187 protein-coding genes, 3 rRNA genes and 11 pseudogenes (2 of these 201 running past the window's edge) are annotated in these 226932 nt (G+C 67.0%); 111 read left to right on the top strand and 90 right to left on the bottom strand.

Annotation, left to right across the window (positions count from 1 at the left end; genetic code table 11):
* From Bsp3421_RS04430 to Bsp3421_RS04380, 11 genes and pseudogenes are all read left to right on the top strand, one after another.
* Nucleotides 1-8992: the 3' portion of a hypothetical protein gene (locus tag Bsp3421_RS04430; protein ID WP_273997129.1), read on the top strand. Its footprint begins 536 nt before the window's first position; the window shows 8992 of its 9528 coding nt (coding positions 537-9528); the start codon falls outside the window, past its left edge; the stop codon is at nucleotides 8990-8992.
* A gap of 68 nt (nucleotides 8993-9060) precedes the next feature.
* Complete coding sequence (locus Bsp3421_RS04425) at nucleotides 9061-9789, top strand: OmpA family protein (RefSeq protein ID WP_273997128.1); 729 nt, start codon at nucleotides 9061-9063, stop codon at nucleotides 9787-9789.
* A 299-nt stretch (nucleotides 9790-10088) separates the two neighbouring features.
* Nucleotides 10089-11189 (top strand): DUF2827 family protein, encoded by a 1101-nt coding sequence (locus Bsp3421_RS04420; protein WP_273997127.1) that lies wholly within the window; start codon nucleotides 10089-10091, stop codon nucleotides 11187-11189.
* Entirely contained in the window at nucleotides 11186-12313 is a 1128-nt protein-coding gene (locus tag Bsp3421_RS04415) for a DUF2827 family protein (protein ID WP_273997126.1), read from the top strand. Before Bsp3421_RS04420 ends, Bsp3421_RS04415 begins: the two co-directional genes overlap by 4 nt.
* Before the next feature lie 101 nt (nucleotides 12314-12414).
* A complete protein-coding gene (locus Bsp3421_RS04410) occupies nucleotides 12415-12909 on the top strand; it encodes a hypothetical protein (protein WP_273997125.1) in 495 nt (164 codons plus the stop codon).
* A gap of 75 nt (nucleotides 12910-12984) precedes the next feature.
* Nucleotides 12985-13284, top strand: a complete 300-nt coding sequence (locus Bsp3421_RS04405; RefSeq protein ID WP_273997124.1) for an H-NS histone family protein — start codon at nucleotides 12985-12987, stop codon at nucleotides 13282-13284.
* 41 nt (nucleotides 13285-13325) lie between these two features.
* Entirely contained in the window at nucleotides 13326-13811 is a 486-nt protein-coding gene (locus tag Bsp3421_RS04400; RefSeq protein ID WP_273997123.1) for a hypothetical protein, read from the top strand.
* A gap of 292 nt (nucleotides 13812-14103) precedes the next feature.
* Nucleotides 14104-14686 (top strand): annotated as a pseudogene (locus Bsp3421_RS04395) (recombinase family protein).
* A gap of 82 nt (nucleotides 14687-14768) precedes the next feature.
* Nucleotides 14769-15617, top strand: coding sequence for an FkbM family methyltransferase (locus tag Bsp3421_RS04390; RefSeq protein WP_273997122.1), 849 nt, complete (start codon nucleotides 14769-14771; stop codon nucleotides 15615-15617).
* A gap of 26 nt (nucleotides 15618-15643) precedes the next feature.
* Nucleotides 15644-17305, top strand: a complete 1662-nt coding sequence (locus Bsp3421_RS04385; RefSeq protein WP_273998276.1) for a tetratricopeptide repeat protein — start codon at nucleotides 15644-15646, stop codon at nucleotides 17303-17305.
* Nucleotides 17306-17456: 151 nt separating this feature from the next.
* On the top strand, nucleotides 17457-18365 hold the full coding sequence (locus Bsp3421_RS04380; protein WP_273997121.1) for a GlxA family transcriptional regulator: 909 nt from the start codon (nucleotides 17457-17459) through the stop codon (nucleotides 18363-18365).
* Between the two features lie 210 nt (nucleotides 18366-18575).
* Here the strand turns inward: Bsp3421_RS04380 and Bsp3421_RS04375 are convergent, their stop codons facing one another.
* The 3 genes from Bsp3421_RS04375 to Bsp3421_RS04365 are packed head-to-tail and all read right to left on the bottom strand — an operon-like array spanning nucleotide 18576 to nucleotide 21861.
* The gene (locus tag Bsp3421_RS04375) at nucleotides 18576-19751 is read right to left on the bottom strand and encodes a hypothetical protein (RefSeq protein ID WP_273997120.1); all 1176 of its coding nucleotides are present in this window, start codon (nucleotides 19749-19751) and stop codon (nucleotides 18576-18578) included.
* On the bottom strand, nucleotides 19748-20041 hold the full coding sequence (locus Bsp3421_RS04370; RefSeq protein ID WP_273997119.1) for a hypothetical protein: 294 nt from the start codon (nucleotides 20039-20041) through the stop codon (nucleotides 19748-19750). Before Bsp3421_RS04370 ends, Bsp3421_RS04375 begins: the two co-directional genes overlap by 4 nt.
* Before the next feature lie 2 nt (nucleotides 20042-20043).
* Entirely contained in the window at nucleotides 20044-21861 is a 1818-nt protein-coding gene (locus tag Bsp3421_RS04365) for a hypothetical protein (protein WP_273997118.1), read from the bottom strand.
* Here Bsp3421_RS04365 and Bsp3421_RS04360 point away from each other — a divergent pair.
* The 10 genes from Bsp3421_RS04360 (at nucleotide 21860) to Bsp3421_RS04315 (ending at nucleotide 31482) form a co-directional block, all read left to right on the top strand.
* Nucleotides 21860-22096 carry a hypothetical protein gene (locus tag Bsp3421_RS04360; protein WP_273997117.1) on the top strand — a complete coding sequence of 79 codons (237 nt, stop codon included), beginning with the start codon at nucleotides 21860-21862 and terminating at the stop codon, nucleotides 22094-22096. The two genes, Bsp3421_RS04365 and Bsp3421_RS04360, sit on opposite strands and share 2 nt — an antisense overlap.
* A 649-nt stretch (nucleotides 22097-22745) precedes the next feature.
* Nucleotides 22746-23900 (top strand): glycosyltransferase, encoded by a 1155-nt coding sequence (locus tag Bsp3421_RS04355; protein ID WP_273997116.1) that lies wholly within the window; start codon nucleotides 22746-22748, stop codon nucleotides 23898-23900.
* Nucleotides 23891-24457 (top strand): hypothetical protein, encoded by a 567-nt coding sequence (locus Bsp3421_RS04350; RefSeq protein ID WP_273997115.1) that lies wholly within the window; start codon nucleotides 23891-23893, stop codon nucleotides 24455-24457. The genes Bsp3421_RS04355 and Bsp3421_RS04350 overlap by 10 nt, the downstream gene beginning before the upstream one ends.
* 15 nt (nucleotides 24458-24472) lie before the next feature.
* Nucleotides 24473-25186 (top strand): polysaccharide deacetylase family protein, encoded by a 714-nt coding sequence (locus tag Bsp3421_RS04345; RefSeq protein ID WP_273997114.1) that lies wholly within the window; start codon nucleotides 24473-24475, stop codon nucleotides 25184-25186.
* A 415-nt stretch (nucleotides 25187-25601) separates the two neighbouring features.
* Nucleotides 25602-26276, top strand: coding sequence for a histidine phosphatase family protein (locus tag Bsp3421_RS04340; RefSeq protein WP_273997113.1), 675 nt, complete (start codon nucleotides 25602-25604; stop codon nucleotides 26274-26276).
* Between the two features lie 30 nt (nucleotides 26277-26306).
* On the top strand, nucleotides 26307-27338 hold the full coding sequence (locus Bsp3421_RS04335; RefSeq protein ID WP_273997112.1) for a phosphotransferase: 1032 nt from the start codon (nucleotides 26307-26309) through the stop codon (nucleotides 27336-27338).
* Between the two features lie 48 nt (nucleotides 27339-27386).
* Nucleotides 27387-28151: an SDR family oxidoreductase gene (locus Bsp3421_RS04330; RefSeq protein WP_273997111.1), complete on the top strand. Its 765-nt coding sequence runs from the start codon at nucleotides 27387-27389 to the stop codon at nucleotides 28149-28151.
* Nucleotides 28152-28158: 7 nt separating this feature from the next.
* Nucleotides 28159-28917, top strand: coding sequence for an SDR family NAD(P)-dependent oxidoreductase (locus tag Bsp3421_RS04325; RefSeq protein WP_273997110.1), 759 nt, complete (start codon nucleotides 28159-28161; stop codon nucleotides 28915-28917).
* Between the two features lie 24 nt (nucleotides 28918-28941).
* A complete protein-coding gene (locus tag Bsp3421_RS04320) occupies nucleotides 28942-30186 on the top strand; it encodes an acyl-CoA dehydrogenase family protein (protein WP_273997109.1) in 1245 nt (414 codons plus the stop codon).
* Between the two features lie 396 nt (nucleotides 30187-30582).
* Nucleotides 30583-31482 (top strand): LysR family transcriptional regulator, encoded by a 900-nt coding sequence (locus Bsp3421_RS04315; RefSeq protein WP_273997108.1) that lies wholly within the window; start codon nucleotides 30583-30585, stop codon nucleotides 31480-31482.
* 193 nt (nucleotides 31483-31675) lie between these two features.
* Here Bsp3421_RS04315 and Bsp3421_RS04310 read toward each other — a convergent pair whose 3' ends face one another.
* A complete protein-coding gene (locus Bsp3421_RS04310) occupies nucleotides 31676-32803 on the bottom strand; it encodes a porin (RefSeq protein WP_273997107.1) in 1128 nt (375 codons plus the stop codon).
* A 787-nt stretch (nucleotides 32804-33590) separates the two neighbouring features.
* Here Bsp3421_RS04310 and kdpF point away from each other — a divergent pair.
* From kdpF to Bsp3421_RS04285, 6 genes are all read left to right on the top strand, one after another.
* On the top strand, nucleotides 33591-33671 hold the full coding sequence (gene kdpF, locus Bsp3421_RS34240; protein WP_443111487.1) for a K(+)-transporting ATPase subunit F: 81 nt from the start codon (nucleotides 33591-33593) through the stop codon (nucleotides 33669-33671).
* Nucleotides 33672-33808: 137 nt separating this feature from the next.
* The gene (gene kdpA, locus Bsp3421_RS04305; protein WP_273997106.1) at nucleotides 33809-35512 is read left to right on the top strand and encodes a potassium-transporting ATPase subunit KdpA; all 1704 of its coding nucleotides are present in this window, start codon (nucleotides 33809-33811) and stop codon (nucleotides 35510-35512) included.
* A gap of 10 nt (nucleotides 35513-35522) precedes the next feature.
* Nucleotides 35523-36221, top strand: coding sequence for a potassium-transporting ATPase subunit KdpC (gene kdpC / locus Bsp3421_RS04300; protein ID WP_273997105.1), 699 nt, complete (start codon nucleotides 35523-35525; stop codon nucleotides 36219-36221).
* A gap of 23 nt (nucleotides 36222-36244) precedes the next feature.
* Complete coding sequence (kdpB, locus tag Bsp3421_RS04295) at nucleotides 36245-38329, top strand: potassium-transporting ATPase subunit KdpB (RefSeq protein ID WP_443111467.1); 2085 nt, start codon at nucleotides 36245-36247, stop codon at nucleotides 38327-38329.
* Nucleotides 38330-38365: 36 nt separating this feature from the next.
* Nucleotides 38366-40006 (top strand): DUF4118 domain-containing protein, encoded by a 1641-nt coding sequence (locus Bsp3421_RS04290; protein WP_273997104.1) that lies wholly within the window; start codon nucleotides 38366-38368, stop codon nucleotides 40004-40006.
* Nucleotides 40003-40737, top strand: a complete 735-nt coding sequence (locus Bsp3421_RS04285; RefSeq protein ID WP_273997103.1) for a response regulator — start codon at nucleotides 40003-40005, stop codon at nucleotides 40735-40737. The genes Bsp3421_RS04290 and Bsp3421_RS04285 overlap by 4 nt, the downstream gene beginning before the upstream one ends.
* Before the next feature lie 27 nt (nucleotides 40738-40764).
* On the opposite strand, the gene Bsp3421_RS04280 is transcribed toward Bsp3421_RS04285, so the two are convergent.
* From Bsp3421_RS04280 to Bsp3421_RS04270, 3 genes are all read right to left on the bottom strand, one after another.
* Complete coding sequence (locus Bsp3421_RS04280; protein WP_273997102.1) at nucleotides 40765-42069, bottom strand: HipA domain-containing protein; 1305 nt, start codon at nucleotides 42067-42069, stop codon at nucleotides 40765-40767.
* Nucleotides 42059-42343 (bottom strand): helix-turn-helix domain-containing protein, encoded by a 285-nt coding sequence (locus Bsp3421_RS04275; RefSeq protein WP_273997101.1) that lies wholly within the window; start codon nucleotides 42341-42343, stop codon nucleotides 42059-42061. The genes Bsp3421_RS04280 and Bsp3421_RS04275 overlap by 11 nt, the downstream gene beginning before the upstream one ends.
* Before the next feature lie 192 nt (nucleotides 42344-42535).
* Nucleotides 42536-43426 carry a LysR substrate-binding domain-containing protein gene (locus Bsp3421_RS04270; RefSeq protein ID WP_273997100.1) on the bottom strand — a complete coding sequence of 297 codons (891 nt, stop codon included), beginning with the start codon at nucleotides 43424-43426 and terminating at the stop codon, nucleotides 42536-42538.
* 63 nt (nucleotides 43427-43489) lie between these two features.
* Here Bsp3421_RS04270 and Bsp3421_RS04265 point away from each other — a divergent pair, with 63 nt between their 5' ends.
* Nucleotides 43490-44383 carry a DMT family transporter gene (locus tag Bsp3421_RS04265; protein WP_273997099.1) on the top strand — a complete coding sequence of 298 codons (894 nt, stop codon included), beginning with the start codon at nucleotides 43490-43492 and terminating at the stop codon, nucleotides 44381-44383.
* 37 nt (nucleotides 44384-44420) lie between these two features.
* Here Bsp3421_RS04265 and Bsp3421_RS04260 read toward each other — a convergent pair whose 3' ends face one another.
* The gene (locus Bsp3421_RS04260) at nucleotides 44421-44885 is read right to left on the bottom strand and encodes a GNAT family N-acetyltransferase (protein ID WP_273997098.1); all 465 of its coding nucleotides are present in this window, start codon (nucleotides 44883-44885) and stop codon (nucleotides 44421-44423) included.
* Nucleotides 44886-45170: 285 nt separating this feature from the next.
* Between Bsp3421_RS04260 and Bsp3421_RS04255 the strand changes: the two genes are divergently transcribed.
* Nucleotides 45171-45383, top strand: a complete 213-nt coding sequence (locus Bsp3421_RS04255; RefSeq protein WP_273997097.1) for a hypothetical protein — start codon at nucleotides 45171-45173, stop codon at nucleotides 45381-45383.
* A gap of 55 nt (nucleotides 45384-45438) precedes the next feature.
* Nucleotides 45439-45684: a hypothetical protein gene (locus Bsp3421_RS04250; RefSeq protein WP_273997096.1), complete on the top strand. Its 246-nt coding sequence runs from the start codon at nucleotides 45439-45441 to the stop codon at nucleotides 45682-45684.
* 752 nt (nucleotides 45685-46436) lie between these two features.
* Here Bsp3421_RS04250 and Bsp3421_RS04245 read toward each other — a convergent pair.
* On the bottom strand, nucleotides 46437-47405 hold the full coding sequence (locus Bsp3421_RS04245; protein ID WP_273997095.1) for a sigma-54 interaction domain-containing protein: 969 nt from the start codon (nucleotides 47403-47405) through the stop codon (nucleotides 46437-46439).
* A 335-nt stretch (nucleotides 47406-47740) separates the two neighbouring features.
* On the opposite strand from Bsp3421_RS04245, the gene Bsp3421_RS04240 reads away from it, so the two are divergent.
* Nucleotides 47741-49114, top strand: a complete 1374-nt coding sequence (locus Bsp3421_RS04240) for a sigma-54-dependent transcriptional regulator (RefSeq protein ID WP_273997094.1) — start codon at nucleotides 47741-47743, stop codon at nucleotides 49112-49114.
* A 156-nt stretch (nucleotides 49115-49270) separates the two neighbouring features.
* Complete coding sequence (locus Bsp3421_RS04235; RefSeq protein WP_273997093.1) at nucleotides 49271-51517, top strand: ATP-binding protein; 2247 nt, start codon at nucleotides 49271-49273, stop codon at nucleotides 51515-51517.
* A 46-nt stretch (nucleotides 51518-51563) separates the two neighbouring features.
* Here the strand turns inward: Bsp3421_RS04235 and Bsp3421_RS04230 are convergent, their stop codons facing one another.
* A complete protein-coding gene (locus Bsp3421_RS04230; protein ID WP_273997092.1) occupies nucleotides 51564-51794 on the bottom strand; it encodes a hypothetical protein in 231 nt (76 codons plus the stop codon).
* Nucleotides 51795-52435: 641 nt separating this feature from the next.
* Between Bsp3421_RS04230 and Bsp3421_RS04225 the strand changes: the two genes are divergently transcribed.
* Nucleotides 52436-53341, top strand: a complete 906-nt coding sequence (locus Bsp3421_RS04225; protein WP_443111466.1) for a MipA/OmpV family protein — start codon at nucleotides 52436-52438, stop codon at nucleotides 53339-53341.
* Nucleotides 53342-53387: 46 nt separating this feature from the next.
* Nucleotides 53388-53945 carry a DUF3005 domain-containing protein gene (locus tag Bsp3421_RS04220; RefSeq protein ID WP_273997091.1) on the top strand — a complete coding sequence of 186 codons (558 nt, stop codon included), beginning with the start codon at nucleotides 53388-53390 and terminating at the stop codon, nucleotides 53943-53945.
* A 60-nt stretch (nucleotides 53946-54005) separates the two neighbouring features.
* Here Bsp3421_RS04220 and Bsp3421_RS04215 read toward each other — a convergent pair whose 3' ends face one another.
* Entirely contained in the window at nucleotides 54006-54767 is a 762-nt protein-coding gene (locus Bsp3421_RS04215; protein ID WP_273997090.1) for a DUF4397 domain-containing protein, read from the bottom strand.
* A gap of 308 nt (nucleotides 54768-55075) precedes the next feature.
* Between Bsp3421_RS04215 and Bsp3421_RS04210 the strand changes: the two genes are divergently transcribed.
* Nucleotides 55076-56524, top strand: coding sequence for an RNA polymerase factor sigma-54 (locus Bsp3421_RS04210; protein WP_273997089.1), 1449 nt, complete (start codon nucleotides 55076-55078; stop codon nucleotides 56522-56524).
* A gap of 261 nt (nucleotides 56525-56785) precedes the next feature.
* Here the strand turns inward: Bsp3421_RS04210 and Bsp3421_RS04205 are convergent, their stop codons facing one another.
* A complete protein-coding gene (locus Bsp3421_RS04205) occupies nucleotides 56786-57277 on the bottom strand; it encodes a PRC-barrel domain-containing protein (RefSeq protein WP_273997088.1) in 492 nt (163 codons plus the stop codon).
* A gap of 300 nt (nucleotides 57278-57577) precedes the next feature.
* Between Bsp3421_RS04205 and Bsp3421_RS04200 the strand changes: the two genes are divergently transcribed.
* From Bsp3421_RS04200 to Bsp3421_RS04190, 3 genes are all read left to right on the top strand, one after another.
* Nucleotides 57578-57766, top strand: a complete 189-nt coding sequence (locus tag Bsp3421_RS04200; protein ID WP_273997087.1) for a DUF3008 family protein — start codon at nucleotides 57578-57580, stop codon at nucleotides 57764-57766.
* Nucleotides 57767-57796: 30 nt separating this feature from the next.
* Complete coding sequence (locus Bsp3421_RS04195) at nucleotides 57797-57958, top strand: DUF1328 family protein (protein WP_273997086.1); 162 nt, start codon at nucleotides 57797-57799, stop codon at nucleotides 57956-57958.
* Nucleotides 57959-58076: 118 nt separating this feature from the next.
* Nucleotides 58077-58439 (top strand): hypothetical protein, encoded by a 363-nt coding sequence (locus Bsp3421_RS04190; RefSeq protein ID WP_273997085.1) that lies wholly within the window; start codon nucleotides 58077-58079, stop codon nucleotides 58437-58439.
* 446 nt (nucleotides 58440-58885) lie between these two features.
* On the opposite strand, the pseudogene Bsp3421_RS04185 reads toward Bsp3421_RS04190, so the two are convergent.
* Nucleotides 58886-60272 (bottom strand): annotated as a pseudogene (locus Bsp3421_RS04185) (nucleobase:cation symporter-2 family protein).
* A gap of 529 nt (nucleotides 60273-60801) precedes the next feature.
* Here Bsp3421_RS04185 and Bsp3421_RS04180 point away from each other — a divergent pair.
* On the top strand, nucleotides 60802-61344 hold the full coding sequence (locus Bsp3421_RS04180; protein WP_273997084.1) for a hypothetical protein: 543 nt from the start codon (nucleotides 60802-60804) through the stop codon (nucleotides 61342-61344).
* A gap of 118 nt (nucleotides 61345-61462) precedes the next feature.
* Nucleotides 61463-61609 carry a hypothetical protein gene (locus Bsp3421_RS04175; protein ID WP_273998447.1) on the top strand — a complete coding sequence of 49 codons (147 nt, stop codon included), beginning with the start codon at nucleotides 61463-61465 and terminating at the stop codon, nucleotides 61607-61609.
* An 85-nt stretch (nucleotides 61610-61694) separates the two neighbouring features.
* On the opposite strand, the gene Bsp3421_RS04170 is transcribed toward Bsp3421_RS04175, so the two are convergent.
* The gene (locus tag Bsp3421_RS04170) at nucleotides 61695-62630 is read right to left on the bottom strand and encodes a LysR substrate-binding domain-containing protein (RefSeq protein WP_273997083.1); all 936 of its coding nucleotides are present in this window, start codon (nucleotides 62628-62630) and stop codon (nucleotides 61695-61697) included.
* A gap of 244 nt (nucleotides 62631-62874) precedes the next feature.
* Between Bsp3421_RS04170 and Bsp3421_RS04165 the strand changes: the two genes are divergently transcribed.
* From Bsp3421_RS04165 to Bsp3421_RS04135, 7 genes and pseudogenes are all read left to right on the top strand, one after another.
* Nucleotides 62875-64245, top strand: coding sequence for a 2-hydroxycarboxylate transporter family protein (locus Bsp3421_RS04165; RefSeq protein WP_273997082.1), 1371 nt, complete (start codon nucleotides 62875-62877; stop codon nucleotides 64243-64245).
* A gap of 30 nt (nucleotides 64246-64275) precedes the next feature.
* Nucleotides 64276-65454: a CaiB/BaiF CoA transferase family protein gene (locus tag Bsp3421_RS04160; protein ID WP_273997081.1), complete on the top strand. Its 1179-nt coding sequence runs from the start codon at nucleotides 64276-64278 to the stop codon at nucleotides 65452-65454.
* Nucleotides 65455-65665: 211 nt separating this feature from the next.
* On the top strand, nucleotides 65666-65986 hold the full coding sequence (locus Bsp3421_RS04155; protein WP_273997080.1) for an H-NS histone family protein: 321 nt from the start codon (nucleotides 65666-65668) through the stop codon (nucleotides 65984-65986).
* A gap of 66 nt (nucleotides 65987-66052) precedes the next feature.
* Complete coding sequence (locus tag Bsp3421_RS04150) at nucleotides 66053-68380, top strand: cytochrome P450/oxidoreductase (protein ID WP_443111465.1); 2328 nt, start codon at nucleotides 66053-66055, stop codon at nucleotides 68378-68380.
* Nucleotides 68381-68632: 252 nt separating this feature from the next.
* A pseudogene (locus tag Bsp3421_RS04145) lies at nucleotides 68633-70079 on the top strand (IS1182 family transposase).
* 682 nt (nucleotides 70080-70761) lie between these two features.
* Complete coding sequence (locus tag Bsp3421_RS04140) at nucleotides 70762-71673, top strand: hypothetical protein (protein WP_273997078.1); 912 nt, start codon at nucleotides 70762-70764, stop codon at nucleotides 71671-71673.
* Nucleotides 71674-71723: 50 nt separating this feature from the next.
* Entirely contained in the window at nucleotides 71724-72749 is a 1026-nt protein-coding gene (locus Bsp3421_RS04135) for a hypothetical protein (protein ID WP_273997077.1), read from the top strand.
* Between the two features lie 269 nt (nucleotides 72750-73018).
* Here the strand turns inward: Bsp3421_RS04135 and Bsp3421_RS04130 are convergent, their stop codons facing one another.
* Nucleotides 73019-73912 (bottom strand): LysR family transcriptional regulator, encoded by an 894-nt coding sequence (locus tag Bsp3421_RS04130; RefSeq protein WP_273997076.1) that lies wholly within the window; start codon nucleotides 73910-73912, stop codon nucleotides 73019-73021.
* Nucleotides 73913-74029: 117 nt separating this feature from the next.
* Here Bsp3421_RS04130 and Bsp3421_RS04125 point away from each other — a divergent pair, with 117 nt between their 5' ends.
* The 4 genes from Bsp3421_RS04125 to Bsp3421_RS04110 all read left to right on the top strand — a co-directional run bounded on the left by Bsp3421_RS04125 (nucleotide 74030) and on the right by Bsp3421_RS04110 (nucleotide 77975).
* Nucleotides 74030-75175: a TDT family transporter gene (locus Bsp3421_RS04125; protein ID WP_273997075.1), complete on the top strand. Its 1146-nt coding sequence runs from the start codon at nucleotides 74030-74032 to the stop codon at nucleotides 75173-75175.
* A gap of 92 nt (nucleotides 75176-75267) precedes the next feature.
* Nucleotides 75268-76266, top strand: coding sequence for a malate dehydrogenase (locus Bsp3421_RS04120; protein ID WP_273997074.1), 999 nt, complete (start codon nucleotides 75268-75270; stop codon nucleotides 76264-76266).
* 42 nt (nucleotides 76267-76308) lie between these two features.
* Nucleotides 76309-77553, top strand: coding sequence for a molybdopterin-dependent oxidoreductase (locus Bsp3421_RS04115; RefSeq protein WP_273997073.1), 1245 nt, complete (start codon nucleotides 76309-76311; stop codon nucleotides 77551-77553).
* Between the two features lie 14 nt (nucleotides 77554-77567).
* A complete protein-coding gene (locus Bsp3421_RS04110; RefSeq protein ID WP_273997072.1) occupies nucleotides 77568-77975 on the top strand; it encodes a c-type cytochrome in 408 nt (135 codons plus the stop codon).
* 160 nt (nucleotides 77976-78135) lie between these two features.
* On the opposite strand, the gene Bsp3421_RS04105 is transcribed toward Bsp3421_RS04110, so the two are convergent.
* On the bottom strand, nucleotides 78136-78753 hold the full coding sequence (locus tag Bsp3421_RS04105) for a LysE/ArgO family amino acid transporter (protein ID WP_273997071.1): 618 nt from the start codon (nucleotides 78751-78753) through the stop codon (nucleotides 78136-78138).
* A 107-nt stretch (nucleotides 78754-78860) separates the two neighbouring features.
* On the opposite strand from Bsp3421_RS04105, the gene Bsp3421_RS04100 reads away from it, so the two are divergent.
* Entirely contained in the window at nucleotides 78861-79754 is an 894-nt protein-coding gene (locus tag Bsp3421_RS04100; RefSeq protein WP_273997070.1) for a LysR family transcriptional regulator ArgP, read from the top strand.
* 33 nt (nucleotides 79755-79787) lie between these two features.
* Here Bsp3421_RS04100 and fnr read toward each other — a convergent pair whose 3' ends face one another.
* Nucleotides 79788-80537 carry a fumarate/nitrate reduction transcriptional regulator Fnr gene (gene fnr / locus Bsp3421_RS04095; protein WP_273998272.1) on the bottom strand — a complete coding sequence of 250 codons (750 nt, stop codon included), beginning with the start codon at nucleotides 80535-80537 and terminating at the stop codon, nucleotides 79788-79790.
* 136 nt (nucleotides 80538-80673) lie between these two features.
* The gene (locus Bsp3421_RS04090; RefSeq protein ID WP_273997069.1) at nucleotides 80674-81141 is read right to left on the bottom strand and encodes a universal stress protein; all 468 of its coding nucleotides are present in this window, start codon (nucleotides 81139-81141) and stop codon (nucleotides 80674-80676) included.
* Between the two features lie 203 nt (nucleotides 81142-81344).
* Between Bsp3421_RS04090 and Bsp3421_RS04085 the strand changes: the two genes are divergently transcribed.
* A complete protein-coding gene (locus Bsp3421_RS04085; protein ID WP_273997068.1) occupies nucleotides 81345-82283 on the top strand; it encodes an SMP-30/gluconolactonase/LRE family protein in 939 nt (312 codons plus the stop codon).
* Between the two features lie 14 nt (nucleotides 82284-82297).
* On the opposite strand, the gene Bsp3421_RS04080 is transcribed toward Bsp3421_RS04085, so the two are convergent.
* The gene (locus Bsp3421_RS04080; protein WP_273997067.1) at nucleotides 82298-82900 is read right to left on the bottom strand and encodes a short chain dehydrogenase; all 603 of its coding nucleotides are present in this window, start codon (nucleotides 82898-82900) and stop codon (nucleotides 82298-82300) included.
* A gap of 125 nt (nucleotides 82901-83025) precedes the next feature.
* Nucleotides 83026-83418 carry a DUF3005 domain-containing protein gene (locus Bsp3421_RS04075; protein WP_273997066.1) on the bottom strand — a complete coding sequence of 131 codons (393 nt, stop codon included), beginning with the start codon at nucleotides 83416-83418 and terminating at the stop codon, nucleotides 83026-83028.
* Between the two features lie 281 nt (nucleotides 83419-83699).
* Here Bsp3421_RS04075 and Bsp3421_RS04070 point away from each other — a divergent pair, with 281 nt between their 5' ends.
* Together Bsp3421_RS04070 and epsC are read left to right on the top strand one after the other, a co-directional pair.
* Complete coding sequence (locus tag Bsp3421_RS04070) at nucleotides 83700-83936, top strand: HlyU family transcriptional regulator (protein WP_252984314.1); 237 nt, start codon at nucleotides 83700-83702, stop codon at nucleotides 83934-83936.
* Between the two features lie 107 nt (nucleotides 83937-84043).
* On the top strand, nucleotides 84044-84967 hold the full coding sequence (epsC, locus tag Bsp3421_RS04065) for a serine O-acetyltransferase EpsC (RefSeq protein ID WP_273997065.1): 924 nt from the start codon (nucleotides 84044-84046) through the stop codon (nucleotides 84965-84967).
* 116 nt (nucleotides 84968-85083) lie between these two features.
* Here the strand turns inward: epsC and Bsp3421_RS04060 are convergent, their stop codons facing one another.
* From Bsp3421_RS04060 to Bsp3421_RS04050, 3 genes are all read right to left on the bottom strand, one after another.
* The gene (locus tag Bsp3421_RS04060) at nucleotides 85084-85887 is read right to left on the bottom strand and encodes an SDR family oxidoreductase (protein ID WP_273997064.1); all 804 of its coding nucleotides are present in this window, start codon (nucleotides 85885-85887) and stop codon (nucleotides 85084-85086) included.
* Nucleotides 85888-86556, bottom strand: coding sequence for a GTP cyclohydrolase I FolE (gene folE, locus Bsp3421_RS04055; RefSeq protein WP_273997063.1), 669 nt, complete (start codon nucleotides 86554-86556; stop codon nucleotides 85888-85890). It lies immediately after the preceding gene.
* An 83-nt stretch (nucleotides 86557-86639) separates the two neighbouring features.
* Nucleotides 86640-87563 (bottom strand): LysR family transcriptional regulator, encoded by a 924-nt coding sequence (locus Bsp3421_RS04050; RefSeq protein WP_273997062.1) that lies wholly within the window; start codon nucleotides 87561-87563, stop codon nucleotides 86640-86642.
* A 116-nt stretch (nucleotides 87564-87679) separates the two neighbouring features.
* On the opposite strand from Bsp3421_RS04050, the gene pobA reads away from it, so the two are divergent.
* From pobA to Bsp3421_RS04015, 7 genes are all read left to right on the top strand, one after another.
* The gene (gene pobA, locus Bsp3421_RS04045; protein ID WP_273997061.1) at nucleotides 87680-88903 is read left to right on the top strand and encodes a 4-hydroxybenzoate 3-monooxygenase; all 1224 of its coding nucleotides are present in this window, start codon (nucleotides 87680-87682) and stop codon (nucleotides 88901-88903) included.
* A gap of 122 nt (nucleotides 88904-89025) precedes the next feature.
* Nucleotides 89026-89739, top strand: a complete 714-nt coding sequence (locus Bsp3421_RS04040; protein ID WP_273997060.1) for a 3-oxoacid CoA-transferase subunit A — start codon at nucleotides 89026-89028, stop codon at nucleotides 89737-89739.
* A gap of 18 nt (nucleotides 89740-89757) precedes the next feature.
* Nucleotides 89758-90402 (top strand): CoA transferase subunit B, encoded by a 645-nt coding sequence (locus Bsp3421_RS04035; RefSeq protein WP_273997059.1) that lies wholly within the window; start codon nucleotides 89758-89760, stop codon nucleotides 90400-90402.
* A 70-nt stretch (nucleotides 90403-90472) separates the two neighbouring features.
* Nucleotides 90473-91843 (top strand): 3-carboxy-cis,cis-muconate cycloisomerase, encoded by a 1371-nt coding sequence (locus Bsp3421_RS04030; RefSeq protein WP_273997058.1) that lies wholly within the window; start codon nucleotides 90473-90475, stop codon nucleotides 91841-91843.
* 1 nt (nucleotide 91844) lies between these two features.
* Nucleotides 91845-92630, top strand: a complete 786-nt coding sequence (gene pcaD / locus Bsp3421_RS04025; protein WP_273997057.1) for a 3-oxoadipate enol-lactonase — start codon at nucleotides 91845-91847, stop codon at nucleotides 92628-92630.
* 14 nt (nucleotides 92631-92644) lie between these two features.
* Nucleotides 92645-93028 carry a 4-carboxymuconolactone decarboxylase gene (gene pcaC / locus Bsp3421_RS04020; RefSeq protein ID WP_273997056.1) on the top strand — a complete coding sequence of 128 codons (384 nt, stop codon included), beginning with the start codon at nucleotides 92645-92647 and terminating at the stop codon, nucleotides 93026-93028.
* Nucleotides 93029-93145: 117 nt separating this feature from the next.
* Complete coding sequence (locus tag Bsp3421_RS04015; RefSeq protein ID WP_273997055.1) at nucleotides 93146-94501, top strand: MFS transporter; 1356 nt, start codon at nucleotides 93146-93148, stop codon at nucleotides 94499-94501.
* 20 nt (nucleotides 94502-94521) lie between these two features.
* On the opposite strand, the gene Bsp3421_RS04010 is transcribed toward Bsp3421_RS04015, so the two are convergent.
* The 4 genes and pseudogenes from Bsp3421_RS04010 to Bsp3421_RS03995 all read right to left on the bottom strand — a co-directional run bounded on the left by Bsp3421_RS04010 (nucleotide 94522) and on the right by Bsp3421_RS03995 (nucleotide 96554).
* Nucleotides 94522-94770 (bottom strand): hypothetical protein, encoded by a 249-nt coding sequence (locus Bsp3421_RS04010; protein WP_273997054.1) that lies wholly within the window; start codon nucleotides 94768-94770, stop codon nucleotides 94522-94524.
* 97 nt (nucleotides 94771-94867) lie between these two features.
* Nucleotides 94868-95486 (bottom strand): annotated as a pseudogene (locus Bsp3421_RS04005) (LysE family translocator).
* 258 nt (nucleotides 95487-95744) lie between these two features.
* On the bottom strand, nucleotides 95745-96119 hold the full coding sequence (locus tag Bsp3421_RS04000) for an RES domain-containing protein (RefSeq protein WP_273997053.1): 375 nt from the start codon (nucleotides 96117-96119) through the stop codon (nucleotides 95745-95747).
* A 42-nt stretch (nucleotides 96120-96161) separates the two neighbouring features.
* On the bottom strand, nucleotides 96162-96554 hold the full coding sequence (locus tag Bsp3421_RS03995; protein WP_273998271.1) for a DUF2384 domain-containing protein: 393 nt from the start codon (nucleotides 96552-96554) through the stop codon (nucleotides 96162-96164).
* A 264-nt stretch (nucleotides 96555-96818) separates the two neighbouring features.
* On the opposite strand from Bsp3421_RS03995, the gene Bsp3421_RS03990 reads away from it, so the two are divergent.
* From Bsp3421_RS03990 to Bsp3421_RS03980, 3 genes are all read left to right on the top strand, one after another.
* Entirely contained in the window at nucleotides 96819-97946 is a 1128-nt protein-coding gene (locus Bsp3421_RS03990) for a zinc-binding dehydrogenase (protein WP_273997052.1), read from the top strand.
* Nucleotides 97947-98060: 114 nt separating this feature from the next.
* Nucleotides 98061-98447, top strand: a complete 387-nt coding sequence (locus Bsp3421_RS03985; RefSeq protein ID WP_273997051.1) for a hypothetical protein — start codon at nucleotides 98061-98063, stop codon at nucleotides 98445-98447.
* A complete protein-coding gene (locus Bsp3421_RS03980) occupies nucleotides 98444-98635 on the top strand; it encodes a helix-turn-helix transcriptional regulator (protein ID WP_252987738.1) in 192 nt (63 codons plus the stop codon). The genes Bsp3421_RS03985 and Bsp3421_RS03980 overlap by 4 nt, the downstream gene beginning before the upstream one ends.
* A 159-nt stretch (nucleotides 98636-98794) precedes the next feature.
* Here the strand turns inward: Bsp3421_RS03980 and Bsp3421_RS03975 are convergent, their stop codons facing one another.
* The 5 genes and pseudogenes from Bsp3421_RS03975 to Bsp3421_RS03955 form a co-directional block, all read right to left on the bottom strand.
* A complete protein-coding gene (locus Bsp3421_RS03975) occupies nucleotides 98795-99184 on the bottom strand; it encodes a hypothetical protein (protein WP_273997050.1) in 390 nt (129 codons plus the stop codon).
* A gap of 487 nt (nucleotides 99185-99671) precedes the next feature.
* Entirely contained in the window at nucleotides 99672-100379 is a 708-nt protein-coding gene (locus tag Bsp3421_RS03970) for a DUF3142 domain-containing protein (RefSeq protein ID WP_273997049.1), read from the bottom strand.
* Between the two features lie 7 nt (nucleotides 100380-100386).
* Nucleotides 100387-102547 (bottom strand): annotated as a pseudogene (locus tag Bsp3421_RS03965) (hypothetical protein).
* An 840-nt stretch (nucleotides 102548-103387) separates the two neighbouring features.
* Entirely contained in the window at nucleotides 103388-103663 is a 276-nt protein-coding gene (locus Bsp3421_RS03960) for a hypothetical protein (RefSeq protein ID WP_273997048.1), read from the bottom strand.
* A gap of 398 nt (nucleotides 103664-104061) precedes the next feature.
* On the bottom strand, nucleotides 104062-104871 hold the full coding sequence (locus Bsp3421_RS03955) for a PRC-barrel domain-containing protein (RefSeq protein WP_273997047.1): 810 nt from the start codon (nucleotides 104869-104871) through the stop codon (nucleotides 104062-104064).
* A gap of 265 nt (nucleotides 104872-105136) precedes the next feature.
* On the opposite strand from Bsp3421_RS03955, the gene Bsp3421_RS03950 reads away from it, so the two are divergent.
* Nucleotides 105137-105319 carry a hypothetical protein gene (locus Bsp3421_RS03950; protein WP_273998270.1) on the top strand — a complete coding sequence of 61 codons (183 nt, stop codon included), beginning with the start codon at nucleotides 105137-105139 and terminating at the stop codon, nucleotides 105317-105319.
* A gap of 68 nt (nucleotides 105320-105387) precedes the next feature.
* Here Bsp3421_RS03950 and Bsp3421_RS03945 read toward each other — a convergent pair whose 3' ends face one another.
* Nucleotides 105388-106260 (bottom strand): slipin family protein, encoded by an 873-nt coding sequence (locus tag Bsp3421_RS03945; RefSeq protein WP_273997046.1) that lies wholly within the window; start codon nucleotides 106258-106260, stop codon nucleotides 105388-105390.
* Nucleotides 106261-106572: 312 nt separating this feature from the next.
* Here Bsp3421_RS03945 and Bsp3421_RS03940 point away from each other — a divergent pair, with 312 nt between their 5' ends.
* Together Bsp3421_RS03940 and Bsp3421_RS03935 are read left to right on the top strand one after the other, a co-directional pair.
* The gene (locus Bsp3421_RS03940) at nucleotides 106573-107028 is read left to right on the top strand and encodes a type II toxin-antitoxin system HicB family antitoxin (protein ID WP_273997045.1); all 456 of its coding nucleotides are present in this window, start codon (nucleotides 106573-106575) and stop codon (nucleotides 107026-107028) included.
* Nucleotides 107029-107230: 202 nt separating this feature from the next.
* Nucleotides 107231-108415 carry a DesA family fatty acid desaturase gene (locus Bsp3421_RS03935; RefSeq protein ID WP_273997044.1) on the top strand — a complete coding sequence of 395 codons (1185 nt, stop codon included), beginning with the start codon at nucleotides 107231-107233 and terminating at the stop codon, nucleotides 108413-108415.
* An 82-nt stretch (nucleotides 108416-108497) separates the two neighbouring features.
* Here the strand turns inward: Bsp3421_RS03935 and Bsp3421_RS03930 are convergent, their stop codons facing one another.
* From Bsp3421_RS03930 to Bsp3421_RS03920, 3 genes are all read right to left on the bottom strand, one after another.
* Nucleotides 108498-108677: a hypothetical protein gene (locus Bsp3421_RS03930; protein WP_273997043.1), complete on the bottom strand. Its 180-nt coding sequence runs from the start codon at nucleotides 108675-108677 to the stop codon at nucleotides 108498-108500.
* Between the two features lie 66 nt (nucleotides 108678-108743).
* Entirely contained in the window at nucleotides 108744-109016 is a 273-nt protein-coding gene (locus Bsp3421_RS03925) for a hypothetical protein (RefSeq protein WP_273997042.1), read from the bottom strand.
* A 708-nt stretch (nucleotides 109017-109724) separates the two neighbouring features.
* Nucleotides 109725-110444: a Crp/Fnr family transcriptional regulator gene (locus Bsp3421_RS03920; protein ID WP_273997041.1), complete on the bottom strand. Its 720-nt coding sequence runs from the start codon at nucleotides 110442-110444 to the stop codon at nucleotides 109725-109727.
* Between the two features lie 345 nt (nucleotides 110445-110789).
* Between Bsp3421_RS03920 and Bsp3421_RS03915 the strand changes: the two genes are divergently transcribed.
* From Bsp3421_RS03915 to Bsp3421_RS03885, 7 genes are all read left to right on the top strand, one after another.
* Nucleotides 110790-110963 (top strand): hypothetical protein, encoded by a 174-nt coding sequence (locus tag Bsp3421_RS03915; protein WP_273997040.1) that lies wholly within the window; start codon nucleotides 110790-110792, stop codon nucleotides 110961-110963.
* 175 nt (nucleotides 110964-111138) lie between these two features.
* Nucleotides 111139-112668: ribosomal RNA gene (locus Bsp3421_RS03910) — 16S ribosomal RNA — on the top strand.
* A 403-nt stretch (nucleotides 112669-113071) separates the two neighbouring features.
* A 23S ribosomal RNA gene (locus Bsp3421_RS03905) occupies nucleotides 113072-115947 on the top strand.
* Between the two features lie 184 nt (nucleotides 115948-116131).
* Nucleotides 116132-116245, top strand: a 5S ribosomal RNA gene (gene rrf / locus Bsp3421_RS03900).
* The 16S, 23S and 5S rRNA genes sit together here, the layout of an rRNA operon.
* Nucleotides 116246-116660: 415 nt before the next feature.
* The gene (locus Bsp3421_RS03895; protein WP_273997039.1) at nucleotides 116661-117044 is read left to right on the top strand and encodes a VOC family protein; all 384 of its coding nucleotides are present in this window, start codon (nucleotides 116661-116663) and stop codon (nucleotides 117042-117044) included.
* A 72-nt stretch (nucleotides 117045-117116) separates the two neighbouring features.
* Nucleotides 117117-117677, top strand: a complete 561-nt coding sequence (locus tag Bsp3421_RS03890) for an ester cyclase (RefSeq protein WP_273997038.1) — start codon at nucleotides 117117-117119, stop codon at nucleotides 117675-117677.
* Nucleotides 117678-117810: 133 nt separating this feature from the next.
* The gene (locus Bsp3421_RS03885; RefSeq protein WP_273997037.1) at nucleotides 117811-118755 is read left to right on the top strand and encodes a LysR family transcriptional regulator; all 945 of its coding nucleotides are present in this window, start codon (nucleotides 117811-117813) and stop codon (nucleotides 118753-118755) included.
* A 123-nt stretch (nucleotides 118756-118878) separates the two neighbouring features.
* On the opposite strand, the gene Bsp3421_RS03880 is transcribed toward Bsp3421_RS03885, so the two are convergent.
* The 7 genes from Bsp3421_RS03880 to Bsp3421_RS03850 all read right to left on the bottom strand — a co-directional run bounded on the left by Bsp3421_RS03880 (nucleotide 118879) and on the right by Bsp3421_RS03850 (nucleotide 123646).
* Nucleotides 118879-119781 carry a DUF6817 domain-containing protein gene (locus tag Bsp3421_RS03880; RefSeq protein WP_273997036.1) on the bottom strand — a complete coding sequence of 301 codons (903 nt, stop codon included), beginning with the start codon at nucleotides 119779-119781 and terminating at the stop codon, nucleotides 118879-118881.
* 13 nt (nucleotides 119782-119794) lie between these two features.
* Nucleotides 119795-120682 (bottom strand): JmjC domain-containing protein, encoded by an 888-nt coding sequence (locus Bsp3421_RS03875; protein WP_273997035.1) that lies wholly within the window; start codon nucleotides 120680-120682, stop codon nucleotides 119795-119797.
* Complete coding sequence (locus Bsp3421_RS03870) at nucleotides 120679-121587, bottom strand: transketolase (protein WP_273997034.1); 909 nt, start codon at nucleotides 121585-121587, stop codon at nucleotides 120679-120681. Before Bsp3421_RS03870 ends, Bsp3421_RS03875 begins: the two co-directional genes overlap by 4 nt.
* Nucleotides 121584-121757, bottom strand: coding sequence for a hypothetical protein (locus Bsp3421_RS03865; protein ID WP_273997033.1), 174 nt, complete (start codon nucleotides 121755-121757; stop codon nucleotides 121584-121586). Before Bsp3421_RS03865 ends, Bsp3421_RS03870 begins: the two co-directional genes overlap by 4 nt.
* Nucleotides 121758-121923: 166 nt before the next feature.
* The gene (locus Bsp3421_RS03860; protein WP_273997032.1) at nucleotides 121924-122268 is read right to left on the bottom strand and encodes a hypothetical protein; all 345 of its coding nucleotides are present in this window, start codon (nucleotides 122266-122268) and stop codon (nucleotides 121924-121926) included.
* The gene (locus tag Bsp3421_RS03855; RefSeq protein ID WP_273997031.1) at nucleotides 122265-122606 is read right to left on the bottom strand and encodes a hypothetical protein; all 342 of its coding nucleotides are present in this window, start codon (nucleotides 122604-122606) and stop codon (nucleotides 122265-122267) included. The genes Bsp3421_RS03860 and Bsp3421_RS03855 overlap by 4 nt, the downstream gene beginning before the upstream one ends.
* A gap of 182 nt (nucleotides 122607-122788) precedes the next feature.
* Nucleotides 122789-123646 carry a 1-deoxy-D-xylulose-5-phosphate synthase N-terminal domain-containing protein gene (locus Bsp3421_RS03850; protein WP_273997030.1) on the bottom strand — a complete coding sequence of 286 codons (858 nt, stop codon included), beginning with the start codon at nucleotides 123644-123646 and terminating at the stop codon, nucleotides 122789-122791.
* A 71-nt stretch (nucleotides 123647-123717) separates the two neighbouring features.
* Here Bsp3421_RS03850 and Bsp3421_RS03845 point away from each other — a divergent pair, with 71 nt between their 5' ends.
* Entirely contained in the window at nucleotides 123718-124560 is an 843-nt protein-coding gene (locus Bsp3421_RS03845; RefSeq protein WP_273997028.1) for a galactosyltransferase-related protein, read from the top strand.
* On the opposite strand, the gene Bsp3421_RS03840 is transcribed toward Bsp3421_RS03845, so the two are convergent.
* Genes Bsp3421_RS03840 through Bsp3421_RS03830 form a run of 3 tightly spaced genes read right to left on the bottom strand, consistent with a single transcriptional unit; the run spans nucleotide 124549 to nucleotide 127628 of the window.
* Nucleotides 124549-125637, bottom strand: coding sequence for a hypothetical protein (locus Bsp3421_RS03840; RefSeq protein ID WP_273997026.1), 1089 nt, complete (start codon nucleotides 125635-125637; stop codon nucleotides 124549-124551). The two genes, Bsp3421_RS03845 and Bsp3421_RS03840, sit on opposite strands and share 12 nt — an antisense overlap.
* Before the next feature lie 15 nt (nucleotides 125638-125652).
* Nucleotides 125653-127308, bottom strand: a complete 1656-nt coding sequence (locus Bsp3421_RS03835; protein ID WP_273998441.1) for a DUF7411 family protein — start codon at nucleotides 127306-127308, stop codon at nucleotides 125653-125655.
* A gap of 29 nt (nucleotides 127309-127337) precedes the next feature.
* Nucleotides 127338-127628, bottom strand: a complete 291-nt coding sequence (locus Bsp3421_RS03830) for a hypothetical protein (RefSeq protein ID WP_273997025.1) — start codon at nucleotides 127626-127628, stop codon at nucleotides 127338-127340.
* Between the two features lie 145 nt (nucleotides 127629-127773).
* Here Bsp3421_RS03830 and Bsp3421_RS03825 point away from each other — a divergent pair, with 145 nt between their 5' ends.
* Nucleotides 127774-128748, top strand: coding sequence for a glycosyltransferase (locus Bsp3421_RS03825; RefSeq protein ID WP_273997024.1), 975 nt, complete (start codon nucleotides 127774-127776; stop codon nucleotides 128746-128748).
* A gap of 62 nt (nucleotides 128749-128810) precedes the next feature.
* On the opposite strand, the gene Bsp3421_RS03820 is transcribed toward Bsp3421_RS03825, so the two are convergent.
* The 8 genes and pseudogenes from Bsp3421_RS03820 to Bsp3421_RS33950 all read right to left on the bottom strand — a co-directional run.
* Complete coding sequence (locus tag Bsp3421_RS03820; protein WP_273997022.1) at nucleotides 128811-129923, bottom strand: cytochrome P450; 1113 nt, start codon at nucleotides 129921-129923, stop codon at nucleotides 128811-128813.
* A gap of 42 nt (nucleotides 129924-129965) precedes the next feature.
* On the bottom strand, nucleotides 129966-130046 hold the full coding sequence (locus Bsp3421_RS34235) for a tryptorubin family RiPP precursor (protein ID WP_443111521.1): 81 nt from the start codon (nucleotides 130044-130046) through the stop codon (nucleotides 129966-129968).
* 295 nt (nucleotides 130047-130341) lie between these two features.
* The gene (locus Bsp3421_RS03815; protein WP_273997021.1) at nucleotides 130342-132462 is read right to left on the bottom strand and encodes a TonB-dependent receptor; all 2121 of its coding nucleotides are present in this window, start codon (nucleotides 132460-132462) and stop codon (nucleotides 130342-130344) included.
* A 79-nt stretch (nucleotides 132463-132541) separates the two neighbouring features.
* The gene (locus tag Bsp3421_RS03810) at nucleotides 132542-132715 is read right to left on the bottom strand and encodes a hypothetical protein (RefSeq protein WP_273997019.1); all 174 of its coding nucleotides are present in this window, start codon (nucleotides 132713-132715) and stop codon (nucleotides 132542-132544) included.
* Nucleotides 132716-132818: 103 nt separating this feature from the next.
* Entirely contained in the window at nucleotides 132819-134921 is a 2103-nt protein-coding gene (locus Bsp3421_RS03805) for a TonB-dependent receptor family protein (RefSeq protein WP_273997017.1), read from the bottom strand.
* A 162-nt stretch (nucleotides 134922-135083) separates the two neighbouring features.
* Nucleotides 135084-135476 carry a DUF2946 family protein gene (locus Bsp3421_RS03800; protein WP_273997016.1) on the bottom strand — a complete coding sequence of 131 codons (393 nt, stop codon included), beginning with the start codon at nucleotides 135474-135476 and terminating at the stop codon, nucleotides 135084-135086.
* Nucleotides 135477-135480: 4 nt separating this feature from the next.
* Nucleotides 135481-136932, bottom strand: a complete 1452-nt coding sequence (locus tag Bsp3421_RS03795; RefSeq protein WP_273997015.1) for a PepSY-associated TM helix domain-containing protein — start codon at nucleotides 136930-136932, stop codon at nucleotides 135481-135483.
* Between the two features lie 160 nt (nucleotides 136933-137092).
* Nucleotides 137093-137545, bottom strand: a pseudogene (locus Bsp3421_RS33950) (hypothetical protein); the annotation flags it as partial.
* A gap of 579 nt (nucleotides 137546-138124) precedes the next feature.
* Between Bsp3421_RS33950 and Bsp3421_RS03785 the strand changes: the two are divergent.
* The 7 genes from Bsp3421_RS03785 to Bsp3421_RS03755 all read left to right on the top strand — a co-directional run bounded on the left by Bsp3421_RS03785 (nucleotide 138125) and on the right by Bsp3421_RS03755 (nucleotide 144578).
* Nucleotides 138125-139261, top strand: coding sequence for a muconate/chloromuconate family cycloisomerase (locus Bsp3421_RS03785; protein WP_273997011.1), 1137 nt, complete (start codon nucleotides 138125-138127; stop codon nucleotides 139259-139261).
* Nucleotides 139262-139313: 52 nt separating this feature from the next.
* Nucleotides 139314-140249, top strand: coding sequence for a catechol 1,2-dioxygenase (gene catA / locus Bsp3421_RS03780; protein ID WP_273997010.1), 936 nt, complete (start codon nucleotides 139314-139316; stop codon nucleotides 140247-140249).
* Nucleotides 140250-140375: 126 nt separating this feature from the next.
* Entirely contained in the window at nucleotides 140376-141734 is a 1359-nt protein-coding gene (locus Bsp3421_RS03775; RefSeq protein WP_273997009.1) for a Rieske 2Fe-2S domain-containing protein, read from the top strand.
* Nucleotides 141731-142219 carry a benzoate 1,2-dioxygenase small subunit gene (gene benB, locus Bsp3421_RS03770; RefSeq protein WP_273997007.1) on the top strand — a complete coding sequence of 163 codons (489 nt, stop codon included), beginning with the start codon at nucleotides 141731-141733 and terminating at the stop codon, nucleotides 142217-142219. The genes Bsp3421_RS03775 and benB overlap by 4 nt, the downstream gene beginning before the upstream one ends.
* Before the next feature lie 42 nt (nucleotides 142220-142261).
* A complete protein-coding gene (gene benC / locus Bsp3421_RS03765) occupies nucleotides 142262-143284 on the top strand; it encodes a benzoate 1,2-dioxygenase electron transfer component BenC (RefSeq protein WP_273997006.1) in 1023 nt (340 codons plus the stop codon).
* Nucleotides 143281-144057, top strand: a complete 777-nt coding sequence (benD, locus tag Bsp3421_RS03760; RefSeq protein ID WP_273997005.1) for a benzoate diol dehydrogenase BenD — start codon at nucleotides 143281-143283, stop codon at nucleotides 144055-144057. The genes benC and benD overlap by 4 nt, the downstream gene beginning before the upstream one ends.
* Nucleotides 144058-144179: 122 nt before the next feature.
* A complete protein-coding gene (locus Bsp3421_RS03755) occupies nucleotides 144180-144578 on the top strand; it encodes a RidA family protein (protein ID WP_273997004.1) in 399 nt (132 codons plus the stop codon).
* Nucleotides 144579-144610: 32 nt separating this feature from the next.
* On the opposite strand, the pseudogene Bsp3421_RS03750 reads toward Bsp3421_RS03755, so the two are convergent.
* From Bsp3421_RS03750 to Bsp3421_RS03725, 6 genes and pseudogenes are all read right to left on the bottom strand, one after another.
* Nucleotides 144611-145549 (bottom strand): annotated as a pseudogene (locus Bsp3421_RS03750) (LysR family transcriptional regulator).
* A gap of 203 nt (nucleotides 145550-145752) precedes the next feature.
* The gene (locus Bsp3421_RS03745; protein WP_273997003.1) at nucleotides 145753-146388 is read right to left on the bottom strand and encodes a YbhB/YbcL family Raf kinase inhibitor-like protein; all 636 of its coding nucleotides are present in this window, start codon (nucleotides 146386-146388) and stop codon (nucleotides 145753-145755) included.
* Between the two features lie 254 nt (nucleotides 146389-146642).
* Nucleotides 146643-149669 carry an FAD-binding and (Fe-S)-binding domain-containing protein gene (locus Bsp3421_RS03740; RefSeq protein WP_273997002.1) on the bottom strand — a complete coding sequence of 1009 codons (3027 nt, stop codon included), beginning with the start codon at nucleotides 149667-149669 and terminating at the stop codon, nucleotides 146643-146645.
* 45 nt (nucleotides 149670-149714) lie between these two features.
* Nucleotides 149715-150473 (bottom strand): 2-keto-4-pentenoate hydratase, encoded by a 759-nt coding sequence (locus Bsp3421_RS03735; RefSeq protein WP_273997001.1) that lies wholly within the window; start codon nucleotides 150471-150473, stop codon nucleotides 149715-149717.
* Nucleotides 150474-150505: 32 nt separating this feature from the next.
* A complete protein-coding gene (locus Bsp3421_RS03730; RefSeq protein ID WP_273997000.1) occupies nucleotides 150506-151783 on the bottom strand; it encodes an MFS transporter in 1278 nt (425 codons plus the stop codon).
* Between the two features lie 142 nt (nucleotides 151784-151925).
* Nucleotides 151926-153146 carry a pyridoxal-phosphate-dependent aminotransferase family protein gene (locus tag Bsp3421_RS03725; RefSeq protein WP_273996999.1) on the bottom strand — a complete coding sequence of 407 codons (1221 nt, stop codon included), beginning with the start codon at nucleotides 153144-153146 and terminating at the stop codon, nucleotides 151926-151928.
* Between the two features lie 184 nt (nucleotides 153147-153330).
* Here Bsp3421_RS03725 and Bsp3421_RS03720 point away from each other — a divergent pair, with 184 nt between their 5' ends.
* Complete coding sequence (locus tag Bsp3421_RS03720; RefSeq protein WP_273996998.1) at nucleotides 153331-154062, top strand: GntR family transcriptional regulator; 732 nt, start codon at nucleotides 153331-153333, stop codon at nucleotides 154060-154062.
* 226 nt (nucleotides 154063-154288) lie between these two features.
* On the opposite strand, the gene Bsp3421_RS03715 is transcribed toward Bsp3421_RS03720, so the two are convergent.
* Complete coding sequence (locus Bsp3421_RS03715) at nucleotides 154289-155332, bottom strand: questin oxidase family protein (RefSeq protein ID WP_273996997.1); 1044 nt, start codon at nucleotides 155330-155332, stop codon at nucleotides 154289-154291.
* Nucleotides 155333-155854: 522 nt separating this feature from the next.
* Here Bsp3421_RS03715 and Bsp3421_RS03710 point away from each other — a divergent pair.
* Nucleotides 155855-157273, top strand: coding sequence for a YeiH family protein (locus Bsp3421_RS03710; protein ID WP_273996996.1), 1419 nt, complete (start codon nucleotides 155855-155857; stop codon nucleotides 157271-157273).
* Nucleotides 157270-157491, top strand: coding sequence for a hypothetical protein (locus tag Bsp3421_RS03705; RefSeq protein WP_273996995.1), 222 nt, complete (start codon nucleotides 157270-157272; stop codon nucleotides 157489-157491). Before Bsp3421_RS03710 ends, Bsp3421_RS03705 begins: the two co-directional genes overlap by 4 nt.
* A 63-nt stretch (nucleotides 157492-157554) precedes the next feature.
* On the opposite strand, the gene Bsp3421_RS03700 is transcribed toward Bsp3421_RS03705, so the two are convergent.
* On the bottom strand, nucleotides 157555-158007 hold the full coding sequence (locus tag Bsp3421_RS03700) for a hypothetical protein (RefSeq protein ID WP_273996994.1): 453 nt from the start codon (nucleotides 158005-158007) through the stop codon (nucleotides 157555-157557).
* Nucleotides 158008-158074: 67 nt separating this feature from the next.
* Between Bsp3421_RS03700 and Bsp3421_RS03695 the strand changes: the two genes are divergently transcribed.
* From Bsp3421_RS03695 to Bsp3421_RS03680, 4 genes are all read left to right on the top strand, one after another.
* Nucleotides 158075-158764 carry a response regulator gene (locus tag Bsp3421_RS03695; protein ID WP_273996993.1) on the top strand — a complete coding sequence of 230 codons (690 nt, stop codon included), beginning with the start codon at nucleotides 158075-158077 and terminating at the stop codon, nucleotides 158762-158764.
* On the top strand, nucleotides 158761-159876 hold the full coding sequence (locus tag Bsp3421_RS03690) for an ATP-binding protein (RefSeq protein WP_273996992.1): 1116 nt from the start codon (nucleotides 158761-158763) through the stop codon (nucleotides 159874-159876). The genes Bsp3421_RS03695 and Bsp3421_RS03690 overlap by 4 nt, the downstream gene beginning before the upstream one ends.
* Nucleotides 159877-159990: 114 nt before the next feature.
* A complete protein-coding gene (locus Bsp3421_RS03685) occupies nucleotides 159991-162558 on the top strand; it encodes a S9 family peptidase (RefSeq protein WP_273996991.1) in 2568 nt (855 codons plus the stop codon).
* A 723-nt stretch (nucleotides 162559-163281) separates the two neighbouring features.
* Nucleotides 163282-164034 carry a hypothetical protein gene (locus tag Bsp3421_RS03680; protein ID WP_273996989.1) on the top strand — a complete coding sequence of 251 codons (753 nt, stop codon included), beginning with the start codon at nucleotides 163282-163284 and terminating at the stop codon, nucleotides 164032-164034.
* On the opposite strand, the gene Bsp3421_RS03675 is transcribed toward Bsp3421_RS03680, so the two are convergent.
* Nucleotides 164031-165110 (bottom strand): ATP-binding protein, encoded by a 1080-nt coding sequence (locus Bsp3421_RS03675; RefSeq protein ID WP_273996988.1) that lies wholly within the window; start codon nucleotides 165108-165110, stop codon nucleotides 164031-164033. The two genes, Bsp3421_RS03680 and Bsp3421_RS03675, sit on opposite strands and share 4 nt — an antisense overlap.
* Nucleotides 165107-165841 (bottom strand): response regulator, encoded by a 735-nt coding sequence (locus tag Bsp3421_RS03670; RefSeq protein ID WP_273998440.1) that lies wholly within the window; start codon nucleotides 165839-165841, stop codon nucleotides 165107-165109. The genes Bsp3421_RS03675 and Bsp3421_RS03670 overlap by 4 nt, the downstream gene beginning before the upstream one ends.
* Before the next feature lie 135 nt (nucleotides 165842-165976).
* On the opposite strand from Bsp3421_RS03670, the gene Bsp3421_RS03665 reads away from it, so the two are divergent.
* Genes Bsp3421_RS03665 through Bsp3421_RS03655 form a run of 3 tightly spaced genes read left to right on the top strand, consistent with a single transcriptional unit; the run spans nucleotide 165977 to nucleotide 171772 of the window.
* Nucleotides 165977-167128 (top strand): efflux RND transporter periplasmic adaptor subunit, encoded by a 1152-nt coding sequence (locus Bsp3421_RS03665; protein WP_273996987.1) that lies wholly within the window; start codon nucleotides 165977-165979, stop codon nucleotides 167126-167128.
* 20 nt (nucleotides 167129-167148) lie between these two features.
* A complete protein-coding gene (locus Bsp3421_RS03660; protein WP_273996986.1) occupies nucleotides 167149-170289 on the top strand; it encodes a multidrug efflux RND transporter permease subunit in 3141 nt (1046 codons plus the stop codon).
* A gap of 46 nt (nucleotides 170290-170335) precedes the next feature.
* The gene (locus Bsp3421_RS03655; protein ID WP_273996985.1) at nucleotides 170336-171772 is read left to right on the top strand and encodes an efflux transporter outer membrane subunit; all 1437 of its coding nucleotides are present in this window, start codon (nucleotides 170336-170338) and stop codon (nucleotides 171770-171772) included.
* A gap of 306 nt (nucleotides 171773-172078) precedes the next feature.
* On the opposite strand, the gene Bsp3421_RS03650 is transcribed toward Bsp3421_RS03655, so the two are convergent.
* Complete coding sequence (locus Bsp3421_RS03650; RefSeq protein ID WP_273998439.1) at nucleotides 172079-173161, bottom strand: extracellular catalytic domain type 1 short-chain-length polyhydroxyalkanoate depolymerase; 1083 nt, start codon at nucleotides 173159-173161, stop codon at nucleotides 172079-172081.
* A 254-nt stretch (nucleotides 173162-173415) separates the two neighbouring features.
* Here Bsp3421_RS03650 and Bsp3421_RS03645 point away from each other — a divergent pair, with 254 nt between their 5' ends.
* Nucleotides 173416-174108, top strand: coding sequence for a hypothetical protein (locus Bsp3421_RS03645; protein WP_273996983.1), 693 nt, complete (start codon nucleotides 173416-173418; stop codon nucleotides 174106-174108).
* Between the two features lie 176 nt (nucleotides 174109-174284).
* Here the strand turns inward: Bsp3421_RS03645 and Bsp3421_RS03640 are convergent, their stop codons facing one another.
* The 5 genes from Bsp3421_RS03640 to Bsp3421_RS03620 all read right to left on the bottom strand — a co-directional run bounded on the left by Bsp3421_RS03640 (nucleotide 174285) and on the right by Bsp3421_RS03620 (nucleotide 178336).
* Nucleotides 174285-174500, bottom strand: a complete 216-nt coding sequence (locus Bsp3421_RS03640) for a DUF3820 family protein (RefSeq protein ID WP_273998437.1) — start codon at nucleotides 174498-174500, stop codon at nucleotides 174285-174287.
* A 107-nt stretch (nucleotides 174501-174607) separates the two neighbouring features.
* A complete protein-coding gene (locus tag Bsp3421_RS03635; RefSeq protein WP_273996982.1) occupies nucleotides 174608-175105 on the bottom strand; it encodes a PIN domain-containing protein in 498 nt (165 codons plus the stop codon).
* Nucleotides 175102-176277, bottom strand: coding sequence for an ImmA/IrrE family metallo-endopeptidase (locus tag Bsp3421_RS03630; RefSeq protein WP_273996981.1), 1176 nt, complete (start codon nucleotides 176275-176277; stop codon nucleotides 175102-175104). Before Bsp3421_RS03630 ends, Bsp3421_RS03635 begins: the two co-directional genes overlap by 4 nt.
* Before the next feature lie 344 nt (nucleotides 176278-176621).
* Nucleotides 176622-177515 carry a dihydrodipicolinate synthase family protein gene (locus Bsp3421_RS03625; protein ID WP_273996980.1) on the bottom strand — a complete coding sequence of 298 codons (894 nt, stop codon included), beginning with the start codon at nucleotides 177513-177515 and terminating at the stop codon, nucleotides 176622-176624.
* A gap of 32 nt (nucleotides 177516-177547) precedes the next feature.
* Nucleotides 177548-178336, bottom strand: coding sequence for an aldolase (locus Bsp3421_RS03620; RefSeq protein ID WP_273996979.1), 789 nt, complete (start codon nucleotides 178334-178336; stop codon nucleotides 177548-177550).
* A gap of 154 nt (nucleotides 178337-178490) precedes the next feature.
* On the opposite strand from Bsp3421_RS03620, the gene pdxR reads away from it, so the two are divergent.
* A complete protein-coding gene (gene pdxR, locus Bsp3421_RS03615) occupies nucleotides 178491-179966 on the top strand; it encodes a MocR-like pyridoxine biosynthesis transcription factor PdxR (protein ID WP_273996978.1) in 1476 nt (491 codons plus the stop codon).
* A gap of 27 nt (nucleotides 179967-179993) precedes the next feature.
* Here the strand turns inward: pdxR and Bsp3421_RS03610 are convergent, their stop codons facing one another.
* The 3 genes from Bsp3421_RS03610 to sbcD all read right to left on the bottom strand — a co-directional run bounded on the left by Bsp3421_RS03610 (nucleotide 179994) and on the right by sbcD (nucleotide 185223).
* Nucleotides 179994-180392, bottom strand: coding sequence for a DUF1801 domain-containing protein (locus Bsp3421_RS03610; RefSeq protein WP_273996977.1), 399 nt, complete (start codon nucleotides 180390-180392; stop codon nucleotides 179994-179996).
* Nucleotides 180393-180484: 92 nt separating this feature from the next.
* Entirely contained in the window at nucleotides 180485-183985 is a 3501-nt protein-coding gene (locus tag Bsp3421_RS03605) for an AAA family ATPase (RefSeq protein WP_273996976.1), read from the bottom strand.
* Nucleotides 183982-185223, bottom strand: coding sequence for an exonuclease subunit SbcD (gene sbcD, locus Bsp3421_RS03600; protein ID WP_273996975.1), 1242 nt, complete (start codon nucleotides 185221-185223; stop codon nucleotides 183982-183984). Before sbcD ends, Bsp3421_RS03605 begins: the two co-directional genes overlap by 4 nt.
* 205 nt (nucleotides 185224-185428) lie before the next feature.
* On the opposite strand from sbcD, the gene Bsp3421_RS03595 reads away from it, so the two are divergent.
* On the top strand, nucleotides 185429-186163 hold the full coding sequence (locus tag Bsp3421_RS03595; RefSeq protein WP_273996974.1) for a DUF7868 domain-containing protein: 735 nt from the start codon (nucleotides 185429-185431) through the stop codon (nucleotides 186161-186163).
* A gap of 55 nt (nucleotides 186164-186218) precedes the next feature.
* On the opposite strand, the gene Bsp3421_RS03590 is transcribed toward Bsp3421_RS03595, so the two are convergent.
* On the bottom strand, nucleotides 186219-187259 hold the full coding sequence (locus tag Bsp3421_RS03590) for a serine hydrolase domain-containing protein (RefSeq protein ID WP_273996973.1): 1041 nt from the start codon (nucleotides 187257-187259) through the stop codon (nucleotides 186219-186221).
* Nucleotides 187260-187764: 505 nt separating this feature from the next.
* Here Bsp3421_RS03590 and Bsp3421_RS03585 point away from each other — a divergent pair.
* From Bsp3421_RS03585 to Bsp3421_RS03565, 5 genes are all read left to right on the top strand, one after another.
* Entirely contained in the window at nucleotides 187765-188085 is a 321-nt protein-coding gene (locus tag Bsp3421_RS03585; protein WP_273996972.1) for a hypothetical protein, read from the top strand.
* Nucleotides 188086-188333: 248 nt separating this feature from the next.
* Complete coding sequence (locus Bsp3421_RS03580; RefSeq protein WP_273996971.1) at nucleotides 188334-189587, top strand: efflux RND transporter periplasmic adaptor subunit; 1254 nt, start codon at nucleotides 188334-188336, stop codon at nucleotides 189585-189587.
* 21 nt (nucleotides 189588-189608) lie between these two features.
* Nucleotides 189609-192752 (top strand): efflux RND transporter permease subunit, encoded by a 3144-nt coding sequence (locus tag Bsp3421_RS03575; protein ID WP_273996970.1) that lies wholly within the window; start codon nucleotides 189609-189611, stop codon nucleotides 192750-192752.
* Nucleotides 192749-196075: an efflux RND transporter permease subunit gene (locus tag Bsp3421_RS03570; protein ID WP_273996969.1), complete on the top strand. Its 3327-nt coding sequence runs from the start codon at nucleotides 192749-192751 to the stop codon at nucleotides 196073-196075. Before Bsp3421_RS03575 ends, Bsp3421_RS03570 begins: the two co-directional genes overlap by 4 nt.
* Before the next feature lie 3 nt (nucleotides 196076-196078).
* A complete protein-coding gene (locus Bsp3421_RS03565; protein ID WP_443111464.1) occupies nucleotides 196079-197548 on the top strand; it encodes an efflux transporter outer membrane subunit in 1470 nt (489 codons plus the stop codon).
* A gap of 42 nt (nucleotides 197549-197590) precedes the next feature.
* Here Bsp3421_RS03565 and Bsp3421_RS03560 read toward each other — a convergent pair whose 3' ends face one another.
* From Bsp3421_RS03560 to Bsp3421_RS03550, 3 genes are all read right to left on the bottom strand, one after another.
* Complete coding sequence (locus tag Bsp3421_RS03560) at nucleotides 197591-198238, bottom strand: hypothetical protein (RefSeq protein ID WP_273996968.1); 648 nt, start codon at nucleotides 198236-198238, stop codon at nucleotides 197591-197593.
* A gap of 214 nt (nucleotides 198239-198452) precedes the next feature.
* The gene (locus Bsp3421_RS03555; RefSeq protein ID WP_273996967.1) at nucleotides 198453-199229 is read right to left on the bottom strand and encodes a crotonase/enoyl-CoA hydratase family protein; all 777 of its coding nucleotides are present in this window, start codon (nucleotides 199227-199229) and stop codon (nucleotides 198453-198455) included.
* A 156-nt stretch (nucleotides 199230-199385) separates the two neighbouring features.
* Nucleotides 199386-199958, bottom strand: a complete 573-nt coding sequence (locus Bsp3421_RS03550) for a hypothetical protein (protein ID WP_273996966.1) — start codon at nucleotides 199956-199958, stop codon at nucleotides 199386-199388.
* 296 nt (nucleotides 199959-200254) lie between these two features.
* On the opposite strand from Bsp3421_RS03550, the gene Bsp3421_RS03545 reads away from it, so the two are divergent.
* Nucleotides 200255-200818, top strand: coding sequence for an isochorismatase family protein (locus Bsp3421_RS03545; protein WP_273996965.1), 564 nt, complete (start codon nucleotides 200255-200257; stop codon nucleotides 200816-200818).
* On the top strand, nucleotides 200815-201813 hold the full coding sequence (locus tag Bsp3421_RS03540) for a GlxA family transcriptional regulator (RefSeq protein WP_273996964.1): 999 nt from the start codon (nucleotides 200815-200817) through the stop codon (nucleotides 201811-201813). The genes Bsp3421_RS03545 and Bsp3421_RS03540 overlap by 4 nt, the downstream gene beginning before the upstream one ends.
* 142 nt (nucleotides 201814-201955) lie before the next feature.
* Here Bsp3421_RS03540 and Bsp3421_RS03535 read toward each other — a convergent pair whose 3' ends face one another.
* From Bsp3421_RS03535 to Bsp3421_RS03510, 6 genes and pseudogenes are all read right to left on the bottom strand, one after another.
* A complete protein-coding gene (locus tag Bsp3421_RS03535) occupies nucleotides 201956-204331 on the bottom strand; it encodes a DNA polymerase II (protein WP_273996963.1) in 2376 nt (791 codons plus the stop codon).
* 660 nt (nucleotides 204332-204991) lie between these two features.
* A complete protein-coding gene (locus Bsp3421_RS03530; RefSeq protein WP_273998434.1) occupies nucleotides 204992-205189 on the bottom strand; it encodes a lysozyme inhibitor LprI family protein in 198 nt (65 codons plus the stop codon).
* A 334-nt stretch (nucleotides 205190-205523) separates the two neighbouring features.
* A complete protein-coding gene (locus Bsp3421_RS03525) occupies nucleotides 205524-205991 on the bottom strand; it encodes a hypothetical protein (RefSeq protein WP_273996962.1) in 468 nt (155 codons plus the stop codon).
* 102 nt (nucleotides 205992-206093) lie between these two features.
* On the bottom strand, nucleotides 206094-206228 hold the full coding sequence (locus tag Bsp3421_RS03520; protein ID WP_273996961.1) for a hypothetical protein: 135 nt from the start codon (nucleotides 206226-206228) through the stop codon (nucleotides 206094-206096).
* A gap of 131 nt (nucleotides 206229-206359) precedes the next feature.
* Entirely contained in the window at nucleotides 206360-206875 is a 516-nt protein-coding gene (locus Bsp3421_RS03515; RefSeq protein WP_273996960.1) for a hypothetical protein, read from the bottom strand.
* Nucleotides 206876-207134: 259 nt separating this feature from the next.
* Nucleotides 207135-207825: pseudogene (locus tag Bsp3421_RS03510) on the bottom strand (phage late control D family protein); the annotation flags it as partial.
* Between the two features lie 441 nt (nucleotides 207826-208266).
* Here Bsp3421_RS03510 and Bsp3421_RS03505 point away from each other — a divergent pair.
* Nucleotides 208267-208578, top strand: a pseudogene (locus tag Bsp3421_RS03505) (LysR substrate-binding domain-containing protein); the annotation flags it as partial.
* 161 nt (nucleotides 208579-208739) lie between these two features.
* On the opposite strand, the gene Bsp3421_RS03500 reads toward Bsp3421_RS03505, so the two are convergent.
* The 5 genes and pseudogenes from Bsp3421_RS03500 to Bsp3421_RS03485 form a co-directional block, all read right to left on the bottom strand.
* Complete coding sequence (locus Bsp3421_RS03500) at nucleotides 208740-209435, bottom strand: OmpA family protein (protein WP_273996959.1); 696 nt, start codon at nucleotides 209433-209435, stop codon at nucleotides 208740-208742.
* 103 nt (nucleotides 209436-209538) lie between these two features.
* Nucleotides 209539-214539, bottom strand: a pseudogene (locus Bsp3421_RS33945) (beta strand repeat-containing protein); the annotation flags it as partial.
* Between the two features lie 186 nt (nucleotides 214540-214725).
* Nucleotides 214726-215247: pseudogene (locus tag Bsp3421_RS34230) on the bottom strand (ESPR-type extended signal peptide-containing protein); the annotation flags it as partial.
* Nucleotides 215248-215387: 140 nt separating this feature from the next.
* On the bottom strand, nucleotides 215388-215822 hold the full coding sequence (locus tag Bsp3421_RS03490) for a hypothetical protein (protein WP_273996958.1): 435 nt from the start codon (nucleotides 215820-215822) through the stop codon (nucleotides 215388-215390).
* 59 nt (nucleotides 215823-215881) lie between these two features.
* Nucleotides 215882-216094, bottom strand: coding sequence for a hypothetical protein (locus tag Bsp3421_RS03485; protein ID WP_273996957.1), 213 nt, complete (start codon nucleotides 216092-216094; stop codon nucleotides 215882-215884).
* An 813-nt stretch (nucleotides 216095-216907) separates the two neighbouring features.
* Here Bsp3421_RS03485 and Bsp3421_RS03480 point away from each other — a divergent pair.
* From Bsp3421_RS03480 to bktB, 4 genes are all read left to right on the top strand, one after another.
* Nucleotides 216908-217912 (top strand): AraC family transcriptional regulator, encoded by a 1005-nt coding sequence (locus Bsp3421_RS03480; protein WP_273996956.1) that lies wholly within the window; start codon nucleotides 216908-216910, stop codon nucleotides 217910-217912.
* 163 nt (nucleotides 217913-218075) lie between these two features.
* Entirely contained in the window at nucleotides 218076-219866 is a 1791-nt protein-coding gene (locus tag Bsp3421_RS03475) for an acyl-CoA dehydrogenase (protein WP_273996955.1), read from the top strand.
* Nucleotides 219867-219891: 25 nt separating this feature from the next.
* On the top strand, nucleotides 219892-221565 hold the full coding sequence (locus tag Bsp3421_RS03470) for an electron transfer flavoprotein-ubiquinone oxidoreductase (RefSeq protein WP_273996953.1): 1674 nt from the start codon (nucleotides 219892-219894) through the stop codon (nucleotides 221563-221565).
* Between the two features lie 46 nt (nucleotides 221566-221611).
* Nucleotides 221612-222799, top strand: coding sequence for a beta-ketothiolase BktB (gene bktB / locus Bsp3421_RS03465; RefSeq protein WP_273996952.1), 1188 nt, complete (start codon nucleotides 221612-221614; stop codon nucleotides 222797-222799).
* A 108-nt stretch (nucleotides 222800-222907) separates the two neighbouring features.
* Here bktB and Bsp3421_RS03460 read toward each other — a convergent pair whose 3' ends face one another.
* Nucleotides 222908-223675 carry an alpha/beta fold hydrolase gene (locus Bsp3421_RS03460; protein ID WP_273996951.1) on the bottom strand — a complete coding sequence of 256 codons (768 nt, stop codon included), beginning with the start codon at nucleotides 223673-223675 and terminating at the stop codon, nucleotides 222908-222910.
* 135 nt (nucleotides 223676-223810) lie between these two features.
* Here Bsp3421_RS03460 and Bsp3421_RS03455 point away from each other — a divergent pair, with 135 nt between their 5' ends.
* On the top strand, nucleotides 223811-224629 hold the full coding sequence (locus tag Bsp3421_RS03455) for an AraC family transcriptional regulator (protein WP_273996950.1): 819 nt from the start codon (nucleotides 223811-223813) through the stop codon (nucleotides 224627-224629).
* Between the two features lie 363 nt (nucleotides 224630-224992).
* Nucleotides 224993-225970: a hypothetical protein gene (locus tag Bsp3421_RS03450; RefSeq protein WP_273996949.1), complete on the top strand. Its 978-nt coding sequence runs from the start codon at nucleotides 224993-224995 to the stop codon at nucleotides 225968-225970.
* Between the two features lie 74 nt (nucleotides 225971-226044).
* Here Bsp3421_RS03450 and valS read toward each other — a convergent pair whose 3' ends face one another.
* Nucleotides 226045-226932, bottom strand: the final stretch of a protein-coding gene (valS, locus tag Bsp3421_RS03445; protein WP_273996948.1) for a valine--tRNA ligase. Its footprint extends 1668 nt past the window's final position; 888 of the gene's 2556 nt are visible here — the last part of the coding sequence; its start codon lies off the right edge, out of view; it ends in the stop codon at nucleotides 226045-226047.

The following is a 226932-nucleotide window of genomic DNA, read 5'->3' as shown; positions in this document are numbered from 1 at the left end:
GACGGCGGCCAATGCGAACGACGTGGCGCTGGGTTCGAACTCGGTGACGGCAGCGCCGAATCCGACGGCGACAGGCACGATCGGTGGCGTGACGTACAACTACGCGGGGACGAATCCGGCGAGCGTGGTGAGCGTGGGCGCACCGGGTGCGGAACGTCAGGTGACGAACGTGGCGGCGGGCCAGGTGACGGCGACAAGCACGGATGCGATCAACGGCTCGCAGCTGTTCGCGACGAACACGGCGATCAACAGTTTGTCGACGTCCACGTCGACCGGTCTGTCGACGGCGACCAGCTCGATTGCATCGCTGTCGACCTCGACCTCCACGGGCATCACGTCGCTGTCGACCGGTTTGTCGACGACGAACAGCAACGTGGCCTCTTTGTCGACTTCCACCTCGACGGGGTTGTCGACGGCGACCAGCTCGATCGGCTCACTGTCGACGGGGCTGTCGACGACGAACAGCAACGTGGCCTCGCTGTCGACGTCGACCTCGACCGCCATCAATGCGGCGAAGACGCACTACTACAGCGTGAACGACAACGGCACGCAACAAGGGAACTACAACAACGACGGCGCGACAGGCATCAACGCGCTGGCGGCGGGCACGAACGCGACAGCGGCGGGCGCGAGCGCGGTGGCGGTCGGTGACGGGGCCAACGCGAATTCCGGCGGTGCGGTTGCGATCGGCCAGAATGCGACGGCGACAGGCGGCCAGGCGGTGTCGGTGGGCGTGAGCAACACGGCGAACGGCAACGGTGCGGTGGCGATCGGGGATCCGAACAGCGCGACCGGCACGGGTGCGGTAGCCGTTGGCGCGAACAATACGGCGAACGGGACAGGCGCGATAGCGATCGGTAACGCCAATTCGGCGGTTGGCGCGAGCGCCGTCGCGTTGGGCAATGGCACCGTGGCGAACAGCAACGGGGTGGCGATCGGTCAGGGGGCTGTTGCCACCGGAGCGAATGGCAACGTAGCGATCGGCAATTCAGTATCGGCGACCGGCACTGGTGCGATCGCGCTTGGCAATAGCGGGACCTTCACTGCCACGGCCATCGCTTCAGGCGCGGATGCATTGGCGCTTGGTAACGGCTCGACTGCGAGCGGAGCGGCAGGTTCGGTCGCTCTGGGTGCATCGGCTGTAGCCACGAATACGTTCGCGACCGCATTGGGCTCAAACGCCACTGCGTCCGGAAGCGGATCCATCGCATCCGGGCAAGGAGCGGACGCTACGGCCACCAACGCGCTGGCATTCGGTGCGGGCTCGACGGCCAACGTAGCGAACTCGGTTGCCCTGGGCTCCGGCTCGGTGACGGCAGCGGCGAACCCGACGGCGACGGGCACGGTCGGGGGCGTGACGTACAACTACGCCGGCACGACCCCGGCGAGCGTGGTGAGCGTGGGCGCGCCGGGTGCGGAACGTCAGATCACGAACGTGGCGGCGGGTGAGGTAACGGCAACGAGCACGGATGCGATCAACGGCTCGCAGCTGTTCGCGACGAATACGGCGATCAACAGTTTGTCGACGTCGACCTCGACCGGTCTGTCGACGGCGACCAGCTCGATTGCATCGCTGTCGACCTCGACCTCCACGGGCATCACGTCGCTGTCGACCGGCTTGTCGACGACGAACAGCAACGTCGCCTCATTGTCGACGTCGACCTCGACAGCGATCAATGCGGCGAAGACGCACTACTACAGCGTGAACGACAACGGCACCCAACAAGGGAACTACAACAACGACGGTGCGACGGGCATCAATGCGCTGGCGGCGGGCACGAACGCGACGGCGGCGGGTGCGAGCGCGGTGGCGGTGGGTGACGGTTCGAACGCCAGCGGTGCAGGAGCAGTCGCACTGGGTCAAAACGCAGTGGCAAGCAACGCGAACAGCGTGGCGCTGGGTTCGAACTCGGTGACGGCAGCGCCGAATCCGACGGCGACAGGCACGATCGGCGGCGTGACGTACAACTACGCGGGGACGAATCCGTCGAGCGTGGTGAGCGTGGGCGCACCGGGTGCGGAACGTCAGGTGACGAACGTGGCGGCGGGCCAGGTGACGGCGACAAGCACGGATGCGATCAACGGCTCGCAGTTGTTCGCAACGAACACGGCGATCAACAGCCTGTCGACGTCGACCTCGACCGGTCTGTCGACGGCGACGAGCTCGATCAGCTCACTGTCGACGGGGCTGTCCACGACGAACAGCACGGTCACTTCGCTGTCGACCTCGACCTCGACGGGCCTGTCGACGGCGACTAGCTCGATCGCCTCGCTGTCGACGTCGACCTCGACCGCGGTCAATGCGGCGAAGACGCACTACTACAGCGTCAACGACAACGGAACGCAACAAGGGAACTACAACAACGACGGCGCAACAGGCATCAACGCGCTGGCGGCGGGCACGAACGCGACAGCGGCGGGCGCGAGCGCGGTGGCGGTCGGTGACGGGGCCAACGCGAATTCCGGCGGCGCGGTTGCGATCGGCCAGAACGCGACGGCGACGGGCGGCCAGGCGGTGTCGGTCGGCGTGGGCAACACGGCGAACGGCAACGGTGCGGTGGCGATTGGCGATCCGAACAGCGCGACGGGCACTGGTGCGATCGCGATGGGTGCGAACAACACGTCGAACGGCCAGGGTGCGGTGGCGCTGGGCAATGCGAACACGGCAACGGGGCAGGGTTCGGTGGCGTTGGGCAATACCTCGACGGCCAACGCGGCGGGCTCGGTGGCGATGGGTTCGGGCGCGACGGCGACCAATGCGAACGACGTGGCGCTGGGTTCGAACTCGGTGACGGCAGCGCCGAATCCGACAGCGACGGGTGCGGTCGGCGGCGTGACGTACAACTACGCCGGCACGACCCCGGCGAGCGTGGTGAGCGTGGGCGCACCGGGTGCGGAACGTCAGATCACGAACGTGGCGGCGGGTGAGGTAACGGCGACGAGCACGGATGCGATCAACGGCTCGCAGCTGTTCGCGACGAACACGGCGATCAACAGCTTGTCGACGTCCACGTCGACCGGTCTGTCGACGGCGACCAGTTCGATTGCATCGCTGTCGACCTCGACCTCCACGGGCATCACGTCGCTGTCGACGGGCTTGTCGACGACGAACAGCAACGTGGCCTCGCTGTCGACTTCGACCTCGACGGGTTTGTCGACCGCGACCAGCTCGATCGCCTCGCTGTCGACGTCGACCTCGACCGCCATCAATGCGGCGAAGACGCACTACTACAGCGTGAACGACAACGGCATACAGCAAGGGAACTACAACAACGACGGCGCGACGGGCATCAACGCACTGGCGGCGGGCACGAACGCGACAGCGGCGGGCGCGAGCGCGGTGGCGGTCGGTGACGGGGCCAACGCGAACTCGGGCGGTGCGGTTGCGATCGGCCAGAACGCGACGGCGACGGGTGGTCAGGCGGTGTCGGTGGGCGTGAGCAACACGGCGAACGGCAACGGCGCGGTGGCGATCGGGGATCCAAACAGCGCGACCGGCACGGGTGCGGTAGCCGTTGGCGCGAACAATACGGCGAACGGGACAGGCGCGATAGCGATCGGTAACGCCAATTCGGCGGTTGGCACCAGCGCCGTCGCGTTGGGCAATGGCACGGTGGCGAGCGGCGGCGGGGTGGCGATCGGCCAGGGGGCTGTTGCCACCGGAGCGAATGGCAACGTTGCAATCGGCAGCTCGGTATCGGCGACGGGCACTGGCGCGATCGCGCTTGGTAACAGCGGGAGCTTCACTGCCACGGCCATCGCTTCAGGCGCGGACTCGTTGGCGCTTGGCAACGGATCGACCGCGAGCGGAGCGGCAGGTTCGGTTGCTCTGGGTGCGTCGGCCGTAGCCACGAATGCATTCGCGACCGCATTGGGCTCAAACGCCACCGCGTCTGGTAGCGGATCCATCGCGTCTGGGCAAGGAGCGAACGCTACGGCCACCAACGCGCTGGCATTCGGTGCGGGCTCGACGGCCAACGTAGCGAACTCGGTTGCCCTGGGCTCCGGCTCGGTGACGGCAGCGGCGAACCCGACGGCGACGGGCACGGTCGGGGGCGTGACGTACAACTACGCGGGAACGACGCCGGCCAGCGTGGTGAGCGTGGGCGCACCGGGTGCGGAGCGGCAGGTGACGAACGTGGCGGCGGGCCAGGTGACGGCGACGAGCACGGATGCGATCAACGGCTCGCAGCTGTTCGCGACGAACACGGCGATCAACAGCCTGTCGACATCGACCTCGACCGGTCTGTCGACGGCGACGAGTTCGATCGGCTCGCTGTCGACCGGTTTGTCGACGACGAACAGCTCGATCGCTTCGCTGTCGACGTCGACCTCGACCGCGGTCAATGCGGCGAAGACGCACTACTACAGCGTGAACGACAACGGCACCCAACAAGGGAACTACAACAACGACGGCGCAACAGGCATCAACGCGCTGGCGGCGGGCACGAACGCGACAGCGGCGGGTGCGAGCGCGGTGGCGGTTGGTGACGGGGCCAACGCGAACTCGGGCGGTGCGGTGGCGATCGGCCAGAACGCGACGGCGACGGGCGGCCAGGCGGTGTCGGTCGGCGTGGGTAACACGGCGAACGGTAATGGGGCCGTGGCGATCGGCGATCCGAACAGCGCGACAGGTACCGGTGCGATCGCGATGGGCGCGAACAACACGTCGAACGGCCAGGGTGCGGTGGCGCTGGGCAATGCGAACACGGCAACGGGGCAGGGTTCGGTGGCGTTGGGCAATACATCGACGGCGAACGCGGCGGGATCGGTGGCGATGGGCTCCGGAGCGACGGCGACCAATGCGAACGACGTGGCGCTGGGTTCGAACTCGGTGACGGCAGCGCCGAATCCGACAGCGACGGGTGCAGTCGGCGGCGTGACGTACAACTACGCCGGCACGACTCCGTCGAGCGTGGTGAGCGTGGGCGCACCGGGTGCGGAACGTCAGGTGACGAACGTTGCGGCGGGCCAGGTGACGGCGACGAGCACGGATGCGATCAATGGCTCGCAGCTGTTCGCGACGAACACGGCGATCAACAGCCTGTCGACGTCGACCTCGACCGGTTTGTCGACGGCGACGAGCTCGATCAGCTCGCTGTCGACCGGCTTGTCGACGACGAACAGCAACGTGGCTTCGTTGTCGACCTCCACGTCGACGGGCCTGTCGACGGCGACCAGCTCGATCGCCTCGCTGTCGACGTCGACCTCGACCGCGGTCAATGCGGCGAAGACGCACTACTACAGCGTGAACGACAACGGCACGCAGCAAGGGAACTACAACAACGACGGCGCAACAGGCATCAACGCGCTGGCGGCGGGCACGAACGCGACAGCGGCGGGTGCGAGCGCGGTGGCGGTTGGTGATGGAGCCAACGCGAACTCGGGCGGTGCGGTGGCGATCGGCCAGAACGCGACGGCGACGGGCGGCCAGGCGGTGTCGGTCGGCGTGGGTAACACGGCGAACGGTAATGGGGCCGTGGCGATCGGCGATCCGAACAGCGCGACAGGTACCGGTGCGATCGCGATGGGTGCGAACAACACGTCGAACGGCCAGGGTGCGGTGGCGCTGGGCAATGCGAACACGGCAACGGGGCAGGGTTCGGTGGCGTTGGGCAATACATCGACGGCGAACGCGGCGGGATCGGTGGCGATGGGCTCCGGAGCGACGGCGACCAATGCGAACGACGTGGCGCTGGGTTCGAACTCGGTGACGGCAGCGCCGAATCCGACAGCGACGGGTGCAGTCGGCGGCGTGACGTACAACTACGCCGGCACGACTCCGTCGAGCGTGGTGAGCGTGGGCGCACCGGGTGCGGAACGTCAGGTGACGAACGTTGCGGCGGGCCAGGTGACGGCGACGAGCACGGATGCGATCAACGGCTCGCAGCTGTTCGCGACGAACACGGCGATCAACAGCCTGTCGACGTCGACCTCGACCGGTTTGTCGACGGCGACGAGCTCGATCAGCTCGCTGTCGACTGGCTTGTCGACGACGAACAGCAACGTGGCCTCGTTGTCGACCTCCACGTCGACGGGCCTGTCGACGGCGACCAGCTCGATCGCCTCGCTGTCGACGTCGACCTCGACCGCGGTCAATGCGGCGAAGACGCACTACTACAGCGTGAACGACAACGGCACCCAACAAGGGAACTACAACAACGACGGCGCAACAGGCATCAACGCCCTGGCGGCGGGCACGAACGCGACAGCGGCGGGCGCGAGCGCGGTGGCGGTCGGCGACGGGGCCAACGCGAACTCGGGCGGCGCGGTTGCGATCGGCCAGAACGCGACGGCGACGGGCGGCCAGGCGGTGTCGATCGGCGTGGGCAACACGGCGAACGGCGACGGCGCGGTGGCGATCGGCGATCCGAACAGCGCGACGGGCACTGGCGCGATCGCGATGGGTGCGAACAACACGTCGAACGGCCAGGGTGCGGTGGCGCTGGGCAATGCGAACACGGCGACGGGCCAGGGCTCGGTGGCGTTGGGCAATACCTCGACGGCGAACGCGGCGGGCTCGGTGGCGGTGGGTTCAGGCGCGACGGCGACCAACGCGAACGACGTGGCGCTGGGTTCGAACTCGGTGACGGCGGCAGCGAATGCGACGGCGACGGGTGCGGTCGGCGGCGTGACGTACAACTACGCCGGCACGACCCCGGCGAGCGTGGTGAGCGTGGGCGCGCCAGGTGCGGAACGTCAGATCACGAACGTGGCGGCGGGTGAGGTAACGGCAACGAGCACGGATGCGCTCAACGGTTCGCAGCTGTTCGCGACGAACACGGCGATCAACAGCCTGTCGACGTCGACCTCGACCGGTCTGTCGACGGCGACGAGCTCGATCAGCTCGCTGTCGACCGGCTTGTCGACGACGAACAGCAACGTGGCCTCGCTGTCGACTTCGACCTCGACGGGGTTGTCGACCGCGACCAGCTCGATCGGCTCGTTGTCGACGGGGCTGTCGACGACGAACAGCAACGTGGCCTCGCTGTCGACCTCGACTTCGACGGGGCTGTCGACCGCGACCAGTTCCATCGGTTCGCTGTCGACCGGCTTGTCCACCACCAACAGCACGGTGGCGTCGTTGTCGACCTCGACCTCGACGGGCATCGGTTCGCTCTCGACGGGCCTGTCGACGGCGAACAGCTCGATCACCTCGCTGTCGACGTCGACGTCGACCGCCATCAATGCGGCGAAGACGCACTACTACAGCGTGAACGACAACGGCACGCAGCAAGGGAACTACAACAACGACGGCGCAACGGGCATCAACGCCCTGGCGGCGGGCACGAACGCGACAGCGGCGGGCGCGAGCGCGGTGGCGGTTGGTGATGGAGCCAACGCTAGCTCGGGCGGCGCGGTTGCGATCGGCCAGAACGCGACGGCGACGGGCGGCCAGGCGGTGTCGATCGGCGTGGGCAACACGGCGAACGGCGACGGCGCGGTGGCGATCGGCGATCCGAACACCGCAACCGGCACGGGCGCGATCGCGATGGGCGCGAACAACACGTCGAACGGCCAGGGCGCGGTGGCGCTGGGCAACGCGAACACGGCGATTGGGCAGGGTTCGGTGGCGCTCGGCAATACCTCGACGGCCAACGGCGTGGGCTCGGTGGCGATGGGCTCCGGCGCGGTGGCAAACAACCCGAACGACGTGGCGCTGGGTTCCAACTCGGTGACGGCGGCCGCGAATCCGATGGCGACCGCGACGATCAACGGCACGACCTACACGTTGGCCGGCACGACGCCGGCGAGCGTGGTGAGTGTGGGCGCGCCGGGCGCGGAACGCCAGATCACGAACGTCGCGGCGGGCCGAGTGAGTGCGACGAGCACGGATGCGGTCAACGGTTCGCAGCTGTACGCCACCGATCAGGCGGTCGATTCGCTCGGCAACACCGTGAACAACATCACCAACGGCGCGGGCATCAAGTACTTCCACGCGAATTCGACGCTGCCCGACAGTCAGGCGCTGGGGTTGAACAGCGTCGCGATCGGCCCGAACGCGGTGGCGAACAATGCCGGCGACGTGGCCCTGGGCTACGGCTCGACGACGGCGGCCGCCAATCCGACGGCCAGCACGACGATCGGCGGCGTCACCTACACCTTCGCCGGAACCACGCCGGCGAGCGTGGTGAGCGTGGGGGCGCCGGGCGCGGAGCGGCAGATCACGAATGTCGCGGCGGGCCAGGTGATCTCGTCGAGCACGGATGCGATCAACGGTTCGCAGCTGTATTCGACGATCCAGGCGATCAGCAGCCTGTCGACGAGCCAGAGTACCGACATCTCGCAGTTCACGTCACTGTCGACGTCGATCAGCAGGTTGTCGACCTCGACCGTGTCGACCGGGCCCAGCAGCCACTACTACAGCGTGAACGACAACGGCGCGCAGCAAGGGAACTACAACAACGACGGTGCGACGGGCCTCAACGCCCTGGCCGTCGGTACGAACGCCGCAGCTTCCGGCGCGAACGGCGTGGCGCTCGGCAACGGCGCGAGCGCGAACTCGGACGGCGGCACGGTGATCGGCGCGAGCGCGGTGGTGTCCGCCGCGAGCGGCACGGCGATCGGCCAGGGCGCGACTGCCTCGGCGGCCGGCGCGGTGGCGATCGGCGCGAACTCGGTGGCGAACCAGGCCAATACCGTATCGGTCGGCGCGCCCGGCAGCGAGCGCCGCATCACCAATGTCGCGGCGGGCGTGAACCCGACCGATGCGGTGAACGTGTCCCAGTTGGGGGCCTTGCAAACGACGGTGAACAACGTCGCACGCACGGCGTACTCGGGTATCGCGGCGGCGACCGCGTTGACGATGATCCCGGAAGTCGACGCCGGCAAGACGATCGCGGTCGGTATCGGCGGCGGCAGCTACCAGGGCTACAGCGCGGTGGCGATCGGCTTCACGGCGCGCCTGACGGACAACCTCAAGCTGAAGGGTGGGGTGAGCGGCAGCAGCGCCGGCTACACGTACGGCATTGGCGCGGGTTACCAGTGGTGATGCGCGGCGCGTCCGGATGCGGATCGGTCCGGACGCGCCGCACTTCACCGAATCCGGATGCGGATCGGATGCGGATCGTCAAAGACAGAAAGAGGGACATCATGTTCAACGCAAAACAAGCAGTGCTGCTGGGCGCGATGGCGCTCGTGGGTTGCACGACCTCCTCGGGCCCGACGTACACCCGCTACGCGGTGTCGATGCCGAACGGCGCGCAGGCGTATCGGGTCACCTGCTATGGGTTGCTGGAAGGCCCCGGTTCCTGCCGCAAGGCAGCGGAGGCGGTCTGCAAGGACCAGCCTGTCAGGGTACTGGAGGGGCAGTCGTTGCTGGGCGCCATGTCCGGGGGGCAGGCTGACGACCGGAACCTGCTGTTCCAATGCGGCGCGCCGCAGGCGGCGCCCGCGCCCGTCGCTCCCGCGCCCGTCGCGCCGATGCCGCCGATGCCGCCGGCCGTCACGACGCTGGGCGCCGACGCGAACTTCGACACGGCGCAGGCCAGCCTGACGCCGGCCGCCCGCGCGCGGCTGGATCAGCTGATCGACGAGGCGCGCGGCGTCTCGATCCGGACGGTGACGGTCAACGGCTATACCGATTCGGTCGGCTCGGACGCCTATAACCTGGATCTGTCGGAACGCCGGGCCCAGACGGTGCGGGCCTATCTGCAAGACCATGGCTTGAAGGCCGGCAAGTTCGTCGGCCGCGGTTATGGCAAGGCCGATCCGGTCGATTCGAATGAAACAGCGGCCGGGCGGGCGAGCAATCGCCGGGTCGACGTCCTGCTCGACATCGACAGATAACAATCTGAAGACACGAAGGAAATAAGTTGTACCAGGGAGTGATTCACCGGGAGTCGAGTGCTCGTTGCGTGACGAACATCTTCCTCGGCCTGTTCGTCCGATGGGTGGGATTTTCGTGGGAGGGCCGTCATTTCCCCGGTGTCGGCCTTTTTTTTTAGTTGTTCGGTTTCTCGTGTCGCTGTGCCGGCGGCAGGGATGAAGCATCCGACAGGCTGGAAATGATGCATCGAGAGGGACCGGGATGACACGGTGCGAATGTGATGGGAGCGCTCGGAAGAGCGGGCAATAACGTGATGCGAGTGGGTATCTCCGTCGTGGCTCGTGCAGGCCAGCCGGCCTGGGACAGCGGTCTTGTCCAGCACGTGGTCGTCCTGGCAAAACTGCTGCGCAAGCTGCCGTTCGTGAAGGATCTCATGCTGTTTTGCAATCGCGATCAGGCCCGGCTTCTCGACGACGCGCAGCGCGCCACCCTCGGCTTGATGGTGCTGCCGCCGCGCGATGCGACGAACCTGGTCGATTTCGTGATCGATATGACAGGCGGACTGGAAGCCGAATGGCTCGACTACCTCGGTGCGCTCGACAAGACGCGGGTGTTGTTTCACCGCGAGGCGCCGGGCTCGTCGCCATTCGGGGGGAAGTTGGAAACCCTCGTCGCGAAGCGGTACGACGAAATCTGGGTGCTGCCCGACGATCTGCCGTCGCTGTCGATGCTCATGGCGTGGTACCGCTGCGCCGCGCACGCCGTGCCCCCGTTGTGGTGTGCGCAGCGTGTCGCGAAGGACGATCGGCCTGATTCGGACTACGCGCCGGGCAGGTCGCGGCGTGCGGCGTCGCGATCGCTGCGCGTCGCGATCTTCCGCTCCGAAGCCATGCAACCCGAGGCGTGCGCCGCCGCGATGCTGATCTGCGAACTGGCCAACGCGGCGGATCCTGCGGTGATCGACGAGATGCACGTCGTCAACGGGATCGAACTGGGGAACGGCGCTCGCGGCGCTTCATTCATGCAATCCCTCGGCCTCTATCATCAGGACCGGATCTGCCTGCATCCCGAGCGCGAGTTCGTGGGATTCATGGGCCGGTACGCGGATGCGCTGGTTTCGCATCACGACTGCTACGAACGCATCGATGTGCTGCTCGACGCGCTTTATGCCGGCTATCCGCTCGTTCACGACCGCCGTTGGTTGATCGATGTGGGGTATTACTACCCCGACGCGGATTTTGCCGAGGGTGCCGCCTGCCTGCTGGAAGCCGCGTATCACCACGACCATCTATGCGACTTGTATCTGCGGCGCACGCGCGCCTTCCTGCAGCGCCTGGATCCCGAGACGCCCCGTAATTGCGCGGCCTACGCCGCGCGGTTGCTGCAGGCGAGCGGTGGCCGTCACGGGGGGGCGCCATGAACGCCTCCAGGCTCCTGAAGGTGGGCGTCGCCGTTCCGTCCGGCGACGCCGACGAGACGGTCGCCCGCATGCGGACGCACCAGCACGGTCGCTTCGTTGCGATGCTGTTGACGCTGGCGCCTGCGATCGAGGCGGTTTGGCTGATCTGCGACGGAGCCGGCGAGGCGTGCGAGGAATTCGCCGTCCCGCTGCTGGACCTGACCACGGCCTGGGCCTCGCTCGACGTCGTGATCGAGTTGAGCGGCCAATTGCCGCCCGCCTGGATACGTGCGTTCCAGGCGCGGGGCGGGCGCGTCGTCGGCTTGGCCTCCGTGGCCGGCTGCATGGTCGAAGCGGATGGGGCGGCGCCGCGGTTTCCGAATGGCCTGCTCGCGTCCGGCGCGTCGTACGACGCCATCTGGACACCGCGCGGGTTGGAGTACTCCTGTCGTCGTTATTTCGAAACCGAGTTGCGGGTGCCGGTCACCGTGATTCCAGAGATCTGGAGTCCGGAATGGTTCGAGCACGCGTCGCGCATGACCGGCGAGGACGGCGCGTTTCATTATCGGCCGGGCCGCGGACACTGGCGGCTGGCGATCCTGGCGCCGAGCGGCCGGTCCGTCGAGACGCCCTGCGCGTCGATGCTGGTGGCCGATCTCGCGCATCGGCAGGATCCGCATTTCATCGACAGCCTGCATATCTATGGCGCGCAGTCGCTCGGCGAGACCTTCCGGACCGCCGGATTTGCCGGAAACCTGGATTTGAACCGACACGGCATCCTGACTTTCGAGTCGTGCCAGCCCGTCGACGAGATATTGACGTGCCATGCGGATGCGGTCGTCTCTAACCAGCGCGCCGGCGTTCAGGACTACGCCTATTACGAGATTCTTTACGGGGGCTATCCGCTGGTCCACTGCTCCGACCTCCTGGGCTCGTGCGGATATCGCTACCTGGAGTCCGACTGCGAGGACGGCGCATTGGCGTTGCGGCGCGCCTTCGCCGAACACGATCTGGAACTGGACGGCTACCTGGCGAGCGTTCGCGACTTGCTGGCCGAACTGGATCCGGCGGCGCAGCCCAATGTGGACGCCTATGACGCCGCGATCGAGGGGCTTCAACACGGTGTCCGGGGAGGCTGTCACTGATGGCACAGCCGAACCGCGGACATTGGTTTCACCTGCCCCGGTTGGCGTCGGCCGTTGCGCTCGTCTTGCCGGCGGCAGGGTTCGCACAGTCGCGTCAGGCCATGGCAGGCGAGCCCGAATCGATGCTGCCGCCCGCGACGCCGCCGGCCGCCACGGTGTTGGCGAGGGCGGTGCAGGCGGTCGGGATCCGGCGCTGCTATCCGGCTGTCGACCAAGTGTCGGGCCGCATGTTCGCGAATACGCGACACGCCGATGTGGCGCTCGACTGGGACCGCGGCGATCCGGGCGGCGAACCGCTGTTCGCGCTGCCGGGGCCGGAGTATGCGGATGCGTCGGCCGTGTTGTCGCTGACCACGGTACCGGCACCGAGCGGCGGCTGCACGATCCTGGTCGAGCGGATCTCGAACGCGCCGATGCCGTGCAGGGAGGTCGCGCGCTCGGAACTGCCCGGTTATCGCGCCACGCCGTTCGTGAAGGCGGTGACGGTCTTTACGGCGCCGAGCCGGCGCTGCGAGACGGTCACGCCGGTCGATGCGCCGCAAGCGTGCCTGATCGCGCGACGGCAGGTGCAGTACCGCTGGGGTGCCGCGCAATGATGAGACACAGCGAACACAGATACAAAAAGGCCAATGGGTAATGAGGAGTCTAGGGGTGTCAACGAGGGATGTGCGATGAAAACCTATAACGAATTGCTGGAACAGTTCAACAAGCTGAAGAAGGAGATCGATGCCGCACGGGAGCAGGAAGCCCAGCTGATTGCCCGGCGGGTCCTGGCGTTGCTGGAAGACAGCGGCGTGGACATCCAGGATCTGCTGCAGGGCCGTCGGCCGGGGCGGCGTGTGGGCAGCCGGGTCGAACCGAAATACTGGAACCCCGACACGGGCGCGACCTGGTCGGGCCGGGGACGCATGCCCAGCTGGCTGGCCGGGCAGGACCTCAAGCGCTTCCTGATTCATCAAGAGGATGAATAGGTTCATTAATGGCTTTTTGTAAACTTGTAAAATAAAGCTAAATGGCCAAGGAAACAGAAAATAGATTTTCCGTAAAAATAAGCGCGTATTGCAGGGAGACGTTGCATCGCGCGATATGGAAATCACCTAATGGTTTTGTCGCGGTCTACGTGCATGCCGACGATTGCGAGATCGCGCGGAAGCGGCTCGCTGCCGCCCTCGGCTGCCTGGGCCTGGATCAGGCCGGCACCATCGATCTCGGCGAGGTGCATTCCTATGCGGAACTGCTCCGGATCGGCACCAGCGAATGCGAACCACTGCGTATTTTCGAGGCTGGGAGCGCGGGAGACGCGGCGGTCGAGTGGGTCGAACGACCGCTGTTCCTCAGTATCGATCAGACCTTGATCGCGCAATGGGTGATGCTGCTGATGCATCGGGTTCGGCTCGCTGCGCTGGCAGTTGCTTCTGTCGAGGGGAGAGCAGGAGGAAGGGGAGGAGAGGCGGAGGCCTGTGCCGAAGGCCGGGAAAAAGCGATTCTGAAGAAATAGTAATGGGGTGAAGATGGTGTGAAAAATATAGCAGTTGAATGCATCGAGTTGTTCTGTGGATTTCTATCGAATATATGGTTTATGCTGATTCAATATTAACACTTTAATGCAATCTTACAATTATTTTAATATAGGATAAAAGTGACGCGGGATTGAAATATTACATTGACAATGGTCTGGTGAATCGGCTGGCTGGCGAGCAATCGAATCGTATGAAATACGCGTCGAAGCTGATTTTTCTTGCGCAGGGGACCTGAGAGACGTCTCTCCATTTAATGGGTTGGGAGGAGTCATGAAGGTTGGCTATGCGCGCGTATCAACGGAAGAGCAGCATCTGGACCTCCAGACCTCGGCTTTGCAGGCTTATGGATGCGATGTCATTTTCTCCGACCAGGGTATTTCGGGGGGCTTGCTTTGATCGGCCGGGGCTCAAGGAAGCGCTCGAGGCGGCGACGGATGGCAGTACGCTGGTCGTCTGGCGCCTGGATCGGCTCGGGCGCTCGCTCAGCCATCTGATTTCCGTTATCGCGCAGCTCGGCGACGCGGGTGTTCAGTTCGTGTCGCTCACGGAGTGCATCGACACGCGCTCGCCCGTCGGCCGCTTCACCTTCCACATGATCGGTGCGCTGGCGGAATTCGAGCGCGCATTGATCAGCGAACGGACCCGGGCCGGACTCACGAGTGCGAGACTTCGCGGCAGCAAGCTCGGGCGTCCGTTTGCGCTGTCCGCGGAAGATCAGTTCCGGGCGAGGGTCCTGCTGAGCACGTTCTCGGAGCCGGAGGTGGCGGCCATCCTTTGTGTTCACGTTCGAACCTTGCGCCGGTACCTCCGGAGCGAGCATGATCCATCCGTCGGCGAAGAGATGAAGGGGTGAATTCACAGCGGGCCAGTCATCGTTTATATTCCTCGAAGCGATCGCCGCGACATTTCCTGCGGTTCCGTCGCGCGAGCGTTCCTTGACTATCAATGTGAGTAGCCGAATGGTGCAAGCCACAGAACCCTACGTTCTCGTCGACACGCGATATGGGCCGATGCTTGCGAACCGCCGCGATGCATACATCGGTCGCGCATTGATCGAATACGGCGAGTATTCCGAGCTTGAAACGCAGTTCCTCCGGCAGTTGATCGACCGTAGCGGCACGATCGTGGAAGTCGGCGCCAACATCGGCAGCCAGACCGTCGCGCTGGCCAAGGCCGCCAGGGCGGCAGGCGCCGATGTCGTCGCCATCGAACCGCAACCCTTCGTATTCCAGAACCTGTGCGCCAATCTGGCGCTGAACGCCCTGGACAATGTGACGGCCTGGCCTGTCGCCTGTGCCGCTCAGGCGGGTACGGTGTGGTTTGAGCGACAGAATTACCAACGCCCGGGCAACTTCGGCGGCGTGTCGGTTCAGGCGGATGCGATGGCGGGCGGTATCCAGGTGCCCAGCGTCAGGCTTGACGACCTGTTGCGTGGGCGGAACGTCCGCCTCATCAAGGTGGATGTCGAAGGGTTCGAATTGCAGGTGCTGCAGGGGGCTGCGGAGACGCTCGCAAACAATCGGCCCATCCTGTATGTCGAGAATGATCGGGTCGCTCAATCCGCCTCGCTGATCGAATACCTGTGGGGGCAGGGTTATCGGCTGTGGTGGCACATCACTTCGCTCTTCAATCCGCAAAACTTCCGGGCCAACGCCGACAACTGCTATCCGCGACTGTCTTCGTTCAATATGGTCGGCGTGCCGCAGGAATTGGACTTGACGTTCCAAGACTGCGAGCAAGTCGTGGACGCGGCGGCTCATCCTCTGGCGGGGCGTCAGCCTTAGCCTGCCGCCAGCACTGCGCCATGACGATGAGTTCAGATCACGCCGGCAGCATGAAGCCCGATACTGCCCTCACCACGGCGCCGGGGCTGCTGCAACCGTTCCTGGCGTTCCTGCGTCACGCCGCGGCGGCGCAGGAGAACGGGCGCTCGGAGGCGCGATCGATCTGGCTGCAGGCAGCCGCGCATCTCCACGGCATCGACGACGATGCGCTCGCTGCGCTCAGATTCGCGCTGGTCGAGCAGCGGCGATATCCGGAGGCCATCATGCTGGCCGATGCGGTGGTTCGGCTTCGACCGGATGCCGCTGCCGCCCGGTTTCATCTCGGGTATGTGCTGCAACTGGCGAACCGTCACCGCGATGCGCTGGCGCACTATCGCCATGCCATGACGATCGATCCTGATTTTCCGCTGCTCAAGAACAACCTCGCCGCCGCGCTCCGGGCTGCCGGCGGCGATCTCGACGAGGCGCTGGAACTGCTCGAGAGCGCTGCCGAGGCGCAACCGCTGAATGCCATGGCGTGGATCAATCTTGCGACGGCGAGGCGCGATCACCTGGACCTCGACGGGGCGCTGGACGCGGGATTCCGCTCCGTGGAACTGGCGCCTGACGATGCCCAGGCGCTGAGTAATCTCGCACTCGTCCTCAAGGAGGCTCAGCGTTGGGACGAGGCTGAACACTATGCCAGGCTCGCATACGAGCGCGCTCCGTGCGACCCGGCGATGCGTTTGAACCTGGCGTTGCTGTATCTGATGCGCGGCAACCACACCGCGGGCTGGCCCGAGCATGAAGCGCGGTGGGAAGGTTCCGCCGAACTGCGCGGAGCCCGTCCCGTGTTTCCCAAGCCGCAGTGGCAGGGGGAATCGCTTGCCGGCAAGACCGTGCTGGTCTGGGGCGAACAGGGGATGGGCGACCTCTTGCAGTTCTGCCGCTACATCCCGATGCTGGCGGCCCGTGTGCATCGTGAAGGCGGCCGCGTGATCTGGAATTCGTTCCCGCAGATGGGCGCGCTGCTGTCGCGCAGCCTCGGCAAGTACGTCGACGGGTATACGGCGGGAGGCGGCGTCGATTCGCTGCCGCCGTTCGACTACGAGATTCCGCTGCTCAGTCTTCCCCTCGTGCTGGGCGTGGACGACGAGACGCTCTCGTCGACGATCCCTTATCTGCGGCCGGACGCCGCCGCGCGCGCCGCGTGGCGCACCCGCCTCGCGGGCGAAAAGCGGCTCAAGGTCGGACTGGCATGGACCGGCAACATCAGGCACCAGCGCAATCCGTTCCGCCGCGTGGGTTGGGAGCGCTATGCCGACCGGTTCCGTGACATCGACGGCGTGGCATTCTATTCGTTGCAGCCGGGCGCCGCGGATGACGTTTCCGCCGCGCGGGCAGCCGGCCTGGCGATGACCGACCATACCGCCGGGTTCGCGACCTTCGACGACACGGCGGCATTCATCGGCGAACTCGATCTCGTCATCACGATCTGCACGTCGGTGGCGCATCTGAGCGGCGCGCTCGGCCAGCGCACCTGGGTGCTGCTCGACGTCAATCCACACTGGCCTTGGCTGCTCGGGCGGCGCGACAGCCCCTGGTATCCGAACACCATCCTGTATCGGCAACGGTCGTTTGCCCAGTGGGACGCCGTGCTCGATGAAGTCGCGCGCGATCTGGGGGCACTCGCGCGTCGGCGCGGATAAGCCGCCACGCCTCTCCGTGGCGCGACCGGCACGCGATGCGTGAGACGTCAAGGGCGTCGTCTTGCGGGCGCATTCGTCCCGTTCGCGTCGATCTTGCTACGCCTCGAGCCTGGGCGGGTTCGCGGACATCCTGCAAATCGCGAATTCGCACGTGCGCCGGCAGCACGGCGACGCCGCTTCGCAATACGAGTGGAAATTCGTGTCGCCGGCGGGCGGTCCGGTCCGGACCAGCAACGGCCTCGCGGTCGACACGCAGGCGATTCGCCCGCGCGAGAAATTCGACCTCATCTTCATTCCCAGCGCGCACTACGCCGGCAGCAGGGCCTTCGGCAGCTTGCTGGCGCGCCAGTCCGTCGCGTGCGATTGGCTCGTCGGCCAGTGGAACGCCGGCGCCTGCCTGGCCGCGAACTGCACCGGGACCTTCGTCCTCGCGGAAACAGGGCTCCTGGACGGACGCGCCGCCACGACGACCTGGTGGCTGGCCGACGCGTTCCGGCACAGGTATCCGCGGGTCGATCTGCAGCTCGAACCCGTCATCACGGAGGCGGACCGGTTGATTTGCGCGGGCGCGTCGGCGTCGTACCTGCTGCAAACCATCCACATCATCGAGCGCCTTTCCGGGCCCGTGATCGCGGCGCAATGCGCGAAAAGCATGCTGATCGACGTCGCGCAGACGAAGCAGACGCCCTTTCCGCCGCTCCTGACCGACAAGGCGCGCGCGGATTCCCTCGTGCATCGGGCGCAGCATTGGCTCCAGCGGAACATGGCCCGGGACGTGAGCATGTCGGGCATGGCCGACGAACTCGGCGTCAGCGGGCGAACCGTGATCCGACGCTTCCAGGCTGCGCCGAATCAGACGCCGCTTCGCTACCTGCAAAGCTTGCGCATCGACGCGGCGCGCGCGCTGCTGGAGAGCGGGGATCTGACTGTCGAGGCGATCGCGGGGAAAGTCGGCTACAGCGATGTCAGTTCGTTCTGCCGGCTTTTCAGGGAGAAGGTCGGATTCAGTCCGGGCGCTTATCGCGGGCGTTTTCGCAGTCCCTCGGCGGCGCGCGACTGAGCAAGCGCGGCAGGCGCCGGGCGTGGCGCGCGGTCGCGCGAGCGGCTGCGGCCAACCTGACGCCCGAGCGATCCCGCGATGCGCATCATGGCGCGCCGCGCCACGCCCGCTGCGCGATCGGTCTCGATCCACACGCCGGCTGCGACGGCCATTTCGCCCGCTCACCCGGGCATCACGCCAATCCGCAGCCGGTCGCGCAGCGCTCCCGTATTACCTCACCTTTTGCTTTGAAGTCGCCGCGATGTAGTTCGGCGCCCCGTTGTGCGAGCCGGGCACCGGCACTTCGCTGATCTCGTCCCGGTAGTTGATCTGGCCGTTGTACAGGGATCCGCCGCCGTCGAGGTTGATGGCGCGCGAGGGGCGGCTCTGCGAATACGAGGCGTTGTGCCGATCGAGCTTGGTCATCGTCTTCGCGAGATCGGCCATCGTCACGCCGTCGCTGTGGGATCCGCGCGTGGTCGCCGTGAAGGACGCCATGCGCACCGCATCCCACTTGGCGCTGTGCGCCGGGCCGGACCCCTGCTGCGACGGGATGCTGTTCGTCCCGTAACCGACGCGCGCGGGCAGGCCGATGGCCGAGCGGGGATTCGGCTGGTTGGCGTGGTCGAACATCTTGCGGCCGCGACTCGGGTCGAACTGGAAGCGCGGCTCGTTCGCATGGTTCTCGGTGAACTGCTGCACGCCGTCGCGCGAGAGCACGGGGCCGCTCTTCAGGCGAGACCCGCCGAAATCGAGATCCTCCATGACGTCCCTGTAGTCGGACGGGGTGCGCAGCGGGGTCAGCTCGCGCCGTTCCAGGGTCTTGTTGTTGCCGAGCGCGGTGGCGCTGGGAAAGCGCGCGTCGACCTGCCGGCCTGCGTTATAGAAGCTCCCGTTCTGCATCACGTTCACGCGTGCATCCGCCGTCTGAGGCGCGCCCAGCAGTTCCGACCGGATGTCGCGCGCCTCCATCTCCATCGGCCGGCGAATCCGGTCGCCGCCCACGACGTCGACGTGGAACTTGGACGCATCCATCGCCTTGTAGTGAAGCGTTTTCGGAAACGCGCCCGACAGATGTTCCAGGCCGATCTTGGCGAAGGTCTCCGGGCCGCCGTGGACGTCGACATGCACGACGCCGTCGCGCGAACTCACCGCGATTTCCCGGCGCGCGAGATGGCCGCGCGCCTGGGCCTGAAACCGGGCGAACACGTCGTTGAGATCGGTGTTCGGCGCCGGAGCCGATGCCGCGCCGCGGCTGTTGAGTCCGTCGAACCCGCTGCCCGGACCGCGCACGTTGCGGCGCGCCCGGCCCGAATTCGACGGTTGTTGCGAGGAGCCCTGCTCCCGCGATTCGGCTGCCTCGGCGTGTCGCGAGCCCGAGGTTCCGATTGGATTGAAGCGATTCATGAAGCCTCTCCGGAAGGAAATAAGGAACGACTCAGCCTGCACAGAAAGGTATGGATCTGCGCATTCGAGTAGGGAATGCCGGGGATGAGCGCGGCAAAGTCGTAGTCCGGGTGATGCTCCGCGAACGCGAGCGCATCGCGAAGGCCTTCCTGTTCGGCGGGCTCGTAGTTCGCGAGGACGCGCGCGGCTTCGTCCGCGTCGAAGCCGGTGAACGTCAGCGGCTCGCGCCGGCTGTCCATCATGGCGACGGGGATGCGCAGGAACGACGGGGCGTGTTCGAAGGTGGTCATGGTCAGATTGAGGTGGAAGAGATGAATTGATCGACGCCGAGGCGCTCAAGGTTATCGACGACCTGCTTGTGCTGGCCGACGGTCGGCCGGTAGTGGCCGCTGCGTCGCGTCACTTCGTCGAGATGGCCGTTCGTCACTTTCAGCGTACCTGCGCCGGCGACCGGTTGTCCGCCCAGGAACGACGAATGATGGAATTTCCCGACCACGGGATTGCACGAGGCGAAGATCCGGCCGTTGTGGTCCATCACGAAAATGGCGTGGCCCTGATCGCCGCCCGGGCTCGCGTGACGCGTGTCGAAGCGCTTGCCGTCGGGCGTGCGCAGGAGACCCTTGTGATCGACGGTCAGTTCCAACTGCGCGCGCTCTGACGACGAAAGATAGCGCACCGTCGTGCCCCAGAGCTGGCGCGAGGTGTCCTCGCCGGCGTACTGCGCCATCATTCCGGACTGCTTGTGATAGCGCGCTCCCGCCGGCGCGGGCGCGGCGGGCAGGCGCTTGGCCAGGAACGGGTCGAGATCGTCGCGGGAGAGCCCTCGGATGAGATGGCCGTTGGCGTTGCATGGATCGCCGCCGCGCAGGCGCACGAAGCCGCTCGGCGAATCGGGGGACCGCGCGATCTGCGCGTGCCCGCTCGCGTCGCAGGGCAGGTCGCCGGCGTCGCGGAAACCCGTGAACGACGAGGTGCTGCGCGATACCGTCTCGTGGCCGTCGCGGTCGCAGGCGACGCCGTCGAGCGTCTTGAAACCGCTGACCGACGAGTGGCTGGACGAGACCACGGCGCGGCCGTTGCCATCGCAGGCGAGCCCGTCGAGGGTCTTGAAGCCCGTCACGGCGAAGCGGCTGGTCGCCATCACGGCGCGGCCGTCGGCGTCGCAGGCGAGCCCGTCGAGGGTCTTGAAGCCCGTCACCGAGGCGCGGCTGGCCGCCATCACGGCGCGGCCGCTGCCGTCGCAGGCGAGCCCGTCGAGGGTCTTGAAGCCCGTCACCGAGGCGCGGCTGGCCGCCATCACGGCGCGGCCGTTGGCGTCGCAGGCGAGCCCGTCATGGGTCTTGAAGCCCGTCACCGACGTCGTGCTGGTCGCCATCACCGTGCGACCGTTGGCGTCGCAGGCGAGCCCGTCGTGAGTCTTGAAGCCCGTCACCGAGGCGCGGCTGGCCGTCATCACGGCCTGGCCGTTGGCGTCGCAGGCGAGCCCGTCGAGGGTCTTGAAACCCGTCACCGACGCGCTGCTGGGCTTGAGCGCGGGGTAGCCGTCGCGGTCGCAGGCGAGCCCGTCCAAGGTCTTGAAGCCTGTCACCGCGAAGCGGCTGGTCGCCATCAGCGCGTGGCCGTCGCGATCGCATGCCAGGCCGTCCAGGGTGCGATAGCCGGTCGCCGAGGAGCGGCTCGCCGCCATCGTGGCGCGGCCGTCGCGATCGCACGCGAGGCCGTTTTCCAGACGGTAGCCGGTCGCGGACGTGCGGCTGCGGCTGAACGCCTCCGGGCCCCGGCTCGGCGCTCCGCCCTTGAGGCCGGCCGCGCCCGCATCGACGGCGACCTTGCCGCCGTCGGACGACGAGACGAGCCGCAGGCGGCCGACATCCCGGCGGGTGTGCTGGTCGTGCACCTCGAAGCTGTGTCCATCGGGATGCGCAATGCCGACGAGGGTCGTGGGCGGCTCGCTGCTGCCCGGCTTGACGTACTCGACGGTCTGAAGCCGTTCGCCGTCCGGATGCCGGCCCAATCCCGCCTCCGCGTCGAAGCGCGCGCCCGGTGGGATCACGAGCGCGTCGCGCCCCAGTGTGAGCGGCGCTTCGGCGCGCCCGGACGCTTTCGGCATGCCGGCGCGCGGCGCGGGCGCGGCATGGGCGCTGGATGGATGGCGCGCCGGCAAGCCGTTCAGCGTGGTGGACGAGCGGCCGCGCGCGGGCGGCGACGTGGCCGGTGAAGCCTCGGCCGAAGGGCCGGCCTCCTGTATCGGATGCAGCGATGGTGACGTGACCTTCATGAAAGCGCTCAAGAAAAGGACGGTTTGGATGACGCCTCGATGCTCGATGAACCTTGAAGGGGGCTGAGGCGCTGGATGAACGGCAGTGCTTCGGTGAACTGATGTTAGGCGCGGCGTTCGATCGGTCCGGGCGGAATCCGAAGTTGAGGCCGCGCAGACGAAGCCTGCCGCGCGCGTCGATTCACGAAGCGGTCGGCGTGAGCGGAGTTGCACATGAAGGGGCGGCGGCTTGCGACGAAACGCGCGCGTGCGCCGACTAAACAGGTGACAGACACGAAAGCGGGTGCGCGCCGGGCAAGGCCGCGATACGGGGTCGCCATGCGCGGACGTGACCCGTGGTGCCGGGTCAGGCCCGGCAATTCATGAGGCAAGGTGCGCGAATCGCGGCGGCCGAATGAACGCCGCATGGCGAAAGCGGCACATCCGTCAGAAAAAAACACATGCGGCCACGTCCGCTCGGCCCTGTCGCGCCCCATCGTCGGTCCGAAACACAGATCGCCACATATCGTCACAAAGAGGCGCAGACGTCGACACTATTTGGAGTAATGCATATGTAATATTCCGGCGTGCCCGCAACACTGCGATCGATTGTTCTCGATGCGAGAACGCACATCGAGGACGCGTCGCTGCGTGCGGGCCATCATTCCAAGCAGGTAGACCCGCTTGCTTGATCAGTAATCCTTGCAAGCGGGCGGAGGAGGAAGCGCAGCACCGTGATGAACATTCTCTATACCAATTTTCACGGCGAGTTCGGGGGCGGGCAGGATACCTACGTCCGCGACCTGGCCGCCGAGATGAGCCGGCAGCATCGGGTGACCGTCGCGTCGCCTTCGGGGAGCCGCCTGTCGCGTCTGCTGAAGGCGAACGCCGACGTGGCGATCTTCGACATGGAATTCAAGCCGCGCTGGCATCGGCTGCTCCCCGAGATTCTCCGGCTGCGCAAGCTGATCACCACGGAGCGCTTCGATGTCGTCCACGTCAACGGCTCCGCCGATCACCGGCAGGTGATGCTGGCCCTGCTCGGCTGCCGGCATCGGCCGGCCGTCGTGTTCACCAAGCACAACACCTATCGCGCCGACAGCTTCGGCAACCTGCTGCGCGCGCGCCTCGCGACGACTCACACCATCGCCGTGAGCGATTACGTGGCGAGCATGCTGGCGCGGCGCTCGCCGTACGGCAACGTCACGGTCGTCAAGCACGGCGTGCGGATTCCGGCCCGCGAGCAGCTCGGGCGCGACGAGATCCGTTGGCGCAAGGCGGCGCTGTTCGGGGCGTCCGGCATGGACGCGATCGTGTTGGGCAGCAGCGCCGGCACCGCGCCCGAAAAAGGCTGGATGGATCTGATCGCGGCGCTGGGCCGCCTGCCCGACAGCCTGCGCGAGCGTTTCCGCGTGCTGCTGGTCGGCGCGGAGCCGTCGGAGGCGCAGCGCGAGCAGATCGCGCTGCATCGCATGGCGGCGCGCACGGTCTTCACCGGCAGAATCGACGATGCGCGGGATCTGTTCTCGATCATCGACGTGTCGTTCGTGCTGTCGTATCAGGAGAGCCTGTCGTACGCGTGCCGCGAGGCGATGTCGCTGGGCTGTCCCGCGATCGTGAGCCGCGTGGGCGGGCTGCCCGAGAACATCGAACCGGGCGTGGACGGCTGGATCGTCCCGCCGCGGGCCCCCGAGGACATCGAGGCGATCCTGCGCGCGCTCGCGCGCGAGCCGGGACTCATCCGCGCGATGGGCCGCAGCGCGCTGCAAAAAGGCAATCGGGAGTTCGGTTTCCAGAAGTTCATCGATGCGACCGTGTCCGTCTACACCCACTCGATCCGGCGAAATCCCCATCGCTGGACCCCCACCATGAGGTCGATGCAATGGCGATGAACATCTGGAAGAAATATTGGGCCCTGCGGACCCAGGAGTGTCCGTGCGACGTGCATTTCGTCGAATGGCTGGAGACGGTGCGCCTCGAGGGCGTGCGCATCTATCACTTCGGCACGGGCGGGCATCACCACGTCGGCGTGGAATGCGCCCGCCCGCACCTGAACAACACGGTGTTCGGGGTGACGGCGTCGCCGAAGGAATACAAGTCGTACGTGGAACTCGTGACGCGGCAGCCGGAGGTGAGCAAGAACTACCTCGCGTATTTCGGCGACATCTACACGAGCAATACGGGGCTGCTGCCGCAGTTCGAGGTCGTCACGCTGTTTCATCTGTGCGAGTTCCGCGACGAGTCGAACAGCCGCTACGGCGCGAAGACCGACGACGAAGTGCTCGACCTGTTCGCACGCCATACCGTGCCCAACGGCCACATCCTGTTCTACAAGGGTTCGTCGGCGTACCGCCAGGCCGAACCGATCATCTCGCGCTGGGCCGCGAACGGCGAGTTCGCCGAGGTCGGCGATTTCAAGACCCTGCGGATTTTCCGCAAGGCCGCCTGACCAGGGCGTCGAGCGATGTCTCATCCGATCCTGATGTATCACCAGGTCCGCGCGCTGCCGCCGCGCACGGATCCGCTGCGCGGCCTGAGCGTCGAGCCCGACGCGTTTCGCCGCCAGATGAAGCTGCTCAAGCTGCTCGGCCATCGCGGCCTGAGCGTCGGCGAGCTGCAGCCGTATCTGCGCGGCGAGCGGCGCGGGAAGGTGTTCGGCATCTCGTTCGACGACGGTTTTCTCAACGTGCTGACGCAGGCGATGCCGATACTCGACGAAGTGGGATTCACCGCGACCTGCTATTTCGTCGCGAACCGCTTCGGCGGCCTGAACGACTGGGATGCGCAGGTCGATCCGGCGGGTTCGCCGCTGATGTCCCATGAGGACATGCTGCAGTGGCGCGACCACGGCCATGAGATCGGCTCGCACACGCTGGATCACGTCGCGTTGTCGCAGGTGTCGGCGCAGGTGTCGCGCGTGCAGGTGCTGGAATCGAAGCGTCGCCTCGAAGCGCTGAGCGGGCGGCGTGTCGCATCGTTCTGCTACCCGTACGGCGATCTCGACATCCGGGTCCGCGATCAGGTCGAGGCGGCCGGCTATGGGAACGCCACGACGACCGCGCGCGGCCGCGCCGATGCGCACGACGATCCGTTCCTGCTGCCGCGCATTCCGGTGGCGGGCGGGATCGGCGTGCTGCGGCTGCTGGTCAAGTGTTCGAGATGGCGCGCACGCCGCTGATCCTGTCATGAGGCCGGCGCGCCGCGCATAGGGGCGTCGACGCGGATGCGCCGCCCGCGCGAAGCGACAGGCAAGACGCCCTGCGATGATCGTCGCGGGGCGTTTTGCTTGGCAGGGCCCCCGGCGCGCGACGGGATGCCCGACCCGCGCGTCGAACGACGATGCGGCGCGTCACCCGTGCCGCGCGGCGGCGATCGTCTCCGGCGAGAACGAAGCGCCGCGCGCCAACCGCCTGCCATGTGCCATACAAGCCGATCGCGGCGGGTAGACGACATGACACGGGCGCGACCGGCGCAGCCGCCGTCGGCCGCGCGCCGAACGATTCATATTGTGAATACTTCGCGATTCAATAAATAAATTTTAAAAATGCGCGCTCGATCGCTAAGCTGGTTGCCATCTATGGGATGAGCAGGCGATGGCTGAACTCTATCTGGTACGGCATGGGCAGGCGTCGTTCGGCACCGACAACTACGACCGGTTGTCCGCGCTGGGCGAGCAGCAGGGCCTGTGGCTGGGCGAATACTTCGCGCGGCAGGGCATCGGCTTCGATCGCGTGATCAGCGGCACGCTTCAGCGCCACGCGCAGACGATCGATGCGATCCGGCGCGGCATGGGCCGCGGCGCCTTGCCGTGCGATCGGCACCCCGGGCTCGACGAATACGACTTCGAGGGCCTGTTTCGCGCCGCCGCGGACGACTACCCGGACCTCGCGCGGCAGGCGGCCGGATCGATGAAGGCGCATTTCCAGGCGCTGCGGCAGGTGTTGCTGCTGTGGTCGGAAGACAAGCTGCACGGCGCGGTGCCCGAGACCTGGGCGCATTTCCAGCAGCGCGTGGCCGATGCGCGCGCCGCGATCCAGCAAGGCGGCGGGCAACGCGTGCTGGTGGTCAGCTCGGGCGGCCCGATCGCGGTGACGATGCAGCAGACGCTCGGCGCGCCCGCGTCCAGCGCGATCGCGCTGAATCTGCAAATCCCCAACAGCGCGATCTCGCAGTATTTCTTCAACGCCGAGGCGTTCCATCTGGCGTCGTTCAATGGCATGCCGCATCTCCAGGATCCGGAACGACACAGTTATCGAACCTACGGCTGATCCCACCCACGACACGGAATCCTCGCGACGATGACGCCCACTCCGCAGCAACTCGATGCCGCCACGCTGACGCGCTATCTGGAACATCACCTCCCCGGCTTCGAGGGGCCGGTCGACGCGGAGAAGTTCGCGGGCGGCCAGTCGAATCCGACCTTCCTGCTGACCGCGCGCAGCGGCCGCTACGTGCTTCGGCGGCAGCCGCCGGGCGAACTGCTGAAATCCGCGCACGCGGTGGATCGGGAGTTTCGCGTCCTGAGCGCGCTGTCGAACACGGCCGTGCCGGTCGCGCATCCGTATCACCTGTGCGAGGACCGCGAGGTGATCGGCAGCCTGTTCTACGTCATGAGTTACGAGGACGGGCGCATCTTCTGGAACGCCGCGCTGCCCGGGCTTTCGCGGTCCGACCGCGCGGCCGTGTACGACGCGGCGCTGCGCACGATGGTCGCGCTGCACGACGTCGACGTCGAGGCGGTCGGCCTGTCGGACTACGGCCGCCCCGGCAATTACTTCGAGCGTCAGATCGGCGTGTGGACGAAGCAGTATCGCGCGGCCGAGACGGAGCGGATGGCGCCGATGGAAACGCTGATCGACTGGCTGCCCACGGCCTGCCCCGAGGACGCGGGCCGGCCGTCGCTCGTGCACGGCGATTTCCGCATCGACAACCTGATGTTCGAGCAAGACAGCTGCCGCGTGAAGGCGGTGCTCGACTGGGAACTGTCGACGCTCGGCAATCCGCTCGCCGATCTCGCCTATTTCTGCATGTGCCTGCGGCTGCCGTCCGAGGGACATATACCCGGGCTGGCCGGACAGGATCGCGACGCGCTCGGGATCCCGCAGGAAGCGGAGATCGTCGCGCGCTACAGCGCGCTGCGCGGAGTCGAGCCGATCCGCGACTGGCATTTCTACCTCGCATTCAGCTTCTTCCGGCTCGCCGCGATCGCGCAGGGCGTCAAGGCCCGCGCGCTGAAGGGCAACGCATCGAGCACGGCGGCGCTGCGCGTCGGCGGCATGGCGCAGCGGCTGGCCGAGGAAGCCGTGGGCGTGATCGACGCGCATCGCTGAGCAACCCGAAGCGGCGCTCGCCGCGCATAGAGAGATGGAGGCAGGGACATGGCAACGAATCTGTTCGACCTGACGGGCAAGATCGCGCTGGTGACGGGCGCGAGCCGGGGGATCGGCGAGGAAATCGCGAAGCTGCTGGCGGAGCAGGGCGCGCACGTGATCGTGTCGAGCCGCAGGCTTGACGACTGCCGCACGGTGGCGGACGCGATCGTCGCGGCGGGCGGCCGGGCGGAGGCGCTCGCCTGTCACGTGGGCCGCATGGAAGACATCGGCGCGGCGTTCGAACAGATCCGCGCGAGGCACGGACGGCTCGACATCCTCGTCAACAACGCAGCGGCGAACCCGTATTTCGGGCACATCCTCGACACCGATCTCGCGGCCTACGACAAGACCGTCGAGGTGAACGTCCGCGGCTACTTCTTCATGTCGGTCGAGGCCGGCCGCATGATGCGCGCGCAGGGCGGCGGCGTGATCGTCAATACCGCGTCGGTGAACGCGCTGCAGCCGGGCGACCGGCAGGGCATCTATTCGATCACGAAGGCGGCGGTCGTGAACATGACGCGCGCGTTCGCGAAGGAATGCGGGCCGCTCGGCATCCGCGTGAACGCGCTGCTGCCGGGCCTCACCAAGACCAAGTTCGCGGGCGCGCTGTTCAGCGATCCGGCGATCTACGAGACCTGGAAGGAAAAGATCCCGCTGCATCGCCACGCGGAGCCGCGCGAGATGGCCGGCACGGTGTTGTACCTCGTGTCGGATGCATCGAGCTACACGAACGGCGAGTGCATCGTCGTCGACGGCGGCCTGACGATCTGAGCGCGCCATGACGAACGACAGCTTTGCGGGGCAGGTGGCGATGGTCACCGGCGCGGCGAGCGGCTTCGGCGCGCTGCTGGCCGGCGAACTCGCGGCGCGCGGCGCGCGGCTCGCGCTCGGCGACCTGAACGCCGAGGCGCTGGCGCGCGTCGCCGCGCCGTTGCGCGCGGCCGGCGCGGCGCTGGTCGCGCAGCGCTGCGACGTGCGCTCGGACGCCGATGTCGCGACGCTCGTGGGCGCGGCGGTCGCGCGCTTCGGGCGGCTCGACATCGGCGTCAACAACGCGGGCATCGTCGCGCCGATGAAGGCGTTCATCGACACCGACGAGGCCGACCTCGACCTGAGCTTCGCGGTCAACACGAAGGGCGTGTTCTTCGGGATGAAGCATCAGATCCGCCAGATGCTCGCCCAGGGCGGCGGCGTGATCCTGAACGTCGCGTCGATGGCGGGCCTCGGCGGCGCGCCGAAGCTGGCGGCCTACGCGGCGTCGAAGCATGCGGTGGTCGGGCTCACGAAAACGGCGGCCGTCGAATACGCGCGGCGAGGGGTCCGCGTGAATGCGATCTGCCCGTTCTACAGCGCGACGCCGATGCTGACCGACAGCGACATGGCCGACAAGCAGGACTTCCTGGCGCAGGGTTCGCCGATGAAACGCCTGGGCCGGCCGGCGGAAGTGGTCGCCACGATGCTGATGCTGTGCGCGCGGGAAAACTCCTATCTGACCGGACAAGCCATCGCCGTCGACGGTGGCGTATCCGCCTTCTGAACGAACGGAAGCGAGGCAATCATCATGGATTTTGGCTACACCCCGAAAGTGGAAGACTATCGCCGCCGCGTGCGCGGCTTTCTGGACGAGCGGATCGTGCCGCGCATCCGCCAATGGCACGAGGAAGTCCATGCCGGCCGGTATCCGGTGTCGTTCATGGAAGACCTCAAGGCGCGCGCGCGGGAGGAAGGGCTCTGGAACCTGTTCCTGCCGCACCTGAAGGACGACGAGCCCGGCACGCGCCTGACGAACCTCGAATACGCGCCGCTCGCGGAGATCATGGGGCGGGTCGGTTGGGCGTCGGAAGCGTTCAACTGCAGCGCGCCCGACACCGGCAACATGGAGCTGCTGCACATGTTCGCGACGCCGGAGCAGCGCGCGGCGTGGCTGGAGCCGCTGCTGCGCGGCGAGATCCGCTCGGCGTTCGCGATGACGGAGCCGGACGTGGCGTCGTCGGACGCGACCAACATCACGACGCGCATCGAGCGGGCCGGCGACGACTATGTGATCAACGGCCGCAAGTGGTTCATCACGAACGCCGCGCATCCGAACTGCCGGATTCTCATCGTGATGGGCAAGACCGATCCGGATGCGGCCGCGCATCAGCAGCAGAGCATGATCCTCGTGCCGCGCGACACGCCGGGCGTGACGGTCGTGCGCAACATCACGGTGCTCAACCACTTCGCGCCCGAAGGGCATTGCGAGATCACCTTCGAGAACGTGCGCGTGCCGGCGCGCAACCTGCTCGGCGAGGAAGGCAGCGGCTTCGCGCTGGCGCAGGCGCGCCTCGGGCCGGGCCGGATCCATCACTGCATGCGCTCGATCGGCGCGGCGGAACTCGCGCTGGAGATGATGATCGACCGCGCCGAGTCGCGCCAGAGCTTCGGCCGGGCGCTGAACCGGCACGGCACCATCGGCGAGTGGATCGCGCGTTCGCGGATCGAGATCGAGCAGGCGCGCCTGCTCGTGCTCAAGGCGGCGTGGATGATCGACAAGGTCGGCGCGAAGGCGGCGCGCAAGGAGATCTCGATGATCAAGGCGCTGGTGCCGACCGTGCATACGAATGTCTGCGACCGCGCGATGCAGGTGTTCGGCGCGATGGGCGTGAGCCCCGACACGCCGCTCGCCGACCACTGGACCTGGGGGCGCGCGCTGCGCTACGCGGACGGCCCGGACGAGGTGCATCTGCAGGCGATCGCGCGGATGGAGATCAAGGGCGGCGTGACGGGCTCGACGGCGGCGTATCTGACGGTGCCGCCGCGGGTTTGAGCGGGCGGCGCGTGGGCGGCCGGGCCTGACGTCGGCTGCGGCGACTGCGTCCTGCGCTGATTGGGCTGACCGTGTCGACTGCGGCAACTGCGCGGTCCGCGGTGACTGTGGTGACCGCGCCCACTGCGCCCACTGTGTGGACCGCGCGGACTGCGCCGATTGCGCCGATTGCGCCGACCGCGCTCACCGCGCTCACCACGCTCACCACGCTCACCACGCTCACCACGCTCACCACGCTCACCACGCCCACCACGCCCACCACGCCCACCACGCCCACCACGCCAGTTGCGCCAGTTGCGCCAGTTGCGCCAGTTGCGCCAGTTGCGCGGGCCGGCCGGCGGCAGCATGGACGCCCGAACCGCGAACCCCGTAAGATGCCGGCGAGGAGGCGCCGTGATGCGTTTATCGAAGCTGGACCTGAACCTGTTTGTCGTCTTCGAGGCGATCTACGACAAACGCAACCTGACGCGCGCGGCCGAGGTGCTGAATATCACCCAGCCGGCCGTCAGCAATGCGCTCGCGCGGATGCGCAAGGCGCTGAACGATCCGCTGTTCGTGAGCACGCCGGCCGGCATGAAGCCGACGCCGATGGCGGAGAACATCGTCGGCCGCGTGCGCGAGGCCTTGCAGCTGCTCGATTCCAGCGTGCACGAAGGCGACGTGTTCGATCCCGCCTCGTCCGCGCGCGTGTTCCGGCTGAGCATGAGCGATCTCAGCGAAGCGCTGGTGCTGCCGGCGCTCGGCGAGCTGCTGCAACGGCACGCACCCGGCATGCACGTGCACAGCTATCACACCGATCGCCGCGAGCTGGCCACCGCATTGGCCAACGGCTCCGTCGATCTCGCCATCGATGCGCCGCTGATCGACGATCCCTATCTGCACCAGGCGTCGGCGGAGCGCGATCGCTATGCGTGCATGGTGCGGCTCGATCATCCGTTCGCGGGGCCGGTGCTGTCGCTCGACGACTATCTCGCGATGGGCCACATCCATGTGTCGAGCCGGCGCACGGGCAGCGGCCATGTCGATGCGGAACTCGCGCGGCTCGGGCTGCGCCGCAATATCCAGATGCGCGTCCAGCACTACATGGCCGCGCCGCTCGTCGCGATGCGCAGCGATCTCGCGCTGACCGCGCCGGTCAGGCTGCTGCGCCGCTATCCGGGGCGGATCCTCGAACTGCCGTTCGAGGTGCCCGCCCTCGAATACCGGTGCTACTGGCATCGCAGCGCCGATCGGGACCAGGCCAACCAGTGGCTGCGCGAGCAGTTGATCCGGCTGTTGCGCGAGGCGGGGCCCTGAGTCTTGCGCGGGAGCGGCGGCGTACCGACACGCCGACACGCCGACACGCCGACACGCCGACACGCCGACACGCCGACACGCCGACACGCCGACACGGCGCACGGCGCACGGCGACACGGCGACACACCGATACACCGACACACATCGACACATCGACACATCGACGCCGCCCCTCCCCGCCCCGCGCCGAGGCTCAGAAGCGATGCCGGATGCCGACGGTCGCCGCCACCTGCGTGTTGGTGGACGACGCGCCCAGCCCCGTGATGCTCGCGAAGCCGAGCGGCGCGCCCGAGGGCACGCCGAACTGGTGCTGATAGACCGTCTCGGCATAGACGTCGGTGCGCTTGCTCAGCGCATAGTCGGCCATCAGCGTGACTTGATGCCACTTCGGACGATGGCCGCCGCCTGCGTCGTCGTAGCGGCCGTTGGTGAACGTATAAGCGCCCGAGAACGACACCGCCGAGGTCAGCGCATAGCGCGCGTTGACTTCGTAGTTGTCGAAGCGCAGCGAGTTCAACGCACCGGACAGCGACGACGCGGCCGTGTCGTCGAACATCGTGTGCGTCCACAGCGCGCCGATCGTCAGGCTGTCGAACGCATAGCTGCCGCCCACGCCGAACACGCGCTGGCGCGCGGCCGGGAAATTCGGCGCGTCGTTGGCCGAGAGCGCGCCGCCGTTCGTCAGGCCGCCGCGATTGAGCTGCAGATAGGCCGCGCCGAGATTGACCGGCCCGCTCGCATACGATGCGCCGAGGCTGTACGCGCGGTTGTTCGAGAAGCCGCCGGCCGCGTTGCTGAGCCCGTAGAGGCCGCCGAACTGCCAGCCCGCGAGCGTCGGGCTCGTGTATTTGAGCGCGTTGTTGATGTAAAACGAGTCGTCGATGTTGTCGTTGTCGAACGGATGCGAGGCGAGGTTGTTGCCGTCGCCGTTGTTCGCCATCGCGAGCGGGCCGAGGTAGTCGACCACGGCGTCGTACTGGCGGCCGAGCGTCAGCGTGCCGTAGCGGTCGCTTTGCAGGCCGACGTAGGCGCGCCGGCCGAACATCGAGTCCTTGTATGCCTGCGTGCCGTTGTTCAGGTTGAAGCCGCTTTCGAGGCGGAACAGCGCATGCAGGCCGCCGCCGAGATCTTCCGCGCCGCTCAGGCCGAACACCGTGTTCGACAGCAGCCCGCTGCCCTGTTGCCACGCGCTCTTGCCGGACTGGTTGTTGGTATAGGCGATGCCCGCGTCCAGCATGCCGTACAGCGTGACGCTGCTTTGCGCATGCGCGGTGACGCTGAACACGGCGAGGGAGAGGGTACCGACGACTGCTTTCTTCATGGTTTGACTTCCTGGAAATACCCGTCGCGACGGGGAAAACGATGCATGACGCGCGCAGCCGGACGCGGCCGGTCCGTTCGGGAGCGGGGCGTTCGCGGCGAATGCGCGTGTCGGATGGGTGAGCGGGCGGTCAGGGCGTCACGTGTCGCATGACGCACCCGGTATGAGCGGCGGGATCGAGCCCCGACGGCGTGCGCAACGCATGCGCAGGTGGTGCGCCGCGTTCTGTCGACGGCCGGTGGCGATGGGGTGCGGATGAGCGACGCCATGCCTGAGTGAAGCGGATTCTGCCTGGATCGAGTTCATGCATCCCCGGTCGCACCGTGCCCCGCGCCGCGGAGATCTTGTTTGAATATAGCGGCCATTCTAGAAAGTGCCGCAACGATACGGTGTATAGACTGGCCGGCTATTCGAAAAGATTGCATAAAGGCGGCTCGCGGTGCGCTTGATGGCGGTAGCCCGCTTCCCACGCGCCTTCCGCCAAACTTCCCACTATCGATGCGCGCGCATCCATTCGGCAGCGCGACCGCTTCCGCGCGCTGCCCCCGGCCCGCCGCGCGAATCCGCATTCGGCGGCGGCGCGATCGCGCCCGTGGTCTTTACAGCTTTTTTACCTCGCACGAGGAAATTGAACACCGCTTTGATGCACGCATTCCTACACTGACGCATCCCCTCCTCCCGACGAGCGAGGGGCGGCGTTCACGCGCGTCGCCGAGACGGCGGCGCGAACCTGAACGCCCGATACGGCGCGGCTCCACCGCGCGAACGCGATAACAAGGGGAAAGCGATGTTGTGGATTGCGGGAGCACTATCAATCGGGCTCTTTATCTATTTGTTCCATGCGTTGATCAAGCCCGAGCGGTATTGATCCGGCGATTCAACAGGCATTCGAAACTATCGGTGAATTTCATGAGCGATCTGCTTTTCGTGCTGGTCACGCTGGCGTTCTTCTCGTTGACGGCCGGTTTCACCACCGGCCTTGGCAGGATCTGAGCGAGCGTCGACATGTTCAATAATCTGATTCAATTCGCGATCGTCCTCGCGATCATGCTGGCCCTCGTGCCCGTGGTCGGGAAGTGGCTGGCGCATGCATTCACGAGCCCGCGCCATGCGTGGGTGGAACGACGGACCTACGCGCTGCTCGGCGTCGATCCCGACGAGGCGATGCCGTGGCAGCGCTACGGCATGGTGCTGCTGCTCAGCAACGCGGGCATGATGCTGCTCGGCTACCTGCTGCTGCGCGTCCAGGACCTGCTGCCGTTCGATGCGCTGGGGCGCGCGTCGCAGAGCCCCGACCTCGCGTTCAACACGGCCGCGTCGTTCATCACGAACACGAACTGGCAGGCCTACGCGGGCGAGAGCAGCCTGTCCAACTTCTCGCAGATGGCCGTCATCACGTTCCTGATGGTGGTCAGCGCCGCGACCGGCGTGGCGGCCGCGGGCGGTTTCATTCGCGGCCTGAGCCGCAAGAGCGCGGCCGATATCGGCAACTACTGGGTCGATTTCACGCGCGTCACCTACCGCATCCTGCTGCCGCTCAGCTTCGCGATGGCGCTCGTGTACGTCTGGCAGGGCATGCCGCAGACGCTGGCCGCCGACGCGTGGGCGACCACGCTGGAAGGCGCGCGCCAGCAGATCGTGATGGGGCCCGTCGCGAGCCTCGAATCGATCAAGCACATCGGCACCAACGGCGGCGGCTTCTTCAGCATGAACGCCGCGCATCCGTTCGAGAATCCGACGCCGCTCACCAACACGCTGCATATGCTGTGCATGCTGCTGATCCCGTCGGCGCTCACCTACGCGCTCGGCAGCATGATCGCGCGCCGGCGTCAGGGCTGGGTACTGTTGGGCGCGTTCCTCGTGATGTTCGTCGGCTTCCTCGCGCTGATCTATCAGGCCGAGCAGCACGGCAATCCGCTGCTCGCCGGCGTGGGCGTCGACCAGCAGCTGAGCGCGACCCAGCCGGGCGGCAACATGGAAGGCAAGGAGATGCGCTTCGGCATCGCGCAGACGAGCCTGTTCGCGACCGTCACGACCGCGGCGACCACCGGCTCGGTCGACGCGATGCATGACTCGCTGACGCCGTTGGGCGGCCTCGTGCCGATCGTGCAGATGATGCTGAACAACGTGTTCGGCGGCGACGGCGTCGGCTTGATCAACCTGTTCACGTTCGCGATCCTGACGGTGTTCCTCGTCGGCATGATGATCGGGCGCACGCCCGAGTTCCTCGGCAAGAAGATCGAGGCGCGCGAGATGAAGCTCGTGATGCTCGCGGTGCTCGCGCATCCGTTCAGCATCCTCGGCTTCACCGCGCTGGCCGCGCTCGTGCCCGCGACCGTGGACAGCCTCGCGAACCTCGGCCCGCACGGCTTCAGCGAGGTGCTGTACGCGTACACGTCGGGCACCGCCAACAACGGCTCCGCCTTCGCGGGCCTGAACGCGAACACGCCGTTCTTCAACACGACGATCGGGCTCGCGATGCTGATCGGCCGCTACCTGACGCTGCTGCCGATGCTCGGCGTCGCGGGGTGCCTGGCCGCGAAGAAAAGCATCCCGGAGAGCGCCGGCACGCTGTCGACCTCGACGGGCCTGTTCGCCGGGCTGCTGGTGTTCGTGATCCTGGTCGTCGGCGGTCTTACGTTCCTGCCCGCGCTTGCGCTCGGTCCGATCGTCGAGCATCTGCTGATGACGAGCGGCCAACTGTTCTGAGGAATTCATCATGGCTCATAGCAATCGCCACACGGCGGCCGTCGCCGCGCCGGCATCCGGTTCGTCGTTGATGGCCGCGACGCGCGGCCTCGTCCGGCCGGTGCTCGCCGCGTCGGTGCTGTTCATGCTCGTCACCGGGCTCGGCTATCCGCTGCTCACCACCGGCGTCGCGAACGTGCTGTTTCCCGCGCAGGCGCGCGGCAGCCTCGTCGCCCGCGACGGCCTGACGGTCGGCTCGGCGGTGATCGGGCAGTCGTTCGCGCGCGCCGGGTATTTCCATCCGCGCCCGAGCGCCACGGTCGGCACGGATCCGGCCGATGCCTCGAAGACGGTCGACCAGCCCTACAACGCGGCCGGCAGCGGCGCGAGCAACCAGGGGGCGATCAGCAAGAAGCTGCTCGGCGACGTCGCCGGGCGCGTGCGCGACTACCGCCGGCAGAACGGGCTCGCGGCCGGTACGCCGGTGCCGGCGGATGCCGTGACGGCATCGGCGTCCGGGCTCGATCCCGAGATCTCGGTCGCGAATGCGCGGCTGCAGGCGGCGCGGGTGGCCCGCGCGCGCGGCGTGGCCGACGGACAGGTGGCGGCGCTCGTCGCGCGCCTCGTCCTGCCGCGTCAGCTCGGGGTGCTCGGCGAGCCGCGCGTGCGCGTGCTCGAACTGAACCTCGCGCTCGACCGCGCGTTCGGCAAACCGGCCGGCGCACGGTAAGAGAAGGTAACCGGAGTCCATTCATGTCCCATATCGAAACCTCGATCAATCCGGCGGCCGCGCCGATCAGCGCGCTGCCGCCCATGCGCCGGAGCGCGATCCTGCGCGAGGCGTTCCGGAAACTCGCGCCGCGCGTGCAGTTGAAGAACCCCGTGATGTTCGTCGTCTATCTCGGCAGCATCGTCACCACGGTGCTGTGGCTGCAGGCGCTCGCGGGCAACGGCGACGCGCCGGCCGGCTTCATCTTCGCCGTGGCCTGCTGGCTGTGGTTCACGGTGCTGTTCGCCAACGCGGCGGAGGCGCTGGCCGAAGGGCGCGGCAAGGCGCAGGCGGAAGCACTGCGCGCGACGCGCAAGCGCGTGTACGCCAAGGTGCTCGACGAGCCGAAGCGCTACGACAGCACCAGCCACCGCGTGCCGAGCGACGAGCTGGCCGCCGGCAGCGTGGTGCTGGTCGAGGCCGGCGACACGATCCCGGCCGACGGCGACGTGATCGACGGCGTCGCGTCGGTCGACGAATCGGCGATCACGGGCGAATCCGCGCCGGTGATCCGCGAGTCGGGCGGCGATTTCTCGTCGGTCACGGGCGGCACGCGCGTGCTGTCCGACTGGATCATCGTGAAGATCACCGCGAACCCCGGCGAGGCGTTCCTCGACCGCATGATCGCGATGGTCGAGGGCGCGAAGCGCGGCAAGACGCCGAACGAGATCGCGCTGTCGATCCTGCTGGTGGCGCTGACGATCATCTTCCTGCTGGTCTGCGTGACGCTGCTGCCGTTCTCGCGCTTCAGCGCGCTCCTGAACGCCTCGGGCGCGACGGTGAGCCTGACCGTGCTGATCGCGCTGCTGGTGTGCCTGATCCCGACCACGATCGGCGCGCTGCTGTCGGCGATCGGCATCGCGGGGATGAGCCGCATGATGCGCGCGAACGTGCTCGCGACCTCGGGCCGCGCGATCGAGGCGGCGGGCGACGTCGACGTGCTGCTGCTCGACAAGACCGGCACGATCACGCTCGGCAACCGCGAGGCCGTGCATTTCAAGCCCGCGCCCGGCGTGACCGAGCGCACGCTGGCCGAGGCCGCGCTGCTGTCGTCGCTGGCCGACGGGACGCCCGAGGGGCGCTCGATCGTCGCGCTCGCGAAGCAGCGTTTCGCGCTGCAGGCGACGGCGATCGACGGCGCGGTGACGGTGCCGTTCAGCGCGCGCACGCGCATGAGCGGGCTCGATGTCGGCGCGCGCCAGGTGCGCAAGGGCGCGGCGTCGGCGATCCGCGCGCATGTGGGCGCGTTCGGCATCGGTTTCCCGCATGAGGTCGAGACGACCGTCAACGACATCGCGCGGCGCGGCGGCACGCCGCTCGTGGTGGCCGACGGCGCCAAGGTGCTCGGCGCGATCGAGCTCAAGGACATCGTCAAGCACGGGATCGCCGCGCGCTTCGCGGAATTGCGCAAGGTGGGCGTGAAGACCGTGATGATCACGGGCGACAACCGCCTGACCGCCGCGGCGATCGCGGCCGAGGCCGGGGTCGACGACTTCCTCGCGGAAGCGACGCCCGAGGACAAGCTGCGGCTCATCCGCGAGCATCAGGCGAAGGGCCATCTGGTCGCGATGACGGGCGACGGCACCAACGACGCCCCGGCGCTGGCCCAGGCCGACGTGGCCGTGGCGATGCACAGCGGCACGCAGGCGGCCAAGGAGGCGGCCAACATGGTCGACCTGGACAGCAATCCGACCAAGCTGATGCAGGTCGTCGAGGTCGGCAAGCAGATGATCATGACGCGCGGCGCGCTCACGACCTTCAGCGTGGCCAACGATCTCGCGAAGTACTTCGCGATCATCCCGGCCGCGTTCGTGGCGACTTATCCGGCGCTCGGCGCGCTGAACGTGATGGGGCTGCACAGCCCGACGTCGGCGATCCTGGCGGCGGTGATCTTCAACGCGCTGATCATCGTCGCGCTGATCCCGCTCGCGCTGAAGGGGGTGAAGTACCGGGCCGAGCCGGCCGAGAAGCTGCTGTGGCGCAATCTGTTGATCTACGGCGTGGGCGGTATCATCGCGCCCTTCATCGGCATCAAGCTCATCGATATGCTGCTGACGCCGTTCGTCTGACCGTCCGGAACCGCGTATGAACGTGAACGCCGTTGCATGGAGGACCGGCGCGCGCGCGCCGGCCACGAGGACAGCCGCCTGCGCGCCGCCCTGCGCGCGTGTGCGGGCCTGGCGGACCGGATCGCGGGCGCGGGCCCCGAGGTCTGGCCCGCGCGCTACGTGCGCCCGCGCACCCATGCATGGCTGTCGCGGCATGCGCTGCCGCTGTTGTGGGCCACGCTCGTGTGCGCGGTCGCGACGATCGCGGCGAGCGCGCTGCTGCGCGTGTTCGACCTGTCGAACGTCGTGATGCTGTTCCTGATGACGGTCGTGCTGATCGCGTTGCGGCTCGGCCGCCTGGCGGGCGCGTGGGCCGCGCTGGTCTGCGTCGCCTGCTTCGATTTCTTCTTCGTCGAGCCGCGCCTGTCGTTCGCGGTGTCCGACACGCAATACGTGTTCACCTTCGCGCTGATGCTCGCGGTGGCGCTCGCGATCGGCCAGCTCGCGGCGCGCCTGCGCGCCGAGGCGCGCGCCGCGCGGGCCAACGAGATGCGTTCGGCGGCGCTGGCGCGCGTCGCGCATGACCTGACGGGGGCGATCGAGATCGAGCAGATCGCGGCGGTGTGCACCGGCACCATCGCGCCGCTGCTCGGCGTGCACGTCGCGCTGGTGCTGCCCGACGCCGACGACCGGCTGACGCCGCCGCGCGAGGCGTGGTTCGTCGATCCGGCGGCGGCGCGCTGGGTCTACGACCACGCGCGCGGCGCAGGGCGCGGCATGCCCGCGTTCGAGCGCTCGGTCGCGTTGTACCTGCCGTTGCAAGCGCCGATGCGCGTGCGCGGCGTGCTCGCGTTGCTCGCCGATGCGCAGCCGATCCCGATGGCTCCCGACGACCGGCGCCTGCTCGATGCGCTGTGCTCGTCGATCGCGATGGCGCTGGAGCGCGTGCACTACGTGGGCGTCGCGCAGCAGACGCTCGTCAAGATGGAAGGCGAGCGGCTGCGCCATGCACTGCTGGCCGCGGTGTCGCATGACCTGAAGACGCCGCTGACCGCGATCCGCGGGCTGGCGGAGACGCTCGAATGGCCGGAGCGACTGGCGCGGGGGCAGGCGTCGGGGCTCGCGCGCGGCATCCGCAACCAGGCCGAGGCGCTGCACGGGCTGGTCGTGAACCTGCTCGACCTCGCGCGCATGCAAAGCGAGGGCGTGCGGCTGAACCGCGAGTGGCACATGCTCGACGAGATCGTCGGCAGCGCGCTCGCGCAAGGGGCCGGCGTGCTGGCCGGGCGCGACGTGAAGGCGGATCTGCCGGCCGACCTGCCGCTGATCGACGTCGACGCGCTGCTGATCGAACGCGTGCTGATGAATCTGTTCGACAACGCCGCCAAGTATGCGGGCGCGGACGCGTCGGTCGCGGTGCGCGCGCGGGTGGCCGACGAGACCATCGTGCTGTGCGTCGAGGACGACGGGCCCGGCTTCGCGGCGCGCGACGCGGAGCGGCTGTTCGAACCGTTCGAGCGCGGCCGGCGGGAGTCGTCGATTTCCGGCGTGGGGCTCGGCCTCGCGCTGTGCAGGAGCATCGTGGCCGCGCATGGCGGGTCGATCCGCGCGCTGCCGCTCGAACCGCACGGCGCGCGTTTCGAGATCCGCCTGCCGCTGGGCACGCCACCCGCCGTCGAAGCGGAGAGCCGGACATGATCAAATCGCGCGTGCTCCTCGTCGAGGACGAGGCGGACATCCGGCGCTTCGTCAGGATGGCGCTGGAACAGGAGGGGCTCGACACCTGCGAGGCGTCGACGGCGCGCGAGGCGCGCCTGTATGCGGCGAGCAGCAAGCCCGATCTCGTGATCGTCGATCTCGGCCTGCCCGACGACGACGGCAAGACTTTCATCCGCGAGTTGCGCGACTGGTCGGCGGTGCCCGTGATCGTGCTGTCGGCGCGGCAGCAGGAAGTGGAGAAGGTCGCCGCGCTCGACGCGGGCGCGGACGACTATCTGGCGAAGCCGTTCGGCGTGCCCGAGCTGCTCGCGCGCGCACGGGCGCAGCTGCGGCGGGCGGCGAGCGTGTCGAGCGACGGACAGTCGTCGTCGGTCGTGCGGTTCGGGGAGGTGGTGGTCGATCTGGGCAGGCATGCGGTGACGCGGGGCGGCGAGCCGGTGCATCTGACGCGGCTCGAATTCCGCCTGCTCGCCGCGCTGATTCGCGGGCAGGGCGGGGTGATCGCCGCGCGGCAGCTGCTGGCCGAGGTGTGGGGCGTTCATGACGCGGAACGCGTGCATTACGTCCGGGTGTACATGACGAACCTGCGGCAGAAGCTTGAGGCGGCGCCGACGCGGCCCCGGCATCTGCTCACCGAGCTGCAGTTCGGGTATCGGCTGGTCGGGTTGGAGGCGGTGGCGGGGAGAGGTTGCTGCGTGGTGGGAGAGTGAGGTGAGTGGCATTCATGGCGATGGCGATCAAGCGCGCGTGAGCAGCAATGCGCGACTCATTTCTCCGATCGGCATCGTGATGATGGAATTCAGCAGACGGGCTTCTCCCGCATCGGGTTGTGCGATATCCCAAACTTCATCGCGGGTTGCATTGAGCATGCGGTCGAGCGGGTCGAGGAAGCGTCGTAGTTCGATTTCTGCGGCCTTGGATTTAAGACCCAGGGTATTGCCGAAAGCGACGATCGCAGCCATGTCGATCTCGGAGAACCGCATTGCATGACCGAGCGGCATAGTGAGTTCGCAATGCGGCCAATGGTCATGAGGGGGGTCGGGCCGATAGGTCGGTGAGTGATACACCACGGTACTGACGATATCGTAGAAGGGGGTGAGGCGATACCCGCGTGTGTTCACGAAGAACGATAGGTTCTTCAAATGCGCATCGCCATTGCCGACCAGAACGTTGAAGACGGTCCACCGGAAAATCGACAGACGTGTCAGCGCGCGTGTGCTGGTCTTTTCGATTGCGCGACCGATCTGTTCGGCGTTCGTTCTCTCGTACTTGATTTCGCTGTCGTAGTTGAGCAGTTGCATCGCATCGATCGTATGTAATCGTGTTGGCGGCGTCTGCGTCGTGTCCCGATCGAATCGATCGATGATGTAGCACGCCGATGGCGCACGAAGAAAATGAACCTCGGGAACGTCGAGCCCCATTCGCTTCGCGAGCTTCATGCAGAAGAACTCGTTGATCGCCGAGTGCGGGTAGCCGGCGGCTCGCATATCGGGTTTGAGCAGATGCATGGATGGCTCGCTGCCTTCCGGCTCGAAGAGCGCGTAGTTCGGCGCTGCGCCGTCGAGAATCAGCAGCAGCTTTTGCTGCGCACCGGCTGCCGACATGCGCTTGGGGGCGGTCACGCTTAGCGGACGCTCAGGCATTGCCTGGATGCGCCGCTCGAGGTCTTCGAGAGTAAGTGGTCTCATCCCGCCATTTGCTTCTTGTTCGCCTTCCGGCAACAGCGTCAGCGCGCCGGCCGATTCACGACCGAAGTAAGCGAGCAAACCCCATGCGTCTGCGTAATCGAGCCGCGCATCGCGTGCAATCGCAGTGCGCATGCCTCGTTCCGGAAGCAGATTGTCGAAGAACCATTGCACGGGGCGATCACTTGAACGATCGACGAAGGGTTCCGGGCGCAGCGTGAAGGTGGGCGAGAGGGCATAGGCGTTCTCGAAATCGAGCCACTGTGCATCGTAGGTGAAGGACCAGATGCCGTTCTCGTCAGTGAGTGAGCCCATGCGCAGACCGTTGGCATAAGCAATCAGTGTTCTAGCTGCCACGGCTGCTCCTGCGACGTTGCGAAGCCTTGATCACAGTCTCGTTGGCGATTGCCACGGAAGACTGTGAGAAAAGACGAATGCCGAGTTCGTTCAGCAGGAAGATGACCTTGCCGATCTGTGCGGTCGGTTTGCCCGCTTCGACCTGGCTGATGAACTTTGGCGAGAGTCCCGTGGCGCTTGCCAATTCATCCCGGGTCATGTCCTGCTCGAGCCTGACCGCGCGAATCAGGTTTCCAAGATCCCACGTTGAGTTGACGGGTGCGTTGTCTGGCATTGCCCACCTCGCTTCGTATCCGATCGGGAACAGTATCGCATATTCGATGACTGGAAAGATGCTTCGTATTCGATCGGAAACGAAAGCAATCGATCGGAATTAAATTTTCCTTTTCCGTACCTGATCGTATACGGGATGACGCTTGAAAAATGGCTTGACCGCCAAGCAGGAAGCACTTTTCCTGCCACGCGCTCAACCCTCGCGCGCCGCCTCGACCATCCGCGCCATCAGCACCCGCACCTGCGGCGGCATCTCCTTGCGCGAACTCACGAAGTAATACTGCAGCGGGCTGACGACCGCGCGCGGGCTGAGCCGCACGAGCCCGCTGCGCCGCAGATGGGCCTCGGCGAGCGGGGTGCGCGCGAGCGCGATGCCGAGCCCGGCTTCGGCGGCGGCGAGCACGACGGTGTAGTCCTCGAAGCGGCGGTCCTGCTGCCGCTGCTTGAGCTGGATGCCGCACGGCGCGAACCACGCGCGCCAGCCCGACAGATCGGAGTCGTGCAGCAGCGGGTGCGCGAGCAGGTCCGCGTCCGTCGCGCCGGCCAGACGCTGCGCCAGTTCGCGGCTGGCCACCGGGTACAGCGTCTCCTCCAGGAACGGCTCGGCGTGTATGCCCGGCCACGCGCCTTGCCCGTAGCGGATCGCCAGATCCGCCTCGCCGGCGTCGACGTCCACGTTGCGCGTCTCGATCTGCAACTGGATCCGCAGGCGCGGTTCGCCCTGCTCCAGCCCGGCCAGCCGCGCGAGCAGCCACAGCTTCGCGAACGACGGCAGCACGCTCAGGCGCACGACCTCGGCGCCGCGCTGCGCGCGCCATTGGTCGGCGGCGCGGTCGATGATCGCGAAGGCCTGTTCGAGCCGCGCGACGAAGCGCTGGCCGTCGGGCGTCAGCCGCACCCCGCGGCCGTGCCGCTCGAACAGCGGGAAACCGAGCCAGTTCTCGATCGAGGCGACGCGCCGGCTGATCGCGCTGTGCGTGAGGCCGGCCGCCTCGGCGGCCGCGCTGAGCGAGCCTTCATGGGCGACGATGCAAACCGTTTCGAGGTTCGCGAGCGGCGGACGTGCCGCCAAGCTGTGCTTCATGATCACATCTCACTGGCGATTTGCGCGCTAGCTTAACATCTCGCGCACTGCGATGATGGCCGCATGAATACCTCGATCTCGTCCCGTTCCCCGTCCGCGCCGTTGATTCCCGCACTTGCCGTCGCCGTCACGGTGATCTCGTGGGCCAGCGCCTTTCCCTTCATCCGCATCGGCCTGCAGGGCCTGTCGCCGCTGCAGCTCGCGGCGCTGCGCTTCGCGACGGCCGCCGTGCTGATCGTCGTGTGGCTCGCGGCCCGGCGGCCGCGCCTGCCGAGCGCGCGCGACGCGCTGCGCTTCCTGCTGTGCGGCGCGATCGGCATCGCGCTGTACAACGCGTTGCTGAATACCGGCGAAAAGACCGTCAGCGCCGGCGCGGCGAGTTTCATCGCCTCGACCCTGCCGATCTTCACCGCGCTGCTCGCCACGGTGTTCCTGGGCGAACGCTTCAATCGCCGGGGCTGGGCCGGCTCGCTGTTCAGCCTCGGCGGCGTGGCCGTGATCGCCGTGGGCCAGCCGGGCGGGCTCGTGCTCGGCGCGGGCGCAAGCCTGATCCTGGCCGCCGCGCTGTGCAGCGCCGTCTATTTCGTGCTGCAAAAACCGCTGATCCCGGTGTATGGCGCGCTGCCGTGCGCCGGCTATACGTTGCTCGCCGGCGCGGTGTGGCTGTCGCCGTGGTTGCCGGGCGCGCTGGCATCGGCCGCGACGGCGAGTGCCTCGACGGTGGCCGCCGCGCTGATGCTCGGCGTGTTTCCGGCGGCGATCGGCTACGCGACCTGGACCTTCGCGCTCGGCCATTTCGGCGCGGCGCGCGCCGCGAACTTCCTGTACCTCGTGCCGGCCATCGCGACCAGCCTGTCGATCGTGCTGACGGGCGAGCGGCCCGGGCTCGCGACGCTCGTGGGCGGCCTGATGGTGATGGCGGGCGTGGTGTGCGTCGCCGTGCGCGGACGGGTGTGAAGCGGGGGCGGCGCGAGCGGCGTGTGTCGCGTCCGGGTTACACCGGGAGGCGCAGGATCGGCACGCGGCGCCCGGGAATACGCGTCGATTCGCGCTCGCCGATCGGCTCCGCGCCTAGCGAAAGATAGAACGGCACGGCGTGCGGATCAGCCTCGATCACGAAACTGCCGATGCCCTGAGCCGCCGCGCCTTCGCGCAGCGCCGCCCATAACGCGCGGGCCACGCCCTGGCCCATGTGGTCCGGATGCACGAACAGCCATCCGGGCGTCAATTGATCGGTATCGCGCACGGTCCTCACCCAGAAGCCGATGATGAAGCCGTCGCGCTCGGCGACGTAGGCGAGCGCGTGTTCGATCGTGTCCGGCGAGATCGTCAGGTCGGCTTGCCACAGATCGAGCCACGCGTCCGGATAGCCCCAGTGCGCCTTCGACAGGCGCGCGAGCGCCGTGAGCGTCTCCGCGTCCGTCGGACGGGCTGCGCGTACGGTGAACGTGGCGGACATGAGGTCTCCTTTCCGGTCGGGCGTGGCGGGCGCGCGCGCCACGCTGCGAGTGCGCCGTGCGACGCGTGTGCGTGTCGGCGGCGTGGATAAGCTGCGCGCGGAGCGTCGCGGGTTCGGCAGCGTGGCAGGTGGCGTCGGCGCGCGACGCGTCATACATGGTACGACGTGTCCTCATGGCGCAGGGGCGGGTTCATCGAACCCGCGCGGCACGAGGTTTGCTCGTATCAAGACTACGATGCGCCGGACTTCGCGTCAGGCGTTCCACCCGACGATCAAGGAGGAGCCATGTTGAGTCCGCATGAAGTGGCCGCGCTTATCCTGATTCACCAGGCGCCGGCCGAGATTTCCAACGATCGCGACGAGGTCCGCGTGCTGCTCGAACGGCGGCTCGTCTCCGTCGAACGCGGCAGTGGTGCGCCGGCGCCCGTGCTGACGCGCGATGGGCTGTCGCTGCTGCGCTGCGTGCGCGGGGTGCGGGATGCCGACGATCGGATGTGAGCGATGCGGCACGCCGCTTGCTGGCGCCATGTCGGCAGACAACTTCGGAGGTGCTATGTGTAAGGACGCTTTCCAGCCCGCATGGCGGGCGCTTCTGATCACCGCGATGGCGGCGGGTGTCGCGCTGGCGACGGGTTGTTCGAAGCGGGACGAGAACAGCGAATCGAGTTCGGCGCAGGGGCCGGCCGCGATGGCCCCGGGGTCGGCGGCCGCGCCCGCGGACAACGGCGCGGCGGCGAGCTTGCCCGGCGGCGCGAGCGCGCCTGCCGCTTCGAGCGACGCGGGTGCGAGTGGCGGGTGAATCGATCGGGCGGCGCGGGGCAAGGGGCCGCATCTTGAACCCTGACGGCAAGCCGGCCGGCCGTGGCGCATCGCGCGGGAGGGCCTGGGCCTGCTTCCGGACCGGGTAACGCTCGGCGAACGCGAGAGTTGGCGGGCGCGCGGCGTTCGCCGGCACGCCTCCCGAAGGTCGTGCTCGCGAGACACTGCGTCCGCCGAGCGCGCAGTGCCGGTCGGCGGCGTGGTCAACGCGAACATGCGCGGGCGGACGGCGACGCGTGGTTTGCGCGTCACGCGGATCCGTCGCGCAACGTATGAGGGGATCCGGATGACGAATCGTCGCGCGTGTAAAAACTATCCACGGTGTGTCATTTCGCATCGATCGAGAGCGGTCCGCGAACACGCGCTCGCGGCCGACGATGCGTGGTTGGCGCGTCAAGCGGATCCATCGCGCAACGCATGAGAGGATCCGGATGACGAATCGTCGCGCGTGTAAAAACCATCCACGGTGTGTCATTTCGCATCGATCGAGAGCGACCCGCGAACACGCGCTCGCGGCCGACGATGCGTGGTTTGCGCGTCAAGCGGATCCATCGCGCAACGCATGAGGGGATCCGGATGACGAATCGTCGCGCGTGTAAAAACCATCCGCTGCGTGTCATTTCGCATCGGTCGAGAGCGGTCCGCGTCTCGCACCCGGTGGCTCGTGCATATTCTGCTGCCGCTGCCGCACCTCCAACGCGCACGGCATCAAATCGCCGAAGCATCAGCGCATCAAGCCCCCGGCTCGCTGTCCCCCGGCTCCCGCATCAGCGCGAGCCGGTTGTACAGCGTCTTGAGGCTGATCCCGAGCGCCTTCGCGGTGCGCTGCTTGTTGCCGTCGAAATGATTCAGCGACGCGGCGATGAAGCGCTGCTGGACATGCGCGAGCGTCGCGCCGATCGGCAGGATCATCGCGTTCTTGCGGATCTCGATGCGCGGCGGCAGGCGCGGGGGCGGCATGACCTCGATCTGCTCGTTCGCGAGGATGTAGGCCCGCTCGATGGTGTTGCGCAACTCGCGGACGTTGCCCGGCCACGGATAGCCGCGCAGGCTTTTCAGCGCCTGCGGCGACAGCCGCTTGCGCGTGTGGTGACGCGCGTTCAACCCGTCGACGAAATCGCGCGCGATGTGCTCGATGTCGTCCTCGCGCTGGCGCAGCGCCGGGATGCGCAGCGCGAACACGGCGATGCGATAGAACAGGTCCTCGCGCAGCCGGCCGTCGCGGACCGACTCGCCGGGATCGTGATGGGTCGCGGCGACGATGCGCACGTCGAGCGGAATCGCCGCGGTGCCGCCGACGCGCGTGATCGCGTTCGCTTCGAGCGCGCGCAGCAGCTTGACCTGCAATGCGCGCGGCATCTCCGCGATTTCATCGAGGAAGATCGTGCCGCCGCGCGCGGCCTCGAAAAAGCCGATGTGTTGCGCGACGGCGCCCGTGAAGCTGCCTTTCTCGTGGCCGAACAGCTGCGACTCGGCGAGTTCGGGCGGAATCGCGCCGCAGTTGACCGGCACGAACGGTGCGTCGCGACGCGGGCTCAGGTCGTGCACGAGCCGCGCGGCAAGATCCTTGCCGACGCCGCTTTCGCCGACGATCAGGACACTGGCGCGGGTGGCCGATATCTTTTCCAGTTTGCCCATCAACGTTTGCATCGAATACGAATTGCCCAACAGCCGCCGGCTGTCGTTGATCTGTTTCGACATGGATCGCTCGCTGTGCGGGAGGCCGCGGGTGGCATGCGCCGCAGTGTCCGCGCAAGAAGGGGGATGCTTGATGATTGCTCAGTACTGACAAGCGTAGCGGATTCGTTCTTCAAATGAATTAAATCTCGCAATGCACCGCACACGGTCGGATAGGAATATTCGATCGAACGTTTCGGCCGGTGCACGGTTCCTATAGTGATGACGTCGCCGCCTCATGGCGTGCGTTTCGTTTTTACTGATTGGATGGCGGACAGGTCAATGTTGCCGACCGGATTCGCGTCGTGTCATCTCGCGTCGCGGTGCCTGCGAATGATGCGATCCATGAAGGAGCCACCATGCCCTACGTACTGATCGTCGAGGATGATGCCGATACGCGCGCGATGCTCGCGGCGCTCGCGCAAGCCCAGCAGCTCACGTGCGATACGGCGGCCACGCTCGAGGAAGCGCGGGCCAGAATGGTTGTGCATACACCCGATCTGGTGTTGTGCGATCTCGTGTTGCCGGATGGAAACGGCATGGACCTGTTCGACGAGCTGCCGGCCGGCGCGCATTGCGAGATGGTGCTGACCACCGGCCATGCGAGCCTGGAGACGGCGATCGACGCGCTGCGCCACGGCGCGACCGATTACCTGGTGAAGCCGCTGAACATGCAGCGCCTGAACAGCATCTTCGCGCGCGTGCCGAGAACCAGCGTGCTGCATGCGGAGATCGCCGCGCTGCGCTCCGAACTCAAGCGCCTCGGGCGCTTCGGCCGCATGCTCGGCAGCGCGCCGCCGATGCAGGCGATGTACGACGCGATCGGCCGAGTGGCCGTGACCGAGGCGTCGGTGTTGCTGACGGGCGAGTCGGGCACCGGCAAGGAGCTGGTCGCGCAGACCATCCACGACCTGAGCCTGCGTCGGCGCGGGCCGTTCCTCGCGATCAATTGCGGCGCGATCGCGGCGAACCTGGTCGAGAGCGAGATGTTCGGCCACGACCGCGGCAGCTTCACGGGCGCGGAGCGCCAGCACAAGGGTTTCTTCGAGCGGGCGGACGGCGGCACGCTGTTCCTCGACGAGGTGACCGAGATGCCCGTCGAGTCGCAGGTGAAGCTGCTGCGCGTACTCGAGACCGGCCGCGTGACGCGGCTTGGCTCCGCACGCGAGATCGACGTCGATGTGCGGATCGTCGCCGCGACCAACCGCGATCCCGAGGCTGCAATGGAGGCCGGCAAGCTGCGCGCCGACCTGTATCACCGGATCAACGTGTTTCCGATCGCGCTGCCGCCCTTGCGCGCGCGCGGCGACGACATCCCGATGCTCGCGCAGGCCTTCCTGCAGAGGCTCAACGAGGACAGCGGCCGCGCGATGCGGTTCGCGCCGGCCGCGCTCGATGCGCTGAGAACCTATGCATGGCCCGGCAACGTGCGCGAGCTGCGCAACCTCGTGCAGCGCGCGAGCATCTTCAACGACGACGACGTGATCGCTTCGCTGCCGCCACCGATCATGACGGAGGCCTCGGTGTCGGGCGACGCCCAGGCCGACGCCGAACGCGTGACGGTATCGTTCGGCACGACGCTGGAGGAGGTCGACCGGCGCATCATCCTCGGTACGCTCGCGAAGTGCGGCGGCGTGAAGGCGCAGGCCGCGGAGGTGCTCGACGTCAGCCTCAAGACGATCTACAACCGGCTCGCGCAGATGGCCGACGGAGACGACAAACCGAATGACTGAGACGCATGGCGCTTCGTTTGCCCGGCGCGCCGGCTTGCCGCCGGCGCCGCCGGATCCGCGCGCGCGGCTGCCGGGCGCGGCGCGGCGGCGCGCGCCCGAAGGCGGCCGCGCCGGCCCGGGCCGGCCCGGGCGCGTGGTGCGGCGGGAGTGAAGGCGATGGTCAATCTGATGCGCGCCCGCGCGGGGCAATCGGGCATCGCCGTCATGCTGGTGGCGATCGCGACCGTGCTGCAGGCGCTGGCGATCCGGCTCGGCGGCGTGGACCTGCCGCTGCTGCTGTACTACCCGCTGCTCGCCGCGATCGCGTGGCTCGCATCGTTCGGGTTCGGCGTCGCCGCCACGCTGGCGAGCGCCGGCCTGATCTGGCTGCTGTTTCTTTCCGATCCGTCGGTCTATACGGCGCCGCTGCCGGCGCGGCTCGTCACGCTGGCCGCCTTCGTGCTGACGGGCGTGGTGGTCAGCGCGATGGCGTCTTCGTTGCGCGGCGCGAGCGTGGCGCAGCGCTGGCGCGGCCATCGCGACGCGCTGCTGCGCCGTCGCTACGAAACGGTGTTGGGCGCGCTGCCGTGCGGCGTGCTGGCGAGCGATGCGCGCGGCCGCGCCGTGTTCGTCAACGACGAGGCGGCCGCATTGCTGGGCGGCGCGCCGCGCGATCTGACCGGGCGGCCGGTGCGCGATCTGCTGGGCGCGCGCGATGCCGAAGGACGGGAGGCGGCCGCGCAGGCGTTCGAGCGCGTGCTGTCCGGATTGACCGAGGTCGCGTCGACGCGGCGCTGGCTGCGGCAGAACCGCAGCGAGACGAACGCGGCGATCGTCGAGACGGCCGCGCCGATGCGCGACGCCGCCGGCGCGATTCGCGGCGCGGTGCTGATGCTGCAGGACGCCGCCGCGGCGGCGTTGCGCGACGCGGTGGTCGATGCCGCGCCGGATGCGATCGTCGGGATCGACGCGCACTATCGCGTCGTCAGCTGGAATCGCGCCGCGCAGCGCCTGTTCGGTTATGACGAGCACGAAGCCGTGGGGCTCGACGCAGGCGGCTTGATCGCTGCGCGCTGGCGCCTGCGTCATCCGCTGCCGGCGCGGCCCGACGCCGCGGGCGACGACGACGGACCGGTCGACGTGCTGTGCGTGCGGCGCGACGGCGCGCGCTTTCGCGCGACGCTCGCGGCCGGCGTCGTGCCGCCGCGCGCAGGCGGCGCGGTGGCGCTGTCGCTGACGGTCCGCGAATCGGGCGAGCGCCGACGTCGTGATCGTCGCGCGCACCGTTCGCTGCGCGGCGCGCGCGACGCGCGCCGGCAGGCGGATACGTCGAACCGGCTCAAGGACGAATTGCTCGCGACCGTCTCGCACGAACTGCGCACGCCGCTCAACGTGATCTATGGCTGGGTCGAGGTGCTTCGCCATACCGGCGACCTCGCCTTGCAGCAACAGGCGATCGATGCGATCGATCGCTCGGCGCGCTCGCTCACGCGCATGGTCGCGGACATCCTCGACGCGTCGTCGCTCGCGACCGGCAAGCTGCGGCTCGATGCAGTGCCGATCGACCTCGTGCGGATCGTCGCCGACGTCGTCGAGTCGTTTCGCACGGCCGCGTTGAACGAAGGCATCGTGCTCGCGACGGAGTGCGCGGTGGACACCTGCGTCGTGTCGGGCGACGGCGAGCGGCTGCGGCAGATGCTGTCGAACCTGCTGTCGAATGCGTTCAAGTTCACGCCGACGGGCGGCCGGGTGACGGTCGGCCTCGTGCAGGCCGGTGCGCGCGTCACGCTGTCGGTGGCCGATACCGGGTCCGGCATCGCGCCGGAGTTCGTGCCGCACGTGTTCGAGGCGTTCCGGCGCGCGGACGAGGCGCCGGCGTCGCCGCGGCGCGGCCTGGGGCTCGGCCTGTCGATCGTGCGCCACATCGTCGAGCTGCACGGCGGCAAGGTGTCGGTCCGCAGCGCGGGCCGCAATCTCGGCGCGATCTTCACGGTCGCGCTGCCGGTCGGCTGGCAGCCGCCGCTCGGCGCGGCCGGACAAGCTTCGCGCGACGAACCGACGCCGCTCGTCGCGCAGCGCGTGCTGCTCGTCGACGACGATCCGACCACCCGCGCGAGTCTCGCGGCGGCGCTGACCACGCTCGGCGCGGAGGTCTCCGTCGCGGCGTCGGGGCGCGAAGCGCTCGCGCAGGCCGAACGCGCGCGGCCGACCGTGGTGCTGTCGGATCTCGCGATGCCGGACGGCGATGGGTTCTGGCTGCTCGAAGCGCTGCGCCGGCGCGGCGCGGGCGGGCCGCGCATCCTCGCCGTCACCGCGCACGCCGGGCAGGCGGACGAGCGGCGCGCCCGCGAGGCGGGATTCGATGGCTACCTGCGCAAGCCGGTCGATCTGCGGATGCTGGCGCGCGTGATCGTGCGCGACTGACGCGCGCGCGGTGCGCATGCGATGCCCCGTGCACGCGCGCCGGCATTCACGGCGTACGCCCGGCGTCGTCCTTGCGCGGGGCGGGGTCCGGCTTGGGATCGATCCGCGTGACGCCGCCCGTCGCCGGTGCGTCGCTGGCGGGAAACGTTTCTTCGAGCGTACGGTCGATGTGCTCCTCGGATTTGCGTCTGCGGGGCCGGTCGTGTTCCTTCAGCGGCGGCGTCGGGTGCGGGCCGCGTTCCGTGCCGGGCCCGGCCGGTTGCATCGAATCGTTCATGGCGTCACCTCCGGATTCAAGATTCAGGCACCGCCTTGCACGCAACCCGCATGCCCGGTCGAGCCGACGCGTGCGCCTGTCGGCCCGGCGCGCGTCCGCGCGACGCCGTGCAAGTTTTGCAGCGCGTGCGGCAGCGATTGCAATGCCCGGCGTCGGAACGGCCGGCGGCCGGCATGCGCGGGCATGGCATGCGGCTTGCGTCATCGGACGGGTGACCAACGCAAGGAGGCTGGATGAAGTACGCATGGGATGCATGGCCGCATCGACCCGATCCACCGATACCCGACGCGGAACCCGATTCGAAACCGCTCGACCCGCCCGAGCCGCCCGAGCCGCACCGCGCGCCGCAGGGCGATCCGCCCGAACCCGAGCCGCCGATCTACGTGCCGCCGCGGGCCGCGCGCGACGGAGCGCGCGCGTGGCGGTCGGTCGTGGCCGCATGGCTCACGGGGGGCCGTGACGCGCCCGACGCCGCGCGGGCGCACCCGGGCCTGGACGAGACGGCGGCGCGGCCACGCAGGGCCTTGCGTTCCGGCCCGGCCGACGGGCGAGCGCGCGGCGCGGGACGGTCGTCCGGGATGACCGGCTGGCGCGAACGCCGGGGAGCCGCTACGCTGGCGGTGCGCACGACCGGAGGCCGCATGATGACGACCCCAAGCTTGTCCCGCACCCGCCAGGCGCGCACGCCCGGCGCCCGACGCCGCGCGGCGTGGTTCGCCGCGTGCTGCTCGATCGGTTCGATCGGGCCGTTCGCGGGCGCGGTGCGCGCGCAAACGCCGTCGCCGCTCGCGGAATGGCAGTACTCGGCCGGCGTGCCGCTGACCAGCCTGCTCGCACCCGCGCCGCTGCCCGCCTGGCAGATCCAGGCCGGCATCGCCTCCAACCTGCAGGCCGCCTATCCGGGCGCATCGGCATACCGCGCGCGGGTCGGGCCGAGCATCGACATCCGCTATCGCGACCTGTTCTTCCTGTCGACGGGCGAAGGCGTCGGCGTGAACCTGCTGAGCGGGCCGCGCGGGCGCGTATCGCTGTCGGCGGGCTTCGACATGGGCCGGCGCGCGGCCGACGACCTCGATCACCTGAACGGGCTCGGCAACATCGGCGCGGCGGCCGTCATCAAGCTGTCGGGCGATTACGTGGTGTCGAAGTCGTTCCCGCTCGTGCTGCGCGCGGACGTGCGGCGCGACATCGGCGGCTCGAACGGCTGGCGCGGCGATCTGTCGGCCTACATGCCGCTGCCGGGCAGCAGCGAACGGTTTTTCTGGTTCGCGGGGCCGAGCGTGTCGTTCGCCGACGCGCGCTACATGGACACGTGGTTCGGCGTTTCCGGCGCGCAGGCCCAGCGCAGCGGGCTCGCGCCGTATTCGTCGCACGCGGGCCTGCGTTCGGTCGGGTTCGGCACGACGGCGGTCTGGTTCTTCCGCAAGCACTGGTTCCTGACCGTCGACGGCGCGATCGAGCAATTGACGGGCAGCGCGGCGCACAGCCCGGTCGTCTCGCGTCCGACCCAGGGCGTGTTCGATCTGTCCGTCAACTACCGGTTCTAGCGCGCCGCCCGTGCGCGGCGCGCGCTCAGGAAAGGAGGTCAACGAGATGCGCCATACCGGAACCCCTACCCACGCCGAGCGGCAGCGCGAGGTCATCGCGAACAGCCCCGTGAAGACGCCGGCGGCCGGCCGCGACATGCCGGATGCGGCGACCCAGGCCGCCGAGACCGCCCGCGCGCGGCCGCTGTCGCCCGAACGCATCGCGGCCAAGGCGGCGACTGGACTGCCGCCGATCGACCGCGATGCGCGCCTGCGCGACGCGGGCGACGATCCGGTGCGCCGCGCGGCCAGCCGGATCGTGTCGCTCGACAACGCGAACATGGCCGCGACCGACAACACCGTCGACGTCGACGGCAAGGGCATGGAAGCGCGCCGTGGCGCATCGAAGTGGCAGGCCAACGTGATCCATTCCAACGCCTCGCTCGACGAGCGCGTCGACACGCCCGAGGTGGGTCTCGCCGGTTTCGAGAGCCGGGCGGGCGGAACCTTGCCGCGCGTCGTCGCGCGGGCGGGCTGGCGCGTGCGGCATGAGGGTGCGGTGACGATCGAGGTGCCCGGCGGCCGGCGTGTCGAGCAGGTGTTCCGCTTCGAACGGTCGAACTAGACGCCGCGGAGTCTGCCTTCCTGGGGCGCGGCCCGTCGGCCGCGCCATCCCCTGTCTTGCTTACTGCGGGCCGAGTTCCTGCGCGGACGTGTCCGCGTCGTTGCCCTGCGCGACCAGCACGTGGATGTCGTTCGGCGTGACGTCGGCGATGCCGCCCGCCGGGATCGTCAGCAGCAGCCAGTCCGCGTTGTTGTTCAGCGAGACCGGCGGCGTGGTCAGGATCGGCGTCTTGCTGCCCGCCGAGGTCACGATCACCTGATAGGTGCCGCCGTTCAGGTAGACCGAATCCTGGCCCGAGGCCGGCGAGGCGTTCTGGTAGGCCGCGCCGGAGACGGTCGGGCTCTGCGTGCCGATGTCGGTGCCGGGCGGCACGACGTAGATGTCGATGTTCTGCGCGTTCGGCGAGGCATTGAAGCCGCGCACGCGCGCCTGGTTCGACAGCAGGCCCTTCGCGTAGGGGTCGTCGATCACCGAGATCGGCGCGGACGTGCTGGGCAGCGCGATCGTCGTGTAGTGGTGGCCCTTCGCGGCGCTGAAGGTCTGCTGTGCGATCGTGGTCGTGGTGCCGGACACATCGTAGGTTGCGGTCTGCGTGCCGGAGCCGACGTCGCGATAGCGCGTGACGCCCTTGTACGCGACACCGGTCGCGTTCGCGGAACCGTTCAGGTAGTAGTCGAGATTCGGTCCGGACGGTACGGCGTTGATGAAGCGGGCCTGCGGGTTGGTCAGGCCCAGCTCGGTGCCGACGTCGTTTCCGTCGCCGCCGCACGCCGTCAGGGCGGCGGCGGCGATGCATGCGGCCGCAACGATGCGAATGTTCATAGAATCCTCCCAGGCGGGATACCGGCCGTGTCGCGGGTTCGTCGCTGCCCGCGTCGTGGTCCGGGGGTGATGGAATGCCTGCCTGTCGCGCACGCGCGGCCGGCAGACCCCGCAGCCGGCGCAAGCCGCATACCCGGCGGCCCAGCCCGCCGGGGCGGGGCGCACGGCGCGGGGCGCGGGAAAATTTGCGTGGGCGTTGAAAAAAGGGAAGGGCGGCGCGTAGGCGCGCGCGGCGGGCCGCCGCCAGGCCGCATTGGCATGAAGGTTGCGGGTAAGTCTCTTACCGTTCAATCCGACTGGAGTCCCGCATGTCCTTATCGCTTGGGCTGCAGATGCGGCAGCATCTTGCGCTCACCCCCAGGCTGCAACAGTCGCTGCGTTTGCTGCAGCTTTCGTCGCTGGAGTTTCAGCAGGAGTGGCAACAGGCGCTCGACAACAACCCGTTCCTCGAAGACACCCGCGCGCCCGACGAGGCGGCGAAGGCCGACGACGCGGCCGTGGAGCCCGATTCGCCGACGCGCGCGGAATCGCCGGACACGGCAACGGTTCACGTCGAATCCGGGCGCGGCGTGGATGCGGCGGACGCCGGGCACGCGGATACCGCGCCGCGCGGCGGGCGGTCCGGCGGCGAAGCCGTCGGCCTGGAGCCCGGCGAATGGAACGCCCCCGAGCCCTCGCTGCGCGCGCATCTGCATGAGGCCTTGCGTCTGCAACCGCTGTCCGGGCGCGACCGCGCGGCCGCGCACATGATCGTCGATGCCCTCGACGACGACGGCTATCTGCGGCAGTCGCTCGCCGATCTCGTGCGCGTCGTGGAACCCGGGCTCGGGCTCGACGAAGGCGATCTCGCGGTGGCGCTGCGGCGCGTGCAGTCGCTCGAACGGCCGGGGATCGGCGCGCGCTCGCTGGCCGAATGCCTGCTGCTGCAACTCGACGACCTGCCGCCCGACACCCCGGCTCTCGCGTGCGCGCGGGCAGTCGTGCAAGACCATCTCGAATGTCTCGCGCGGCGCGAGATGGCCGACCTGCGCCGCCGGCTCGATTGCGATGCGCGCACGCTCGACGCCGCCTGTGCGCTCGTGCGCCGTCTCGATCCGCGTCCGGGCAACCAGTACGGCAGCGTGCGCGGCGAATACGTGGTGCCCGACGTGATCGTGCGGCAGATTCGAGGGGACTGGATCGTGATGGTCAACCCCGATCTGGTTCCGTGCGTGCGCATCCATCGCCGCTACGCGGCCCTGTTCGCGCGCGAGCGCGGCGCACGCGATTCGCTGCTGGGCCAGCAGTTGCAGGAAGCGCACTGGCTGCTCAGGAACGCACGCAAGCGCTTCGATACGATCCAGCGGGTCGGGGCCTGCATCGTCGAGCGGCAGCGGGATTTCTTCCGCCATGGCGAGCGCGCGCTCAAGCCGATGATCCTGCGCGACATCGCCGAGGCGCTCGACCTGCATGAATCGACCGTATCGCGCGCGACCGGCAACAAGTACATGGCGACGCCGCACGGCACTTTCGAATTCAAGTACTTCTTCCCGCGCAAGCTGGAGGCGGTGGGGGCGGGCGTGGGTTCGGCGGCCGCCGCGAAGGCGCTGATCCGTGAGCTGATCGCGGACGAGGCGGCGCGTGCGCCTTGGTCGGATGTGGCGCTGGCGAAGGCGCTCGCGGCGCGCGGCATCGTATTGGCGCGCCGCACCGTGACGAAGTACCGGCAGGCGATGCGGATTCCGGCCGCCGATCTGCGTCGTCGCATGCCGGATTGATGTTGGGGGAGGCTGTCGGTGCGGCTGGATTCGAGGGGTTATCGGGTGTGCCGCGCGTCGTGCGCTTGCTGCGTGTTTCGTGAGTGACGCGCGTCGTTCCTGCAGAAGCCGGCACCCGGCTTTCGCGCGCGCACCGATCCTCATGATCTCGATGAAGCGCGCGCGGCATGGCATGGCGGCATCGGACCAACGCGCCGTCGTGCGCGTCGCCGCGCATGCCCCGCGGCGGCGGCGGGGTGCCGTCGCCACAGGAATCAACGCTCAATGCCGTCCGCCGCGCGGTTCGGCCGCGTTCGGCGAGGCTTCGTGAGGCGGCGCGTCGAAGTCGAGTTCCTCTTCCGCGATCCAGTACGGCGAGCGGCCGTAGTACTGGTGCAGCGTGTCCGCCCATTGCGGGTCGGCCATCGCGGGCCAGTGATCCTTGTCGAAGCCGGGGGCGTGACGGATCAGTTCGGCGGAAACCGACAGCAGGAAGCGCTTGCGGTCGGTGTCGAGCGTCAGCGCGCTCCACGGTATCGCGAGCAGCTTGTCGCCGATGCCGAGCAGGCCGCCGCTCGACAGCACCGCGTACGCGATGCGTCCGGTGCGGACGTCGAGCATGATGTGCTTGATCTTGCCGACATCGTCGCCATCGGTCGTGTAGACCTTGTTGCCTTCCAGGGTGTTGGCCGCCATCACGTCGGGGCCGGGTCCGTTCGCGGTGGCGCGGCCCTTGCCGACGATGCGGGCCTGGCCTTGATCGGGGGTGTGCATGAGTGTCCTCCTGAAGAGGCGAACGCGTCGCGTCCGCGCGGGTGGGCATCGAACCGATGCGGCGCATGCGCGCGCACCGGCCTTCGTCGTGCAAGGCGCGTACCCGGCGCGCGGATGGCGCTGGGCGGGTGTCGGGTGGAGGCCGCCTGCGCAAAACCTACGAGGCTGTGTAAAAAGCGCCGTACGTGCCTGCGCCGCATCGCCGTGCGTGCATGCCGGGCGGATGGCATGGCGCTTGCGCATGACTGAGCGCGCCGCGCCGGTGCTGCGCGTCGCGATGTCATTCAAAGGAGGGCCAGCATGCCTGCAAAATCCCAGGCGCAGCAGCGCGCCGCGGGCGCTGCGCTGTCGGCGAAGCGCGGCCGCATCAAGGTGAAGGATCTGAAGCCGCCGTCGCAGGCGATGTACACGTCGATGAGCGAGCGCGAGCGCGAGACGATGGCGTCGACGCCGAGGCATGGCAAGCCGAAACATGTCCGCGGCGCGTGAGCGTCGAACCGCATTGGACAGGCGCGTCCCATGCCTCGATATGCCGTCATCTTTTTCGTCATCGCGATCATCGCCGCGTTGTTCGGCTTCGGCGGGATCGCGGCCGGTGCGGCGGAGATCGCGAAGATTCAGTTTTATATCTTCGCGGTGATTTTCCTCGTCACGCTCGTGCTGGGGACCGTGCGCCGATGATGCGGGGCCGCCTTCCGCCCGACCGGGTTTCAGCCGGCGCGCGACGCCATTCAGCCTGTCCCTCGACGAGGATTCCGGAGCGGCGCGCGTGCGCCGGTCCTTCATCCAGGAGAGTGTCATGCAAGCGAATCTTGGTTACGGTATCGACTCCGATGATCGGGAGGACGAGGTCGCCGAGCGCAGGCTCGATACGACGATCCATTTCGACGCAGCATCCCGGCGCATCACGTTTCATATCGCCTGGGCGATTGCGGTCGACGGCGTGCGCGACACGGCGCGGCATTCGGTCGAGCTGAGCGTCGACTGCGGGACGGTCGAGCGCTTCGGCCACCTCGACGCCGCCGCGCGCGCACGCGTGCGCGCGATGCTGAGCGCGACGATCTGGGAGATGCTCGATGCGCTGCCGGCGCATGGCGAGGCGCGGACGTTGCGGGTGGAGCTGTCGCGGGCGACGCTCGACGCGGCGTGTCGGCTGCAATGATGTCGGGGTTGAGGGGGGAGGCTGCGCTGGGCAGCGATCGCACTCATCTGCGGAACGACAAGGACTGGGTGCTGGGGGATGCCTGCCCGCGTGAATGCGGCGCGGCGAGGGAAGCGGGGCGCAGTGCGCGGGCGTTGAGCGACCGGGCCGACCGCGCCAGGGAAAGCCCCGATGCGTTCAGGGCCCTGATCGATCAATCCTTCGCGTGTGACTACACGAACCTGCTCGTGGAGGCAGAAGCGAAGCGCGTACGCTCCGCTTCCCGACAGGTGTGGATCTGCGCTATCGCGCGGCTCGCGAGGCGCTGGACGTGCTGGCCACGCGCGCGGTCGCTCACGCGAAGCGGGCGTCCCGGCAGGGCAGCCCGCCCATCACGCGGAACCGACGCCCGGCGGCCCGCGCATCACGCGGCGGGCGGCGCGCCGTCGCCCCGCCCGTACATCACATCAATGCTTTTCCGGCAGGAACCAGTTCATCACGAGCGCGCAGATGCCGCCCGTGGCGACGCCCGACTCGAGCACGTTCTTGAGCGCGTGCGGCAGGCTGGTGAGGATCTCCGGCACTTGCGACACGCCGAGGCCGAGCGCGAGCGACACGGCGATGATCAGCAGCGCGCGGCGGTCGAGCCGGATGCCGGCGAGGATGTTGATGCCGGACGCGGCCACCGCGCCGAACATCACCATCGCTGCGCCGCCCAGCACGGGTTCGGGCACGGCCTGCAGCACGCCGGCGACGGTCGGGAACAGGCCGAGCACCACCAGCATGCCGGCGATCCAGATGCCCACGTGACGGCTCGCGATGCCGGTGAGCTGGATCACGCCGTTGTTCTGCGCGAACACGGAACTCGGGAACGTATTGAACACGCCGGCCAGCAGAGAATTCGCGCCGTTGACGAGCACGCCGCCCTTGATGCGCTGCATCCACAGCGGGCCTTCGACCGGCTGCCGGGAGATCTTGCTGGTCGCGGTCACGTCGCCGATCGCTTCGAGCGAGGTGACGAGATAGATGATCAGCATCGGCACGAACAGCGGCCATGAGAAGCCGAGGCCGAAGTGCAGCGGCGTCGGCACCTGGAACAGCGCTGCTTCGCGCGCGCCGGTGAAGTCGAGGCGGCCCATCGCGGCGGCGGCGAGATAGCCGATCGCGAGCGCGATCACGAGCGCGGTGCTGCGCACCCAGACCACGGGTACGCGGTTGAGCAGGATGATCGAGCCGAGCACGAGGCCGGACAGCGTGAGGTTCTGCACGCTCGCAAAGGTGCCCTTGGCCATCGCGCCGTAGCCGCCGCCCATGCTGACGAGGCCGACCTTGATCAGGGTGAGGCCGATCAGCAGCACCACGATGCCGGTGACGAGCGGCGTGATCAGGCGCTTGACGAACGGCAGGATGCGCGACACGGCCATCTCGACGAACGAGCCCGCGATCACGACGCCGAAGATCGCGGCCATCACGGTCTCGACCGGCGTGCCCTGCTTGACCATCACGCTGCCGCCCGCGATCAGCGGGCCGACGAAATTGAAGCTCGTGCCCTGCACGATCAGCAGGCCGGCGCCGAGCGGCCCGATGCGCCGGCATTGCAGGAAGGTGGCGATGCCGGAGATCACGAGCGACATCGACACGATCAGCGTGGTGTCGCGGCTCGACACGCCGAGCGCCTGGCAGATCAGCAGGCCGGGCGTGACGATCGGCACCAGGATCGCCAGCAGGTGCTGCAAGGCGGCGACGAAGGCGACCATCGGCGCGGGGCGGTCGTCGGGGCCATAGACGAGATCGCGGCCGGGTTCGGCGTCGTCGGTGCCGGCAGAGGCGGGTTGGCGGGGAAGCGGGTTGCATGACGGGGCCGGTCAGGTGGAAAAGCGGAATTTTACGGGAACGGCGCGGCGGCGGGCCAGGAGGGCCGCCGGGCGCCGGCGGCGGCGCGACGCGGGGCGTCGAGCGGGGCGGGCGCACGGGCGGCGCAGGCGTATCGCGCAGCGGGAAATACGCGGGAAAATCGCCGGATTGTCTGTGCATTTGGATAGGACGACGCGATTTGGATAATCGAATGCCCTGCACGAAGGGAATGGGCGCTTTACAGGCCGGTACGACATTTTCCATGCACGGGAAAATCAATCGAATTCGAGTCGCGGGCGAATGCCATTTCCGTTCATGGCTTGTTTATCCGCATGACGGGCCGTATTGAAAGACGCGCGCGTCGTGGTTTCTCCATGCAAGGACCGAAGCCGAGCCGAAGCCCGGCCGCCCGCCGGGGCCGTTGCGCGAGGGGGGCGGATCGTTATCGCACGCCGTTGTGATGCCTCGTCGCTTCGAGTACCCTCTCGGCGATACATTTTTCACCGTCCCGCGCGCCGTCGCGCCCGCCATGAGAATCGTCGCTCCACTCGCCGTCGCCGTTGCGCTGGCCGGCTGCCAGACCAATCGGCCCGACCCGGTCGCCGTGAACAACGCCTCCCTGTGGACGATCGAGAATACCCTGCCCGCGCCGCGCGTCCGGTACGTCGATCCGGCGGGGCGGGCCGCGCGGGCGCTGTACGCGGATCGCGTGGTTCAGCTGCCCGGGGTGGACGAAGCGGATGCCGTCCGACATCAGCAGACGCTCGACCGCCTCGGACAGCGCTTTTCGCAGTGGTGCGAGCGGGAATCGCTGCAGCCCGGCGACGAGACTTACCCGTATGATCGGGCCACGCTCACGCATGACATCGAGTCGATCGCGGGCGCGCAACTGCCGACCGACAGCCCGCTCCTGATCTGCATGGGACGCAACGGCCGCACGCTGGTCGGCGCGTACGTGGTGCTGACGGGCCGTCGCGTGGCGTTCTACAAGGCGGACGATGCGCGTCGGCTGAGGCTGTTCCTGGCGCGCCGGGAAGGCGGCGGGTCGGCCGCGCCGGCGGCGGTGCGCTGACGCGCAGGTCCGCCGGCAGGGAAAAACAGGGTGGCGCCCCGCGCGCCGCCCGGGGAAGATGCTCCGGATGCGGAGCGAAAGGGACAGGCGTGACGCCTGTGATTCAGTCGATGGTCTCGTGGAAGAAGAGGTGGATATGGTGGGGCGTTGGGTGACGGTCGCGCTGACGGCGGCCGCGTTGTTCGCGCTGGCGGGCTGCAATACGGTGGCCGGGGTCGGCAAGGATATTTCGGATTCGGCCCACGCGGTCCAGCACGCGCTGTAACGCGGCAACGGGCGGCATCACGGGGCGGGGCGCGCGGCTGCGCGTTCCCGCCCCGTGTCTTTGGTGGCGCGGCCGCCGCCTGGATTCAGACCGGCCGCAGCGTGATCCCCTGCCATTGTCCGTTCACGTGCAGCTCGCGGACCAGATCGGCGATGCAGCGCCGCACGGCGATCGCGGCCGCGCTGACGGGCGCGGTGTTCGACCAGCACAGGCTCACGGGCCGCCGCAGCTGCGGCTCGACCAGGCGGCGCACCGGCGGCCGCCGCGCGGCGTCGCGCGACGCGAGGATCGACACCGGGAAGATCGCGTGCGCCGCGCCGGAGCAGGCGATATCGAGCAGGGTCGGCAATGAATCGATGTCCGCGATGATGTTCAGCTCGACATCGGCTTGCGCGAAGGCGCGCTCGATCAAGAGGCGCAGCGCGTGCGGCGGGCTCGGCGCGGCGAACGGCAGGTTCGCGAGCTGCGCGAACGTGCAGGTGGGATCGCGGCCCTCGGTCGGGGCGAGGCTGCCGCCCATCACGTAGAGATCTTCGTCGAACAGCGGCGACACCGACATCCCCGTGCTTTCCGTCTCGCGGAACAGGATCGCGAGATCGAGGCGGCCGTTGAGCAATAGCTCGGAGATATAACCGCTCACGCTTTCGAACAGCTGCAGGCGGATGCCCGGGTAGTGCTGGCGGATTCGCTGGAACAGCGGCAGCCCGAGGCTGGCCGCGATCGTGGTGGGAAACCCCACCGACACGGTGCCCGATTCGCCGTGGCCGCCCTCGCGGACGTCCTGCCGCAGATGCTCGATTTGCCGCAGCACGCCGCGCGCGTGCCGGTACAGGTTCTTGCCCGCCTCGGTCGGCGCGACGCCGAGCGAGCTGCGCTGCAGGAGCTGCGCGCCGAGCTCCTCCTCGAGCGCGCGCAGCTGCACGCTCAGCGACGGCTGCGCGACCAGCAGCATCTCCGCCGCCTTCGAGAGGCTGCCGCTGTCGACGATTCCCACGAAATTGCGTAGTTGTTTGATTTCCATAAGCAGCGGTGCAGCCAAGCAGCGGCGCCGGTAAGAAATACGCTACCGGAAAAACGAAACGTGTTCGATTGAGATCAAACCGGCGAACAAATATAAGAATTGATTGCCGAATATCGGTGATTCGGAAAGCGGTTATTAGCTTAACGTATACCCCCCATCGGGTAACGGTATTTCCGCTGGTTACCGGCCCCGCCTATTATGCAAGCACAAAATACCGGCGATAAAAAAAGAGATAAACGAGGCGATGAGAGCGCGACCTTCCTATTTGCAGCCGTCCACAGCCGATAATCCCGGCAATCCATCCCATTCCACGCCGCCCGCGGCGCGCGGCGTCTGGCGGCAGGCCCTGGCGTGGCGCGTCGGCGTGATTCCGCTGCCGGTCTACATCGTGCTGCTGGCCGCGGTCACGGCGGCGACGGCCACGGGCAAGCTCACGGCCGAGCTGCTGCCGATGATCGCGACGCTCAGCGTGTTCGGCTTCACCTGCGCGGAAATCGGCCAGCGCATTCCGGTGTTCCGCAGCATCGGCGGGCCGGTCATCCTGACGACCTTCCTGCCGGCCTACCTCGTGTTCGAACAGCTGTTGCCGTCCGTCTTCGTCAAGCCGATCATCGATTTCTGGAAGGCGAGCAACATCCTCTATCTGTTCATCGTCTGCATCATCGTCGGCAGCATTCTGAGCATGAACCGCAAGGTGCTGATCGGCGGCTTCCTGCGCATCTTCGCGCCGCTCGCGGCGGGGTCGGTCGCGGCGCTCGGCGTGGGGCTCGCGGTCGGCACGCTGCTCGGCATGTCGGCGTTCCATACGATGTTCTTCGTGGTGATCCCGGTGATGGCGGGCGGCTTCGGCGAGGGCGTGGTGCCGCTGACGCTCGGCTATGCCACGCTGCTGCACCGGCCGGCCGCCGAGCTGCTCGCGCAGGTGTTCCCGGCCGTGATGCTCGGCAATCTGTGCGCGATCATGTTCGCGGGCTGCCTCGACGCGCTCGGCAAGCGCTATCCGGGGCTGACGGGCAACGGCCAGCTGATGCGCGCCGGCGGCGACGGGCTCGATGCGCTCACGCAGGTCGAGCCCGACGCGCGAAGCGCGCCGATGGACGTGCCCGCCGCGCTGATGGCGGCGGTCTGCCTGTACTTTCTCGGCGCGCTCGCGCAGAGCGCGTTCGGCCTGCCCGGCCCGGTCGCGATGCTGTCGCTCGCGGTCGCGGCGAAACTCGGGGCCGTGTTCCCGCCGGCCATCGAGCGCGGCGCGGGCGCGCTCTACCATTTCTTCGCGAAGGTCGTCACGTATCCGCTGCTGTTCGCGGTCGGCATCGCGATCACGCCGTGGAAGAAGGTCGTCGAAGCCTGCACCGTGCCGACGCTCCTCACGATCGTCGCGACGGTCGCCACGCTGATGAGCGTCGGCTTCGTGGTCGCGCGCCGCTTGAACATGCATCCGATCGACACCGCGATCGTGGTGGGCACGCACAGCGGGATGGGCGGCACGGGCGACGTCGCGATCCTGAGCGCCGCGAACCGGATGCGGCTGATGCCATTCGCGCAGATCGCGACCCGCATCGGCGGCGCGATCACGATCACGCTGAGCCTGATCGTGCTGGCCCGGATCGTCTGACGCATCCGCATTCACCGAGGAGAGCCCCGCATGCACCCGCTGGATGGAATCACGGTCGTCGCGCTCGAGCATGCGGTCGCCGCGCCGTTCTGCACGCGCCAGCTCGCGGACCTGGGCGCGCGCGTGATCAAGATCGAGCGGCCGCGCGTGGGCGATTTCGCGCGCGCCTACGACGAACGCGTCGGCGGTCTGTCGTCGAGCTTCGTCTGGGCCAACCGGTCGAAGGAAAGCCTCACGCTCGACCTGAAGCAGCCGGCCGCGCGCGCGGTGCTGCTGCGCCTGTTGGAAGAGGCGGACGTGTTCATCCAGAATCTCGCGCCCGGCGCGGCGGATCGGCTCGGGCTCGACTACGAGACGCTCAACGCGCGTTTTCCGCGACTGATCGTGTGCGGGATCTCGGGCTACGGGCCGGACGGCGCGTATCGCGACAAGAAGGCCTACGACCTGCTGATCCAGAGCGAGGCCGGCCTGCTGTCGATCACGGGCACGCCGGACGCGCCCGCGAAGTCGGGCTGCTCGATCGCGGACATCGCGACCGGCATGTATGCGTACAGCAACATCCTGTCGGCGCTGCTGCAGCGCCAGAAGACCGGGCGCGGCCGGCGCATCGACGTGTCGATGCTGGAGAGCATGGTCGAGTGGATGGGCTTCCCGCTCTACTACAGCATCGACGGCCAGGCGCCGCCGCTGCGCTCCGGCGCGGCGCACGCGACGATCTATCCCTACGGGCCGTTCGCGACGGGCGGCGGCGACACCGTGGTGCTCGGCCTGCAGAACGAGCGCGAGTGGCAGGTGTTCTGCGAACGCGTGCTGGAACGGCCCGCGCTCGCGGACGATCCGCGTTTCGCGTCGAATTCGCGCCGGCTCGACGCGAAGGACGAACTACACGCGATCATCACCACGGTGTTCGCGGCGCTCGATGCGGACCGGCTGGTCGCGCGGCTCGACGCGGCGGGCATCGCGAATGCGCGCCTGAACGACATGCGCGACGTGTGGGCGCATCCGCAGCTCGCCGCGCGGCGTCGCTGGACCGAGGTGCAGACGGAACGCGGGCCGGTGCCCGCGCTGCTGCCGCCCGGCGCGGACGCCGCCGCGCCGCCGCCGATGCGCGCGGTGCCGGCGCTCGGGGAGCACACCGACGCGATCCTGGCCGAACTCGGCTTCACGTCTGCGCAGATCGACGCGATGCATGCGACGGATGCCGTCTGAGAGAAGGGAGGAACGCATGCCGCATTGTCTGTTCGGTCGCCGACGCGGCGCGCGCGTCGGCCGCGCGGGCGTGGCGCCCGGCGCGGCGCGTACGCGCTCGCGGCCGGCGGCGCGCCGCCGCTGCGCGGGAGGAAGGGGAAGGGCGCCGGCGCGAGTCCGGCGCGCTGCATTGAATCAATACAAAGAACACACGAGGATGTGAGGGAGCGTCATGAACGTAGTCGAACACGAGTCGTATCAGAGCCTGAAGGAAAAGATGAAGGCGATGGAGCAGGCGGTCGAGGCGGCCCGCAAGAGCGAGATCGAGGCGGCGCTGAGCGCCGTGCGGCGCACGATCAAGGAATACGGGCTGACCGAGCGCGACATCTTCGGCGCGCGGCGGCTGGACGGCGGGCGCGACCGGCGCGTCGGCCGGGTCCGGCCGAAGTATCGCAATCCCGCCACGGGCGAGACCTGGTCCGGCCGCGGCCGGCCGCCGCGCTGGATCGCGGGGCAGGAGTACGCGCCGTTTCTGATCCGCACCACGAATTGACGGCGCGCGGCATCGACGTCGCGGCGCGCGCGTATTAGAGTGACGCGATCGCCCCCGGCTGCGAGGATGGCCATGTCCGCTTCTCCCGATGCGCGTTGTCCGTTCCAGCCGGCGTCCGCGTCCGACGCCCCCGCTTGCCCCGTGAGCGCGCAGGCCGCCGCGTTCGATCCGTTCGGCGACGGCTATCAGCAGGATCCTCCCGATTACCTTCGTTGGGCGCGCGAGCGCGAACCGGTGTTCTACAGCCCACGGCTCGGCTACTGGGTCGTGACGCGCTACGCGGACATCAAGGGGGTGTTCCGCGACAACCAGACCTTCAGTCCGTCGATCGCGCTCGAGAAGATCACGCCGACCGACCCCGAGGCGAACGCGGTGCTCGCGTCCTACGACTATGCGATGAACCGCACGCTCGTCAACGAGGACGAGCCCGCGCACATGGCGCGGCGGCGTCTGCTGATCGAACCGTTCACGCCCGAGGCGGTGCAGCGGCATGCGCCGCTGGTGCGGCGGCTCGCGCGCGACTACGTCGATCGCTTCGTCGACGCCGGCCGCGCGGACCTGGTCGAACAGATGCTGTGGGAAGTGCCGCTGACCGTCGCGCTGCATTTCCTCGGCGTGCCCGAAGAGGACATGGACACGCTGCGCCGCTATTCGATCGCGCATACGGTGAACACCTGGGGGCGGCCGCGCCCCGATGAGCAGGTGGCGGTCGCGCATGCGGTCGGGCGGTTCTGGCAATACGCGGGCGGCGTGCTCGACAGGATGCGCGCCGATCCGTCGGGGCCGGGCTGGATGCTGCTCGGGATCCGCCTGCAACGCGCGCATCCGGACGTCATCACCGATTCGTACCTGCACTCGATGATGATGGCGGGCATCGTCGCCGCGCACGAGACGACCGCGCATGCGGCCGCGAACGCGCTGACCCTGCTGTTGCGGCATCCGCACGCGTGGCGCGAACTGTGCGCGGATCCGGCGCTGATCCCGAACGCGGTCGACGAGTGCCTGCGGCACAACGGCTCGGTCGCCGCGTGGCGACGCATCGCCACGCGCGACGCGATGGTGGGCGGCGTGCCGGTGCCGGCCGGCGCGAAGCTCCTGATCGTCACGGCGTCGGCGAATCACGACGCGCGCCATTTCAACGATCCCGATCTGTTCGACATCCATCGCGACAACCCGGCCGAGCACCTGACCTTCGGCTATGGCGCGCACCAGTGCCTCGGCAAGCATCTCGCGCGCATGGAGTTGCAGATCCTCGTCGATGAGCTGACGCGGCGGCTGCCGCATCTGCGGTTGGCCGCGCAGAAATTCAGCTATGTGCCGAATACCTCGTTTCGTGGGCCTGAGCATCTGTGGGTCGAGTGGGATCCGGCCGAGAACCCCGAGCGCACGCGGCCGGCGGTGGGTGCCTCGACACTGGTGGTTCGGGTCGGCGAATCGAATGCGCGCCGTGCGGGGCGTGGGCTGACCGTGCTGTCGATCACGCCGGAGGCGGACGATATCGTCCGGGTGCGGCTGGCCGCGCCCGACGGCGCGGTGTTGCCGGCCTGGCGCGCGGGCGCGCATCTCGACGTGGCCTGCGGGGATACGGGGCTGTCGCGACAGTATTCGCTGTGCGGGGATCCAGATGTGCGCACGGTCTACGACATCGCGGTGCTGCGCGCGCCCGACAGTCGCGGCGGTTCGGCGTGGCTGCATCGCGCGTTGAGTACGGGCATGCGCGTGCGGGTGCGCGGGCCGCGCAATCACTTCGGGCTCGCGCCCGAGGCCGGGCGCGTGATCTTCGTCGCGGGCGGCATCGGCATCACGCCGATCATGGCGCTGGCGAACGAGGCGCGCACGCGCGGCCTCGACTACGTCGTGCATTACTGCGGCCGGCGTCGGCGGGCGATGGCGTTTGTCGATGCGCTGCACGCGCTGCATGGGGCGCGGCTGTGTCTCCATGTCACGGATGAGGGCACGCGCCTCGATCCCGCCGCGCTTGACGTCGCGCCGGGCGTGCAGGTCTATGGATGCGGCCCGGCGCGCCTGCTGGATGCGCTGGCCGAGCGTGCGCAGCGCTGGCCGCATGATGCGCTGCGGGTCGAACGCTTTGCGGCGGCTGTGTCGGGCGCGGGCCGGGGGCCGGATCGTGCGTTCGAGGTCGAACTGAAGGACTCGGGGCTGGTGCTGACCGTGCCGGCCGACCGCACGCTGCTGTCGGTGCTGCGCGCGGCGAATGTCGACGTGCCGAGCGACTGCGAGGAGGGCTTGTGCGGTGCGTGCGAGGTGCGCGTGCTGGCGGGCGAGGTCGAGCATCGCGACAGCGTGTTGAGCGCGGGCGAACGGGCGCTTAATACGCGCATGATGGCTTGCTGCTCGCGGGCGGGTGGGGGGCGGATTGTGTTGGAGATTTGACGGCGTCGGGCAGCCGGATACGCAAGACGTGGAAAGTGGGAACTCAGCCGGCGTCGTCATGCGAGCCGCCCGCCCGGTATCGCGTCGATTTCCCACGACGTATGACGTGTATAGGTCGAGTCCTGACCGGTCAGTCGACGTCAGATCAGGTGACAATACGACCGTTTGTCGCCAATGGCGGTGATCGACCGAGGCTGTGTGAAAACGCGTTGATCGTCTAGACTGAATCAACGCATTCAGGATGGGCTGCCCATGAAGCGATTCGTTGAAGGCGATGACCGCAAGCAGGTAGCGCTATTGCCCGAATGCCTGGACGATTTCGTTGCCGAGGATAACCCGGTCAGGATCGTCGAGGCCTTTGTCGAAGAGCTTGATCTGCACACACTTGGCTTCACCAGTGTTACGCCTTCGACGACAGGCCGCCCCTCCTACCATCCGGCAGTGCTGCTGAAAATATACATCTACGGCTACCTAAACCGGATTCAATCAAGCCGACGCCTGGAGCGCGAATGTCAGCGCAATATCGAGCTGATGTGGCTGACTGGCCGCCTGGTGCCAGACTTCAAAACGATAGCTGACTTTCGACGCAACAACGGCGCAGGTATTCGCAACGTCTGTAGTCGGTTTGTCGTGTTGTGCCGCGATCTCAAGCTGTTCTCCCAGGCCATGGTCGCCATCGATGGAAGTAAGTTCAAGGCCTCCAATACACGCGACCGAAACTTTACGACGGGCAAGATCGATAAGCGGCAGCAGCAGATCGAGGAAAGCATCCATCGTTACCTGAGCGCATTAGAAACGGCAGATCGAACGCAGCCGCCCGAGGTGGAAGCCAGAACGACTCGACTCAAAGAGAAGATTGCTCAATTGCAGGGGCAAATGCGTCACCTTGAGCAGATCAAAGAGGAGTTGAAAACGCTGCCTGACGGACAGATCTCGCTGACGGATCCTGATGCACGCTCCATGGCGACCAGTGGCCGTGGTTCTGGGATGGTCGGCTACAACGTGCAGATCGCCGTAGATGCCAAGCACCATCTAATCGTTGCGCATGAAGTTACGAACGCGGGTAGTGACCGCGCGCAGCTAAGTCCAATGGCGCAAGCTGCTCGTGATGCCATGGGTAGAACCAAATTGAAGGCCATCGCTGATCGCGGGTATTACAGTGGCCCACAGATAAAGGCTTGCGAGGACGCAGGCATTGCCTGCCATTCTGCCGAAGGTTACGACATCCAGCGCGAAGGCTGATGGCCGCTTTGATCGGGCCGACTTTATTTACATTGCCCGGGATGACGAATATCTATGCCCGGCCGGGCAACGTGCGATCTATCGCTTTACTGGCCTCGAACATGGCATGTATCTACGTCGTTACTGGAGTAGCGCCTGTATCGGCTGCGCCATGAAACCACAATGCACGCCAAGCAATTACCGGCGGATCACGCGCTGGGAGCACGAATCAGTGCTGGAAGCTGCGCAGCGAAGACTGGACCGAATGCCGAATGCGATGACGGTGCGAAGGCGGACAGTTGAGCATGTGTTCGGGACGTTCAAACACTGGATGGGCTACACGCACTTCCTGACTCGCCGGTTTGCCAACGTGAGCACCGAAATGAGTTTGCATGTACTGGCATACAACCTCAAACGCGTCATAGCGATACTCGGGTTCTCGAAAACCATGAAGGCGATGCGGCTGGTGGGTGCGTGAAGCACTCCAGGGTGCGCTTACATTGCCGAGGGGACCACAGCAACTCAGCACTGAAGCTATGGCGACACTCCTCGTTCACCTGAAGGCTGCGAAAATGCGGCACGGGATCTGCTCCCGCCGACGCTGAGTTACGTGTTTCCACACAGCTTCGACCCGAAGCGGACCTTCAACGAAGCACGGAGCGGACATTCAAACGGTCTTGTAACCCGCGTTCGTAGGAACTCTCAACTACGCGTTTCGCCAGCGCTCAGATCGATCTAACTGAGAGCAGAGATCTTGCGAACTTCCCACGGAGAGGATTGTTGTCAACCACCAGCCTTTCATCTAGGCTTGATCAGTCTAGCCGGTCATTCTGAGCACGTAATGTCTGTTGCCCCCCCCCCCCCCAACATAGGTAGTAAAATTTTATTGGGCAAGGCACAGCGTTTTTTCCTATACTTCGCGATACTCAGGCCGAAAGAATTACTAATATCGGATATCAACATATAGCGCTACTCGTTTGTTGCAGTGCGTGGACTTACATGCGTCCTTTTCGCATTGGAGTTACTTATGAAGCTCCGAAATCGTCCAATTTTCGCTCCCTTGTTCACTTTGGCTAGCGTGTTGCTGATATCCGGCTGCACAGGCATTTCCACCCGCGTGTATGCCCCCCCAGGATTCTACTAATCCGGATGACGGCCTCATGTATTACATGCCGCGCCAAGCAATACTCGTCACTGTGACATTGGACAAAGATAAAAATCAGGCCATAACGGTTAGTTCCGCAAAAGCCGAACCTGATCTCAGTCGTCGATTCGTTCTCAAATACAAGAGCAGTTTGGTTGGTACAAATCATGTGACGCTGAGTATAAGTTCTGCTGGCCTGCTCCAGACCTCAAACACAGTAACGACTAGCGGCGTGAACACCATCGCGAAAAATATCGGTGCGGACGCAGGTATATTCAGCGGGGTATTGGCAGCCCTCGTACCCAAACAGACCAATAACTGCCAGGCAAATCAAACGTACACTCTGGCAATTTATCCGGAAAATCATGATGCCCTTCCTCCTTTGTGCAACCTTACCATCGCGATTAGTCCGAGCATGCCGCTCCCAACTTACAACACCGAACATCTATCTGAGAATTCCAGCGATCAGACCGGCATATTCTATCGACAGTTAATTCCTTATCGGATATCAATCACAGATTCACAAAGCAACACAAAAAGTGACTATCTTGCATTTTCCCCCGATCAGTCGCCCACACTGTTTTATCCGGTTAGCAAGTCGTTCTTTGCAAACAACCAAACCAACATCGGCCTTACAGATGGGATAATCACCTCGATTGATCAAAATACAGATGGTGAACTGATTGGGCTGACCCAATTGCCGGCCGATATAATATCAGGCTATTTTTCCGCGATTGGAAATCTTTTTAGTCAAATAGGAACTGCGACATCAAATAAGGCCACAGCCAGCACCGATCAAACAAATCTCACTATGGCGAAGTCAAAACTGGCAGTTTGTCAGCAAGTGATAGCAACCAATAGTCTCGCAGGGAAAACTGGAGACGATTTGACAAATACGTTGACGGCGATTAAAGCCGCGTGCCAATAAGCATACCTCAATCACAAAAATGAAAGCGTATTTTATAAGACGAGGATCACATGAAAAAATTAACGTGGAAACAATTTGCCATTTCGTCAATTTTCATTTTCGCGCTCTCGCTTCTCACAAATTCACGCGCGCACGACCTAGAGACCCACGGCGACGGAGAAAACTATAAGTGGTCACCTGCGCGACTCAATTACATGCCCGCCGACCGATCATATTCCAGCACTTCGATTCGCAAAGCAAATCTACCGCCAAACCTATTTTATGTGGTCGTTCTGCCAAACAGATGGCCACCCGGACAGGTCTTACATATCTGTTTTCAGGGGGGAAACGATGTCATTCGATCGAGAATTCTACAAGCAGCACAAAAATGGTTTGAATTGCAGATAGATTTAACGATGGAATATGGTCCGCCGAACGGTCATGACTGCGCGGACAATGACACAAGTGAGATAAGAATCGGCTTCGATGAGCCTGGATATTGGTCTTACATTGGAACTGACAGCATAAGCAATCAATTGACGAAACAACATCTAACGTCCATGAATTTTCAGGGCTTCGACAAAGCGCCTCCCGCAGAGCCGCGGTTTTCAGGTATAGTTCTGCATGAGTTTGGCCATGCGCTCGGCTTTCACCACCAGCATCAAAGTCCGGCAAGTGGATGCGATAAAGAATATAACTGGCCGGTTGTTTATGCTTTTTATAAGAAAACCTACGGATGGAATAAACAGATGGTGGATACTAACGTACGCCAACTGATCGCAGACCGTAGCGCATTCGATTGGTCAAAGGACGATCCCGCTTCGATCATGGTCTACGCGACAACAGATCCTAAACTTCTTTACAAAGGAACAAAAAGCCCCTGCTTCTTTCACGAGAATGATGTTCTTTCTGCGCTAGATAAGGAGGGTGCGGAAAAGACATATCGAAAAACAGGAGCTGGTACAACGGCTGCTGAACTACATCAGCGAGCAGACGATGTGCAGCGGGTACTGAAGATGCAAATCGACGACTCCTTACGTAAGGCACTGCAAAATCAATTGTCGACGACTTCCCGACGTCTCAGCGAGATTAATTGATCGCTTCACTCAGAAAAGGGAGGGCGCTGGTGGGCAAGCTCTCTCTCGCAGCATTCGTGCGGCGAGTCGTGTAAGTCGAATACATCTGAGGTGCATCCTTGGTTCAACTCGGTCACGCACAAGATTTTTCGGGAAATGATCGCCAGACCGCGAGACATTGTTGACAATCTTGCGCTCTCTGTCGAATGTCGCATGATGGCCGAACTGAGCCAGCCAATCTGACGCTGCCTGTTTGATCTAGTCCAACCTTTTACCCATGACGCGCGTACTCAAGCCCCCGCCGCCTGCTCAGCGACAAGCAGATCGCGAAAAATCCGCGCGCCCGGTGTGAGCGCGCTGTCACGCCGCCAGATGACCGTGAGGTCACGCTCGATCGTCAGGTCCGCGACCGGCAGCGGTACGAGCGCGCCCGTCTGCAGTTCCCGCTCGACCGTGAGCCGCGACACCCACGCAAATGCGCCGCCGCGCACCAGCAGGCGATTCATCGCCTCCGCGCTGCCCACCGACAGACGCGGCGAGAACGTGAGCCCATGCCGCGCGAACGCGGCCTCGACCGCGTTGCGCGTACCCGAGCCCGGCTCACGCGACAGCACATCATGGCGGGCGAGTTCGTCGACAGTGATCCTGCGCTTGCGCGCGAGCGGATGGGCGGGGGCCGCGACCGGCATCAGCGTGTCGCGGCCGAGCCGGGTCGAATCGAACGCCTCGGCGTCGAACGGCCCCTCGACGAAGCCGAGCTGGCGGTCGTAGGTCAGCAGTGCGGCCTCGACGTGCTCCGTGTTCATCTCCTCGACGTCGACCGTGATCCCGGGATACTGCCGGCAGAACGCATCGAGCGCGGCCGGCAGCAGATAGCTGCCGATGGTCCGGCTTGCCGCGAGCTTCAGGTGGCCGCGCACCAGCCCCGAGAATTCATCGAGCATCGCCTCGGCCTCATCTGACAGCGAGAAGATCCGCGCCGCGTAGTGCGCGAGCAGGCGGCCTGCTTCCGTGGGGCTCATGCCGCGCGGCCGCCGGTCGAACAGCGTGACGCCGAGGCGTTCCTCCAGTTCGCGGATCTCGCGCGTGAGCGCCGGCTGGCTGACATGCAGGCGCGCCGACGCGCCGGTGACGCTGCCCGCCTCGACCACGGCAAGGAAGGCAGCGAGGTGCGTGAAGTTCATGGCACGAACGATCCATATAAGAAAAGTATGGATCGTATGTTGTTTATGTATTTTTCATATGTCAAGCCCAACGCTATCGTGTCCTCCATGGATAGCCGATAGCCGATGGAGGCCGCGATGTTCGATCCCGTATCAAGTGCGCCCTGCGCGCCCGCCCAGTCGCTGAGCGACAAGATCAGGCAGTTCACCCCCAACTGGTTCGCGATGACGATGGGCAACGGCATCGTGTCGCTCGTGCTGGTCGCGTTGCCGTTCCACTTTACGGGCCAGCAGGCGCTGGCCGCGACGTTGTGGTCCGTCAACGTCGTGCTGTACGCGCTATGTACGGCGATGCTGCTCGCCCGTGTGCTGCGCCACCCGGAGACGATCCGGCCGATGCTGCATCACCCGTTGCAGTCGATGTTCCTCGGCGCGATCCCGATGGGCCTCGTGCCGATCATCAACGGCTGCGTGCTGTTCGCCGCGCCGCGCGTCGGCCCGGTGGCCTACGACGTCGCGGCCGCGCTGTGGTGCCTCGATGCGGCGCTCGCCGTCGCCGTGGCGGTGCTCGTGCCGTACCTGATGTTCACGGCCCAGAGCCATGCGTTCGAGCGCGTGAGCGCGGTGCTGCTGCTGCCGCTCGTCGCGCCGGAAGTGGCGGCGTCGAGCGGCGCCGTGATCGCGCCGCACCTGCCGGCCGCCTTCGCGCGCGGCGTGGTCGGCGTCAGCTATGCGATGTGGGCGATTTCTCTGTCGCTGGCGTTCGCGGTGCTGACCCTCGTGTTCTTCCGTCTCGTCGTCCACAAGCTGCCGCATCGCGATCTCGCGCCGTCGAGCTGGCTCACGCTCGGCCCGATCGGCACCGGCGCGCTGGGCATCCTCGCGCTCGGCAAGGTCGCGCCCGTCGTGTTCCAGGGCAGCGCGTTCGCCCCGCTCGGCGCGCTCGCGGATTCGCTCGGGCTCGTCTGCGCGCTGCTGCTCTGGAGCGCGGGCGTCTGGTGGTTCGCGATCGCCGCGCTGTTCACGCTGCGCTACCGCAAGGAGGGCATGTCGTTCAACCTCGGCTGGTGGGGCTTCACGTTCCCGCTCGGCGTCTATACGGCCGCCACGCTCGGCCTGTATCGGGCCACCGGGCTGACCGCGTTCGCCGTGCTCGGCACCGTGTTCGCCGCGCTGCTGTTCGGCTTCTGGAGCCTCGTCGCCACCCGGACGCTGCGCGGCGTGCTGCAAGGGCGACTGTTCCAGGCGCCGTGCCTGAATGCCCCCGCCGCCGCGCAGGCGTGAACCGGCCGCGCGCCTTCATCCGCTCCCCACCGTTTCCTACCGCCCGGCCGCGATCGCGTCGCGCGCCCGGCTCACCGACCCAGGAGTTCAAGATGCATGCACCTCAGGTTCCCGCGAAACACGTCGCCGTCACGGGCGCGGCCGGGCAGATCGCCTATTCGCTGTTGTTCCGGATCGCGCGCGGCGATCTCTACGGTCCCGGGCAGCCGGTCGTCCTGCAACTGCTCGACCTGCCGCAGGCAAGCGCGGCGCTGCAGGGCGTCATGATGGAGCTGGAAGACTGCGCGTTCCCGCTGCTGCGTCACATGGAAGCGACGAGCGATCCACGCGCCGCGTTCCGCGCCGCGGATTGCGCGTTCCTGATCGGCGCGAAGCCGAGAGGGCGCGGCATGGAGCGGCGCGACCTGCTCGACGCGAACGCGGCGATCTTCCGCGCGCAGGGCGAGGCGCTGAACGCGGTCGCGCGGCGCGACGCGAAGGTGCTGGTGGTCGGCAATCCGGCGAACACGAATGCGGCGATCGTGCGCCGCTGCGCGCCCGATCTGCCGGACGACGCGATCAGCGCGATGATCCGGCTCGACCACAACCGCGCGGCGTCGATGCTCGCGCGGCGGTGCGACGCGCCGGTCGACGCGATCGAGCATCTGATCGTCTGGGGCAATCATTCGCCGACGATGTTCGCCGACTATCGTTACGCGCGCATCGGCGATGCGTTCGTGAAAGACCTGATCGACGACGAGCGCTGGTATCGCGAACACTTCATCCCGCGCGTCGCCGCGCGCGGCACGGCGGTGATCGAGGCGCGCGGCGCATCGTCGGCGGCCTCGGCCGCGAACGCGGCGCTCGATCAGATGCGCGACTGGCTGCACGGCAGCGATGGGCGCTGGGTGTCGATGAGCATACCGTCCGACGGCAGTCATGGCGTGCCGCCCGGGCTCATGTTCGGCGTGCCGGTGATCTGCGAGGGCGGCGGCTATCGCCGTGTGGCGGACCTCGCACTCGATGCGTTCGCGCGCGCGTGCATCGCGCGCTCGGTGCGAGAATTGCAGGAAGAAGCGGAGGTCGTGTCGCGCTTGTTCGCGAGCGCGTGACGATCGGCCGGATCGTTGCATGAACAACCACCAGGAGCCGTGATGCCGAAGCGTCGTTCTCCGTTGTTCTCCCATGCCGGCCGGCGTGGATTCCTGACCCGCGCCCTCGGGCTCGGCCTCGCCGGCGCGGCGGGCGCCGATGCGTGGGGCGCGGTCGAGCGCATGGTCGAGCTGCCGTTCGGCAACGGCCGCCGCGCGGTCGCCGCGGACTTCCCGCAGAAGGGCGCGCTGATCCTGCAGCGCACGCGTCCGCCGCTGCTGGAGACGCCGTTCGAGGTGTTCGACCGGCACCTGTTCACGCCGAACGACGCGTTCTACGTGCGCTGGCACATGGCCAACATCCCGACCCGGATCGACCCGGCGGCGTTCCGGCTGGTCGTGCACGGGCATGTCGAGCGGCCGCTCACGCTGACGCTCGACACGCTCGTGCGCGACTTCGAGCCGGTCGAGGTGGCGGCGGTCAACCAGTGCTCGGGCAATTCGCGCGGCTACTACGCGCCGCGCGTGCCGGGCGCGCAGTGGGCGCATGGCGCGATGGGCAACGCGCGCTGGACGGGCGTGCGCCTCAAGGACGTGCTCGAACGGGCCGGAGTGCGCGCGGGCGCGCTGCGGGTGCGGATGAACGGCCTGGAGACGCCGATCATGCCGGACACGCCGGCGTTCAAGAAGTCGCTCGCGATCGAGCATGCGCTGGACGGCGAGGCCGTCATCGCGTACCTGATGAACGGCGAACCGCTGCCGCTGCTGAACGGTTTTCCGTTGCGGCTCGTGGTGCCCGGCTGGTATGCGACCTACTGGGTCAAGATGCTGAGCGACATCGAGGTGCTGGACCGGCCCGACGACAACTACTGGACCGCGCGCGCCTACCTGATTCCCGATACGCCGGGCGCGAACGTCCGGCCCGGGCAGACCGGCGTGCGGATGGTCCCGATCAACCGGATGGTGCCGCGCTCGTTCATCACGAATCCGCCCGATGGTGCGCGGCTCGCGCGCGGCGCGTCGGCCGAGGTGCGCGGCATCGCGTTCGGGGGCGACTGCGGTGTCGCGGGCGTGCGGGTGTCGCCCGACGGCGGGCGGACCTGGCTCGATGCATCGCTCGACCGCGACTACGGGCGGTACAGCTTCCGTCGCTGGCGGCTCGCGCTCACGCCGCCCGCGGCGGGGCCGCTCGTGCTGATGGTGCGGGCGACCAATACGGCGGGCGTCGCGCAGCCGCTGCAATCGAACTGGAACGGTTCGGGTTTCATGCGCAACGGTGTCGAATCCGTTGCGCTGCACGTGATCTGATCGGGGAGACCGGCATGAAGCATCGAGCACTGTGTTGGCTGCTGATCGTGGGCGTGGCGGGCGTGGCGGGCGTGGTCGCGTTCCGCGCGTGGCTGCCGGACGGGCGTGTCGGCGCGCGGCGCGAGCCTGCGCGCGCCGTGGCGTTCTCGGTCGTGGATGTGAGCCTGCCGGTGAGCCGTGAGGTGTTTCCGCCCGGGCCCGGCGCGGAGATCGCCAACGGGCAATGCCTGATCTGTCATTCGGCCGGCATGGTGATGCGCCAGCCGCCGCTGACGCTGCGGGAATGGACGGCGATCAACAACAAGATGCGGGTGGCCTACGGTGCGCCGCTGCCGGCCGAGCAGGTCGATACGCTCGCGCAGTACCTGTATCGGATCAACGGCCGCGCGGAAGGGGCGGCTCGGGCCGAGCCGGCGCATTGACGTGAGCGATGGGCGGTGCGGACGGGTGGCGCGCGATCAGTTGCGGAGCGAACGCGGCATGTCGCGTGCAATGCGGCTCAGTCGCGCGCGCGGTTCTGTGCATGCTGCGCCGATCCACTGCCTCGCGGCGACGCGGCGCACGGCCGCGCGCATGTGCTCCTCACCGCAGCTGCACGGCCGCGAGGAACAGCACCATGCCGCCGATCGCGCCGTCGAGCACGCGCCACGCGCCGGCGCGGCGGAACAGCGGCGCGAGCAGCCGCGCGCCATAGCCGAGCCCGGTGAACCAGACCAGGCTGACCGCCATCGCGCCGATCGCGAACGCGAGCCGCGCGCCTTCCGGTTCGCGCGCGCCGGCCGTGCCGATCAGCAGGAAGGTGTCGAGATACACGTGCGGATTGAGCCAGGTGAACGCGAGCGTCATCATGACCACCGGCAGCGCGCCTTGCGGCGCGGCCTGGGGTGCGCCGTTCATGTCGAGCGTCGCGTGATTCGGCCGCAGCGCGCGGCGCAATGCATTGAGGCCGAACCACGCGAGATAGGCGAGGCCGACGTACAGCACCGCATGGATGAAGGTCGGGTAACGCTCGACCAGCACCGCCGCGCCGCCGACGCCCGCGCCGATCAGGATCATGTCCGACAGCGCGCACAGCAGCACGATCTTGCCGACGTGCGCACGCATGATGCCCTGCCGCAGCACGAAGGCGTTCTGCGCGCCGATGGTGACGATGAGCGAGCCGCACAGCGCCGCGCCGTGGGAAAAGGCGATCCAGTTCATGATGTTCCGGGGGAAGAAGACGGGGAAAACGACACTCAGGCGCCTAGTCTGCGTTTTCCGGCAGAATAAGAGAAGCTAAATTGCCTAATGCTGATTAAGGAAATCTAATGCTGGACTATGCCTTGCTCGATGCGCTGGCCGCCGTGATCCGCCAGGGTTCGTTCGAACGGGCGGCGAGGGAGCTGAATGTATCGCCGTCCGCGGTGTCGCAGCGCGTGAAGCTGCTCGAGGAGCGCGTGGGCAGCGTGCTCGTGAAGCGAGGCCAACCCTGCGTCGCGACGCCTTCGGGCGCGCTGCTGTGCCGTCACACGGAACGGGTGCAGATGCTGGAGGCCGAGTTGTCCGGCCGCATGCCGGCGTTGCCCGGCGCGCTCGCCGGCCGCTGGCCGAGCTTGCGGGTCGCGGTCAACGACGACAGCGTCGCGACCTGGTTCATCGACGCGATGGGGCCGTTCTGCACGGAGAGCGGCACGCTGCTCGATCTCGTGATCGACGACCAGGACTACACGGCGGAGCGGATTCGCGACGGCAGCGTGCAGGGCGCGGTGACCGCGCAGGCGGAGCCGATCCAGGGCTGCCGCTCGACCCGGCTCGGCCGGATCCGCTATCGCGCGGTCTGTTCGCCCGCGTTTCACGCGCGCTATTTCGCCGACGGCGTGACGCGCGATGCGCTGCAACGCGCGCCGTGCGTGATGTTCAATCCGAAGGACGGTTTGCAGAGGCGTTTCATGCGGCGCGTGACGCGCGCGGAACTGGATCCGCCCCGGCACTGGATTCCGCACGTGGCGGGTTATCTGCGCGCCTGCGAGACGGGCCTGGGCTGGGGCATGTGCCCGGATCGCATGACCGAGCGGCAATTTGCGGCGGGGGAACTGGTCGACCTGTCGGCCGGGCGCACGGTCGACATCGAGCTGTACTGGCAGAGCTGGCGCCTGTCGATCGGCTGGCTCGACGATTTCGGCGCGGCGCTCAAGGCGCGCGCCGCGCAGTTTCTCGATTGACGGGGGCGCGGCGGGCGTGCCGCGCGGCGCGCATCACAGGTGATGCAGGCCCTCGAAATCGACGATCCGCACCATGCGCCCCTGCATCTCGATCAGGCCGCGCTTCTGGAACTTCGACAGCGTGCGGCTGACCGTTTCGAGTGTCATGCCGAGGTAGCTGCCGATATCCTCGCGCGTCATGCGCAGGTTGAACTCGGTCGCGGAGTAGCCGCGCTTCAGGTAGCGCGACGAGATGTCGAGCAGGAAGGCCGCGACGCGCTCCTCCGCGTTCAGCGAGCCGAGCAGCATCGTCTGCGAGGTCTCGCGCACGATCTGTTCGCTCATCAGCTTGTGCATGCGCAGCTGCATCGTGCCGGCCTCCGAGCAGAGCGACTTGAGCGCGCTGTACGGGATCACGCAGACGGAGCTGTCCTCGAGCGCGACGGCGGTGCGCGGATGCGCGTCTTCGCAGATGCCGTCGAGGCCGAGCGCCTCGCCGGCGAGATGCAGGCCGGTGACCTGCTCGCGGCCGTCATGGCGCGTCGCGACCGTCTTCAGCGAACCGGAGCGCACCGCGTAGAGATTGTCGAATGCATCGCCCTCGCGGAACAGCGCTTCGCCGCGCCGCACCGGGCGCGCCGCGCAGATCACCGCTTCGAGGCGCGTCAGCGCATCGGGCGCGAGGCCCTGCGGCATGCACAGATGCCGCATCGAGCAGGTCGAGCAGTGCGTGGCCTGCCGCGGCGCCCAGCTGCCGGCGGCATGGATGGAAACGGGGGAGCGGGCGGCGAGGGGCGTGAGCATGATGGTGGTGGACTCGGGCTTGAATTCGACGAAACCATTGTCCCACCGCAAGCCGGGGCCGTTCAGCGACAAAACGCCGCGATGCGATGCCCGGCTTGCTTGCCGCGCGTCAGGGACGCGCGGCGCGAACGCTTGTTCAGCTTTCCTGAGCGTCCGGATGCGCGGCCGACGGAATCAGCAGGACGGGCAGCGCGGCCTGCCGCACGCATTGCTCGGCGACGCTGCCGAGCACGAGCCGCTTGAAGCCGCGGCGGCCATGCGTGCCGAGCACGAGCAGGTCGGCCTCGAATGCCTTCACGGCGTCGAGGATCAGCGAGGATACGTCCGCGAGCGACGTCGCCTCGTCGACCTTCATCTCGCCCTTCACGCCGGCCGCGCGCATCTGCGCGGTGAACGTCTCCGCGAGATCGCGGCCTTGCGCGATCAGCTGGGTGCGCAGCACGGACGGGTCGTAGCCCGGCACGTTGTAGTAGATCGAGGCGTTTTCGACGATGTAGTGCGGCTGCAGCTCGGCGCCCGCGGACTTGGCGAGCGCGAGCGCCGCCTCGAACGCGTGCCGCGCGGTGTCGCTGCCGTCGACTGCAACCAGGATGCGCTTGTACATGATGTCTCCGTGATGGGATGGACAAGGTGCCGGCGACCGCGCCGGCCGGGTAGGTGGGCGGTTCCCGGGCAGGGTAACTGATTGCGGCCGCGCGCGCAGCGAGCCAGATCAAGGGCGCGGCGATCGGCGGGCGGGCTTGCTACCATGACGGGCGATCGGCGCGCGACCTACCCGCGCCGGCCCCTTGCCACGGAGTGAGTGCGATGAACGAACCCAGCCGCCGCTATCCCGATCCGGCCATCCGGATCCTCGATCCGCGTTTCGAGGCGCTGCGCCACGCGGCCGCCTCGGTCGAATGCCTGTACCAGGGCGCGCGCTGGTCCGAGGGGCCGGTGTGGTTCGGCGATGGGCGTTTCCTGCTGTGGAGCGACATCCCGAACAACCGGATTCTGCGCTGGGACGAGCCGAGCGGCGCGGTGAGCGTGTTCCGGCAGCCGTCGGACAACGCGAACGGCAACACGCGCGACCGGATGGGCCGCCTCGTGACCTGCGAGCACCTGACGCGGCGCGTGACGCGCACCGAGTACGACGGCACGGTGACCGTGCTGGCGGATCGCTTCGAGGGCCGACGCTTCAATTCGCCGAACGACGTGGTCGTCAAATCCGACGGATCGATCTGGTTCACGGATCCATCGTTCGGCATCGAGAGTTTCTATGAAGGCGAGCGCCAGGCTGCCGAGATGCCTGAGCGGGTCTACCGGATCGATCCGCGCGACGGCGCGGTCACGATGGTGCTCGACGATGCGCGCGGCCCGAACGGGCTCGCGTTCTCGCCGGACGAGACCACCTTGTACGTGGTCGAGTCGCGCGCGCGGCCGCGCACGATCCGCGCTTACGCGGTGACGGACGACGGCCGCGCGGTGCGCGACGGGCGCGGCCTGATCGACGCCGGCGCGGGCACGCCGGACGGCTTTCGCGTCGACGTGCACGGCAATCTGTGGTGCGGCTGGGGCATGGGCAGCGACGAACTCGACGGGGTGCGCGTGTTCGCGCCCGACGGCGCGGCGCTCGGCCATATCGCGCTGCCGGAGCGCTGCGCGAATGTCTGCTTCGGCGGCCGTCATCGCAATCGTCTGTTCATGGCGGCGAGCCACGGCCTGTACGCGCTCTATGTGAACACGCAGGGGCTGGCGGGCGGCTGACGCCGCGCCGCGCGTCAGTACCCGACGCGGAACAGCCGGCCCGTTTCCGCGCCTTCCGCGCTGCGGCTGTACGCGAGCGCGGCGCGGCCGACCGGAATCGCCTCGTGGCCGCGGAACAGCGCGCCGTACGCATCGAGCGATTCCTCGAACACGGTCGGGCTCACCAGGTTGATTCGCAGTCCGCGCGGCAGCTCGACCGCGGCGTTGCGCACGAAGCCCGCGAGCGCGCCGTTGACGGCGGCCGCGTTCGAGCCGCCCCGGAACGGCGCATCGCCGATGACGCCGCTCGTCAGCGTGAACGAACCGCCCGCGTTCAGCAGGTGCTGGCCGGCGAGCACCAGGTTGACCTGGCCGAGCAGCTTGTCCGCGAGCCCGACCGCGAACTGCGCGCTGGCGGTCTCGCCGAGCGGGCCGAAGTGCACCGAGCCGGTCGCGGCGATCACGGCGTCGACCGGTCCGACCGCGTGGTACATGCGCTGCACGCTGTCGATGTCCTTGAGGTCGACCCGCACGTCGCCGTGCGAGCGGCCGGCCGCGACGATCTCGTGGCGGGGTTTCAGTTCGTTGACGATGGCGCTGCCCAGCGTGCCGGAGGCGCCGACGATCAGGATCTTCATGCTGGATTCCGAAACGGAGAATGACCGCCGATTGTCGCGATGCAGCGGCGCGCGAACAAGCCGCCCGCATGATCAGGTGTCGAAACCCAGGGTTTCGAATCGCCCCGCAAGGGGGCGCGCCGGCGTCAGCGCGGGATCGGCGCGAACTCGAACACGCGTTCGGCGCGCACGGGCCGGACCGGGCAGTGCGCGCGCCCGCGGGGCCGGACCCACGCGTCGGGATCGAAGCGGCCGCGCGGTTCGGCCGCGAAGCCTTTGTCGATCACCATGTAGCCGGCGCGCGGCGCGCATTGCGGATGATTGCCGCCGATCCGGCTGTCGTAGCCGGCGAAGCCGTCGGGCGTTTCGGGCATGGCGTTGTCGAGCGAGGCGTTGCTGGTGGCGATCTGGTCGGGCGGCAGCGTGCCGTTCGCGAGGCGCGCGGCGTCGCGCTGCTTGCCGTCGGTGTCGACGGTGCTGTCGTGGGTGGCGTCGTTGTCCAGTTCGACGCTGCGCGGATGCGGCAGGGGCGCGGACATGGTGTTCTTCCTGGCGGCGGGAGCAGCCCGGATCACAGCAAGACCCGTTCCGGGGACCACGGGAAAAGGCGAGCGGGCGGCCGCCGCGGCCGCGCCGGGACCTTCGGGTTCGGGAGGATTTATTTCAACCAGAAGCCCCGATTTCTACAGAGTATGATTCCTTTCCAGCGAGGCCGCACGAACCCGTGCCGGGCGTGCGTCCCGGCCCGCATCGGGCGCCGCAGCACCCCTGACGGACGGGTAGTGAAGAAGAAGTGAAGGGACTAGAGGTGGGCGGACTCATGCACATGACGACTACGGCATTCACGCATCGCGGTTATCTGCTCAACTGCACGCCGGCGCGCGCCGGCGACGGCTCGTTCCAGCCTTATGTGGTGATCTCCCGATCGAGCGACGGCGAGCTGGTCGCCAATCGTTTTTTTCCATCCGACCTGCACTTCAGCAACGAAGACGCCGCGATCGCCCACGCGCGCGATTGGGCGGTGCGATGGATCGACGCGAGCAGCATCACGATCTAGCACGACGAATCGCGACCGTCGCTCGCGCGGAAAAAACGCGGTAATCTTGCGGACCCGTCACTTTTTTTCCGCGGCCGTGCGTCGTGTGTGGCCGTATGTTCCTGTCTATGCCGAAATCAGCTGTTCGAAACTGGGGCCTCGATCAGATCGTGGCCGCATTGCGCGAATCGCGCGAGACCCTGCACCGCACGCGTCACCCGCTCGGCATCCGCGAGCTGCCGTCGCGCGATGCGATCTGCAAGATCGTCAACGGCCTGCGCGCCTCGCTGTTCCCGACGCACTACGGCGCGCCGGACCTGACGGACGAAAGCGTCGATTTTTACGTCGGCCATACGCTTGAAAGCACCCTGCGCATCCTGTCCGAGCAGATCCGCCGCGCGCTGCCGTTCCTGCCCGAGCATGCGGATACGCCGGGCGCCGAGCTGGAGACGCGCGCGTTCGAGATCGCGCGCGAATTCGGCACGCAGCTGCCCGACATCCGCGCGCTGCTCGTGAGCGACATCCAGGCCGCCTACGCGGGCGATCCGGCCGCGCAGCACGTCACCGAGATCCTGCTGTGCTATCCGGGCGTGTTCGCGATGATGCATCACCGGCTCGCACATGCGCTGCATCTGCTCGGCGTGCCGCTCCTCGCGCGTTTCATCAATGAAATCGCGCACTCGGCGACCGGCATCGACATCCACCCGGGCGCGCGGATCGGCCCGAGCTTCTTCATCGACCACGGCACCGGCGTGGTGATCGGCGAGACGGCGATCATCGGCGAGCGGGTGCGCGTCTACCAGGCGGTCACGCTCGGCGCGAAGAGCTTCCCGGCCGACGGCGACGGCGCGCTCGTGAAGGGCAATGCGCGGCATCCGATCGTCGAGGACGACGTGGTGATCTATGCGGGCGCGACGATCCTCGGCCGCGTGACGATCGGGCGCGGCTCGGTGATCGGCGGCAACGTGTGGCTCACGCACAGCGTGCCGCCGGGCAGCAACGTCGCGCAGGGCAAGATCCGCGAGGGCGGCGGCCCGGTCGACAAGGGCTGAATCGAAGGGGCGGGCCGGGCCCGCCGAGAGGCGGCCGGCGCGCGGCGGGGATGCCGCGCGCCGGCCGCCTTGTCATGTCGCGGTGCAAGATCCGCGCATGCCGCGCGGCGCGCCGGCTAGCGCCGGCCGCCCGGCGAGCGATGCTTGTAGAGCACGTCCTGGTCGACGCGGATCAGGTTCTGGCCCGCATCGACCACGAAATCGACGCCGTTGTACGCGGGCTCCGTCAGCAGCAGGATCGCATCGCCGACATCGTCGGGCCCGGCAATCCGCCCGAGCGGCGTCGCGGCGCGGCTCGCATGCTCGAAATCGGCCTGGGTCTGGTCGTCGCTCGGCAGCATCAGGCCCGGAAACACCGCGTTCACGCGCAGCACCGGCGCCGCCGACAGCGCGAGCATCTGCGTCAGGTTGCCGAGCGCCGCCTTCGCGACCGTGTAGCTGAAGTGGTCGCGGTGGAAGTTCTCCTTGATCTTCTGGTCGACCACGTTGATCACCACGCCCTGCGTGCCCGCCGCCTGCGCGCGCGCATGGTAGGCGCGCGTGAGCAGGAGCGGCGCGCGGCAGTTGACCGCCCACGCGGCGTCGAGCGCCGCGAGGTCGAAGCTCGGGAAATGATCCTGCCAGAACACCGACGCGTTGTTGACCAGCACGTCGAGCCGCCCGAAGCGCGTATAGACCGCATCGACGAGCGCCGTGACCGCGTCCGCCCGGGCGAGGTCCGCCTGCAGCGCGACGGCCTCGATGCCTTGCGCGCCGAGCGCGTCGACGGCTTGGCGCGCGGCCTGTTCCGAACGATCGTAGTGCAGCGCGACGCGGTAGCCGCGCGCGCCGAAGCGGCGCGCGAATGCGAGGCCGGCGCGTCGCGCGGCGCCGGTGACGAGGACGACGGGCGCGCCCGTCGGGATAGTGCGGGACGACATTTACGTATTCGTCAGGTTGACGGCCGAGGGGTTGGACACAATCGACAGGAACTCGCGGCGCGTGGCCGGATCGGTGCGGAACGTGCCGAGCATCCGCGACGTGACCATCTCGACGCCGGGCTTGTGGATGCCGCGCGTCGAGATGCACTGGTGCGCCGCTTCGAGGATCACGCCGACGCCCTTCGGCTGCAGCACGTCGAACAGCGTGTCGGCGATCTGCACGGTCATCTTTTCCTGGATCTGCAGGCGCTTCGCGAACGCATCGACGAGCCGCGCGAGCTTCGAGATGCCGACCACGCGGTGATTCGGCAGGTAGGCGACGTGCGCGCGCCCGATGATCGGCACCATGTGGTGCTCGCAGTAGCTCTCGAAGCGGATGTCCTTCAGCACGATCATTTCGTCGTAGCCGTCGACCTCGCTGAAGGTGCGCGCGAGGATGTCGCGCGGCTCGAGCGCGTAGCCCGCGAAGAATTCCTCGTAGGCGCGCACGACGCGCGCCGGCGTATCGAGCAGTCCTTCACGTGCGGGATCGTCGCCGGCCCAGCGCAGCAGCACGCGTACGGCCGCCTCGGCCTCCTCGCGGCTCGGCCGCGCGGGGACGGCGCTCGCGCGCGACGCCTTGCGGGGGGATTTGCCGGCCGCCGCGCGGGGCGCCTTCTCTTTGACCATGCCTGAACTCCTGTCTAGCGGGCCGCGCCACGCGGCCGATCGGGCATTGTTTCATGCTTTCGTCGCACGCGCCCGGTGGGCGGTCATTTCGGCCATTCGTCGAGCGCGTCGTTGAACAGCCCGGCGACCACGCCGCGCAGCCAGCCGACGCGCGCGTCGTTGTGGAACTTGCGGTGCCAGTGCTGGCGCAGATCGAAGCGCGGCAGCGCCAGCGGCGGCTCGACCAGCATGATCGACGCATGCTCGGCCGCGTAGGCGTAGCCGATCGCGTGCGGCACGGTCGCGATCAGGTCGGTGCGCCCGAGGATGAACGGCAGGCTCATGAAGTGCGGCGTCTCCAGCACCGCGCGCCGGCGCAGCCGCGCTTTCGCGAGGTGGCGTTCGAGCACCTCCTGGCTGCGGCCGTCCGCGCGCACCACCGCGTGGCCGCAGGCGAGGAACTGTTCGAGCGTCAGCGCGTGCGCGGCGAGCGGATGGCCGCGTCGCATCAGGCAGATGAACCGATGCGTGAACAGACGCTGCTGGAAGAAATTGCCGCCGTCGAGATCGGGGAAATAGCCGACCGCGAGATCGACGTCGCCGCTTTCGAGGCCGCGTTCGACCTCCGCGTGCGGCAGCGACACCGAGCGCAGGTTCGCGTGCGGCGCTTGTTGCGCGAGCGCCTGCAGCAGGCGCGGCAGGAACACGATCTCGCCGACGTCCGACAGCGCGAGCGTGAAGGTGTCGCGGCTCGCCGCCGGATCGAAGCTCGGCGGCGCGACCACGCCGCGCTCGATCTGCGCGAGCGCGGCGCGCGCGGCGGGCAGCAGCGCGAGCGCGCGCGGCGTCGGCTCCATGCCGTGCGAGGTGCGCACGAACAGCGGGTCGCCGAAGTACGCGCGCAGCTTGCCGAGCGCGCTGCTCACGCGCGGCTGGCTCACGCCGAGCAGCTCGCCCGCGCGGCTCACGTTGCGGGCCTCGTCGAGCGCCACCAGGTAGGGAATCAGGTTCAGATCGAGTTCGGGCATGGCCGGACCACTATTCGGAATCGAGATACAAGTTATCGCTTAAATCGCGTTGTCGCATAGTCGGGAAAGCGCTGACAATCGATTCGACTATTCGAATCAACGTTGGAGACATCCCCATGCGCACTCAGGTCGCCATCATCGGCGCCGGTCCGTCCGGCTTGCTGCTTTCCCATCTGCTGCACCTGCAAGGCATCGATTCGGTGCTGGTCGAGGCCCGCTCGCGCACCTACTGCGAGAACCGGATCCGCGCCGGCGTGCTGGAGCAGGGTACGGTCGACACGCTGAACGAAGCCGGCCTCGGCGCGCGGATGCGGCGCGAAGGGCTCGTGCACCGCGGCGTCGAGCTGCTGTTTGACGGCGCGCGACACCGCATCGACCTCGCCGCGCTGACGGGCGGCCGCGCGATCACCGTCTACAGCCAGCACGAAGTGGTGCGCGACCTGATCGCGGCGGGCGAAGAACACGGCCACGCGATGCATTTCGAGGTCACGGACGTCGCGCTGCACGACGTGACGGACGCGCATCCCCATGTGACCTTCACCGATGCGCAGGGCCGCGCGATGCGGCTCGATTGCGACTACATCGCCGGCTGCGACGGCTTCCACGGCGTCGCGCGCCAGACCATCCCGGCCGAGCGGCTGCGAACCTTCGAGCGGGTCTATCCGTATGCGTGGCTCGGGATCCTCGCGGACGCGCCGCCGTCGCTCGACGAGCTGGTGTACGCGCATCATGTGCGCGGCTTCGCGCTGTTCTCGATGCGCTCGCCGAGCGTCACGCGGCTTTACCTGCAATGCCGTCCCGACGAGGCGCTCGACGCGTGGCCCGACGCGCGGATCTGGGACGAGCTGCGCACGCGCTTCGCCAACGACAGCGGCTGGCTGCCGGCCGAGGGGCGCATCACGCAGAAGAGCGTGACGCCGATGCGCAGCTTCGTGTCGGAAACGATGCAGTACGGACGCCTGTTCCTCGCGGGCGACGCCGCGCACATCGTGCCGCCGACCGGCGCGAAGGGCATGAATCTCGCGGTGGCCGACGTGCGCGCGCTGGCGCGCGCGCTCGGGGCGCGTTATCGCGACGGCGACGAGGCGGCGCTCGACGCCTATACGGCGACCTGTCTCGACCGCGTGTGGCGGGCCGAGCACTTCTCGTACTTCATGACCAACATGCTGCATCCGAGCGCGGACGACACGCCGTTCGTCAACCGGCTCAAGCTGGCCGAGCTGCGCTACGTGACGCGCTCGCGCGCGGCCGCGCAATCGCTCGCGGAGAACTACGTCGGCCTGCCGTTCGACGATACCTGGTCCGCCCGCCTTGACAAGGCGGAGCACGCGACTCTATGATCGCCTCAACGTTCGCTAATCGAATCTGAGTTCGAATATCGAACATTTCGAGAGTGCGCCCGTCGCGGCGCGTTCGTTCGACGAGCCGCGCGCCGGTGCGCGGATGCGTATCAGGAACCCACATGGTCAACAAGATTTTCGAGTCTCTCCAGGCGGCGGTGGCCGACGTGCACGACGGCGCGACGATCATGATCGGCGGCTTCGGCACGGCGGGCATGCCGGCCGAGCTGATCGACGCGCTGATCGCGCAGGGCGCGCGCGACCTGACGATCGTCAACAACAACGCCGGCAACGGCGAGACGAGCCTCGCGGCGCTGCTGAAGGCGAAGCGGGTGCGCAAGATCATCTGCTCGTTCCCGCGCCAGACCGATTCGCAGGTGTTCGATGCGCTGTACCGCGCGGGCGAGATCGAACTGGAGCTGGTGCCGCAGGGCAACCTGGCGGAACGGATCCGCGCGGCGGGTGCGGGGATCGGCGGCTTCTTCTCGCCGACCGGCTACGGCACGAAGCTCGCCGAGGGGCGGGAAACCCGCGTGATCGATGGCAAGCCCTACGTATTCGAAGCGCCGATCCACGCCGATTTCGCGCTCGTGAAGGCGTACCGGGGCGACCGCTGGGGCAACCTCGTGTATCGCAAGACCGCGCGCAACTTCGGCCCGGTGATGGCGAGCGCCGCGAAGACGACCATCGCCCAGGTGTCGGCGGTGGTGCCGCTCGGCGGCCTCGATCCGGAACAGGTCGTCACGCCCGGCATCTTCGTCAAGCGGGTCGTCGAGGTGCCGCAGGCCGCGCATGCGGCCGAACTGGCCGCGCAACGCGCGGCGCATGCCGCCTGAGCCGGCGAGGAGAACACGATGCAACGATTGACCCGCGACCAGATGGCGCAGCGTGTCGCGCAGGACATTCCCGAAGGCGCGTACGTGAACCTGGGCATCGGCGTGCCGACGCTCGTCGCGAACCATCTCGATCCGGGCAAGGAGATTTTCCTGCACAGCGAGAACGGCGTGCTCGGCATGGGCCCCGCGCCCGCGCCGGGGCAGGAGGATGACGAGCTGATCAACGCCGGCAAGCAGCATGTGACGGTGTTGACGGGCGGCGCGTTCTTCCATCACGCGGATTCGTTCGCGATGATGCGCGGCGGCCATCTCGACTACTGCGTGCTGGGTGCGTTCCAGGTCTCGGCGCACGGCGACCTCGCGAACTGGCACACGGGCGCGCCGGATGCGATCCCGGCCGTCGGCGGCGCGATGGATCTCGCGATCGGCGCGAAGCAGGTGTTCGTGATGATGGAGCACCTGACCAAGCAGGGCGAGAGCAAGATCGTCGCGGCATGCTCGTATCCGGTGACGGGCGTGCGCTGCGTGAGCCGTATCTATACCGACCTCGCGGTGCTCGACGTCACGCGCGACGGGCTCGCGGTGCGCGAGATCTGCTCGGACCTGTCGTTCGCCGCGCTCGAGGAACTGACCGGCGTGCCCCTGATCGACGCGACCCGCTGACGCGCCCGGGCCCGGGCGGAGCCCGGCGTCCGGAGGCACAATGCAGATTCCGTCTCCTTTCGTTTCCGTCATGCTAGAAGACAGCGCCCGCCTGACCTCCCTGATCTGCGGCACCGAGCCGCTTAACCGGATCTGGTCGCCGCGCACGACCCTGCAGCGCATGCTCGACGTCGAGGCGGCGCTCGCGCGCGCGCTGGCCGCGCACCGGGTGATTCCGCGCGCGGCGGTCGCGCCGATCGAGGCCGCGTGCGACGCGGCCCGGCTCGATGCCGATGCGCTCGCGCGCGACGCCGCGCTCGGCGGCAATCTCGCGATCCCTCTGGTGCGGCAGCTGACCGCGCGCGTGAAGGCGGCCGACGCCGAGGCGGCGAAATACGTGCATTGGGGCGCGACGAGCCAGGACATCCTCGACACCGGCCTCGTGCTGCAGCTGCGCGACACGTTCGACCTGCTCGATCCGCTCCTGGGCGAGGCCTGCGCCTCGCTCGCGGCGCTGGCGCGCGCGCATCGCGCGACGCCGATGATCGGCCGCACCTGGCTGCAACAGGCCTTGCCGATCACGCTGGGCCTCAAGTTCGCGCAATGGCTCGATGCCTTGCTGCGTCATCGCGAACGGCTCGCCGCGCTGCGCACGCGCGTGCTGGCGCTGCAATTCGGCGGCGCGGCCGGCACGCTCGCGAGCCTGCGCGAGCAGGCGGGCCCGGTCGCGCGCAGCTTGGCCGACGACCTGCGGCTCGACCTCCCGGACGTGCCGTGGCACACGCAGCGCGATCGCATCGCCGAGACGGCGGCTTGCTTCGGCATGCTGATCGGCACGCTCGGCAAGATCGCGCGCGACGTGTCCCTGCAGATGCAGACCGAGGTCGGCGAACTGGCCGAGCCGGCGGCGGCGGGCAAGGGCGGTTCGTCGACGATGCCGCACAAGCGCAACCCGGTCGGCTGCGCCGCCGTGCTGACGGCGGCCGTGCGCGCGCCGGGGCTGGTCGCGACCGTGTTCGCCGGCATGGTGCAGGAGCACGAACGCGCGCTCGGCGGCTGGCAGGCAGAATGGGATGCGCTGCCCGAACTCGCACGGCTCGCGGGCGGCGCGCTCGCGCAGGTGGCGCAGCTCGTCGCGGGCCTCGAAATCGATCCCGCGCGGCTGGCCGCGAATCTCGATGCGACGCGCGGGCTCGTGCTCGGCGAGGCCGTGATGCTCGCGCTCGGCGATGCGATCGGCCGGCTGGACGCGCATCATCTGGTCGAACAGGCGTCGCGGGAAGCGCTGCAAAGCGGGCGCACGCTGCACGACGTGCTCGCGGCGGACCCGCGCGTGAGCGCGCAGCTGTCGCCCGAGGCGCTGCAACGCCTGTTCGATCCCGCTCACTACGTCGGCGCGGCGCATGCCTTCGTCGACGCCGTGCTCGCGCGCCACGCGGGCCGGAACCCAGGAGACCACTGATATGTCCTTCGCTTCAGTCGACGGCGTGCAACTGCATTACCGGATCGACCGCTCGGCGCGCGCCGACGCGGACTGGCTGATCTTCTCGAATTCGCTCGGCGCGGATCTGTCGATGTGGGCGCCGCAGATCGATGCGCTGACGCCGCATTTCAACCTGCTGCGCTACGACACGCGCGGGCACGGCCACTCGGCCGTGCCGGCGGGCCCCTACACGATCGCGCAACTGGCGGGCGACGTGCTCGGCCTGATGGATCAGGTGGGCATCGCGCGCGCGCATTTCTGCGGGATCTCGATGGGCGGCCTGACGGGCGCCGCGCTCGCGGCGCGCCATCCGGAGCGGATCGGGCGCGCGGTGCTCGCGAACACCGCCGCGAAGATCGGCTCGCCCGAGATCTGGGAGCCGCGCGCGCGCAAGGCGCGCACCGAAGGGATGGCGGGGCTGGCCGACGCGGTGCTGCCGCGCTGGTTCACGCCGGGTTTCTTCAACCGCGAGCCGCGCCTCGTCGACGTGATCCGCGACATCTTCCGGCACACCGACGGGCACGGCTACGCCGCGAACTGCGACGCGCTGAACACCGCCGACCTGCGCGCGGAGGTGACGGGCATCGCGCGGCCGGTGCTCGTCGTGACCGGCGCGCACGATCAGTCGACCCCGCCGGACCTGGGCCGCGCGCTTGCGCAGGCGATTCCGGGCGCGCGCCACGTCGAGTTCGACGCCGCGCATCTTTCCAATATCGAGAGCGCCGACGGCTTCAACCGCGCGCTGCTCGACTTCCTGACGGCTTGAGGCGGAGACGCGAGATGGATGACGAACAGCGATACGAAGCCGGCCTGACGGTGCGGCGCGCGGTGCTCGGCGACGCGCATGTCGACCGCTCGCTCGCGAACCGCAGCGCGGTGACGACCGAATTCCAGGACCTGATCACGCGCTATGCGTGGGGCGAGATCTGGACCCGCGACGGGCTGCCGCGCCACACGCGCAGCCTGCTGACCATCGCGATGATGGTGGCGCTCAATCGCGCGGAGGAGCTGGCGCTGCATCTGCGCGCGGCGCGCAACAACGGCGTGACGCGCGACGAGATCAAGGAGGTGCTGCTGCAGGCCGCGATCTATTGCGGGGTGCCGGCGGCGAATTCCGCGTTCCACCTGGCCGAGAAGATTTTCAGCGAACAAGACGCGGCCTGACGCGGCGGCGATTCCTCATGCGCCGCGCGGGCTGGCCGGCCCGCGCGGCGCGTGCATTCCGACCCTGCCGGCAACGTACCGGCGCGGCACGATCCAATAATATCGACGGAGACAAGCATGACCCAACCCATGCGCACGCTCGACGTGCAGCAGTTCATCGACGAGCGGCGCTTCTCGCCGTATCAATGGCTGATCCTGATCCTGTGCTTCCTGATCGTCGCGGCCGACGGCTTCGACACCGCGGCGATCGGCTTCGTCGCGCCCGCGCTCGGCCAGGAATGGCACGTGACCAAGGCCGCGCTCGGGCCGGTGATGAGCGCGGCGCTCGCGGGGCTCGCGTTCGGCGCGCTGGCGGCGGGGCCGCTCGCGGACCGGATCGGCCGCAAGCGGGTGCTGGTCGGCTCGGTGATGCTATTCGGGCTGTTCAGCATCGCTTGCGCGTTCGCGCAGACCGTCAACGCGCTGGCCGTGCTGCGGCTCCTGACCGGCCTGGGCCTTGGCGCGGCGATGCCGAACGCGGCCACGCTGATGTCGGAGTACGCGCCGCATGCGAAGCGTTCGTTCCTCGTCAACACGATGTTCTGCGGCTTCACGCTCGGTTCCTCGGCGGGCGGGCTGGTCGCCGCCGCGTTGATTCCCGAGTACGGCTGGCGCAGCGTGTTCGTGGTCGGCGGCGTGGCGCCGCTCCTGCTGGGCGCGCTGCTGATCGCGCTGCCCGAATCGATCCGCTTCATGGTGCTGCGCGGCGCGCCGGCCGAACGGATCGCGGCCGTGCTGCGCCGGATCGCGCCCGACGCCGCGCTCGACAACGTGCGCTTCGTGCTGCCCGACGATCGCGGCGACCAGCGCCAGTCGGGCGTGGCCGTCGTGATGTCGCCGCGCTACCGCACCGGCACGCTGATGCTGTGGCTGACCTACTTCATGGGCCTGCTCGTCTACTACCTGCTGACGATCTGGCTGCCGACGCTGATCCGCGACAACGGCTTCACCGTGCGCGAGGCCGCGCTCGTGACCGCGCTGTTCCCGCTCGGCGGGGGGATCGGCGCGATCGCCTGCGGCTGGCTGATGGACCGCTTCGAACCGCACCGCGTGATTGCGGCAACCTATGTGTTGACGGGGCTGTTCGTGTGGCTGGTCGGGTTGCAGGCCGGCCATCTGGCGCTGCTCGCGAGCGTGGTGTTCGTCGCGGGGGTGTGCATGAACGGCGCGCAGTCGTCGCTGCCGACGCTCGCGGCCGCGTTTTACCCGACCAGCGGCCGCGCGACCGGGGTCGCGTGGATGCTCGGCATCGGCCGCTTCGGCGGGATCCTGGGCGCGTTCTCGGGCGGGCTGCTGTTGCAGGCGCAACTGGGATTCAGCACCATTTTCTCGATGCTGGCCGTGCCGGCGCTGGTGGCGGCGGGCGCGCTGCTCGTCAAGCGCACGGCCCAGCGGGACGACGGCGCCTCGCAGGCGCCGACCCGCACCGCGTAGACCGGGCGCGACCGTCTGCGCTATTCCTCGGCGTCATGGACCCGGGCGAAGTGGCGCAGATAGGCGCGCAACGCCGCTTCGCGGCCGCGATGGTCGGCGGTGTTCGCCGCGCCCATCCGCTCCTCGTCGCCGAACAGCGCGGCCGGCGCGCCGTAAGTGCCGACTTCGGTGTGTTCGCGCAGGATGCGGATGTCGTGCGTGCGGTGATGGTATTCGGCGATCCAGTGCAGACCTTCGATGCGATCGCCGGCTCTGAGCAGTGTCTTCATCGGCCTTCTCCCGCCGGAGCGGGTTCGCGTGCGGCGAACCGACGCCCGGAAGGAGAGCGTACGCCTTGGCGGTCGCGCCGACAATGGCGGCGTATCGTCAGTGGGACGCGAGCTTCGCGAGCAGCGGATACAGCGACAGGACGAGCAGGACGGCCATCGTCACGTTGAATGCGCGCAGCCGGCGCGGGTCGGCGAGGAAGCCGCGCAGGCCCTGGCCGAACGCGGCCCATACGCTGATGCATGGGAATCCGACGAAGACGAACACGAGCGCCATCCAGGCCGAGTTGCTGCCGTAGTCGACGGACAGCTGGACGGTGGTCGCGGCCGTGAGCACCATCATCCACGCTTTCGGGTTGACCCACTGGAACGCGACGGCCTGGAGGAAGGTCATCGGGCGCGCCTTGGCGTTGTTCACGCGCACCTCGCCGGAGGTGCCGATGCGCCATGCGAGATAGAGCAGGTAGAGGACGCTGGCGATTTCGAGGGTCGAATAGAGCAACGGGAAGCGGTGGAACGCCTCGCCGAGGCCGAAGCCGACCGACAGCATCAGGATCGCGACGCCGATGCTGATGCCGCACATGTGCGGCAGCGTGCGGCGGAAGCCGAAATTGACGCCGGAGGCGAGCAGCATCGTGTTGTTGGGGCCGGGGGGTGATGGTCGTGACGAGCGCGAACAGTATGCCGGCGGGCAGGGCGCTCAGGGTCGCGTACTCCATGGTGCTTCTCCGTCTTGAGGCTTTCGTGGCTTGGGTGAGGAGAAAGTCTAGACCGGAGCGGCGGTACAGTACCGGTACAGTTTGCAGGGAGGGTGCCGGTACGGGGCTGGTGGGTGGGGGACTTTTCTCGGCTGAATTCCTGTTGGTTCTCCGAAAAGATGTCCGCAGTCTCGATATGTTGTCTTTGAATCAAAGGCGAAATTTCTGAGCCTGTGTGCGAGGTCATCCCCATCCTGGAGAAAATTGTCAGTCAGTCTTCTAAGAAAGTGCGCGCCAGCGTAATCTTCGCTCGACGACTTCGTATCTTTTCCGGCTCGCTCGGACATATGTGCACGACTCCAGCACAAACGAGAGATCTGCTTTGCTTCGCGGTTCATCCATGCGTCGCCTCAAAGCGTCGATGTCGACTGGAACCCCCTGACCTGAGGCATTTAAGTCGACGACGGGCTCCGCCGTGACGCGATAGCTGACCAGCGTGCCGGGCGGTGGCAAGAGTGAGCGTTGCTGGTATTCGGCTACTGCCGTCGCAATCTCGAGCGCCAGGTAGAGGGCCGGCGTGCCGATCCGGCTCGCGCGGCCTCCGGGCGTCGCCGCACCGGCGCCGCTCGCGGGAGCGACGGCCCATTCAGGCATGGTGCATGCGGTAGGCGATGACCTCGTTCAACGGCTTGAGGATCATCCGGCCGCACCGGCTTCCAGCGACGTGACGTAACGCAGCACGTCGTCCGCCCGCCCCGCTGCGACCAGCGTTTCGGCCGTCTGGTAATCGAACACGACCAGCGGTTCGTTGCGGAACCAGAACAGCGCGCGGCGCAGCTCGCCGGACAGCTCGGTCGCGGCGCGGATCACGCGGATCGCTTCGCGGAGAAACTGTTGAACCGATTCCGATTCCGATTCCGGCGCGCGAGCCACCGTATTGCGGTGCACGTGCGCTTGCTTGGCCAGCGTCCGCAGATCGATATTCAAGGCCGCGATGTAGCGCCGCGCGGACAACACGGGCGCGGAGGTGTCGGGGTCGTGCAGAGACGTGAAAAACTGGTCGAAGCTGGCGGTCGCGACGTCGATCATCGCAGGTGCGGCGGCCGTCGGCCTATCAGCTGTGGCGGGGGTGCTCATGATATTGCGCTCCATTCATGCGCAATTCGTGAACAGCCATAGCGCAAATTTCGGGCGGGGGAGGGAGGCTGCGTCTACGTTGAGTCAAGGCGCATTCGCTGCCCGGTTCGGGATAAGCTGGCCGCTGTTTCCGACGCACATGTGTTTTCGAAACTCCCCTTGCGGGGCTTTCGTCATGCGGATGAAAGCCCGACCATCCATCATCGGAGGTGAACCATGTCCTGGAGCGGACGCGAACTGCGATCGACGATCGACGAGCACGGCACGCTGGCCTTGTCTCTGGAGCACGTCGAACTGACGGAACCGGGTGATGACGAAGTCATCGTCCGCATCGAAGCGACGCCGATCAACCCCAGCGACATCGGCCTGCTGCTGGGACCGGCTGATCTTTCCCGCATCGAGTCGACCGGCAGCGCCGCCGCGCCCCGGTCCACGCTCGCCGTCCCGCCGGAGCGCCTGACGGGCGTCGCGGGCCGCATCAGCCAGTCGCTGCCCGTCGGCAACGAAGGCGCGGGCACGGTCGTGGCGGCCGGCAAGAACGCGGCCGCCCTGCAGGGCAAACGCGTCGGGATGTATGGCGGCGGCATGTATGCCGACTATCGCAAGATCGGCGTGGACAACGTGAACGTGCTGCCCGAGGGCGCCGGCGCGGCCGACGGCGCGTCGATGTTCATCAACCCGCTCACGGCGCTGGGCTTCATTGAAACCGCCCGCAGCGAGGGCCACAAGGCGATCGTCCACACCCCGGCCGCGTCCAACCTCGGCCAGATGCTGCAGCGGATCTGTCTTGCCGACGGCGTCCCGCTCGTCAATATCGTGCGCTCCGAGGAGCAGGCCGCCATGTTGCGAGGCATCGGCGCGACCTACGTGCTCAACAGCAAGGACGAGGACTTCAGCGCGCGTCTGACCGACGCGATTGCCGAGACCGGCGCAACCATCGCGTTCGATGCGATCGGCGGCGGAGCGCTCGGCAGCGACATCCTGCGGGCGATGGAGCGCGCCGCCGCACGGACCCCGGGCGCCTACAGCCGCTACGGCTCGACCGTGTTCAAGCATCTCTATATCTACGGCAGCCTCGACACGGGGCCGACCGTGCTGAATCGGGGCGGATTCGGCTACGCGTGGAGCGTATCGGCCTGGCTGCTCTTCAACTACCTGGGCAAGGCAGGCCCGGAGGTCGCGCGGCGTCTTCGCCGGCGCGTGACGGACGAGCTGACCACCACCTTCGCCAGTCATTACACGCGCACGATCGGCCTGGCCGAGGTGCTGCAGCCCGACGTGCTGCGCGCGATCGATCGCAAGGCGACCGGCGAGAAATTCCTGATCGATCCCAGTCTCGGCTAGGCCCCGTATCCATGCGCGATGCCTTCTCGTGACAAGCAGCAATGTAAAGGAAACTTGACACCGCCTGGGGCGGTGGATAGCATGTCAAGCATACTTTACATATCGGAGGGGAAGATGGCTTCGAAATCGGCCACGCGCTACTACGTCGAGTTGAGCGCGGCAATGCTGCTGTATGTGGTGGTGCTGATCGCGTCGATATGGGTGCTGCAAGGTATGCGAGTCTCCGATGACTGGCGCTTTGTCATCGCACTGCTCCCATGTGCGCCGATGTTCCTCGTGGTCGTCGCGATATTGAGGCAGTTGCGGCGGGACGACGAGTTGCAGCGGAAGATCCAGTTCGAGGCGCTCGCATTCGCTTTCGCAGGCACCGCGCTCGCCACGTTCGGATACGGCTTTCTTGAAAACGTCGGATTCCCGAAACTGCCGACCTTCGCGATCTGGCCGATCATGGCGGTGCTGTGGATAGCCGGCCTGTTGGTCGTTCGCCGGCGTTATCGATGAACAATCATCTTCGAGCGCTCAGGCGCGAATTGGGTTGGTCGCAGGCGGAGGTGGCGGATCGGCTGTCGGTTTCGCGGCAGACGGTGAACGCCATCGAGACCGGGCGATACGATCCGAGCCTGACGCTCGCGTTCTCGATTTCCCGGTTGTTCAACAAGACGATCGAAGAACTGTTCGAGCCGGACTAGGCGGATGCGCACGCCGGGCGTAGATCGCCCATGCTGCGCCGTGGCAGCCTTTTGGGCGCTTTCGCCGCATTTTGTGGCAGCCCATGCACCGGCCAGCTCCCGATTGATGTAAGCCGGCGCGCGATCACGCATACGCCGGCAACTCCCCGACCTGTGCGGCTACGCTGGTGCAGCGCGGTAACGATTCCTGGTGTAGGCGAGCAGCAGAAGGCCGCCGGCGCCGAACGCCAGCGTCAAGAGCGTGCCATGAAGCCAGCCGAAGTACGGCATCGCTTGGTCTGAATAGGCAAAACGCAGCGCAAGAAAGGTGTGGCTTATCGAATAGGCAAAAAACACGGCGACTGAAAGCATGAACACCGAGATCTCGCGTAAGGATGTTTCCAGGTGCCAGCGAACGATGAGCGTGATCAGCAAGACAGGCAGGATGAAAATGCCCGTGCCGATCCAGGCGACCTCGGCCGAGCGTGTTCGCCGGAACGCGCCCATGATGATCGAGTGAGCCGTGAACACGGCGAATACGAGCAGGAGCGCGTTGATCACGCCGCGCATGGCGAAGGTCGGAGGCTGCCTCTGGGGCGGGTGAAATAAAGCTCGAACGGCAAGGAGAAGAAAACGAGCCAATAGGCGAACGTGCTTCCGGCGAGTGCGAAGAGGAAGCTTGGAAGCAAGGAAACATTTCCGATGGGCGCAGAGAGGATGTAAAGGGAGAGGCTCAAGGCAAGCGACAGCCATCTTGCCCGGTTCCCGCCTCGAAACAGTCCGGCCGTGGCTACGAATGCGAGGCCAATATCGGCGACGGCCCAATTCCACTGCCATCGAACAGGGAAGGCCGATCCCAGGAAAACAGGATCAACGCCAATGTGTACTCGGCGGTCGAAAGACCACACCATCGATAACGCACCCATTAAATTGAGCAACGCAATGCCTGTCACTATGCCTGGTCGTTTCATATCTTCCGAACTTCCGAATTCTCGATGCTCGTTTCATAACCGCCGGATTCTCGCTGCGGCTTGAGTGGCGTGGTTCTCTGTCGCCCTCACCCATTCTTCAAAAACACCACATACCCCCTGAACCACGGATTCGCCGCGAGATACGGCGGCGCGTCCCACTCTCCCCCTTCGATCACGCCGATGCGAAACGGCAGTTGCAGCCTTGCGACGCGCGGAAGGTAATCCGCATAAGTCGGGATCGTCCTGCGTCCCTGATAGGTCTGCACGACGACCTCGTCGACGATCCCCCTGAGCTGATTGACCTGATCCGTATCGATTCTGCTGCTCCAGTCGAGCAGCCCCGTGATGCTCAATCGGCAATCGGCGGGCAGGGTGTCGCGCAGATCGCGCAGGAACGCCAGATAGTCCTGGAGATGACGCGTACGCGCATCGAAGTCGATCTGGATTCCCGCGATCATGCGGCCCGACGCGCGCCAGCGCGCGAGCTGGGCCAGCATGATCTGCGTGACGCGCGGCGTCCAGCGCAGCGTATGCGCGCGATAGACGAGCCAGACGCGCGCGTTCGGCGCGGGCGGCACCGCGACGCCCTGCGCGATGAAGCGCACCTGCGCGTCGTCCCGGGGCGACGCCTCGATCTGCCCTTGCAGCACATAGAGGGCGCGCGCATGGTGCACGACCGCCTGCGGCTTCACGCCCGCCCATAACCAGTACGCATCGTACTGCGCCGGATCGACCGTACCGGCCAGCGCCAAACGCGCGCAAAGCAGCAGAACCGCGAACACGACCCGCGTCACGTCGGATTCACCAGTAGTACTTGAGCGTCTGGGCCCATTGGCTGCCCGGATAGCTGGACTTCAGCGTATTGAACCAATGCTTGCGGACGCTCTTCGGCACTTCCTTCCCGCCGCAGTCGCTGCTTCCCGACGGCGCATAGCAATTGATGGCCCGGAAGAGCGCATAGGCCCGATCGTTGGGATTCGCCTGCGCGTTGTCCATCACCGCCGCGTAGCTCGGCATCCGTTCGTACGGCGCACCCTTGAATTGCGTCGGCGCGCTGCCGAGCGTCGGCGGCGTGCGTGTGGCGCCGGCGGACCGCGATGGCGTCGAGGTGTCTTCGAGACTGACGTCGGACGGATGGAGCCGCACGAAGTCGGCGAGACAGTTCAGGCCCTTCGCGTCGCCGGGATTCTGCTGCAGCGTCGCCGCGATATCGCGCGCCGACGGGCAGGTATAGCCGTCGTCGTTCTTCACGCCGGGCAGCGTGAACGGCTTCAACGCGGCGGACGGCGTGTTGGGCACCAGCGCGGCATCCGAGATGAAATCGGCGTAATGCCCGCGCGTGAGCTCCTTGTACAGCAGCGCGTACAGCGCAACGTTGCGCAGCGCGCCGCTGGCCGACTTGTTCTGCGCCTGCGCGCGCAGCAGGTTCGCATTGGCCGTGCGTTGCAGCAGCACCGCGCGAATCGCGGCGTTCTGGACGAGCGAATCGTCGGCGAAGGCTTCGTCGACGAGGCCCGCCTGCTCCAGGTTGATCGCGAGCGCGAGTTCCAGCGCCTCGCGCTGGAAGCGGAATTTCGCGAGCGGGATCAGATCGCGCCAGAGTTGCCGGGCCTTGTCGCCCTGGCCGCTGTCTTCCAGCGCGAACGCGCGCAGCGTCTGCTGGCTCAGGTTGAAGTAGTTGAGCGGCGCGCCGGGCGTTTGCGGCAGCACGCCGAGCGCCGCATCCGGCTTATGGCCGACATAGACGTACCAGGTGGCCAGCAAGTAGTCGTGGAGCGCGGGAGCGCCGGCGAAGCGCGGCTTCTGCGCCTGCAATTCGTCCAGCGCCAGCGGCTTGTCCTTGCTCGTGTCGTCGCTGCCCGACGTGCGCATGCGCATCAGGTCGACGGTTGCGAGCACCGTGGGCGAATGAATCTGATCCGGGTTGAGCGCCGGGTCGAGCAGCAGCTTGCTGTCGAGTTCGTTCGCGAGCTGCTGCATGAGCGGCACATTCGATGCCGCGGGCGACCAGTGCGCGAACGCCCGGTCATAGAGGTCCGCTTGCCGGGCGGTATTGCCGCCGAGCCACGCGACGCGCCGCAGGAGGCCCGACGCGGAGACCGCATAGCGTCCCTGTGGATAAACCCGCAAGTAGGCGCGAAAGGCCGTGTTCGCGGCGTCGAGCGAAACCTTCGTCACGCGTTCGCGCGACGGCGTCGGGCTGTCGTTGTCGAATGCGTGCGCCTGCGCGGCGTTCAATTGCGCGCGCCCGGCCATATAGAGCCCGGTTTCCTTCAACCAGGGGTTCGCGCTGAGCGATGCGCCGGCGAAAGCCTTGCTGGCGGCGAAGAAGTCATAGCGGTAGAACGCGTTCGCGCCGTCGAGGTAAGCCGCGAACTGCAGCCCGACCGGCGATTTGACCAGGGGGCTTCTTCCAGGCGCCGCCGGCGCCGCCCGAGGCGCAGGTCTTCTGGGCGATGTCGACGCGCGCGGCGCGCAGGCGTGCGGCCTCGTCGGGCGGGAGATCCTTGGCGGCGTTCAGTGCATCACCGAAGGCGTCGTTGCCGGTATTCATGCTGCGGCAGATGCTGCCTTCGCCGTCGGCGTATCGATTCGAGGAGGCATCGGCGTCCGACGCGCCGTCGGCCGTGTCAGGCTGCTTCTGGCCGATGTCGATCCATCCGGAGAAGTCGTACGAGAACGGCACGATGATCCGGTTCACCCGGTCGTCCGGCGGGATGGTTTTCGGATCCGGGAACAACTGCGCGACCTTGCCGCTGTCGACCATGAGCAGCATTGCGTTGAGGCGCGTGTCGTTGGAGGGGCTCAGGATCGGCATGCCGCCGCACGAGTAGCCGCTTTGCCGGAGCGTGGCGGGCGCATAGCAGCTGTCGTCCGAGCTTGCGTGGGCGCTGGAGACGCAAAACAAGCCGGCTGTCAGCGCCGCGATCAGGTTTCGGTTTGGCAACGTGGTTCTCCGCATGGTTGTCGTGTCGGTGTGGAGCCTGACGGATTCGAGTATCCCGGCCGTGGGCTCGACGTTGTTTGTATAGAGCGTGTGCTGGTCAAGCATGGAGGTTCGGGCTGACGTCGACAGCGAAGCCTCCGGTGCTTTGGTGGATGTGTCGGGATCCGGAAAAGGGCGCATGCCAGGCATTCTGGAAGCTGTCGTTATGCTTTCATTCCCGCGTATCGAGCCTTGGGGCGATGCCGATGCGTGGATGAGCAAGGATCAAGCGTTGAGTCGATTGATGATGTGTTGCTGCTGCGGTGCTTGATTCCGAGGCGTGACGCTACCTGATGTCGCCAAGCGCCGTCAATTCTGTCGGTATGGGCGAGCCGTGAGACGTCGTGAAGTCGTACTCCGATGCGGGAGGCCCGATTGTCGATGTCATGCAGCCGATGGCACTGCGTGGCGTTGGTTGCACGGACAAGCTGGCCTGGCTCGCCGGTGTCCGCCGATGGCATGTAGCGGGCGACGACCTTGCCCGGCCGGTGCTTATCGGATCCCTCCAGTACAACGACAGGCGAGGCCCGGTTTGCCGACCCGGCTCAATTGCGCGACCAGTATTCGATCCACGAACCCGATCGCACGCCCGGAGAAAATCACGATGTCGATGCGTGGCTTGCAGAGCGGAACGACGGAAGGAGCGAGGGGGCGCGCGCCGTTGCGCTTTGGGCGTGATTCACCCAGTGCGTGGCAATACCGCCGACTGCGGAGTCCTGCTGCGCAGGATGATGGCCGCGCGGGCGGGGCGGACGTGACGAGAGCCGCTGTTTGATGCGCTATGTCCGTCGTGGATGATGTGTCGACGGCCTGGGTCTATCCGGATGATGGAAACGCGCCCCGCACACACGCGAGTTGCAGATCGGGCTCGATGAAGAACTGGGATTTCACGTGATCGACGACGGAACTGACCACGCCGTTCGTTCTGCGCGTCCGGGGCATGTAATCGAACTCGGTGGCGTGTGCGTTGGCGGCAGCGGGCCTGACGAGAAATACATTCATATCGGCCTTGAACACGTGATGCAGGCGCAGACGGCGATTGACCAGTTCGATGAACTGTCTGGCCGAAATGATGGGCTTGAATGCGGGCATGGCGATGCTCCGGTAAGTGTTTGATCGATGGCGCGGAAGCGGCCGGTGCGCGACGCCGCGAGGTCGGCGGCGAATCCGGCCTTGCAGCCGGATGTGCGTGAATGTGGGATCCCCGGCGGACTGTTTCAATGAGCGGGATGCGTGAGCATTGCCATCCCATCCCGGCCTGCAATGTGCCCCGCGAGGCGCATCCGGCGCCCGGGAAAGCGACTGTCGTGAGCCGCGGCGGGTTTCGCCCGTGTCCGCGATCCCTCCGAACGTATCGACCGATCCCACGTGAAGGCCGATCGACGGTTGCGTATCGATGCGGCTTTCGACGCTTCGGTCAAGCGGTCGTGTGCGCCGCACGGACCTATGCCGGGCGCGGCTGGCAACGGATGCACGCGGCCGGAGGCCGGCTATGGAATATCGACCGGCTCCGCGGCTTCCGCATCCGACCAATAGCCATGCTTGCCGTAGAACTTGTGCAGCTCGATTTCGTAGCCTCGGTGGATCGGCTTCGAATCGTCGTATGCCGGGCTGTTGCGGACCGCGTCGCGCGTGAGCGTGGTGGATACCGTTTGCGCGGCCCAGTCCACCCGGTCGAACCAATGCGTCGCGATCAGCACTTTCTTGCCGATCGACCACCAGCTTCGCGTATCGATCGTCAGATAGCGAATGATCCAGGCTTCATCGTCATAGATGAAGCCGCACACGGATCCGATGCGACCGTTCGTGGCTTCGAGTTGATAGCCCCTGACTTCGTCGGTGCTGCGCAGATGCGTATCCGACGGCGCGTTGGCGGGCGCCGCGAAAGTGGGAACCGGGTTGCCCGCCTCGCTGTCCAGCGACAGTCCGGCGGAGTCGTAGGCCGGGTACGCGCCCATTCCCCACAGGTTCGGTCCTCCCCAGTAGGTCGGATAGTTGTAGTAGCGCAGGTATTCCGCCTCGTGCTGTCGCGAGACCGGCTTGCGCGTGTCCAGATTCGGGCTGTCCCGCACCTGCTGCCGGGTGAGATTGACATGCAGCGTGCCGGAGCCGGGATCGGCGCGCTTGACGGAGTACGGCGAGATCAGCACTTGCCTGTCGTGCAGCCAATCGCCCGTTTCCACCACGAGGTAGCGTATGCACCAGTCATCGTCGTCGAAGTAGGCTTGGTCGACGTGCCCGATATCGCCGTCCTTGGCGCGAATCGCGTTTCCGCGCAGTGTCTTGATGCTTCGTAGCATGATGTCCTCGCCAGATCGATGTGCGGCGCGTCGATGCGTCGGCCGTCATGCCGGCTGGAACCGCATCCGCATCCCATCAGCGTTCGCGTCGCCCTGCTGGCTCACATGCCGAACACCTTATACGGAACGGATGAGCGAAGCGGTACGGCATCGTACAAAGTGGACGCCGGCGCGCATGCGATGGCTGTTGCGTATGGAGACGGGGCGTGACGCGCTTTGCCGATCGGGTCTATGCTGGGGCGTGTCACGTGCCGTGGAGGCGATCATGCGTAATAGATACCGGGAGCAGCATACGAATGCAGACAAAAGCGAGCGCAATGTCGACGAGGCGGTCGAGGCGACGTTTCCCGCCAGCGATCCGCCATCGATCGGCGGCGTCACCAGGATGGTGGTCGCGCAGTCGCATCGAAAGCATGCACGGAAATCGTCGCGGAGCAGGGCGCGTTAGCGCGGCTCGCGCGGCGCTGGCCGGGCACGCTGCGCAAGGCGTCGCCTGCGGCGGCGGCCGGTATTCGATCACGCGGCGGTCTTGAGCGAGGGGCCCGGCGTGGCGGCGGTCGTGTCATACCCGGCAACCGCCAGCGCGAATGCGGGATTCAGGCTGTCCACCATCGAGCTTGGGATCAGGATCGTCGCGCCGCGCTCCTTGGTCGTTTCGTAGATGATGTTCATCGCGCGCAGCTGAAGCGCGCCCGGATGATCTTCATACACCCGCGCCGCTTCGACGAACTTGCTCGCGATCTCGGCCTCCGCGGAACCGAGGATGACCCGCGCCTGCTTTTCGCGTTCGGCCTGCGCCTGCCGCGACATCGAATCCTGCAGCGCAACCGGGATGGCGACGTCACGGGTTTCGACCGAGCGGACGGTGATGCCCCAGTCCATGGTTTTCCGGCCGATTTCTTCGCACAGGTGCAAATCGGCGGCCTTGCGGTCCGACAGCAGCGTGGCCAGCATCGAAGCGCCGATCATTTCGCGCAGCGACGTTTGCGCGATGCGATCGATGGCCTGTCGGTAGTCGGTGATGGCGAGCGCGGCTTTCTGCGCGTCATGGACGTGCCAGAAGATCACGGCGTCGACGTTGACGGGCACGGTGTCCTTGGTCAACGCCTGTTCCGCGTTGAACGCGGTGGTTTGAATCCGCTCGTCGATGACGGCGACGATATCGTCGATGATCGGAATGATCATGAAAAAGCCGGCGCCCTTGACGCTCTGCAGTTTTCCAATCCGAAGGATGACGAATTTTTCCCAGACTTTGGCGACCCGTACGGACAGCGCGACGAGTACGGCGATGAGGAGGAGGGGAATCGCGAGGAACAGGTAGCCCGCCGCGCCGGCGGCGAATGCCGCGAGAACGAATGCGGCGGTCAGTACCAGTGTGATGGCATTCATGATGATGCTCCGATCAGGTAAGGACGACTTGGCGCATGCGGGATGTGCCTGCCGCATGCCCGGCCGTCGTCGTCGACGTCGGGCTCAACGTGGGCGAGGCGTCTGGTGCGAGCATGCGCGGGTGCATGGCGGGAATCGGTACGTTGTCGTACGCGGTTGGCGGGCGGCGCGCGAGCCGCAGGTCGAGGCGATACGGTGCAGGAGCGGGCGCGCCGCGAAATGGTTTGCCCGGACTGTGCTGCAGCGTACCGACTTGCCGGGCCGGTGCGCCGCAGCATGAAGCCTGGCGTGTTTCGCAACAAGGAGTGACGCATGAAATATCCCATCTACATCACCCGACGGGGGCCGGCTCGCTTGGGCGGCACGCTCCCGGATTTCCCGGACGCTGTCGTGGAGGGCGGCTCGTTCGACGAATTGCAGGCGGTTGCCGGGCGGCAGGTCATGGCTTGCTATCACGGACGTGTGCGCCTTATCCCGCCGCCCACCACCGACATGGCCATCCTGCAGGGGCTGGCGCTCGATACGGGGGGTGGAATCTGGCGCTTCATCGACCTCGATCTGACCGGCATGACGTCGAGTTCGGTGCGGATCGAGCTGTGCCTGCCCGCATGCGTCGTGCTCGACATCGACCGGATGGCGCGCGCGCGGCATATGACGCGGGATGCGATCGTGGCGATGGCCTGCCAACATGTCGCGGGCCCGTCCGCGCCGCGTGGCGAGGGCCGTCCTGTCACCGCCGGAAGCGGAGCGACGTGCGAATCGACGTGATCCGTCTGCTCCGATTCGGGTTCCCGCCGGGCTCTCCGTCCGTCCCCGGGCGCGTGGCGCGAGGAAGCGATGCATGCAGACGGCCCGCGTGTCCCGGAGACGCCCCGTCGAGGATTTTCGCTGCGCGCGTCGCGCAGCAAGCCAGCGAACGCGTGCGCCGCCACGACGCGGCGTGGATCGGAAGGTCAGGGAGGACATCGCCATGTCGGCCTTGCTTGCAAACGGGGTGTTGAGTCTGTCCGGGTGGCAGCTTTTCTGGGTGCTGCTTGCGCTTACGCACGTCACCACCATCGGCGTGACGGTGTATCTGCATCGCAGCCAAGCTCACCGGGCGCTGGATCTGCATCCCGTCGTCAGTCATTTTTTCCGGTTCTGGCTGTGGTTGACGACCGGCATGCTGACCGCGCAATGGGTGGCGGTGCATCGCAAGCATCATGCGAGAACCGAGACGCCGGACGATCCGCACAGCCCGCGGACCCGGGGGCTCGCGACCGTGCTGTTCAGCGGCTCGGAACTGTACCGGGACGAGACAGGCAACGAGGAAACGCTGCGCAGATACGGGCCGGGAATGCCGGACGACTGGCTCGAACGGCATGTCTATACCCGTTATCCGAATCTCGGCGTCGCCTTTCTGGTCGTGATCGACGTCGTGCTGTTCGGGCTGCCCGGGGTCTCGATGTGGGCGATCCAGATGATGTGGATTCCGTTCTGGGCCGGCGGCGTGATCAACGGCTGCGGCCATTTCACGGGCTATCGGAATTTCGCCACGCCGGACGCGAGCAGCAATATCGTCCCGTTGGGTATCCTGGTCTGCGGAGAGGAACTGCATAACAATCACCACGCGTACGCGTCATCCGCGCGGCTCTCGAATCGATGGTTCGAATTCGACCTCGGCTGGTTGTACATCTGCCTGCTGGCGGCGCTGAGGCTGGCGACCGTCCGACGGGTGACGCCGAAGCCGCATCTGTCGACGGGCGGCAAGGCCGTGCTCGACGACGCGACGCTGCAGGCGATCATGCGCAACCGCTATGAGGTGATGGCCGCCTATGCGCGCATGATCGAGCGCGCGTGCTGGCGGGAGCTGGGCCGGGCCGGCAACCTGAGCCGTGACGACAGGCGGGCGGTCGTGATGGACGTGAGGCGCTGGATGCGCCGCGCATGGAATTGCCAGGCCAAGCCGGACCTGCGCGCGCTGACGTGCCTCGACGACAACCGGCGCATACGCGTGTACGTGGATATGTATGAGGCGCTGCGCGAGCTGTGGACGTGGCCGCACGCATCGCGCGCGCAGCTGCTGGTTCAGTTGCAGGATTGGTGCCGTTGCGCGGAACAGAGTGGCGTCGAGGCCGTTGCCGCTTTTTCGGCACGCTTGCGCAGGTATACGTGATGTGGGAATGGCTGCCAGGCAGCATGCCGGGCGGCGACGCCGCAACGGGAGGCGCCACCGGCCCGACGTCGCCCCGTATGACTCAACTCGTGCGATGGTCGGGGCGGGAATAACGCCACTTGCTTGCGTTGGAGTCGATGCCGGCATCCTGATCGGTGCGCTTCTGGGCACGTTCGACATCGGCTCGTGCGAGGTCTTCACGCTGCTTCTGGCGGGTTGTCTCGTCGCGTCGATCGGTGAGGGGAATGGTGTAGCGTTTCATGGCATCTCCAAAGCAAAGTGTGCTGCCTGTCCGTGAGGCCGCGTTGAGCCGGACCCTGCGGCTCGATCAAAGGGCTGGCGGGGCGATCTTGCCGTCCACGATGGCCTTGCCGAATTCGATGGCCGGATCGAGGGCAGCTTGCTCCGTTTGCGGCGCGTCGTCGTGGAGCAGGGTGGTGCAGCGCGTCGCGAGCGCCGAAGTGGGCGGACGGGTGTCGATCCGCACGATGGAGGTGAAGCGCCGCGGACCGGGCGCCAGGAGATCGCCGAACGGCGGGGCCAATTTTCGCGCATGGGTGCGGAGTTCATATCCCCGGTATTCGAGGGTGGGGATGGTCATGATGTGCTCCTGACCGAGCGACGGTTGGCGCCGGTGGGTTCGAGGGCGCTGGCGCCCGACAACGGTGGGCGCCTACCCTACAGTGCGCGCTTATCTGCGGCGGCGCAAGCGAAACATCAGGAGGCGAGGTCGGTGCGCGAGCCCGGCGCCTGCGTTGACAGAGGCGCGATATCGTTCGCAGATGTCAGGATGACGAATCGATGGCGACGGATGATGACGCGCTGCGCTGCGATGATCTGCGTGCTGGTTGATGCTTGATGTGCACCGATCCGTCGCGGACTCCATCGAGCATGGATCCGGCATGTGCGGTAAGCGGCATGCGCTAGCGGTGCGATAGACGGGCCATGCCCAGGCGCTTTCGCATATCGGTCCTGTGTTGCCTCGCGGTGCGTGGCGAATCGTTCTCCGCGGAATTCGCGAATGTCGGGGGCGTGAGCGCGGCGCACTGTGCTTCGTGGGCTGCGTTGTCTCGCGTGGTGTACGAGCGTGGCTGGGGCGAATCGAGATCTTTCGCCGTGAGGTCACTCATAAGGGGCTCCGGTGATGCGCGTCGACGGGGCGATTCGCGTGCTCGAACCGGATCAGGCGTGTGCGCGGCCAACGCGCTGTAGCCGCGGGCGCGCATCGGCGGTGCAACAGCCAGCCGTGCGTCATGGAAAGGATGGACGCGCAGGCGGAGAAAATCGGTACGGTGCCGTGCAGTGATGGCTAGAGTTGCTTCAGGTCGGGCAGCAGGCGGTCGAATTCGCGCTTGACCACGCCGTAGCATTCGCACACGCGCTTTTCGAGCCCGGGCCGATCCAGCACCTCGATATGACCATAGTTGTAGCGGATGAGGCCGGCGTTCTGCAGTTTCAGCGCCGCTTCCGTCACCCCCGAACGACGTACGCCCAGCATGTTGGCGATCAGTTCCTGCGTCATGCGCAGCTTGTTCGAGGAGAGGCGGTCGAGGCTCAGCAACAGCCAGCGGCACAATTGCTGGTCGATCGAGTGATGCCGGTTGCACACCGCGGTCTGGGCCATCTGGGTGATGAGCGCCTGCGTGTATCGCAACAGCAAGCGCTGCATCGTGTTGCCGCGCCGGAATTCTTCTTTCAGGATGCTCGACTCGAGTCGATAGGCCTGCCCGGCGCTTTGTACGACGGCCCGGCTCGGGGTGGTCTCGCCCCCCATGAACAGCGATACGCCGATCACGCCCTCGTAGCCGACGATCGCGATTTCCGCGGACGAGCCGTCCTCCATCACATACAGCAAGGAAACGATCGAGGAAGTCGGGAAATAGACGTGATGGAGCTGGCCGCCCGACTCGTACAGAACTTGCCCCAAGGGCATTTCAACGCGTGTCAGGTGGGGCGCGAGGCGAGTGCGCTCGCTTTCCGGCAGCGCGGCCAGCAGTTGATTTTCGGTGAAGGGCAGGTCGTCCGACATGCATCGCTCCTGTGCATGTGCCTGGTTGGCGAGGAAGAGCCCGGCCGATAGGGAAACAACGGGGTCGGCGGGAATGATCAGACATCATATCTCGGCGGGCCGAACGGTCGGGGCAGCATCCCGTCTCCTCTTCCCGGCGGACCCGGGACGCGCTTCCGACGGCGAATCCGCCTTTGAAATTATAGTGTTGGCGTATTTCATCTCAAGGGGGCACATGCCGGAGGAGGTGCGCTGCCCGAGGCATGTCGGGCCGCGCCGAAGGCAGTGCGCCCGGTGGTCGACCCGATGGGGACTTGGCGGAGACGGTGTGCCGGCCCCGATTTCCTCCGCTACGACCTTGATTTCATGGCGATTATTGCCGGGGCGATCGGTTTTAATCCGCAGCGAATTCAATCAATCAAAAAGTTTTTTCAAAAAGTGCTTGACGACTTTGCGGGCGGACAACATAATTCGCCTCCTCCTCTGATGAGGAACGCGAAAAACGAAGCAGTTTTAAGCGATGCGATCTTTAAAAATTAACAGCCGATAAGTGTGGGCGCTTGATGGGATGCGAGTCTGATCTTCGGATCGGATTAAGCAAAAGTATCAAGAGTCTCACACTAAAGTAAGTCAGGTTTATGAAGCAATTCATATACCTGTCAGCTTTGAGTGAGCGACCGGTTTCTAACGAAACCGAAAAACAGTAACAGGTATTGAACTGAAGAGTTTGATCCTGGCTCAGATTGAACGCTGGCGGCATGCCTTACACATGCAAGTCGAACGGCAGCACGGGTGCTTGCACCTGGTGGCGAGTGGCGAACGGGTGAGTAATACATCGGAACATGTCCTGTAGTGGGGGATAGCCCGGCGAAAGCCGGATTAATACCGCATACGATCTACGGATGAAAGCGGGGGATCTTCGGACCTCGCGCTATAGGGTTGGCCGATGGCTGATTAGCTAGTTGGTGGGGTAAAGGCCTACCAAGGCGACGATCAGTAGCTGGTCTGAGAGGACGATCAGCCACACTGGGACTGAGACACGGCCCAGACTCCTACGGGAGGCAGCAGTGGGGAATTTTGGACAATGGGGGAAACCCTGATCCAGCAATGCCGCGTGTGTGAAGAAGGCCTTCGGGTTGTAAAGCACTTTTGTCCGGAAAGAAATCCTTTGGGCTAATACCCCGGGGGGATGACGGTACCGGAAGAATAAGCACCGGCTAACTACGTGCCAGCAGCCGCGGTAATACGTAGGGTGCGAGCGTTAATCGGAATTACTGGGCGTAAAGCGTGCGCAGGCGGTTTGTTAAGACAGATGTGAAATCCCCGGGCTTAACCTGGGAACTGCATTTGTGACTGGCAAGCTAGAGTATGGCAGAGGGGTAGAATTCCACGTAGCAGTGAAATGCGTAGAGATGTGGAGGAATACCGATGGCGAAGGCAGCCCCCTGGGCCAATACTGACGCTCATGCACGAAAGCGTGGGGAGCAAACAGGATTAGATACCCTGGTAGTCCACGCCCTAAACGATGTCAACTAGTTGTTGGGGATTCATTTCCTTAGTAACGTAGCTAACGCGTGAAGTTGACCGCCTGGGGAGTACGGTCGCAAGATTAAAACTCAAAGGAATTGACGGGGACCCGCACAAGCGGTGGATGATGTGGATTAATTCGATGCAACGCGAAAAACCTTACCTACCCTTGACATGGTCGGAATCCTGAAGAGATTCGGGAGTGCTCGAAAGAGAACCGATACACAGGTGCTGCATGGCTGTCGTCAGCTCGTGTCGTGAGATGTTGGGTTAAGTCCCGCAACGAGCGCAACCCTTGTCCTTAGTTGCTACGCAAGAGCACTCTAAGGAGACTGCCGGTGACAAACCGGAGGAAGGTGGGGATGACGTCAAGTCCTCATGGCCCTTATGGGTAGGGCTTCACACGTCATACAATGGTCGGAACAGAGGGTTGCCAACCCGCGAGGGGGGAGCTAATCCCAGAAAACCGATCGTAGTCCGGATTGCACTCTGCAACTCGAGTGCATGAAGCTGGAATCGCTAGTAATCGCGGATCAGCATGCCGCGGTGAATACGTTCCCGGGTCTTGTACACACCGCCCGTCACACCATGGGAGTGGGTTTTACCAGAAGTGGCTAGTCTAACCGCAAGGAGGACGGTCACCACGGTAGGATTCATGACTGGGGTGAAGTCGTAACAAGGTAGCCGTATCGGAAGGTGCGGCTGGATCACCTCCTTTCTCGAGCTTCGCACAAAGTTGAGCGCTCACGCTTATCGGCTGTTGATCAAGACAGACTCGCACTCTGCAGCGAAACCGGTTACAATGCCGGCCGCTTTATCTAATCGTTAATGATAAATATTCGAACGAGGTTGGTTCGAGTCTTTTTTCATTGGCGATTGAGCCAGTCAGAGTGATATGAGTAACACCATATCGGCTGTCGTTCTTTAACAATCTGGAAGAAGTAAGTAATTTGGATAGCGGAAGCGTCTTGAGATGGACGTGGAAACTATCCGGGTTGTGATTGTATCGATGTATCTCAAGATGATTCGAACTTCATGTTCGGCTCAATTGGAATACGGCACAACGCGAGAACTCAACCTGTAACGACTGTAAGTCGAAAGACGAGACAGACTCGTTATAGGGTCAAGCGAATAAGTGCATGTGGTGGATGCCTTGGCGATCACAGGCGATGAAGGACGCGGTAGCCTGCGAAAAGCTACGGGGAGCTGGCAAACAAGCATTGATCCGTAGATGTCCGAATGGGGAAACCCACTCCTTCTGGAGTATCCATAGCTGAATACATAGGCTATGCGAAGCGAACGCGGTGAACTGAAACATCTAAGTAACCGCAGGAAAAGAAATCAACCGAGATTCCCAAAGTAGTGGCGAGCGAAATGGGATCAGCCTGTACTCTTTATTTTTGTTGTTAGTCGAACGCTCTGGAAAGTGCGGCCATAGCAGGTGATAGCCCTGTAGACGAAAACAGCGAGAAAGAACTAAGTGTACGAAAAGTAGGGCGGGACACGTGAAATCCTGTCTGAAGATGGGGGGACCATCCTCCAAGGCTAAATACTCGTGATCGACCGATAGTGAACCAGTACCGTGAGGGAAAGGCGAAAAGAACCCCGGGAGGGGAGTGAAATAGATCCTGAAACCGCATGCATACAAACAGTCGGAGCCTGGAAACGGGTGACGGCGTACCTTTTGTATAATGGGTCAGCGACTTACGTTCAGTAGCAAGCTTAACCGTATAGGGCAGGCGTAGCGAAAGCGAGTCCGAATAGGGCGTTCAGTTGCTGGGCGTAGACCCGAAACCAAGTGATCTATCCATGGCCAGGATGAAGGTGCGGTAACACGTACTGGAGGTCCGAACCCACTAACGTTGAAAAGTTAGGGGATGAGCTGTGGATAGGGGTGAAAGGCTAAACAAACTTGGAAATAGCTGGTTCTCTCCGAAAACTATTTAGGTAGTGCCTCGTGTCTCACCTTCGGGGGTAGAGCACTGTCATGGTTGGGGGGTCTATTGCAGATTACCCCGCCATAGCAAACTCCGAATACCGAAGAGTGCAATCACGGGAGACAGACATCGGGTGCTAACGTCCGGTGTCAAGAGGGAAACAACCCAGACCGCCAGCTAAGGTCCCCAAATATAGCTAAGTGGGAAACGAAGTGGGAAGGCTAAAACAGTCAGGAGGTTGGCTTAGAAGCAGCCACCCTTTAAAGAAAGCGTAATAGCTCACTGATCGAGTCGTCCTGCGCGGAAGATGTAACGGGGCTAAGCTATATACCGAAGCTGCGGATGCACACTAGTGTGCATGGTAGGAGAGCGTTCCGTAAGCCTGCGAAGGTGCGTTGAAAAGCGTGCTGGAGGTATCGGAAGTGCGAATGCTGACATGAGTAGCGATAAAGGGGGTGAAAGGCCCCCTCGCCGTAAGCCCAAGGTTTCCTACGCAACGTTCATCGGCGTAGGGTGAGTCGGCCCCTAAGGCGAGGCAGAAATGCGTAGCTGATGGGAAGCAGGTCAATATTCCTGCACCATTGTTAAATGCGATGGGGGGACGGATCGCGGAAGGTTGTCCGGGTGTTGGAAGTCCCGGTCGCTGCATTGGAGAAGGCACTTAGGCAAATCCGGGTGCAGAATTCAAGGGTGTGGCGCGAGCTTCTTAGGAAGCGAAGCAATTGGAAGTGGTTCCAAGAAAAGCCTCTAAGCTTCAGTTTAACAATGACCGTACCGCAAACCGACACAGGTGGGCGAGATGAGTATTCTAAGGCGCTTGAGAGAACTCGGGAGAAGGAACTCGGCAAATTGGTACCGTAACTTCGGGATAAGGTACGCCCTTGTAGCTTGATGCCCCTGCGGGCAAAGGGTGAAGGGGTTGCAATAAACTGGTGGCTGCGACTGTTTAATAAAAACACAGCACTCTGCAAACACGAAAGTGGACGTATAGGTGTGACGCCTGCCCGGTGCCGGAAGATTAAATGATGGGGTGCAAGCTCTTGATTGAAGTCCCGGTAAACGGCGGCCGTAACTATAACGGTCCTAAGGTAGCGAAATTCCTTGTCGGGTAAGTTCCGACCTGCACGAATGGCGTAACGATGGCCACACTGTCTCCTCCCGAGACTCAGCGAAGTTGAAGTGTTTGTGATGATGCAATCTACCCGCGGCTAGACGGAAAGACCCCATGAACCTTTACTGTAGCTTTGCATTGGACTTTGAACCGATCTGTAGGATAGGTGGGAGGCTATGAAACCGGAACGCTAGTTTCGGTGGAGCCGTCCTGAAATACCACCCTGGTTTGTTTGAGGTTCTAACCTTGGTCCGTGATCCGGATCGGGGACAGTGCATGGTAGGCAGTTTGACTGGGGCGGTCTCCTCCCAAAGCGTAACGGAGGAGTACGAAGGTACGCTAGGTACGGTCGGAAATCGTGCTGATAGTGCAATGGCATAAGCGTGCTTAACTGCGAGACCGACAAGTCGAGCAGGTGCGAAAGCAGGTCATAGTGATCCGGTGGTTCTGTATGGAAGGGCCATCGCTCAACGGATAAAAGGTACTCTGGGGATAACAGGCTGATACCGCCCAAGAGTTCATATCGACGGCGGTGTTTGGCACCTCGATGTCGGCTCATCTCATCCTGGGGCTGTAGCCGGTCCCAAGGGTATGGCTGTTCGCCATTTAAAGAGGTACGTGAGCTGGGTTTAAAACGTCGTGAGACAGTTTGGTCCCTATCTGCCGTGGGCGTTGGATATTTGAAGGGGGCTGCTCCTAGTACGAGAGGACCGGAGTGGACGAACCTCTGGTGTACCGGTTGTCACGCCAGTGGCATCGCCGGGTAGCTATGTTCGGAAGAGATAACCGCTGAAAGCATCTAAGCGGGAAACTCGCCTTGAGATGAGATATCCCTGGAGGCTTGACCTCCTTGAAGGGTCGTTCGAGACCAGGACGTTGATAGGTCAGGTGTGTAAGCGCAGTAATGCGTTCAGCTAACTGATACTAATTGCCCGTAAGGCTTGATCCTATAACAAGTCTGTCTCGATGCACGTCAGCGCTTCAGCGCAGACGAGCATCGAGCGTCGAGTGCAAGGCACTCGATGTACGACGGTTGAAGTACCGCGTACGTGTGAGATACAACCTCACAACCCCAAAATTACTGCTTCTTCCCGGATTGGTCGCGTTGCGAAGCAGCGCGACAACCCTCTTTGCCTGATGACCATAGCGAGTCGGTCCCACCCCTTCCCATCCCGAACAGGACCGTGAAACGACTCTACGCCGATGATAGTGCGGATTGCCCGTGTGAAAGTAGGTAATCGTCAGGCTCCCTCTGCCAAAACCCCCGCCCATCCGGCGGGGGTTTTGCTTTTTGCGCGCCAGAATTCTCTCAGTTCCCCATAACACCGCCCGACCCGGATCAGGACCGGGCGATGAATCGCGGGCGACGTCCGGTTCGTTGCGCGCGCAGCCATGAAGCAGCGCTTCCTCCGCCCGCAGTAACGGACGTCTCCTGCACCTCTCACGCCTGAAGCATCGAGCGGTTTCCCGTCTCGCGTGCACCCCTCCTACCCGCCTCTCGCCCCACCGGTTTCCCCGGTCAGCCGCCCTCATCAGCATCCACGACGCTTCGATCTTGCCGACTCTTCCAGCCACATTGAAGATCCTTCAATCATCCGGCCCATTGTCGACGGGAGTTCCGACACTCAGAATCACTGCACTTTGAACTCGTGAAGCCCCGACATGCAACTCGATCACGCTACGATCGTGACCACCGACATCGAAAGCGTTCGGCGCTTTTTCAATGTCGTGGTCGGCCTGGATACGGGTTGGCGTCCTCCGTTCCGTGTCGATGGCGATTGGCTCTATCTCGACGGCCGGCCGGTCATTCACGTCACGCGCGCCACCCTGCCGCCGTCGGCGTCGCGCATCGATCACGTCGCGATGCGGATTCAGGCGCGCGGCGAGTGGCAGGCGCTGTTCACGCGTCTGCAAGCGCACGGCTTCCGATACCGCGTCAGCGAAGTCCCGTTGTCCGGCGAAGTGCAGGTGTTCGTCTCCGTCGTCCCCGGCGTGAACGTCGAATTCGTCACGTCGCGCGCCGTCGACGCGCGCCGGCAGGCGTGATGACGACGCAACCGGAAAGACGCTCGATCCGAGCAGATTCCCCCCTACTTTTTCATCGTGTCCGGAGAACCCATGAGCATTCGTTTCCCGATCGCCCGCCGCATGCGCGCACTGGCTGCCGCCGCCCTCGTTCCATCCGCGCTGATCGCGCCCGCGCATGCCGCAGGCGACGACCTCGTGCAGCCGGAGGTACTCATCGTCGATCAGAGCCTGCCGGCCGGCCAGGTCGAGCAGCAGATACTCGCGGCGCGGACCTACGACACGTTCTGGTCGACGGGCGACGAAGCGCAGGCGCGCGCCGCGCTCGCGCCCGACTTCACCGATCGGACGTTGCCGCCCGGGCGCCCGCAGGGCATCGCCGGGGCGCTCGCGGCATCGAAGTTCTTTCGCGGCGCGGTGCCCGATGTGCGTTGCGAGGTGAAGCAGATGATCGTGGCAGGGGATCGCGTGATCACGCATTTGCGCTTCACGGGGCATTTCACCGGGAAGCTGAAGGACGTCCAAGGCCACGGGCAGCCGGTCGATTTCATCGCCACCGATATCTACCGGATCCGGAATGGCCAGATCGCGGAAAACTGGCACCTCGAAGACATCCTGACGTTCCTTCAGCAGGTGGGCGTCGTCAAGATGTGAGCGGCGGCCGTGACCGGTCTGCTGCGTGCATGGGCCGTTTCATGAAGGGGGAGGGGGATGGTGATACAGTCGTGCGCCGCCGGCCCAGGTGCCGCCCTTTCCCGAATGAAGTCGCCCCCCGAGGCAGTCGATCATGCCCAATCCCGGTATAGAACACCTGAGCACGGATAACCTCGGCGACATCCGAATGTTCGTCGAGGCAGCCGGCCAGGGCAGTCTTTCCGCCGCGGGCCGGAAGCTGGGCCTGTCGCCCGCGGCCGCGAGCGCGAGGCTGGTGCGGCTCGAAGCCGCGCTGAGTACGCAGTTGTTCGAGCGCACGACACGCAAGCTCCGCCTGACCGACGAGGGGCGCGTCTATCTTGCGCACTGCCAGCACGCGCTGCAGACCCTCGACGACGCGCGTGCCGCCCTGCAGGCGGGGCGTGCGTCGATCGGCGGAAAGTTGCGCGTTTCCGCGACGTCGGACTTCGGGCGCGGTACCCTGCGGCGCTGGCTCGAGGCCTTCGCGGAGCGTCATCCGGACATCCGCATTGCGCTGACCTTGTCCGACCAACTCTCGCATCTCCTGCACGACGACATCGATCTTGCGATCCGCTTCGGAAATCCGCCGGACAGTTCGATGGTGGCGAAGCGGCTGGCGGCGAACCGGCGCGTGTTGTGCGCGTCGCCCGCCTATATCGCAGCGCACGGCGCGCCGGATCATCCGGACGAGCTGGCGCGGCTGGACTTCATCCTGTCGTCGGGGCTCCCGGCAAACGCGTGGCGCTTCACGCGGCATGGCGAGACGGTCGCATTCCAGGCGCCGGAAAGCCGCGCATGGGAGACGAACGACGGCGCGATTGCGCGCGAATGGGCGCTGGAGGGCCGTGGCGTGGTGATGAAGTCGTTGTGGGATGTGCACGCTGATCTACGGGCGGGTCGGCTCGGCGTGCTGCTGCCGGACTGGCGTAGCCCGGACGCACCCGTCAATGCGCTGTTCCAGCGCAGCCGGTTCCTGGCGCCGCGCGTGCGTGCATTGCTCGATTTCCTCGCCGAGCGTTTCGCCGAGACAGCGGTCGAGCTCGAACCTTTTCTGTGAGGCGTGTTCGCGGCCGAGGGAGAGGCGGCCGCGCAGGGGGATCTGTCGCGTGCGGCAAGATCCGGCAGCGCCGCTTCGTCGATGACGCGATGCGCGGGCCGAAGCGAATCGGCGTGCTCGGGCTCATCGGCGAATACGGCTCAGGATCTGCGTGTAGATATCGGGCGTATTGCGGTTCGTTGCGCGCGCAGCCATGCCGAGTTGTTCGCCTAGGAAGCGCCACGCGTGAGCGGGAATTCGTGCATCCCACGGCGCGCCCCAGCCGTCGAGATTGGCGATGCCCATCGCGGCCTCCACATAGGCGGCGTGAAAATCGCCCGCCTGCAGTCGCCAGGCGGACAGCAGGAACCTCGGCTCCGCGCATTGGGGGGCAAGCTGGATGCAGCTCCTGAGCGCCTGCGCGGCATGGCTGGCCGGAGCCGCGAGCGCCTGTTCATACAGCGTGGACAAGCGGCGTTCCTGTACATCGCTGATGCTGGGCGCGTGGAGGAACGATCGCGGCACGAAGCCGATGCTTCGAAATCCTTCGCATACGCTCGACAACCACGGCACATGGATCTGAAGCAGGGTGCGCCGTTGCTCGGCTTCGTTGGCGAGATCGAGCAGCCGCAATGCGCGGCATTGCGCGGCCGATACGCGTAGTTCGCCGTCGCCCACGTGCATCCGTATGCGCAGCGGCTCGCGCGCCGACGCGCGTCCGAGGCGCGCGGAGGTCCCGCGAAGACTGTCTCGATCGAGGACGCAAAACGCATGGGCGAGCGTCTCGGCCCGTTGACCGACGACTTTCGCAACCTTGTCGCGTTCGCGCGGCGCGATGACGCGATGACGAAAGTACTGGGTCGAGTAGATGCTGTGAATCAGGCCGGCGAGACGGATGTCGGGATCGGCTCCCCACCCCGACAGCACCTCGTAGGTTCCCAGCAGATGATCCCAGAGCGTCGAGCCGGAATGGGCGACGCGCGTCGCATCCGCGACGAGGGTCAGCGTGGCGTTCAGGCGGTCTTCGTCGAGGGCGGCGTCGCGCATCGCGGCTTCGTGGTCAGGTGCGTCCGGCTTCGTCCGCGACGCCGGCGAGATGCGGCGCGAGGCGCTTGCTGTCGAACGACGCGAGCGTGTCCCGCAGCGCGGCGATGCACGCCGCGAGGTGCGGTTCAAGCTCGACGGCGTCGGTGTGGCCCGCGCCGGTCAGGAACGGCAGCGACGCGCCCGGCACGTCGGCGAGCGACGCTTTCAGCGCATCGACCAGTACGTCGCCCACGGTCGCGCCGCCGTGGTTGAACGCCATGTTCAGCGCGAGCGATCCGCCGTCGCCCGCCCGCGCCTTGTGCCACAGGCCGGGCGGCAGGCATAGCAGGTCGCCCGGATGGAGCGTCACCTTGCGAATCTTTTGCCGTGCGACGGCCCGATGCACGGCGGCCATGTCGGTGCGCGCCGAATTTTCGGTCGGAAACAGCGTGTGGGGCGACGTGGCGTACCACCAGGTCTTCTCGCCGTCGAGTTGCAGCGTGGTGGCGGTTCTCGCGTCGTAGTGAAAGTCGAAGCCCGAGGACGGCGGCGACAGATACGCGCGGAAATCGACCCGCCCGGCGAAGCCGATCTCGCGCCGGACCCGGCGCGCCGCCGTTTGCAGGGAGCGGTGCGCGAGCTGCAGGTCCGTCACGCAAATGGTGGCCCCCGCCTCATACATTTCCCGTATGTCGGCGGGGCTGATGGTCGCCTGCTTCAATCCGCCGAATACGCAGCGAATCTCGGTCACCTTGTCCAATCCGAAGATCACGTTCGCCGGCTTCATCAGGAAATCGAATTTTCCCGGTTGGCCGCGAATCAGGAGCGGGCGTTTGCCGAAGGATTCGCGCAGAAACGCGTCGACCGAGATCGGATCGAGAATTTTCGCGAGGGTCGCGCGGGGGTGTGCATGCGCTTTCACGTCATGTTTTCCTTTATGCGGCGCACGAGGGCATCCGTGTCCAGACCATGCGCGCGCCTCAGATCGGCGACAGCGCCCGATTCGCCGTGCCATCCCGACGGCCACGACAGGGCGCGGACGGTGATGCCGGGCGGGGCGACCCTGCGAACGGTGTCGGCCAGGCCGCCGATCGGCCCGTGGTCTTCAAGGACGACGATGGCGCGCAGGCGCGGCTCGCTCGTGATCCAATGCGCCAGCGCGGCGTCGCCGAGCTGCGCGATATGTCGCCACGGGATCGGCGCGCCATTGGCCGCCAGCGCCTGCACGGCCTCCTGCGCCCAGTGCGATGCATATCCGCAGGACAGCAGAACGGTCTTGCCGGCCACGCCGTTGCTGCGCACGACGCCCGGCGGCAGCCCCAGGTCGCCGACCGGTTCCCGGCTCGTTCTCACGTAGGCGGGGCGGGGCGAGGCGGTCAGCGATTCGACAGCCCGTTCGACGTCGGCGGCGTCCGCGGGCGCCCAGAGATCCACGCCGCCGATGGAGGCGAGGACGCCGAGATCCGACAGGCTGGCATGGCTCGCGCCGTTGGCGCCGCTCGCCGCGCCCGCGTGCGAACCGATCATCACGACGGGCAGCCCCTGCGACGCGACGCAGGTGCGGATCTGATCCGCGCCTCGATGACACAGGAAAGCGCTGAACGAGAACACCCAGGGCCATTGCCCGGTCGCGGCCAACCCGGCCGCGACGCCGATGAGCGCTTGCTCTGCGATGCCGGCCTGGACGAACCGGGCAAACACGGGTCGCCCCTGCGGGTCGTACAAGCCGTACGAGTCGCCCAGGTCGCCGTCGAGCACCCAGATGCGATCGCTTTGTTCCGCTTTCCTTCGCAGCGCGTCGACGATCGTCAGCGCCAGTCGTTTCATGTGGCAAGCCTCCCATCGATCCGTGGCCTGGAGGGAATCCGCGACGCGCGCCCGTTCATCGCGAGAGGATCGGGCGCGATGACGACGAACCCGACCGCGTGCGAGCCCGAGTGGCGCTGCTCGGCTGTTCTCCGCAGCGCGTCGACGATCGTCAGCGCCAGTCGTTTCATGTGGCAAGCCTCCCATCGATCCGTGGCCTGGAGGGAATCCGCGACGCGCGCCTGTTCATCGCGAGAGGATCGGGCGCGACGCCGACGAACCCGATCGCATGCGAGCCCGAGTGACACTGCTCGGCTGTTCTCCGCAGCGCGTCGACGATTGTCAGCGCCAGTCGTTTCATGTGGCAAGCCTCCCATCGATCCGTGGCCTGGAGGGAATCCGCGACGCGCGCCCGTTCATCGCGAGAGGATCGGGCGCGACGACGACGAACCCGACCGCATGCGAGCCCGAGTGACACTGCTCGGCTGTTCTCCGCAGCGCGTCGACGATTGTCAGCGCCAGTCGTTTCATGTGGCAAGCCTCCCATCGATCCGTGGCCTGGAGGGAATCCGCGACGCGCGCCCGTTCATCGCGAGAGGATCGGGCGCGACGCCGACGAACCCCGATCGCATGCAAGCCCGAGTGACACTGCTCGGCTGTTCTCCGCAGCGCGTCGACGATCGTCAGCGCCAGTCGTTTCATGTGGCAAGCCTCCCATCGATCCGTGGCCTGGAGGGAATCCGCGACGCGCGCCTGTTCATCGCGAGAGGATCGGGCGCGACGCCGACGAACCCGATCGCATGCGAGCCCGAGTGACACTGCTCGGCTGTTCTCCGCAGCGCGTCGACGATTGTCAGCGCCAGTCGTTTCATGTGGCAAGCCTCCCATCGATCCGTGGCCTGGAGGGAATCCGCGACGCGCCCGTTCATCGCGAGAGGATCGGGCGCGACGACGACGAACCCGACCGCATGCGAGCCCGAGTGACACTGCTCGGCTGTTCTCCGCAGCGCGTCGACGATTGTCAGCGCCAGTCGTTTCATGTGGCAAGCCTCCCATCGATCCGTGGCCTGGAGGGAATCCGCGACGCGCGCCCGTTCATCGCGAGAGGATCGGGCGCGACGACGACGAACCCGATCGCATGCAAGCCCGAGTGACACTGCTCGGCTGTTCTCCGCAGCGCGTCGACGATCATCAGCGCCAGTCGCTCCATACCGCAAGCCCCTCATCGATCCGGAACAGGGAACGAACCCGCGACGCGCGCCCATTCGTCTCCCGACAATTGCGTGCAATGGCGACGGAAGCGATCGAGTTCGAGCCCGAGGTTCCGACCTTTGACCGTGCGCGCCAGCACGACGGTGGGCCCACGCCGGGAACCTTCGACCTGGGCGCGCGCAGCGTCGATCAACGCATCGACGTCGTGCCCATCCACCTCATCGGCGGTCCAGCCGAATGACCGCCACTTGGCGAGCGCGTCCGGCAAGGGCGTGGCATCCAGCCGCGCGTCATGGGCCCAGCCGCATTCCTGTTCGCCATTGAGATCCACGACCACGTGCAGGTTCGACACGCCGTAGCGGGCCGCCAGCATCACGGCCTCCCACACCATGCCTTCCTGGCATTCGCCGTCGCCGAGCACCACCCACACGTGGCGCGTCCGCCGCGCGAGGGCCATCCCCAGCCCGACGGCGACGCCCTGGCCCAGCGCGCCCGATGAAAAATCCATGCAGGCCAGCCGGGTGCGATCGGGATGACCTTGCAGCGGGGAGCCAACCGTGCCGAACCTGTCGAGCGGACCCAGGTCGACACCGGCCTGCTGCAACACGGCATAAAGCGCCATGCTCGCATGCCCTTTCGACAGCAGCAGCGCGTCGCCGCCTTCGTCGAGCGCCGCCATCGCACGCGCGGCGAACAGCGCGAGCAGGATCTCGACGCAACTCAAGGTGCCGCCCAGATGGCCGCCGCCGTTGGCGCGCAATCCCTCCAATATCGCTTGCCGCACCCGCGGTGCTACACTGGCTTCGGCCAGTTCTGGCCGCACCAGTTGTCTGTCGGACGTCGCGCGCTTACCGGTAGTGTTATTCATCCTGGATACGATTCCCTCCGCCCGGTTGGGATCGAACTGCCCTGACATTAGGATTCTCAAGGAAAGCCAACATGTCAACTCTCGAGCCGCTCAGCCTGGATATCGTCGTCACCTGGAGAGGGCGGCACGAGCTGCAACAGGCGCTGCCCTCCTTGTGCGAACTCGCCGCCCGGCATGACGGCGGCGTCACCGTGGTCAACTACGGCGGCGATGCCGATCAGCTGCGCGATCTGATGGCCGGGCACGCCGCGCGCGTCGAGGTGGTGCACGTCGACGAGCCCGGCTGGTTCAACAAGGCCCGCGCCCAGAACATCGGCGCCGCGCATACGCATCGCCCGTTGCTGTTCTTCTGCGATTGCGACATCGTCGTTCCGGACGGTCAGCTCGACGCGCTGGTCCGGCAGCTTCGCGCCGAGCCCGCCGCCTTCGGCACCGTCGCGGGCGTGACGGAAACCGTGCGCAACGCGCGCAAGGCCGGCCAGGTCGCGATGTTCGGCTATCACCTGAAGCTGCGCCTCACCAACGGGCGCGCGCTCGAGATCATCGACAACGAAGAGGACGCGGCGGACGGCACGCGCCAGGCGCCCGGCTTGCTGATGGTGCGCCGCACCGGCTTCGAATGCATCGGCGGCTACAACGGCTGCCTCGTGGGCTGGGGTTGGGAAGACCAGGACATGATCGCGCGGCTGACGCTGAGCGCCGGGCTCGCGCGACGCCAGAGCGGCGCCGTGCTGCATGTGTCCCACGACGATGATGCGCGCATCCGTCACTATCCCCCCGTGCAGGATCGTTGGGAAAGCCGCGACCGCATGTTTCGGCAAGCCCTGGCCAACTACGATCGCGGCGATTGGCTCGGGACCTACGAGGAAGACGCCTTGCGCGCGACGACGCGCAGCCCGGTTTCAGCGGGCTGAGCCGTCCGCCGCGTCGAGCGTCGCGCGCAAGTGCGTCAGCAGCGCGACCTGTTCGTCGAGCGCGTCGGCCCGCCATGCGGCGAGCGACGCGGGCAGACGAACGCCCAACGCGCGTTCCGCATCCGCCACCGCGCGGGTCAGCACATAACGCCCGGCTTCGACGGTCACGCCGTCGTGCAACGCATACGTCCCGTTCAGTTGTTCGGCCTGCTCCGGCGTCACGCCGCGCGGCAGCGCGAGCTGGAGGCCGCCGGCATCCGCGCGCACGGGATAGCCGCCGGGCCGGCCGTGCACGCCGGGCGCTTGGCCATGCCACGCGTCGGCGCGGCCGGCCAGCGCGCGCAGCATCGGCGCGGCCAGCGCGCCCGTCAGGCTGTTGAGCGTGGCATCGGCGGGCAGGCGCACGGGCGCGGCCAACGCGGCGGCCTCATGCTCGGGCAGCCGGCTGCCGTCCAGCCACACGGCCGGCGCGGGCAGCCCGTTCCATGCGCCGCGCGTCATCGCGCTCACGTGCGCGTGATGGGCGAGCAGCGAGAGGGGCGCGCGATCGGTGCGGTTGCGCAGCATCGACGCCACGATGGCGATATTGCCGATGCCGCCCGCGACCGGCAGGCCGCGCGCGGTCAGCACGTGGTTGGTCAGGTCCGGATAGCAGCCGTTGACGAGATGCGCCCCGGGATGCGCGGCCGTCGCCGCGCGCATGACCCGGTCGGCGAGCACGGCCTGCAAGGGCAGCGTGCAGCCGTAGCCCAGCTGCGCGATCAGCCGCTGCCAGCCGCGCGTCATATGCCACGGCGACTGCATCGACGCCACGGTCAACACGACGCGCGGGCGATACGCATCGAACAGGCGCGCCAGCGACGCGGGCGCGTAGTCGCATGTCACGGGTGTCACGGCAATGCGGTCCGCGCCGCCGTTCCCGAGCGCATTGGCGAGCGCCGCCATGTGATGCACGGCGGTCTCGTTGCGCGCCGCCGCGACCACGGTCATCGGTACGTCGCCGCGGCCGGCGAGGCTCATCAGCACCGCGTGCGCCAGCGAGCCCGAGCCCACCACGATCAGATCGACGTCGCGCATGACGTACCCGCTCCCTTATCTCGATGCCGAATGGCGATTGATCCAGCCGCATAAAACCAGGATCACCCTCAGCTGCTCGTGCCACCGGTTGTCGTCGCCGATCTCGTCATAAGCGCGCAGCCGCGACAACAGGGTGGCCCGGAACCGGGCGCTCAACGGCGCGATTCTCCACAGGCCGGAGTCGGCGATCTCGTCGAGCACCCGGGTGCGGAACCGCGCGTCCAGCAGCCAGTGCGCGATCGGCGCGAGCAGGACCTGCCGCTTGCGCATCACGATCTCCGGCGGCAGGTAGCGGCCGGCGACCTGCCGCAGCAGGCGCTTGGCCCACCAGGCGTCGGCCTCGTGCCAGTAGTTCAGGCCGGGATCGATCGCGGACGCCCAGCCGTAGACGTCCGGGCGCAGGAACGGGAATTCGAGGCGGGGGCCATGCATGAGCGCGTTGTCGGCGAGCGCCGGCAGCAGCAGCTCGCCGATCCGGAACACATACTCGTGCGCGGACATCGCCTCCGTCGGCAGCGCCTCGGGTTTGGCCGCGAGCAACTGCCGATAGAACCCGACGTCGTCGGCGGGCAGCGTGTCGATGGCGTGCGGATCACGGCTCAGGCGGCGCATCTCGTCGAGGGTGAAGAATTCCGCAATGCCGAGGAACAGCACGTCGTCGAGGCCGAGCAGGCGTGCGAGCGGCAGGTCGTACAAGCCGGCGAGGTCGATGCCGAGCCGGCGTTGATGATGCATCTGCGCCGCGAGGCACGTCAGGGGCTTGTGGTAGCCGCCGAAGCATTCGTCCGCGCCCAGGCCGGAAACCGCGACGGCGTGTCCGTCCGCGACGGTCGCCTCGATCAGGGCCGCGTGGGTCACGGCGGCGGGCGCGGTGAGCGGGAACGGGGCGGCCAGGATGCGATCCAGCAGTTGCCGGGCGTGGTCGACGTCGAGGTGCACGATCCGGTGACGGATGCCGGTGACGCGCGCCACGGTGGCGGCGTAGTCGGTTTCGTTGAGGCCGTAGTCGTCGTCGAAGGCGATCGTGTAGCCGGTGACGGCGTGTCGCTCGCGCAGGAGCGCGGCCAGCAATCCGGAGTCGACACCGCCGGAGAGAAACAGGGCGACCGGGCGTTCCGCGTCGGCGGCTTGATGCACGGAGGTCCGGAGCCGCGCCAGGGCCTCTTCCCGCAGGCAGGCCGCATCGTGCGACACCGGCCGCGCGTGAACGGGCCACGCGGCGCGACGCACGACGGGCGGCTCGCCCGGCGCGCACCTGAGCGCCTCGCCCACGTGCAGCGCCCGGACGCCTTGCAGAAGCGCGTGCCCTGGCCGCGCCCGACCTCGCCAGAGGAGATGCAGCAGCGACCCGACGTCGAATTCGCGCTTGATCCCGAGCGAGCCGACGAGCCGCTGCGGATCCTGATCCCACTCGATGCGGTCGCGCTCGATGCGGAAATAGAGCGGGCCGCGCGCGTGCAGCCCGCGCCGGACGATCAGCGCGCCGTGCGCGTCACGCGAGACGTCGAGGTCGGCGGTGTCGCCGTCCGGCGATGCCGCATCCCAGGCGATCCGTTCGTCGCGCGGGTCGATGCGCCAGCTGGCTGGCCCGCAGCCGATCGGCGCGGTTTCCCGGGCGCGTTCGCGCAGCGCGGCGCAGCCCGCGTCGGTCAACGCCGCCGCGCCTCGCATCGGCAAGGCCTGCTTGCGCGCGCGCGGGATCAGACCTTGGCTTTCGTCGTGCGCTTCTTCGCGGCCGGCTTCTTCGCCGCGGCTTTGGTCCGTTTCTCGGCGGGCCGGATGATGATGCCGCCCTTCGTGTCGCCTTCGGCGCGCCGGATCGATCCGCCTTTCGTGTCGCCGCCATCCAGCGTGATTTCATAGCGCCGCTTGTACAGCTGCTCGAGCGCGTCGAGATCGATGGAAATGGTCAGTGCCTTTTTGCCGCGCTTGGCGGCAGGCTTGGCGGGATCAACAGCGGAAACTTTGTTGGATTTCTTTTTGGTTGCCACGTCTGCTCCTTTCCATAACGATGTGAAGGGAACCCCGGTCAACACACGACGCGCCGCGATATCACGGCAATCGTTGCATGGTGACGGCGTGCAACGATTATAGGAGATATAACCCGACACTCCGTTATTTCGCATAACTCACACAATGCTGACCGCCTGCCTGATCGTCCATAACGAAGCGCGCGTATTGGCGCGGTGCCTGACGTCGCTGGCGCCGTGGATCGACGCGTGCTGCATCGTCGACAGCGGTTCGACCGACGAGACGGTCGACATCGCGCGTCAATTCGGCGCGCAGGCGCGGGTGATGCCGTCGCTCGCGGACGCGCGCGGCCGCATGATCGACTTTGCCGCGGCGCGCAATGCGGCGCTGGCGATGGCGGGCAACGGCTGGATCCTGTCGGTCGATGCGGACGAGGTGCTGGCGATCGGCGATCGCGCCGAGTGGCGGCGCTTGATGGCCAGGCGCGATCTGCAGGCGATCGAGCTGGTGATCCTGTCCGGCGGCACCCGCTGGTATCTGCCGAGGGTGTTCCGGAAGCAGCCGTGGTCGACGTGGCATGGGCGCGTGCATGAATGGATCGTGCTGCGGGAGCCGACCTGCCGGACCAACTGCGCCACGCTGAGCAACCATCCGGACAAGGCGGGCAAGGAATCGGCGGTCGAGCGCGATCTGCGTCTGTGCGCGCAGGCGTTGCGCGACGACCCCGACGATCTGCGCGCCGTGCTCTATCACGCACGCGCCCTGCGGCTCGCGAAGCGCCATGCCGAGGCCATTCCCCTCTATCTGCGCTACTGGCGGCAGGCGGAATTCCAGGCGGGCCGCTATACCGCCGTGCTCGGCGCAGCCACCTGCGCGCTCTTGATGCGCGACCTCGAAGCGTCCCGCCGCTATGCGCTGGCCGCGTACCGCATCGATCCCGATCTCGCCGAGGCGTGCTGCGTGCTGGGGGATGTCGCGCTCGGCATGGGGCGCGCCGACCTCGCCGTCGGCTGGTTCGAGAAAGCGCTGCGCAAGCCGTTGCCCGGGACGGCGCAAACGCTGTTCGTCGACGAGAGTTGCTACGGGCCGTATCCGCGCGATCGTCTTCGCTGGATTCGCGAGCGGCTGCAAGCGCGCTAATGCGCTAATGCGCTAATGCGTTAGTGCGTTAGTGCGTTAGTGCGCCCGCACGCCGAGGGCATTCACGCCCGCACGAGATCGACTTCCGATACCGCCAGCAATCCGGTGAGCCGCACGTCGGCTTTCGTCTGGCGCGGGTTCACCACCAAGCCGCTGCTGCGCACGATGTCGAGCATCGATTCGGCCAGCGGCATCACCATGTGTCGTCCCCAACAGCGCTCGGTCTCGTGGCCGAACGGCAGGTAGCCCGGATGATTGTCGGGGTCCAGGTGGTCCCAGCGCTCGGGGCGGAACGTTTCGGGATCCTCCCAAAGCGCCGGATCGCGATGGCTCAACAGCGGCAGCAGCAGGATGTCGTCGTCGGGCCGGATCCGGTCGTCGATCTCGGGATACTCGGGCGAGGCGTTGCGCAGGATGTTCCAGGACGGCGGCAGCAGCCGTAGCGATTCATGGATGATGTTGCGGTTCGACATGCGATCGTCGAAGGGCGAGCCGAGCCACAGCGCATTGGCGACCAGCGTGGAAATCGTGAAGCAGACCGGCGCGGCCGTGCGCCGGTACAGGCCCATGGCGTAGCGGCGCTCATCGTAGCCGGACGCGGCGGACACGAACGCGGCGGTGTCGGACGCGCCGTTCCGCAGTTTGACGGGGCGCAGCGCGGCTGCGGCGATGACGGCCCAGGTGAGCTTCGGCGTCAGCTCCAGGATGCGGTTCATCAGGAAGCGCAGCCGGTGCGGATCGTCGCCGAGCAGCAGGTCGCGCAGATAGACGTGCCCGACATGCGGCCACGGACCGCGAAAGTCGAGATCATCGGGAAGCGGGCGTTTCAGCGCCGCGCGCACGTCGCGACCGATCGCCTGCATCTGCTGCAAGGCGCGTGGACGCGGGATCGAGCGGCCGTGCAGCGGCTTGAAAGTCGGGCGTTCGACTTCGGTGGCGTGCCGCGCGTCGAGGATCCGGTGGCTCAGTTCGGCCCCGGCGATCCCCACGGTATTGGCGTCCAGCCTGAACAGATCCTTGCCGCGATGCTCGCGCATCAGCGCGTCGAGCCTGGGCGCGAACACGGTCGTCCGCGCGAGCCGGCCGTCGGCGGCCGAGGAGGGGGCGGGCGCGATGGGCAGGGAACCACGCCCGGCGAACTGATCGGTAGCTTCACTGGACGCGGTTCGAGTCATCAGTGCGATTCCTTCAGGAAAAAAAGATGACGGTGCGGCGTATCAATACCAGAGATACCAGGCATAGGCCTTCAGGCTTTTCTTGGAAGCGAGCTTATCTTTGAGCGCAAACAGGACTTTCATGAATTACCCTCGTTTTTCATTGGAAATAAGTCGCCCTGCACAGGCGACATGGATGGGAATCATGCTGCTGTCGAACCCATGCGCAGGGGCCGGACAAGCCTGCCTCGCGCAAGATGCACATATTGAGATATGTGCATTTCGAGAATAAATCAGATCAATATTTGCAAGTAAATCAATTTCATTAACATGAACAATGATGGAAAATAGTCGAAATGCCGCATGCTATTGCCTTATATGATTCGCGCGACAGGACGCCGGCGCGAATCGCCCCGCCCGCGGCGGGGCGATGCGTCCGTCAGAAGCGATGGTTCACGAGCAGTTCGAGGCGGCGGTCCGCGCCGAGCAGATACTGCGGGCCGTTGTAGTACGCCGCCTGCACGTAGCGGCGGTTGAACACGTTGTAGGCCCGCGCGGTCACCGTCGTATCCTTGCGCGGCTTCCAGGCGAGGCCGAGATCGACGGTCGTGTACGACGGCATCACGAGCTGGTTCGCCGCGTCGGCGTAGCGCGTGCCGACGTACTTGACGCCCACGATGCCGGTCCATGCCGGCAGAAAGCGCCAGCTGACCCACAGATTCGCGAGCCGCTGCGGCACCGAGATGGGCACGTTGCCCGCGCGCGAGACCGTCGCGCCACCGGACGCCTGCTGGAAGTCGTCGTATTTCGCGCGCAGGATCGCGATGTTCGCGTCGACGCGCCAGTCCTTCGCGATCTCCGCGCCGACGGTCGCTTCGAGCCCGCGCGACGACTGCTGCCCGACCTGGATCGACTGGTTCGGATTCACCGGATCGGCCGTCACGAGGTTGTTCTTCACGATCCGGTACGCGGCCAGCGTCCATTCGGCCTTGCCGTCGAGGAACGACTGCTTCACGCCGATCTCGATCTGCTTGCCGGTCGCGAGCGTGAAGTTCGCCTTCGATGCGTTCAGCATCAGCAGCGAGCCGACCGGGTCGGCCGAGACCGAGTATTGGCCGTACACCGCGAGGCCGGGCCGCACGTCGTACACGGTGCCGATGCGCCAGCCGGTGTTCGCGAATACCTTCGTGAACGCGCTGCCGTTGACGAGATCGTCGCGGTTCACGCTCGCATGGTCGTAGCGCAGCCCGCCGATGACCGACCAGCGCGGCGTGATCTCAAGGCGGTTTTCCGCGAACAGCGCGTACTGGTTCGCCTGGCTCCGGTACTTCGGATAGGTGCCGGCCGTGTTGATGAAACTGCCCGGATCGAAGTTGAACGGATCGACGGTCGAGGCGCCCGAGTACGGCGCATTGTTGTCGTGCTGGAAGCGCGTGTGGTTGAACTCGAATCCCGCCGAGAAGGTATTGCGCATCCCGAACAGCGCGCTGCTCACGGTGGCCGTCGTCACGTTGCCGTACTGCTCCTGGTCGTGGAAGATTTCCGTGTAGCTGCTGCGCTGGATTCGCCCGCTCGTCGGCAGGTACGCGTAATACTCGGCGTCCTTCCAATGACGGTTGCTTTTCATCCGGTACAGCGTGCTCGTCACGTTCAGGCTGTCGCTCGGCTGCCAGTTCGCCGCGACCGTTGCCCAGCTGTCGCGAAACGCGATGTCGCTGTCGCCGACGTTGTAGTTCTTCTTGTCCAGCGCCCGATCCAGCGCGCCGTTGACGAGCGGGACGCCGAAATACTGCATCGGATGCTGGAAGCCCTGCGCGTAGGACGCCGTGACGTACAGGTCGGACGTCACGTCGTAGCGCAGCGCGCCCGAGAGGGACAGGTTGCGCGAATTGCCGCGATCGACCCAGTTCGACGAACGGTTGCCGCTGATGTCGAAGCGGTAGGACAGCTTGTCGTTGATCGCGCCGCCGCTGCCGAACGCGAGGCGCGCCGTGCCTTCGGTGCCGCCGCCGACCTGCAGTTCATTCCGGATCGGCGCGCGCGCCGGCTTCTTCGGCACGATGTTGACGACGCCGCCGATCGCGCCTTCGCCATAGATGACCGAGGCGGGGCCGCGCAGCACGTCGATGTGATCGACCGACCAGGTATCGAATGGAAACGTGGTGGCGAGCGCGCCATACGGGCGCACGCCGTCGTACAGCTGCGTGACCGACGACGCGCCGACGAAGCCGCGCGCGCTCAGCTCGGATCCGCCGTTGCCGGGATGCGGCGATTCGCCGATGCCGGCGGCCCGGCTGACCGCGTCGACGATCGTGCTGTCGCCGCGCGTATCCAGCTGGGCGCGGTCGATCTGTTCGACGCTGGCGGGGGTTTCGAGCGGCGTCAGGCCGAGATGGCTGCCGGTGTCGAGCGGCTGCTTCAGCGGGGGCTGCCTGCGCGCATCGACGCGGATCGGCGCGAGCGTCGCGCCGGGCGTATCGGCGTTGTCGTCCTGGGCCTGGCCGACGAGCGGGAATGCGATCAGCGCGGCGGCCGCGGGGAGCATCAAACGGTACGTCATGAGTCAACTTCCTTGAAATCGAAGAGAGGCGTCGGGCGGCGCGCATGTCGGCTCGGCCGCCGTCGGCCTGCGGGTTCAATCAGGTGGGCGTGCGCGTGCACCAGGCGGCGCGCGAGGCGGGCGCGTCGATGGCGGCGGGGCGCGTCATCCAGGCGATCCATCCGGCCCAGAGTCCGCACGCGATCAGGGTCGCGAGGTTGAGCGCGCGGCGGTGACGGGCGATCCGGTCCAGCAGGGACGGGCGTGCGGTCATACGTACCTCCAGGGTTCGACGGGGTGGGATGCGCACGCCGGACCGGCGTGCGCGGGCGCGGCGGCGCGCGCATCGGATGCCGGCACGGACGTCGGCGTTCGCATCAGAACGCGTAGCGCGCGCCGGCAAACACGCTGCGCCCTTCGCCCGGGTAGAAGATCGCGGTGTTCGCGGTGCGTGCGTTCGCGACGGTGCTGATGTCGCTGACGTAGCGCTTGTTCGTCAGATTGCGCGCGTCGACGTACAGCGACAGGCCGTTGCGGAAGTCATAGCCCGCTTGCAGGCCGAGCAGCGTGTAGCTCGGCGCGCGCAGCGTGTTCGCGTCGTCGGCCCACGCGCCCGACGGCACCCAGTCGAGCGTCGCCGCGATATGGAAGCCGCTCGGGCGCGCATAGCCGAGCGTCGCGCGCAGCACGTTGAGCGGCACGCCCGCGATCCGGTTGTTGCCGTACTGCGGGTCGTCCTTGAAGCGGAAGTCGTTCAGGTTCCAGATGCCCGACAGCGTGATCGTGTCGCCCGCGCCGCGCCCCGTGACGTTGCGGAACAGCTCGATCGACGCACCCGCCTCGATCCCCTGCAACACCGTCTGGTTCGCGTTGAAGGTCGACGCGGGCACGTCCGGGTTCGTCGTGTATTGCAGCAGCTGGTCGCGCACCAGCGAGCGATACGCGGTCAGGTCCCAGCTCAGGCGGTCGCGCGTGCCGCGCGTGCCGACTTCGAGGGTCCAGGCGTGCTGCGACGCGAGCGGCGTGAAGCGCGTCGTGCTCGCGAAGGTCTGCGCGAGATCGGTGAAGTCGGGTACGTCCTGGCTGCGCGTGATGTCGATGTAGGCCTGAGTGTTGCGATCCGGCTGCCACAGCAGGCCGAGCTTCGGATTGAGCCCACTGTAGGCCGCGCGCGTCGATTTGTAGTTCGGGTCGGTCGGGAGCCCGCCGTTGTCGACGTACTCGCGCACCGAGCGCAGCGCCTTCACGCCAGTCATCAGCGCGACCGTCGGCAGGAAGAACAGCCGGTTCTCGACGTAGGCCTCGTAGTTGAACGCGGTCTGCGTCGAGTCGAGCGTTTGCGCACCCTTGTCGCCGTTGACGTTCACGTACTGATTGGCCTGCGTGCGGCCGCCGAAGAAGCGCGCGCCGACGATCAGGTCGTCGCGCATCCCGCCCAGGGTCAGGCGGCCCGTGTAGCGTGGGGCGAAGCCATAGGTCCAGCCGTCCTGGTCGAGCGCCTGGAAGATCGGATGATAGAGGCTCTTGTGGATCGCCCAGGTGTCGAACTGAAGTTCGCCGGATTCGAGCTTCACGGTGGTCCGGTTCGCGATCCGCTCGGTGCGCGTGTTGCGCGCCTGGTCGCCCGACAGCGCATTCGGCGCGGCCTTGGTCGGATTGTTCAGCGCGTCGGCCAGCGACAGCGTGCCCGGCAGCCGCTGGTCGACCACGTAGGCGCCGACGTAGAAGCGTGTCTCGACCGTCGGGCTGAAGCGGTAGCCGACGTTCGCGTTGAACTGCTCGTACTGGCCGCGCGAATGCGCGCGATAGCCGTCCGTGTGATTCACGCTGAAGGTCGCGAGGAAATCGAGCGGGCCATAGATGCGCGAGAACTGGGCGCTCGCGCGCACCGTGCCGTAGCTGCCGCCTTCGACGCGCAGGAGGTTCGGCGCATCGGCGGTATGGGCGGTCGGCGTGACGAAATTGATCGCGCCGCCGAGCGTCGAAGCGCCGTACGCGAGACCGTTGCCGCCCTTGTAGACCTCGGCCGCCTGCAAGGCGAGCGGGTCGATCTGGTAGTAGTCGCCGCTGCCGTCGGCGAGATTGGTCGGGATGCCGTCCTGGAGGATCTCGAGGCCGCGCGTGTGATACGAACGGGCGATGCCCGATCCACGGATCGACAGACGCAGCTCCTGCCCATAGCGGTTCTCGACGAATACGCCGGGTACGTCCTTCAGCACGTCGCGCAGCGTGAACGCGTAGGTGTTCCGGTAGCGGTCGGCGTCGACGAAGCCGACCGAGCCGACGGTCGCCTCGAGATCGCGCTTGAGCGCGTCGGTCGATTTCGCGGTCAGCGGCCCGGCGGGCCGGGTCGCGTTGACGGCGATGACGGGCAAGGTGGTCGAGGCAGGGGTGTCGGCGGTTTGCGCGCCGGCGGAGGCTGTACAGAAGGCGGCTGTCACGCCGGACAGCGCGACCGCGAGGCGGGATAGAGGAAACATGATGGGCTCGGTATCGAAAATACGTTCGGATGCGGCGGGCGCGGCGCGCGGCGGCCGTCGCCCGGCGCGCGCTCAGGCGCGGACACCGGGCGGCGGATGGCCGGGGCGACGGGGATGCGATCCGGTCCGCGCGGTCGCGTGGCGTGCGGATCGCGAGGGCGGTCAGGCGTGCGCGGGCGGGCCGCGCGGCGAGGCGAACGTATAGCGTGCCGCGACCCGGCGGCCGGGCGTCGGCGGCGGGTCGGGCAGCGCATGCCGCACGACGAGCGGGCGCGGCATCGGTGCGGTGTAGTGCAGCGGCGGATGGCCCGCGAGCAGCCCGCAATAGCCGCATCGGTCGAGATGCGTGGCCGGCGGCGAATAGACGCCGGGATGCGTGGCGGAGACGTTGTCGGTCGCGGAGCAGATCGCCATGAAGGCCCGCTCGCGCGCCGCCGCGCTCGCGCGCAGCTGCGACACGAGCGGCGCGCACAGCGCGAGGGCGAGCGCGAACAGCCCGAGCCACGCCGTGACCCGGGTTCGTCGCGCCGGCGCGCGCGGCGCGCCGGCGCGCAATGCGTCAGGCCGCCGTGGACGCCGCACGTTGGAACAGCAGCCGGTCGACCTGCCAGACCGCGACGATCGTCAGGCCCATCAGCGGAAACACGATCCCGAGCAGCGCGAGGCCGGCGATCCAGCCGCGCATCGGCGGCGCGCCGCGTTCGCGCGCGGGCGCGCCGAGCGTGCCGGCGGGGCGGCGCTTCCACCACATCACCGCGCCCGTCACGGCCATCGCGGCGAGACCGAGCGACAGCGCGGCGCACAGCAGCTGGTTCGCGAGCCCGAAGTAGCGCCCCATGTGCAGCGCGGTGCCATACGACACGGCGCGCGACACCGCGCCGTAGTCGTCGTAGCGGATGTCCTTCAGCACCGCGCCGCTGTATTGGTCGAGGTAGAGCGTGCGCTCCGCCTTCGGATCGGCGGGGAAGTACGACGCGGTGAACACGCCGTCCGGCCCGGCCGGCAACGCGAGCGTGTAGCCGCTCGTCACGCCGCGCGCCGCGACGAGCGCGATCGCGCGTTCCAGCGTGAGCGGAGCGGGCGTCGGGGCCGACGGCGAACGCGGCACGGGGACGTTGCCGACCGCCCAGGGCGTCTGCGGCAGCGGCAGGTCGTCCATGACCATGCCCGGCATCGCATCGTCGCCGCCGTGATGGGCGTGCGCGGCGGGTGCGTCGGCGGCCGGCGTCGCGCCCGGACGCGACGAGCGCAGCGGCAGGCCGCCGAACGCGCCGGCGGGCGCGCCGAGGTTCACGGTGGCCGCGAATTCCTTGAAGTACTTGCCCCACGAGCCCGACCAGGGCAGCCCCGTGAGGATGAAGGCGAGCGCGCCGGCGGCGAGCCAGACGCCGCCCACCGCATGCAGGTTCTTCCACAGCGGCCGGCCGCGCAGCGACAGGTCGGGGCGCAGCGCGCGCCCGACGCGCGCCGCGCCGCGCGGCCACCACAGCGCGACGCCGGTGCCGATCATCACGAGGGTCCAGCACGCGGCCAGCTCCATCAGCAGCTCGCCCGTCTTGCCGAGCAGCAGCTTGCGATGCAGCATCCGGTCGACCTGCATGAAGCGGCGCTCGACGCTCAGCGTGCCGAGCACGCCGCCGTCATAGGGGTTCACGTAGACGCTTTCGCGGCTACCGTCGGCGAGCCGGAACACATACTCGGCGCTGCGGTTCGCTGCCGTGGACACCTGCACCGTGGCGAGCGTCGCGCCGGCCGGCAGCGCGGCGCGCGCGTTCGCGGCCAGGGTGTCGGCGTCGAGTCTCGGCGTGTCGCGCGGCGCGACGATCAGGCGGTGCGGATACAGCAGCGGTTCGATCTGCGGCTGGAAGGCGTACAGCGTGCCCGTGATCGCGAGGATCACGAGGAACGGCATCACGAACAGGCCGGCATAGAAATGCCAGCGCCAGAGCGTCCGGTAACCGGCGCTCGCGGAGCGGGCGGGCGAGATGCTTCGTTCGACGGTGGTCGACATGGGGGTTCCCTCTTCGTTGTCGTCGCCGGCTGGAGCCGGCCGTCGTCACGACGCGGCGCGCGGAACGGTGGGGCGGGCAGGGCGGTGACGGCAGGGTGTCCGCGCGCGGCGACGCGGGCGGACGAGGCAGCGAAACGTTCAGGCGGGAAGCGGCGGGCGCGGAGGGCGGGCGCTCGTCGCGCGCCGATCGCGCCGGCGGACGAGGGGCCGGCGGCAATGGGACACGCCGCGGCGCGGCGGCGGGGAACAGCAGCACGAGCAGCGCAAACGACGCCAGCGCGGCGAACAGCGCCGCGCTGAAGGCGCACAGGCCGGCCTCGTGATCGGCCGGCGCGGCCTTGCCGGCGTGCGTGAGCGTGTCGGCCAGCGCACGCGCGTCGTTGGCGGGCGTGATCGGCGCGCGCGCATCGAAGCGGGCCGTCAGGGCGGCGGCGTCGAGAATCAGCGGGCCGCGTCCGGAGCACAGCACCACCGAGCCCGCGTCCGGTCCATCCGGATCGAGCATCACGGCTCCGGACATCAGCGCGCGGGACAGCAGGACGATGAGGAGACCCCCCCAAATCAGCTGTCGCGCGAGGCCGCCCCGAAGCAGGAAGTGGCGAAGTGCGTTCATGGCGCGCGATTGTACCTCTGTTTCGCGGCGCGAATCGATCAGGCGCCGGTGACGGCCGGCCTCAGCGAGGAACGGCAGGCGCATGCGCCCAGGCGGGCCGCGCGGCGGCGCGGGTCATGACGCCGGCCGGCGGGCCGGGTCAGCCGGACAGCATGACGAGCGCATCGGGCGTGTGGCCGGCGAGCAGCAGCGCCCTCGCTTTGCGCAGGCTGGCGGCGGTGCGCATAGCCGGTTCGGCCGAGCGACATCCGTATCAATGTGGATGCCTGATTGATTGAACAGGATGGGATTCCAGATAGCGGGCGCTGCCGTGTCATTGAGCCCGAGCGCGCAGAGCTCGAACCGCCTCTTGTGAATTCGATGCATCCACTCAATGCCTGAAGCCGGCGTGCGCTCGTCCCGGCAAGGCTTTCCGGGGAATAACCCGCCATGAAAGGTATTGTTTTGGGGATCGGTTCAGGGATATTGCTGAAATCTGATACCTGATGGGTATGGAAATGGATGTCCAAAAGTATTGGACGCTGGTATGGGCCGGGGCTATAAATCCGTTCCATGAACCCCGACCACGCAGCGTGCCCCATGTCCCCCATCGCCATCGAACGCATCGAAACCCGTCTCGTCGATCTGCCGACGATCCGTCCGCACAAGCTGTCGGTCGCGACAATGCACGGGCAGACGCTGATGCTGGTGAAGGTGGTCTGCAGCGATGGCGTGACGGGCATCGGCGAAGGCACCACGATCGCCGGGATGGCCTACGGCCCGGAAAGCCCCGAGGCGATGAAGCTCGCGATCGACACGTATTTCGCACCGGCCCTCATCGGCCAGGACGCGATGCGCATCCAGTCGGCGATGGCGTTCCTCGGCAAGCTGGCGAAGGTCAATCACTTCGCGAAGAGCGCGCTTGAAACCGCGCTGCTCGACGCGCACGGCAAGCGGCTCGGCGTGCCGGTCAGCGAACTGCTCGGCGGCCGCCGGCGTGACCGCCTGCCGGTCGCGTGGACGCTTGCTTCGGGCGACACGTCGACCGACATCGCCGAGGCCGAGCGGATGCTCGACCTGCGCCGCCACAACGTGTTCAAGCTGAAGATCGGCGCGAAAGCGCTCGACGCGGATATCCGGCACGTGGCCGCGATCAAGCGGGCGCTCGGCGAGCGTGCGTCGGTGCGCGTCGACGTCAACATGGCGTGGAGCGAAACACAGGCGGCACGAGGCATTGCGGCGCTGGCCGATGCCGGCTGCGAGCTGGTCGAGCAGCCGGTGGCGTCCGCCGCGGCGCTCGCGCGCCTGATGCGCCGCTTCCCGGTCGCGCTGATGGCCGACGAAATTCTGCAGGGGCCCGACAGCGCGTTCGAGATCGCGAAGCAGCATGGCGCGGACGTGTTCGCGATCAAGATCGAGCAGAGCGGCGGGCTGTTCGCCGCGCAGCGCGTGGCTGCGATCGCCGATGCGGCCGGCGTCGAACTCTACGGCGGCACGATGCTCGAGGGCGCGGTCGGCACGATCGCCTCCGCGCACCTGTTCGCCAGCTTCGCGAACCTGCAGTGGGGCACCGAACTGTTCGGCCCGCTGCTGATCACCGAAGAAATTCTGACGCGCCCGCTGGATTACAGCGATTTCGCGTTGACCGTGCCGGCGGGCCCGGGGCTGGGCATCGAGCTCGACGAGGCCGCGGTCCGGCGCTTCACCCGCGAAGGGCTGACGAAAGTCACCCGGTAGCCCGAACCACGCAACAGCCGTCATTCCCCCAAATACACATGGAGACACCATCATGAGCGTCAAGGTATTCGACACCGGCGAAGTGCGGGACCTGCTGAAAGCCGCCGCCAACGCCGGCGGCAGCGGCGGCAACGCGCGCGTGCAGCAGATCGTGCATCGCCTGCTGGGCGACCTGTTCAAGGCCATCGACGATCTCGACATCACGCCCGACGAAGTGTGGGCCGGCGTCAACTACCTGAACAAGCTGGGGCAGGACGGCGAGGCGGCATTGCTGGCGGCCGGGCTCGGCCTCGAGAAGTATCTGGACATCCGCATGGACGCCGCGGACAAGGCGGCCGGCCTCGACGGCGGCACACCCCGCACGATCGAGGGACCGCTGTACGTGGCGGGCGCGCCGGTGCGCGACGGCCTGTCGAAGATCGACCTCGATGCCGACGACGGTGCGGGCCCGCTCGTGATCCACGGCACGGTGACCGGTCTCGACGGCAAGCCGATCGCGGGGGCGGTGGTCGAATGCTGGCACGCGAACTCGCACGGCTTCTATTCCCACTTCGATCCGACCGGTGCGCAGACCGCTTTCAACCTGCGCGGCGCGGTGAAGACGGGCGCGGACGGCAAGTACGCATTCCACACGCTGATGCCGGTGGGCTACGGCTGCCCGCCGCATGGCGCCACGCAGCAGTTGCTGAACGGCCTCGGCCGCCACGGCAACCGTCCGGCCCACGTGCACTTCTTCGTGACCGGCGACGGTCACCGCAAGCTGACGACGCAATTCAACATCGACGGCGATCCGCTCATCTGGGACGACTTCGCGTATGCGACCCGCGAGGAACTGATCCCGCCCGTCGTCGACAGGACCGGCGGCGCGGCGCTCGGCATGAAGGCCGACACGTACCAGGACATCACGTTCGACGTCGTGCTGACGCCGAGCGTGCACGGCAAGGACGACCAGATCGTCGAGCGTCCGCGGGCGTCGGCCGGGGCCTAGCCATCCGATGCGGCCCGGCGCGGGCGGCGCGCGCGTCGCCACCGGCCGGGTCTTCCGATACTCATCGATACCACCGATATGCAGGCACGCCTTGCAGGGCGAGGTGTGCGCGCAGGAGGAACCATCATGTCCGCGATCATCGACAAAACCGACGAACTGGATCAACTGTTGTCCACCGCCGTGCAGGACGACCGGCAAGCCGGCGTCTTTCGCTGCCGCCGCGACATCTTCACGAATCCGGACCTGTATGAGCTGGAGATGAAGCACATCTTCGAGGGCAACTGGGTGTATCTGGCGCACGAAAGCCAGATTGCGGACAACAACGACTATTACACGACGTGGATTGGCCGCCAGCCGGTGGTCATCACGCGCGACAAGACCGGAGAACTGCACGCGATCATCAATGCCTGCGCGCACAAGGGCGCGATGCTGTGCCGGCGCAAGCACGGCAACAAGGGCAGCTTCACGTGCCCGTTCCACGGCTGGACCTTCTCGAACACCGGCAGGCTGCTGAAGGTGAAGGACGAAAAGACCACCGAATATCCGGTGCAGTTCAACACCAACGGCTCGCACGACCTGAAGAAGGTCGCGCGCTTCCAGAACTATCGCGGCTTCCTGTTCGGCAGTCTCAACGCCGATGTGGCGCCGCTGGAAGACTACCTCGGCGAAGCGCGCGTGATCATCGACCAGATCGTCGGCCAGGCGCCGAACGGGCTGGAAGTGCTGCGCGGCAATTCCTCGTATGTCTACGAGGGCAACTGGAAGATGCAGATGGAGAACGGCTGCGACGGCTACCACGTCAGCACCGTGCACTGGAACTACGCGGCGACGATGGGCCGGCGCAAGGAAGACGGCACCAAGGCGGTCGACGCAAACAGCTGGAGCAAGTCGGTCGCCGGCGTCTATGGCTTCGACCACGGCCACATCCTGCTGTGGACGCAGACCATGAACCCGGAAGTGAGGCCGGTGTTCCTGCATCGCGACGAGATCAAGGCGCGCGTTGGCGACGTCAGCGCGGATTTCATCGTCAACCAGACGCGCAACCTGTGCGTGTATCCGAACGTGTTCCTGATGGACCAGTTCAGCACGCAGATCCGCGTGGTGCGGCCGCTCGGCGTGGACCGGACCGAAGTCAGCATCTTCTGCTTCGCGCCGAAGGGCGAGAGCGAGGCCGACCGCACGACCCGCATCCGCCAGTACGAGGATTTCTTCAATGTATCGGGGATGGGCACCGCCGACGATCTGGAAGAGTTCCGCGCGTGCCAGGCCGGTTATGCCGGCAGCACGGCGATGTGGAACGACCTGTCGCGCGGCGCGCCGCTGTGGGTCGAGGGCCCGGACGAGAACGCGAAGCGGATGGGGCTGAAGCCGCGCATTTCGGGTGAGCGCAGCGAGGACGAAGGGCTGTTCGTGTGTCAGCACGAATACTGGGTGAACGTGATGCGCGATGCGGTGAAACAGGAACGTGACGAGGTGCGGGCATGAACTTCGACTATCGAACCGTTTGCGCGGCGCTGTACCGCGAAGCGCGCCTGCTCGACGATCGCCGGTGGGACGACTGGCTCGCCTGCTACACGGAGGACGTCACCTACTGGATGCCCGCGTGGGACGACGACGATCGGCCGACCGACGATCATCAAAGCCAGATCTCGCTGATGTATTACCCGGATCGCGGCGGCCTCGAGGATCGCGTGTTCCGGATCAAGACCGAGCGCAGCGGCGCATCGACGCCCGAACCGCGCACCAGCCACAACGTGGCGAATGTCGAGGTGCTCGCCGAACGCGACGACGAGGTGGACGTGCGCTACAACTTCCAGACGCTCAACCATCGCTACCGCATGACCGATCACTTCTTCGGCACGATGTTCGTCACGTTGCGCAGGGTCGGCGACGATCTGCTGATCTCGCACAAGAAGATCGTGCTGAAGAACGACTACATCCGGCAGGTGCTCGACGTCTATCACGTCTGACGTCGATCGTTTCGTATTGAAAGGGAAGTGGAGGAGATGGCCATGTCCAGCTATCAGATTGCGTTGAACTTCGAGGACGGGGTGACCCGTTTCATCGACTGCAAGGCAGGCGAGAAGGTGCTCGACGCCGCCTTCCGCGCGAAGATCAATCTGCCGATGGATTGTTCCGACGGCGTGTGCGGCACCTGCAAGTGCCGCGCGGAAAGTGGCCGCTACGATCTCGGCGACGACTATATCGACGCCGCGCTGACCGGGGACGAAAAGGATGGCGGCCTCGTGCTGACCTGCCAGATGGTGCCGCAAAGCGATTGCGTGATCGCGGTGCCGACGTCGTCGGTTGCGTGCAAGACCGGGCAAAGCGGATTTGCCGCGACCGTGAGCAGGGTCGAGACGCATCACGATGCGGCCGTCGTGCTCGAACTCGACGTCGATGCGTCCGTGCCGGTGTTCCTGCCGGGCCAGTACGTGAATATCGACGTGCCGGGCAGCGGCCAGCAGCGGTCGTATTCGTTCTCGTCCGCGCCGGGCGACGCGACGATCAGCTTCCTGATCAAGAAGATTCCTGGTGGCGTGATGAGCACGTGGCTGGCATCGGCGCAGGCGGGCGACCGCCTTGATCTGCACGGGCCGCTCGGCAGCTTCTATCTGCGCGATGTGCAGCGGCCGCTGCTGTTTCTCGCGGGCGGCACGGGTCTCGCGCCGTTCCTGTCGATGCTCGACGTGCTCGCGCGCAGCGGTTCGCAGCAGAAGGTGCATCTGATCTATGGCGTGACGCGCGATCTCGACCTGGTGCTGGTCGATGCGATCGAAGCGTTGGCCGCGAGGCTGCCGGATTTCAGCTTTGTGACTGTCGTCGCGGACGCCGCGTCGGATCATCCGCGCAAGGGGTGGGTGACGCAGCACATTCCGGCCGAGGCGCTGAACGACGGCGACGTGGATGTCTATCTGTGCGGGCCGCCGCCGATGGTCGACGCGGTGCGCCAGTATTTCGACGACGAAGGCGTGAAGCCGAACAGCTTCCACTACGAGAAGTTCACCCCTAACGTCACGGCGAAGGCGGCATGACCATGCAACGATTCTCGGGCAAGGTCGTCGTCGTCACCGGCGCGGCGCAGGGCATCGGCCGTGGCGTCGCGCTGCGCGCGGCGGCTGAAGGCGGCAAGGTGCTGTTCGTCGACCGCGCGGATTTCGTGGCCGAGGTCGCCGCGGAAGCGCCGTCCGGTCACGGCGCCGGATGCGTCGCGGATCTCGAGACGTACGACGGCGCGGGCGCGGCGATGGCATGCGCGGTCCAGACGTTCGGTCGCATCGACATCCTGATCAACGGGGTCGGGGGCGCGATCCGCATGCGGCCGTTCGCCGAATTCGAACCGGCGCAGATCGACGCGGAAATCCGCCGTTCGCTGATGCCGACGCTCTATACATGCCACGCCGTGTTGCCGCATTTGCTGGCGCGCGGCGGCGGCACGATCGTCAACATCTCGTCGAACGCCACGCGCGGCATCCGTCGCGTGCCGTACTCGGCGGCGAAAGGCGGCGTCAATGCGCTGACCCGGTCGCTCGCGATGGAATACGCGGAACACAACATCCGCGTCGTCGCGACCGCGCCGGGCGGCACCAGCGCGCCGCCGCGGCGGGTGCCGCGCAATGCCGCCGGCGACACCGTGCAGGAACAGGCGTGGATGAGCGAGGCGGTGCGCCAGGTGACCGGCTCGACCTTTCTCAAGCGCTACGGCAGCCTCGACGAGCAGATCGCGCCGATCCTGTTTCTCGCGTCCGACGAAGCGAGCTACATCACCGGCACGGTGCTGCCGGTCGCGGGCGGCGATACGGGTTGAGCGGCGCGCGTCGCCGCGAGGCGACGTCAGGCATGCGTGCACGCGAGCGTTGCCATGGCTCGCGCCTTCTGTTCGAAAGCAACCAACCCGCCGGCGCGCGAACGCCGGCCACGGAGACATTCATGCGCGATCGCAAAGCCGTCGTTCCGGTTGGCATGGAAGCGGTGTACGAGAAAAGCGGTTATGCACCGGGCCTCAAGGTTGGCGATACGGTGTACGTGTCCGGCCAGATCGGCCGTGACGCGGCGATGCAACGGGTCGAAGGCCGCGAGGCGCAGACCGCGCAGGCGTTCGAGAACCTCGGGCGTGTGCTGGAAGCGGCGGGCGCGTCGTTCAGGGACGTGGTCGACCTGACGACCTTCCATACCGACATGCGCGACCTGCCGATGTTCATGCTGGTTCGCGACCGCTATCTCGACGCGCACCCGAGACCGGCCTGGACGGCGGTCGGCGCGCACATGCTGGGCGGCGCGCCCGGTTATATCGTGGAAATCAAGGCGGTTGCCGTGTTGCCGGAGTGAGCGCGGCGGCGCGGCCCGGGGCGGGCGGCTGCTCAGCCTTGCGAGGCCGGGTCGTCGCGCCCGGCCGGCGACAGATAGTCCGTGCCTTCCTCGTCGTACAGATCGTAGATGAGGCGGAGCATGCGTTCGAGGTCTTCGGATTCGTCGAGCATGCGCATGCTCATGATGATCGGCGACACGAGCTTCGCGTCGTCGAGATCCTTCTACGACACGTCGTCGCGCTTCAGGCCGTACACGCTGCGCGGGACGATCGACACGCCTTCGCCGGCCGCGACAAGCCCGAGCGCGATCTGCAACTCGCGCGTTTCCAGCACGCGCGCGGGCTTGAGCGAGCGATCGTGGAACGCGGCCAGTACCTGGTCCGCATAACTCGGGCGCGGCGCTTTCGGGAAAATGATCAGCGTTTCGTTGATCAGGTCGTGCAGCGACAGCACCGCCTTCGCTTCGCACAGCCGATGGCCGAACGGCAGCGCCGCGATCATGCGTTCCTCGCGCAGCACCACGCGGCGGATGCTCGGATCGTTGAGGCGGATGCGCCCGAACCCGACGTCGATGCGGCCTTCCTTCAACGCCTTGATCTGGTCCATCGTCGACATCTCGTGCAGGCTCAGTTCGACCTCGGCATGCTGCTGACGATACCGGCGAATGATTTTCGGCAACATGCCGTAGAGCGTCGAGCCGACGAAGCCGACCGACAGGCTGCGTTCGATCTTGCCGACGCGGCGCGTCATCGATTCGAGTTCGGCGGTTTGCGCGAGCAACTGCACCGCATGCTGGTAGAAGAAGCGGCCGGTTTCGGTGAGTTTCAGCGGGCGTGAATTGCGCTCGAACAGCAGGACGCCGAGGATCTGCTCGAGCTGCTGGATCTGCCGGCTCAGCGGCGGCTGGGCGATATGCAGGCGTTGCGCCGCGCGCGTGAAGCTCCGCTCCTCGGCGACGGCAACGAAATAGCGCAGGTGGCGTAGCTCCATGGTCCTTGCCGTCGAATGGTGGAGGGATGCGAAAAACTGGAGCCGAGCCACCGTACGTGAAAGCGCGCGGATGGAACGGGGTTGCGCGCCGCCATCGGCGATTCCACCGGGCCGGCGCATCCGCGCCCGGTTGTCCGGCGGCGGGCGCGGCGGGGGCGGAAACGGTCCGGGGCATGCGCGAATCGCGCGCGTTGCGTTGCCGTTCAGCCGATCCGGACTTCGGGGTTCAGCGTGTAGAGGCCGGTCAGGCTCGCCTGACCGAGCACGCGCGCCTTGGCCAGCGCGGCGCGGACGTTCGCGCCGTTCAGCGGGCCGTCGACGTCCAGCGTCGGCGTGGCCAGCGCATACACCGTGAACACATAGTGATGGACGAGCGTGTCGTTCCACGGCGGGCAGGGACCATCGTAGCCGTGGTAATCGCCCTTCATCTGCGCGTCGCCGGCGAACCAGGCGGTGTAGTCGTTCACGCCGTGACGCAGGCCCGTGGCGGTGCGCGGGCCGGGCTTGCCGCGCGGCGTGACGCCGTCTGACTCGGACCCCGCCGCGATCTCGGTCGTCGCGGCCGGAATGTCGAGCAGCAGCCAGTGGAAGAAATCGACGCGCGGCAGCGCGGCCGGCACGATGCGCCCTTCCTGGTTCACGTCGTCGCCGCGGCTCGGCACGTCCGGGTCGTGGCACACGACGACGAAGGACTGCGTGCCTTCGGGCGCGCCGCTCCAGGCGAGGTGCGGGTTGCGGTTCGCCGACAGCGCGACGTGCGTGGCGGCATCGGGTACGGCGAACGCGAATTCGCCGGGAATCGGCTGGCCGTTCTCGAAGCTGTGGCTGGTGAGTTTCATGTGAGGGTCCGTCCGGAGGAGTGATCGGGGCGGCGCGTCCGTAGCGGAGCGCGACTTCCGCATTGTAGGCGGATCGCCTTTTTCGACGACATCACAGGCAATCAAGGATGTCGCTTGGCCAATCAATTTGATTGCCTGTGCGTCGTTTGTCGTGCCGCTCCGTTTCCATTTCCAACAATCAACTTTCAAAATGGCAATCTGCGATCTCAATACAGATTTGCGTCGTCCAACGTGTTTTCTTTTCCGTATGCCGCTTAGCGGCGCGCCAGCGCCTGTTCCAGCACCCGCGCCACATGCAGCGCGTGCGCCTGCGCGCCGTCCTCGATCTGATGACGGCAACTCGTGCCGTCGGCGACGACGAGCGTCGTCGCCGAGCGCGCGCGCACGGCCGGCAGCAGGGATAATTCCGCCATCGCCCGTGACGCGGCGACGTGTTCGATCTCGTAGCCGAAGCTGCCCGCCATGCCGCAGCACGACGATTCCACCGGCGACACCTTCAGGCCCGGGATCCAGCTCAACACGGTCTGCACCGGCGTGAAAGCGTCGAACGCCTTCTGGTGGCAGTGGCCGTGCACGAGCGCCTCGGTCGCCTCGATGGCCCGCAGCGGCAGCGACAGCCGTCCGGCCTGCTGCTCGCGCACGAGGAATTCCTCGAACAGGAACGCGTGGCGGGCCAGCCGCCGCGCGGCGTCGCCATACCCGTAGGACAGGAATTCATCACGCATCGACAGCAGGCACGACGGCTCCAGCCCGACGATCGCGACGCCGCGTTCGAGATAGGGCGCCAGCGCGTCGAGCGTGCGTTGCGCCTCGACCTTCGCCTCGTCGACGAGGCCCGACGCGAGGAACGTGCGTCCGCAGCACAGCGGCCGTTCGCCGGGCCGCGCATTGACGTGCACCGTGTAGCCCGCGGCCTGCAGCACGGCGCGCGCGGCGCGGGCGTTCTCGGGTTCCTGGTAGTTGTTGAACGTGTCGACGAAGAGCAGCACCTCGCGCGCGGCCTCGCCATGCGGCGCGTACGTCGCGCCGGCTTCCGCCAGGAACGGTCGCGCGAAGGCCGGCAGCCGGCGCTGCGGCGCGAGGCCGATCCAGCGCTTGAGCAGCGCGGTCGCGACCGGAAGCCGCTCGGCCAGCGTCAGCGCGCCGCGCAGGCGCGCGGCCCACGGCGCATAGCGCGGCAGATAGGCGATCAGCCGCTCGCGCGGCGTGATGCCGTGGCTGCGCCGCCGCGCGTGGCGCGCCTCGATCTTGAAGCGCGCCATGTCGACGCCGGTCGGACAGTCGCGCTTGCAGCCCTTGCAGGACACGCACAGGTCCAGCGCGGCCTTGACGTCGTCGCCGGCCAGGCCGTCCGGTCCGAGCTGGCCCGTCACCGCGAGCCGCAGCGTGTTCGCGCGGCCGCGTGTGACGTGCTGTTCGTCGCGCGTCACGCGATAGCTCGGACACATCGTGCCCGCGTCGAATTTCCGGCAGTGGCCGTTGTTGTTGCACATCTCGACCGCCGAGGCGAGCCCGTGCGTGGCATCCGCGCCCGTGCCGGGCGCGCTTTCGACGCCGCTCAGCGGATCGCGCGTGACGTTCCAGGCCGACCAGTCGAGCGCCGGCCGCAGCGGCGACGCGGCGTAGCCGGGCGCGAAGCGGAAGTGCTCGCGCGCATCCATGCGCGGCGGATCGACGATCTTGTCGGGATTGAAGCGATGCTCGGGATCGAACAGCGCCTTGATCTCCGCGAACGCCGCATTGAGGCGCGGCCCGTATTGCCAGGCCACCCATTCGCCGCGGCACAGCCCGTCGCCGTGCTCGCCGGAATACGCGCCCTTGTATTCGCGCACCAGCGCCGCGGCTTCCTCGGCGATGGCGCGCATGCGCGTCGCGCCGTCGCGCCGCATGTCGAGGATCGGCCGCACGTGCAGGGTGCCGACGCTCGCATGGGCGTACCACGTGCCTTCGGTGCCCTGCCGGTGGAACACCTCGGTCAGGCGGCGCGTGTATTCGGCCAGATGTTCGAGCGGCACCGCGCAGTCCTCGATGAAGGACACCGGCTTGCCGTCGCCCTTCATGCTCATCATGATGTTCAGGCCGGCCTTGCGCACGTCCCACAGCGCCTTCTGCGCGACCGCGTCGGGCATTTGCACCACGCTGTCCGGCAGGCCCAGGTCGGCCATCAGCTCGACGAGGCGCGCCAGTTGCGCGAGCAGCGCATCGCGCGCGTCGCCCGCGAACTCGACGAGCAGGATCGCCTGCGGCCGTCCCGCCAGCGCCCGCTCGATGACGGGCCGGAACGCGGGGTTCTCCATCGACAGCTCGATCATCGTGCGATCGACCAGTTCGACCGCGACGGGCTTGAGCGTGACGATGTGCTGCGCGGCATCCATCGCCGCGTAGAAGGTCGGGAAGTTCACGACGCCGAGCACCTTGTGCGTCGGCAGCGGCGCGAGCTTGAGCGTGAGCTGCCGGCTGCAGGCGAGCGTGCCTTCGGAGCCGACGAGCAGGTGGGCGAGATTGGCGTGGCCGTCGTCGGTGTAGGCGCGCGGGTTCTGGCAATCGAACAGGTCGAGGTTGTAGCCGCCCACGCGGCGCAGCACCTTGGGCACGCGCTCGACGAGCGCGTCGCGCTCGCGCGCGGCGATGCGCTCGACGCCGCGCAGCAGCGCGCGCGTGCGGGCGTGCGTCACGGGCTGCGCGAGCGATCCGAAATGACAGTCGCTGCCGTCGGCGAGCACGGCGTCGATGGCGAGCACGTTGTGCACCATGTTGCCGTATTCGATCGAGCGCGAGCCGCATGAGTTGTTGCCCGCCATGCCGCCGATCGTGCATTGCGCGCCGGTCGAGACGTCCACCGGGAACCACAGGCCATGCGGCTTGAGCCACGCGTTCAGGTGGTCGAGCACGAGGCCCGGTTCGACGGTGACGGTGCGCGCCTCGGCGTCGAACGCGACGATCCGGTTCAGCCACTTGCTGGTGTCGATGACGAGCGCCTCGCCGACGGTCTGTCCGCACTGGCTCGTGCCGGCGCCGCGCGCGAGGATCGGCGCGCGGTGTTCGCGCGCGATGTCGAGCGCGCGCAGCAGGTCGTCCTGGTCGCGCGGCACGACCACGCCGAGCGGCGTGATCTGGTAGATCGACGCGTCGGTGGCGTAGCGCCCGCGCGCGGCGCGATCGGCGAACACGTCGCCGCGCAGTTCCTTGCGCAGGCGCGCGAACAGCGGCGACAGCGCGCCGCCGGGCGAGGGCATCAGGTGGACGGGCTGGAGCAGTGGAGCGCGGACGGCGGAGGTCATGGCGGCGGTCGGTGGCGGTGAGCGAAGGGCGAGCCGACGGGCGGCTCAGGCGAGCGTGACGCTGACGGGCGGCAGGCCCGGGAACCGGCCGGTCGCGATGCCGGCGGCGCGCGGAAAGTGCATGCCGGTATAGGAGCCGGTGGTGACGACGCTGCCGGCCGGCAGCGCGATGCCGCGCTGCGTCGCGTGATTGACGAGCCAGGGCAGCAGGCGGCGCGGATCGCCGGCCGGGTTGGCCGCGGGGCCGTCGACGATCGTGTGCCGGTCGAACGTGAAGACGGGCGCGGGCGTCAGAAACGGGAAGTCGGCGCGGTAGGGCACGGCTTCGCCGACCACGAGCGCGCCGTGGTTCTGCAGATCGGCGAGCTGCGCGAGCGGGGCGACGGCCGGCCACTCGCGATAGCGGCTCGTGACGATCTCGATCGCCGCGGCCATCTGCACGATGCCGGCGAGCACGTCGTCGGCGTCGTAGGGCGCGGCGCGCGGCGCGAAGTCGCGGCCGAAGCGGAAGGCGATCTCCAGTTCGAGCCCGAGCGGCTGGAACGCGCGGCGCGGCAGCGCGATGCCGCCCGCGTGCACGCCGTCGGCGGGCAGCGGGGCGGCCTGGATCGGCCCGTCGGGCGTTTTCGCGCCGACCTTCCAGCCGCCGATGGCGGCGCGGCGCGCGTGGAGCAGCTGCGTCTGCACGGCGTAGGCGGCGTCGAGGCCGGCGGGGACGAGTTCGGCGGGCAGCGCATCGAACGCGATGCCGTCCTGCCAGCCGGCGTCGAGCCGGGCGGCGAGTTCCTGGGTAGCGTGGATCATGGCGAGCGGGGGAGCGTGTGGAGGGCGCGGCATCAGGCTGGCGATTGCTTGGTGACGGCCGGGGCGGCGGGTTCGCCCGCGAAGCGGCTGTCGGGCTGCATGCGGAAGGCCAGGACGACGCCCACGCCCATCAGGACCATGCTGCCGATGAAGGGCAGCTGCCAATCGCCGAAGCGGTCGATCACGTAGCCGGAAATCACGGGCGAGAGGATGGCGGCCAGCGCGGAACCCGAATTCATCATGCCGCTGGCGGTGCCGGAGTACTCGGGCGCGATGTCCATCGGCACCGCCCACATCGGGCCGATCGTCATCTCGGCGAAGAAGAAGCCGGCCGCGAGACAGGCCACCGACAGATACAGGTCGTGCGCGAACACCAGCAGCGGGATCAGCGACAGCAGCGTCAGCAGCATGCAGATCGCGACCATCCAGCACCGGGCCTGCTTGAGGCTGCCGGTGCGCGCGTGGAGCCGGTCGGTGAGCACGCCGCCGAGCGTGTCGCCGAGCACCCCGGCGAAGAACACGGCGGACGCGAACACGGCCGATTGCTTGAGGTCGAGCGCGTAGCTGTGCAGGAAGTACTGCGGAATCCAGCTCAGGAACAGCCACAGCGTCCAGCCGTAGCAGAAGTACACCGTCGTGACCGGCAGCATGCGCTTGAACAGCGGCCCCCAGGGCACGTTCGCGGGTTTCTGCTTCGGCGCGGGCAGCGCGTCGAGTTCGGCCTGCGTGATGCGCGGATGATCCTTCGGATGCTCGGTGTAGACGAGCGCCCACACCACGACCCACAACAGGCTGATGGCGGCGCACAGGTAGAACGATTCGCGCCAGCCGTGCACGGCCATGATGGCGACCACCGCGGCCGGCGCGACGGCGTTGCCGATGCGCGAGAACGCGTGGGTGATGCCTTGCGCGAAGCCGCGCCGTTCGCGCGGGACCCAGCGCGCCATGGCCGAGGTCGCGGCCGGGAAGGTCGCGCCCTCGCCGAGGCCGAGCAGCAGGCGCGCGGCCAGCAGCGAGACGAGGCCGCCCGCCATCCCGGTGAGCAGCGTCGCCACGGCCCACAGCAGGCCGCACGCGAGCAGCGTGCGGCGCGCGCCGAAGCGGTCGCTGACCCAGCCGCCGATGATCTGGAATACGAGGTACGGATAGGCGAAGGCCGAGAACACCAGGCCGATCTCCGTCTTGTTGAGGCCGAATTCGCGGCCGAAGCCGGCGGCGGCGGTGCTGACGTTCACGCGATCGAGGTAGGTGATGAAGTACATCACGCACAGCATCACCAGCACGATGCTGGTCGCTCGGAACAGCTTCATGTTGCGTCTCCTGGATGTCATCGGGCGTGCGGCGGGCCGGCTCTGCGTCCGGCTGGTGAAACGGATGAGGGGGCGGGCGCGCCCCGGCCGCGCGGGCGGGGCGTGTCGTGTCGGGCGTCGCGCCGTCGCGCGGGACGCCCGGTCAGGCCGCCGCGCGCAGCGCGGTCGGATGCGAGGTCGAGGCCAGGTAGTCCATCGCCGCGACCGCGCCGCTGTCGGCCAGCGGCACGCCGGCCAGCTTGAGGCCCATCTCGCAGCCCACGAGCGCGGCCATCAGCGTGAGGTCGTTGCAGTCGCCCAGGTGGCCGATGCGGAACATCCGGCCGCGCAGCTTGCCGAGCGCCTGCCCGAGCGACATGTCGAAACGTTCGTAGATGAGCTTGCGCACGGCGTCGGCGTCGATGCCGTCGGGCATCATCACGCCGGTCAGCACGGGGCTGTAGACGGCCGGATCGGCGCACTGGATCGGCAGGCCCCACGCGCGCACCGCGCGGCGGGTGGCTTCCGCGAGCCGCTGATGGCGCGCGAACACGCGGTCGAGCCCCTCGCCGAGGATCATGTCGAGCGCTTCCGACAGGCCGTACAGCAGGTTGGTGTTGGGGGTGTACGGCCAGTAGCCGGTGCGGTTGGCCTCGATGATCTCGTCCCAGCCCCAGAACGCGCGCGGCAAACGCGCCGTGCGGCTCGCCGCGAGCGCCTTCGGAGACACCGCGTTGAAGCTGATGCCGGGCGGCAGCATCAGGCCTTTCTGCGAACCGGAGACCGTCACGTCCACGCGCCATTCGTCGTGGCGGTAGTCGGCGGAGGCGAGCCCCGAGATCGTGTCGACCATCAGCAGCGCCGGGTGCCCGGCCGCATCGATCGCGCGGCGCACCGCCGCGATGTCGGAGGTGACGCCGGTCGAGGTTTCGTTGTGCACCACGCAGACCGCGCGGATCTCGTGCGCGGCGTCGGCGCGCAGGCGCGCCTCGATCAGGTCGGCCTGCACGCCGCGCCGCCAGCCCTCGATGCCGGGCAGGCCGATGAACCCGGGCTTCAGGCCGAGCGCCTCGGCCATCTTCTTCCACAGCGTCGCGAAATGCCCGGTCTCGTACATCAGCACCGCGTCGCCGGGGCTCAGCGTGTTGGTCAGCGCGGCTTCCCACGCGCCCGTGCCCGACGCCGGATAGATGATCACCGGCTGGGTGGTCTTGAACACCTGCTTGATGCCGGCCAGCACCTTGAGCCCCAGCGCGCCGAACTCCGGGCCGCGGTGATCGATGGTGGGGTGGCTCATGGCCCGCAGGATGCGGTCGGGCACCGGGCTCGGGCCCGGGATCTGGAGGAAGTGGCGGCCGGACGGGTGGAAATCGAGCGCTTGCATGGTGGTTCTGTCTCCTGATTTGCATTTTGAATTTTGCATGCAAAATACTTTAGCAGAGCAAGCCGATGGATTCAAAGTGAAGAATTAAGCGGAAATGGCGGTGTTTACCCGTTGTTTGCAGTGCAATATCGCGGGTCAGGGAAGTTGAAGTAGAATCGTTGCGAGCAAGAATGAAGGGTTTTGCATGCAAGATTCAGAAAATTCGGGGCCCGGCGCGACGGCCCCGGCGCTGCCCCGGCTGGAACGCCAGCGGCTGCACGACACGGTGGTCGACCATCTGCGCGGCTTCATCGTCGAGGGCGTGCTCGCGCCGGGCATGCGCCTGAACGAGCGCGAGCTGTGCGAGACGCTGGGCATTTCGCGCACGCCGCTGCGCGAGGCGTTCAAGGTGCTAGCGGCCGAGGGCCTGCTCGTGCTGTCGCCCAATCGCGGCGCGAGCGTCTATCGGATGGGCGAGGCGGAGATCCGCGAGACCTTCGAGCTGATGTCGGGGCTGGAGGCCTTTTCCGGCGAGCTGGCGTGCGAGCGCATCACGCCCGCCGAGCTGGCCGAGATCAAGGCGCTGCACTATGCGATGCTGGCGTGTCGCGTGCAGAACGATCTGCCCGGCTATTACAGCCGGAATCAGGAGATCCACGACCGCATCAACGAGGCCGCGCGCAACTCGGCCTTGCGCAACACCTATCAGTCGATCAATCGACGCATCATGTCGATGCGTTTCCGTTCGAATCAGCTTGCCGAGAAATGGGATCGCGCCGTGCACGATCACGAGGAGATGATCAAGGCGCTCGAAGCGCGCGACGGCCGCGCGCTGGCGGCGATCCTGCGGCGTCACCTGCTGGAGAAGCGCGACGCGGTGCTGCTGATGCACGCGGAAGCGGAAGCCGCGAGCCGGACGGTGCAAGGGCGCGCGTAGCGGGGTGGGACAGGCGCGGGCGCTGTGGGGGGCGGTGTCGCCGCACGGGCGGCCCGCGCAACGCGTGGTGGAAGGTTGATGCTTCTGCCTGCTTCTGCTTCTGCTTCTGCTTCTGCCGCTGCGGCTGCGGCTGCCGCTGCCGCTGCCGCTTCCGCTTCCGTCGCTTCCCCTGCTTCCATCGCCCCCGTGGCTCCGGCCTCTCCCGCTGCTTCCGCCGGCCGGCGCGCTACGCCGATACCTTCGCGAGCCGGCGCGCCTGATCCCGCCTCACCAGCCGCGTCGCCGCCGCGCGGTACAGCGGCGACGGACGCCGCTGGTCCTCGCACAGGCACGTGTAGGTCATCTTGATCACGTGGTCGTCGTCCGATTCCACGGCCATCCGGCAGATCTCGTGCCATTCGAGGTCGAGGTCGAGGTCCAGCGCCGACGCCTCGCTTCGCGCGGGCCTGCGTACGCTCGCATAGGCCGCGCACAGCGCGACCCACAACGGCGGCAGCAAGGCGGCGACCTGCACCTTGGGCAGCCGCGCGAAAACCGTGCGCGCGGCGTGCGTGGCCGTGACCGTGTGCAGGATCGTGAAGTCGGGCGTGCGCCAGTACGCGTCGAGCGTGGCCGCCGCGATGGCGTCGATCAGCGACGCGCTGGGCGGCGGCGCGAGGACGGCCTGCCTGAAACGCGCGTCGTCGCCGACCTTGCGCAGGCGGCTCGTGATCATCTCGCCCTGCACGCCGGCTTCGCCCATCGCGCGCGCGGCCTGTTCGAACGCGGCGCCGACGCTGTCCGCCCGGGGAACGCCGTCGAGCGCGACGTCGAGCGGCAGATGCCCGGCGACCAGCGCCGCGAGACCGGAGGCGATCTCGCCGGCATGGCCGGCTTCGAGACCGTAGGCAAGCCGGATCAGCGCATGAAACGCGCCTGACGCGGGCGCGAACGGGATATCCCGCATCACCGCAACGAGAACGGGCGGCGCGCCGTCCTCCGCGATCCAGTCGAGGAAGACGGCGCGCAATGCGCCGAATGCTTTCGCGTCGCCGAGATGCCGCGCCCAGTCGCGCCGCGCGATGACGGTGTCGACCGGTGGGGCGTCCAGGGCGTATGTGCGCGTCCAATAGTCGAAGAAGGCCCGCAGCCGGGCCGGCGACGCGCCCATCCGGCGCAGCGCGACGAGCGCCATCGGGCAGTGGTTGGTCGTGCCCCGGCCGCCGAGCGCGAAGCGCGCATTGGCGTCGAGCAGTTCGGCCAGGGTCAGGTCTGCATCGCTCTTCCACATGGTTCGGGTTCCGGTTCGAGGAGATGTGTCGCAGTATAGAAGTTGAAGTTAACTTGAACTCAATATGATTTCTTTGTCCGCTTCGTTATCGGCAACGGACGTGCGTGGGCGTACTGCTCGCGGGAACGCGTCGTTGGGCGCGGAGGACTCGCGCGCATGGGTCGCGCGGCGCATGGCGACGATTTGATCGCGCCTTTCCCGCCTGCATCGACCGGGCTTGCCGGGCGCGCCGACGGCGCAATCGCCCTCATGACAAAGGGGACATGGGCGGCGCGCCGATCCGGAAACCGTTCGGTCTCCATTATTGCGCGGGTACGCGGCAAGCCGTCGCCACGGCGCGCGGGGCGTCTCCATTCGACTTGCGCAGGCGGGCATAAGCAAAGACAAATTCGTCATTTCCGGCGTCGCCTTGGCACTTCCATACTGGTTTATTGCGCGAGCCCGCGTGCTTGGCGCGCGAGCCCGCGCACGCGCCGCGTGTGCCATCGTCGCGGCTGTCATCACATCGTCAGGGGGAGCGCCATGAGCGATACGTCGATTCACCGCGCGCATGCGGCGAGCGACACGGCGGCCGGCACGGCCGGACGCCGGCCGTTCGGCACCGAGGACTGGTGGGCCGTCGCGATCGGCCTGTTCGTGATCGTCGTCGCCTATCTGCTGTTCGTCTTCGGCGGCAGCCTCAAGGGGCTCGCGGTCGCGCCGGCGAAGTGGGCGGAGGTCGGGCAACTGGCCGGCGACCTGGGCCGGCACGCGTCGGGCTATGCCGCGCTGTTCGTCGCGTTCGCGCTCGTGTTCTCGGTGGCGATCGCCGCGCTGCGTTTGCCGGTCGCGCAATTCGTGCCGGGCTTTCTCGTCGTGTTCGCCGTCTCGGCCGCGATCGTCGCGATCGGCGCCTGGGCGCGGGCGAGCGCCTACAATCTCGAACCGCCGCTGCTCGCGCTGCTGCTCGGCCTGCTCGCATCGAACCTGTTCACGCTGCCCGCGTGGCTCGCGCCCGCGTTGCGCGTCGAGTTCTACATCAAGGTGGGCATCGTGCTGCTCGGCGCGACCCTGCCGCTCACCCTCATCGTCTGGGCCGGCCCGGTTGCCGTCGGACAGGCGACGATCGTGTCGCTCGTCACCTTCTTCGTGATCTATGCGGTCGCGCGCGCGTTGTCGCTCGATCGGCGCTTCGCTGCCGTGCTCGGCGTGGGCGGGGCGGTGTGCGGCGTGTCAGCCGCGATCGCGATCGCCGGCGCGGTGCGCGCGCGGCGCGAACAGGCCTCGGTGGCGATCTCGCTCGTGGTGGGATGGGCGATCGTGATGGTGTTCGCGCTGCCGGCCCTCGCGCGCGCGCTCGGCCTGCCGACCGGCATCGCGGGCGCGTGGATCGGCACCTCCGAATTCGCGGACGCCGCCGGGATCGCGGCGGCGCAAGCGTATGGCGATTTCGCGCGGCATGCGCCGGGCGCAGTGGCGGGCGCGCCCGATGCGGCCTTGCAGGCGTTCGTGCTGATGAAGGTGGTCGGCCGCGACATCTGGATCGGCATCTGGGCGTTCGTGCTCGCGCTCGTCGCGACCACGCGCTGGGAGCGCGATGCCCAGGGCGAGCCGGTACGGGCCGAGGCGCGCGCGAAGGAGATCTGGACGCGTTTCCCGAAGTTCGTGATCGGTTTCGTGATCGCCTCGGTCTTCGTCACGTGGGTCGCGTCGCACTACACGCTGGCCGACTATCGCAGCATCGTCACCCCCGACTTCGTCGCGCCGATCGTCGCGTTGCGCACCTGGGCCTTCACGTTCTGCTTCCTGAGCATCGGCCTCACGACGCGTTTCGCGTTGCTCGCGTCGACCGGGATCCGGCCGTTCGCGGCCTTCACCGCCGGGGTCGCGGTCAACATCGTGATCGGCTATCTGTTGTCCGCGCATGTGTTCGCGCCATACTGGTCGGCGCTCGGGCAATGAACGCGCGCACGGATCCGGATGCGGCGGTCTGCCGCCATTGCGTGCACTGGCGCGACGATCGCGCGCTGCTCGAGGCGGCCATCGGCGGCCTGGCGTCGTTCGGGTCGGCGTATGGCGCGAGCGTGGGCGACAGCCGCCTGTGCGTGCGGCTGGATCGGCTCGTGTCACCGCGCGACGGCTGTGCCGGGTTCGCGCGCCGGGGAGGCGTGAGGGAGTGACGCGGTGGGTGCGATGTCGTTCTTCGTCGCGTCGGCTTCGGGTGGGATGGGACGGCTGCCGCATTACCCTTGTGTACGGCGGAAAGGGAATTGCGCCGTGTCGAAATGCTCGACGAGATAGTTCGCGAACGAACGGACCTTGATCGGAAGATGACGCCGATTCGAATAGGCGACCTGGATTTCGAGGCTGGTAAGTTCGTATTTCTTCAGTAACTCGGCCGGCGCTCCCGACGCGATGTCGCGGGCCACGGTGTATTCCGACAGGCATGGCGATGCCGACTCAGCAGCGCCACCCGTCGTCGACTGCACGCGGTGCGAGCCGTGTCGGCCCGACACTTCCGCCTCGGCGCGCGCGCGACGCAGCCTGAGCGCGATGCGCCGCGACGCCTGGCGCGATGCGGTGCGGAACGCGCGGAAATCGTGTGTAGTTTCGGTGGAGGCGCAAGAAATATAGTCCCGATTTCGGCGCATCTCATCGCCAGTGTTGAGACAAAATTGAGGTTTCGTGGCGGGCATTGTTCTGTACTCCGGGCAACGCCACCATTGCACGACATTCCCGATTGCTCAACTGCTGGTCCCTACGATGAATTCGCTGATACTGATTGCTGAAGACGAGCCCGAAATCGCGGAGATACTCGAGGCATATCTGGTTCGCGAGGGTTTTCGCACCTATCGCGTCGGCAACGGCCAGGCCGTGCTCGATCTGCATCCGCTCCTGAAACCCGACCTGGTCCTGCTCGACATCAAGCTGCCCGAGAAGGACGGTTGGGAAGTGCTGACCGAATTGCGCCGGCGAGGCAACACGCCCGTCGTGATCATCACCGCGCTCGATCAGGACATCGATCGATTGCAGGGTCTGCGCATCGGCGCCGACGACTACATCTCCAAGCCGTTCAATCCCGTCGAGGTGGTCGCGCGCATCCGCGCCGTGCTGCGGCGCTCCGGCGCCACCGCGAACGGCGACGTGATCCGCGTGGGCAGCCTCGAGATCGATACCGAGAGCTACATGACGAAGGTTCGCGCGGAGGCCGGCGAGACCCTCGTGTCGCTGACGTTGACCGAATTCCGGCTGCTCGCGCACATGGCCAAGTCGCCGAGCCGCGTCTTCACGCGCGGCGAGCTGGTCGACGCCTGCCTGGGCGGCGGCGGCGCGCTCGAGCGCACGGTCGACAGCCACATCAGCCGGCTGCGCAAGAAGCTCGATTGCGCGGGCGCGCCCGGCATGCCGGAAGTGATGCGCGGCGTCGGCTATCGATTGCAGAAAATCCAGTGAACGCGCGCAGCCGGCTCAGCCAGCAGATCGTCCTGTCGATGAGTCTCGCGTCGATCGCCACGACCTTGTTCGTGTTCGTCGGCTCGTTCGTCATCTACGGGGTGGTCTATCGGCTGTCGCCGCCGCGGCACGGCGGCGCGCTCGACAGCGCGATTCCGCAGGCGAACGATTATCTGTTCTTCGCCCTGCTGCTGTTGACGGGGCTGGTCGCCGCCGTGATCGTCGCGACCCGGCTCGCGCGGCGCATTCTGAAGCCGCTCAATTCGCTCGCGGAGAGCGCGCGCCGGATCGCGGCCGGCGACCTGAGCGCGCGGGCCGCGCCCGGCGACCGCTCGCTCGCCGAGACGGCGCTGCTGGTCGACGATTTCAACGCGATGGCGGTGCGCCTGCAGGACATGGCGGCGGAGATGAGCGCGTGGAACGCGGCGGTCGCGCACGAGCTGCGCACCCCGCTCACGATCCTCAAGGGCCGGCTTCAGGGGCTCGGGGATCGCGTGTTCGAACTCGACGACACGCTGGTGCGCAACCTGCTCAGCCATGTCGAAGGGCTGACGCGGCTCGTCGACGATCTGCAGATCGTCACGCTGCAGGACACCGGACGGCTCGACATGAACATGCAGCCGACCGACATCGGGCTCGAGGTGCGCAACGCGGTCGATTCGATCGGCGACACGCTGCACGACGCGGGCTTCTCGGTCGAGCTGCTCGCCGCCGGCGCGGTGCTGCCCTGCGACGGCGCGCGCATTCGCCAGGCCCTGCTCGCGCTGCTCGACAACGCGCGGCGCTACGCGGTGCCCGGCAAGCTGCGCGTCGAACTCGCGGTGCGGGCCGCGAGCGTCGCGCTGCGCGTGGAGGACGAGGGGCCTGGCCTGAGCCCGGAGTTTGCACGCCATGCGTTCGATCCGTGGACGCGCGCGGACGTCTCGCGTTCGCGCCAGTTCGGCGGTTCGGGGCTGGGCTTGTCCGTGGTGCGGGCGATCGCGCATGCGCACGGCGGCCATGCGCGCTATCGCGCCTCGCGCCTCGGCGGCTCGCTGTTCGAGCTGGAGATCCCGCGCCGGGGCCGCTTCGCGCCGCACGCCGGGGCATCCATCGTTCCGCGGCTTTCGTAAAGCGGCCGGCGCGCCGGGCGGACCTCGCGCTATGATGTGCGTCGCCGTTGCGTGGCGCATTCCGGATCGTCGGGATCGGCCACGGGCTCCGATCCACCCTTCCACGAATTCCAGATGACCCAGCGCTTCATCTCTTTCGTTCCATGCCGCATCGCATTCGCCGCCGCGACGCTCGCGCTGGCCGCCAGCGGCGTCGTCCTGGCCGCTCCGCCGCCGGTGTCCGACGCCGCCGCGTCCATTCCGGCGTCCGGGTATGCGCAGCCGCCCAAGCCGATCCTCGACGTGATGCGCGCGCCGCCCGTGCCGATGCCCGTCGTCAGCCCGACCGGCGACCGGCTGCTGCTCGTGTCGTGGCAGGACTATCCGTCGATTTCCCGTGTCGCCACGCCATTCCTGCGTCTGGCCGGCGTGCGCGTGGAGCCCGGCAATCACAGCCGTCACGACACGGAAGGCGGCTACGGGATCACGCCGTGCGCGACCCGCTTCTCGCTGGTCCATGCGCCGGCCGGCGCGGCGCGCACGGTCGCGCTGCCCGCCGGCGTGTGTGCGAGCCGCCCGCTGTGGAGCGCCGACGGCAAACGCTTCGCGTTCGAGAACACCACGGCCCGCTCGGTCGACCTGTGGATCGGCGACGGCGAGACCGGCGCGGTGCGCCAGGTGGCCGGCGTGCAGCTCAATCCGATGTTCGACGACGAACTCCAGTGGATGCCGGACCAGCACACGCTGCTCGTGAAGCTCGTGCCCGCGCGCCTCGGGCCGCCGCCGCCCGCGCCCGCGCTGCCGGAAGGGCCGAGCATCCAGCAGTCGGACGGCAAGTCCGGCCAGAGCAGCACCTATGAAGCGCGCGACACGCTCAAGAACGCGCACGACGTCGCGCTGTTCGACTACTACGCGGCGTCGCAGCTCGCGCTGGTCGATGCGCGCGACGCGCGCGTCACGCCGGTCGGCGGCGTGGGGCGCTACGACGGGCTCGCGCCCGCGCCGGACGGCCGCCACGTGCTCGTATCGACGATCGGCAAGCCATATTCGTACATCACGACGGCCGAGCGTTTCCCGCACGACTTCGTGGTCTGGGATCTCGCGGACCGCGCGCATCCCGCGACGCATGCGATCGCGTCGCGCCCGCTGACCGACCGGGTGCCGATCGGCGGCGTGCCGCTCGGGCCGCGCGCGTTCTCGTGGCGCGCGACCGAGCCCGCGACGCTGGTGTGGGCGGAAGCGCTCGACGGCGGCGACTGGAACGTGGAGGCGCCCGAGCGCGACCGCGTGATGATGTCGAAGGCGCCGTTCGATCAGCCGCCGCGCGAGGTGCTGCGGCTCAAGCAACGCTACGCGGGCTTCGTCTGGGGCGGGCGGCCCGATCTCGCGCTGCTGTCCGAGTACGACCTGAACCGGCACTGGCGGCGCGGCCTGCTGGTCGACGTCGATGCGGCGCAACCGACGCCGCGCGTGCTGTGGGATCTGTCGACCGACGAGAAGTACGGGAACCCGGGCGTGCCGGTGACCCGCGCATTGCCGAACGGCTTTCGCGTGATGCGCGAGGACGGCGGCGCGATCTTCCTGGCGGGCGCGGGCGCGTCGCCGCAGGGCAACCGGCCGTTCCTCGACCGGCTCGACCTCGCGACGCTCAAGACCGCGCGCCTGTTCCGCAGCGACACGTCGAGCTACGAGCAGTTCATCGCGTTCGCGGGCGCCGACTCGCGCCGCTTCCTGACCTGGCATCAGTCGCCGGTCGATCCGCCGAACGTCCACGTGCGCACGCTGGGCGAGCCGCTCGACGCGCCGGCGACGGGCGAGCCCGCGTTCGCCTCGAATGGCGCGGCGCTCACGCATGTCGAGGACCCGGCGCCGGCGGTGCGGCAGATCAAGAAGCGTCTCGTCAAGTACAAGCGGGCCGACGGCGTGGAGCTGTCGTTCACGCTGTACACGCCGCCCGGCTATCGCGAGGGCACGCGCGTGCCGGCGATCCTCTACGCGTATCCGCTCGACTACGCCGACGAATCGAAGGCCGGCCAGATCAGCGGCTCGCAGGAGACCTTCACCACGTTGAAGAACTACCGGCTGCTGCTGCTGGCGGGCTACGCGATCATCGACAACGTGTCGTTCCCGATCGTCGGCGACCCGAAGCGCGCGTACGACACCTATACGGAGCAGCTCGTCGCCGACGCGAAGGCGGCGGTCGACGAGGCGGTGCGGCTCGGCGTCGCGGACCCCGACCGGATCGGCGTCACCGGTCACAGCCACGGCGCGCTGATGACGGCCAACCTGCTCGCGCATTCGGACCTGTTCCGCGCGGGCGTCGCGACGAGCGGCTCGTACAACAAGACGCTCACGCCGTTCGGCTTCCAGAACGAGCGGCGCTCGGTGTGGCAGGCGCAGGACGTCTACCTGAAGGTGTCGCCGTTCTTCTATGCGGACCGCTTGAAGACGCCGCTGCTGATCGTGCACGGCGCCGACGACGCGAACCCCGGCACGACGCCGTTGCAGGCGAGCCTGCTGTACGAGGCGATCCGCGGCAACGGCGGCACCACGCGTCTCGTGATGCTGCCGCATGAACCGCATTGGTATACGGCGCTGGAGTCGAACGAGCAGCTGGTGGCGGAGATGCTGACGTGGTTCGACCGCTATGTGAAGAACGCGCCGCCGCGCGCGCCGGCCGCGACGAAGCCGGCCGCCGGCTGACAGACGGCGAGGGGCTGGACGCGGGTGACGTGTCCGGCCCGGAGGCGGGGCGGGCCGGTGGGACTCCGGTGAGGCGCGGGCGGGTCGGGGCGCGATCGACGGGCTGGGTCGGGGCTTCGCGGTCTGTACGGTTGATGGCTCCGGCCTTCGGCGCTGGGCTCAGAGCTCGTGGCTCCGGGTTCACGGCCACGGCCACGGCCACGGCCACGGCCACGGCCACGGCCACGGCCACGGCCACGGCCACGGCCACGGCCACGGCCACGGCCACGGCCACGGCCACGGCCACGGCCACGGACACGGCCACGGACACGGCCACGGACACGGACACGGACACGGACACGGACACGGACACGGACACGGACACGGACACGGCCACGGACACGGACACGGACACGGACACGGACATGGCCACGGACACGGACACGGACACGGACACGGACACGGCCACGGACACGGACACGGACACGGACACGGCCACGGACACGGCCACGGCCACGGACACAGCCCACGGTCCACGGCCCACGGCCCACGGCTCGCGGCTTACGGTCTAACGATCTATGGCCCCCGGCTCCGCGCGGCCCGGCCCAAAAGGCCAAATGCCCCAAACGCCCCCGGGCATATCCCACCCCGCCCGTCGCTGCGATAATCTCCCCCAACGTCATACCCGGCGCGCCTCCCGCGCGCCGGCCGCCTGTTTCACCCCCCAAGTCATGCAAGGACAACATGGCATCGGATTTCCCCGACGAGATCGCGCCGGGCGCCCGTGATCTGCGGCTGCGCCGGGAGCGCGGCTTCTGGCGCTGGCAACTGGTGAAGTGGTGGATCCAGGGGCACGGAAAGGACGGCTACACGTTCAGGCTGCTGCTGGTCCCGCTCGTCCTGGTGTTCGTCGTGGTGTTCGGCCTGCTGCTGCTCGAACAGATCGTCTGCGCGCTGATCTTCAGCGCCGTGATGACGGTATTCCTGGGCGTCGCCGGCTTTCACGGCACGAAGCGCGAGCTGCTGCTGCGCTCCGCCGCGACGCGCGCGGTCACGAAGGCGCGCGCCAAGCAGGCCGCGGAGCGCTTTTCATCGCTCGGCGTCGGCGCGACGGTGCTCGCGATCTTCGTCAGCGCGACCTCGGTGTCGCTCGCGCTGTACGACCTGCCGCTGCTCGATACCGCGCTCAAGGATGCGTTCTCGATGTTCATCGCGCTCGTGTTCCTGCCGGTCTACGTGTCCGGCGCGGTGCGCAAGCTCGCGGTCGCGCGCATCGAGGAACTGGAGGCCTTGCGCAACGATACGGTCGGCGCGGCGCTGACGCGCGATCGCGCGGGCCGGGTGCGCGCGGTGGCGGTGGTCGGCCCGGCGGCCCGGGCGGAGGTGCCGGTGCGGGCCTATCTGATCCTGCGTTTCGAGCCGCCCGTCACGCAGTTGCTGGAACGCGAGGTCGACGGCGGCACGGCGGCCCGCGAAGCTGCGCGCCCGCCCGGCTAGGCCGCGTGCTTGCGCGCGGGCGGGCCGTCGACCGGCCAGCTCAATTCGAAGCGCGTGCCGCCGCCCGCGGGCTCGCAGCGGGTCTGCCCGCCGTGCGCGTGCGCGATCGCCGCGACCACGGCCAGCCCGAGCCCGCTGCCGCCCGAGCGCACGTTGTCCGCGCGCCGGAACGCCTCGAACACATGCGGCGCGAGTTCGGGCGACACGCCCGGACCGTCATCCTCGACGCTCAACCGACAGACGCCCCGCGCCACCCGCGTGCGGATCCGGATCGCGCCGGGGTCCGCGTGACGCCGCGCGTTTTCGAGCAGCGCGAGCAGCACCTGGCGGATCCGCACCGGATCGCAGCGCGTCGCCCGCGGATCGAGTTCCAGCTCCACGCGCTGACCGGCTTCGCGCAGCGGCGCCTCGAACAGCGTGACGACCGACTGGATGTCGGCGACGAGATCGGTGTGCTGTAGTTGCAGGTCGAGGTGGCCGCTTTCGGCGAGGCTGATCACGCGCAGGTCCTCGATCAGCCGAGCCAGCCCCTCGACTTGGGTCTGCAGGCTGCGGAACTGCGCGGGCTCGGGGCTGAACACGCCTTCCGCGAGCCCTTGCAGCCGGCCGCGCAGGATCGTGACCGGGGTGCGCAGCTCGTGGGCGATCGCCGCGTTCCAGAAGGCCTGCTCCCTGGTCACGCGCTGCAACTGGCCGGCCAGCGCGTTGAAATCGTCGGCGAGCAGGGCGATCTCGTGCAGCGAGCGGTCGCCCGCGATCGCGCGCGCGCCGAGATCGCCCTGCGCGACCCGGCGGATGCCCTCCGCGACCGAGTTCAACGGCACCAGGATCCGGCGCGCGAGCTTGACCGCGACGGCGACCGCCAGCGCGAGGCCGGCCAGCGTGGTCAGGCTCAGCCAGACCCATTCCGGGCCGGTCGGGATCAGCCAGTTGCCGTGCTCGGTGTAGTGGGCCGCCCAGTATTTGAAGGCCACGTAGTAGAACGCGGTCGCGGTCAGCACGACGAGCAGCGTCACGCCCACTGAAATCGCCGCCATCGACAACGCGATCTGGCGGCTCAGGCCATCCAACCTCATTCGGTGCTCCACAGCTTGTAGCCGACGCCGCGCACGCCCACCGGCACGCCCGTGACGCCCAGGTCGTCCAGTTTCTTGCGCAGCTTGCTGACGTGGCTGTCCACCGTGCGTTCCAGCGCATCGCCCTCCGGCAGGCAGGTCGCCATCAGCTCGGCGCGGCTGAACACGCGCTTCGGCGCGCGCGCCAGCTGCGCGAGCAGCTTGAATTCGGTCAGGGTCAGCGTGAGCGTGTGGCGCCGCGCGCCGACCTGCACGACGGCCTCGTGATTGTCCAGGTCGATCTCGAACGGCGCGGCGCGCAGGATGCGCTGCTCCGCCCGCGCGCCCGCCATCGAGCGGCGCAGCACGGCCTGGATCCGCGCGACCACCTCGGCCGGGTTGAACGGCTTGACCACGTAGTCGTCCGCGCCGATGCGCAGGCCCATCAGCTTGTCGAGGTCCTGGTCGAGCGCGGTCAGCAGGATCACGGGCGTGCTGCCGCGATGGCGGATCTCGGCGAGCGCCTGCCAGCCGTCCACCTCGGGCATCTGCACGTCCAGCAGCACCAGGTCGGGCTTGAGCGACAGGTGCAGGTCGAGCGCGCGGCGGCCGTCGGCCGCATGCACGCTGCGATAGCCGCTGCGCGCGAGATAGGCCGCGACGATCTCGGCGATTTCGGGCTCGTCCTCGGCGATGAGGATCAGCGCCTGGCCGTTCTGGGCGGCGTCGGACGGGGAATTGGGATCGGGCATGGCGGGGGCTTCGCGTTTCGGTTGCATCTCCATTGAATCTCCATATTAACGCAGAGGAAACCCCATCGGACCCGTTCACACTGGCGTCCGTGTTGAGCTGGCGATTGGCCGCCGGCAACCTGAGGAACCATTGATATGAAGAACGAACGACTATGCCGCACGGGCGGCGTATGCGCGCTGGTGGTCGCGTTGCTGGCGGGATGTGGACAATCTGAGCAGCAGGCCGGACCGGTCGCGGCGCCGGTGGCCGCGACCGAGGTGAGGCAGGCGCCCCTGCAAATCACCGAGGATCTGCCGGGCCGCGTGGCGGCCGTGCGGATCGCCGAGATCCGTCCGCAGGTGAGCGGCATCGTGTTGCGGCGGATGTTCGAGCAGGGCACCGAGGTGCGTGCGGGCCAATCGCTGTTCCAGATCAACCCCGCGCCGTTCAAGGCCGACATGGATACCGCCGCGGCCGCGCTGCAACGCGCCGAGGCCGCGCTCGCGCGCGCCAAGGTGCAGACCGCGCGCCTCCAGCCGCTCGTCGAGGCGGACGCGATCAGCCGGCAGGTGTATGACGACGCGGTGACGCAGCGCGACCAGGCCGCGGCCGACGTCGCGCAGGCGCGCGCCGCACTCGCGCGCCGCCAGCTCGACCTGAAGTTCGCCACGGTGGACGCGCCGATTTCCGGCCGCATCGATCAGGCGCTCGTGACCGAAGGCGCGCTCGTCGCCAGCACGGACGCCAACCCGATGGCGCGCATCCAGCAGATCGACCAGGTGTATGTGGACGTGCGCCAGCCGGCGGCGTCGCTCGAAGCGCTGCGCGACGAACTCGCCAGGCACGGCGGCGCGAACGACGGCCTGCCGGTCACGCTGCTGCGCGACAATGGCGAACCGTATGCGATGCGGGGCCGCATCCTGTTCTCGGGCGTCAACGTCGACGCCGGCACCGGCGACGTGCTCGTGCGCGTGCTCGTGGACAACCCGCAGCGTCAACTGCTGCCGGGCATGTACGTGCGTGCGCGGCTCACGCGCGCGAACTACAAGGATGCGCTCACGGTGCCGCAGCAGGCGGTGGTGCGCTCGGGCGGCAAGCCGCAGATCTGGACGCTCGACGCGAAGGGCAACGTGCACCTGAAGCAGATCGAGCTGGGCGAGCTGGCGGAGCGCCGCTACCGGATCCGCGCCGGCGTGCAGCCCGGCCAGAAGGTCGTGGTCGAGGGCATGGAGCGTCTCACCGACGGCGCGGCGGTCACCGCGAGCGACTGGACGTCGCCCGAGGCGGCCTCGGCCGCCCGGCACTGAATCACGGGGAGCACAGCGTCATGGCTCAATTCTTTATCCGGCGTCCGGTGTTCGCGTGGGTGATCGCGCTCTTCATCATCCTGATGGGGCTGATCGCGATCCCGCAGCTGCCGATCGCACGCTATCCGTCGGTCGCGCCGCCGTCCGTCACGATCAACGCCACTTATCCCGGCTCGACGCCGCAAACCATGAGCGACGGGGTGCTGAGCCTGATCGAGCGTGAGCTGTCGGGCGTCAAGAACCTGCTCTACTTCGAATCGTCGGCCGACACCTCGGGCGGCGCGCAGATCACCGTGACGTTCAAGCCCGGCACGGACCCGGCGCTCGCGCAGGTCGACGTGCAAAACAAGCTCAAGGCCGTCGAGCCGCGCCTGCCGCCCGTGGTGCGCCAGAACGGCGTGATCGTGGAATCGGCGTCGTCCGGCTTCCTGATGTTCATCAGCCTGCGTTCCGATTCGGGCCGCTTCAGCGAAGGCGACCTGAACGACTACATGGCGCGCAGCGTCGCGGAGGAACTGCGGCGGATCGAAGGCGTGGGCCGCGTGCAGCTGTTCGGTTCCGAACGCGCGATGCGCATCTGGGTCGATCCGAACAAGCTGATCACCTACGGCCTGTCGATGACCGACCTGACGAACGCGATCGGGCAGCAGAACGTGCAGATCGCGCCCGGCAGCATCGGCGCGAACCCGGCGCGGGAAGGCCAGCGCGTGACCGTGCCGCTGACGGCGCAGGGCCAGCTGTCGACGCCCGAGCAGTTCGCCGCGATCGTGCTGCGCGCCAACGCGGACGGCTCGAAAGTCGTGCTCGGCGATGTCGCGCGCGTCGAGCTGGGCTCGCAGTCGTACAACTTCGTGAACCGCGAGAACGGCACGCCCGCTTCGTTCGCGGCGGTGCAGCTGTCGCCGGGCGCGAACGCGGTCAAGACCGCGGACTCGATCCGCGCGCGTCTCGTCGAGATCGGCAAGGCGATGCCGTCCGGCATGACCTACTCGGTGCCGTTCGACACCTCGCCGTTCGTCAAGATCTCGATCGAGAAGGTGCTGCACACGCTGATCGAGGCCATGGTGCTGGTGTTCCTCGTGATGTACCTGTTCCTGCAGAACGTGCGCTACACGCTGATCCCGGCGATCGTCGCGCCGGTGGCGCTGCTCGGCACCTTCACGGTGATGCTGGCGACCGGCTTCTCGATCAACGTGCTGACCATGTTCGGCATGGTGCTCGCGATCGGCATCATCGTCGACGACGCCATCGTGGTCGTCGAGAACGTCGAGCGCCTGATGGCGGAGGAAGGCCTGTCGCCGAAGGAGGCGACCATCAAGGCGATGAAGGAGATCACGGGCGCGATCATCGGCATCACGCTGGTGCTGACCGCCGTGTTCATTCCGATGGGCCTCGCGAGCGGCTCGGTGGGCGTGATCTACCAGCAGTTCACGCTGTCGATGGCGGTCTCGATCCTGTTCTCGGCGCTGCTCGCGCTGACGCTGACGCCGGCCCTGTGCGCGACCATGCTCAAGCCGGTCGAGCCGGGCCACCACGAGAAGCGCGGCTTCTTCGGCTGGTTCAACCGCCGCTTCGACCGCCTCACGCACTGGTATGAAACCCGCGTCGGCCGCCTGGTCGGCCGCGCGGGCCGCGTGATGCTGCTGTTCGTCGCGCTCTGCGGCGCGCTGGTGATCGGGTTCCGCATGCTGCCGTCGTCGTTCCTGCCGGAAGAAGACCAGGGCTACTTCATCACCAGCTTCCTGATGCCCGCGGATTCGACGAGCGAACGCACCTCGGACGTGATGGGGAAACTGGAGAAGCATCTCGCGTCGCGGCCGTCGATCAAGGCGAGCGTGTCGGTGATCGGCTACGGCTTCTCGGGTTCGGGGCCGAACGCCGCGCTGAACTTCAGCGTGCTGAAGGACTGGGACGCGCGCAACGGCGCGACCGCGTATGACGAAGCGTTGCGCGCGCAACAGGCGATGGCCGGCGTGACGGAAGGGATGGTGATGAGCCTGATGCCGCCCGCGATCGACGAGCTGGGCAACAGCGCGGGCTTCACGATGCGCCTGCAGGATCGCGCGAACCAGGGCAACGCGGCGCTCAAGGCGGCCGAAGCCAAGCTGCTCGAACTGGCGGCGCAAAGCAGGATCGTGACGGGCGTCTATCCGGACAGCCTGCCGGCGGGCACCAGCATCCGGCTCGACATCGACCGGCAGAAGGCCGAAGCGCTCGGCGTATCGTTCACGAGCATCAGCGACACGCTGTCGGCCGCGATGGGCTCGACCTACGTGAACGATTTCCCGAACGCGGGCCGCATGCAGCAGGTGATCATCCAGGCCGATACGTCGGCGCGGATGCAGCTCGACAACGTGATGAAGCTCTACGTGCGCAACGCGAGCGGCGGCATGGTGCCGCTGTCGGAAGTGGTCCAGCCGGTGTGGACGGAAACGCCGCTGCAGCTGGTGCGCTTCCAGGGCTACCCGTCCGCGCGGATCTCGGGCACCGCGGCGCCCGGCTATTCGAGCGGCGCGGCCATGGAGGAGATGGAGCACCTGGCCGAGCAGCTGCCGAAGGGCTTCACGGTCGCGTGGACCGGGCAGTCGCTGCAGGAACGCCAGTCGGCGTCGCAGGCGCCGATGCTGATGGCGCTGTCGATGATCGTGGTGTTCCTGGTGCTGGCCGCGCTGTACGAGAGCTGGTCGATCCCGCTGTCGGTGATGCTGGTGGTGCCGCTGGGCCTGATCGGCGCGATCGGCGCGGTGATGCTGCGCGGCCTGCCGAACGACGTGTTCTTCAAGGTCGGGATGATCACCGTGATCGGTTTGTCGGCGAAGAACGCGATCCTGATCGTGGAGTTCGCGAAGCAGCTGCGCGAGGAAGGCAAGGGGCTGATCGAGGCCGCCGTGCAGTCGGCCAAGCTGCGCCTGCGCCCGATCCTGATGACCTCGCTGGCATTCGGCCTCGGCGTGGTGCCGCTCGTGATCGCGACGGGCGCGAGCGCCGAGACGCAGCACGCGATCGGGACCGGCGTGTTCGGCGGAATGGTGACCGCCACCGTGCTGGCGATCTTCTTCGTGCCGGTGTTCTACGTGTTCGTGATGGGCATCCAGGAACGCATCGAAGCATGGCGCGCGGCGCGCAAGCCCGCCGCGCCGGGCCATGCACAGGAGGGTTGAGACCATGTCACGGCCTGTTCTTCACGTTGAGAAAAGAGTGGATGTCATGAGGTTGCTGATTCTTCCCATCGTGCTGGCGCTGTCGGCGTGTTCGCTGGCCCCGACGCTGGTCAAGCCGGACCTGCCGGTGCCGGCGGCCTATACGACGTCGGCGGGCGCCGCCGCGCCCGCGAGCCGGGTGCATGCGGCGGATCTGGGCTGGCGCGGCATGTTCGGCGATCGCCGCTTGCAGCGCTTGATCGAGCTGGCGCTCGAGAACAATCGCGATCTGCGGATCGCGACCTTGAACGTCGAGGCGGCGCGCGCGCAGTACGGGATCCAGCGGGCGGCGCGCCTGCCGTCGGTCGATGCGACGCTGAGCGGCTCGCGCCAGCGGACGCCGGCCAATGCCGATCTCAATCCGCCGGTGCCCGAGAGCATCCAGAAACAGGTGGGCCTGGGGATCGGGATCAGTTCGTTCGAGATCGATCTGTTCGGGCGCGTCAAGTCGCTGTCGGATGCGGCGTTTGCGCGTTACCTGGCGACCGACGAAGGGCGGCGCGCGGCGCAGATCACGCTGGTCGGGGCGGTGGCGGACGCGTATTTCGCGGAGCGCGCCGCGTTCGAGCAGCGGGCGCTGGCCGAGCACACCTTGGCGGACTGGCAGCAGTCGCTGGATCTCGCGCGGCGCCTGAAGGAGGCGCATCAGGCGAGCGGACTGGATATCGCGCAGGCCGAAGGGCAGGTGGCGAGCGCCGATGCCGATCTGGAAGCGCGCTCGCGCGCCGTGGAGCAGGCGCGCAATGCGCTGCGGCTGCTGGTGGGGCGCGAGTTGCCCACGGATCTGCCCGAGCCGATCCCGCTGAATCAGCAGCCGGTCATCACGCAGCTGCCGGCCGGCTTGCCGTCGGAACTGCTGTTCCGTCGGCCGGACATCCTGCAGGCCGAGCAGAATCTCGTGGCGGCGAATGCGGATATCGGCGCGGCGCGCGCGGCGTTTTTCCCGAGGTTGTCGCTGACGACGTCGCTCGGGTTCATCAGCCCGGCGATGGGAAGCCTGTTCGACGGCGATCATCGCACCTGGGCGTTTTCGCCGCAGGTGACGGTGCCGCTGTTCCAGGGTGGGCGGCTGCGCTCGGAGCTGCGGCTCGCGGAGGTGCGCAAGTCGAGCGCGATTGCGGAATACGAGCGCGCGATTCAGGTGGCGTTCAAGGAGGTCGCGGACGGGTTGGCCGGGCAGGAGACGTTCGGCCGGCAGATCAATGCGCAGACTCGGGTCGTGGTGAGCGCCGAACGGCGCACGACATTGTCGAACCTGCGTTATCGCGCGGGGGTCGAGGGGCGGCTGGAGTTGCTCGATTCGCAGCGGCAGCTGTATGCGGCGCGGCAGACCTTGCTCGATCTGCGGCTGGCCGAATTCAGTAATTCGGTTGCGCTTTACAAGGCGCTGGGCGGCGGGTTGACCGAGGCCGATCTGACCGCGTCGACGGATACGAAGCCCTGATTGGCGGGCGGCGCATGCCGCCGGTTTCGAGAGAAGGTGAGCGTTGGTGGTCTTTGGACAGGGAGTTCTCCTGTCCATTTTTTTTGAAGGTCCGGGACATGTCGCCGGCTGGGGCGCGCGACGCCGGCAAGCAGGGGCCGATAGCCTCGCGCGGCGGCCGATGCCGCCCGCGCGGCGCGACGTTTGTCATGGCCGGTCAGCGCTTGCGCGGCAGTGGGTCGGCGCCGCTTGCCCGAGCGGCAAGGTGTCGTTCGAACGGTCGATTCCTCCTGGAATCGCCGCGCATCGCGGGGGGCGCCGGACGCTTCACGTCGAGCCGCGCCGCTGGCGTCGAAAGAAGTCCCACAGCATCGCCGTTGCGTCGGGGCCCTTGTCGGAATGAAACGCTTCGCGAGGATCGCCGCCGCTCCACGCATGGCCCAGGCCTCGAACGATGCAAACCCGCACGACGAGCCGGCCGGATTTCAGGTAGTCCACATAGTCGGCTGCATCGCGGGTGTAGGTTCGCTGCTCGCCGACGCGCAACTCGCCTTCCGCATCGACCAGCCGGTTGAGCCGCGCAAATTCGCTGCTGAGTTGTTCGGCGTTGCGCTTCGCGACGACGGCGTCGAGTTCGCCGTGGACGATGATGGCGGGCATGCCCGGATAGCGGGACAGGTCGACGGACGCCTCGATCAGGCGCAGCGGATCGTCGTGACTGCCGTTGCGCATGATGCGCATGGCGCTCAGGGTGGAATCGGCCGCGCCGAACACGGGCGCCGAGTGCAGGCCCACGGCGGCGAACAGCGCGGGATAGTGGATCCCCAGCACCGTGGCGAGACCCGCTCCCGCCGAGATGCCCGCGAGATGGACGCGCTCGCGGTCGAAGCCGTGTTCCCGGACGACCGCCGCGACGAGCGAGGCGACGGCCGGCGCTTCGGCGTGCTCGGGATGCGCGTGCCAGTGCCAGCATCGATGAGGGTGCGTGGTTTTCGCCTGCTCGGGAAGCAGCACCGCGAATCCGGCGCGATCGGCGAGCTGGCAGATGCGTGTGCCGGCGGCGAACGATTCCACGGTCTGCCGGCAGCCATGCAGCATCACGACGAGGGGCAGCCCCGTCGGCGATGCCGCCGCCGCGGGCGGCAGATACAGTGCGTATGCGAGGTGATTGACGAGATGTCCCGCCAGCGGAGGCGCGGAATGAAACGAGCGGACCCACTGTCCCGCTGTCCGTATCGAAGGCGGGCGAGCCGTGCGTGGTGTGCCGACGCGCGGCGCGGCGACCGGGGGAGCGGTCTTGACCGTCGTCGGTTTGCGCGCGACGGCTTTCCGCTTTCCCGGCCGCACGCCCGTCAGGCTGGAGAGCAGATCGAGACCGCTGAGCCAGACGCTGGTTTTTTTCCTGGGCATGGGAGAGGGCGGTAAGGCGTCGATGTCACGCCGCGATGACGGGGTGCGCTCGAAGCCGCACGGCAACCCGCATACTAACGCGGGCCCGTATGCGGTGTGCCGGAGAGCGGCGGTGAGGCCTATTCGAGTCGTGCGTCGACGTTCAATCGACGGCCGCGCCGGAGCCGGGCGCGGATGCCGGGAACCCGGCGCACAGCCGCCATGAGGGTTTTCGGTAGAATCGCGGCAGCCCGGCTAAACAACAACGCGCAAACATGGCTCACGCTCACCGGTTTATCGGCGCTGTCCGCCGCAGCACCCTGCTTCTCGTCGCAGTCGGTGCGCTGTTCGCGCCGCTCGCGTCGCGCGCCGCCGATGCCGCGCCGCTCGGCCAACCCGGCGCGCCGGTGCTGGTGCCGATTCACCTGCCGGAAGGGATCGACCTGAGCCTGCCGGCGGATTGGCTGCTGCTGAGCGACTCCAGAAAGAATCGTCTGCAGCATGACGTGAGCGAAGCCGCGAACGGCATCGGCGAGCGCCAACTGGCCGCATCGACCCGCACCCTGCTTGCTGCCCGAACCGGCCCCGGGCCGACAGCGGCGTCGATGTCGATTCAATCCATCGATTTGGCGCCCGGCGCGGCGGATGTCGTGCGACGCGAGGCCCAGCAGGAACCGGAAGCCGTGTCGCGCCTGAATCAAGCGCATCTGCGAGAGGCGTTGACGGCCACGGGTGCCAGCTTGATCCGTTTCGACGGGACGAAGCTGGAGGCGTTCGACGGAAGACCTGCCCTGGTGACCCGCTATGAAAGAAGCAAGGCCGGCGAAGCGCCCAGGACGGTTCGCATCACGGCAGTTTTGACGGACCGCCGTCAGATCGTCATCACGCAGGGCTATTCAAGCTTGAACGGGGCCGAAGGCGCTTCGTTGATCGACAAGATCCGCGACACAATCAAGGTGACCGAGTAGGGTTCCGCGCCGCAGATCGCCGGACGGGGTGGTGCATGCCGCTTCGGGGCGTTGGAAAACGGGCGTATCGCGATGCGCGATGCTTCCGGGCAGGCTGGAGGTTTCAAGCGGTTCGTCTATCGTGATCGACGATCAACGCTGAATCGATGCGGCGTGTCGACGGCGTTTGATTGGCGTTATACGCGTTTGCGCAGCGGTTCGAGCAGGCGGGTCAGCCCGTTGTGGTCGATCTCGTGCATCAGGGCGAGCAAGCGGCCGATCTCGCCTCGCGGGAAGCCTTCGCGAGCCAGCCAATTGAGGTACGGCCCGGGCAGATCGGCAATGAGCCGGCCTTTGTATTTGCCGAAGGGCATGGCGAGGGTGACGAGGCGTTCGAGGTCTGGGGCTTGCATGGGCGTATTGTGCACGGATTTCCACTCCAGGATGTCCGGCATGGCGAGGCGGTTCTCATAGCCCGTGTGCGTTGACGCGGGCCGGCCTCCCCATCCTGCGCGGATGGTCAAAAATGCCATTCCTGCTGATGCATGAATTCTTCGAGATCGATACAGGGAATGCCGAAGTGGGCACAAACGTTGGGAATCTTTGCGGCATGCGGTTTCGGCGTCAGTGACGTGCTCGGCCGTGCCCATCCCTCTTCTGTCACAAGGGTTCCATCGCGAACCTTTGCGCATGCGATAACAAATGGATCCGCGACCGGCATGCCTTTCAAGCGTTGCTGTTGACCAATCAGCGCTTGAAAATGCCGAACCTGGAATATCGTCGCGACGAAGCGAAGCTCCTCGGCATTCGGGGTCAAGAAAATCGCGCGATGTTCCTTGGCCCAATTCAGCACGTCGTCGCTGATAGCCTGACGATCGAGTTCGTTCAGGACCTCACGAGTCGAAATCAACCGATTTTGCGAAACAAGTGCTTCAAGACCCTCCCAGATACGCTTGAAGACACGCGGGTAGAAGTGTTGAAGGGAGCGGATGGAAGTCGTATCGAAGACATAGGTCATGTCTCCGCCCCGTGCAGGACACGCTCTTCAAAGCCGGCGAAATTCCTGGGTTTGATGCCGAGGAAATCCGCAGCCTGCTCCAGGGTCAGTTGGTGCTGGTAGTGCCGGCCAACGACTTCCCGCGCAAAGCGATCGCTCACGTATGCGCCCTGGTTCAGATAGTAGCTGCCGCCGGCCCTCTCTTTTTTCTGCGACGCCCACTGGTCTGCCTTGTCGCGATAGAACGACGCACTGACGCGGCCCTGATCGAGCAGGCAGCGCAGAATGGCTTCGCGGCTCACGCCGTATCGGCCGGCGAGATCTGAAAAATCCCGCTCCGAAGCGGATTCGGCGTTGCCGGGGAGCATGGCCGCATGCCGCGAGAAATCCGCCGACGGAATGAGGACCTCGGCGGCAATGGCGTTGCAGAACCGCTCGATGTTCCTTTCGGCCTGCGGAAGATGATCGATGTAGCCTGGATCGAACTTGCTGAGACCGTTCACGCCGAGCAGTATGTGTGCAAGCTCGTGAAGCATGCTGAACGTTTGCCGGGTCTTCGTCGTGCCGTTGTTCAGGTAGATCAGCGGAAACGTATCGTCGATCAGGCAGAAGCCCGAAATATCTTCCTGCTTGAAGGAAGACTTGAATACAAAAACACCCGCCTCCTCGACGGCTTTTCTCCAGCGCTTCAATGCCAGCTCGTCGCTCTTCCATCCGGACTGCTCTTGCAGCGTGATCCCAAGGGCATCGCGGACGCGTTTTGCCTGCTCGACGATCGGGGCGAGTGGAGAAAGGCGGATCGCTTTCCAGACGGGCGCGTCTGCCGGGTTATGGCCGGCAAATACGTCGTCGAGCGACAGTTGGAAGGCGTGTGCGCGACGGATCTGGAGGTAGGTGTCGCGGGCAAGCGACTGCATGTCGCTCTGGGGAAGTGTTCGGAATTCGCGCTGCGGGGCGTGTTCCTCCGGCGGCGTCGGGAGAAAGAACACAGCCAAGGGGCGCTTGTAGACCTGATACGCGAGCTTTTCCAACTGGGCGTAAGTGGGCGCGTCGTATCCGGCCTCCCAAGCCGCGACATCGGCGGTCGCGACCTTGCACATGATTGCCGCGTCTTCGACTGAAAGACCGACCGTCTCTCTGGCCCATCGAAGCAATTCCGGCTGTAATCCTGCCACGGGTTCGCGTTTGGTCATCGTCGCTCCAGCACCGGGATGGCCGCGCTTTCCGCTTCGGCCCGAAGGACTCCATGTTACTCGCAGCAAGAATCGATGGGTACTCCGCGTATGCACGCGGATGAAGCGACGCCCTGCCACGAAGATGAATCCTCCATCTCCGATGGCATCGCATCGGTGGGTGCCGCGGCTGTTTGCCCGAATGGTGTCATCGGGACTGCGAACGTGCCTCTAGGGAAAAATCACGCTTAAAAATAGTAAATTTTCGCCGCGAAACCGAATCCCGCGACGCGCCAATCGATCCGCATCCGGATGCGCAAGCCGCTGCCGAACGCCGCGCATGCGCACCCGTCTCGTCGCCGCGCCTACTGAACCTCGCCCGCCTCCGCAAGCAACGCCCGCAGCACCGCCACCTCCGGCGCGGCAAGCGGCGCGAGCGGCGGACGCGGCGCTCCCACCGGAAGGCCGCGCAACGCAAGCCCGGCCTTCACCGTAGTCGGCAGCCCACCCTTCAGAATGAACTGCAACACCGGCAGCATCGCATAGAACACCTCTCTCGCGCGCGCCAGATCACCCTCGCGGCACGCGTCATACAAGCGCCTCGGCGCATCGGGCAACAGATTCGGCGCGGCCGTGCACCACCCGGCCGCGCCGGCCGCGAATGCCTCGAGCGCCAGCGGATTGCTTCCGTTGAAAAACGGCACGCGCCCGTCGGTCAGCTGCACGATCCGATGCATGCGCTGAATGTCGCCGGTGCTTTCCTTGATCATCGTCACGTTGTCGATCTCGCGCGCCAGCCTCGCGATCAACTCGGGCCGCATGTCGATGCCGCTCGTCGCCGGGTTGTTGTAGACCATGATCGGTACGCCGATCTTGCCCGCGATCGCGGCGTAGTGCGCGAAGATCTCGTCCTCGCTCAGCGTCCAATACGCGATCGGCAACACCATCACCGCATCCGCGCCGGTTTGCTCCGCGAAGCGCGCGCGCCGGATCGCACGCTGGGTCGTCAGGTCCGAAATGCCGACGATCACGGGCAATCGCTTCGCGACGCGCGTAATCGAAGCCTCGGCAACCTGTTCCCATTCCGCGTCGTCGAGATAGGCGCTTTCCCCGGTGCTGCCGAGCGGCGCGATGCCGTGCGAGCCGCGCGCGACGAGCCGGTCGATCAGCTCGCCGAGCGCGGGCAGATCCACGCCGCCATCGTGGCGGAACGGCGTGACGGGATAGGCGATGATGCCGTGAAAAGCAGGGGAGGTCATGAGGCGTACTCCTGTTCAGTGTCGAAATCGCATCAGTTCACACAGTCGCGATGCGCATCGCTGCGCAGCACCCGGCGCGCGAAATACCCGAAGGTCGCCTGATCGCGCTTCGGCGTGGAAATCCAGTCGTGCGCCTCGCGGCCCAGCTCCGGCGGAATCGGCTTCACCTCGCCCGCCGCCATCGCGAGCAGCTGCAACCGGGCGGCGCGCTCGATCAGCAGCGCCAGCCCGCACGCCTCCTCGACCGTGCGCCCGGTCACGAGCTGCCCGTGATGCGCCAGCAGGATCGCGCGCCGGTCGCCGAGCGCGCCGGAGATGATCTCGCCTTCCTCGTTGCCCACGGGCACGCCGGGCCAGCGTGCAAGGAACGCGCAGTCGTCGTGGAGCGGGCACAGATCCATCTGCGCGATCACGAGCGGCACTTCGAGCATCGACAGCGCGGCCACGTGCAGCGGATGCGTATGGATGATGCAGTTCACATCAGGCCGCGCGCGATAGACCCAGGTGTGGAAGCGGTTCGCCGGATTCGGCATGCCTTCGCCCGACACCAGCTTCAGATCCTGATCCACGTGCACGAGGTTCGACGCGGTGATCTCGTCGAAGCCGAGCCCGAAGCGCTGCGTGTAATAGGTGTCGGGCGTATCCGCCCGCGCGGTGATCTGCCCGGCGAGGCCGGAGTCGTGGCCCTGTTCGAACAGGATCCGGCAGGTCAGCGCGAGTTTCTCGCGCGTGGACCACGGCAGTTCGGGGACGACGGTGCGCATCTGCTGGTGCGCGGTGTCGATCAGTTCGGTCTTGGACAGCGTCAAGGTATTGGCCATCGAAAAACTCCCGGTATCGAGGGGGAAGGCGGGCCGGCGTCGCGGATGGGTGGGCCGGATGCCGGTGCGGAGAAGCCATCCTATGAAGAATCTGGATGATTAAAAACATCCAGATTTATAATTTTTACTGGTCCAGATGAGGAAGAGGGTACGGATGCTGCGCAACTGGAAGCTGCTGCTCAAGCCGGCGCGCGACGCCGACGAATCGATGCACGCGCGCATCGTGCGCGCGATTGCCGACGACATTCGCAGCGGCCGCCTGACGCCGGGCTCGGCCTTGCCCGGCAGCCGCGTGCTGGCCCAGGACCTGGGCGTGAACCGCAAGACGGTCGTGCTCGCCTACGACGAGCTGGCCGCGCTCGGCTGGATCGACACCGAACCCAAGCGCGGCAGCTTCGTGTCGTCGCGGCTGCCGTCGCGCGATACGGCGCGGCCGCGCGAGGACGCACCCGTTTTCGACGCGGGGCTCGCGAACGACGGCGTCGCGCTCGGCCGCGCGGCGATGCGCGCGACGGCCGCCGATGCGCCGCCGCGCGCGTTCGGCGACGGCACGCCGGACACGCGGCTCGTCGCGGTCGATGCGCTGTCGCGGGCGTTTCGTCATGCGCTGGCCGCGACGCGCGCGAATCCGCTCGGCTACGGCGACCCGCGCGGCGAGCCGGCATTGCGCGAGGCGATCGCCGCGATGCTGCGCGCGGAGCGCGCGCTGACGGTCACGGCGGACAATATCTGCGTGGTGCGCGGCAGCCAGATGGGCATCTTTCTCGCGGCCCGCCTGCTGGTGCGCCCCGGCGATACCGTCGCGTTCGAATCGCTCAGCTATCCGCCGGCGCGCGCGGCGTTCCTGTCGTGCGGCGCGTCGCTCGCGTCGGTCGAGCTGGACGAGCATGGCCTCGTGCCGGAATCGCTCGATGCGGTGTGCCGCAAGACGCCGGTGCGCGCCGTGTTCACGACGCCGCACCATCAGTTTCCGACCACCGTGACGCTGCCGGCCGACCGCCGCCTGAAGCTGCTCGACCTCTCGCGCCGGCATGGCTTCATGATCGTGGAGGACGATTACGATCCCGAGTTTCATTTCACGCACAACCCGGTGTTTCCGCTCGCGAGCATGGCGGCGCCCGAGCGGGTGTTCTTCATCGGCTCGCTGTCGAAGGTGCTCGCGCCGGGGCTGCGCATCGGCTTCGTGGTGGCGTCGAAGGCGGTGATCGAGCGCTGCGCCGCGCAGGTCATGCTGATCGACCGGCAAGGCAGCGCGCTGACGGAGCTGGCGTGCGCGGAGCTGATGGCGAGCGGCGAGCTGCGGCGGCACATCCGGCGCGCGCTGAAGACCTACGCGCAGCGCCGCGATCTGTGCGCGACGCTGGTCGAGCGCTGCTTCGGCGACGACGTGCGCTTCACGCTGCCGGCAGGCGGGCTCGCATTGTGGCTGCGCTTCGCCGAGCGCTTGCCGGTGCCCGCGTTCGTCGCGCGCGCGGCCGACGCGGGCATTCCGTTGCTGGCGGGGCGGCGCTTTACCGAGCGGGACGAGGACGTGCAGGCGATCCGGCTCGGGTACGGCAACCTCGATGAGCGCGAGCTGCGCGCGACGTTCCGGCGGCTGGGCTCGATCGCGCGCGCCGTGGCGGGGTGAGGCGCGGCGCGACGGACGCGGGACGGTTCAACGGCGGGTTTTCGACTGATTGAGCTGCACGGCGGCGCGGATGAGCGCTTTCAACGCCGTTTCATCGACCGCGTCGCTTTCGTGGAAATCGATCGCGCGGCGCGTGCTGCCTTCGGGGCTTGCGTTGAAAAGCCCCGCCGGATCCGGCAGCGCCGCGCCTTTCGCGAAGGTCATCTTCACGACGCGTTGGTAGGTCTCGCCGGTGCAGATCAGGCCGTCGTGCGACCAGACGGGCACGCCGCGCCACTTCCATTCCTCGACGACCTCGGGATCGGCCGCGTGGATCAGCGCCCGCAGCCGCGCCAGCAGCGCGCCGCGCCAATCGGCGAGTTCCGCGATGCGCGCGTCGATCAGCCGGGATGCGGACGACGGGTCTTGCGATGCGCTGCGCGTCATGGCTCTGTCTCCTCGTGCGTATGTGGCTCCGGCTCCGGACGACGGGCCGAGCGTCGATTATTCCACTACGGCGGCCGCCGCGCACGCCGTGCCTAGACGACGAGCCGCGAATGCCCGATGCCGCCGCCTTTCTCCACGCGGATCTGCGTGGCGATGCGCTCCTTGAGCCCGTCGACGTGGCTGATGACGCCGATCATCTTGCCGCTCGCGTTGAGCGCATCGAGCGCGTCGAGGGCGATTTCGAGCGTGTCGCCGTCGAGCGTGCCGAATCCCTCGTCGAGGAACAGGGAATCGATCGAGGTCCGGTGGCTCACGAGGTCGGACAGCGCGAGCGCGAGCGCCAGGCTGACGAGGAAGCTTTCGCCGCCCGACAGCGTGCGCGTGTCGCGCGTCACGTCGGCCTGCCAGCGGTCGACGATCTCCAGTTCCAGCTCGCCGCTCGGCTTGCGCCTGAGCAGGTAGCGCGCATGCAGGCGGTCGAGGTGACGGTTCGCGAGCATCAGCAGATGGTCGAGCGTGAGCCCCTGCGCGAACTTGCGGAACTTGTCGCCGCGCGCCGAACCGATCAGCGCGTCGAGATGTTGCCAGAGATCGGTGTCCGCGGTCTGCGCCTGGATCTGTTCGAGCAGCGCCTGCTGGCTGCGGCGCAAGGCGTCGTCGCGCGCGAGCAGGCCGCGCACGCTGCCGAGCTGTTCGTTCAAGCCCGCGGTTTCCTTGTCGAGCGCGTCGATGTGTTCGGTCAGCGTGTCGAGCGTCGCGTCGGTGCGCGCCTGCGCGCGCAGGCCGGCGAGTTTTTCCTGCGCGGCTTGCAGCAGCGCGCGCGCCGTCTGCTGTTCCCGTTCCAGTCCGTGCTTCAGTTCATGCAGGCGCTTGCGTTCGTCGGCGGGCAGCAGCGCGGCGAGGAAGGCCGCGTCGTCGGCGAAGGGGCTGGCGGCGCGTGCGGCGAGCCAGTTGGTTTCCGCCGTCGCGACCGCCGCGCGTTGTTGCGCGCGCGATGTCTCGAGTTGCGCGAGGCGGCCTTCGAGCGCGGTGACGTCGTGCGTGAGGGTGTCGATGCGCGCCGCGCAGACGGCGAGTGCTTGCGCGGGGTCGTCGCGCGCGTCGAGGGCATGCATGTCGGCCGGTTCGTCGTGCGCCACGGCCTGATCCGAACTGAACAGGTCCGCTTGCGGAGCGGACGTGTGAGTGCGCGCGCGCCAGTCGGCGAGCTGGGCGCGGGCGACCTCGCACTGGGTCTGTTGCCGCGAACGCGCTTGCGCCAGCGCTTGCAGGCGCTGCTGGGTCCGCTGCCATTCCCGCCATGCGTCGTCGCGTTCGCGCAGCCAGACGTCGGGATCGTTCGGCAAGGCGTCGCGGGCGAGGTCCGCTTCGGCGAGCGAGGTCAGCAGGGCGGCCTCGTCGCGCGCGTGCGCGGCGCGCAGGTCGGCCAATTCGCGTCCAAGACCGTCCAGCCGCTCGGTCAGTGCCTGGATCGACTGCGTGTGCAGCGCATGCGCGGAGCGTGCCTGTTCGAGCGCCGCGACGTTGCCTGCCTCGGCCTTGCGTGCGCCGTTCAAGGTCTCTTCCGCCTGCTCGACGGCGTCGAGCGTGTGTTTCAGCGCGTCCGTCGCGCGTTCCGCCGCGGTTCGGCCCGTGGCGATCCGTTCGCCGTGCCGCCAGTCGTCCGGCGCGAGCGAGCCGTCCGGCGTCAGCGCGGCGCGCGAGGTGTCCCACTCCTGTTGCGCGGCGGCGAGTTCGGTCAGCAGGGCCGTTTGCTGCGCGCGCTGCTGGTCGTGCGTCGCGCGACGCGCGGACAGCGCCTCGGCGTGCGCGCGGACGTGTTTCTCGGATTCGAGCCGCTCGGCGGTCAGCGCCTGCAACGCGCGCTGGGTCGCCGATACGTCGAGCTTGCTGTATGCCGAGATGGCCGGGTGCTCGGTCGCGCCGCACAGCGGGCATGGCTTGCCCGATTCCAACCGGTCGCGATGCTCGGCGAGGCTGCGAATCACTTGCTCCTGTTCGAGCAGGGTCTGTTTGTCCGTCACCTGCGTGCTCAGTCGATCGAGCGCCGCTTGCCGCTCCGTCAGTTGCCCCGCATGCACGGCGATCTCCGCCTCGCTCGCGGCCAGGCGCGACGCCAGCGCGTCGCGATCGGCTGCGCGGGCACGTTGCCGCGCGGCCAGCGCGTCGAGCTTCTGCCATGTGCCGCAAGCAAGCTGCGCGGCTTGCCAGTGCTGTCGCAAGCCGATCAGCGTGCGGCCGGCGAGGCGCTGCTCCTGCGCGGCGTGCAAGTCCCGCACGCGCGCATCGGATGCGGCGCGCGCCTGCTCGGCCTGCTGTAGTCGTGTCTGGTGCTGAGCGAGCGCGTCGTGCGCCGCCGTGCGTTTGCGTTCCAGCTCGGCCCGGGTGTTCGCGCGCGCGTCGAGATCGGCGCCGCGCGCCGCGCGCTGCGCGAACTGCTGCCGCCAGGCGCCGATCCGTTCGCCGAGCGTCGCGCGCTGCGCGTGCGTCGCGCACCATGCATCGAGTTCGCGCTGTTCGGCGTCGAGCGCCTGCAACTGCGTTTGCGCGAGCCGGTCGACGCGTTCCGCGAGGTTGACCGCCGTCACATGCGCGCGGCGCAGCGCGGCCGCTTGCGTATCCCGTTCCTGCCGACGGACGGCAAGTTCGCTGTCCGTGTGCCGGAACGCGGCGTCGGCCTGACGGAGCGCCTCGTGGCCGGGTCGCAGCGCTTCGGCGGGATCGCTGGCCGCCAACGTCGCGAGCGCGCCGGCCGATGCGCCGAGCGCCGCGTCCGCTTGCGTCACGCGCGTCTGCGCCGTGTCGGCGGCGGCGCCGGTTTGCGTCAGGTCGAGACGCCATTGCCGATGCTCGCGCAAGGTCGTCGTCTGCCCGGCGAGCGTGGCGAGCTGCTGCGCGACCGTGCCGAGCGCCTGCTGCATCGCGTCGCGCTGCTCGGGCGCGAGCAGATCCATGCCGTCGGCCTGCGCGCGCAGGTGTTTCAGTTTTTCGCGCGCCGCGCCGGTTTGTTCGTAGACGCGCCGCGAAATCTCGCCATAGATTTCGGTGCCCGTCAGTTCTTCGAGCAACTCCGCGCGATCGTTCGCGGTCGCGTTCAGGAAAGCCGCGAAGCCGCCTTGCGCCAACATCATCGAGCGCGTGAAGCGCGGGAAGTCGAGGCGCGTGATCTCCGTCACGCGCTTGAGCTTTTCGCTGACGTGGTTCGTCAGGATCGCGCCGTCGCCCGTGGCCGGATCCACGCGCGACAGCTCCACGCGCGGCGCTTGCAACGCGCCGTCCACCTTGTCGCGCGCGCGGCGCTGGCTCCAGAACGCGCGATAGACCTCGCCGTTCACCTCGAACTCCACTTCCGCGAGGCAGTCTGCCGTGTGCCGCGTCATGATGTCGTTCGCCGATTGCGAGACGGTCTTCAGGCGCGGCGTCTCGTGATAGAGCGCGAGGCAGATCGCGTCGAGCAGCGTCGACTTGCCCGCGCCGGTCGGGCCGGTGATCGCGAACAGGCCGTTGTCGGCGAATGGCGGCTGCGTGAAGTCGATGCGCCATTCGCCGCGCAACGAATTGAGATTCTTGAGACGCAGGCTGCGGATCTTCATGCCGCCCCCGCTTCGGTGTCCGCCACGATCGACCGGTAGCGTTCGGTCAGCGATGCGCGCAAGGCGTCGTCGAGGTTTTCCTGCGCGAGCCGGCGCGCGAACACGTCGTGCGGATCGAGTTCGTCGAGCGTCACGCCCGCGTTGGCGTCGAGCCGCGCGGCCGCACTGCCGCGTTCGCGGCGGATGCGCAGCACCTCCAGCGGCTGCCCGTCGGTCAACGCCTGGATCCGCGCGGGAAGATCGGACAGGTAGTCGTCGTCCGCCACCGTGATTTCGACCCAGGCGGGCCGCTCGGGCGTCGCCTCCCGCGCGATGCGCGGCAGCGCGTCGGCGATGGCCTTCAGGTTGCCGCGCAGCGGCACGAGGCGCTGGAACACCGGCACCGGCAGCGGTGTCGCGGAGCGGAAGCCGGTTTCATCGAGGTCGACGAGCAGAACTTCCTTTTGTTGCGCGGCTTCGTCGAAGCTGAGCGCGATCGGCGAGCCGCTGTAGCGCAGGTGTTCATGTCCGCCCACCTTTTGCGGACGATGGATGTGGCCGAGCGCGAGATAGTCGACGGGCGGGAAGGCCGCGGTCGGGAACGCGTCGAGGGTGCCGACGTAGATGTCGCGCACCGATTCGGTCGCGCTCGCGCCCACCGTCGTCAGGTGGCCGGTGGCGATCAGCGGCAGCCTGCGGCCGGTTTCGCGCGAGAGCGTGTCGCGCAGCGTTTGCGCGGCATCGAAGGTGGCCTGATAGTAGCCCTGGATCGCGCGCAGCAACTGTTGCTGCTTGTCGGCGGCGCTCTGGCCGAATGCGCTGTGCATGACGTCGCGCGCGCGGATGAACGGAATCGCGCAGACCACGCAGCCGGGTTCGCCCTGCCGGCCCGCGCCGCGTCGCGGCAGGACGCGGACTTGCGCCTCGGGCGCCTCGGCCGACGGCACGACGCTGGCCGACAGGCATTCGAGCAGCGCGCTGCTTTCGCGCAGCGTGGCGACGGAATCGTGGTTGCCGCCGAGCAGCAGCAGCGCGACGCCCGCTTCGTGCAGGCGCACGACGAGCCGGCTGTATAGCTCGCGCGCATAGCTCGGAGGCGTGCCGGTGTCGAAGATGTCGCCGGCGACGATGACCGCGTCGACCGCGTGCGTCTCGACCTGGGCCAGCAGCCAGTCGATCAGCGCCTGATGTTCCGCCTGGCGGCTCTTGCCCATGAAGTTCTGGCCCAGGTGCCAGTCGGAGGTGTGGAGGAGGCGCATGGTGGGAGGGGAATGAATATCGGTTGGGCGAATGGTAACGGATCGGCGCAGTGGGCGAGGGACGGCGTGCGGCGGATGCGTCGCGTGCGCCGAGGCGGGTCGCCGCTCCGATATCGCGCCGGGACTCGACGGCGTCGGTCCGACGGCTGCATCGAGGCGTCGAATGTAGGAAGCAAGGCCGTATCCGGAGCCGAAGGCTTTCTCATTGCCGACAAATCCGATCGCGCCCATTTCAATCCGCATTGCCCCGACGGCGGAGGACATGCGGCCCGGCCATCCCACCTATGGCCGCGACGAATTCGATCCGTGCATCGATGTCGATTTCTCCTGGGATGAGCCGAAAGACCACGCATATCGAGATCGCGGTGCGCGGCCGGAATCGCTTGGCTTGCCGGGGTCCGGTGCCGGAGCGGCTGCGGTCTCCTGGCGGCGTTCGGACGACGCCATTCGCCACCCGCGCGACCGATCACGACGGCGCGACGCGTATCGGCCGGGGTTCATCATCGAACGCGCAAGGAGAGATCAGATGCGCATCGGCATGCCTGTTTACGACGACGTCGACATGCTCGACGTGACGGGCCCTTGCGAAATGTTCGGCTGGGGCGGGATCGAAATCGCCATCCTGGCCGAACGGACGGGTTTGCGGCGCTTTCGCAACGGCTTCGGTTTCCAGGTGGACAAGGCGCTGTCCGATGCCCGCGACTGCGATGCGATCTGCGACGGGATGCGGTACTACGTCGACATCACGTCGCATGCCGCCCGGCTGCGCAGTGAAGCCATGCTCCGGGATCGGCAACTCATCGTTTCGATCCGCCCGCAACGGCCGCTTCCTGTTGGCGTGAGCCTTCATGTCGGCCGGGTGTGCGTGTGCGCGGAGGCGCTCGACGGGCGAAAGGGCGCGTTGTCGCCGGACCGTGGAGGCGATCGCGAAGCACGCTGACGTCGCGCCTCGCCGGCGAGGGCGGCGGCGTGCGCCCGGCGCGCGATGCCGCCGCTCATGTCGCGTGCGCGGACCGTCCGGCTTCCGCGATCTCCTGTTCGATCAACGCCACGAGCGCGGGGCGCGCGGTGCGCTCCGTCGTCACGCCGGCCACCGCGAGCGCGAGGGGCGGCACGTAGTAGACCACCGTGCCCCAGAACCCCGCATGCGAGTAGCAGGTCATGCCGCCGATCGTTCCCACGAACACGCCAAGCCGATACGCATTCGCATCGGCGTGCGAACCGGGCCGCAGCATTTCCTCCAGCGTGCCCGCGTGCTCGAACACGCGGCCGTCGAACAGGTCGAGCGTCAGCCCGGCCAGATCCCGCGCGGACATCACGAGTCCGCCGCCGCCGTAGAGATCCATCGTCGCATTGGCGTCCGTCATGTCGACGCCGTTCAGGAATTGCCGCGCACGCGGCTCGATCGCGGGCGGCGCGGGCTCGACGCACTCCCACCACGTCGAGCCCAGTTGCCGCGCGTCGAGGCGCAGCGCCTGCCGCACCGCCGCCGCGAGCGAGGCGCCCGTCACGCGTTCGAGGATGTCGCCGAGCAGCACGTAGCCGGTATCGGAATAGCTGAACTGCGCACCCGGCTCGCTGCGCGGGCCGGCGGCGCTACCGAGCGACAGGCGCACCTGCTCCTCGCGCGTCCACGCATGCGACGGGTCCGTGAGCAGGGTCTCGACGAAGCGCGGATCCTCGCCGTGGTCGTACAGCCCCGCGCTGTGGCTCAACAACTGCCGCACTGTGATCGCACCGGTGCGATAGCCGCCCGCATCGAGCAAGGCGACCAACTCGGGGCTCGCCAGTGTCGCGATCGACGCATCGAGGTCGATCGCGCGCTGTTCCCAGAGTTTGAGCGTCGCGGCCGCGACGAACATTTTCGTATTGCTGGCGACGCGCAGCGGCGTGTCGACGCCGAGCGGACGGCCGGTGGACGCATCCGCCGCACCGGCGGCCGCGCTCCAGTTCGCGGATGCGCGCCGGCTCGCGACGCATACCGCCATCGGCGTGCCGGCCCGGGCGAGCGCGGCTGCGATCGTGGCTTGTCTCAAACGATTTCTCCTCGGAACGGTTCAGCGATCGGCCGGCGCATGCGCGCCGGACCGCGGCGATTTCAGATGGATTCCCCGCGGGGGCGATCCGCCATCGCGCGTGTCGTGTGGTGATACGGGATAGTCGGCGATACGCCGGCCATTGCCGCGAGTCGCACTCGGCCCGGCGCATCCGGGCAAGCGGAACGGATAACCGCGGTGACGCATGCTGGACCTCGGGGGAAGGGGCGCGGCGGGCATGGTGCGATGCGTGGCGGGCGCGTGAGCATCGGCGCATGCCCACGCCGGTCCCGCCTCATGCATGGCGAAGCACGATGGTAGCGCAATCGAAAGGAAACGGTCGGGCGGCGAATCCGGATCACCCGCCGCCTTGTGGACAACTCCGCCGCAGCCGCCTCCCGCCCGCGATTGCTATTTTTCGAAAGTTCGCGTTACACCCTCGTAATACCCATTCGCTGTGCGCTCCACTAAATTGAAGGCGTCACGTCTGTGATGAGGGGGACACATGAAAGCAGCACGTTGGGTCGTACTGGGATCGGGCGCGCTGGCCGCGTGCCTGTCGATGCATGCCGCGGTGGCGGGCGTTTCGATCGGCGTGGGGATCGGCCTGCCCGCGCCCGTCTACGTCGCGCCGCCGCCCGTCTATGTCGCCCCGCCCCCGCCGGTGGTGGTCGTGCCGCCGCCGGTGGCCTATGTGCCGGCGGTCGTGCCGGTCGGCGTGCCCGTGGTCGGGGTGGGCGTCGGCATCGGCTGGCACGGCGGCCGCTACTGGGATGGCCGCCGCTGGTGGGGCCGCCAGGAGTGGGCGTCGCACCGTCGCTGGTAAGCAGGGACTGAATCGCGCCGAAGGCGGCGCGGCCATTGCGCAGCGCCGACGCCGCCCCACGCGTTCCGGGCGGCGTTCCGTTCCACGGCCGCCAGGCGCGCCGCGCCCGCCGTCGCGCCGCGTTGCATCGGCCCCGCTGCGCGCCGGTTCGCGGTGACCTCCAGCCCGTGCGACGGCGCGCCCCGATCGAGCGCGCCGTCTACAATTCAAGCGATCGACGCCGTGAACCGAAGACGCGGGAGACGGATATGAACGAGACGAACGCAGCGCCCCCGCCTCCCTCACGGCGCCATTGGCGCCGTTGGCTTGCCCTCGGCGTGCTGGCCGCGCTGATCGCGCTGATCGTGTTCCACCTGCTGCATCGCGCGCAGCCCGCGCGCCGGCCGACCGCCCAGGTGGTGAGCGTGGCGACCGCGTCGTCGGGCGACATGCCGGTGGCGCTCAACGAGCTGGGCACGGTCACGCCGGTCGCGACGGTGACCGTGCTGCCGCAGCTGAGCGGCTATCTGACCGAGGTCGGCTATCACGAGGGCGAGGAGGTCGCGAAGGGGCAGTTCCTCGCGCAGATCGATCCGCGCCAGTACCAGATCAGCAAGCAGCAGGCGCAGGCCCAGCTCGCGAAGGACCAGGCGAGCCTCGCGCAGGCGCGCGCCGATCTCGCGCGCTACGCGCAGCTCGCGGAACACAAGTCGATCGCCGAGCAGACCTACCAGGACCAGCAGTTCACGGTGCGGCAGGACGAGGCCGCGGTGCAGGCCGATCGGGCCAGCATCGCGCAATACGATCTCGATCTCGCCTACTGCCACATCACCGCGCCCGTGGCGGGCCGGGTGGGCCTGCGGCTCGTCGATCCGGGCAACTACGTGACCGCGTCGAGCACGACCGGCATTGTCGTGATCACGCAGATGAAGCCGATGACGGTGCAGTTCACGGTGCCCCAGAACGAACTGTCGGCGGTGTTGCAGCGTGTCGGCGCGGGGGCGAAGCTGCCCGTCGCCGCGTTCAGCAGCGACGGCGACCGCCCGCTCGCCACCGGCACGCTGTATGCGATCAGTAATCAGATGGCCACCGCGACGGGCACGGTCACGCTGCGCGCGTCCTTCGCCAACGAAGACGAGGCGCTGTTCCCGAACGAGTTCGTCAACGTGCGGCTGGAAGTCGACACCCTGCACGACGCGGTGCTGGTGCCGACCGCCGCGGTGCAGAGCGGCGCGCCGGGCAATTACGTGTATCTCGTCAATCCGAACCGGACGGTGTCGGTGCACAAGATCACGCTCGGGCCGAGCGACGGCCGCTACACCGCGATCACGGCCGGGCTGGCCGCCGGGCAGCGCGTCGTCACGGACGGCGTCGACCGCCTGAGCGACGGCGCGTCGATCCAGATCGCCGCGCGCCCCGCCGGCGGCGGCGCGCCGGCCTCGGGCGCGGCCGCGGCGTCCGGCGCGGCGCACGCGTCTCACCCGGCCCACGCGTCCCGGCCGGCCGCCGCGGGCGCGGCCTGACGGCCCGGGGCGCGCTCGGCGATGAATATCTCGCGCCTTTTCATCCTGCGGCCGGTCGCGACGCTGCTCCTGACGATCGCGATCGTGCTGGTCGGGGTGGTCGCGGTGCGGTTCCTGCCCGTATCGTCGCTGCCCGACGTCGACTATCCGACGATCCAGGTGCAGACCTTCTATCCGGGCGCGAGCCCCGACGTGATGGCCACCACCGTCACCGCGCCGCTCGAGGTGCAGCTGGGCGAGATCCCGGGCCTGCAGCAGATGATCTCGTACAGCTCGGAAGGCGCGTCGGTGATCACGCTCCAGTTCGATCTCGCGGTGAGCCTCGACGTCGCCGAGCAGAACGTGCAGCAGGCGATCAACGCGGCCAACAGCTACCTGCCGACCGGCCTGCCCGCGCCGCCGACCTACGCGAAGGTGAACCCCGCCGACCAGCCGATCCTGACGCTCGCCGTGACCTCGACCTCGATGTCGCTCACGCAGTTGCAGGACGTGGCGAACAACCGGCTCGGCACCAAGATCTCGGAGGTGCCGGGCGTCGGGCTCGTCACCACGGCGGGCGGCCACGTGCCGGCGGTGCGGGTCGAGGCGGACCCGCGCAAGCTGGCGGCATACGGCCTGAACCTCGACGACCTGCGCACCCTGCTCGCCAACGTGAACGTGAGCCAGCCGAAGGGCAATTTCGACGGCCCCGATCTCGACTACACGATCAACTCGAACGACCAGATCACCGATCCGAAGGATTACCTCGACACCGTGATCGCCTACCAGAACGGCGCGTCGGTGTTCCTGCGCGACGTCGCGCGCGTGTCGCAGGCGCCGCAGGACGTCGAGCGCGGCGCGTGGCTGAACCGCACGCCGGCGATCGTGCTGAACGTGCAGCGCCAGCCCGGCGCGAACGTGATCGCGACGGTCGACCAGATCAAGCGGCAATTGCCGATGCTGGAGGCGACGCTGCCCGCCGGCATGGACGTGCGGATCGTCAGCGACAGCACGGGCATCATCCGCGCCTCGGTGTCCGACGCGGCGACCGAGCTGGTGCTCGCGGTGGTGCTGGTCGTGATGGTGATCTTCGTGTTCCTGCGCAACGTGCCGGCGACGCTGATCCCGAGCATCGCGGTGCCGGTCTCGCTGATCGGCACGGTCGCGATGATGTACGAGCTGCATTACTCGATCGACAACCTGTCGCTGATGGCGCTCATCATCGCGACGGGCTTCGTGGTCGACGATTCGATCGTGATGATCGAGAACATCGTGCGCTACCTGGAGGAGGGCATGCGGCCGCTCGACGCGGCGCTCAAGGGCGCGGGACAGATCGGCTTCACGATCCTGTCGCTGACGGTGTCGCTGATCGCCGTGCTGATCCCGCTGTTGTTCATGGGCGGCGTGATCGGCCGGCTGTTCAGCGAATTCGCGGTGACGCTCGCGGTGACGATCGTGATCTCGGCCGTGGTGTCGCTGACCGTCGTGCCGATGCTGTGCGCGCGGATGCTGCGCGCGCAGGCGGAATCGCATCCGAGCCGCTTCGAGCGCTTCAGCGAGCGGATCTTCGAGCGCACGCTGCATGCGTACGAGCGCGGGCTGCGCTGGGTGTTGCAGCACCAGACGCTCACGCTCGTGGTCGCGCTCGCGACGCTGGTGCTGACGATCCTGCTGTACGTGGTGATCCCGAAGGGCTTGTTCCCGGTGCAGGACGTCGGGGTGATCCAGGGCATCAGCGTGGCCGACACGTCGGTGTCGTACGGCGCGATGGTGGACCGCCAGGCGCAGCTCGCCGACGCGCTGCTGAAGGACCAGGACGTTACGTCGCTGACCTCGTACGTGGGCATCGACGGCGTCAACGCGACGCTGAACAACGGCCGCTTCCTGATCAACCTGCGCGCGCACGACGATCGGCCGGCGAGCGCGGAGACGATCGCGCGGCGGCTCCAGCAGGCGGCGGCCGGCGTGCCCGGGGTGCGGCTCTACCTGCAGCCGGTGCAGGACCTGACGCTCGACACGACGATCTCGCCGAACCAGTACCGCTTCGTGCTGCGCGGGCCGACGCAGCAGGTGTTGCAGCAAGTGGTGCCGGCGCTCGTCGCGAAGCTCAAGCAGATTCCGTCGATCGTCGACGTGCAGAGCGATCTCGACGTCGACGGCCTGGGCGTGCAGGTCGAGGTGAACCGGCAGGCGGCGGCGCGCTTCGGCATCACGCCCGCGACCATCGACAACGCGCTGTACGACGCGCTCGGCCAGCGCATCGTGTCGACCATCTTCGAGCAGGCGAACCAATACCGCGTGATCCTGGTCGCGAAGCCCGAGACGATGCCGAACATCGCCGCGCTCGGCGACCTGTACCTGCCGAGCCAGACCGGCAGCAGCGGGCAGGTGCCGCTGCGCCAGATCGCGACGATCCGGCTCACCCGCACGCCGCTCGCGATCAGCCATCTCGCGCAGTTCCCGGCGGTCACGGTGTCGTTCAATCTCGCGAACGGCGCGTCGCTGAGCACGGCGGTCAAGGACGTGCGCCGCGTCGAGCAGGAGGTCGCGCTGCCGCCGTCGATCCAGTCGTCGTTCCAGGGCGCGGCGGCGGCGTTCGAGGATTCGCTGTCGAGCGAGGTCTACCTGCTGGTCGCCGCGCTCGTCGCGGTCTACATCGTGCTCGGCGTGCTGTACGAGAGCTTCATCCATCCGGTCACGATCCTGTCGACGCTGCCCTCGGCCGGGATCGGTGCATTGCTCGCGCTGATGATCGCGGGCGCGGATCTCGACGTGATCGGCATCATCGGCATCGTGCTGCTGATCGGCATCGTCAAGAAGAACGCGATCATGATCGTCGACTTCGCGCTCGAAGCGGAGCGCGAGCACGGCAAGGCGCCCGCCGACGCGATCTTCGAGGCCTCGCTGCTGCGCTTCCGGCCGATCCTGATGACCACTTTCGCGGCGATGCTGGGCGCGCTGCCGATGCTGGTCGGCTCCGGCACCGGCTCGGAGCTGCGGCGTCCGCTCGGGCTCGCGATCATCGGCGGGCTGACCCTGAGCCAGATCCTGACGCTGTTCACGACGCCCGTGATCTACCTGCTGTTCGACCGGATCGCCGAACGCGTCCGGCGGCGGCGCGCGCGCGCGGGCGGCGGTGACGGCGGCATCGTGCCCGACGCGCCGGGCGACGGGAGCGGCGCGTGAACCCGTCCGCGCTGTTCGTCCGGCGTCCGGTCGCGACCACGCTGCTCGCGATCGCGATCCTGCTGGCGGGCGCGCTCGCCTACTTCCGGATGCCGGTCGCGCCGCTGCCGAACGTCGCCTTCCCGGTGATCGTCGTGCAGGCGACGATGGCGGGCGCGAGCCCGGACATCATGGCGGCGACGGTGGCCGAGCCGCTCGAACGACGGCTCGGCACGATCGCCGACGTGTCGGAGTTGACCTCGATCAGCACGGTCGGCTCGTCGCTGATCGTGATCGTGTTCGGCCTGGATCGCGACATCAACGGCGCGGCGCGCGACGTCGAGGCCGCGATCCAGGCCGCGCGCGCCGACCTGCCGACCACGCTGCGCGCGAACCCGAGCTACCGGCAGTACAACCCGGCCGATGCGCCAGTGATGGTGCTCGCGCTGACCTCGGACACGCTGACGAAGGCGCAGTTGTACGACTCCGCCGATTCGGTGATCCAGCAGCAGCTGTCGCAGATCCAGGGGGTGGGGCAGATCACGCTGGGCGGCGGCGCGCTGCCCTCGGTGCGGGTCGAGTTGAACCCCGGCAAGGTCAACAGCTACGGCATCGGGCTGGAGGACGTGCGCGCCGCGCTCAGCGCGGCCAATGCGAACAGCCCGAAAGGGCATCTCGACCAGGGCGGCCATCGCTACGAGATCCTGTCGAACGACCAGATCGGCAAGGCCGCGCCGTATCGCGACCTGGTGGTCGCCTATCGCAACGGCGCGGCGGTGCAGCTGCGCGACCTCGCGGACGTGCGCGACTCGAACGAGAACATCCGCAACGCGGGGCTCTACAACGGCAAGTCGGCGGTGCTCGTGATCGTGTTTCCCGAACCGGGCAGCAACGTGGTGCAGACGGTGCAGCAGATCCGCGCGCGGCTGCCCCTGATCGAGGCCGCGCTGCCCAGCTCGATCCGCATCGGAATCGCGCTCGATCATTCTCAGTCGATCAACGCGTCGGTCGGCGACACCGAGCGCACCCTCGGGCTCGCGGTGCTGCTCGTCATCGGCGTGGTGTTCGTGTTCCTGCTGTCGCCGCGCGCGACGCTGATCCCGGCCGTGGCGCTGCCCTTGTCGATCATCGGCACCTTCGGGCCGATGTACCTGCTCGGCTACAGCATCGACAACCTGTCGCTGATGGCGCTCACGATCGGCACCGGCTTCGTGGTCGACGACGCGGTGGTGGTGCTCGAGAACATCATGCGCTACATCGAGGCCGGGCTCGCGCCGCGCGAGGCGGCGCTGCGCGGCAGCGCCGAGGTGGCGTTCACGGTGGTGTCGATGAGCCTGTCGCTGATCGCGGTGTTCCTGCCGATCCTGCTGATGCCGGGCATCGTCGGGCTGCTGTTCCACGAGTTCGCGGTCACGCTGTCGATCGCGATCCTGCTGTCGATGGTGGTGTCGCTGACCGTCACGCCGACCATGTGCGCCTACGTGCTGACCCGTCGCGCCGCGGATGCGCCGCCCGCGCGCGGCACGCGCTGGATCGCCGCGCTGCTCGAGCGCACGCGCGAGGGTTATGCACGCTCGCTCGAAGCCGTGCTCGATCACACGCGGCTGGTCGGCGTCGTGATGATCGCGCTGCTGATCGGCAACGTGCTGCTGTTCCGGCTGCTGCCCGGCACGTTCTTTCCCGAGCAGGACAACGGCGCGCTGATCGGTCAGATCATCGCCGACCAGAGCATCTCGTTCTCGGCGATGCAGCAGAAACTCGCGCAGTTGCAGTCGATCGTGCAGAAGGATCCGGCCGTCGCGGCGGTCGCGGGCTTCACGGGCGGCCGCGCGCTGAACACCGCGAACGTGTTCGTGGCGTTGAAGCCGCTCGCGCGGCGCCATGCGTCGGCGACCGAGGTCGTGAACCGCCTGCGGCCGAAGCTCGCGGCGGTGTCGGGCGCGCAGTTGTTCCTGCAGGCGCAGCAGGACCTGCGCATCGGCGGCCGGCAGTCGGCGGCGGAATACCAGTACACGCTGACGAGCGACGATCCGCGGGCGCTGTACACGTGGACGCCGCGCCTCGTCGCCGCGCTCGGCAAGTATCGCGGCCAGCTGACCGACGTGAACTCCGACCTGCAGCAGAACGGCCTGCAGACGATGGTGACGATCGATCGCGCCACCGCGATGCGCTACGGCCTGCAGCCGAACCAGATCGACAGCGTGCTGTACGACGCGTTCGGCCAGCGCACCGTATCGACGATCTACAACCCGCTCAACCAGTATTTCGTCGTGATGGAGGTCGCGCCGCAGTACTGGCAGTACCCGCAGTCACTGCAGCGGATCTTCGCGAGCACGGCGGCCGGCAACGCGGCCGGCACCGCGCAGACGCAGTATTCGTCGGCGATCGTGCCCGCGGCGGGCGCGCTGCCCGCGACCGGCGCGACCGTCGGCGCCACCGTGACGAGCGGCGGCGCGGGCGGCAACGCGCAGAACGCGAACGCGGAAGCCAATGCGACCACCAACAGCATTTCCAACAGCAAGGGCGGCAGCTCGACGGGCAGCGCGGACAGCACGGCGGCCGAGACGATGGTGCCGCTGCCGGCCTTCGCGACCTTCGAGAACAGCCATACCGCGACCCAGGTCAATCACCAGAGCGGGCTGGTCGCCGGCACCATTTCATTCAACCTGCCGGCGAACGGCTCGCTGAGCAGCGCGGGCGAGGCGATCGCGCACGCCGAACAGGACATCGGCATGCCGGCGTCGGTGCACGGCGCGTTCGCGGGCGCGGCGCAGGCGTTCGCGGGGTCGATGAACACCGTGCCCCTCCTGATCCTCGCGGCGCTCGTGGTCGTCTATCTCGTGCTCGGCGTGCTGTACGAGAACACGATCCATCCGCTGACGATTCTGTCGACGCTGCCGTCCGCCGGCATCGGCGCGACGCTTGCGCTGCTCGTGTTCGGCGTGCCGTTCTCGGTGATCTCGATGATCGGCTTCATCCTGCTGATCGGCATCGTGAAGAAGAACGGGATCATGATGGTCGACGTCGCGATCCAGTTGCAGCGCGACGAGGGCGCGGACGCGCGCCGCGCGATCCACGAGGCGGCCGTGAGGCGCCTGCGGCCGATCATGATGACGACGGCCGCCGCCGTGCTCGGCGCGCTGCCGCTCGCGCTCGCGATCGGGCAGGGCGCGTCGCTGCGCCAGCCGCTCGGCGCGACGGTGATGGGCGGGCTGCTGATCAGCCAGATGTTCACGCTGTACACGACGCCCGTGATCTATCTGTATCTCGACCGGCTGCGCGCGCGTCTCGCCGGCTGGTCGGCGCGGCAGCCGTGGAAACGGCGGCCCGAGACGAGGTCCTGAACGATGAAGCGCCTTCCTGCCGTTTCCGCCCCCCGGGCCCGCGCCGTCGCGTCGGGCGTGGCGGCCGCCGTTGCCGTCGCGCTGGCGCTGGGCGGCTGCATGGTCGGCCCCGACTATCACGCGCCGTCGGTCGCGCCGCCGGCCGCCTACCGCGAGCTGCCCGGCTGGACCCAGGCCGCGCCCGACGCGGACGGCCCGAAAGGCGACTGGTGGACCGCCTTCCACGATCCGCTGCTCGACGAACTGGAGCCGCTCGTCGCGGTGTCGAACCAGACCGTGCGGCAGGATTACTACAACTACCAGCAGGCGCTGGCGCTCGTGCGCGAGGCGCGCGCTGGGCTGTTCCCGACGCTGTCCGCGACCGGGTCGGCGACGCGTCAGCGCAGCGCGGCGGCCGGCGTGAGTTCGATCGGGAACAGCGGCGCGCTCGAAGGCAACGTCAGCTGGTCGCCCGATCTGTGGGGCGAGGTGCGGCGCACGCTCGAGGAGCGCCGCGCGAGCGCGCAGGCGAGCGCGGCGACCTATGCGAACGCAACCTTGTCGGAACAGGTCACGCTCGCGACGACCGTGATCGACCTGCGCGTCACCGATGCGAACATCGATCTGCTCCAGGCGACCGTGAAGGCGTATGAGGATTATCTGCGCGTGATCGCGGACCAGGATCGGGCCGGCACGATCCCGCCGTCCGATCTCGTCACCGCGCAGACCCAGCTCGACAGCGCGCGCGCGAGCCTGATCGCGCTCGACGAATCGCGCGCGAAGTACGTGCATGCGATCGCGGTGCTGGTCGGCCGCACGCCCGAGGACCTCACGGTCGCGCACGACGCGACGCTGCCCGCGCTGCCCGACGTGCCGGTCGGCGTGCCGTCGACGCTGTTGCAGCGGCGGCCCGACATCGCGGTCGCCGAACGGCAGATGGCGTCCGCGAACGCGGCGATCGGCGTCGCGATCGCCGCCTACTATCCGACGATCTCGCTGTCCGCGGCCGCGGGCTTCAGCGCGTCGCCGCTGGCGGGGCTGCTGCATGTCGCGAACTATGTGTGGTCGCTCGGCGGCAGCGCGTCGGAGACGCTGTTCGACGGCGGGCTGCGCAGCGGCGAAGTCGCGGCCGCGCGCGCGACCTACGACGCGGCGGTCGCGAGCTATCGCGGCACGGTGCTGGCCGCGTTGCAGAACGTCGAGGACGATCTCGCGAGCGTGCGGGTGCTGGCGGCCCAGGCCGATGCGCTCGCGCGCGCGGTGACGAACGCGAAACGCGGAGCCGAGATCGCGTTCAACGAGTATCAGGCGGGCACCGTCGACTACACGACGGTTTCGACCGCGCAGGCCACCTTGCTCAATTTGCAGCAGAGCGCGCTGAACGTGCAGCAGCAGCGGCTGGTGGCGGCCGCGACGCTGTTCGGCGATCTCGGCGGCGGCTGGAATGTCACGCGGATCGACACCGTGACGCCGCCGGCGCGCGACGCGGGGTGAGGGCAGGCCGGGTCGGCATCCGCCGTCGCGCCTGAGCGCGGCTCACGCGTGGTATTCGATCCGTTCGGCGAACAGGTGCAGCGCGCGCGACACCTGCTTGCTGAAGTACGCGGGCCGTTCGCGCTCGTAGGCGCGCAACAGCGACGTGCATTCGCGTTCCTCCCAGCGCCAGTACGGCCCCTGTTTCGCGAAGGCCGGATGATCGTGCAGCTGCGGCGGGACGCGATGCTCGTCGTCCCAGCCCCAGAAGTAGCTGTTCGTCGGCCCGGCGAACGCCATGCCGAGCGTGCGGGCGACGATCGGATCGTGGCGGAGCGTGAAGTCGACCACCTCCGTGCGCGCCACGCCGCCGGCGTCGGCATGCTCCGCCTCGATCCAGCAGTGATAGCGCGCGAGCAGCGACAGGTGGCGCGCGGTGCGGCGACGCTCGCGCGTCGTGCACAGCACGTAGAGATTGCCCGCGCCGAAATCCATCACCTCGCCGCCCGCGATGGGCCGGTAGCGCGCGCCGGTCAGCAGGCTCAGGACCCGCGCGCCGACGATCGCGTAGTCGGCGCAGCGCATGTAGCCATGCTTGGTGGTCGATTCCGACACGCTGCGATGAATGACTTCATCGAGGACGGGCTGCACGGCGTGAGGAACAGGGACGGTGAGGATGGGCGGCTGGTCGGGCGCGCTGACTTCTCGCATGGGCGGATGCACTTCGCTTCTTGGTGTTTGCTGGAACGACTTTCGCGAAATGTTACCGACGATTACCAATCGTTACGTGAAGAATGTGTGGCCCTGCGTGGAGATTTGTCGATGAATGGAAAGGATCGTAAGTCATTGGCGATCCGAATCTTACAGATGGCTCGCTATCGGGCGGGGCGAGGCCGGCGCGCATGGCCGGCTCATGGCGTCGGCGTCATTCCGGGAACGTTCCGCCTCGCCCGTGGCCGCCGTTGAAGCGCGCCGCGCCTGTCACGCCTTCGCCGTTCACGATCGGCGCGCCGCGCGCGCCTTCCCGGCGCAGCGCGTCCGCCAGCGGCAGATCCCATTGCGCGTAGGCCGAGTGCCGATCCGCGAGCATGCAGGCGCGCGGGAATGCCGCGATCCGGCGGGCGAGGCGGATCGCGTGCGGCACGCTTTCACCGGCCGGCACGACGTAGTTGGCGAGCCCGATCTGCCGCGCCTCGTCGGCGTCGACGGGGCGTCCGGTCAGGATCATGTCCAGCGCGCGCCCCATGCCGACGATGCGGGGCAGCCTGACCGTGCCGCCGTCGATCAGGGGAACGCCCCAGCGCCGGCAGAACACGCCGAACACCGCATCCTGTTCGACCACGCGGAGGTCGGCCATCAAGGCCAGCTCCAGCCCGCCCGCGACCGCGTAGCCGGAGATGGCCGCGATCAGCGGCATGGGCAGCGCCATGCGCGTCGGGCCCATCGGCCCCGGCGCGTGCCCGGCCGGGTCGACACGGTTGCGCAAGGCCGGATCGTCGATGACCTTGAGGTCGGCGCCCGCGCAGAAGTGGCCGCCCGCGCCGGTCAGGATCGCGACGCCGAGCGAGGCGTCGGCCGCGAAGCGCTCGAACGCGGCGTTCAGCCGCGCGGCGGTCGGGCCGTCGACGGCGTTGCGGCGGTCGGGGCGGTTGAGGGTGATGATGCAGACGGGGCCGTCCACGTCGAACAGGATGTCGTCCATGCTGGCTCCTTGAGGCGGGATGGGGAAGGGTGGCCCGGCGGGTCGAGGTCGCCCGCGGGCGCCGGCGCGGGCGGGGATAGGAAGGAATATAGGAGAGACTGGCGCGCGGCGCATGAGGGGCGGTCGCTTCGCGCCTCGTCGTGCGGACGCTATGTGTTATCGGTCTCGACGGAGCAAGGCGACGATGGCGAGCGAGGCCAGCGACAGGCTGACCCAGGCGCCGCCGCCGGCAAATACCCAGCCAAGCGTCGCGAGCGCAATTCGCGATTGGTTGATTGCTATGCCGCTGTAGGCATCTCCCTCGTTGCGCAAGTAAAAGAGATAAAAGAAGCACGGCGTAATCAACAGCAACGCCGCGATCGCCAGCAGATAGCGGGCGTGGCGCTTGAGGTATGCCTGGTGTAAGCGGGCCAGATAGAACGCCCTGTTCCTGAAGTGAAATACCGTCAATATCGGTGTTGTCACGAGCAGCGTCGCGAAATAGAGCGCCGAGATCTCCGGGAATGCCGGGGCGCGACGATAAGCGTCGACCGTGGGAAACCAGGTCGCGACGGCATGCACCCAGCGATCGAGCATTGGCAGACGGTCCAGTATGTCGGTGGGGAGCAGCGACCCGATGACGATACTGACGAACAGGATCGACAGGAACTCCCGGCTCTTGAGCAACAGCCGCAGTTCATTTTTCGGAAGAGGCGAGAGTGTCGTGTGATTCGGCCTGTCGTTGGTCATCGATATCCTCTTGGTCTTGAAGGAAAGCGTCCCGAAAGGCATTGCGGTTGATAATCCATGCCGCGGATTCGCTACCTTGCATCGGGTTGAAACGGATGATCGGCCCTGCTTCGAAGCAGCATAGGTGATGGCGGAGCAGGCTTCATTCCATATCGCGCACACCGTTTCGCCCCGGCGCATTTCCCCTTCCCGCCGCCTTGGCGTAATCTGTCCGCTTTCTGTCCGTGGTCGACGTTATCGAGTGGGGGCGCGCCCGATAAAGTGCAGTCATCGTCCACCACCGAAGGAGCGCTGAAATGTCCACCTCTACCGCCTTGCTCGTGATCGATATGCAGGAGTCGTTCCGCCACCGCCCGTATTTCCGCGAGGCCTTCGTGCAGGCCTACATCGAGCGCCAGCAGGCGCTGATCGACGGCGCCGAGCGCGCCGGCATCCCGGTCGTGCAGATCTATCACGTCATGGACGACGGCCCGTTCTCGCTCGCGTCCGGATTTGTCCGCCCGCTCGATCCGCTGCGCATCCAGCCGACCGTGACGTTCCACAAGCGCCGCCACAGCGCGCTTGTCGGCAGCGGCCTCGAAGACTGGCTCGTGCGCAACGGCATCCGCCGCGTGATCGTGTCCGGAATCCGCACCGAGCAATGCTGCGAAACGACCACGCGCCACGCCTCCGATCTCGGCTATACGGTCGACTACGTCGGCGAGGCCACGCTGACTTTCCCGATGACCGACGCGACCGGCCGCGAATGGAGCCCCGACGAGATTCGCGCGCGCACCGAGCTGGTGCTGGCCGATCGCTTCGCGCGCATCGCGACTGTCGAGGAAGCGCTCGCGGCCGCGACGGAGCCGGTGGCGGGATGAGCGGGCGCGACGCGGCGCGCGTGATCCCGGTCTACGTGGTGGTGCCGCCGCGTGCGTTGCTGCTCGACGTCGCCGGGCCGGTGGAAGTGCTGCGCATGACGAATCTCGCGCAGGCCGGCCTGCGTTTCGAGGTTCGCTTCATCGGCGCCGCGCCGCGCGTGCACAGTTCGGTCGGGCTCGGGCTCGCCGGTCTCGCGCCGCTGCCGGCGCGGCTGCCCGGTGACGCGATGGTGCTCGTGTCCGGTTCCGTCGATGTGCCGCTCGGCGAGCCGCCGGCCGCCGAGCGCGACGACGAAGACGAGGCGGCGATCGTCGCCTGGCTGCGGCGCGTGATCCTGCCGGGCGTGCGGCTGGTCACGATCTGCGCCGGCGCGATGCTGGCCGCGCGCGCGGGGCTGCTCGACGGCTGTGAATGCACGACCCATCATGAAAACATCGACCGGCTCGCGCAACTCGCGCCGCGCGCGCGGATCCGCGAGAACCGGTTGTTCGTGCAGGACGGCGAGCGGATGACGAGCGCGGGCGTGACGGCCGGCGTCGACCTGATGCTCGCGATCGTCGCGCAGGAGGCCGGCCATGCGATCGCGCTCACGGTCGCGCGCAAGCTGGTGGTCTACCTGCGCCGGACCGGCGCGGACCCGCAACTGTCGCCGTGGCTCGAAGGACGCAATCACCTGCATCCCGCGATCCATCGCGTGCAGGATGCGGTGGGCGCCGATCCGGCGCGCCCGTGGACGCTGCCGGCGCTCGCCGAGGTCGCGGCCACGAGCCCGCGTCATCTGTCGCGGCTGTTCAACGAGCATGCGGCGATGAGCGTCACCGATTATGTGAACCGGATGCGCGTCGCGCTCGCGCGGCAGCTGGTGGTGGGCTCGACGCTCGACATGGAGCGCGTCGCGGAGCGCAGCGGCTTTTCGTCGGCGCGCCAGTTCCGGCGCGCGTGGGGGCGGGTGTATGCGGCGCCGCCGGCGCGCCTGCGCGAGGCGGAGGCCTGAGGCGTGCGGTGAAGCGCGGCGGGCCGGCGCGTACCGGTGCCGACTGTCGGCGCGTTGCCGTGTGATGTCCGCCTTGCGCGTCTTGGCTTCACGCCTGAGCCGGGCATGCGCTCGCGCTCGCACACGCGCCGAATCGCGCGGCTCAAAACAGGCGCTGCTGTCCCGACGTCACCGATTCGAAATCATCGCGCAGGAACGGCAGGATCGCATCGGCGACTGGCTGCAGCTGGCGGCTCACGTAGAACGCATAGTCGATCGGCGAACGCAGCGTTTCGAGCGGCTCGGGGCCGGCCGTGGTCATCACGTAGCTGATCCAGCCGCCGCGCTGGTATTGCAGCGGACGGCCCTGTGCGCGATTGAATTCATCCGCGACCCGCGCCGCGCGCACGTGCGGCGGCACGTTGCGCTCGTATTCGGCGAGCGGCCGGCGCAGCCGCTTGCGATACACGAGCAGTGCGTCGTGCGTGCCCGCCAGCGTGTCGCGCACATAGGTCCGGATGAATTCCTGATAAGGCTCCTGCTTGAACACGCGGCGATACAGCTCGCGCTGGAACCGCTGCGCGAGCGGCGTCCAGTCGGTGCGCACCGTCTCCAGCCCCTTGAACACGAGTTCGTCCGTGCCGTCCGCCGCGCGCGCGAGGCCCGCGTAGCGCTTCTTGCTGCCTTCCTCCGCGCCGCGCACGGTCGGCATCAGGAAGCGCAGGTAGTGGCGTTCGTATTGCAGTTCGAGCGCGCTGTCGAGACCGAAGCGTTCGCGCAGTTGCGCGCGCCACCAATCGTTCACGTGCGCGACGAGCGCGCGGCCGATGCGCGCCGCGTCGGCATCGTCATAGGCGCGCTTGAGCCAGACGAAGGTCGAATCGGTGTCGCCGTAGATCACGTCGTAGCCTTGCGCCTCGATCAGCGTGCGGGTCTCGTGCATGATCTCGTGGCCGCGCATCGTGATCGACGAGGCGAGGCGCGGATCGAAGAACCGGCACCCGGTGGAGCCCAGCACGCCGTAGAACGAATTCATGATGATCTTGAGCGCCTGCGACAACGGCGCATTGTGCTGGCGCTTCGCGGTATCGCGGGTGTCCGACACGCGGCGCACGATGTCCGGCAGGCAGTGACGGGTGCGCGAGAAGCGCGCGCCGAGGAAGCCCGGCACGGAGGCCGCGTCCGACGGATCGCTGAGCCCCGCGATCAGGCCCGCGGGATCGATCAGGAAGCTGCGGATGATCGACGGATACAGGCTCTTGTAGTCGAGCACCAGCACCGAATCGTAGAGGCCGGGCCGGGAATCCATCACGAAGCCGCCCGGGCTGTTTTGCCCGGTCACGTCGCCGAGGTTCGGCGCCACGTAGCCGAGCCGGTGCATGCGCGGCAGGTAGAGGTGCGTGAACGCCGCGACCGAGCCGCCGGTGCGGTCGGCGGGCAGGCCGGTGACGGCCGCGCGTTCGAGCGAGAACGGCAGCAGGTCGGCTTTCTCGAAGATGCGCGTGACGAGTTCGCAATCCTTGAGGTTGTAGCGCGCGAGGGCCGGCTTGTCTTCGTCGAAGCGCCGCTGGATTTCGGCCATGCGCTGATATGGGCTGTCGATCGCCTTGCCTTCGCCGAGCAGCGCTTGCGCGACGGCTTCGAGGCTGAACGACGGGAAGCTCCAGGTGGCGGACTTCAGCGCGTCGATGCCGTCGATGATGAGGCGGCCTGTCGCGCCCGCGAAGAAATGGTCGGGCTGTTGGCCGTGCGCGCGCCAGTCGAGCGCGCTGCCGTCGCGGCCGAGCGTGAGCGGGATGCGGCACGCCTCGGCATGCGCATGCAGCACGCGCAGGTCGAACTGGATCAGGTTCCAGCCGATCAGCACGTCGGGGTCGTGGCGCGCGAACCATTCGTTCAGGCGTTCGAGCAGCGCGGCGCGGCTGTCGCAGTAGTCGAGCCGGAAGTCGAGCGCGGCGGGCTCGCCGTTCGGCGGGCCGAGCATGTATACCTGGCGCTGCCCGCATCCTTCGAGCGCGATCGAGTACAGCTCGCCGGCCGCGCTCGTCTCGATGTCGAGCGATACGCAGCGCAGCGCGGGGCGATAGTCGTCCAGGGGGCGCAGTTCGCCGTCGGTCAGCCCGTCGCCGGATAGCCCGTCGCCGCCGTCCGGCACGCCGCGAAAGCGCACCGGCGCGGTGATGAAACGCTCCATCATGTAACGGTCGGGCGGCTGGATGTCGGCTTCGTAAACATCGACCCCCGCTTGTTCGAGACGCTTGCGCAGCGCGCCGAGCTGACGGTGGCGGCGGCAGTACAGGCCGTCCACGGTGCGGTCGCTGAAATCGCGCAGCGCGAGCGGCCGCAGCTCCGCCTCCTTGCCGATCACGCGCGCGGCCGCGTCGCGCTGCTCGGCCGGCACGAACGCCACCGCTTCCTGCGGGCGCAGGCGCACCCGGCGCGGACCGCTTCCGGTCGCCAGCCAGAATTCGACCTCGATGCCGTCCGGCTGGTCCCGCCAGTGGCGGGTAAGGATGAAGCCCTGCTCGAATTCCGTCAAAACGCTGGTCCGCTCGTCGATGCCTGATCTCGAAATTGTAGCGCCCGGCGAGCGTGTTTCCGCTCGCGTGCGGTCGGTTGGGGGCGGCGGTGGGTACGTTTCTGTCGCCGATCGGGATCGCTTCGTTTGGGTTTCGTGCGGTGATGCTCGCGATGGCGTGGGGGGCTTGTGGGGCTGGTGTCGATCGCGTGGATTCGGGCGACAGGGTATTTGACGGCGAACGAGGTGGCAGGGTGGTGAGACTGGTGGTGGGCCGAATTGCGGAGAGAGGGTAGCGCTGGGTCAATCACAAACACAGGCAGCAGTGGACCAGCATTCGCACTACCTAGGCGTATCCGGTGATTGGGACCTTGTAATCAAGTTCTGCATGCGTAGCTGAGGTCTCATCTCATCTGCTCGTGAAAAGAATGGCGTTTATGAACGGAGGTACTAGGCGTCTCAAGCTGCCCGGTGGGAGGCGCGCGGTGATCGGCGGCGAGATTTGTTATGTAGTCTTATATACCTTGGTTACGCGCCCTCGTTGTTTCTCGTGCACGTCAAACGAGGCGCGAAATTAGGCCATTGCGAGCGGCATAGCGGCTACCGAAGCGCACTGTATTGAAACCCTACGGTGTAGTCGGCGTAATTTTCAACATGAAATAAATTCACCATGTCAGTTTGCTAGTTATCGAGAAGAGTTTTCAAATATTCAACTCTTTGCGTGGTTATTTCGACGAGGCAGTCTTTCGTAATTAAGCCCGCTCCAGCACCCTGAGATTGAGATGCCTCAGAAGAAATGTAACCGTTGCATTGCTTTTCTCTGTAATTGAGCCAAGCTTTTTGAGCTTGCTCAAACTTGTCCTTGTGTTGGGTTGAGATATATATTTTTTGATAAATTGCATTGAGGTCTTTTTTGATTGATCTAAGGCGAGATCGACGCAGGATAAATCAGTGTAAACATTTCCGCTGGTAGCGCATATTTCGGAAATTGCGCTTAAGGGTAAGAGTGAAATTGTTAGAACAATGATTTTCTTCATAATGCTCTCGATAGGTTGATGCGTGCATGATGCTTCGCTCGGGTTTTATGTAGCGACGTTCGCGATGGCCGGGGGGCTTGTGTGGAACTGGTATGGATCGCGTGGGAACCGAAGACGCTAGATTTTCGATTTATTATTATTGGTTGGTTCTTCATGTAGATATGCTCTGCCTGTTGTCACCAATCTATTTTTTGATGCCCCGGTATCCTTGAGCAAGGAGGCATCGAATGGGCCGTAAAAAAGTCGCCGTCTGGATTTTTTGTGACCTTCCAGCGCAACTTTCCATTGTGCAGTGAAATATCGGAAATACCATTTTTCGCTCCAAGGAATGAGAAAAAATTGACTGTGGCATACAATCCGTCAGGCGACACTGTTCCGTTCAGGTTGCTGGTTCCCTCAGGATCACATTCTATTCGTCGTCCTTCTTCGGTGATAAAGCAATAGCTCCCGTTGATTTGGTGGGCCGATGTTTTGTACAATTTCAGGACGAAAATGGAGTATGGATTTTTATTTATTTGGTGCGTTGAAGTATATCGCCATTCGCCAAGAAGCGGAATCGTATCAGTCTGAGGTGTCTGTGCAATTGCAGCATTTAACCCGAAAAGATAGTGCAGGCCGGTGCAAAGATGTATCAATTTATTCATGGCTGTACCTGGAGGCAGTTGGTAACGCGGCGTAGCCAGCCATCCAAAAAGCGATCTAGCCAGGAGCGTTGTCGACCAGTATTTGTAATGATTTCACCTGATTTAATCGATATTCTGAAGTAACTGATTCTGGTCTTGAGCCGCATTCATTGCTTTGATCGTATTGGGGCCAAGGCTGCCATTTTCGTCTACGTTGGCTTCTATTTTGAATTGAGCATTTTTTTGAATTTGCTTCATTGCGCCATCCGATGTAGCTGTCCAGCTGTACGTCATAAGAGCGATGCGGTCATCGAAAAACTGGCAGAACCTCTGAGGTTCCCAGAATCGTTTCAAGTAAATTGTCTCTGTTTGGATTTTGGTTATAAATTTTAGTCGAGATCGTTGCTCTGCAGTCTGCTACTTTTTACCCAGCCTCGAACGGGACTGGTCATCTTGGAATTTTGGTAAGTGACTAAGGTAAATCCGAAGCGGCTGGTATATGTATCGACGGATTCGCCAGCCAAAATGAAGATTCCTGGCATTTTGCATGAGTAGTTCGGTGCCGAATAAAATTGAAGCCGGCCACTTCCAACGACTGTCATCTCTTTCCCAGAATGAGGTGTGTCGGTGGTGGGTTCTGAGACGCGCTTGTTGAGGTCATCACAGTTCGATTCGGCTGTCGGTTGATTGGGAATGCAGTCCGAAATGAATGCTTGGTATTTGCCTGTATTCACCTTTAGCGTGGACGGATGTTCAGGATCTCTCGTCATATCTAACGCTTTCATTAAATTTGTATCCAAATTCACCCAGCCGATCGATACTTGCTTGTCAAGATTGTCAGGGCTATCCGCAGCAACATATAACCTAACGCTATAGATGCCATTGGAAATGTCCTCAATTTCCACTTGTATTTTTTTCTTTGTTCATCGTCGGGTGTTTAAGTGGGGGGATAATTATATTTTTTAATTTATCGTTGCATGTTTCTGAGGACGCGTAAGTGCTGTATGGGATAATTAAAATGAATATTAATGATATTATTTTTGCGGAATATTTCATGTTATATAAATGGAATAAATTTACGATTTTTGGCGTTATGAGATCAAGTGCTTTTCTGTAGGCTGCCTGAGCATTTGCGTCTTTCGAAAACCATCGCGCATAATTTCCATTGAATTGAGTCAGCCCGTCGAATTCTTCGTTCGCGCCCGCGTGACTGAACCGAATCTCCGGATCGGGCAGAGACGGGCCGGAGTACAGGTCGTCCATGATGACGACCTGATGTGACTTGCCGTCCTCCGCGAAGTCGAAGCGAGGAAATGCGCCGACCTCTTCCAGGCTCCGATGCACGAAATTCCAGTCGGTTTCCCCACTGCACGCGATGCGAGTACGCCCGCATCGGCTCGCGTATCTCGAACGCGTAGTGGCCGTTCGCCTGCGGATGCTTGTCGAACACGTCGATCAAAATCTGCCAGCCGCCGGTTTCCTGCCAGTCGCGCCGGTCGCTGCTGAGCTTGAGGAAGCTGAGCCAGGATGAGAAATGGAGCTGGAAATAGGCGACCGGACCGTCACTTCCCAAGCGGCGTACCCGTTGCACATAACCGTGAATGGGGAGATAGCCGCCGTCCGTCTGGCGAATCCGGAGCGTGACGGGTTGGAACATGAGGGCATTGAGCTTGATCTTGCCGCCGACAACCGATGACGCATCGACGATCACCTCGAAATTGCGCCCGAGCCGTGCGTGAATCTTGACGTACAGCGGTACGAGCCAGTCGTCGCCGAGCGGTGTGTCGAGTTTGACGATGCGATCGAACTGCGCGTAGCCGCCGCGTAGTACGTTCAGCAAGACTTCCCCGGCCATGCGGTCACCCCATTTTTATGGAGAGCGAGTTCGACCGCTACCAACATCCCGAGGCCGAGACTGCGTGCGTCATATCAGAAGAAATGCAAAGACCCGACTGCGGGATGGAGATCGAATGCCGGTCTTTTAAATCTCGGGGCGGGTAAGAAGAGGCGCTGGATAATGCTGTCCCGATGCCGGGGGAGCATATCAAAGTCGATTTTTTTGATAGGGAAATAGTGACGATTTTTGACAAATAATGAGGAATGCTTTCAAGCCATTGATTCATTGTCGCGCGATCGTTTCGTCCGGCCGGCGATTCGCGTAGATCGCTTGGGTCATCGAAATCCACACGCTCAAACCATGGCTGCAATCCGCCTATCCCCCTTGGGTCGGCGCGGACAGCATGCGAATCGTCCGAAATCCGGCGCGAGTGCTGCACGGTGGTTCACCACGCGCTGACTGATGCCGCGCCTCGCGAGGCTGCGCGACGCGCATCCTGGCTATGAACCGAGTCTCACGACCCGCCTGCTCGACTGAGCCGTGTGCGTCGGCGGCGGCGAATGGGACGGCCTCGACAAGATGCAGGTGATGCACGAGCGACGCGTCGCCGTGTGCGCGACGGCCCGATCGACCTGGGTCGCTTCACGCTGCTGCACGTGCTGGCGGCCCGCGTCCAGCGCTACCCGCCCCGGCAGCACGCGAGCGGCCGGCATCGACGACATCGACACGCGCGGCGGCCATGAATTCGACCTGTTGAACCACGCGATGCGGCAGACCGAGGCGTGGGGTTGCGCGGGAGATCCGGAACCGGAACGACTGAAAAAGGGCCGACACCGGGGCGTGACGGCCCTGCCATGCACATCCCGCTCGTCGGACGAACACGCCGAGGCGGATGTTCGCGACGCAACGCGCCCTTGGCTCGCGGTAAAGCGCTATTGCCTGTCGATGTCGAGCAAGACGTCGACCCGGCGATTGCTCGCCCGCCCGGCCGCCGTCGCATTCGAGCCGACCGGATCGGCCTTGCCGTAACCGTGGCCGGCGTATTGGCCGGCCTTCAACCCGTGCTCCTGCAGATAAGCCCGCACCGTCCGGGCCCGGCGCTCCGACAGATCCAGGTTGTAGGCATCCGAGCCGACCGAATCGGTATACCCGTTGACCGTCACCGTCTTGATCGAGACGCCGCGCGCCTCGTCGATCAGTCGATCCAGCCGCGCGCGGGCGGCCGGCGTCAGGCTCGCCTGCGCCGTGTCGAAGTTGGCGTCGGTGCTCAGCGTCGTGATGGCCGGCGGCATCGGCGCAACAGGCGCCGGCGCGACGGGCGCGGGCGCGGGCGCCGCCTGCGGCGCGCCGCATTGGAACAGCAGGTTCCGCACGTCTGCCTGGCCGCCCGACGTGGCGCCCAACAGTGATTGCCCCTCCAGCACCCTGACGGGCTGATCCTTGCAGACCGCCTCTGCCGCCTTGCGGCACGCGCCGGGGCCTTCCAGCAGCCCATAGCAGGTCACCCGATACGCCTGCTCGCCGTTCGGCATCGACACCGCGTAGCGGGTGTACGTCGGGCCCGAGGAGGTCGTGCAACCCACGAGCGCCATCGCGCCCAGCAGCATCGCTTGTCTTGCGTTGAACATGATGTTCCTCTTCCTTTGTCTTGGACGATCCGATCCGCATCCGGGTAACGATGAAGTGCGGCGCATCCGAACCGACTCGCATCCGGACGCGCCGCGCCCCACTTCACCACTGGTAGCCCGCACCGACGCCGTACGTGTAGCCGGCGTTGCCGCCGCTGACGCCTCCTCTCAGCTTGATGTTGTCCGTCAGGCGCGCGGTGAAACCGATCGCCACGGCGCTGTAGCCCTGGTAGCTGCCGCCGCCTATCCCCACCGCGATCGTTCTGCCGGCATCCACTTCCGGGATCATCGTCAACGCGGTCGCCGCCGCGATACCCGAGTACGCCGTGCGTGCGACGTTGTTCACCGTCGTTTGCAAGGCCCCCAGCTGGGACACGTTCACCGCGTCGGTCGGGTTCACGCCCGCCGCGACATTGGTGATGCGACGCTCGCTGCCGGGCGCGCCGACCGATACGGTATTGGCCTGATTCGCCACCGAGTTCGCACCGATCGCCACCGCGCCGGCCGCCGAGGTGGTCGCGCCCTGGCCGATCGCCGTGCCGCTCGCGGCCGACACCACCGCGCTCGCGCCGATCACCGTGCCGCCGTCCGAGTTCGCGCTCGCACCGTTGCCGAGCGCCACGCCGTTCGCGCCGGACGCTGCCGCGTTCGGACCGATGGCCAGCGCGTTGAGGCCCGTCGCACCGTTGTTGCCGAAGTTCCCTTGCTGCGCGCCGTTGTCGTTCACGCTGTAGTAGTGGCTGCCGGGCCCGTTCGACAAGGTCGAGGTCGACAACCTGCTGATCGACGTCGACAGCGACGTGAGCTGCGTCGTGTTGGAGCCCTGGCTCGTCGACAACGAGGCGATATCCGACATCGTGGACGTCGACAGGGTGTTGAGCGCCTGGATCGTCGAATACAGCTGCGAGCCGTTGATCGCATCCGTGCTCGACGATCTCACTTGTCCCGCCGCGACATTCGTCACCTGCCGCTCCGCGCCCGGCGAACCCATGCTCACCACGCTCGCTGGCGTGCTGCCCGCGAAGTTGTAGGTGGCGCCGCCGATCGTCGCGCTGGCCGTCGGATTCGCGGCCGCCGTCGTCGAGCCGTAGCCCAGGGCCACGTCGCCGGCATTGTTCGCCACCGCGTTCGGGCCGATCGCGACGCTGTTCAACCCCAGCGCCTGACTGTCGGGCAGCGTCGAGTTCGCGTGGAAGTACTTGATGCCCCCGCCGTTGGTGATGTTGTTCACGGTGTTGCCGAGCGAGTCGACCGCCTGATCCGTGGCGTACAGCTGCGAACCGTTGACCGCATCCGTACTCGTGGCGCTCAAGCGGCCCGCCGCGACGTTCGTGATCTGACGTTCCGCGCCCGGCGCGCCCACGCTCACCACGCTCGCCGGCGTCGTGCCGGCCAACGTGTAGGTCGTGCCGTTGATCGTCGAGGTCGCTGTCGGATTCGCCGCCGCCGTCACCGAGTTGGAACCCAGCGCGACGTCGTTCGGGTTGTTCGCCACCGCGCCCGAACCCATCGCCACCGAGCCCGCGCCGTTGGCCGTCGAGGTGTTGCCCAGCGCCACCGAACCCTGCCCGATCGCCGTGTTCGCATTGCCCAGCGCCACCGCGCCCTGGCCGTTCGATGTGTTGTTCGCGCCCATCGCGATCGCGCCGGTGCCGGTTGCGCTGTTCGGATCGCCGATCGCCACCGCGCCGTCGCCGTTCGCCGTATTGCCCACGCCGATCGACACGGCCTGGCCGCCCGTCGCCGTCGCGTTCTGGCCGATCGCGACCGCGCCGCCCGAGTTCGCATTGGCGCCGTCGCCGACCGCCACCGCGCTCGCGCCCGCCGCTGTCGCGTTGGTGCCCGCCGCCAGCGCATTGATGCCCGTCGCGCCGTTGTTGGCGTAGTTGCCTTGCTGCGTGCCGTTGTCGTTCACGCTGTAGTAGTGCGTTTTTGCCGCATTGACCGCGGTCGAGGTCGAGGTCGACAGCGAAGCGATCGAGCTGTTCGCCGTCGACAGGCCGGTCGATAGCGAACCGATACCGGTCGAGGTTGAAGTGGACAGCGACGCCACCGTGCTGTTGGTGGTGGACAAGCCCGTCGACAGCGAGCCGATCGAGCTGGTCGCGGTCGACAAGCCGGTCGAGGTGGAGGTCGACAAGCTGTTGATCGCGGTGTTCGTCGCGAACAACTGCGAGCCGTTGATCGCGTCCGTGCTGGTTGCCGTCACTTGGCCTGCCGCCACGTTCGTCACCTGACGTTCCGCACCCGGCGCGCCCACGCTTACCACGCTCGCCGGTGTCGTGCCCGCATAGTTGTACGTTACGCCGCCGATCGTGCCCGTCGCCGTCGGATTCGGCGCTGCCGTCACCGAGTTGGAACCCAGCGCCACGCTGTTCGCGTTGCTTGCCACTGCGTTCTGTCCCAATGCGACTGCTCCTGCAGCGCTGGCGTTCGTGCCATCCCCCACCGCGACTGCGCTCGCGCCTGCTGCCGTGGCGTTCGTGCCCGCTGCGAGGGCGTTGATGCCCGTCGCGCCGTCGTTGTTGTAGTTCCCTTGTTGCGTGCCGTTGTCGTTCACACTGTAGTAGTGCGTCTTCGCCGCGTTGATGGCGGTCGAGGTTGAGGTCGACAGCGACGAGATCGCGCTGTTCGCCGTCGACAAGCCAGTCGACAGCGAACCGATACCGGTCGAGGTTGAAGTGGACAGCGACGCCACCGTGCTGTTGGTGGTGGACAAGCCGGTCGACAGCGAGCCGATGCCTGTCGAAGTTGAAGTGGACAGCGACGCCACCGTGCTGTTGGTGGTGGACAGGCCGGTCGACAGCGAACCGATGCCTGTCGAGGTTGAAGTGGACAGCGACGCCACCGTGCTGTTGGTGGTGGACAAGCCCGTCGACAGCGAGCCGATCGAGCTGGTCGCGGTCGACAAGCCGGTCGAGGTGGAGGTCGACAAGCTGTTGATCGCGGTGTTCGTCGCGAACAATTGCGAACCGTTGATCGCGTCCGTGCTGGTTGCCGTCACTTGGCCTGCCGCCACGTTCGTCACCTGACGTTCCGCACCTGGCGCGCCCACGCTTACCACGCTCGCCGGTGTCGTGCCCGCATAGTTGTATGTCACGCCGCCGATCGTGCCTGTTGCTGTCGGGTTCGACGCGCTCGTCACCGAACCATTTCCTAGCGCCACGTCTCCCGCGTTGTTCGCCACTGCGTTCGGGCCGATTGCCACACTGTTCGCTCCCAGCGCCTGACTGTCGGGGGCAGTTGAGTTGGCGTGGAAGTACTTGATTCCCTGGCTGTTGATGTTGTTTATCGCTGACCCGACGTTGTTGACGGTGCTCGTCGTGCCGTTCGCGTTGTAGGTCGTATAGGCCGGCGCGCTGATCGTTCCGGTCGCCGGGTTGTAGGTTGCCCCTCCGCCCAAGGCCGACGCCGTACTGCTGCCGAGATTGCCTGTCACGGTCGACAGCGATGCGACCGTGCTGTTCGTCGTGGACAAGCCCGTCGACAGCGATGTGATGCCGGTCGAGGTCGATGTGGATAGCGAAGCAATCGAGCTATTGGCGGTCGACAAGCCTGTGGAGGTCGAGGTCGACAGCGATGCGACCGTGCTGTTCGTCGTGGACAAGCCCGTCGACAGCGATGTGATGCCGGTCGAGGTCGATGTGGATAGCGAAGCGATCGAGCTATTGGCGGTCGACAAGCCTGTGGAGGTCGAGGTCGACAGCGATGCGACCGTGCTGTTCGTCGTGGACAAGCCCGTCGACAGCGATGTGATGCCGGTCGAGGTCGATGTGGATAGCGAAGCGATCGAGCTATTGGCGGTCGACAAGCCTGTGGAGGTCGAGGTCGACAGCGATGCGACCGTGCTGTTCGTCGTGGACAAGCCCGTCGACAGCGAACTGATGCCTGTCGAGGTCGATGTGGATAATGAAACAATCGTGCTGGTCGTGGTACTCAATCCAGCATACAGCTGCGATCCATTGATTGCATCCGTGCTCGTTGCCGTTACCCGGCCCGCCGCCACATTCGTGATCTGCCGTTCGGCTCCCACTGCCCCCACGCTCACCACGCTTGCCGGAGTCGTACCGGCGTAGTTGTAGGTGACGCCTCCGATCGTGGCGCTCGCGGTCGGATTGGCGGCCGCCGTCACCGATCCAGAACCCAGCGCGACATCATTCGCATTATTTGCCTGGGCGCCTGAACCCAGGGCTACGCCCTTCGTTGCCGCCGCCGCGACAGTCGCTGTGTCGCCAAAGGCCAACGAGCCCGCGCTGCCGGCAGTCGACGTATTACCCAAGGCGACGGAACCTTGTCCCGTCGCCGTGTTGGCGTTGCCTTGCGCGATCGCGCCCTGGCCCGTCGCCGTGTTGTTTGCGCCAACCGCGACTGCGCCCGTGCCGGTCGCGGTGTTCGGATCGCCGATCGCCACCGCGCCATCTCCCGTTGCCGTCTGCGCTCGCCCGATCGCCACCGCGCCGCCGGCTGCCGTCGCGCCGTTTGCCGTCGTCCCGCTGGAGCCGACGGCAACATTCTGTCCGGTGGCGCCGCTGACGATGCCATCGCCTTGCGCGATGCCGAATGCTCCGTTCACCGTTGCGCCGCGCCCGATCGCAATACCCGACGTGTTGGCTGTCGCCACGGACGCCTGGCTTCCGATTGCAATTGCATTGCTCGCGGAAGCGTTTGCGCTGGTACCCACTCCAATTGCATTGGTTCCCGCGGCGGCCGCGGAAAAACCTTCAGCAAAGGACGCAGTACCACTGGCTATCGCGACATTTCCGAGTGCGACAGCGCTTGCCCCACTGCCAATCGTCCCGTAACCCACGGCAGTCGCGACGAGACCAGACGCCGTCGAGGTCGCGCCGATAGCGGTCGCTTGAGTATTGTTTGCCGTGGCGCTGCCGCCCACGGCAATCGAATTGCTACTCGTTGCCGACGCGAGATAGCCTTCGGCGATAGCCGCTGTGCCACTTGCCAGAGCGACATTGCCGAGCGCCACTGCGCTTGCGCCACTGCCGACCGCCCCCCAACCCACAGCCGTCGCGACGCTGCCGGACGCTGTCGAGGTCGCGCCGATAGCGGTCGCTTGAGTATTGTTTGCCGTGGCGCTGCCGCCCACGGCAATCGAATTGCTACTCGTTGCCGACGCGAGATAGCCTTCGGCGATAGCCGTTGTGCCACTTGCCAGAGCGACATTGCCGAGCGCCACTGCGCTGTCCCCGCTGCCGATCGCGCCCCAGCCCACGGCCGTCGCAACACTGCCAGACGCGGTACTGGAACTCCCAAGGGCGACTGATTGAATATTGTTAGCCGTGGCGCCGGTGCCCACGGCGACAGTATTGGTGTTCGATGCGAGAGCGTTAAAACCAAACGCGTTGCTGGTCGTGCCGGATGCGGTGGCTTGAAAGCCCACTGCCGCAGCCTCGGTACTCGCGTAGGAGTTGAAGCCGAGCGCCAAGGCGCCATTACCCGAGGCACTTGAGTACGCCCCGAATAACGTTACGCTGGTAAAACTGCTCCCTCCCCCATTTGCGCTGCATCCAGCGACAGTGGAATATGTTCCGTTTCCATCAACGGGACCAGTTTCTGCCGGTAATGATCTGCCGGTCAGGCTCGTTGCAGCTCCCGTGCTGCAAGTGACTGAATCCCCCGCTTGGGTAAAGCCAATGGTGCTCGCATGTGCAAGTTGGAACGCGCCAGCAAGGAGCACGCCGGCGACTACTTTTGCACCGCCGCCCCCGCTGCGCTTTCCTCGCGCGGCCGTGAGTTCCGAGACCGCCACCCAAGCCCCGAGGGTCTCACTCCAGATCGTCCGGTACGACTTGTTCATTTTCATCACCTCATCGGCTCATGCGGGGTCTCACGGCATAGACGTGGATTTCTCGCGTCGTTAAAATTACTTAAAGGAATACTAATTAAATACCCATCGGCTTGACGGTTTCATCATTCGATCAGTAGTAGAGGGGCGCTCTACGTTCCGTGATTTCCCGAACTGCTGCTGTCGTCCGAAGTCGGGGGTTTTTTATCAGCGTGCCGCGATACGGCCTCGTCCCAGATTGCCCTGCCGTGTTTCCAACCTGCACGTGCCATCGTCTTCAGCAAGGCGCCGGAGTGACTGTCTTCCATCCGTTTCCCCCCGGCGTCGCCATCCACTGGGGGATTGACGCCGTACAGTCCAGCCGCGATGCCTGCCTTGTAGGCGGATCGCGCCGCACCGCGGCTTGCGCTGTCGACATGTCGCGCCAGCAGCTCAAAGACGATTGATTCAATTGCGCCGACGTAGGTGTCGACGTCTTCGAGGCGATCGAGGGGGGCGGCGCGAAATAGATGAACCACCATTTGGTCCGCTGAAGCCAGCATGGATGCTTTTTCCACGCGGTTGGAATTTGAATTCGGCATATTCATCTCACTCCACTGTTCGTCAATGTCGAAGCACGTTCAGCCGGAAAACTCAATTCTCAATTTCAATGTGAACCGATTTCTGTTTTTATGAAAATTGATAGATCGGGCTCGCCGATTAAAAGAGTGGCGATGAAATAAATTGCGCATTTTGATATTCTGATTGCCGTCCTGCCTGCGCTCGAAGCCGACAACTGATTTAACGTCCTGATTTGTTGCGAGTCGACATCACTGACTTCCTTACGAAACTGCTCGGAGTAGCTGTCGATCAGCTTCATATCTCCATCGTACTCAGGAAAAATTTCCCTGAGAAAATACTCCGCGAGGTCGAATTTTCCGTTTTTAAGATTATTTTCGGGCCTGAACAAAGGTGCTATTCAATCCAACAGCCAGTGGAAGATAGTGATCCTCACTAGTTTTTAGTGGAAGGCGCGTAAGGATTTCTCGTGTGAATTTGATACAACGGATCTGCTTTTGTCCAGTAAAATTTTCACCAATCGTTTGGTGTTAACTTTTCTCAATTACCTGACGATTTCGATGGGAAGCGGTATTCATCGTATGGGTGTTTAAGATGTATTTAAAATAAATCTTTATGAGGATGTGGTCACGGCGTGCTTGTTGAGTGTGTTGTTTGGCTGAATCTCGGGGAGGCATGAGTATTCATGCTTGATTCGGGGAAGCCGATACGCTCTTCCCGATGAGGCGTGGCGAGAGACCGAGACGAATGAGACGGATGAAAAGAGCGCGTTGAATGAGCGCCTGGGAAGCGCCGGCCGACGGTACGACAACATGATGCCCCCGTCTTTACACACCAGGAATTCCCGGCGCCGCTGTTGTCGTCGAAGCCGCGTTTGCCGGCTTGCGGCGCATCCATCGTCTGTTTCTGCATACGACGACAGCCCCAGGAGCGTGTTTGAAATGGGGTGCCGAATGTCGGGCTGATTGCGTGCGCCAGCCGCCGTTGGTGGAATAGAGGCGAGGGCGGGGATAGGCGATGCGACGCCCGTCCGCCCCGCATTCCGCCCCGCCGCAGTATCATGCGCGCTACGCGGCGCGCGCGCCGCGCGACCGTCCCGTTCGCATTTCCTCGCATGCATCTGACCGGCACCACTGTCCCGATCTCCCTCGTCAACGGCTTCCTGTCGGGCGCCGGCGCGCGTCCCGACGTCATCACGCGCTACCTGAGGCAGGCGGGCATCCCGCCGGAACTGCTGAGCGAGCCGGGCGCGCGCGTGACCGAGGAGCAGTTCTCGACGCTGTACCGGATGCTTGCGATCGAACTCGACGACGAGATGCCCGGCATCTTCAGCCGCCCGTTTCGCAGTGGTACGCTCAAGTTCCTGTGCCTGAGCCTGCTCGACGCGCCGAACCTCGACACGGCGCTGCACCGCTTCGGCCAGTTCTTCCATATCGTGTTCGACGATTTCCGCTTCGTGTCGCGTCGCAACGACCTGGTGGCCGAGGTCGAACTGCGCCCGCACCCGGATTTCGGGCCGCCCGGCGCGCTGGGCCAGGAACTGATGCTGAAGCTGTCGCACGGCGTGTCGTCCTGGCTGATCGGGCAGCGCATTCCGCTGCTGCAGGTCGATTTCGCCTGCGCACGCCCCCCGCATGCGCACGATCACCGCTATTTCTTCTCGTGCCCGGTCCGCTTCGGCGCGGACGCGACGCTGCTGCGCTTCAGCGCGGCCTACCTGGATCTGCCGATCCGCCAGAGCAAACGCAACCTGCGCCAGTTCCTCGCGCGCGCGCCGGGCGACTGGATCTTCGAATCGTTCAGCGAGCAGCGCGTCAGCCACCGCGTGCGCCAATATCTCGCGGGCACGCTGCCCGACCTGCCGACCATCGAGTTGGCGTCGCGGCACCTGCATTGCTCGGTGCGCACGCTGTGCCGCCGGCTGGCCTCGGAAGACACCTCGTTCCAATCGCTGAAGGACGAACTGCGGCGCGATGTCGCGATCCAGCGCCTGACCGACACGCAGGACACCATCGCCGCGATCGCGGGCGACCTCGGCTTCGACGATCCGAGCGCGTTCCACCGGGCGTTCCGGCACTGGACCGGCAGCACGCCGGGCACCTACCGCGACCGCGCTTAAAAGGGGCGCGAACCGAGGTCGCGCGCGACGCGTTGGCCGGATTTGTCACTAGAAGGGCCGGTTTGGACAGCCCGCCGGAGCGGCTTTGGGCTAGGATAGCCCGAACTTCGCGCCCGGCCACGGCCGGCGCGCGCCCCTACTCCGTGATATTGGAAGGTTCCAGATGAGCTATAGCGCCCCCGTCAAGGACATGCTGTTCGTGATGAAGGAATTGGCCGGCCTCGACGCGGTTGCGCGGCTGCCGGGCTTCGAGGACGCCGGTTTCGAGACGGCGCGGGCGGTGCTGGAGGAATCGGCGAAGTTCTGCGGGGAGGTGCTGGCGCCGCTGAACGTGGAGGGCGACCGCAATCCGAGCAGCTGGAAGGACGGCGCGGTGACGGCGACGCCGGGTTTCGGCGAGGCGTTCCGGCAGTTCGTGGAAGGCGGATGGCAAGGATTGCAACACCCGACCGAATACGACGGCCAGGGGTTGCCGAAGCTGGTGGCGACGCCGTGCATCGAGATGCTGAACGCGGCGAACCTGTCGTTCGCGCTGTGCCCGCTGTTGACGGACGGCGCGATCGAGGCGCTGCTGACGGCGGGCACGGACGCGCAGAAGCAGCGCTACGTGCCGAAGCTGATTTCGGGCGAGTGGACGGGGACGATGAACCTGACGGAGCCGCAGGCGGGCTCGGATCTGGCGCTGGTGCGGTCGCGGGCGGAGCCGCGGGCGGACGGGTCGTACCAGGTGTTCGGCACGAAGATCTTCATCACGTGGGGCGAGCACGATATGGCGGAGAACATCGTGCACCTGGTGCTGGCGCGCACGCCGGGCGCGCCGGAAGGGGTGAAGGGGATTTCGCTGTTCATCGTGCCGAAGTTCCTGGTGAACGAGGACGGCAGCCTGGGGGCGCGCAACGACGTGCAGTGCGTGTCGATCGAGCACAAGCTCGGGATCAAGGCGAGCCCGACGGCGGTGCTGCAATATGGCGATCACGGCGGCGCGGTGGGGTATCTGGTGGGCGACGAGAATCGCGGGCTGGAGTACATGTTCATCATGATGAACGCGGCGCGGTTCGGGGTGGGGATGCAGGGCGTCGGGGTGGCGGAGCGGGCGTACCAGAAGGCGGCGGCCTTTGCGAAGGAGCGGGTGCAGAGCCGGCCGGTGGACGGTTCGGCGAGACAGTCGGTCACGATCATCCATCACCCGGACGTGCGGCGCATGCTGGCGACGATGCGGGCGCTGACGGAAGGCGCGCGGGCGTTGGCGTATGTGGCGGCGGCGCACAGCGACCACGCGCATCGTCATCCGGACGAGACGGAGCGTGCGCGCCACCAGGGGATCTACGAATATCTGGTGCCGGTCGTGAAGGGCTGGAGCACGGAGATGGTGAACGAGGTGGCGAGCCTGGGCGTGCAGGTGCACGGCGGGATGGGCTTCATCGAGGAGACGGGTGCGGCGCAGTACTACCGCGACGCGCGGATCCTGGCGATCTACGAAGGGACGACGGCGATCCAGGCGAACGATCTGGTGGGCCGGAAGACGCAGCGCGACGGCGGGGCGGTGGCGCAGGCGCTGCTGGCGGAGGTGCGCAAGACGGTAGAGGCGTTGGGCGCGCAGGAAGGCGCGGCGTTCGCGTCGATGCGCACGCAGCTGGCGCGCGGCGCGCAGTCGCTGGCGGCGGTGGTGGAGTACGTGGTGGTGACGGCGAAGCGTGATCCGAATGCGGTGTTCGCGGGCAGCGTGCCGTACCTGAAGCTGGCGGGGATCGTGCTGGGCGGCTGGCAGATGGGGCGTGCGCTGCTGGCGGCGCATCGCGAGCGTGAATCGGACCCGGCATTCCACGACGCGAAAATCGCGATCGCGCAGTTCTACGCGGAGCACCTGCTCACGCAGGCGGGCGGCCTGGAGGCGGCGGTGCTGTCCGCCGACAGCGCGGGCGGCGTGCTCGCGCTGAGCGAGGACCAGTTCTGAACGGTTTGAAACAGGAAATAGCACGATGACTTCGGATCAGCTGATTGCGCAATTCGGCCCGCGCGAATCGATGGAATATGACGTCGTGATCGTCGGCGGCGGCCCCGCCGGGCTGTCGGCGGCGATCCGGCTCAAGCAGCGCGCCGCCGAAAAAGGCGCGGAGATCGGGGTGTGCGTGCTGGAGAAGGGGTCGGAGATCGGCGCGCACATCCTGTCGGGCGCGGTGATGGATCCGCGCGCGCTGACCGAACTGTTCCCCGACTGGCAGGCGCAGGGCGCGCCGCTCAACGTGCCGGTCACGGAAGACCGCTTCCTGTTCCTGACCGAAACCGGCGCGAAGTCGGTGCCGCACTGGGCGCTGCCGGACAACTTCAAGAACGAAGGCAACTACGTGATCAGCCTCGGCAACGTCACGCGCTGGCTCGGCCAGCAGGCGGAAGCGTTGGGCGTGGAGATCTTCCCGGGCTTCCCGGCCGCGGAAATCCTCTACAACGAGGACGGCTCGGTCAAGGGCGTCGCGACCGGCAACCTCGGCGTCGGCAAGGACGGCGAACCGACCGAGAACTTCCAGCTCGGCATGGAGCTGCACGCGAAGTACACGCTGTTTTGCGAAGGCGCGCGCGGGCACCTGGGCCGTCAGCTGATGGAGCGCTTCAAGCTCAATGCGAACAGCGAGCCGCAGTCGTACGGGATCGGCATCAAGGAACTGTGGGAAATCGATCCCGCGAAGCACAAGCCGGGCCTCGTGATGCACACGGCGGGCTGGCCGCTCAAGCGCGACACCTACGGCGGCTCGTTCCTGTACCACATGGACAACAATCAGGTGGTGGTCGGCTTCATCGTCGGGCTCGGCTACACGAACCCGTACCTGTCGCCGTTCGAGGAATTTCAGCGCTACAAAACCCATCCGGCGATCCGCCAGTTCCTCGAAGGCGGCAAGCGGGTGTCGTACGGCGCGCGCGCGATCACGGCGGGCGGGCTGCTGTCGCTGCCGAAGACGGTGTTCCCGGGCGGCGCGCTGGTGGGCGACGACGCGGGCTTCCTGAACGCGGCGCGGATCAAGGGCAGCCATGCGGCGATCAAGACCGGGATGCTGGCGGCCGACGCGGCGTTCGACGCGGTGCAGGCGGGCCGCCAGGGCGACGAGCTGAATGCGTATCCGGATGCCTTCAAGCAGTCGTGGCTGCACACGGAGCTGCACCGCGCGCGCAACTTCAAGCAGTGGATGAGCAAGGGGTTGTACCTGGGCACGGCGATGGTCGGGCTCGAACAGAAGGTGCTGGGCGGCAACGTGCCGTGGACGCTGCATCACCAGCACGCGGATCACGAGATGCTGAAGCCGGCGTCGCAATGCGAGCCGATCCAGTATCCGAAGCCGGACGGCAAGCTGACGTTCGACCGGCTGTCGTCGGTGTTCATCTCGAACACGAACCACGAGGAGAACCAGCCGGCGCACCTGACGCTCAAGGATCCGAAGGTGCCGGTGGACGTGAACCTGCACGTGTACGCGGGCCCGGAGGCGCGTTTCTGCCCGGCGGCGGTGTACGAGTTCGTGAAGGCCGACGACGGCGCGGAGCGCCTCGTGATCAACGCGCAGAACTGCGTGCACTGCAAGACCTGCGACATCAAGGACCCGACCCAGAACATCGTCTGGGTCACCCCCGAGGGCGGCGGCGGACCGAATTATCCGAACATGTAAGTCAAACCGGCGCGCGTTGGCGCGGCCACTTCGATAAGGAACGGACATGAGCAAGGAAGTCGTGGTAGTGGGCGGCGTGCGGACCGCCATCGGCAAGTTCGGCGGCAGCCTGAAGGACTTCGCGCCGACCGAACTGGGGGCGCTCGTGGTGCGCGAGGTGCTCGCGCGCACGGGCGTGAAGGGCGAGGACGTCGGCCACGTGGTGTTCGGCAACGTGCTCGCGACCGAACCGAAGGATCTCTATCTGTCGCGCGTCGCCGCGATCGACGCGGGCATTCCGGAGACGACCCCGGCGTTCAACGTGAACCGCCTGTGCGGCTCGGGCTTGCAGGCGATCGTGTCGGCCGCGCAGACGATCCTGCTCGGCGACGCGGAAGCCGCGATCGGCGGCGGCGCGGAAAACATGACCCGCGCGCCGCATATCGTGTCCGAGGCGCGCTTCGGTGCGCGGATGGGCGATATCCGACTGGTCGACATGATGCAGGGCGCGCTCAGCGATCCGTTTCACACCGTGCCGATGGGCGTGACGGCGGAGAACGTCGCGCGCAAGTTCGGGATCACGCGCGAGCAGCAGGACGCGCTCTCGCTCGAATCGCATCGGCGCGCCGCGCACGCGATCGCCGAGGGCCGCTTCAAGGCCCAGATCGTGCCGGTCGCGCGCACCGTCAAGGGGCGTGAAGTCGTGTTCGATACCGACGAGCACGTGCGCACCGACGCGGTGCCCGAGGACTTCGCGAAGCTCAAGACGGTGTTCGCGAAAGACGGCGGCACGGTGACGGCCGGCAATGCCTCGGGCATCAACGACGGCGCGGCGGCGGTGCTGCTGATGTCGCGCGAGGCGGCGGAACAGCGCGGGCTCAAGCCGATGGCGCGGCTCGTCGCGTATGCGCACGCGGGCGTCGATCCGCAATACATGGGCATCGGCCCCGTGCCGGCGACGCGCACGGCGCTGCAGCGCGCCGGGCTGCGCGTCGAGGATCTCGACGTGATCGAAGCCAACGAGGCCTTCGCGGCGCAGGCCTGCGCGGTGTCGCAGGAGCTGGGCTTCGATGCGGCGAAGGTGAACCCGAACGGCTCGGGCATCTCGCTCGGTCACCCGATCGGCGCGACCGGCGCGATGATCACCGTGAAGGCGCTGCATGAGCTGCAACGCGTGGGCGGGCGCTATGCGCTCGTCACGATGTGCATCGGCGGCGGGCAGGGCATCGCGGCTATTTTCGAGAACCTCGGCTGAAGAAAATAACCGGCCGCGCGGAGGCATGGCCGCGCGGTGCGACGAGGAACGGGCCGGCGCGTGGGTTGCGCCGGCCCATTTTGCATCCGGCGCTTCATCGCGCGTGCATCAAGCCGGCAGCGCGCAGGTTCGCAGGAACGATTCGAGCGTCGCCGCCAACGCGAGCGGTGTTTCGTTCATCGGGTAGTGGCCGGCGTTGTCCAGCACCTCCAGCGTGGCGAGCGGATAGCGCCGCAGATAGGTCCGCTCCATCAGCGCCGCGTTGAACATCGCGTCGTGCGCGCCGACCAGCACCTTCATCGGATGCCGTCGGTCGAGTTCGTCGCTGAAATCGGTATCGGCCCACGCGGCGAAGTAGGCGGCGAAGGCCTCCGGCGCGGCGCGCTCCAACGAGTACGCCGCCTTCCACGTCACCCACGCGGCCGGCAGGCGCTGCCCCGTGCTGCGGGCGATGATGTCCCGGCGTCGCGCCGGCGAAGCGGCGGCGGCGTCGAGCCACGCGCGATGGTCGGGATCGAAGGCGATCCCGCCGCATGGCACCGGCGTGATCGGCGCCAGCGCGCGTACCCGCTCGGGCGCGCGCGCGGCGATGCGCTCCGCCGCCATCGCGCCCATCGAATGACCGACGAGACTGAAGCGCGGGCAGCCGAGCGCATCCGCGAGCGCGAGCGCATCAGCGGCGACTTCGTCGATCGTGTACGCGCCGGGCGCGGCGCGCATCCCGCCGTAACCGCGGTTGTCCATGAAGACGTAGCTGAACGCGTCGGTCGAGAGCCAGGGCTCGATCGGCTCGAACGCGTGCGCATCGCCGAACCAGCCGTGCAGCACGAGGACGGCGTGGGGACCGCTTCCCACGCGATGAAACGTATTGGGCATGTCGACTCCGGAATCGAAAGAGAGGGGGTTGCAATCCGACGGGCGGCGCGAGCGGCCCCGGATCGACGACGGATTGTGCGTCGGGCGCTGCTGGCCCGCCTGCGTTGGCGGGTCAATCACTATAGAATCCGGGCCATGAGAGATACGCTGCTCGATCCCTACGAAGATCTCCCGCGCGACGTGGTGGTGACCGCCAACGACTACGCGCCGGGCGAGACCTTTCCCATGCATGCGCACCGGCGCGGGCAGTTCGCGTTCGCCGCGCGCGGCGCGATCAGCGTGGCGACGCCGCGGGGGCGCTGGCTCGTCCCGCCGCAACGCGCCTGCTGGGTGCCCGCCGGCGTCGCGCACGACATGACGATGAGCGGGCCGGTCACGATGCTCAATACCTTCATCGCACAGGCGGCGGCCGACGCGGCGGGCTTGCCCGATCAGTGCGGCGTGTATGGGGTGTCGGCGCTGCTCGGGCAGTTGCTCGCGGAGGCGGTCGATGTGCCGCCGCTGTATGCGCGCGATGGGCGGGACGGCATGCTGATGGGGCTGCTGGTCGCGGAAATCGCGTCGATGCCGCGCCTGTCGCTGCATGCGCCGCTGCCCGCCGATCCGCGTCTCGCGAGGGTATGCCGGCGCGTGTTCGACGCGCCGTCGATCACGCGCGATCTCGACGGCGTGGCGGCCGAGGCGGGGATGAGCCGGCGTACTTTCACGCGGCTCTTTCGTGCGCAGACGGGAGTGAGCTTCGCGGCGTGGCGGCAGCAGGTGTGTTTGCTCGCCGCCGTGGCGCGGCTGGGCGAGGGGCAGTCGGTCACGCGGGTCGCGCTCGATCTGGGGTATGCGAGCCCGAGTGCGTTCGCGTCGGCGTTTCGCGGGGTGCTGGGGGACGCGCCGAGCCGGTATGTGGCGGGGCGGGGGGCGGCGACATCGAACCCGGCCGAGCCGCTCGATGCCGGTTGAGTCGATTCCGCCGGCTGCCTTCAGCGATACCGCTCACCGCCGTCGGCCCGCGCGAATGAATTCCAGGCGTCCACGTCGAGCCGAAGCGGCATGCTGATGTCGTCCCGATAGGCGAACCGGGCCACGCTATTGCACGCTCGATCGAGCGACGGCCAAGCTCGGGATGAGCCCATCGATTGTCATGAGGCGTAGCCACGCATCTCACGCGCGCGCTCCATTCGCTTCGCATGCATCGACACAGCTTCGCTTCCTCCTTCGCGCTCCCACATCGCCGCAGAGCAAGATGCTTTGCGCGAAACCGATCGCCTGCCGCGCACGGGCAGTCGGCTTCATGCACGGACATTCCAGTCGGAGGACTACCTCATGGCGAGCAGAATCAATGGCGATCCCGGCAATGTATTCGACATGCCGATCGTGCCGGCCCACGCATTCAAGCCGTCGCAGGACGCGGAAGCCGAATCGTCCGACGCGCTGCGCCGGATCCTGAAGGAGTCGATCGAGCTGTTCAAGGTCGACGGCGATTCGAATCAAGCGCTCCCGAGCGATAGCGGGCCGGACGGCGGCGGGGATGCCTCGTTCAATTTCAAGCCGACCGGGAAATTCGCGCAGGCTCCCGCCGCGCCGCCGCCCGAGCAGCGTTGCCCGGCGTCGCCGGACCCGTCGATGGCGCGCTTCGCATCCGCGCCGCCCGACGCGAACACCTCGCGTCCTCCCGGCGACGCGCGCAGCGCGGAGCAGATCATCAAGGACAACCCGCTGCTCAAGCAGCTCGGCAACCAGAGCGGCATTCGCGACAAGCTCAACCAGCTGGTCGGCGGCCACATGGACAGCGATCCCGATCAGGCATACCGCGCGGCGGCCATGCTCACCTACGTGAAGAGTTCGAACAACCGCGAGGGCGGCGTGCGTTCCGATTCGCAGCTCGGCAACGGCAAGATCGACGGCTTCACCAAGGACGGCGACGCGCGCCACGGCACGGAAGCCGGCATGCTGCAGGACATCTGCAAGAACGGCTGGTCCTATGCGCAGGAAATCCAGGGCAAGGGGCACCAGCTCGATCAGACGAGCGACACCCATGTCCGCCTCGACGGCACCAACAAGGACAACCTGCAATGGGGCTTCGAGCAGGTCGGCAAGTATCTCGGCGCGATCGTGAAGGGCATCGGCAAGACGCTGATCGACGTCATCACCAAGGGGCGCTTCAATCCGGTGTCGGCGGCGATCAGCGCGATCAAGGACATCGGCGGCGAAGTGGCCAAGCAGGCGGTGAAGGACAGCGGCTTGTCGGCGGACGCGAAGCGCACCGCCGACAAGGTGTTCGACGTGCTCGATCGTTTCTAGCCCCGCTTCGCCTCACCGCGACGCGGCCCGGACGCCGACGGCGCGCCCGGGCCGCGAACCTGCGCTGATCCACGCTACACGAGCGTCACGTCGACGCGGAACGCATCCGATTGCGCCAGCGCCAGCTGCGCGAGCCGGCCGGCGGCGACGAGGTCGTCGCGGACGGCCTCGATCAGCGCGAGGCGCGGTGCGCTGTCGCCCACCGAGGCGCACGCAACCTCGGCCTTCATCGACACCTTCGCATCGGACTTGGCCTTGCGGATCGCCCGCAGCACATCGGTTGCCGCGTACGTCGCGGCGGCGCTCGCGGACGCGCCCGCGAGCGCGCGCGCAGCCGCGCCGTCGGGCCATGCCGCGCGATGGATCGAGCCGGCCTGCCAGCGCGACCAGACTTCCTCCGCGACGAACGGCAGGTACGGGGCGAACAACCGCTGGATGATCGACAGCGAGGCGCGCAGCGCGTGACGCGCGGATGCGCCCGCCGCGTCGGCGCGATGCGCGCGCGCCTTCACCAGTTCCACGTAATCGTCGCAATACCACCAGAAGTCCGCCTCGATCTGCGCGAGCGCCTTCGCATAATCGAGCGATGCCAGCGCCGTACCCGCCTGCTCGGCGCAGGCGGCGATCCGCGCGAGCATCGCGCGATCCAGCGCGGCGCTCACGGCGTGCGGCCCGCTCGCGTCGAAGCCGAGCACGAAAGTCGACACGTTGAGCAGCTTCAGCGCGAGCCGCCGGCCGTTGCGCATCTGCGTCTCGTCGAACGCCGCGTCGGCGCCCGGGCGGCCGAGCGCGGCCCAGTAGCGCACGCCGTCCGAGCCGTAGCGTTCGAGCAGCGCGGCGGGCGTGACCACGTTGCCCTTCGATTTGGACATCTTCTTGCGATCGGGGTCGAGGATCCAGCCCGACAGCATCGCATGCCGCCACGGCAGCCGGCCGTGTTCGAGATGGGCGCGGACGGTCGT

Source organism: Burkholderia sp. FERM BP-3421, assembly GCF_028657905.1.
Lineage (GTDB): Bacteria > Pseudomonadota > Gammaproteobacteria > Burkholderiales > Burkholderiaceae > Burkholderia.
This window is presented reverse-complemented; position numbering and strand designations above follow the sequence as displayed.

What these genes read in the sequence shown, in the direction of transcription:
- Bsp3421_RS03540 (WP_273996964.1), top strand. Translation starts at nt 200,815, where the DNA reads ATGAGCGGGCGCGACGCGGCGCGCGTGATCCCGGTCTACGTGGTGGTG.
- Bsp3421_RS04010 (WP_273997054.1), bottom strand. Translation starts at nt 94,770, where the DNA reads ATGAAGACACTGCTCAGAGCCGGCGATCGCATCGAAGGTCTGCACTGG.
- fnr (WP_273998272.1), bottom strand. Translation starts at nt 80,537, where the DNA reads ATGCTCACGCCCCTCGCCGCCCGCTCCCCCGTTTCCATCCATGCCGCC.
- Bsp3421_RS04365 (WP_273997118.1), bottom strand. Translation starts at nt 21,861, where the DNA reads ATGCCGAAAGCGTCCGGGCGCGCCGAAGCGCCGCTCACACTGGGGCGC.
- Bsp3421_RS03795 (WP_273997015.1), bottom strand. Translation starts at nt 136,932, where the DNA reads ATGTCGACCACCGTCGAACGAAGCATCTCGCCCGCCCGCTCCGCGAGC.
- Bsp3421_RS03620 (WP_273996979.1), bottom strand. Translation starts at nt 178,336, where the DNA reads ATGGCCAATACCTTGACGCTGTCCAAGACCGAACTGATCGACACCGCG.
- Bsp3421_RS03885 (WP_273997037.1), top strand. Translation starts at nt 117,811, where the DNA reads ATGCCCAATCCCGGTATAGAACACCTGAGCACGGATAACCTCGGCGAC.
- pdxR (WP_273996978.1), top strand. Translation starts at nt 178,491, where the DNA reads ATGCTGCGCAACTGGAAGCTGCTGCTCAAGCCGGCGCGCGACGCCGAC.
- Bsp3421_RS04405 (WP_273997124.1), top strand. Translation starts at nt 12,985, where the DNA reads ATGAAAACCTATAACGAATTGCTGGAACAGTTCAACAAGCTGAAGAAG.
- Bsp3421_RS04060 (WP_273997064.1), bottom strand. Translation starts at nt 85,887, where the DNA reads ATGTCGTCCCGCACTATCCCGACGGGCGCGCCCGTCGTCCTCGTCACC.
- Bsp3421_RS04075 (WP_273997066.1), bottom strand. Translation starts at nt 83,418, where the DNA reads ATGTCCGCGCCCCTGCCGCATCCGCGCAGCGTCGAACTGGACAACGAC.
- Bsp3421_RS04090 (WP_273997069.1), bottom strand. Translation starts at nt 81,141, where the DNA reads ATGTACAAGCGCATCCTGGTTGCAGTCGACGGCAGCGACACCGCGCGG.
- Bsp3421_RS03575 (WP_273996970.1), top strand. Translation starts at nt 189,609, where the DNA reads ATGAATATCTCGCGCCTTTTCATCCTGCGGCCGGTCGCGACGCTGCTC.
- Bsp3421_RS03710 (WP_273996996.1), top strand. Translation starts at nt 155,855, where the DNA reads ATGAGCGATACGTCGATTCACCGCGCGCATGCGGCGAGCGACACGGCG.
- Bsp3421_RS03890 (WP_273997038.1), top strand. Translation starts at nt 117,117, where the DNA reads ATGAGCATTCGTTTCCCGATCGCCCGCCGCATGCGCGCACTGGCTGCC.
- Bsp3421_RS04340 (WP_273997113.1), top strand. Translation starts at nt 25,602, where the DNA reads ATGGCTGAACTCTATCTGGTACGGCATGGGCAGGCGTCGTTCGGCACC.
- benC (WP_273997006.1), top strand. Translation starts at nt 142,262, where the DNA reads ATGTCCAGCTATCAGATTGCGTTGAACTTCGAGGACGGGGTGACCCGT.
- Bsp3421_RS03755 (WP_273997004.1), top strand. Translation starts at nt 144,180, where the DNA reads ATGCGCGATCGCAAAGCCGTCGTTCCGGTTGGCATGGAAGCGGTGTAC.
- Bsp3421_RS03610 (WP_273996977.1), bottom strand. Translation starts at nt 180,392, where the DNA reads ATGACGCGCAGCGCATCGCAAGACCCGTCGTCCGCATCCCGGCTGATC.
- Bsp3421_RS04160 (WP_273997081.1), top strand. Translation starts at nt 64,276, where the DNA reads ATGCACCCGCTGGATGGAATCACGGTCGTCGCGCTCGAGCATGCGGTC.
- bktB (WP_273996952.1), top strand. Translation starts at nt 221,612, where the DNA reads ATGAGCAAGGAAGTCGTGGTAGTGGGCGGCGTGCGGACCGCCATCGGC.
- Bsp3421_RS04195 (WP_273997086.1), top strand. Translation starts at nt 57,797, where the DNA reads ATGCCTCGATATGCCGTCATCTTTTTCGTCATCGCGATCATCGCCGCG.
- Bsp3421_RS03825 (WP_273997024.1), top strand. Translation starts at nt 127,774, where the DNA reads ATGCTGACCGCCTGCCTGATCGTCCATAACGAAGCGCGCGTATTGGCG.
- Bsp3421_RS03640 (WP_273998437.1), bottom strand. Translation starts at nt 174,500, where the DNA reads ATGCAAGCCCCAGACCTCGAACGCCTCGTCACCCTCGCCATGCCCTTC.
- Bsp3421_RS03940 (WP_273997045.1), top strand. Translation starts at nt 106,573, where the DNA reads ATGAAATATCCCATCTACATCACCCGACGGGGGCCGGCTCGCTTGGGC.
- Bsp3421_RS03955 (WP_273997047.1), bottom strand. Translation starts at nt 104,871, where the DNA reads ATGCTACGAAGCATCAAGACACTGCGCGGAAACGCGATTCGCGCCAAG.
- Bsp3421_RS03550 (WP_273996966.1), bottom strand. Translation starts at nt 199,958, where the DNA reads ATGACCAACGACAGGCCGAATCACACGACACTCTCGCCTCTTCCGAAA.
- Bsp3421_RS03980 (WP_252987738.1), top strand. Translation starts at nt 98,444, where the DNA reads ATGAACAATCATCTTCGAGCGCTCAGGCGCGAATTGGGTTGGTCGCAG.
- Bsp3421_RS04015 (WP_273997055.1), top strand. Translation starts at nt 93,146, where the DNA reads ATGACCCAACCCATGCGCACGCTCGACGTGCAGCAGTTCATCGACGAG.
- kdpB (WP_443111467.1), top strand. Translation starts at nt 36,245, where the DNA reads ATGTCCCATATCGAAACCTCGATCAATCCGGCGGCCGCGCCGATCAGC.
- Bsp3421_RS03455 (WP_273996950.1), top strand. Translation starts at nt 223,811, where the DNA reads ATGAGAGATACGCTGCTCGATCCCTACGAAGATCTCCCGCGCGACGTG.
- Bsp3421_RS04205 (WP_273997088.1), bottom strand. Translation starts at nt 57,277, where the DNA reads ATGCACACCCCCGATCAAGGCCAGGCCCGCATCGTCGGCAAGGGCCGC.
- Bsp3421_RS04220 (WP_273997091.1), top strand. Translation starts at nt 53,388, where the DNA reads ATGCGCCATACCGGAACCCCTACCCACGCCGAGCGGCAGCGCGAGGTC.
- Bsp3421_RS03700 (WP_273996994.1), bottom strand. Translation starts at nt 158,007, where the DNA reads ATGCCCGCCACGAAACCTCAATTTTGTCTCAACACTGGCGATGAGATG.
- Bsp3421_RS03995 (WP_273998271.1), bottom strand. Translation starts at nt 96,554, where the DNA reads ATGATCGACGTCGCGACCGCCAGCTTCGACCAGTTTTTCACGTCTCTG.
- Bsp3421_RS04200 (WP_273997087.1), top strand. Translation starts at nt 57,578, where the DNA reads ATGCCTGCAAAATCCCAGGCGCAGCAGCGCGCCGCGGGCGCTGCGCTG.
- Bsp3421_RS03810 (WP_273997019.1), bottom strand. Translation starts at nt 132,715, where the DNA reads ATGACCGCACGCCCGTCCCTGCTGGACCGGATCGCCCGTCACCGCCGC.
- Bsp3421_RS03645 (WP_273996983.1), top strand. Translation starts at nt 173,416, where the DNA reads ATGGCTCACGCTCACCGGTTTATCGGCGCTGTCCGCCGCAGCACCCTG.
- Bsp3421_RS03740 (WP_273997002.1), bottom strand. Translation starts at nt 149,669, where the DNA reads ATGACCTCCGCCGTCCGCGCTCCACTGCTCCAGCCCGTCCACCTGATG.
- Bsp3421_RS04425 (WP_273997128.1), top strand. Translation starts at nt 9,061, where the DNA reads ATGCGGATCGTCAAAGACAGAAAGAGGGACATCATGTTCAACGCAAAA.
- Bsp3421_RS04415 (WP_273997126.1), top strand. Translation starts at nt 11,186, where the DNA reads ATGAACGCCTCCAGGCTCCTGAAGGTGGGCGTCGCCGTTCCGTCCGGC.
- Bsp3421_RS03805 (WP_273997017.1), bottom strand. Translation starts at nt 134,921, where the DNA reads ATGTTTCCTCTATCCCGCCTCGCGGTCGCGCTGTCCGGCGTGACAGCC.
- Bsp3421_RS03935 (WP_273997044.1), top strand. Translation starts at nt 107,231, where the DNA reads ATGTCGGCCTTGCTTGCAAACGGGGTGTTGAGTCTGTCCGGGTGGCAG.
- Bsp3421_RS03945 (WP_273997046.1), bottom strand. Translation starts at nt 106,260, where the DNA reads ATGAATGCCATCACACTGGTACTGACCGCCGCATTCGTTCTCGCGGCA.
- benB (WP_273997007.1), top strand. Translation starts at nt 141,731, where the DNA reads ATGAACTTCGACTATCGAACCGTTTGCGCGGCGCTGTACCGCGAAGCG.
- Bsp3421_RS04355 (WP_273997116.1), top strand. Translation starts at nt 22,746, where the DNA reads ATGAACATTCTCTATACCAATTTTCACGGCGAGTTCGGGGGCGGGCAG.
- Bsp3421_RS04370 (WP_273997119.1), bottom strand. Translation starts at nt 20,041, where the DNA reads ATGACCACCTTCGAACACGCCCCGTCGTTCCTGCGCATCCCCGTCGCC.
- Bsp3421_RS03990 (WP_273997052.1), top strand. Translation starts at nt 96,819, where the DNA reads ATGTCCTGGAGCGGACGCGAACTGCGATCGACGATCGACGAGCACGGC.
- Bsp3421_RS04270 (WP_273997100.1), bottom strand. Translation starts at nt 43,426, where the DNA reads ATGAAGCACAGCTTGGCGGCACGTCCGCCGCTCGCGAACCTCGAAACG.
- Bsp3421_RS03705 (WP_273996995.1), top strand. Translation starts at nt 157,270, where the DNA reads ATGAACGCGCGCACGGATCCGGATGCGGCGGTCTGCCGCCATTGCGTG.
- Bsp3421_RS04225 (WP_443111466.1), top strand. Translation starts at nt 52,436, where the DNA reads ATGATGACGACCCCAAGCTTGTCCCGCACCCGCCAGGCGCGCACGCCC.
- Bsp3421_RS03720 (WP_273996998.1), top strand. Translation starts at nt 153,331, where the DNA reads ATGCAAGATTCAGAAAATTCGGGGCCCGGCGCGACGGCCCCGGCGCTG.
- folE (WP_273997063.1), bottom strand. Translation starts at nt 86,556, where the DNA reads ATGGTCAAAGAGAAGGCGCCCCGCGCGGCGGCCGGCAAATCCCCCCGC.
- Bsp3421_RS04100 (WP_273997070.1), top strand. Translation starts at nt 78,861, where the DNA reads ATGCTGGACTATGCCTTGCTCGATGCGCTGGCCGCCGTGATCCGCCAG.
- Bsp3421_RS03960 (WP_273997048.1), bottom strand. Translation starts at nt 103,663, where the DNA reads ATGCCCGCATTCAAGCCCATCATTTCGGCCAGACAGTTCATCGAACTG.
- Bsp3421_RS03580 (WP_273996971.1), top strand. Translation starts at nt 188,334, where the DNA reads ATGAACGAGACGAACGCAGCGCCCCCGCCTCCCTCACGGCGCCATTGG.
- Bsp3421_RS03735 (WP_273997001.1), bottom strand. Translation starts at nt 150,473, where the DNA reads ATGATCCACGCTACCCAGGAACTCGCCGCCCGGCTCGACGCCGGCTGG.
- Bsp3421_RS03560 (WP_273996968.1), bottom strand. Translation starts at nt 198,238, where the DNA reads ATGCGAGAAGTCAGCGCGCCCGACCAGCCGCCCATCCTCACCGTCCCT.
- Bsp3421_RS04250 (WP_273997096.1), top strand. Translation starts at nt 45,439, where the DNA reads ATGTGTAAGGACGCTTTCCAGCCCGCATGGCGGGCGCTTCTGATCACC.
- Bsp3421_RS04385 (WP_273998276.1), top strand. Translation starts at nt 15,644, where the DNA reads ATGAGTTCAGATCACGCCGGCAGCATGAAGCCCGATACTGCCCTCACC.
- Bsp3421_RS03785 (WP_273997011.1), top strand. Translation starts at nt 138,125, where the DNA reads ATGTCCCCCATCGCCATCGAACGCATCGAAACCCGTCTCGTCGATCTG.
- epsC (WP_273997065.1), top strand. Translation starts at nt 84,044, where the DNA reads ATGCCGAAATCAGCTGTTCGAAACTGGGGCCTCGATCAGATCGTGGCC.
- Bsp3421_RS03675 (WP_273996988.1), bottom strand. Translation starts at nt 165,110, where the DNA reads ATGAGGTTGGATGGCCTGAGCCGCCAGATCGCGTTGTCGATGGCGGCG.
- Bsp3421_RS04235 (WP_273997093.1), top strand. Translation starts at nt 49,271, where the DNA reads ATGGTCAATCTGATGCGCGCCCGCGCGGGGCAATCGGGCATCGCCGTC.
- Bsp3421_RS03840 (WP_273997026.1), bottom strand. Translation starts at nt 125,637, where the DNA reads ATGCGCGACGTCGATCTGATCGTGGTGGGCTCGGGCTCGCTGGCGCAC.
- Bsp3421_RS04310 (WP_273997107.1), bottom strand. Translation starts at nt 32,803, where the DNA reads ATGAAGAAAGCAGTCGTCGGTACCCTCTCCCTCGCCGTGTTCAGCGTC.
- Bsp3421_RS03985 (WP_273997051.1), top strand. Translation starts at nt 98,061, where the DNA reads ATGGCTTCGAAATCGGCCACGCGCTACTACGTCGAGTTGAGCGCGGCA.
- Bsp3421_RS04360 (WP_273997117.1), top strand. Translation starts at nt 21,860, where the DNA reads ATGCCGGCGCGCGGCGCGGGCGCGGCATGGGCGCTGGATGGATGGCGC.
- Bsp3421_RS03660 (WP_273996986.1), top strand. Translation starts at nt 167,149, where the DNA reads ATGGCTCAATTCTTTATCCGGCGTCCGGTGTTCGCGTGGGTGATCGCG.
- Bsp3421_RS04335 (WP_273997112.1), top strand. Translation starts at nt 26,307, where the DNA reads ATGACGCCCACTCCGCAGCAACTCGATGCCGCCACGCTGACGCGCTAT.
- Bsp3421_RS03460 (WP_273996951.1), bottom strand. Translation starts at nt 223,675, where the DNA reads ATGCCCAATACGTTTCATCGCGTGGGAAGCGGTCCCCACGCCGTCCTC.
- Bsp3421_RS04035 (WP_273997059.1), top strand. Translation starts at nt 89,758, where the DNA reads ATGCAACGATTGACCCGCGACCAGATGGCGCAGCGTGTCGCGCAGGAC.
- Bsp3421_RS04210 (WP_273997089.1), top strand. Translation starts at nt 55,076, where the DNA reads ATGTCCTTATCGCTTGGGCTGCAGATGCGGCAGCATCTTGCGCTCACC.
- Bsp3421_RS04375 (WP_273997120.1), bottom strand. Translation starts at nt 19,751, where the DNA reads ATGAATCGCTTCAATCCAATCGGAACCTCGGGCTCGCGACACGCCGAG.
- Bsp3421_RS03450 (WP_273996949.1), top strand. Translation starts at nt 224,993, where the DNA reads ATGGCGAGCAGAATCAATGGCGATCCCGGCAATGTATTCGACATGCCG.
- Bsp3421_RS04320 (WP_273997109.1), top strand. Translation starts at nt 28,942, where the DNA reads ATGGATTTTGGCTACACCCCGAAAGTGGAAGACTATCGCCGCCGCGTG.
- Bsp3421_RS03925 (WP_273997042.1), bottom strand. Translation starts at nt 109,016, where the DNA reads ATGACCATCCCCACCCTCGAATACCGGGGATATGAACTCCGCACCCAT.
- Bsp3421_RS03870 (WP_273997034.1), bottom strand. Translation starts at nt 121,587, where the DNA reads ATGAAACGACTGGCGCTGACGATCGTCGACGCGCTGCGAAGGAAAGCG.
- Bsp3421_RS03685 (WP_273996991.1), top strand. Translation starts at nt 159,991, where the DNA reads ATGACCCAGCGCTTCATCTCTTTCGTTCCATGCCGCATCGCATTCGCC.
- pobA (WP_273997061.1), top strand. Translation starts at nt 87,680, where the DNA reads ATGCGCACTCAGGTCGCCATCATCGGCGCCGGTCCGTCCGGCTTGCTG.
- Bsp3421_RS03630 (WP_273996981.1), bottom strand. Translation starts at nt 176,277, where the DNA reads ATGACCAAACGCGAACCCGTGGCAGGATTACAGCCGGAATTGCTTCGA.
- Bsp3421_RS04080 (WP_273997067.1), bottom strand. Translation starts at nt 82,900, where the DNA reads ATGAAGATCCTGATCGTCGGCGCCTCCGGCACGCTGGGCAGCGCCATC.
- Bsp3421_RS04315 (WP_273997108.1), top strand. Translation starts at nt 30,583, where the DNA reads ATGCGTTTATCGAAGCTGGACCTGAACCTGTTTGTCGTCTTCGAGGCG.
- Bsp3421_RS04140 (WP_273997078.1), top strand. Translation starts at nt 70,762, where the DNA reads ATGTATTACATGCCGCGCCAAGCAATACTCGTCACTGTGACATTGGAC.
- Bsp3421_RS04000 (WP_273997053.1), bottom strand. Translation starts at nt 96,119, where the DNA reads ATGCCTGAATGGGCCGTCGCTCCCGCGAGCGGCGCCGGTGCGGCGACG.
- Bsp3421_RS04125 (WP_273997075.1), top strand. Translation starts at nt 74,030, where the DNA reads ATGTTCGATCCCGTATCAAGTGCGCCCTGCGCGCCCGCCCAGTCGCTG.
- Bsp3421_RS03665 (WP_273996987.1), top strand. Translation starts at nt 165,977, where the DNA reads ATGAAGAACGAACGACTATGCCGCACGGGCGGCGTATGCGCGCTGGTG.
- Bsp3421_RS34235 (WP_443111521.1), bottom strand. Translation starts at nt 130,046, where the DNA reads ATGAAAGTCCTGTTTGCGCTCAAAGATAAGCTCGCTTCCAAGAAAAGC.
- Bsp3421_RS04180 (WP_273997084.1), top strand. Translation starts at nt 60,802, where the DNA reads ATGAGAATCGTCGCTCCACTCGCCGTCGCCGTTGCGCTGGCCGGCTGC.
- Bsp3421_RS03470 (WP_273996953.1), top strand. Translation starts at nt 219,892, where the DNA reads ATGACTTCGGATCAGCTGATTGCGCAATTCGGCCCGCGCGAATCGATG.
- Bsp3421_RS04110 (WP_273997072.1), top strand. Translation starts at nt 77,568, where the DNA reads ATGAAGCATCGAGCACTGTGTTGGCTGCTGATCGTGGGCGTGGCGGGC.
- Bsp3421_RS04215 (WP_273997090.1), bottom strand. Translation starts at nt 54,767, where the DNA reads ATGAACATTCGCATCGTTGCGGCCGCATGCATCGCCGCCGCCGCCCTG.
- Bsp3421_RS03670 (WP_273998440.1), bottom strand. Translation starts at nt 165,841, where the DNA reads ATGCCCGATCCCAATTCCCCGTCCGACGCCGCCCAGAACGGCCAGGCG.
- Bsp3421_RS03520 (WP_273996961.1), bottom strand. Translation starts at nt 206,228, where the DNA reads ATGAAGCAAATTCAAAAAAATGCTCAATTCAAAATAGAAGCCAACGTA.
- Bsp3421_RS04105 (WP_273997071.1), bottom strand. Translation starts at nt 78,753, where the DNA reads ATGAACTGGATCGCCTTTTCCCACGGCGCGGCGCTGTGCGGCTCGCTC.
- Bsp3421_RS03655 (WP_273996985.1), top strand. Translation starts at nt 170,336, where the DNA reads ATGAGGTTGCTGATTCTTCCCATCGTGCTGGCGCTGTCGGCGTGTTCG.
- Bsp3421_RS03865 (WP_273997033.1), bottom strand. Translation starts at nt 121,757, where the DNA reads ATGAAACGACTGGCGCTGACGATCGTCGACGCGCTGCGGAGAACAGCC.
- Bsp3421_RS03775 (WP_273997009.1), top strand. Translation starts at nt 140,376, where the DNA reads ATGTCCGCGATCATCGACAAAACCGACGAACTGGATCAACTGTTGTCC.
- Bsp3421_RS03585 (WP_273996972.1), top strand. Translation starts at nt 187,765, where the DNA reads ATGAAAGCAGCACGTTGGGTCGTACTGGGATCGGGCGCGCTGGCCGCG.
- Bsp3421_RS03625 (WP_273996980.1), bottom strand. Translation starts at nt 177,515, where the DNA reads ATGACCTCCCCTGCTTTTCACGGCATCATCGCCTATCCCGTCACGCCG.
- Bsp3421_RS03680 (WP_273996989.1), top strand. Translation starts at nt 163,282, where the DNA reads ATGGCATCGGATTTCCCCGACGAGATCGCGCCGGGCGCCCGTGATCTG.
- Bsp3421_RS03835 (WP_273998441.1), bottom strand. Translation starts at nt 127,308, where the DNA reads ATGCGAGGCGCGGCGGCGTTGACCGACGCGGGCTGCGCCGCGCTGCGC.
- Bsp3421_RS03975 (WP_273997050.1), bottom strand. Translation starts at nt 99,184, where the DNA reads ATGCGCGGCGTGATCAACGCGCTCCTGCTCGTATTCGCCGTGTTCACG.
- catA (WP_273997010.1), top strand. Translation starts at nt 139,314, where the DNA reads ATGAGCGTCAAGGTATTCGACACCGGCGAAGTGCGGGACCTGCTGAAA.
- Bsp3421_RS03605 (WP_273996976.1), bottom strand. Translation starts at nt 183,985, where the DNA reads ATGAAGATCCGCAGCCTGCGTCTCAAGAATCTCAATTCGTTGCGCGGC.
- Bsp3421_RS04165 (WP_273997082.1), top strand. Translation starts at nt 62,875, where the DNA reads ATGAGAGCGCGACCTTCCTATTTGCAGCCGTCCACAGCCGATAATCCC.
- Bsp3421_RS03490 (WP_273996958.1), bottom strand. Translation starts at nt 215,822, where the DNA reads ATGAATATGCCGAATTCAAATTCCAACCGCGTGGAAAAAGCATCCATG.
- Bsp3421_RS03895 (WP_273997039.1), top strand. Translation starts at nt 116,661, where the DNA reads ATGCAACTCGATCACGCTACGATCGTGACCACCGACATCGAAAGCGTT.
- Bsp3421_RS04115 (WP_273997073.1), top strand. Translation starts at nt 76,309, where the DNA reads ATGCCGAAGCGTCGTTCTCCGTTGTTCTCCCATGCCGGCCGGCGTGGA.
- Bsp3421_RS03525 (WP_273996962.1), bottom strand. Translation starts at nt 205,991, where the DNA reads ATGAATAAATTGATACATCTTTGCACCGGCCTGCACTATCTTTTCGGG.
- Bsp3421_RS04170 (WP_273997083.1), bottom strand. Translation starts at nt 62,630, where the DNA reads ATGGAAATCAAACAACTACGCAATTTCGTGGGAATCGTCGACAGCGGC.
- pcaC (WP_273997056.1), top strand. Translation starts at nt 92,645, where the DNA reads ATGGATGACGAACAGCGATACGAAGCCGGCCTGACGGTGCGGCGCGCG.
- Bsp3421_RS03475 (WP_273996955.1), top strand. Translation starts at nt 218,076, where the DNA reads ATGAGCTATAGCGCCCCCGTCAAGGACATGCTGTTCGTGATGAAGGAA.
- Bsp3421_RS04150 (WP_443111465.1), top strand. Translation starts at nt 66,053, where the DNA reads ATGGCCATGTCCGCTTCTCCCGATGCGCGTTGTCCGTTCCAGCCGGCG.
- Bsp3421_RS04120 (WP_273997074.1), top strand. Translation starts at nt 75,268, where the DNA reads ATGCATGCACCTCAGGTTCCCGCGAAACACGTCGCCGTCACGGGCGCG.
- Bsp3421_RS04325 (WP_273997110.1), top strand. Translation starts at nt 28,159, where the DNA reads ATGACGAACGACAGCTTTGCGGGGCAGGTGGCGATGGTCACCGGCGCG.
- kdpF (WP_443111487.1), top strand. Translation starts at nt 33,591, where the DNA reads ATGTTGTGGATTGCGGGAGCACTATCAATCGGGCTCTTTATCTATTTG.
- Bsp3421_RS04290 (WP_273997104.1), top strand. Translation starts at nt 38,366, where the DNA reads ATGGAGGACCGGCGCGCGCGCGCCGGCCACGAGGACAGCCGCCTGCGC.
- Bsp3421_RS04130 (WP_273997076.1), bottom strand. Translation starts at nt 73,912, where the DNA reads ATGAACTTCACGCACCTCGCTGCCTTCCTTGCCGTGGTCGAGGCGGGC.
- Bsp3421_RS04155 (WP_273997080.1), top strand. Translation starts at nt 65,666, where the DNA reads ATGAACGTAGTCGAACACGAGTCGTATCAGAGCCTGAAGGAAAAGATG.
- benD (WP_273997005.1), top strand. Translation starts at nt 143,281, where the DNA reads ATGACCATGCAACGATTCTCGGGCAAGGTCGTCGTCGTCACCGGCGCG.
- Bsp3421_RS03650 (WP_273998439.1), bottom strand. Translation starts at nt 173,161, where the DNA reads ATGCCCAGGAAAAAAACCAGCGTCTGGCTCAGCGGTCTCGATCTGCTC.
- sbcD (WP_273996975.1), bottom strand. Translation starts at nt 185,223, where the DNA reads ATGCGCCTCCTCCACACCTCCGACTGGCACCTGGGCCAGAACTTCATG.
- Bsp3421_RS04275 (WP_273997101.1), bottom strand. Translation starts at nt 42,343, where the DNA reads ATGCCAGACAACGCACCCGTCAACTCAACGTGGGATCTTGGAAACCTG.
- Bsp3421_RS04190 (WP_273997085.1), top strand. Translation starts at nt 58,077, where the DNA reads ATGCAAGCGAATCTTGGTTACGGTATCGACTCCGATGATCGGGAGGAC.
- Bsp3421_RS04330 (WP_273997111.1), top strand. Translation starts at nt 27,387, where the DNA reads ATGGCAACGAATCTGTTCGACCTGACGGGCAAGATCGCGCTGGTGACG.
- Bsp3421_RS04085 (WP_273997068.1), top strand. Translation starts at nt 81,345, where the DNA reads ATGAACGAACCCAGCCGCCGCTATCCCGATCCGGCCATCCGGATCCTC.
- Bsp3421_RS03820 (WP_273997022.1), bottom strand. Translation starts at nt 129,923, where the DNA reads ATGACTCGAACCGCGTCCAGTGAAGCTACCGATCAGTTCGCCGGGCGT.
- Bsp3421_RS04135 (WP_273997077.1), top strand. Translation starts at nt 71,724, where the DNA reads ATGAAAAAATTAACGTGGAAACAATTTGCCATTTCGTCAATTTTCATT.
- Bsp3421_RS03725 (WP_273996999.1), bottom strand. Translation starts at nt 153,146, where the DNA reads ATGCAAGCGCTCGATTTCCACCCGTCCGGCCGCCACTTCCTCCAGATC.
- Bsp3421_RS04345 (WP_273997114.1), top strand. Translation starts at nt 24,473, where the DNA reads ATGTCTCATCCGATCCTGATGTATCACCAGGTCCGCGCGCTGCCGCCG.
- kdpA (WP_273997106.1), top strand. Translation starts at nt 33,809, where the DNA reads ATGTTCAATAATCTGATTCAATTCGCGATCGTCCTCGCGATCATGCTG.
- Bsp3421_RS03915 (WP_273997040.1), top strand. Translation starts at nt 110,790, where the DNA reads ATGGCGATTATTGCCGGGGCGATCGGTTTTAATCCGCAGCGAATTCAA.
- Bsp3421_RS03850 (WP_273997030.1), bottom strand. Translation starts at nt 123,646, where the DNA reads ATGAATAACACTACCGGTAAGCGCGCGACGTCCGACAGACAACTGGTG.
- Bsp3421_RS04240 (WP_273997094.1), top strand. Translation starts at nt 47,741, where the DNA reads ATGCCCTACGTACTGATCGTCGAGGATGATGCCGATACGCGCGCGATG.
- Bsp3421_RS03920 (WP_273997041.1), bottom strand. Translation starts at nt 110,444, where the DNA reads ATGTCGGACGACCTGCCCTTCACCGAAAATCAACTGCTGGCCGCGCTG.
- Bsp3421_RS04040 (WP_273997060.1), top strand. Translation starts at nt 89,026, where the DNA reads ATGGTCAACAAGATTTTCGAGTCTCTCCAGGCGGCGGTGGCCGACGTG.
- Bsp3421_RS03555 (WP_273996967.1), bottom strand. Translation starts at nt 199,229, where the DNA reads ATGGACGACATCCTGTTCGACGTGGACGGCCCCGTCTGCATCATCACC.
- Bsp3421_RS03860 (WP_273997032.1), bottom strand. Translation starts at nt 122,268, where the DNA reads ATGAAACGACTGGCGCTGACGATCGTCGACGCGCTGCGGAGAACAGCC.
- Bsp3421_RS03500 (WP_273996959.1), bottom strand. Translation starts at nt 209,435, where the DNA reads ATGTTCAACGCAAGACAAGCGATGCTGCTGGGCGCGATGGCGCTCGTG.
- Bsp3421_RS04255 (WP_273997097.1), top strand. Translation starts at nt 45,171, where the DNA reads ATGTTGAGTCCGCATGAAGTGGCCGCGCTTATCCTGATTCACCAGGCG.
- Bsp3421_RS03730 (WP_273997000.1), bottom strand. Translation starts at nt 151,783, where the DNA reads ATGAAGCTGTTCCGAGCGACCAGCATCGTGCTGGTGATGCTGTGCGTG.
- Bsp3421_RS03485 (WP_273996957.1), bottom strand. Translation starts at nt 216,094, where the DNA reads ATGAAGCTGATCGACAGCTACTCCGAGCAGTTTCGTAAGGAAGTCAGT.
- Bsp3421_RS04400 (WP_273997123.1), top strand. Translation starts at nt 13,326, where the DNA reads ATGGCCAAGGAAACAGAAAATAGATTTTCCGTAAAAATAAGCGCGTAT.
- Bsp3421_RS03565 (WP_443111464.1), top strand. Translation starts at nt 196,079, where the DNA reads ATGAAGCGCCTTCCTGCCGTTTCCGCCCCCCGGGCCCGCGCCGTCGCG.
- Bsp3421_RS04030 (WP_273997058.1), top strand. Translation starts at nt 90,473, where the DNA reads ATGCTAGAAGACAGCGCCCGCCTGACCTCCCTGATCTGCGGCACCGAG.
- Bsp3421_RS03695 (WP_273996993.1), top strand. Translation starts at nt 158,075, where the DNA reads ATGAATTCGCTGATACTGATTGCTGAAGACGAGCCCGAAATCGCGGAG.
- Bsp3421_RS04260 (WP_273997098.1), bottom strand. Translation starts at nt 44,885, where the DNA reads ATGTCCGCCACGTTCACCGTACGCGCAGCCCGTCCGACGGACGCGGAG.
- pcaD (WP_273997057.1), top strand. Translation starts at nt 91,845, where the DNA reads ATGTCCTTCGCTTCAGTCGACGGCGTGCAACTGCATTACCGGATCGAC.
- Bsp3421_RS03930 (WP_273997043.1), bottom strand. Translation starts at nt 108,677, where the DNA reads ATGAAACGCTACACCATTCCCCTCACCGATCGACGCGACGAGACAACC.
- Bsp3421_RS03950 (WP_273998270.1), top strand. Translation starts at nt 105,137, where the DNA reads ATGCGTAATAGATACCGGGAGCAGCATACGAATGCAGACAAAAGCGAG.
- Bsp3421_RS03480 (WP_273996956.1), top strand. Translation starts at nt 216,908, where the DNA reads ATGCATCTGACCGGCACCACTGTCCCGATCTCCCTCGTCAACGGCTTC.
- Bsp3421_RS04070 (WP_252984314.1), top strand. Translation starts at nt 83,700, where the DNA reads ATGCACATGACGACTACGGCATTCACGCATCGCGGTTATCTGCTCAAC.
- Bsp3421_RS03715 (WP_273996997.1), bottom strand. Translation starts at nt 155,332, where the DNA reads ATGTGGAAGAGCGATGCAGACCTGACCCTGGCCGAACTGCTCGACGCC.
- Bsp3421_RS04245 (WP_273997095.1), bottom strand. Translation starts at nt 47,405, where the DNA reads ATGTCGAAACAGATCAACGACAGCCGGCGGCTGTTGGGCAATTCGTAT.
- Bsp3421_RS04350 (WP_273997115.1), top strand. Translation starts at nt 23,891, where the DNA reads ATGGCGATGAACATCTGGAAGAAATATTGGGCCCTGCGGACCCAGGAG.
- Bsp3421_RS03845 (WP_273997028.1), top strand. Translation starts at nt 123,718, where the DNA reads ATGTCAACTCTCGAGCCGCTCAGCCTGGATATCGTCGTCACCTGGAGA.
- Bsp3421_RS03635 (WP_273996982.1), bottom strand. Translation starts at nt 175,105, where the DNA reads ATGACCTATGTCTTCGATACGACTTCCATCCGCTCCCTTCAACACTTC.
- kdpC (WP_273997105.1), top strand. Translation starts at nt 35,523, where the DNA reads ATGGCTCATAGCAATCGCCACACGGCGGCCGTCGCCGCGCCGGCATCC.
- Bsp3421_RS03855 (WP_273997031.1), bottom strand. Translation starts at nt 122,606, where the DNA reads ATGAAACGACTGGCGCTGACAATCGTCGACGCGCTGCGGAGAACAGCC.
- Bsp3421_RS04050 (WP_273997062.1), bottom strand. Translation starts at nt 87,563, where the DNA reads ATGCCCGAACTCGATCTGAACCTGATTCCCTACCTGGTGGCGCTCGAC.
- Bsp3421_RS03545 (WP_273996965.1), top strand. Translation starts at nt 200,255, where the DNA reads ATGTCCACCTCTACCGCCTTGCTCGTGATCGATATGCAGGAGTCGTTC.
- Bsp3421_RS04265 (WP_273997099.1), top strand. Translation starts at nt 43,490, where the DNA reads ATGAATACCTCGATCTCGTCCCGTTCCCCGTCCGCGCCGTTGATTCCC.
- Bsp3421_RS03815 (WP_273997021.1), bottom strand. Translation starts at nt 132,462, where the DNA reads ATGACGTACCGTTTGATGCTCCCCGCGGCCGCCGCGCTGATCGCATTC.
- Bsp3421_RS03880 (WP_273997036.1), bottom strand. Translation starts at nt 119,781, where the DNA reads ATGCGCGACGCCGCCCTCGACGAAGACCGCCTGAACGCCACGCTGACC.
- Bsp3421_RS04230 (WP_273997092.1), bottom strand. Translation starts at nt 51,794, where the DNA reads ATGAACGATTCGATGCAACCGGCCGGGCCCGGCACGGAACGCGGCCCG.
- Bsp3421_RS03745 (WP_273997003.1), bottom strand. Translation starts at nt 146,388, where the DNA reads ATGAAACTCACCAGCCACAGCTTCGAGAACGGCCAGCCGATTCCCGGC.
- Bsp3421_RS04410 (WP_273997125.1), top strand. Translation starts at nt 12,415, where the DNA reads ATGGCAGGCGAGCCCGAATCGATGCTGCCGCCCGCGACGCCGCCGGCC.
- Bsp3421_RS04285 (WP_273997103.1), top strand. Translation starts at nt 40,003, where the DNA reads ATGATCAAATCGCGCGTGCTCCTCGTCGAGGACGAGGCGGACATCCGG.